The following is a 212,705-nucleotide window of genomic DNA, read 5'->3' on the forward strand; positions in this document are numbered from 1 at the left end:
ACGGTGGCCACCCTCTCAGGGAAACCTTCCTACACCACCCCGCGGGACACGACCCTTAGATGCACTGGCCATATAGACCGCAGCCAACTTCGAACGACACTGGAAAGATCAGTAATAGGTAAAGGGCGACGGCTAAAACCACCGTCCACCGCTGAGGTCGAAGCAGCAAGAGAAACGCAATCAAAATTGCGAAACCAAAAACCGAGGACTTTAAGAACTCGTCACCTCGCGGAAGCTGACCTTTTTCTCCTTCAAGGATGATAGCGAATATCACAACGGAGCATGCCATTGCGGCAATAGACGAGATTAGGCCGAGGAAATTTCTCACCCAAACCTGCTGTACAGTAATGGCTATTCGTTTCATTCCACAATCATAGACAGTAGCGCTAAGGCCGCAATGGGGCGTGTCCGGTCAGACCGCTTTCCTACACACGGCGTCGTCCGATACTCTGCGCACCATGCCCACCAACGCGCCAAGGTTACACCACAAGGTTACACATCACCCTCACAAGGTGACAGATCTCTCATCAAAAGTGTCACCTTACCCCCGCAAGGTGACACATTCAGGCCCCAAGGTGACACCTTTTGCCCCTGGACCGTGTCAACCGTGTAAACCCTGTCACCTTGCTGCCTCAGGCCGCCGCGATCTCCACCAGATCGGCGCCGTATTCGACGAGGTCATTTGCCAACGGACGTACCGCGCTGACCACGCCGGCAGCAGTACTGACCACCTCGGTCTTGCGGCCCAGCACATCGAGGCGGGCAACCACATCGCCAACCTGCACCGCGTCTCCGGCCGCGCAGCACGGCTCGAACAAACCGAGGTGCGGCGCCTGCGCGACGCCCGCGATCGTGGCCGCAGTGACGGCCTCCGCCGCGCCGACCTCCAGCGCCAGCAGCGGGTTCGCGCCGCCCTCCGGCCGGGCGAGGAACAGCGACCAGTCGGCCGAGCGAAAGTACAAGTCCTTCAGCGGCGAGCGCTCGAACTGCAGCAGCATCGCGCGGATATCGTGAATGGGCGAGGTCATCGGCTCAGTCCTCCAGTGCGACCAGAAGGGCCGGGAGCACCGGCTCGGTTATCATGCGTGTAATCCCCGCGCGCCGGGCGATGCGCGCGATCTCGGCATTGGCAAGGCCGCTGCCGCGCGCCGCGGCGTGGCCCGCCAGCGCGCTCGCCAGCTGTTCGTGGGTGCCTTCGGCCAGCAGCAGATCGACGTCCACCGCATCGGCGGAGGCGGCGTCCCCGGGGCGCAGCACTTCGATCGGGCAGCGCTCGCGCGCCCAGCCGATGAGGCGGGAGAGGCGCTCGTCCTCGTCCTCGCGCGGCACCTGCGTTGCGAGTGCGCCTGCGAAGACCTTGCCGCTGGCGCCGTCGACAGTGACCACCTGCCCCGCCAGCGCCAGTGCGCCGCTGCCGGTGCCGACCACGCAGGGCCGCCCCAGCGCCCGGCTGACGACGGCGGCGTGCGAGGTGGAGCCGCCCTGCTCGGTCACGACGGCGCGCGCGGCGATCATGCCGTGGACATCATCGGGACTGGTGGTGGCGCGCACCAGGATCACCGCTTCCCCGGCGGCGGCGCGGCGTTCGGCCTCGTCGGAATCGGCGACCAGCACGCCCGTCGCGACGCCGGGGCATGCGCCCTCGCCTTGCGCCACCACCTGTGCGCCCTCGGCGGCGTGGGGGGCGAGGCGCGGCAGCAGCAGTGTCGAGACCTGCTCGGCGCTGACGCGGGAGAGCGCGGTGGCGGCGTCGATCCGCCCCTCGCCCACCATGTCCACCGCGATCCGCACCGCAGCCTCCGGGGCGCGCTTGGCCGAGCGGGATTGCAGCAGGTACAGCCTGCCCGACTGCACAGTGAACTCGATGTCCTGCACGTCGCCGTTCTCGCGCTCCAGCATGTCGCTGGCGGCAAGCAGCGCGGTGTGCGCCTCGGGCACATGCGCCTGCATAGCCCCCAGCGACAGCGGGGTGAACTTGCCCGAAACCACGTCCTCGCCCTGCGCGCGCGGCAGGTATTCGCCATAAGGTGCGGGGTCGCCCTGCAGCGGATTGCGGCTGAACAGGACGCCGGTGCCGCTCAGGTCATCGAGGTTGCCGAAGACCATCGCCTGCACCGTCACCGCCGTGCCCATGTCATGCGGGATGCCGTTGTGTTCGCGGTAACGCCGGGCGCGGCGGGTGTTCCAGCTGTCGAACACCGCCCGAACCGCGCCGAGAAGCTGGTCGTGCACCGCGCCTGGAACCTCGCCGATCGCCGCGCGCCACTGCGTCGGGCTTTCGGCAGCCTCCAGTTCGACCGGCTGCTTGAGCACGATCGCGCTGTAGAGTTCGAGGAACCGCCGATGCGTATCGCGGGCGAAGGCGGGCAAGCCCGTCTCGGCCGCCAGCGCCGCCTCGCCGTCATCGTCGATGCCGAGGTTGAGCACGGTGTCCATCATTCCAGGCATCGAGATCGCCGCGCCCGATCGGATCGAGAGCAGCAGCCGCTTCTCACCCGCGCCGAAACTGCGGCCGGTGCGGCGTTGCAGCCAATCGAGCCCGGCGGCGATCTCCGCCTCTAGCCCCTCGGGCATTTCGCCGCGCTCCAGATAAGCGAGGCAGGCCTTTGTCGTGATGACGAAGGCGGGCGGCACATCGAGGCCGAGCGCGGCCATGCGCGCCACCGACCATGCCTTGCCGCCGATGAGCGCGCGGTCGGGCAGTTCGGCACCGTCGAGCAGGAGAGTCCAGTCGGCCATCGTCATTCCTCCCGCTCGCGGCCCATGGTCCGCAGCAGTTCCTCGTGCAGTTCGAACCAGACGGTATGGTAGCTGTCGCGCCGGATATCGCTGACCCATTCGGGGTCGCCGTCCTCGGCCGCTTCCAGCGCGGCGAGCAGCTTGTCGGCGTAGTATTGCAGGCGCGGCAGGCGGCCCGCCAGCTTGGCGAGGATCGGCTCAGCCTGTTCGTGCAGGGCGCCGAGGCGGTCGATCACCGCTTCGTCGTGGGCCTTGTCGCTGTGGTCGTTGGCCACCTTGGCGCCACCGATGTCGAGCGTCTGCCAATCGGTGATGATCTGCTTGAGGGTGCGGTTAATCCGCTCGAAACCTTCGTAGGCGCCGACGAACGCCGCATCCTCGCGAACACCTGCAAAGTGGCGCGCATACCGTGCGGTGAGCGCCACGCCCGCCAGCGGCGTCAGCGCATAAGCCCCCCGCGCCTCGATCACGCGGCCGGTGGCGACGGCCTGATCGATCACCGCCTGCGCCGTGGCTTCGGGAAGCCCCGCCAGGTGGGCGATGGCGGGCAGCGGCGCATGGCGCTTGATCGCCGTCGCATGGAGCACCAGGTCGCGCTCGGTCATGGTCGTCGCCATCACGCCGCCTCCCCGATCACCCAGACGCGCGCGACGCGCTCGACGCCCTTTTGATAGTCCTCGGTGGTCTTGGCCGGGGCGGATACTTCCACCGAGATGCGATCGCCCTCGCGGATGCCCGCCACTTTGGCGTTCATCAGGCAGGGGATGTTGTACTCGCGCGTCAGGATGCCGAGGTGCGAGCGGACCGAGCCCCCGGCGCAGACCACACCCGCGAACTGGTCGATGATCGGCGCGGTCAAGGTGCCGCCCGAATCGTCGATGATGGCGATGGCGCCGGTGGGGACGCCGCTGGACAGCAGTTCCATGACCCGTTCGTTCGAGCGCACGTAGAGCGCCTGGCCGACGATGTCGCTGGGATAGCGCACGACGTTGTCGCCAAGCCCCCGCAGGGCCTTGCCGTCATCGTCCGCATCGCCGCTGGGCGCCTCGGGATGGGCGAAGCCGGTATTGGCTTCCGAAGCGGTGCCATCGGGCTTGTGCGCGTCGGGCCGCTCGGTGACGGAGACGCGTGCGGACCAGTCGAATCGGTGGCCGCTGGCGAGGATGCGGGCCTCGACGGACTCGATGTCTTCACGCGTGACGAGGTCGTCGGCGGCGGTCAGCGCGAAGGCGTCCCAGTCCAGCGCCGATTCGCCGAAACGCGCGCGGATGCGTTCGCGCACAAGGTCCAGCACGGCTTCCACCAGCGGCGTCGCCGGCGGACCTGCGTGCAGCACGTCGTCGATAGGCAATTTAACGGAGCCCACGGTCCCTCCCAATCCTCTTTGTTGCGCACAGGGATGCCGCATGCCGATCACCCTGTCAACATGATTGGATGAAATCGTCGGACGATCTTGACCGCGCGCGCAGGCTGTCGTAGCCCTCGGTCGGGAATGATCGGGAGGATATGGATGACTGAAACCCCACCGCGCGTATTGCTCGTCAACGACGACGGCATCGACGCGCCCGGCCTTGTGCTGCTGGAGAAGATCGTACGCCGGTTCACCGACGACGTGTGGGTCGTGGCGCCGGACGACGAACGTTCGGGTGCGGGGCACTCGTTCTCGACCACGCTGCCGATTCGCGTGAAGCAGCGCGACGAGCGGCACTTCGCGGTGAAGGGCACGCCGACCGACTGCGCGCTTCTGGCGATATACGAGCTGATCGAGGGTAAGCGGCCTGACATCCTGATCTCGGGCATCAATCGCGGCCCAAATCTGGCGGAGGACATCACCTATTCCGGCACGGCGGCGGCGGCGATGGAGGGGGCCTTGCTGGGCATTCCGGCGATCGCGCTCAGCCAGTGCTTCCGCCCGCCGAACCCGGTGCCTTGGGACAATGCCGAGCGTTTCGCCGGTGACGTGATCGAGAAGCTGCTGCGCTTCGACTGGACGCCGGGGCTGTTCGTGAACGTCAACTTCCCGGAATGCCCGGCCGACGAAGTGACCGGCATTCGGGTGACGACGCAAGGGCAGCGGCCGCCGGGCGCGTTCATCCCGGAACGGCGCGTCGATGCGCGACACTTCCCGTATTACTGGGTGAAGATCGCTCTCCCGGCGGGCGGCCATGCTCCGGGCAACGACCTGCAGGCGATGCTGGACCGGGAGATCTCGATCACGCCGATGCAGCTCGACATGACGGCGCATGCGGCGAAATCGGGGCTTGAGGCGCTGTTTGCCTGAGAGGGGACTCGGCGATCCGGGAGCAGCGTTACGCCGCCCTGGATTGCCGCGGCCCTTCGGGCCTCGCGATGACGATGGTGGGGCTGAAGCTCTCGTGTTCTCTCTCTCATTTCGTCATTGCGAGCGTAGCGAAGCAATCCAGGGCAGTCTTGAGCCGCCCTGGATTGCTTCGCTATGCTCGCAATGACGGAGGAAACACTCAATCCCGCGCGAGGATCGTCACCGCCGACATGCCGTCCTCGACACCGTAGAACCCGCCGGAATTCTCCGCCACGGCCACGCGCGCACCTTCAACTTGTCGCTTGCCGGCCTGCCCGCGCAGCTGCGTGACGAGTTCGTGGATCTGCCCCAGCCCAGTCGCTGCCAGCGGATGCCCCTTCGATACCAGCCCGCCCGAGACATTCACCGGAACCCGGCCGCCCAATGCCGTCTCCCCGCGCTCGGCGGCGAGCCCGGCCTCTCCCGGTGCGCACAGGCGGAGCGCTTCGGTCTGGATCATCTCGCCGATCGAACTGGCGTCATGGACTTCGGCGAGGTCCACGTCCTGCGGGCCGACCCCAGCGCGCTCGTAAGCCAGCGCCGCGACCTTGCGGGTGACGTGGTTCGCATAGTCGTCCGGCGCGCGGTCGCTGCCGGTGCGGTTTTCTGCTGCCAGCACGCGGATCGGCGTGCCCGAAAAGCGCTTCGCGAAATCCGCCGAGCAGACGATCGCCGCCGCCGCGCCGTCGCTGATCGGGGCGCACATCGGGTTGGTCAGCGGCCAGGCGACTTGCGGCGCGGCAAGGATTTCCGCGACGCTCATCGCCTCGCGGTACTGCGCCAGCGGGTTGAACTGCGAGTGCCGGTGATCCTTGGCGGCCACCGCCGCGATCTGGGCCTGCGTCGATCCGTAAGTGCCCATGTGCAGGCGCGCCTGCGCGGCATAGGCTTCCATCAGCACATTGGGACTGGCCGCGACCTTATCCGCCGGGACGGGGGCGAGGAGGTCGCGGGTGCGCTCGATATAGGCGGCCGCCTCCACCATGTCGCGCGGCTGCTGGAATACGGCGAAGCGCTTGGCACGGTCGTCGCTGTAGAGCTTCTCCACGCCGACGACGAGTGCCACTTCGGCAAGGCCCGCCTTCACGTAGTCGACTGCAAGGTGCAGGCCCACCGTGGAGCTGGCGCAGGCCTGCTCGACATGGAACCCGCGCACACCGGAGATGCCGAGCGGGCGCAGCGCGTACTCGCCGGGGATGGACATCTCGCCCGCGAAGAAACCCTGAATGACGTTGGCGTAGACCGCCATGTCGATCGCCGCGCCGTCCAGCCCGGCATCCTCCAGTGCCAGACGCACCGCGGCTTGCGTGAGCTGTTCGTGGCTCTTGTCCAGATGGCGGCCGAAAGGCGTCATGCCGACGCCGAGGATCACCACGTCGCGCATCAGATCGCCCTTCCCGCCGCCTGCCAGTGGCGCTTGCGCAGTTCGGCGCGCAGCACCTTGCCCGCGTTGGAGCGTGGCAGCGCGGCCATCACTTCCACCCGCTTGGGCGTCTTGACCGGGCCTAGCCTCTCGCGCGCCTCTGTCAGCAACCGCTCCAGATCGATGGTGCAGCCGCCGCGCGGCTCGACGACGGCGACGACGGCCTCGCCCCACTTGTCGTCAGGCACCCCGATCACGGCGCAGTCCTGCACTTGCGGATCGGCCATGAGCGCCTGCTCGACTTCGGCCGGGTAGACGTTGAAGCCGCCGGAGATGATCATGTCTTTCTTGCGGTCCACCACGTAGAACCAGCCTTGATCGTCGCGCAGGCCGATGTCGCCGGTATGGTGCCAGCCGTGGGCAGAGACTTCGGCGGTCGCCTCCGGGTTCTTGTAGTAGCCCTGCATCACCAGCGGCCCGCGCACGACGATCTCGCCGCGCTCTCCGGGCCCGAGAATGCGACCGTCGTCATCCATGATCTCGACGATGGACAGCAGGTTCGCGCGTCCGCAGGAGCCGGGATGCGCGAGGTTGCCGGCATCGTCCAGATGTTCATGCGGCGGCATCGCGGTGACGCACATCGGCGCCTCGGTCTGGCCGAAGCTGGCGTTCATCACCGGGCCCAGCAGCGCGATGGCCTCCTTCAGCCGGTCGAGCGACATCGGCGCCCCGGCGTAGGAGATATATTCGAGGCTGGAGAAATCGGCGGTCTGCGCGGACGGCTCCGCCAGCAGCATGTAGATCGCGGTCGGGGGCAGGAACATGTAGGTGACGCGGTGGCGCGCGATAGCCGCCACCACTTCGGCCGCATCGAAGCGCGGCAGCACCACCACCGTCCCGCCCAGCGCCATGCTGGCCAGCGCCAGCGGCCCCGCCGCATGGGTCATCGGCGCGGCGACGAGGTTCACCGGCGGGCGCTTCATCGGCATCGAGGCGGCGAGGCTGGACACCAGCGCCTGCCAGTTGCCGTTCGACAGCATCACGCCCTTGGAGCGTCCGGTAGTGCCGCCGGTATTGGCGAGGAAGCCCAGTTCCTCTGCCGCGCCCGAACGACGCTGGGGGACGGGTTCGTCGCTCTCCACCAGCATGTCGCCGAGGAAACAGTCGGCTTCCGGGAACGCCCGGTCGAGCGCGATGAAGCGGCGGATGTTGGGGCAGGCCTCGCGGAAATGCGCGACCCGGTCCGCCACTTCGGAATGGACGAAAAGCGTGTCCACATCGAGCAGGTCGAGCAGGTAGGCGTTCTCGTCCAGCGAGGCGCGGTTGTTGGCCATCACCCACACGCCGTCGGCGCGCAGGATGCCCAGGATCGCCTCGAAGGCGCGGACGCTGTTGCCGCTCAGTACCGCCGCGTGACCGCCCGCCGGGAAGCCGTCGGCGATCAGGGCCCGGGCGATGGCATCGCTGCGCGCCCTGACCTCGCCATACGTACTGACCGTATCGCCTTCGATCATGCAGGCCCGGTCGGCGCCCATGCGCGCGCCGCGGTCGAAAAAGTCGATCATCCGCATCCGCGCGTTCCCGTTCGTCAGCGCCGCATCGAGAGTTCGAGCTGGCTGGAGCGCAGTTGCACCAACGGCAGGTTCGCCACCTTCATCAGCCGCGCCACCTGATCCAGTTCGGGCGAGGATAGCGTCGGATAGTCCCGGCGCGGGGCGCCCGAGAGGCGCATGCGGTCGATGTCGGCGGACGGCACCAGTGCGCGCAGCAGTAGTTCGTCGTCATCCCCGCCGGTGCCGTGGCGGCGATGCAGTTCCTCGCGGTCGGGCTGTTCGGGCGGGCTGGCGAGGATTTCCTTGGCGCGCGGTTTCGACAGGATGCGGTCCAGCACATCGGCGTCGATCGGCGCGACGGGCTCGCCATAGAAACCGGCTGCGTACTGGATCACTTCGTCCGGCACCACCGAGTAGCGCTTGCCCGTCACGATGTTGAGCACTGCCAACGTGCCGACCAGCTGCGCGAACGGCGTCGCCATGCCGGGATAGCCCAGCTCGCGGCGCACGCGCGCGACCTCCTCCAGCACGTCGGGCAGGCGATCGAGCATGTTCTGCTGCACCAGCTGCGCGCGCAGGGTGCCCATCATGCCGCCCGGGATCTGGTGCTTGAGCGAGGTGACGTCGTACTCGAAATGCTGGTTCACCAGGAACCCGGCCGCTTTGCCGACCTTCTCGAAGTGATCGGCCACCGGCTTGAACAGCGACGTGTCGAGGTTATGGGTATGGCCCAGCATCTCGACATTGCGGGCCATGATCTCGACCGAGGGGATCGAGGGACCGTTGGCCATCGGGCGCACGGCGGTGTGGATCGTCGTCACCCCGAACTCGATCGCGTCGATATAGGACTTGGCCGACTGGCCGAGCATGTTGTTGGCATGCATCTCGATCGGCTTGCCGCGCGCCTTGGCCTTGATCGCGGGGACCAGCGTGGAAATCCGGTCTCGATCGAGCACGCCGCCGGTGTCGTAGAGCAGCAGGCTGTCCACCTCGTCCAGCGCCGAAAGCTTGTCCGCCTTGTCCGCGTAATAGGCATCGTCGTGGACCGGGGAGAGCGTGAACAGCATCGTGCCCGCCACCTGGCACTGGTGCCGCTTGGCGATGCGCGCGAGGCGGTGCATCTTGTCGATGTTGAACAGCACGTCATAGAGCCAGAAGCTGCGGATTCCGTGCGCGCAGAGGCGATCGACCCAGATGTCCATCAGCGCATCGGGCGTGAAGCCGAAAGTCACCGACCCGTTGGAGCGGCACCCGGCGCGCAAGGGCGTGTCCGGCATCGCCTTCACCAGCAGGTCGAGGCCCGCCCAGGGGTCTTCCTGGCAATGCCGGATCAGCACTTCGAACAGCGAGGAACCGGCCAGGCTGATGATCTGGTAGCCGGTCTTGTCGATCAGCGGCGCCACCGGCAGGGCCATGCCCGCCTGCATGCGCATGCCCCACAGGCTCTGCTGGCCGTCGCGCAGGGTTTCGTCGAGGAACTGGATATGCGCCATGGGGATTACTCCGCTGCCATGCGCTGCGCGGTGAACAGGTCCTGTTCCAGCCAGCGGGTGTGAATGGTGTTCGACCGGAATTGCTCGTCGCGAAGGATCTCGCGGTGGAGCGGGATGGTGGTGGGCACGCCCTCGACCTCGAAGGCGTCGAGCGCGCCGATCATGCGGTCGATCGCGGCGTCGCGGGTGGCGGCGTGGACGATCAGCTTGCCGATCATGCTGTCGTAGAATGGCGGGATGCTTGCGCCTTCACGCATGTGGCTGTCGAGGCGGATGCCCTCGCCCTCGGGCGGGCGCCAGCGGGTGACGGTGCCGGGCACCGGCACGAAATCGCGCGCGGTGTCCTCGGCATTGATGCGGCATTCGATGGCGTGGCCGGTGAGCACGACATCCTGCTGGCGCACCGACAGGCCCTTGCCCGCCGCGACGCGCAGCTGCTCCTGCACCAGATCGCGGCCGGTCACCATCTCGCTGACCGGATGCTCCACCTGGATGCGGGCGTTGACCTCGATGAAGTAAATCTCCTCGCGCATCACGTCGTAGAGGAACTCGCACGTCCCGGCGTTGCGGTAGTTGACGCTCTTCGCGAGGTTCACCGCCGCTTCGTGCAGCTGCGCGCGCAGGCCATCGGGCATCGCCACGCAGGGCGCTTCCTCCACCACCTTCTGATAGCGGCGCTGGACCGAGCAGTCGCGCTCGCCGAAGTGGATCACTTCGCCCTGCCCGTCGCCCATGAGCTGGACTTCGACGTGGCGCGCCTCGGGCACGAAGCGTTCCATGAACAGCGTGCCGTCGTTGAAGGCGGCAAGCGCCTCAGCGCTGGCGCGGTGATATCCGGCTTCGACTTCGGACGGGCTGTTGACGATGACCATGCCGCGCCCGCCGCCGCCCGCGGCCGCTTTCAGCAGCACGGGATAGCCGATCTCCCCGGCGATCCGGCGGGCATCGGCGGCAGAGGCGATCTCGCCGCTGCCGGGCACCAGCGGTACGCCTGCGGCAGCGGCCATCTCTCGCGCGCGCAATTTGTCGCCCAGCGCTTCGATCATGTCCGCTTCGGGGCCGACGAAAGTGATGCCGTGCTCCTTGCAGAGCCGTGCCAGTTCGGCGCGTTCGGACAGGAAGCCGTATCCGGGATGGAGCGCGTCACACCCGCTGGCCTTGGCGGCCTGCACCACCAGTTTCGCGTCGAGATAGCTTTTAGCCGCAGGTCCGGGGCCAAGCACCAGCGCTCGGTCGGCCAGCCTTGCGGTCACGCTGTCGCGGTCGGCATCGGAGACGCCGATCACGGTTTCCAGGTTCAGCCCCTGCGCGGCGCGAAGCACGCGAAGGGCGATTTCCCCCCGGTTGGCGATGAAGAGGCGGGACAGGGCCATGGCGCTATTCCGGCCGGATCACGAAGAGCGGCTGCCCGGCCGAAACCAGATCGCCGTCGCTGGCGAGCACTTCCAGAACGGTGCCAGCGGCCCCGGCGCGCACGGCGGTGAACAGCTTCATCACCTCGACCAGACAGACTTCGGTTTCGGCGGAAACATGGCCGCCCACCTCGACATAGTTGGTCGCACCGGGCTTGGGCGCGCGGTAGAAGGTGCCGAGGTATGGCGCCGTCACGAGGACCGCGCCGTCCGGCACTGCAGGCGCTCCCGCCGGTGCCGCCACGGCAGCTGCAGGCGCGGCGGCCTTTGAGGCAGGCACAGCGCTGGCAACGGGCGCGGCGACCGAGACACGCGGGGCGTCCAGCCCGGAGGCATCCGCATCCTGCGAGAGATAGACCTCCAGTTCGCCGCAGCGGGCGTGCAGTTCGCGAAGGCCCGACTGCTTGAACTCCGCAATCAGCAGTTCCAGTTCGGGCAGCGAGGTTTCGTCAGGGTCTTTGCCGCTCATGCGCGCGCACTCCGAATGGCTTCGACATCGTCACGGCTGAGGCCCACGCCCCGGCCCGCCAGCGGCGAGCCTTCCTGTTCAAGCCGGTAGAGCGCCTGAACCTGTGCATCGTCGGGGTGGAATTTGGCCGTGGTGTCGCAGATGAAACGATACTCGGGCGCCATTTGCGCGGGTTGCAGCGCCCTTGCGCGGGCGTTGTACTCGGCCAGCGGCAGGCGTCCGGCGGTGGTAGTGTAAAGGTCCTGCTTCGGCGGGAGGTGCGAGACGCCCGGCCCGATCGGCGCCAGCTTGCCGCCCTCTCGTTGCAGCACCGAATAGGGGATCTGCGAGATGTAGCGCACCGGGTTGTTGTTATGCTGCATCATCGCATAGCGATTGAGCTGCTGGCTCGGCAGCGAGACGAGGCCCACCATCTCGCCCAGGAAATCGCGGCCGAACTCGTCGTTGAACAGGCTGCGGAACCGGTCCGCGCGCGGGTCGATCGTCATCCAGTCGTTCACGTCGTAGACGCCCGCGATATGCGCGATCTCCTTGATGAGCGAGAAGTAGACGAGCGCGCCCGCATCCATCATCTCGTCGCGCGACCAGGTGGCCGTGCGCTTCCACAGTTCGACGGTGGCCTTGCGGATGCGGTCGGTCAGATCCTCGAAGGTGGCGGCCAGTTCCTCGGCCGAACCCATGCCGACCGGGATGTAGCCGCCCGACAGCGCATCGGAGGTATAGAGGCCCACGCCGGTCAGCTTGTCGGCGGTGAATTCGGGGCGGGATTCGAAGCTGCCCCAGTCGTCCATCAGGTAGAACTGGCAGCCGGTGGCCTCCATCGTCACCGTCAGGTTGCTGAAGGGGATGTCGCCCGCCACGCCGTCGAGCCAGGGATAGTCGCCCTCGGCCAGATCGGTGAAGTCGCGGATGATCATCTCGCGGTCTTCGGCAAGGCGATAGGGCCCGGAATTGTTCAGCGCACAGCGGCTCTCGCACGAGACGAGAAAGCCGTACTGCGACACCGTCGCCAGGAACGCCTGCGCCGCATGACCGAGCCGGTCGCCGGGCTTGCAGGGCAGCAGTTCGGAATGGAAGCGCTGCACCCGGCGCTCGGGCAGGTGCTGCACGCGCTGGCCGAATTCGCGGGCGTTGAGGTGCCCGTCCTCGCGCTGCTGCGCCAGCTTGAAGCGGCGCCAGAAGTCCATGACATAAGCCACATCCTCCGCCGCATCCTCGGGCGCGAGCATGCCGAAGTTGATGAGGATCTCGCGGCCCAGCAGGTAGAAGGTCGGCAGCGCCCAGCCCGGCAGGTTGCCCAGCTTGCCGCCGATCAGGCGCGAGCGGTCGCCCACCTCCTCGGCCGGCATCACCGCCTCCACCTTCCGCAGCAATTCCGGGTAGCGGTAGAAGCAGCAGAGGTACGAAAGCAGCATGTACGACGGCACGGGAAACAGCTTCGATTCCTGCACGGTGCGCGTCACACAGAGCCAATAGGTATCATCACCTATGGTCTGGATAGCGTTGTTGGCCTCCAGCAAGCGAACGTAGTCGGTCATCATCCCCTGCCCTTGTCTTTGTTGCGAACCTTGTGGACTACAGCTTCGTGGTCTGTCAATATCGTCCTACGATTTTGATCGATAGAATTTGCCGTAGACGGCCGGACACATCGGGAGAGTACCAGAAATGCCGCAGAGATCGCCGTTCTCCACCACCCCTCGTACCGACTGGACCCGCGAGGAAATCGCGGCGCTGTTCGACCTGCCGTTCACTGAGCTGGTCTTCCGCGCCGCCGAAGTTCACCGCGCCAGCCACAAGGCGGACGAAGTGCAGCTTTCCACGCTGCTCTCGATCAAGACCGGCGGGTGCGTGGAAGATTGCGGGTACTGCTCGCAGTCGGTTTCGGCCAACAGCGGCGTCAAGGCGACCAAGCTGATGGAGGTGCAGCAGGTGCTCCAGCGCGCGGCGCAGGCGGCGGATCAGGGTTCGACCCGCTTCTGCATGGGCGCGGCCTGGCGCAACCCCAAGGACCGCGACATGCCCGCCATCATCGAGATGGTGAAGGGCGTGCGCGCAATGGGCATGGAAACCTGCATGACGCTGGGCATGCTGACGCCAAGCCAAGCCGACATGCTGAGCGACGCGGGCCTCGACTACTACAACCACAACATCGACACGAGCCCTGAACGCTACGATCAGGTCATCACCACGCGCACGATGGACGACCGCCTCGATACGCTGTCGAACGTGCGCATGGCAGGCATCAACGTGTGCTCGGGCGGCATCGTCGGCATGGGCGAGACGCGGGCCGACCGCGTGGGCTTCGTCCACACGCTTGCCACGCTGCCCGAGCACCCGCAGTCGGTGCCGGTCAACGCGCTGGTGCCGGTAAAGGGCACTGTGCTCGGCGACATGCTGGCCGATACGCCGCTTGCCAAGATCGACGACGTGGAGTTCGTGCGCACCGTGGCGGTCGCACGCATTACCATGCCGGGCTCAATGGTTCGCCTATCGGCCGGGCGCGAGTCGATGTCGGAGATGACGCAGGCGATGTGCTTCATGGCCGGCGCGAACTCGATATTCACCGGCGACAAGCTGCTCACCGCGCCCAACGCGGGCGACGACAGCGACCTGGCGATGTTCGCTCGCCTCGGCCTCAAGCCGATGGCCATCGAACTGACGCCCGCGCAAGTCGAAGCCCAGCGCATGCCCAAGGGCTGCGCCAAGCTGGAAGCTACGGAGTAGGCCCGCCTGCGCTTCTGGCGTAGCGCAAGGCCCACCCCGCTGCGACTAAGGCCTGCGGCCTAAGTCTCGCTCCCCCTCCCGCTCGCGGGAGGGCCGGAAGGCTTGGGAGCGCAGCGAACTAGCCGAACGGGGTGGGCCTTACACCGCGGCGGTTCCACACCACCGTTAAAGGGGATCAGCGTCCCTTCCACTCCGGCCTGCGCTTCTCGGCGAAGGCGCGCGGGCCTTCGACGTAGTCCTCGGAGGCCAGCATCGCCTGCATCGCAGGGTAGCTCCACTGCTCGGCGAAAGCCTGGTCGTAAGGCGTGGACAGGCCGCGCCCGACCGCTTCCTTGGTGGCGCGCACCGCCATCGGACTGCCGCCGAGGATCAGCTCCGCCCAGCGCCGCGCAGCCTCAAGCACGTCGCCTTCGGCCACTTCGTTGACGAAGCCGAGCGCATGGCCCTCCTGCGCCGAGACGCGCCGTCCGGTCAGCAGCATGCCCATCGCGTGCTTCGCGCCGACCACCTGCGGCAGGATCTGGATACCCCCGCCCAGCGCCGCCAGCCCGACGCGAACCTCGGGCAGCGCGAACGCTGCATGGGTCGCCGCCACCACGATGTCGCAGGCCAGCGCCAGTTCGAAGCCGCCGCCCATCGCCACGCCGTTGACGGCGGCGATCACCGGCTTGTTCAACCCCTTGCGCCCGGTCAGCCCGCCGAAGCCGTTGGGCGGCGACACCAGTTCCCCGCCCGCCGCCTGCTGCTTGAGGTCGTGCCCGGCGCAGAACGCCTTCGGCCCTGCCCCGGTGACGATGGCGACCCACTGGTCGTCGTCCGCCGCGAAGGAACCGAAGGCCGCGTCCATCGCCACTTGCGCGTCGGCGTTCAGCGCATTGCTTGCCTCGGGCCGGTTGATGGTGATGATCGTCAGCGGCCCTTCGCGCGTGACGGTGACGAGTTCGCTCATGCCGTCACCTTCTCCGCGACCATGCCCGCCAGCCGCGAGACGATGATGCTTTCCGCATCCCGTACGATCCGGCCGACCAGTTCGGCGCAAGTCGGAATGTCGTGGATCAGCCCCTGCACCTGCCCGGCCCAGACGAGCCCGGCGTCGAGATCGCCCGTCTCCAGCGCTGTGCGCCCCTTCGCGCCCGAGACCAGTGGACGGATATCCTCGAACACCGCGCCGTCGCGGGCGGAAATCTCCACCACCTGATCGGACACGCTGTTCTTCGCGACGCGGCCGGTATTGTGGAACTTGCGGAAGATCAGGTTGGTGCCGCGCTCGTCGTTGTCGACGATGAACTGCTTCACCCGCTCATGGATCGGCGCTTCCACGGTGGCGCAGAAGCGGGTGCCCATGTTGATGCCGTCCGCCCCCAGCGCCAGCGCGGCGGCAAGGCCGCGCCCGTCGCCGAAGCCGCCGCTGGCGATCATCGGGATCGTCAGCTTGTCGGCCGCCGCCGGGATCAGGATGAGGCCGGGAATATCATCCTCGCCCGGATGGCCCGCACATTCGAAGCCGTCGATCGAGATCGCGTCCACGCCCATCCGCTCGGCCGACAGGGCGTGGCGAACCGCCGTACACTTGTGGATCACGGTGACGCCGTGGGCCTTGAAGTCCTCGACATGCTCCTGCGGGCGGTGACCTGCGGTTTCGACGATGGTGACGCCGCTGTCGATGATCGCCTTGCGGTATTCGGCGTAAGGCGGCGGGCTGACCGAGGGCAGGATCGTAAGGTTCACGCCGAAGGGCTTGTCGGTCAAGGCCCGGCAGCGGTCGATCTCGCGGCGCAAGTCATCAGGCGTGGGCTGGGTCAGCGCGGTCAGGATGCCGAGCCCGCCCGCGTTGGAAACCGCCGCCGCCAGTTCGGCGCGGCCCACCCACATCATCCCGCCCTGAACGATGGGATGCTCGATGCCGACGAGGTCGGTGAAGCGTGTGCGCAGGCCCATTACAGCGCCTCCAGGATGGTGATGTTGGCGATGCCGCCGCCTTCGCACATGGTCTGCAGGCCATAGCGCTTGCCGCGCGCCTTCAGGGCGTGGACGAGCGTGGCCATCAGCTTCGTGCCGCTGGCGCCCAGCGGATGGCCCAGCGCGATGGCGCCGCCGTTGACGTTGAGCTTTTCAGGATCGCCGCCCAGCGCCTGAAGCCAGGCCAGCGGCACCGGCGCGAAGGCCTCGTTCACTTCGTAGAGGTCGATATCTTCGATCCGCAGTCCGGCGCGCTTCAGGGCCTTCTGCGTCGCTGGGATCGGTTCCTCCAGCATGATGACGGGGTCGCCCGCCGTCACCACCATGTCGACGATGCGCGCGATCGGGGTGAGGCCGTAGTCCTTGAGCGCCCGCTCCGACACCACCAGCGCGCCCGAGGCGCCGTCGCAGATCTGGCTGGCGTTGGCGGCGGAAATCACCCCGCCCTCCTGCAGCAGCCTGACCGAACCGATGCTTTCCAGCGTCGCGTCGTAACGGATGCCCTCATCCGTGACATGGGGCACGCCGTCCACATCGAGCGGCACGATCTCACGTTCGAACGCGCCCGCCTTCGTGGCGGCGGCGGCACGGCGGTGGCTTTCCAGCGCGAAGCGGTCGAGCGTCTCGCGGTCGAAGCCGTACTTGGTGGCGATCATCTCGGCGCCGCCGAACTGGCTGAAGCTTTCCACCCCGAAGCGCTGCTGGATGCGCGGGCTGAACGGGCCGACGCCGACGCCTTCCTTCGCGTGGTAGGCGGTGTTGGAGAACATCGGCACGCGCGTCATGCTCTCCGCACCCGCCGCGATCACCACGTCCTGCATGCCGGACATGACCGCCTGCGCCGCGAACTGCACCGACTGCTGCGAGGAACCGCACTGACGATCGATGGTGACGGCGGGCACGCTGACCGGCAGCTTCGAGGCCAGCACCGCATTGCGCGCGAAGGCGAAGGCCTGCTCGCCCGCCTGCGTCACGCAGCCGAGGATGACGTCCTCGACCACCGCCGGGTCCAGCCCGGCGCGGTCCACCAGCGCGTTGAGCACCTCGCCCGCCATGTCGGCAGGGTGCCATCCCGCGAGCTTGCCGTTACGGCGCCCGCCTGCGGTGCGGACGGCTTCGACGATATAGGCTTCGGCCATGGTCACAGATCCTTGAAGTTGGGAGAGCGCTTTTCGAAGTAGGCGGCAAGGCCCTCACGGCATTCGGGGGCGGCGCCCGACCGGGTGATCGCCGCGACTTCGCGTTCCAGCTGCGCGTCGAGGCTGGTTTCAAGACTCTGCCGCAGCAGTCCCCGCGCCGCGCCAAGCGCACCCACGGCGGCATCGGCCAAGCGGGCCGCGAGTGCCTCGCCCTCGGTGGCCAGCGCTTCGTCATCGACGGTGCGGGTAACCATGCCGATCGCCTCGGCCTCGTCGGCCTTGATGCGGCGGTTGGTCAGGATGATCTCCTGCGCCTTGCGGAGGCCCACGAGGCGCGGCAGCCACCAGCTCATGCCGCCGTCAGGCGTCAGGCCGAGCGTGCCGTAAGCGGCGGTGAAATGCGCCGAGCGCGCGCAGAGCACCACGTCGCCGCCGATCGCGAGGCTGAGGCCAGCCCCCGCCGCCGGTCCGTTGACCAGCACCAAGAGCGGCTTGGCCATGCGCGCGAAGCGGGTGAGCGCCATGTGCAGCGTGCCCGCCAGTTCGCTCAGCAGTGCATCGACACGATCGCCCGAGGACTTGAACAGCCCCACATCGCCGCCCGCGCAGAACAGCCGCCCCGCGCCGGTGAGGACGACGCAGCGGATCGCGGTGTCCGTCTCGCAGCGGATGGCGATTTCGGCCAAGGCGCGCGCCATGGCGAGGTCGATGGCGTTGCCCGCTTCGGGCCGGTTGAGGGTGACGCGGGCGATGCCGTCCGCAAGGTCGAACAGGACAGGTGTTTCACTCACAGGCAGGCCTCCATGCTTTCCACTGCCAGCGCGACGATGCGCGGCAGGCTGGCGGCACGCTCGCGGGCGTGTTCGGACGCCGCCGTGCCCCGGATCACGCGCCCCTTGATGCCGTGGAAGATCGCCGCCAGCCGGAAGTAGTTGAACGCGATGCAGAACGCATAGTCCTGCTCCGAGATCGGCGGGCGCCCCACATTGCGACAATAGGCGGCAAGGTATTCGGCCTCCGACGGGATACTCAGCGCCGCGATGTCCGCGCCGCCCAGCCCGGCGACGATATCGGGCGGCATGCGGAACATCATCGCGTGATAGGCGAAGTCCGCCAGAGGATGCCCCAGCGTCGAGAGTTCCCAGTCCAGCACCGCGAGCACGCGCGGCTGCGTGGGATGAAAGATCATGTTGTCGCAGCGGAAGTCGCCGTGGACGATGCGCGTCTCGTCGCCCGCCGGGATCGCCGTGGGGAGCCATTCGATCAGCCGGTCCATACCCGGATCGCGGCCCGCCTCGGTGTCCTCCAGATACTGGCGCGACCAGCGGGCGATCTGGCGTTCGAAGTAATTGCCCGGCTTGCCGTAGTCGCCCAGCCCCACCGCATCCGGCTCGATCCGGTGCAGCGCGGCGATCGTCTCGTTCATCGCGGCGAAGTAGGCGGCGCGCTCCTCGCGCGGGACATCGGGGAAGGTCGCATCCCAGAAGATGCGGCCCTCGACCATCTCCATCACGTAGAACCAGCTGCCGATGACGCTCTCGTCCAGGCACAGGCCATGGACGTGCGCCACCGGGAAGCCGGTCGTGCCCAGCGCGGAGAGCACCCGCGCCTCGCGCTCGACCGCGTGGGCGCCTTTCAGCACCTGCCCCGGCGGCTTGCGGCGCAGCACGTAGGCGCGCCCCGGCGTGACCAGCTTGTAAGTCGGGTTGGACTGCCCGCCCTTGAACTGCTCGACCGTGAGCGGACCGGCGAAGCCCTCGACATGCGCGTCCATCCACGCCGCCAGCCGCGCCTCGTCGAAGCGATAGCCCTCGCGTACGGCGCCGGTGCCGGCATTGGCGGCGGCGTCAGTGCTGCTCATGTGACTTCTTCCAGTCCCGCTTGATCTTCTTGGCGAGACTCCACTTGTGGACTTCGGTGGGGCCGTCGTAGATGCGGAAGGCGCGGATTTCGCGGAACACCTGCTCGACGATGGTGTTGGCGGTCACGCCCTGCCCGCCCATCACCTGCACGCAGCGATCCGCCACCCGCATCAGCGCCTCGGACACCGCGACCTTGGCCATCGAGCTTTCGGTGCCGCCCGCCTCGCCCGCGTCGAGAACGTCCGCGCACCAGTCGATGATGAGTTCGCTCTGCTTCAGGTCGATCAGGTTGTCGGCCAGCATGAAGCCGACGCCTTCGTGGTCGATCAGCGGCTTGCCGAAGGCCATGCGGCGATTGGCGTAGTCGGTGGCGATCTCGTTGGCGCGGATGCAGGCGCCCAGCCAACGCATGCAGTGCGACAGCCGCGCGGGCGCGAGCCGCACTTGCGCATAACGGAACCCCTCGCCCGACTGCCCCAACATCTGGTCGGCCGGCACGCGCAGGTTCTCGATGGCGACCACGGCATGGCCGCCCGGCATCGAGGAATCGATGGTGTTGGGCACATGCTCGATGCGGATCGCCGGGTCGGGCAGATCGACCAGGAACATGCAGGCGCCGTCCGTGGACTTCGCCATGACGATGCCAACCTGCGCGCCTTCCGCGCCGGTGATGAACGCCTTGCGCCCGTTGATGACCCAGTGATTGCCGTCGAGATGGCAGGTCGTCAGCATCATCGAAGGGTCGGACCCGGCGCCGTTCTCGTCCGCCGGTTCGGTCATGAAGAAAGCCGAGCGCGCGCGCCCTTCCACCAGCGGCTTCAGGAACCGTTCCTTGATCGCCGCACTGCCGACCTTGCCGAGCAGGTACATATTGCCCTCGTCCGGCGCGGCGGTGTTGAGCGCCAGCGGCCCGAGCGGCGAGAGGCCCGAGGCGCGCAGCACCACCGCCGTCTCGCGCTGGGTCAGGTGGCGGCCGTCGGGCAGGATGTGCGGCGTCAGCACCCCGGCCTCGCGCGCCTTGTCCTTCAGTTCGGCGACCAGTTCCTCAGCTGGACAATCGTGGTGATCGCGGCGCGGGTCCTTCTCGTAAGGCGCGACGACATCGCGCACGAAGGCTTCGACTTTCGCGGCGATCTCGGCGGTCAGTTCGGGACCGGCACCGGGTACACCGCTCACTTCGGCGCCATCCGGATGGCGCCGTCGAGGCGGATCGTTTCGCCGTTGAGCATCGGGTTGGTGACGATGCTCTCGACCAGTTGCGCATATTCGTCGGGCTGACCCAGACGGCTGGGGAACGGCACCTGTTTTCCCAGCGAATCCTGCGCTTCCTGCGGCAGCGTGGCGAGCAGCGGGGTCCAGAAGATGCCCGGCGCGATCGTCATCACGCGGATGCCGTAGCGGGCGAATTCGCGCGCCACCGGCAGCGTCAGGCCGACGATGCCGCCCTTCGACGCCGCATAGGCCGCCTGCCCGATCTGCCCGTCATAGGCCGCGACCGAGGCGGTGTTGACGATCACCCCGCGCTCCTCGCCGATGGGATCGGCATCGTGCAGGCGGGCGGCGAACTTCGACAGGACGTTGAAGCTGCCGATCAGGTTGATCGTCACGATCTTCGAGAAATCCGCGAGCGGGATCGCCTTGCCGTCGCGTCCGATCACCTTGGCGGGCGGGCCGATCCCGGCGCAGTTGACGAGAATGCGGGCCTTGCCGTTCAGCCCTTCGGCCTCTTCCAGCGCGGCCTCGACGGCGCCCTCGTCGGTCACGTTGACCGATACGAAGTGCCCGCCGATCTCGCGTGCTGTCGCCGCGCCCAGTTCGGCGTTGAGGTCGAACAGGGTCACCTTGGCCCCCGCGGCCGCCAGCCGCCGCGCGGTGCCCGCGCCAAGGCCGGATGCGCCGCCGGTCACGATTGCCGCCACGCCTTCGATCTTCATCAGGAATCCCTTTCCAAACCGCCCGCCGAACCAGCGCGAATCGCGTCTCCGGCAGGCTCATGAAACTCATTGGTTTCTTATGTACTCGTGAGTACGTTGCATAACGACGCGTTTCTTGTCAATGTCGCCCAACAAGGAAAAGCCGTGACGACACCTGAGCAAGACTTCATCGATTCCCCGTTCCGTTCGCCCGAGGACCGCCTTCGCGAGAAGGACCAGAAGCGCGAGGCCGTACTGCTTGCGGCCGTGCGCGCCTTCAACGCGCGCGGCTTCCAGGCCGCCTCGCTCGACGAGGTCGCCGCCAGCCTGCGCATCAGCAAGCCGACGATCTACCGCTACCTCGGCAACAAGGAGCAGGTGCTGCTGGAATGCATCAGCCGCGGCCTCGACCTGCTGCGCGAGGCGGCGGCCGAAGCGGAGCGCGAACCGGGCAACGGGCTGACGCGGCTCACGCATTTCCTGCACCGTTATGCCGAGATCAACATGGACGATTTCGGCCGCTGCGTGGTGCGCACCGACGACAATGTGCTGTCCGAAGAAGGCCGCGCGCATTTCCGGGCGCTCAAGCGGCGGATCGACCAGGCGATGCGCGATCTGGTGGCGGCGGGCGTCGAGGACGGCTCGATCGCGCCGCTCGACGTGCGGATGACCGCCTTCACGCTGGCCGGCGCGCTCAACTGGCCCGGACAGTGGTACGCGGCGCAAGGCGAACAGAGCGCCGAGGCGCTGGCCACCACGATGGTCGACGTGCTGGTGCGGGGCCTCGCGCCGCGTTCCTGACGCCCTGAGCATCACCCCACCCTCGTCATTGCGAGCGCAGCGAAGCAATCCAGGGCAAAGCAAACCGCCCTGGATTGCTTCGCTACGCTCGCAATGACGAAGGGGTGTGGAGACATCGTGCTCTCTAGGGGACCAGCACGGCCTTGATGCACTCACCGCTCAGTTGCGCGGCGACCGCCTCGTTGATCTGCGCGAGGGAGTAGGTGCGGATCAGCTTGTCGAACGGGAAGCGGCCTTCGCGGTAAAGCTCGACCAATTGCGGGATGAAAGTCTGGAGGTCGCTGTCGCCCTCGACGATGCCGTGGATGCGGTGGCCGTAAGTGATGAGCGAGGCGAGGTTGATCGACAGGCTGCTCTCGGGCCGAGGGGGCACGCCGACAAGGCCCAGCAGGCCGTGGCTGGACAACGATGCCAGCGCGGTTTCGACGACAGCCTCGCGCCCGCTCGTCTCGAAGGCGAACTCCACGCCATCGGGGAGGATCGCCCGGATCGCGGCGCCGACATCGCCCTCAGCCGGATCGATGACGTGGGTTGCGCCAAGGTCCAGCGCCATGGCGCGGCGGGTGGCGAAGGGTTCGACGAGGATGATTGTCGCGCACGCCTGCACCACCGCGCCCATGACCGCCGCCAGCCCCACCGGGCCGCCGCCGAAGATCGCGATGCTCGATCCGGCCGGGCACGCTAGCGATCGCATCACCCCGCCCGCGCCGGTCTGGAACCCGCAGCCGAGCGGCCCGAGCAGTTCCAGCGGCACGTCGTCGCGGGTGATCTTCACGAGGTTGCGTTCGTGCGTCACGGCATGGGCGGCGAAGGAAGACTGGCCGAAGAAGTTGGCCGACACCGCCGCGCCGTCGATGCTGATCGCGGTGCTGCCGTCGCCGCGCGCGCCTGCGTAGTTCAGAACCGGGAACTCGCGGCAGTAGGAGGGCAGGTGTTCTTCGCAGCGGGGGCAGTGGCCGCAGCTGGAGAAGCCCAGCACCACGCGATCACCAACGACAACCTTGGTGACGCCCTCACCCACCGCCTCGACGATCCCGGCGCCTTCGTGGCCGAGCACGGCGGGCAGCGGGATCGGGATGAACTGGTCGCGCGCGATGAGGTCGGTGTGGCACAGGCCGACGCCCGCGATCCGCACCCGCACCTCACCCGCGCGGGGCTCGGCAAGGTCGACCGGCTCGACGGTGAAGTCACCGTGGGCCTCGCGCGCGATGGCGGCGGTGGTGTGCATGGGCGCTCTCCTCAGGCTGCGGTGTAGCCGCCGTCGGCGGTGAATTCGGCGCCGGTCACGAAAGCGGCAGCGTCGCTGGCAAGGTATGCGATCATCGGCGCGATGTCGCTCGCCACGCCGAGCCGCTTCATCGGGATCAGCGACGCCCAGGCCGCCAGCGCGACTTCGGGCGGGATCGGATTGCCCTGTGCATCCACCGGCGGCTCCCAGTCGGCGCCGAGGTTGGTCTGGACCGGACCGGGCAGCACGCAGTTCACGCGGATGCCCGCGCTCGCCCACTCGTAGGCGACCGCCTTGCTGAGCGCCCGCACCGCGCCCTTGGTGGCGCTGTAGGCGGCGAACTGCGCACCCGCGACCTTTCCGTAGATCGAGGCGACGTTGACGATCGAGGCCCCCGCCGCGCCCTGTGCGATGGCGGCCTTCATCAGCGGCTCGGCGGTCTGCATGCCGATGTAGACGCTCTCGACGTTGATGCGGTTCTGGCGGCGCAGGATTTCCACCGGGGCTTCCGAGAACGGGCGCGAGATCATGATGCCGGCGTTGTTCACCAGCACGTCGAGCTTGCCGAAGCGCTCCTGCACAGCGGCGGCGCAAGTCGCCCAGGCGGCCTCGTCGCTGACGTCGTGCGCCAGTGCCAGCGCATCGCCGCAGGCCTGTGCGGTCTCCTGCGCGCCGTCAAGGTTGAGGTCGCTGGCAATCACGCTGGCGCCGTGGCGGGCGAGCGTCAGCGCCGTTTCGCGGCCGATGCCCGAGGCGGCGCCGGTGACCCAGCAGGTCTTGCCGGTCAGGTCGAACAGGGCACTCGGCATGGTTATTCTCCGATATTGGAACGGGCGTGGCGCTCGGCGGCCACGGGGGGGAGCCATGGCAGGCTGCCATCGCAATAGGCTTCGAGGGCGGGCGTCCAGCGCCCCGGTTCGTCGAGGGTGCCGCCCTTGATGAGCGTCAGCCCCGGCAGCGCGCCCGCGATCGAGACGATGGGCGAGCCGCAAGTGCCGCAGAAGTGGCGCGAAACGGGCTGGCCGCTTTCGCCCATATCCTCGAACACCCGCGTCTCGCCCTGCCGGGAGAAGGCCGCGTCGGTCACCGCGATGACCAGCGAAAAGGCGCTGCCGGACTGCCGCTGGCAATGGCGGCAGTGGCACACGGCGGCGAGCAAGGGTTCGCCCTCGAAAGCATAGCGCACCTGCCCGCAGAGGCAGCCGCCGAAGTGGGTCACGTTCGTCCCAAGCTCGGTCACAGCGCCATCACCACCGACTTGGGTTCCAGATAGGCGTCGAGCACTTCGCTGCCGTTCTCGCGCCCGATGCCCGACATCTTCATGCCGCCGAAGGGGAAGGCCGGGTCAGCCAGCATCACGCAGTTGACGAAGACGGTGCCCGCCTCCAGCGCGGCGGAGGCCCGGTGCGCGGTGGCGAGATCGCGGGTGAAGACATGCGCGGCGAGGCCGTAGGCGCTATCGTTGGCGAGCGCGATGGCTTCCTCGACATCGTCGAACGGCGCGGTGGCGAGGACCGGGCCGAACACTTCGTCGCGCATCACTTCGGCGTCGGCGGGGACATTCCGCAGCACGGTCGGCGCGTGGTAGTAGCCACGCTCGGGCAGCACGGCGGCGGACGGCATGGCCTCGATCCCGGCTGCCCTTGCCCGCTCGACGAAGCCGGTGACGCGCGCGTGCTGGCGGGCGCTGATGAGCGGGCCGAGCTGGCTGGAGCGGTCGGCGCTCGGCCCCAGCTTCTGGGCGCTGCCGACGGCGGCGATGCCTTCGAGCACTTCGTCGTAGACCGAGCGGTGCACGTAGAGCCGCGTCCCCGCGTAGCAGACTTGCCCCGAGTTGAAGAAGCACCCCATCGCCGCCTGCGGGATGGCGCTGGCGAGGTCGGCATCGGCACAGATGATCGAGGGCGACTTGCCGCCCAGCTCCAGCGTCACGCGCTTGAGGTCCGGCACCGAAGCGGCGAGGATCGCCTGACCGGTTGCGGTCGATCCGGTGAAGGCCACCTTCGCGATGCGCGGGTGCGCGGCGAGCGCCGCACCGGTCGCGCCGTCTCCGGTGACGACGCTGAGCACGCCTTCGGGAAGCCCCGCGATGCGCGCCAGTTCGACCAGCCGCAGCGCGCTGAGCGGGGTTTCGGGCGCGGGTTTGAGGACGACGGTGCAGCCCGCCGCCAGCGCCGGGGCGACCTTCCACATCGCCAGAACCAGCGGGAAATTCCATGGCGTGATCGCGGCAACGACGCCGATCGGCTCACGCCGCGAATAGACGTGATAGTCGCCCGGCGTAGCGGCAAGCGTCCCCGCCCGGCCCGCCAGCTTCGAAGGCCAGCCCGCATAGGCGCGTAGCCAGGAAATCGCGGCGGGAATGTCCACAGCCTCGACAATGCTGACGGGCTTGCCGGTATCGAGCGCCTCCAGCGCGGCGAGGCGCGGCAGGTCGGCTTCCATCGCAGCGGCCAGCTTGTGCAGCAGCCGCTCGCGCGCCAGCGGGGCAAGGCCGCGCCATGCGGGCGCGCGGAAAGCCTGCCATGCCGCCTCCACCACCTGATCGACATCCGATGCCGAGGCCACCGGAATGTCCGCGAACGGGCTTTCCGAACACGGGTCCACATCGGGCAGCGTCGCAGCGATACCGAGCCGGTCGCCGCCCGCCGTCAGCGCCAGATCGGGGAGTTCCAGACCATCGAAACCGTGCAAAATCGTATCTCCTGTCACGCTGGCTCCAGCACCACGTCAAGGTTCTTGAGGCCATTGATGAAGTTGGACCGGAACCGGCGCGGCGGCGACTGGACCGCGAAGCCGGCCACCCGCTCCGCCAGAATGCCGAAGGCGACACGCAGCTGCATTTCCGCCAGTCGCGAGCCAACGCAGACGTGCTGTCCTGTGCCGAAGCCGAGGTGCTGTATATTGCCGCGCCCCACGTCGAAGCGGTGCGGATCGGGGAACACGCTCTCATCGCGGTTGGCGGCGATGTACCACATGACGACCTTGTCGCCCTTGGCGATGGCCTGCCCACCGATCTCGGTATCGGCCATGGCGGTGCGGCGCATGTGCATGACCGGGCTGGCGTACCGTACCATCTCACGCACCGCGTTCTTCAGAAGGTCCGGTTCTGCGCGGATGCGGTCCCACTGCTCAGGGTTTTCGGCAAAGGCGGCGATACTGTGGCTCAGCGAATTGCGTGTCGTTTCATTGGCGCCGACCAGCGCGAGAATCATGTTGCCGGTGAATTCGCGCAAGGTGACGGGGCTGCCGTTCACCTCCATCGTCGCCAGCAGTGTGGCGAGATCCTGCCCCGGCGCGGCGCGGCGTTCCTCGAACAGCTGACTGCAGAAGGCCATGAATTCGCCGAGGATCGTCGCCATCGCCTCGGGGCTCTGGCGGAAGTCCGGGTCGTCCTCGCCGACGAAAGCGTTGGTCCAGTCGTAGAGCTTCACCCACATGTCGGCGGGCAGGTCGAACAGCTCGCACAGCGTCAGCAGCGGTAGCGGCGCGGAGAGCAGCGGCACGATGTTGACCGGCTCGCCGAGCGGGGTTTTGTCCACCAGCGCAAGGCAGCGCTCGCGGATGCGCTCTTCGATCCCGGCAAGGCGACCCGGGGCTACGGCAGGCATGATGAACTTGCGGTACTGGGTATGCGTGGGCGGGTCGATCGAGATGAACGGCACCCCGATCGCCGATTCCCCCGCGCCCGTCAGGCCCACTTCGTTCTCGTTGAAGATGCGGTGGCCGCCGTTCTCGCTGGCGGACGAGAACAGCGCCGGATTGCGCGATACCTCGACGATATCGGCATAGCGGGTGAGCGACCAGAACCCCGCCCCGTCCTTTTCGGGGTTCCAGTAGACCGGCTGCGCGGTGCGCAGCCGGTCGAACACGTCATGCGGTGCCCGGTCCAGATAGAGGTCGGGGTCCTTCAGGTCCGGCGTGGTGAGAGCTTCGGTCATGACGCGCGGCTCCCGCTCAGAAGCTGACGCGCGCGGTCACGCCGTAGGTACGCGGCGCGGCAGGGACGAGCAGGTTGTAGTTGAACCCCGCCCCGCGCAGGTCGAGGCCATAGGCCAGAACCTTGCGGTTGAAGGCGTTGTTGATCCAGCCGCGCAGTTCGATGTTGTCATGCTGCCAGGCGAGCGCCGCATCGACCTTGGCATAGGCGCCCTGCTGCAGTTCGGAATTGACCTGTCCGGTGCCCGCAACGTCTGTCGTGTTGAAGGGCGAGAAATACTGGCGGCTGAAGTAGTTGACCGAGGGCGAGAAAGTCACGCTGTCGCGTCCGGTGTCGAACACCTTCCAGTCCACTCCGAACTGCGCGGTCCAGCGCGGGGCGAAGGGCAGCGCGTTGCCGGACAGATCGACGCCCTGCAGCGACAGTTCCTTGTAGGTCGCGTGGAGATAGCCGCCCGAAGCGTTGATGGTGAAGCCGGGCGCGGGGCGCAGCGTCGCCTCGATCTCGCCGCCGTAGACTTCCGCCTTGGGCGCGTTGACGAGGAAGTTGACCGGCCCGGCGCGCAAGTCCTGCACCTGCTGGTTGGTGTAGTCGTAGTAGAACCCGGCGGCCGACAGCGTCAGCATGTTGCCCAGCAGGCGGCCCTTCACGCCCGCCTCGTAGGCATTGACGCGCTCAGGCTCCACGTAGTTGACGCCCGCCGAGGAGGTGTAGCTGCCGCCGTTGAACGCGCCCGAACGATAGCCGCGGCTGTAGCTGGCATAGACCAGAAGGCCGTTGTCGAAGGTGTAGCTCAGCGCCGCGCGGCCGGTCAGCGCGTTGTTCTTGCCGTCGAGGTTGAAGCGCGCGTTCGGGTCGTAGGCGCAGGTGCCCGGCGCGCCGCTGCACGGCACGGTGGAGGCGATCGGCGTCATCGCATCGTCCACGCCGCCCGCGAAGAGGAAAGCGTAGCCGTCGCGGTACTTGCCGCGATCCCAGGTGTAGCGCGCGCCCAGCGTCAGGACGAGCTTGTCGGTCAGGTCGTAATCGCCCTGAAGGAACGCGGCGTAGGAGCGGCGGCTCTGGCGGTAGTGCTGGAAGAACCCGCCGTCGACGCCCGCGCCCAGCGCGCTGCCGATGTTGAAGCGGTTGTCGGTGACGGTGCGGTCCCAGCCGTAGAACAGGCCGCCCACCAGCTTCAGCGCATCGCCTTCGTAGTTGATCCGCGCTTCCTCGCTGAACTGGCGGAAGCCGGACTGCCACGTGATGTCGAGCACATCGTTGGGCGATCCATCAGCCGCCTGATCGAGATCGAGCTTGCCGCCGTCATACGATGTGATCGAGGTGAAGGTGACCGTGGGGCTCAGCTCCACCGAGACGTTGCCCGCGATGCCCCATGCATCGGTGCGGCTGAGGCCGACGCGGTTCTCGTTGATCTCGAAGAAGCCGAGGTTCGATGCGGCGCGTTCGCTCGGGATGCCGAGCGGGGTCGCCTGCGTGCCGCGATCGCGTCCGGCATAGGCGCGGATCTTGATGTCGACGGCGCCGTTGCCGGGCTTGGCGCGCAGGGCGACGCGGCCCTGCAGCGAGTCCACGCTGTTGGCGTCGCGGCCGCCGGGGTAGACGTTGCGGATCTGCCCATCGCCCTTTTCGTAGTTCGCGGCGATGCGCAGGCCGAGTTCATCCTCGACCATGGTTGTCTCTACCGCGCCCTGCGCCTTGAACGTGTTGTAGTTGCCGTAGCCCGCCTGAAGGTAGCCTTGAGTGCCGTTGAGTGCCGGTTGCCGCGTGATGAAATTGATGGCGCCGCCGGTCGTATTCCGGCCGAAAAGCGTACCCTGCGGGCCACGCAGCACCTCGACGCGGTCGAGGTCGAACAGACCCATGCCGTGGCTGGTGCGGGCGGCGATGTAGACGTCGTCGATGTAGACGCCGACCGGCGATGCCTGGTTGGAGTTAAACTCGTTAGCCACGCTGATGCCGCGCAGCGAGAAGTTGGGCTGGGTGCGGCCGAACGAGCTGCTGACCTGCAGGTTCGGCACTGCCGTCGCCAGCGAGGCGGAGTTGGTAATTCCCTTTGATTCCAGTGCGTCACCGCCCAGCGCAGAGATCGCCAGCGGCACGTCGAGCAGCGACTGCGAGCGGCGCTGCGCGGTGACGATGATGTCTCCGGCAACCGCTTCGCTGGCCTGCGGAGCCTGCGTCGCCTCTTGCGCCAGCGCGATGTTGGAAACGCCGCAGCACAGGATGACGGACGCGATTCCAGCCTTGGTGATGTTCATTTCTACCTCTCCTCCCTCGCCCCGTTTTTCATCTCAGGGGCTTCGTCGGGTTGCCCCATGACTAGCCGCTGCGGGCCTCCATGGCTTTAACCGGGCTTGATCCCGTTTTTGTCATTTCTTGCGCTCGCCTTGAGCCCTCGCCCTCTTGCGCCCCAATGTCGCGGCGACGGCGGATCGACAGAGTCCGCGCCCGAACTTGCCCGAGAGAGGTTTCATCGATGCACCCCAGGCCCTTCGCCCTCAGCGATGCGCAGCGCCCCGCCCTCGTCATTCCGGCGACGGGAGAAACGGTCAGCTACGGCGAACTGGAAGCCGCCGCCAATCGCGGCGCCCACCTGCTGCGCCACCTCGGCGCGAAGCGCGGCGATGTCGTGGCGCTGCTGATGGATAACGAGAGCGCGATCTTCGACGTCGCCTGGGCCGCGCAGCGCACCGGGCTCTACCTCACCAGCATCTCGACCAAGCTGGGCGCGGCCGATATCGCCTACATCCTGCGCGATTCGGGCGCGCGCCTGCTGGTCCACTCCGACCGCCTCGCAACCCTCGCCGCCGAGGCCCTGCGCGATGCGCCCGGGGTGGAAAGCTACGATGCCGGCCGCTGGCGCAGCGCGATCGCGCACTATCCCGAAACCCCAGTGGCGGACGAAAGCGCGGGCACCGACATGCTCTATTCCTCGGGCACCACGGGCCGTCCCAAGGGCGTGCAGCCGCCGCTGCCGCAAGGCCCGCTGGACGAGACGACGCCGCTGGAAACGATGGGCACCGCGCTCTACGGCATGGGCGAGGACACCGTGTACCTCTCCACCTCTCCCCTCTACCACGCCGCGCCGCTGCGCTGGGCGATGACGATCCACCGGCTCGGCGGCACCGTGGTCATCATGGAGCGCTTCGATGCCGAGGAAGCACTCGCGCTCATCGAGGGCCACCGCATTACCCATGCCACATGGGTGCCCACGCACTTCGTACGGCTGCTGAAACTCCCGCCCGAAGCCCGCGCGCGCCACGATCATTCCTCGCTGCGCGCGGTCATCCACGCCGCCGCGCCCTGCCCGGTGCCGGTCAAGCAGGCGATGATCGACTGGTGGGGGCCGATCGTCCACGAGTACTACTCGGGCACCGAATGCTGCGGGATCACCGCGCTGTCCTCGGCCGAGTGGCTGGAGCGGCCCGGCTCGGTCGGCAAGGCGGTGCTGGGCAAAGTGAAGGTGCTGGACCCCGAAGGCCGCGAACTGCCCCCCGGGGAGACCGGCGACGTCTATTTCGCCGATGGGCCATCGTTCGTCTACCACAACGATCCACAGAAGACCGCTACAGCCCACAACGACCGGGGCTGGGCGACGCTGGGCGACGTCGGCCACGTCGATGCGGATGGCTATCTGTTCCTCACCGACCGGCGCAGTTTCATGATCATCTCGGGCGGGGTGAACATCTACCCGCAAGAGATCGAAAACCACCTCATCACCCACCCCAAGGTCGCCGACGTGGCGGTCATCGGCGTGCCGCACGAGGAGATGGGCGAATGCGTCCTCGCCATCGTTCGCGCCGCCGATGGGGTAGCCGCCAGCCCTGCGCTTGCGGAGGAACTCGGCGCCTTCGCCCGCGCCGCGCTGGGCAGCGTGAAGACGCCGAAGACGTTCGAATTCCGCGACGAACTTCCGCGTGAGCCCACCGGAAAGCTCATGAAGCGCAAGCTGATCGACGAGTTCAAGGCCCGCTGACCGTGCAACGCCTGATCTTCGCGGAGGAACACGACCTGTTCCGCGCCTCGGTCGCGCGGTTCATGGCTGCCGAAGTCGCTCCCCACGCCGAGCGCTGGCGGCGCGAAGGCATCGTCGAGCGCGAGGTGTACCGCAAGGCCGGAGATGCCGGGCTGCTGTGCCTCTGGGCCGATCCCGCCCACGGCGGCGCGGGCGTGGCCGACTTGCGCTTCGACCAGATCGTCATCGAGGAGAACGTGCGCGGCGGCGAGCCGGGGTTCTACCTGCACTTGCACAGCAATCTCGTCGCCCCCTACATCGCCGCGCTGGGAACGCCGGCCCTACAGGGCCGGCTGATGCCGCGCGTGGTCTCGGGCGAGACGATCCTGGCCATCGCGATGACCGAGGCCGGCGGCGGAAGCGACCTGCGGGCGATCCGCACCCGCGCCGTCCGGGAGGGCGACGGCTGGCGGCTGACCGGCGCCAAGACCTACATCTCCAACGGCATCCTTGCCGACGCGGTGGTCGTCGCCGCGCGCACGGGAGAGAAGACGCTGGGCCTGTTCATCGTCGAACGCGGCATGGAGGGCTTCGAGCGGGGCGGGAAGCTGGGCAAGATGGGCCTCGCAGCGCAGGATACCGCCGAGCTGTTCTTCAACGACGTACAAGTGCCCGGTGACAACGTGCTCGGCGACCCCGAGGCGGGCCTGCCCGCGCTGATGCGCTTCCTTGCCACCGAGCGGCTGATCGCAGCCATCGCCAGCATCGCGGCGGCACAGACCGCGCTGGCGCTGACGCTGGACTTCGCGGCGACGCGCACCGCTTTCGGACGCCCCGTCGGCCTGTTCCAGCACAACCGTTTCCGCCTTGCCGCGCTGCGCAGCCGGATCGACGCGGCGCAGGCGTGGATCGACCAGCTGGTGCTCCTAGCCAATGCCGCGCGCCTGACGCCCGAGGACGCGGCGGCCGCCAAGCTGGTGGCCAGCGAACTGGAGGGCGAGGCCGCCGACCTGGGGGTCCAGTTCCACGGCGGCGCGGGCTACATGGACGAGTACCGCATCAGCCGCATGTACACCGACGCGCGCATCAGCCGCATCTTCGCCGGATCGAACGAGATCATGCTGGAGATCGTGGCGCGCGGCATGGGGCTGGACGAACGGGGAGTGCCGTAGTCCGGCTGATCAAGAAACGTCAAAATCGATGCGCATTTTCGACAAGGTGTTACGCGGATTTTGCGTTACCCTGTCCGGATCGAAAGAGCAGCCCTGGCTGCCGGACCGGGAAAAGGATGACAATGGACGCAATCGTCACGATCTACCCCGAGCAGCGATCGCGAGCCACCGCTGAGGGCGCGCCGCGATGATCGCCGCATGCGACATCGCGTCGCCCGCCGCGTGGCACGGCGAGGCGATCATCGCCGACACCCTGCGGCGCGGCCCCGAGGTCAGCCTGGAATCGAGCGACGGTCGCTGGCGTTTCAGCCGCTGGCGCCAGTTCGTGGGCAGCTATGCCCTGCCCGGCCTGCCCGACCCGCTGTTCGTGGTGCAACTGGCAGGCAAGGCGAACGTGCGCACCTGGGACCGCGACGGCTGGAGCGACGACGCCGCCTACCCCGGCGCAGCGACCATCGTGCCCGCGACGATGCAGACGCGCTGGCTGGTCGATGGCGAACTGGACGTCATCACCCTCAGCATCGATTCCGACGAATTGCGCTCGGCCTCGGTGCTCGACCAGTTCTCGCGCATGCGCTTCGCCTTCAACGACCCGCTCGGCTCCGCCCTCTCGCGGCAGATCCTGGCGGAACTCTACGAGCCGGAATCGGGTGCCCGCGACATCTACGTCGCCTCGCTGATCGATGCGCTGAAGGCGCATATGGTTCGCGGCCCTGCCCGCACGACGGCGGCGGACTTCCCGGTCTCGGCGTTCTCCTCTTACCGCATCCACCACATGATGGATACCATCCGCCGCCACCCCGAGGCGGAGCACAGCCTGGAGAAGATGGCCGCCGACGCCGGCATCACCCCGTCGCACTTGTGCCGCGTGTTCCGCAAGGCGACCAACATGACGCCGCACCAGTTCGTGCTCAAGACCCGGCTGGAGCGCGCGCAGCAGATGCTGGCACAGTCCGATGCGCCGATGAACGTGATCGCGGAACTGCTGGGCTTCGGCAGCCAGAGCAGCTTCAACAGGGCATTCCTAAAGTTCTGCGGGGAAACGCCGTCGCGCTATCGTAGCGGAAGAACATCAATTGAGTTGTCATGATGTCATATCAAGCCATCGACATCCTCGATCGAGGATCTCGATGGTTCGACGCCTTCGCATTGAAATAATAAGATGTATTTAAGCAGAAAAATCAATTTTTTGATAAAAGATTTTATCTGAAAAATGATCGGTGAAATTTAGCTGCACGGTTCCATGCCGTTTCACGCGATGACCAGTACCGAGCGATGAATGAACCGCACGAGGTCTGCATGACTTCGCGCGCCGGTCTTGGCGTAAATCCGCTTGGAATAGGTGCGCGCCGATTCAACCGTCAGGCCCACTTGTCCGGCGGCCTCTGCAATCGACATGCCGCGACTCAACGCCAACGCCAGCCGCGCCTCACTCGGGGTGAGGTCGAACAGTTGGGCTAGTTGATTGCAGCAGTCGGTCGAGGACCAGTTGTCGGCATGGAGGTAGCACACGATCGCCGGCGCCGCCTGTGTCGTTCCCGTCCGCTGCCCGGACGGAAGCATAAGCAGGTCGAGCCACGGTTCACGCGCAAGCACGATCGCCTGTGGCGGCGCTTGTGGGTCAACCGCCAGTTCGCGCACCGCGGCAAGTAGTTGGCGACGCAGCGCCGTGTCATGGGCCGTCAGCTTGCCGTCTCTGCCCCGCGCTATGCGATTACCCGCGTCCAGCATGCGCGAACCATGCGCATCAGCATCGAGAACGCGCCCTTCTCCGTCAAGGGTGAGCCACCCGAAACTCATCCGACGAACCGCTTCTTGCGTGACGGTCGCGGTCATCCGCTCACGCTCCAACGCCACGAAGCTGCCAAGCGCGGCACGCATATACGGCGCCATCGCTTCGAGCAGACGATCCACTTCTGCGTCGAACTCCCCATTGCGCCGGGTCACCGTGATCCAGCCGCTAGTGCCCTCTCGTGCGGCAAAGCGGATCATGCGCATATGATTCATGCCGGAAGGTACCAGCAACTGGGTGAGATAGGCGTCATGCGCCGGCTCCCCGAAATGCAACAATTGATCGAGCCGGTACGTGCGCCCCTCCACCATCTCGTGATAAGGCATCGGATCGCGCAGATAGAGGTCCTCGCGATACAGACGCGAAACCGGCGCTGGCGATGGCGCGCCGGAATAGAGGTGGATCACCCGCGCCTCAGGCGTCCCCAGCGGCAGCGGACGGAATACGAGGCTGGCATAATCACCCGCAACCTCAGCCCGCAAGACGTCGAGGAACGCGCGCCAGGGCGGATATTCCACCAGCCCGCCGATCAGCGGGGCGATCAGATGTTCGATCGTCAGGCTCTCTCCGGGCATCGCCTCATCCCCAAATGGGAATTTGCTTCACCCGGTGCCTAGACCACCCATGGTCATCGAACAAAGGGCCGAAAGGCACGCATCGTACCCACGATGCACCGCAAGAGGATGAGCCGATGAATGTGACTATCCGATGAAAGTCCGGCCCGCCGCCTTCCTGCGCACGACCCTGCCGCTCGGCATCGACATGGCGGGCGAGTACGATTCGGGTCGCTACCATTCGATCTGGCTGCCCGATCACATGGTCAGCTTTTGGCCAGATTCGATCTGGACGCCGGAGTTCACCGATCTCGCGATCTCCTCGCCCAGCCCGCACCGACATCTGGACGGTATCGCGGTCAGTGCGGCCACCGCCGTGCTGACGCGGAACACCCCGATCGCGACTACGGTGGTCGATACGGTACGCAGACATCCTTCGCTCCTGGCGCAATCTGCCCTGACCGTAAGCCATCTGTCGAAAGGCCGGTTTATCCTTGGGCTCGGCTCGGGCGAGTTGGAAAACATCGTGCCCTATGGTTTCGATTTCGCGAAGCCGGTCGGCAGGCTGGAAGAGGCTATCAAGGTCATCAAGCTGCTGTGGCACTCGGATGGACCAGTCGATTTCGAAGGCGACTTCTTCCACCTCCACCACGCGCGGATGGACACCGAGCTTTACGAAGGTAAGCCGCCGCCGATCTGGCTGGGAGCCGCAGGGCCGAGAATGCTTGGCATCACCGGGCGCGAGGCGGACGGCTGGTGGCCAGCAGGCTCCTGGACGCCCGAGGACTATGCAGCCAAGCTCAAGCTAATCCTTGACGCAGGCGAGGCGGCAGGGCGGGACATGAGCCAGTTCACCCCGGCGATCACCCAGATGGCGCTAATCGGCGAGCCCGATGAGATCGACGAAATGTTGCGCGCGCCGATGGTCAAATCGATCGTGCTCATGATTACCGCAAAGGATCTGGCGCAGTTTGGCCACGATCACCCGATGGGGCCGGACTGGCGCGGCATCATGGATTTCGACCCCGTAAAGCTCAGCCGCAAAGCCATGTTGAAATTCTGCGACGAGATGAACCCGCAGGCCATCCGCGACATCCTGCCTGTCGGTACACCGAAGGAAGTCGCATTGAGGATCAAGGGCTTCGCCGATGCCGGGATGCGCGTCTACAAATTGATGGAGTACGGCGCGATGGGCGGCATGAAATTCGCCGCGAGTTCCGCCGCCAAAGTCCGTGAGACCGAGGACGAGATCGCCCGACTGGTGGAAGGCTGAACGGTGGCCCGGCTCGACGCGCAGCAATTGCTGGAAAATGCGATGGCTGAAACTGGCCTGTCCGACTGGGCAGACGACAGCTTCCAGGAGCGCTTCACGCTTGCCGTTGCGCATATACAATCCATTCCGATGGACGAGCCCGGACGGCAGGCGGCGGCAGAAAATATCCGCTGGCTGCTTACCGACCGCCTGCGCTTCTTCGATGACCGCAACAGGTTTCCGCTGGCCGCCGAAGTGATCGAGCGCCCGATGTTCGCCAGTGGCGAGCCGCGATCGGGGACCACGCTTATGCACGCGCTCATGTCGGTCGACCCCGATGCCCGGGCATTGCGCTTCGCCGAAGTCATGCACCCCTCGCCACCACCGGGAACAATAGAGGGAGCAGATGCGCGCTATCTCCTTGCCGACGCCGAATGGCGGGAGATCAATGCCAAGATGGCCAAGTGGCTACACTGCCACCCTTATAACGACATGCTCGGCAACGGCCTGCCTGAGGACGAGCGGACCTGGGCCTTCGATTTTCGCGTCATGACGCCGACCGCCTGGTGGCGTGTGCCGATGCAAAACCTGGCCATGGGTCTCCCGACCGATGCACCGGCGCAGTACCGCATCCACAAGGCCATGTTGCAGGCTTTCCAGTACCGTCGCCAGCCGAAATACTGGGTGCTCAAGGGTTTTCACACCACCCGCCTCAAGGCATTTTTCGACACTTATCCCGACGCCACGCTGGTCTGGCTGCACCGCGACCCGGTGATGGTTGCCGCCAGTTCGACGATGATGATGGCGGACATCATGGAAGGCATCGTCGGCCAGATTGATCTGGTAAAGGAAGCTCAGGCACACCTCGAACGTGTGCGCTGGTCAATCGGCCATACCATGAGTGATCCGCTGGTAAACGACCCCCGCATCCATCACGTACGTTACACCGATTTCGTCGCAGACCCCATCGGCACCTTGCGTGGGTACTACGGCTTCGCGAAACGCGAATTCGGCGCGCGGCAAGAACAGGCCATGCGCGCCTACCTTGCCGATAACCGTGGCGATCGCCACGGCAAGTTCCACTACTCTACACAGGTTCTTGTCGATGCCGGCTATGCGATCGGCGATCTCAATGACGAGTTCGCCCCGTTCCGCGAGCGATTCGGCGTTCCCGTCGAAGTGCGCGGATAAGGCCGGTGCATCCCCGCATCAGTCTGCATCAGGTGGCTTTCATCGCCGACCCCACGGCGGTATTCCTTGATTTCTGCTGCAGCATCGGCGTGCAGCACTGCACTCTGGCCGCGCCTTGCATGCAGACGAAGGAAAGCCGATCGAGCATCAAACAGAGCCCAGTGAAAGTCGGCTGCATCAACCATCTCTTCGCGGTACACCCGAACCTCGAAAGCGATGACGGCACCGCCGCCGAAAAGCTCCTCGACAGCATCGAGATCGCAAGCGAACTTGGCGCGCCTGCGATCTATCTTCTTACCGGAGGACGCGGCACATTGTCCTGGGACGAGGGCGCAATGCGCTTCGCCGACCTGCTGGCGCCCTGCCGCGATGCTGCGAGAAATGCCGGCATTCGCCTGCTGGTTGAGAATAGCTCAGCGCTCAATGCGGACATTCACATGGCCCATACCCTGCCCGATGCGACCCGCCTTGCCCAAATCGCGGGTATCGGCATCTGCGCGGAACTGCATGCATGTTGGACCGAAGCCGACTTGCACGGCAACCTTGCCCGGGCCATGCCTCTGACTGCGCTCGTCCAGGTCAGCGACTACGTTCTCGGCGATCGTAGCACGCCCTGCCGCGCGGTGCCGGGAGACGGCTCAATCCCGCTCGAGGCCATTCTGCGCGATGTGCTGGATCTCGGATACTCCGGCCTGTTCGATCTCGAACTGGTCGGTCCACGCATCGCGGCCGAGGGTGCGCGCGAAGCCTGTGCGCGTGCCGCCCACTATCTTTCTGACCTGCTCGATAAACTTGGAGCCTGAAATGGCCTGTGGCGATGGACCGGACGACACATCATTGCGTGTGGCATGGGAGAAGTTCTGCAACGACCTCAAGGACGCGGGGCTCGCGACCTTCAAGAATGCCAATCCCGCCGATCCGCTGCAGCGGGCCGATGCCTTCCGTTTCCTGACACAGAACCTGGGCCAGGCCTTCGATCTTGCGCTGGAAACCCGCGACCCCGCATTCCCTCAGATTCACCCCTTCGTCACGCCGACCCGAAAGCTTGGCGGCGACCTTGCCGACTTCACCTATCGTCAGGCATGGATCGACGGAAGCCGGACCTATCGCATCACCGGCCGCAAGGGCAGCGCACGCTGGCTCAACGTGACCGTCCAAGGCCCTCGCCCGGCCACGATCCCCGATACTGACTGGCGATCCCTTCACGAGCCCTTCGGCGACATTCCCCAATGCAACATCCTTGGGTCACAGATCAAAGGCGATGCCCAGGGCGACTTCGAACTGTTCGTTGGCGGTGCTCCACGGCCATGCAATTGGCTCCCCACCACTGCCGGCAGTCGCAAGTTGTTCATTCGCGAGGCTTTCGACGACTGGGACGAAACGCCCACGACCCTCACCATCGAAGCCCTCGACATGGCAGGGGCAAGGCCGCTCCCCACGCCGGGGCGTATGATCGAGGCGATGGAATGGGCTGGAACGTTCATCACTGGCGTGATGCGCGACTGGCCCGAACATGCATGGCAAACATCGCACGGGGTATGCGATCCAAACGCGCTCAATGCGTTTCCTTCAGGCCGGATCGCCAACGATGCTGCTGACGTGAAGCGCGGGCGCATGGCTGCGCACATGGTCTGGAAACTGGAACCGGACGAGGCGCTTATCGTCGAGATGGACATGCACCCCGGCTTCTGGATTTTCGGCATGGGGGGCGCCTTCATGGGCTCGATGGATTTCCTGTACCGGCCGGTCAGCTACACGCCCGGCCGCACGCACATCGATACCGACGGAGTTGTGCGCCTGGTGCTCGCTCACGACGATCCGGGCGTCCATAACTGGCTGGACACCCAGGGCTTCCGCGAGGGCAACCTGACGTACCGCAACCTGCTTACGCAGGACGCTGCGCAGTTTCGTACAAAGCTCGTCGCACGCGAAAACCTGTTGGACCACCTTCCCGGCGATACAGCATACGTCACTCCCGCCGAGCGCGAGAAGATGCGGCGTGATCGCTACCGTGCAATCAAACGTCGCTACGGTATCTGACGATCTCGCATCAGTCGCTGCACGGTACGCAATCCGGAGGGTTTCAAGTGCAATCTTGATTTGGTCAGGTTTGTTCTCCTGAACCCTAGCGTCATTCATCGGCCCGGAAGACGCCTTTGACTGCGACAAAACTGTTCCCGAAGCAGCTGCCGATCAGCAGGTCGTCGTCAGCCTGCACCGCCACCGTAGCAGCATTGAGCGGCGCGCCGGTGTGAGCAAAGATGCGTTGCGCCGTCATCGCCTTTACATCGATCTCGTAGACTTCCGAGGGCACCGGGCAGGGCGCTGCAGGATCGGCGAAGCACGCCATCGGCTTCGGTCCGGCCGCAACACCTCCCACAAGCAAGCGGCCGGTCATCGTCCATGATGCGTTATCGGGGTTCGGCACCGCCACAGTCGCGACCACCTGTCCGCTGGCGAGGTCGAGTTTGCGCACGTCACCGCCCTGGCTTGCCGTATTGATATAGGCGTATCGGCCGGCATGATCGACCTGCACTCCGTTAGGCATCGGAGTATCGCTTCCAGGCTGGCGCGCGATCATGCTGCCCGGTGACCAACGCCACAGAAAACCTGTGTTCTCGCCTTTGGCGGCACGACTGGCGGCCTCGCGCGTCGCCGCGCTGTTGCCCATGTGCATCGTCGATACGAGAAACCCTCCGCCCGGCAGGGCCGCAACGTCATTCAGATGGCTGGAAGCGGGCGCGACGACGCAGCCACGCCACCGCGCGAACCATCGCTTGCCCCTCGGCAGAAGTTCCAGAAACTCCACCGACTCCCGGCTTCCGTGATTGACGACGAGAAGCTGCCACGCGCCGTCCTGCCGACGCGAGAGGTGGATACCGTGGGGCAGCAACGCCTTCCCGATTTCCTGCGTACACGCCGGATCACCCCAGCCCAGCCGCCCTCGAGCCGTCGAGACAGCAGGATAGAGCGGCGTGACCATACCGTTCTCAAGATCGACCAGCTTCAATACACCCGGCTGCGGCTCTATGCCCGTGGGCCCAGCCTTCAGGTGCATGTCGCTGGCAATTACACTGTGCGTCCCGGGGATAGGCTCAAGATCCTCGGGGAAAGGAACGCCGCAATAAGGCCTCAGTTCGCCCGTGAGTTTACATGACTCAGGGGATGCGGAAGCGGCATGCCCGGGCGTAGCTGATGACACGTTAAAAAACAGGGCGGTAAGGATGCCCCCCGCAAGGACTAAATATCTAATATAGTCCATGAAATCTCCAGTTTCACAGGAAAAGACGGCTCGCCGATCAGCGATGCGACGAGCCGATTCCTCCCCAGGAATGCCATTAATGTGAAAGCAAAAGGCGCGACCTCTCAGCCCGCCAGCGATGTTGCTTCGTGCACCTCAGCATCCAGCAAAGGCAGTAGATCGGCCGGCACCTGCAAGTTTTCACGCAACGTGCGCCCTTCGTATTCCGTACGAAACAGCCCTCGTCGCTGGAGTTCGGGAACGACCCTTTCGATAAATTCCTCGAAAGACACCGGATTGACCGCCGGCATGATGTTGAAGCCATCGCACGCGCCACCCTCGAACCAGTGCTGCAGTTCGTCGGTGACATCCTTGACCGTTCCGATCACCGCAAAATGCGCGTTGGAGGCGGACGAGCGGATAAGCACCTCCCGCAAGGTCAGGCCCTCCCGCTTTGCGGCCTCGACGTGATGCCGTCCCCGGCTGATGACCGATTCCGGCGGAACATCGGGGAACGGTGCATCGAGATCGTGGCCGCTCAGATCATAGGCCTTCAGGGCCAGCTGGAGTCTTGCTCGTGCCGCACGCAGATCGATGCGGGTGTCGAGTTCCGCCCACTTGTCCTGCGCTTCCTCGCGCGTTTCGCCGACCACGACGAGCGCCCCGGGCATGACCTTGACGTGATCCGGGTTGCGCCCCCAGGCAACGGCCCGGCGGCGGATGTCGTCGCGAAACGCTTGCGCCTGCTCGAACGTCGATTGCGCGGTGAAGATAGCTTCCGCCACGCGCGAGGCCATCGCCCGCCCTTCCTCGGACTGACCCGCCTGGATCAGCAGCGGTCGGCCCTGCGCCGAGGCGACGCCCTTGAGCGGCCCCCGCACCCGATAATGCCGGCCGACGTGGTTGATCAGGTGGATGCGGTCGAGGTCCTTGTAGGCACCGCCCTCCTTGTCGCGCGGATAGGCGCCCGGCTCCACGCTGTCCCAGAGCTTGAGCACGACGTCGACGAATTCCTCGCCCCGAGCGTAGCGCTGCTCCTGCGGCACGAAAGTCTGGTCGGCATATTGCGCGGCATCGTCGGGAGAAATGCCGGTAACGATGTTCCAGCCCACGCGGCCGCCGCTGATCCGGTCCAGCGAAAGGATTTCGCGCGCCGCGTCGTAAGGCGGACGATAGGACGTGGCGATCGTCGCCGCGAGGCCCAGGTGCGTAGTGTGCGCAGACAGCGCCGCCAGCAGGGTCATCGGCTCGAAACTGTCCCCACCGCTGATGTACCGGAAGACATCCGGGTTTTCCGCATCGCTGGGCGAGGCGGTGTCGGCGATGAACATCATGTCGAATTTGGCCGCCTCCAGCTTGCGTGCAAGCTCGACCCAGCGGGAGAAGTCATGGCCGAACGCATTGTCGGCATCCGGATGGCGCCATCCCGCCTGATGATAGCTGCCCCCGCAGAAGGCGCCCAGCTTCATGTGTCCTTTGTTGGTCTTCATGTCGAAACACCGCTCCCGATCGTTAAGGCCGGATTAGGCCACTTCCTTCCGGACGGTCCAACAAACCCGCCGTGCCGGACGTCCAACCACACCTGCAGTTCGTCTGCCGCCCCATCGTCAGGCGCGCAGGACGACGGCGGAGGGGTCATGGAAGAAGCTGCCGATGGAGATCAGCGCTGCGCTTGCCCCGGGCACCTGCCTTTCGCCCAGATCGCCGCGCAGTTGCCGTGCAGCCTCCGCATAGAGATTGGCGCCGCCCGCCCGGCCATGCGAAAGTCCGCCACCGCCGGTCATGACCGGCACGCGGCCGTCCAGCATCAGCAGGTTGCGCGAGGCATCCCACGAGGACCGGAAAAGGTCGGTCGCCTCTCCGATGCCGCAATATCCCGCCGCCTCGGTGATCGCGACCGCGTCCATCGTGTACCCGTCGTAAGGGTAGAACAGGTCGATGTCGGCGAGCGAGAGTTCGCTGCGCTCCCACAGTCCGCGATGGGCGACCTGAAACGAATTGTCGCGCCAGCCCGCGAAATTCTCGTAATATTCACCGATCCGGGTGCCACCAAGCGACATGGCGTGGACATAAACCGGCTTCCTGCGCAAGTCGCGGGCACGCTCCGCAGTGGTTATGACCAGTGCCTCGGCGCAGTCGCACGGCACGTCCATGTCCGCGATCTGCATCGGATCCCAGATCGTGCGGCTCGCCTCGTAGTCGGCCAGCGACAGCGGATGTCTCAGTATCGCCTCGGGGTTGGCCGTCCCTTGAGTGCGGCAGTTCACCGCCATCATCGCGAATGCGTTCTTGCCCACGCCAAAATCGTGCATGTACCGGCGCATGATCGCGGCATAGGGCTCGCCCGAATGAATCCAGCGCTTGGCGAAGTCGCCGAGCCCGACATCGCCGCCGACGTCGGCATACCGCGCCGCCCTTGCCCGGTACGGGTCGCGCGCGGCGGAGCGGGACATGTTCGCGCCGCGCACGTTCGCCTGGACCAGCAGCGCCATGTCGCAAAGGCCGGAAAACACGGCCTCCACGGTGAAGACCAGCGCCGATCCGAGCCAGCCGTTCTTGCCCCATGTGCAGCGTTCGATCCCCAACGCGCCCTGCAGGCTGAGGAAGCCCGCGCCTCCCATCGCCAGCGGAGTCATGCCGGTGCCGCAAATGCCGTCGATTTCACCGGGGCTTATCCCAGCGTCGCGGATGGCGGCGACGGCCGCTTCTAGCCCCAGCGCCAGTTCGCTGCGTCCGAGGTCACGACCGTACCGGGTCGAGCCGATGCCGACGATCGCGACTTTGTCCCTGAGCGGATTGCGCGCCATCGCGTCAGCCCACCTCCAGCGGCGTGAAGGCGGGCCAGCGACGGCCCTCCTCCTCGATCCAGGTAAGCTGCACCGGCATGTCGTGCCGCAGCCGTTCGGGCGGGCACCCGACCACGCGCGAAAGATAGCGCAGGCCGGGTTGCTCGACGAGTTCGATAGCCGCCGCCAGCAGCGGCGCGGCCAACGGCTTGTCCGGATCGCGCGACTGGTGGATCAGCGTCCACATATGGAGCCTGCCGAGCCCGCTCACCTCCGCAGGCTCCACCGAGAAGCTGAGGCATTCCGGACAGAGGGGGCGGTGAGGGTAGATCCAGTGACCACACTCGTTGCAGCGATTGACCAGCAACCGGCTGCGCATCAGCCCGCGATAATGCGCGATGTTGTCACGATCGACGTGGACGTCGTGGAAATAGGCGAAGACCGCAAGGTCGTCAGGCTCGGTCACCGGTAGCCTCCGTGCGAAAGACCGCCACTTTGCCATTGCTCGCGGCGATCCAGTCGATGGCGACCGGCATGCCGATTGCGACCGTATCCGGATCGGCAGCGACGAGGACGGAAACGAGACGCACACCGGGCGCGTCGTCGAACTCCACGAGCGTCGGCATCCGCACCTTCGTCGCCTCCCCGGAGATCGGCAGAATGGTGAAGGTATGGATCCGCGCCTGTCCGGCCGGCCTCCATTCGACCTCTTGTGTGCGACAGCTCGGGCAGAAAGGCCCGGCGGGCCAACGGAAGGCGCCGCAATGGAGGCAAGCGGGCATCCGCACCTCGCCCTGCTCCCCCCACTGCCAGAACGGTTCTGACCAGGCATCGCGAGCAATCTCCAGCGCCGCGAAATCGGGCGTGATGCTGAGCCTCATGGTTCGCTCCTCAGGATCGCGGCGGTCATCGGCGTCGGCGCGGGACCACCGGTGACGAGCGCCGTGCGCGCACCCTGCACCTGGTTCACCGCCGTGCCGCGCAACTGCTCCACCGCCTCGCGGATATGCGTCATGCCCACGACGTAGGCTTCCGACAGGTGGCCGCCGTGCGGGTTCACCGGGATCGCCCCGTCAAGCCGGATCGCGCCGCTTTCGACGAACGGCCCGCCCTCGCCTCTGGCGCAGAACCCGAAATCCTCAAGCTGCATGATCACCAGCGGCGAGAAATGGTCGTAGAGGCAGGCCACGTCGATGTCCGCAGGCGTCATGCCGGTAAGCTGGTAGAGCCGCTCGGCCACCTTCACGCCGCCCGCCGAGACGAAAGCCTCAGGCGTCTGTCCCAGCCAGAAGAAGGCCCTGCCCCAGTCGCAGCTGCCATGCTGCGCGGCCCCGGCGATGTAGACCGGCGGTTGCGGCCGGTCGCGTGCCCGATCGGCTGCGGTGACGACGAAGGCCAGCGCGCCATCGGTCTCGAGGCAGAAGTCGAACTTGCACATCGGATCGGCCAGCATCGGCGCTGCCATGTACTCGTCCATCGAGAGCGGCTTGCGGCGGAACGCGGTCTCGCGGGTCGCGGCCGCCGCGCGGGACGCCATGACGACTTCAGCGAAAGCCTCGCGCCGGGTGCCGAACTCGTGCATGTGCCGCCTTGCCGACAGCGCGAGCGCCTGACCGGGGCCGTTCAGACCGGCGATACGGTGGAAGATGTTGTCCGGGCTCGCCGCGAAGTTGCCGAGCGCCTGGCCGACCCGCCGCCCGACCTGCTGCGTCGCCCCGATGCACACCACGTTGCGCAGCCGGCCCGTCGAGATGGCCATGTCGGCAAGGTCGAGCATCCCCGCCATGCCGCCGCCGAACGCGGAGACGCAATGCGCGAAGGTCACGTTCTTCAGGCCCAGTTGCTCGATGATCATGCCGGTGTCGAAACCGAAAGCGAAGAAAGCCAGACCGTCGACATCGTCGATGTGCAGCCCGGCATCGGCTACGGCGGCCAGCACCGCCTTGTCGATCAGTTCCAGCACCGTCTGCGGCGCGCTCTCGCCGCGAAAATAGTACGGCGTCGCCCCGCTGCCGACGATCGCGGATTGCGCTTTCCTGCCCATGTCACTGCATCTCCAGAGCAGGCACCGTGCGGGACGATGGATCGTCCCCGGCATCACTGCCGGGCGCCGTCCTCCCGCGCGGCAGCATCAGGAACACGAGGCTGCCCAGAGCGATCGCGCAGGCCACGACCATCAGGAACGGCGCGAAGCTGTCACTGGTGCGCAGCAGCACGCTCAACAGCAAGGCCCCGAGCGCGGAGGCCGCGAAAACCCCGCAGTAGACGAGGCTGAGCGTCGTGCTGAATATCCTTAGCGGGAAATACCGCGCGACGAGGAACGACTGGAGATCGCCTTCGGCGCCGACCGCGAAGCCCACCATGAACATCGCCGCTCCGATCACGACGGTGGTGTCCACAGAACTGGCCAACAACGCATATCCCAGCGCCGGCGGCAGCATCGAGATCGCCGCGACGACCGGGGCCGAGAACCGGTCCAGCGCCAGTCCGCAGCCGACCCGCCCGATCACGGTGCCAAGCCCGTAGATCGAGATCATCCCGGCGACCGCCCCGCTGCCCAGATGATTGTCGTGCAGCATCAGCGCCATCTGCGAACTGTGCAGCGGCGTTTGCAGGGTACACAGCAGCATCGCGACGAAGATCATCCAGAACGAGCCACTGCGCAGGATCGCCCCGTAGTCCGCCCGCACCGTGGCGACGTGGACACGCGCACCTGCAACACCGTCCCGGTCGTGAGGCGGCACGAGCGCCAGCGCCGTCAGTCCGCAGACCAGTACGAACACCGCCAGCGTGCGATAGCCGACCCGCCACCCCCAGGCGTCGATCACCGCCGTCAGCAAGGGGGCGGCGATCGCCCCAAGCAAGGCGGGCGCGATCGTCACGAACGTCAGCGCGAGGCCGCGCGCCTTGTCGAAATCGGCCGCGATCAGGCGGGTGTAGACCACCGGGCTGGTAAAGCTGCCCAGCGCCAGGATCATGCAGGATATTGCGAAGTAGGTGGGGAAGCTGCCGCTCATGAAGCTGTAGGCGCTCAGGCAGGCAGGGATGCCCAGCACGCCCACCAGCGCGGTGCGCCGCACGCCGAAGCGGTCGGTCAGGCGGCCGATGAACGGCAACGCGATCAGCGTCGAGAACATCGCCAGCCCGATCAGCGCGAACTGCGATCGCGACCAGCCGAACGTGCGGACCAGATATGGCCCGAAGATCGTCGTGGTATAGCTCATCAGCATGAGCCCGCCGCCCGACCCCAGGGCGGCGGCCGCCAGCGATCGGGCATTGCGCCGGATCTCGCCGAAGTAGCTTGCGGGCACCGCCTCCATCAGCGGCTGCCGATGGCGAAGCGGGCAGTCAGGCCGATCTCGCGCTGCGGAGTCAAGGAGATGATGCGGTAGCGGCTTGCCGGAGTGACACCGCCTACCACCGACGCTCCGCTCACCGGAGCCGTGGCCCCTCGCGAAAGCACCTTGTCGGTATCGAACAGGTTCTTGGCGTAGAAGCCTACGTCCCATGCACCATCGTCCGCGCGTACACCGGCGTAGAGATTGACGAGCGCGTAGGCCGAAATGTCGTCGATCGGGTTCACCGGATCGTTGCGCGACTTGCCGTAGAAGCTAGCAAGGCCACGGAGATAACCATCGATTCCGGAACCGATCGACGCGGTATACTCGGACTGCACGGTAGCCGTGAACGGCGCGTTCGGCCCGGCTCGCAGCCCGTCGACCTGACAGACGGAGACCTGCTCACCACCCGAAGCATTGAGAATCTGCGCCGCCGTGGGGACGCCCGCATAAGGATTGCAGGGGATCGTCGCGTTGTCGATCGTGCCCTTGGCGTAGCTCATCGTCGCGCCGATGTCCCAGCCGCGCATGGGGGTGCCGGACACTTCCAGTTCGGCGCCGTTGACCTTGGCCGGAACGCCCACCGTCAGCGCGGTGATCTGGCGTACACCGACGGAACCGCCGACATCGGCGATGTAGAAGATGCTCGGCGCAGCATAGGCGAAGTTGTCGAAGGTCTGGTGGAACACCGTTGCATTGATCCGCAGACGACCGCCCAGCCACTGCGATTTCACGCCCAGTTCGTAGGACTTGGACTTCTCCGGATCCGGATAATACAGGCTGGCGAGCAGCCCGTAAGGTTGCGACTGATCGCGCAATTGCACGGGATTGGACCCGGAGCCCGGCCGCCACGAAGTGCCGAAGCTGGCATAGGCCATAAGGTCGCGGGTGAAGTTGTGCTTGATCGAGGCTGAATAGATCGTCGCGTGCAGGGTGCGGTCCTCGTCGGCCGCAGGAACCGGCACGCCCCGGGTGACGAGGCTTCCCTCGGAATGGTAGCGGATGCGGCGGATACCGCCCGAAACCTCGGTGCCCTCGCCCAGATGCGCAGTCACGTTGCCGAAGAAGGATCGCTCGAACGAACTGCCGACGCGCTCGACCGGAGTGCGGTTCAGCAGAAGAGGCCGCGCCGTGCTCCCGGCGAAAACAGGCGTCTGAACCTCGAGGTTCGTCGGATTGTAGAGCTTGTTCCACAAGGCCCCGACGACGTAGTCGAAGATGCCGAGAACGCGCTGGTCCGACGACAGCCGCAGTTCATGGTTGGTCTGCTTCGCATTGGTGCTGGAATTCTGACCGGCGCCGAGAAAATCCTCCGGTGCCGTCGCAGGCAGCGCGGCGCCGAGGTCGTTGGGCTGCAGCGATCGGTACTTCTGCTTGTTGTGCGAGCCGAGATAGTTCAGCGACTGCCCGAATATCTGCCAGTGGGCGGCCCAGTTCCAGACCGTGAAGCTCTGACGATAGGTGTAGGGCGTATACATGACCGAGGTGCGATCGTCCGGCGTCAGCGCAACCGGCGCCGCAGGTGCGGCCGGGTCGATGTAGTCGAGCGATTCCGCCGGCAGGAAAGAGACGGCCTTGCGGATGGTCTGGGTGTAGCTGCCGTCAAGCGTCAGCCCGTCGATCGGCTCCGCGCGGACGGACAGGCGCCCTCCCTGCGTGCGGCGGCTGGGCTTCGCATCGTCGTTGATGCTGTGGATGCGGTTGTCGTCGGTCTCGTCCATGACCCCCGCAAGGCGGATCGCCAGACGGTCCTGAACCAGCGGGATGTTGAGCGCCGCCTGCCCGTTGACGTCGCCCCATGTGTTCACCGTGGCGATCATCGTCGCACCGACTTCGGACAATTCGGGCTTGTGGGTGGTCACGGTGATCGATCCCGATGGCGAGGCGCGGCCGCGCAACGTCCCCTGCGGGCCGCGCAGCACCTCGATCTGGCCGACGTCGAACATCGACTGGAACAGGATCGCCGCCGTGATCGGCGCATCGTTCATGTAGAATTCGATGGTGCCGTTGTTGCCGCTAGCGTTCACGTCAAAGGCAACGCCGCGCAGCGTAGCGCGGGTGGCGACGCCATTGGGCTCCTGCCCCAGCGACAGCCCGGGCACGAGGGACTGGATCTCCCGGAATTCACGCAAGTTGAGCTTCTGGATCTCCTGCCCGGTCACCGCCTGCACGGTCAGCGGCACGTCCTGCAGCGACTCTTCGCGGCGGCGGGCCGTGACGATGATGTCCGCGTTAATGTCGGCCGCCTGCTGCGACTGGGCTTCCTGCGCGGCGGCTTGCTGCACCTGCGACGCCGCACCCAGGGCAAGCAAGCTTGCTCCCGCGATGGCCGTTTCCTTCAAGCTCTTCATCCGTTCCTCCCTCGTTATTTTTGATTTTTCGTGTTCAGATTGCGACGGCCGCCCTCGCCCATGCCGCCAGCGCGATCCTGTCGAGCTTGCCGCTGCCCAGCCGCGGCAGGTCATCGACGAAGACGATGTCGCGAGGCAGCTTGAAATGCGCGAGGCGCGGCTTCAGCCAGGCGTGCAGATCCTCGGGGCTGACCGCGCTTGCCGGACGCCGCACGACGTAGACCCGCAGCACTTCGACCTTGCGCGGATCCGCAACACTTACGGCGGCGCAGTGCGTCACGTCCTCGTGGCCGACAAGGCAGCGCTCGACCTCCTCGAGGCTGACGTTCTCGCCACCGACCTTGGCCATCAGCTTGATGCGGCCGCGATACGTGACGTAGCCGTCCTCATCGATGCTCACGAGGTCTTCGCTGTGGACCCAGCCCTCGGCATCGATCGCCCGCGCCGTCTCCTCGGGTCTGTTCCAGTAGCCGATCATGGTGTTGCCGCGGATCCACGCCTCGCCGGTCTGGCCGGGGCCGAGATCGCGTCCGGTTTCGGGATCAACCACCCTTATCTCGTTGCCGGGCAGCGGCCTTCCGCCGGTCGACAGCATCTTTGCGGGGGCATCGTTGGGGCCGGTGATAGCGCAAGGCCCGTAAGTCTCGGTCAGCCCGTAGGGAGAGAACGCGAAGGTGACGTTGGGCATCACCGCACGCGCCGCATCGTTGTGGAGCGGCGCCATGCGCAGCCTCGGGAACGTGATCCCGCGCGCCTGCGCCTCCATCACCGCTTCCTTGCCGAGCACGCTGACGAAGATCGTCGCCGCCTCCTCGACGATAAGCCGCACGGCCAGATCGACGCTGAAAGCCTCGGTGAAGACCAGCGTGCCGCCTTGCGGCAGCATGCTCATCAGCCCGTAGATGCTGCCACCCGCGTGAAATAGCGGCATCATCGAGAAATAAACGTCGTCCCGCCGCATGCCCGTGCGACCGGCATGTAGGATACCATTCGCCGCGAAACCGCCTTGCTGCAGCATCACGCCCTTGGGAAAGCCGGTGCTGCCCGAGGTATACTTGACCACGAAGACGTCCTGCGGCGTCACCGCCTCGGCCATCCGGTCGGCAACGGCCAGCCAGTCGCCATGGCCTTCGCGCCCGACCGCCTCGAGCGCCGTCCAGTCGAAAGCGGCGCGGTGGGACGTGCTTTCGCGGGCGAACAGGACCACGTTGCGCAAGTCCGGCATCGCGCGCGAGCACAATGCGCCGGGCACCTGCGCCTCGGCGAATTCGGGACAGATTTCAGCAAGGATCGCTGGCATGTCGAGCTTGCGGAAGCGATCGAGCATGATCAGGTGGCGCGCCCCCGACTGCCGTATGCAATAGGCGATTTCCGGCGCTTTCAGGAACGTGTTGATCGGCACCACCGCGGCCCCGATCCGGGCCGCCGCGAAGAACGAGACGATCCATTCCAGCCGGTTGGTCATCCACAGCACGATCCGGTCGCCGCGCGTGACGCCGATGCTGGCGAGGCCCGCCGACAGATCGCGCACCCTTTCCAGAAGTTGGGCATACGTCAGTCGCGTAACCGCGCCCGCATCGTCGGCCGCAACCAGCGCGTCACGGTCGGGGTCGAGTGCGGCGGCGTCGCTCAAGACCTGCCACATCGTGCGCGATCGGGCCGCCTCCAGCGCTTCCCGATCTTTCCGGGTCACCGGCCGCCACGCGATCTTTGCTTGCGTATCCGCGATCATCCGGCCGCGAACTCCGGGCGGTCGAGGCGGAACAGCCGCGCTGCATTGCCGCCGACGATGGCCGCCTTGTCCACCTCGGAAATGTCGATGCCCTCGAACAGTTCGGCGATGACCTGCCGAGACCGGGGGAACGTGCCTTCGTGGTGCGGATAGTCCGCGCCCCACAGCAAGGCCGCCGTCCCGGTGACAGAACGCGACATGATCCCGGCACGATCCGTCTGGAACGAGCAGGCGACCTGCCGGGCGATGATCTCGCGCGGGGTCAGCGACAGCTTGGGCCGCACGAAGGACTGGTGCGCGTCGTAGACCTCGTCCATCCGCTCCGCGAGGGCCGCCAGCCAGCTCGCGCCGCCCTCGATCACGCAGACCTTGGCGCCGGGGAAGCGATCGAGCAGCCCGCCCGCGACCATGGCGCCGATTGTGATCATGCCGTCCGTCGCCTGGATCATGTAGTTCATCACCGCGCCGCCCGCGCCGCGAAAACTGCGCACGTCGTTGCGGCCGGTCCCGGTGTGCAGCGCGAAGACGATGCCAAGGCGCTGCGCGGCATCGAAGACCGGATCCCATGCCTCGCTGGTATATTGCGGAATGCCGGAATCGCGTTCGATCAGGCTGGGCAGCATGGCGGACGTGAAGCCGAGCGCGGCAAGGCGCTCCATCTCGGCGATCGTATTGCGAAAGTCGCGCACCGGCAGGATGCCGCAGCGCACGAACGAGCGCGTATGGTCCTTGAGCAGACCGTGCAGCCAGTCGTTGTAGACTTGCGCCGTGGCCAGTTCCGCCTCCGCGTTCTCGATCATGTAGGCGGTCAGGCCGAGGCTGGGGAACACGATCTCGGCATCGACACCGTCGAGGGCCATGTCCTGCAGACGGAACTCGACTTCCCGGTTGCCGCGCCGGTCCGGGCGGCCGAACGGATCCCCGTCAGGCCCCAGGCGTGGCGGCCCACGCTCGATGGGGGTTTTCTGCAGGACCTTGTCACCCGCCATCGACAGGATGAAATCATCCTGCTTCACCGCATGAAGACCGAAAGTGCGCAACGAGGGCGGCAGCCCTTCGCTGAACAGATCCGATGGCTCGACGAAATGTCCGTCGGCGCTGAATACGAAAGTCATCCCGCCCTCTCCCGAAAGCGGCCGCGCTGGCTATTCCCTTTTCCGAAAACCCGCTGATGATGCAGGCGCGACTGCACGCACCGGGTAATCCCCGGCAAATGCACCTCTCCCTGCCCTATCTGCTTGCTCCGCGCGGCCTGCTGCCTTGTATACGCCGAGAATTAGGCCGGGAGCGGTCACCGGGATAGCTGCGAAATTCGGAACACCCCTATCGACATAACCGATGGGTCAGGCGTTTTCGATAAGGTATCGGTCAAAAGCGGCGACCAAACGCCCCCGAGAGATTTTCCGCGGCCGGGCGAGGCTGAGCGCGCGGGTATAGGAAAAGCCGGATACAGCCAGTTGCACGAGCCGTCCTTGCTCCAGGTCGGTCCTCACCACTTCGTGTGACAGGCAACCGATGCCACCACCGGCGACCACAGCATCACGAATGCCCCAGTTGCTGGTGGATTCGAAAGCGACACGCAGTTGACCGATCTGCTCGTGCATCAGGTAGCGCAGGCGCGCGCATTCGGACGAGGCCGCTTCGCGCAGACACCATCGCTCTCCCGCCAGATCACCGATCGCCAGACCCTGCCTTCTCGCCAGCCGGTGATCAGGGGCGACGATGAGCACCATCTCGTCGGTGCGCCAGGGGGTCAGCTCGACACCGGGAACATCGGGGAAGTTCTCGATCACCGCAGTCTCCAGCTCGAACCGGCTGAGCCGCTCGAAGAGGTCCATGGTGGACTGGGATTCGACGCGGATCTGCACCTCGGGATGGTTGCGCATGAAGCCGACGCACAGTTGAGGCAGAATCGTCTCCGCCACCATTGGAGTCGCGCCCAGTACGAGCTGCCCGTTCAACGGGGCATCGTCCCGATCTCCTTCGATATCCTCGATCGTGCAAAGGACCGAACGAATGGTGGAACGCAGCCGTTTTCCTTCGTCGGTGATCTGAAGCGGCCGCCCCTTGGCATGAGCAAAGAGTTGCCGGCCAAGGATGATCTGCAGATCGGTCAAGGCGCTGCTTGCCGCGCTCTGGCTCATGTTCAGGCGGTTTGCCGCAGCGGTCACGCTGCCGGTTGCCGCAACCGCATCAAAAACCTGAAGTTGCCGGATCGATACCTTCATGTTGATGGAGTGCCGTTCGGCGCCCGCGCCGGCAAGGGATTTCACAAAGGCGAAGGCAGCTACTGGTTATGCGATGGCAAAGTCATCGGCGATGCGAATGCTCGTGGCAATGTCCCTCCGCCAGAGCGGCGATCATGGCCTGGGCATGGCCCATGCACGCAAGGAGTGTCCGTCGTTGGGCATACGATCACATCGCGGCCGGTTTCCAGTGAGCCTCGCGTAAAATCTGGAAAAATATGATGCGTCCGAAAAACCAAGATCTTCGGATACCTGCGCAATAGTCGCATTTGTGAACGCCAGAAGCCGCCGAGCCTCCAGAATCAAGCGGGCATGGATAAGCTCCGTCGGCGTACAACCCAAGCTGCGCTGACATGTCCGATTAAGGGTCTTCGCGGTGATACCCAGTCGCCGTGCATACCAGGAAACGCTGCAATGCTCTCGCAGGTGAGTTTCAATTAGCCGACGGAACGCCACAAGGCGTTCTTCGTCGAGCGTCTCGTCTTGAATGGGTAAAGGCAGAGACCTGACGAGCGCTTCGGCCAGAGCCATGAACATCGGTTGCGGTGCGCGCCAGTCTGCCTGACAATTGAGCAGTTCGTCACACAACCAAGACACCCGCGCGACGTTAGCCTCCGGTACGGTTCCGCAGGCACCTTGGGTAAGCAAGCGCAGCAGAGGATCGTTGCTACCTGTCGCGCGCGAGGTAAATCCCGCCGAGAGCGTCATCACATGCCCGGATGTCTCCGGCGTAAAGCGGAATCCGTGCACGCTGCCGATCGGCACGATCATGTAACAGGGGGCGCAAAGATGGCGCACCAGATCATCGCAGCGGAACTCAACCTGTCCGTTGGATAACAGCAGGGCCTGCACGCTGCGCAGATGGCGATGCGGCGAAATCTCCCAATCGTACAAGGCGCTGCGCGTCGCTATCGTTTCTATATGCGCGAATTCCGGGACATTATCGCCCGACTTCTCGCCATACAGGACGAAGCTGGGAATAGAACTATGCTGCATCGCCCTGTCCCAAAAGTACCTGTCATATGACCTTGCCGTCTCTTCCAGCAGAGGTCCGCCGCTGTCAATCCATGGCTATGCGAACGCGCCGAACCAGAGCGCGCCGCCCGTGGAGATTGCGCGATGAAGACACAGGTTGCAATTATTGGGGCAGGACCTGCGGGTCTATTGCTGGCACACCTTCTAAAAGCCGAAGGCGTGGATTGCATCGTGCTTGAACGCCAGACCGGGCCTTACATCCTGTCGCGCATCCGCGCCGGTGTGCTGGAACAGGTCACCGTCGGCCTTATGGAACGCCTTGGCCTCGATGCGCGCATGAAAGCGGAAGGCCTGCCGCATGACGGCTTCAACCTGGCCGACGGCGAACGGCTGATCCGCATCGACATCAAGGCCCTGACAGGCAAGCAGGTCATGGTCTATGGCCAGACCGAGCTGACCCGCGACCTGATGGAAGCCGCCGAACCGCGCGGCCTGGAGATAATCTACGAGGCCGCCGACGTCGCCCTGCATCATATCGAAAGCGACGCCCCTTTCGTGACCTACACCAAGAATGGCGCCGAGCACCGGGTCGATGCCCGCTTCATCATTGGATGCGACGGCTTCCACGGCCCATCACGTCAGACGATTCCCGCGTCTGTGGGCCGGACTTTCGAACGGGTCTATCCTTTCGGCTGGCTTGGTATTCTGGCCGACGTGCCTCCGTGTAACCATGAACTGATTTACGCGAACCATGATCGAGGTTTTGCACTCGCCTCCCAGCGCAGCAACGTGCGCAGCCGTTATTACATCGACGTTCCGGTAACCGAGAGGGTCGAGGACTGGAGCGACGAACGCATCTGGGATGAACTCAGCATCCGCCTGGGGCCCGAAGCGGCCGCACACATCACGCGCGGCGCCTCCATCGAGAAATCGATCGCGCCGCTACGGTCCTTCGTGTTCGAACCGATGCGCCATGGCAGCCTGCTCCTGTGCGGCGACGCTGCACATATCGTGCCGCCCACCGGCGCCAAGGGACTAAACCTTGCAGCCAGCGACGTTCACTATGCATCAGAGGCGCTGCTGGCGTTCTTCAAGAGCAACGATGGCGATGCGATCGCCGGATATTCCGAGAAAGCCCTCGCCCGCGTCTGGAAGGCAGAGCGTTTCAGTTGGTCGCTGACCAAGCTGATGCATCGCTTCCCCGATGACGGCGTCTTCGAACGCCGCATCCAGCTTGCGGAGCTGGACTATATCGCATCGAGCGATGCAGCGCAGCGCGTCATCGCGGAAAACTACGTTGGCCTCCCGGTCTGACGCGCCAAGAAAAAGCCCCGCCCGATCGATCCGGCGGGATCAAACTCGATTTACCCCGCTATGGCGTCGTGCACGATGGCCAGGGTATCCCGCAGTTGGGCAACCTTCACCTGCCCCGGCGCGGACGGATCACCCAGGGCGCCGAAGCTCAGCGCGGAACCGAACGCTTCCCCCGCCAGTCGCGACACGGCGCCGATACCACCCATCGCCATCGTTACCAGCGGCCGATCGCCGTGGTCGCGACGCATGATCCAGGTCGCTTCCAGCAGCCGCAGCAGGTCGCCGGCATCATGCGGCATTACCGCCAGCTTGCAGATATCCGCACCGAGCGCCTGCTGCCGGCGCAGCAGCGTAACCATGACCTCAACCGAAGGCGTGACCGCAAAATCGTGGTGCGACAGAATCACATGGCGTCCCATCGCCTGCACATCGGCCTTGAGCCTGGCCACTGCCGGATCGGACAACAAGGCGGCTTCGATGTCGATCAGGTCGCCTGCACCGCTTTTCAGAACCGCCTGATAGATGGCCGCGTACTCGGCCGGAGTGATGGCCTTCTGCCCGCCTTCGGCCTTGGTTCTGAACGTCACCACCAGCGGCTTGCCCTTGATGGCATCGGCCACCGGGCGCATCGTTGCCGCGACCGCCTGCGGATCGAGGGTGGCATCCAGAAAGTCGACCCGGTATTCCACGACGTCGACCTCGCTCATGCTGCCCAGCAGGCGCGCCCGCGACAGCACCGCATCGGGTGTAGTTTCGATCAGCGACACAATGGTCTTGGTACGACCGGCTCCGATCTCCACGTCACGAATCCGTATCGGCCGGAGCTGATTCGGTGCTTTCGGAGCAGGAGCCGCGGCCATCGCCGTAGCGCCGATAGTGGGCAGGATTCCTGCCGCTGCACCAAGGGCAAGAGCCTGGCGGCGCCGCATCAAAGGCATATTCAATCTCCGCAAGTGTCATGAACCGATCTTGTGGTCGGCATTCGTGTGTACTAAATGGTACATAACCTGATGGGAAGTCTCCTCGTTCCACTTTTTCACGTGCGGTCCGACGCGGGCCGGTGCATTGCGCCGAGCGGATCGCTATTGTCCCCTGGCGCGGCAATCGGATATGCAGGCCTATGCTGACGATCCGGCAGATAGAAATCTTCCACGCCGTGATGATCACCAAGACGGTGAGCGGCGCAGCGCGAATGCTGGGCACGTCGCAGCCAGGGCTGAGCCGCATGATCGGGCACATGGAAGACAAGCTGCGCTTCCGCCTGTTCGACCGAACGCGCGGCCGCCTGCTGCCCACCCCCGAAGCGCAGGCGCTGTTCCGGGAAGTGGAGCAGGTCTTCAAGGGCTTCAGCGACCTCGAACACGTGGTGCAGCGGCTGGCCAAGGGTGTCGACCGGACGTTCCGGGTCGGTGCATCGCCCTCGCTTGGGCATTCGGTGGTGCCGCAGATGCTTTCGCGGCTGACGGGCAACTACCCCGACGTCACCATCCAGTTCGACGTGCTTTCGGTGGAGCAGGCGGTCGACTGGCTGGCCCTGCAGCGCGGCGACTATGCCTTGAGCGTCTTTCCCATCGACCATCCCAACGTGCTGTCCAGCCGCATCGGCAGCGGCCGCATGGTCTGCGCCGTCCCGGCGGGGCACCGGCTTGCGGACCGGAGCCATATCGCCCTTGCCGATATGCACGGCGAACGAATCCAGTCCTTCCGCAAGGAAACGCCGCACGGCCAGATCATCGCTCGAATGTACGAAGAAGCGGGCGAGGTACTGGACGTGGCGACTTACGTGCGCTTCGCCGAGACGGCCGTAGCCTTCGTTGCCAACGGCATGGGGGTAGCGCTGGTTGACAGCTTCACCGCGATGCAGCCCCATGCCGACACCGTGCGCTTCCTGGAATTCGAGCATCCCGGCACCCTGCCCGTCTACATAAGCCGAAATCTGGAAACGGCACGGACGCTGGTTGGCGAAACGTTCGAAGAGATCGCGCGCAACATTCTCCTGGCTTTGCCGCGATCTGCGACGCATTCCCACCCATAACATAAGGGCATGCCGAACATCGTTGCGTGGTGTGCGAGAATTACGCTGTTGCCGTTACGACATGATCGGTAAGGCCCGACTGACGCTGTTCAATGACCGGGCGAGCACAGGCGCAAAGCAAGCGCCGTGAAGAGGATGGAAAAGAGCGTTACCATGGCAAGTTATTCCGCCTCGGGGTCGGTTTCCGTCCGCCCCTACGTCACCGTGCAGGGCCAGTCCTCAAGCGTGAAGGAACTGTCCGGCGACGACCGATGGTCTGCCCGGCAGGTGCTCATCGTGGCGATCTGCTTCATGCTCAACATGCTGGACGGCATGGACGTGCTGATCCTGTCGTACATCGCACCCGCATTGTCTGTGGACTGGCGGATCAGCCCCGAGAGCCTCGGCGTCGTCTTCAGCGCAAGCCTCGCAGGCATGGCCGCCGGCGGCCTGCTGGTGGCTCCGCTGGCCGACAGGTTCGGGCGGCGCAAGCTTATCCTTGCCTCGCTGGTCATGATGGCCGCCGCCATGTTCGGCTCGGGGTTGGCAAGCTCGATCACCGAACTGCTGATTAGCCGCTTCATCGTCGGCATCGGCATCGGCACCGTCCTCGCCAGCATGGCGGCCCTGACGGCCGAATATGCTCCCGCCCGTCACCGCACCTTCGCCGTGGGCTTCCTGCAGGCCGGATACCCCGTCGGCGCGACCCTGACGGGCTTTCTCGTCGCCCAGCACATCGAGGCGCACGGGTGGCAGGCCATGCTGCTGGGCGCGGCGACGCTGTGCCTGCTGTTGATCCCGCTCGTCTTTGCCTTCCTGCCGGAATCGGTGGAGTTCCTGCTCTCCCGGCAGCCTGCGAACGCACTGCAGCGGGCCAATCGCCTGCTCGTCGTCATCGGCCGCGCTCCGCTTGAAGCCCTGCCGGAGCGCAAGAGCGCCCAGGCCGAGCACGTCGGGCTGCGCGGCCTCCTCAGCGAGGGGCGCGCGGCGAGCACCATGCTGTTGTGGCTGGCGATCACGTTCAGCTTCATGACGCTCTATTTCGTCATCAGCTGGATCCCCAAGCTCGCCGTCGAAGCGGGCCTCCCGGCCAAGGACGCGATCTATGCCGGGGCCATCTTCAACATCGGCGCCTTCGTCGGCATTTCGCTGCTGAGCTACGTAGCCATGCGCTTCGACCTGCGCCGCCTCATCCTGGGTTACATGTTGCTGGCGGCGGTTGCCCTGGTAGTGTTCGGCGCCGTGTCGATGCCGCTGGCCGCGACACTGCTGACCGCATTCCTCATCGGCGTCTTCGTGCAGGGAGGGTTCAACGGCTGCTATCCGCTGGCGACCAGCCTCTATCCAGCCGAGGCACGCAGCACCGGCATCGGCTGGGCCATGGGCATAGGCCGCATCGGCGCCGTGATCGGCCCGATGCTGGGAGGGTTTCTGCTGGCAGAGAAGGTCTCCCTTCCCGTCATCTTCACGGTGTTTGCAGTACCGGTCGTGCTGGCGGGCTTCTGCGCCTCGCTGATCCGCCTGCCCGGCCAGCGCTGAACTGAAAAACAAGAGCCCCATCTGCCAAACGGCGGACGGGGCTCTTGCCTATTTACTCCGCCCCTGCTGTCGCCGCGCGATAGCGGTTCTGCGCGGCAAGCCGGACACCGGCATTGGGCGCTCCGTACCCGACATAGGCAGGTGCCCGTTCGACGAACTCGAAGAAGAACAGCTTGTCAAAAGCCCGGCTGTACAACTGCCGGTATGCATTGCCTTCCAGATCCTCGTCGTAAAGCATCCCGGCCTGCACCATCCCTGCCAGCACTTCGTCCGTCAGTCCGAAGCGGGCGGCCAGATCGTCATAATAGTTCGCCGGAATATCAAGCATCGCAGCGCCGCGTGCCTGAAGCGCCTGGGCGGTGGCGCACAGATCGTCGCTGGCCAGGGCAACGTGCTGGAAGCCGCCGCCTAGCCCCTGCGCCAGGAAACGCGACGAGAGCGTCTCGCGCGCATCGGAGGCATTGAGGGTCAGGCGGAAGGCGCCGTCGGGCGACTGCAGGGCCTGACTGTGGACCAGTCCGGCCGGATCGATGACGTCCTGCGCATCACGGCCTTCCAGCCCGAACAGGGCGCGCCAATAGAGCTGCCAGGACAGGAACTCGTCATTGTGGACGACCGCTGCGAGGTGATCGATGCCCCGCACCGCCGTGTCGCCCTGCGCGGCGGAGACATCCGCCGACTCGAACTCCCGCGCCCACAGCGCCTCAGCGCCGGCGTCCTCGACAAGGTAGACAAGGCTGCCGCCGACGCCTCGCAAGGCGGGCATCGCCATGCGCCCCGGACGGCCTTCCGGTTTATAGGCGCGAATGCCCAGAGCGGCGGCGCGATCCATCACCGCCTGCGCGTCGTTCACCCGCACGCCGATCGCGCAGATCGAGGTGCCGTGCACGATTCGATAGGACTGTGCGAAGCCCTTCGGCTCGGCATTGACGACCAGATTGACCTCACCCTGACGCCATCGCGTCACCTTCTTGGTGCGGTGCGTGCCCGTCCTTGCGAAGCCCAGTTCGGCGAAGGTTTCGCCCAGCCGTGCCACGTCTTCCGACCCGGCGGTGAATTCCACGAACTCGGCCCGCATCGGTGCCTGGGCGGCGGGCATCGCCGTCGGACGGCCCAATACGCGAAGGGCGGCGTCGCGGACATATTCGAGCGAGCGATGCCCGTCTTGCGCGATCAGCCTGGTGGAGATCGAACGGAAGCGGTCGTTGAATATCTCCAGCGACAGCGGCCCTTCATAGCCGGTGCGCAGGATCTCCGCGACGTAGTTGGTCAGGTCGAAACCGCCCTGCCCCGGAAGATTGCGGAAATGGCGGCTCCAGTAGAGCAGGTCCATGTCCAGCAGCGGCGCGTCGGCCAACTGGACATAGACGATCTTGTCGCCCGCGATGTCGCGGATGCTGTCATTGGGAATGCCGCGCGACAGCGAGTGGAAGCTGTCAAGAATGATGCCGATCGAGGGGTGATCCACCTCCTTCACGATCGACCATACATCGCGATGATCGTTGACGTGCCGCCCCCAGGCCAGCGCTTCGTAGCCGACGAGGATGCCGCGCCGGGCGGCCCGCTCGCCCAGTTCGCGGAAATCGTCGACGATGCGCTGCCGATCGCCGAGCGAGGCGGGCGAGCAGTTCGAGCACACCAAGATGCGATCCGTGCCCAGTGCCTCCATCACGTCGAACTTGCGTTCCGCGCGGTCCAGCGCCCGCTGCCGCAGGGCACCGGGCATGCCTTCGAAATCCCGGAACGGCTGATAGAGCGAACAGGACAGCCCGGCATCCTCCATCAGCCTGCGGACCTGCTGCGGACGCAGCGCAGAACCTATCAGGTCGTTCTCGAATATCTCGACGCTCTGGAAACCCGCTTGCGCGGCAGCGGCCAGCTTTTCTTCAAGAGTGCCGCGCAGCGACACGGTGGCAATGGCATTGTGCATCGGATGCTCCGCTGGACATGGTGTACTCCATATCTGCGCAGCAGGGCATGACTTTAAGCGGTTGCGGAGCCGTCTTTCATAGCATTTGGTTATACCCGCCGGATCGCTCCGGCGGGCAATACCGTCAAAGTTCTTCGGGCCAGTAAAGCCGCATGGGATTGGTCACCAGCAGCTTGTGCTGCAATTCCGGTGTCGGGGCGATGCGCGGGATCATGTCGACCAGATTCCCGTCGTCCGGGATAGCATCCTGCATGTTGGGGTGCGGCCAGTCGGTGCCCCAGAGCACGCGATCCTGATAATCCGAGACCAGCGGCGCCACGGCATTCGCAAAGGCGTTCCACGGATCGCCGGCCGGGTCGAGGCGGTCCGGACAGGTCGCCTTGAACCAGATATCGTCACGGCTATCGAGCAAGGCGCGGAAGGCTTTCATGTCAGCACCATGCGGCCCTTGCCGGACATCGGGACGGCCCATGTGATCGATCACCAGCGGCACCGGAAGCGCATCCATGAAGGGGCGCAGTTCCTCGAGAATGTCGGCCTCGAAGTAGATTACGACATGCCAGCCTTCGGGAAGGCGCCCGGCCACTTCGAGGAACTTGTCCTTGGGCGCGTCATCGACAAGACGCTTAAGGAAGTTGAACCGAATGCCGCGAATGCCACCTTCGTGCAGCGCGGCAAGGTCTGCCTCAGAAATCGCCGGATCGACCACCGCGACCCCGCGGGCCTTGCCATTGCTCTTCACGATGGCGTCGAGCGTGGCTGCATTGTCCGTGCCGTGGCAGCTTGCCTGCACGATCACGTTGCGCGCAAAACCCAGGTGATCGCGCAAGGCGAACAGCATATCCGGCCCGGCGTCCTCGGGCAGATACTTCGCCTTGGCACTGAACGGGAACTGCGCCATCGGTCCGAAGACATGGCAATGCGCGTCGATCGCGCCCGCCGGCGGAGTGTAGAGCGGCTTCGAGGGCGCGCCGTGCCAGGAAACGATACGATCAGACATAGACAATCCCATCCATCAGCTTGCGCGCAGTGCGCAGCAGGGCCGCACTGACGACGGCGCCGCTTTCGTCGGTTTCAAGTACGCAGGTCATCTCGCCGGTGGGGTGCTCGACCGAGAGGGTCTTGCGTGCGCCTGCCGGCGTCGCCGCGACCTCGGCGGCGGGCGAGCCTTCAAGCAGGCACGCGGTCGCCACCGACACCGCCCCCAGCACGCCGATCGTGGCATGGGCACGGTGCGGGATGAAGCTGCGGACGGTGACCGCCCCGCCGTTCCTTGGCGGCGCGACGAGCATCATCTTGGGTACGGACTTGTCGGTCACGTCGCCCAGATTCATCCGCTCGCCCACGGCAAGCCGGATCGCCTCGATCCGCGCCTTGAGCTGCGTGTCGGCATCCAGCGTGTCGCGATCCTCATAACCGGTGATCCCCACGTCCTTCGCCTTGAGCACCACGCAGGGCATGCCGTTGTCGATCAGGGTTACCGGCACGCCGTTCACCACGTCGACCGCATTGCCGGTCGGCAACAGCGCGCCGCACGAGGAACCGGCGGTGTCGCGAAACTCCAGCGGCACCGGAGCATGGGTGCCGGGCACCCCGTCGATCGCGGCTTCGCCCTTGTAGGTGACCTTGCCCCCCGGCGTTTGTACGGTAGCGACGGCGACCTGCCCGGTGTTCTCCATATAGATCGCCACCGGCGTCTCATCGCCAGTGGCGGCCACCAGCCCGCGTTCGATCGCGAAAGGGCCGATCCCGGCCAGAATGTTGCCGCAGTTCTGCGCGTCGGTCACGACCGCCTTATCGACGAAGACCTGCAGGAACAGGTAATCGACGTCGATCCCATCCCGTGCGGATTTCGCGACGACCGCCACCTTGCTGGTCAGCGGATCGGCACCGCCCATGCCGTCGATCTGGCGCGGATCGGGCGAGCCCATCACGTCCAGCAGGAAGGCATCGCGCGCGGACGGTTCGGCGGGCAGGTCGTCCTTCAGGAAGTACCCGCCCTTGGACGTGCCCCCGCGCATCCACATGCAGGGAGCGCTGACGGAAGGGTCAGACATACTTCAGACCTTCCTTCTCCAGACGCTCCCGCATCTTGTACATGTCGAGGCCAAGGACGCCGCTGGCCAGCTTCTCGCGCTTTTCGCCTTCATTGGCTTCGCGGGCCTGCGCGGCGGCCAGAACTTCGGCTGCCTTTTCACGCGGGACGACGCAGACGCCGTCGTCGTCGGCCACGATCACGTCACCCGGCTGCACGGCGGCATTGGCGCAGACCACGGGCACGTTGACCGAGCCCAGCGTGTTCTTGACGGTGCCCTGCGCATAGACCGCCTTGGACCAGACGGGGAAGTTCATCTCCGTCAGGTCGCGCACATCGCGCACGCCGGCGTCGATGATCAGGCCACGGCAGCCGCGCGCCTGCGCGCTGGTGGCGAGAAGGTCGCCGAAATAGCCGTCCTCGCAAGGGCTGGTCGGGGCGAGGAGCAGAATGTCGCCGTCCTTGAGCTGCTCGATGGCGACATGGACCATCCAGTTGTCGCCCGGTGCCGCACTGATAGTCACCGCCGAGCCGGCGATGCGCGCGCCATTGTAGATCGGCCGCATATAGCTGGCGAGCAGACCCGTGCGGCCCTGCGCTTCGTGAACGGTTGCCACGCCGCACCTGGCGAGACCGTCGATCACGGCCGGGTCAGCGCGCTCGATGTTCTGGACGACGATACCACTCATGACATGCACTCCTAGTTTTGCACCGAGATGGCGAAGCCGCCGTCGCAACGGAAAGAGAACTTTGGAAAGTGCGATTGGATTTGGCTAAGAGTGACCGCATGGACATCTGGACGCTGAACCTTCGGCACCTTCATGCGGTGGAGCGAATTGCCCGGTTGGGAACGGTCAATGCCGCCGCCAGCGCGGTCAACCTAAGCCAGCCCGCAATAACACAGGCGCTGGGCCGGCTGGAGGACACGCTGGGCCTGCCACTGTTCGAGCGTCGCCATGACGGCATGATCCCGACCCGCGCGGGCGAGATCCTTGCCCCCCGCATCGCCGCCGCGCTGGCTCATATACGGAGCCCGCACGTCACCATGTCGCGGATGCGCGCGATGCTGGCAGTGGCGGAGACGGGCAGCTACACCGGCGCCAGCCAGGCGACCGGGCTATCGATCCCATCGATCCACCGCGCCGTCAGCGATCTGTCGCTGGCGCTGCGCCGCACGCTGGTGAGCCGCCGGGGCAAGTTCGCGATCACGACCGATGCAGGCAATCAACTGGCGCGCGAGTTTCGCCTGTCTCAGGTCGAACTGGAAGCGGGACTGTCCGAAGTCATGGCCCTGCGCGGGCACGAAACACGGCGCATCGCCATCGGCGCCATGCCGCTGTCCCGCGCGCGCATCCTGCCTGCCGCCGTCGCCCGCTTTCTTGCGCGAAGGCCACAGGTTCGCCTCACCATCGTCGAAGGATCGCGCGCCGAACTCGTCGAACCGCTGCGCAGCGGCGTGATCGACCTCATGGTGGGCGCCCTGCGCGAACCGCTGACCGAGCCTGACCTCGCCCAGCATCGCCTGTTCGACGACGTTCCGGCCTTCTACGCAAGGCACGGCCATCCCCTGGCGGACACGGACCCGACCGGCGCGGACATGGCGCGGTTCCCCTTCACGCTGGCCCCGCGCGGAACCCCGCTGCGCGACAGTTTCGAAGGCTATTTCACGGACCTCGGCCTGCCCCTGCCGCCGGTTCCGATCGAATCGGGATCGGTGATGATGATCCGGCAGGTCCTGATGGGCACCGACTTCATCACCCTGCTTTCCCCCGATCAGGTATCCGTGGAAGTCGAGGCCGGATGGCTGCGCCCGCTGGCGCGCCTGCCCGAACGATTCGCCCGTACAATCGGCATGACGACCCGCGCCTCCCTCCTTCCCACCGAGGTCCAGTCGGAGTTTTTTGCCGATCTCGAAGCCGCCGCACGCGATTGCGGACTTACACAGACTTAGCGCAGTCTTATAACTCTTCGCGAGTTCCGATTTGCGACCGAACGGCACTCAACGGCACTTAAGCCGCCATGAGAGGCACCATAGGCATCATCGGGTTTCGCGAAGCCGGGGCGACGTTCGCCAAAGCAGCGTCATGGCAGGAACGCGCGCTCGTATTCGATATTGCTAAGTCCCGATTGGCCACCATGACCGAGCTTGGCGTCATGCCGTGCCGGGACATGGGCGAGGCCGTGACGGGGGCAGCCATCGTCCTTTCACTCGTCACCGCCGACCAGGCGCTGCAGGTCGCGCGGGAATGCGCCGGGCTCATCGCGCCCGAAGCTCTCTTCTGCGACATGAACTCCATCGCTCCCGGCACCAAGCGGGAAGCCGCGCGCGCTTTCGCGGACGCGGGCAGGCGCTATGTCGATGTCGCAGTGATGGCCCCGGTCAACCCGGCCCGCATGGCCGTGCCGCTGAACATCTCCGGCCCCGATGCGCAGGAGGCTGAAAGCCGCTTGCGCGACGCGGGCTTTACCAGAACCACTGTCGTCGGCGATGCCATCGGCCGGGCCTCCGCGATCAAGCTGGTGCGCTCGGTCATGGTCAAGGGGCTGGAAGCGCTCACCGCCGAGATGATGCTGGCCGCCCATGCCGAGGATGTGGCCGAGGCCGTGCTCGCCTCGCTCGACGCCAGCGAGAAGACGATTTCCTGGGCGACACGCGCCGACTACAATCTCGACCGCATGCTCGTCCACGGCCGCCGCCGCGCCGCAGAGATGGCCGAGGCCGCGCAGATGCTGCGCGATCTGGGCATCGATCCGCTCATGACCCAGGGCACCGTCACCCGCCAGCAGGCGCTGGGAGACGTCGGGGCTGAATTCACCATCGAATCGCTGCCGGAAGGCTTCACCGCGAAGCTTGCGGCCATTACCGCCACACCCAAGGGAGAGAACTGAGCCATGTCGCTCGTCATCGACTGTCACGGTCACTACACCGTCCTGCCCAAGGCCCACGATGCCTGGCGCGAGGCCCAGATCGCCGCGTTCAAGGCCGGCGAGCCGATCCCGCCCTACCCCGAGATTTCCGACGAGGAAATCCGCGAGACGATCGAGCAGAACCAGCTGAAGCTGATCAAGGAACGCGGGGCGGATCTGACGATCTTCTCCCCCCGCGCATCGGCCATGGCGCACCATGTCGGCGATCAGGCGATCTCCGAGGAGTGGGCCTTCCACTGCAACAACCTGATCGCCCGCGTGGTCGCGATGTTCCCCGAAACGTTCGTGGGCGTCTGCATGCTGCCTCAGTCGCCCAAGGCGGACCTCACCGCCTCGATCAAGGAACTGCGCCGCTGCGTGGAGGAACTGGGCTTCATCGGCTGCAACCTCAACCCCGATCCGGGCGGCGGCCATTTCGAGCACCCGCCGCTGACCGACGAATACTGGTTCCCGATCTACGAGGTCATGTCGGAACTGGACGTACCGGCGATGATCCACGTTTCGGGTTCGTGCAACCCGGCGATGCACGCGACCGGCGGCTTCTACATCGCGGCGGACACCGTAGCCTTCATGCAGCTGATGCAGGGCGACCTCTTCGCGATGTTCCCGAAGCTGCGCTTCATCATCCCGCACGGCGGCGGCGCGGTGCCCTACCACTGGGGCCGCTATCGGGGCCTTGCCGACATGCTGAAGAAGCCCAGCCTTGACGAGTACATCATGAACAACGTGTTCTTCGACACGTGCGTCTACCACCAGCCCGGCATCGACCTGCTGGCCGACGTGATCGCCAACAAGAACATCCTGTTCGGCTCGGAGATGGTCGGCGCGGTGCGCGGCATCGATCCGCAGACGGGCCACTATTTCGACGACACCAAGCGCTATGTCGATGCGCTCGACATCAGCGACGAGGAGCGTCACGCGATCTTCGAAGGCAACACCCGCAAGGTCTTCCCGCGCCTCGACGCGAAGCTGAAGGAACGCGGCCTGTGACCGAAAAGGCTGTGATCGGCCCACGGGACATTCACGAATATCTTGGCGAGTTCGACGATATCCCCGGTACGCGCGTCTACACTGCCGCGCGCGCCCGGCAGGGCTACCATCTGAACCAGTTCGCGATGAGCCTGATGAAAGCAGAGAACCGCACCCGCTGGCTGGCGGACGAGCGCGCCTACCTGAACGAATGGCCGATGACCGACGACCAGAAGGAAGCCGTGCTCGCCCGCGACTACAACCGGTTGCTCGATCTTGGCGGCAACATCTACTTCCTGTCCAAGGTCTTCTCGACCGACGGCCTCAGCTTCCTGCAGGCGGTCTCGACGATGACCGGTATGAGCGTCGATGAATACAAAGCCATGATGGATGCCGGCGGCCGTTCGCCCGAAGGCGTACGCTCGATCAAAGGAAACTGTTGAAATGGCCCGCATAACCGCAGGCATCGCCTCCAGCCATGTGCCGCTTCTGGGTGTCGCCGCCGATACCGGCAAGGACCGGGACGCCTATTTCGGCCCGATCTTCGCAGGCTACGACTGGACGCGAGAGTGGATCGCGAAGCCCGAGAACAAGCCCGACGTCGTGATCCTGGTCTACAACGACCACGCATCGGCGTTCGACATGAAGATCATCCCGACTTTCGCGATCGGCTGCGGCGAACGCTACAAGCCCGCCGACGAAGGCTGGGGACCGCGCAAGGTGCCGGACGTCGAAGGCCACCCGGACCTCGCCTGGCACATCGCCCAAAGCCTGATCCTCGACGAATTCGACATGACGATCATCAACGAGATGGACGTCGATCATGGCCTGACCGTGCCGCTGACGATGATGTACGGCGCGCCCGAGAACTGGCCCGCCAAGGTCATCCCGCTGGCCGTCAACGTGGTCACGTATCCGCCGCCCTCGGGCAACCGCTGCTGGGCGCTGGGCGAGGCGATCGCCCGCGCCGTGCAGTCTTTCGAGGGTGAGGATCTCAACGTCCAGATCTGGGGCACCGGCGGCATGAGCCACCAGCTTCAGGGGCCGCGCGCCGGGCTGATCAATGCCGAATGGGACAACATGTTCCTCGACGGCATGGTCGGCTCCACGCAGAAGCTGCGCACGATCCCGCACATCGAATACCTGCGTGAAACCGGCTCCGAAGGTATCGAGATGGTGATGTGGCTGATCATGCGCGGCGCGCTGGGCCGCGAAACCAGGGCGCTGCACCGCCATTACCACGTTCCGTGCTCCAATACCGCGATCGGGCATCTCGTGCTCGAACCGGTGGATGGCACGGTGCCGCCCAGCCCGACGCTGGAAGGCAACAACGCGGCAGCCCAATCCGCGATCTGAATTTCGTTCGTTACATTTCATCCATTCCTTGGGAGAATACCATGCGCATAGCCCTCGTGGGCGCCGGTGCTTTCGGTGAAAAGCACCTCGACGGCCTCAAGAACATCGACGGCGTGGAAATCGCCTCGGTCATCAGCCGCTCCGCCGAGCAGGCCGCCGAAGTCGCCGCCAAGTACGGCGCGCCGCATTCCGGCACCGATCTGGCCGAAGCACTGGCCCTGCCCGATGTGGACGCGGTGATCCTGTGCACTCCCACCCAGATGCACGCCGAACAGGCGATTGCCTGCATGAACGCGGGCAAGCACGTTCAGGTGGAAATCCCGCTGTCGGACAGTTGGGCCGATGCTGAAGCAGTCGTCGCCAAGCAGCAGGAAACCGGCCTCGTCTGCATGGTCGGCCACACCCGCCGCTTCAACCCTTCGCACCAGTACGTGCACAACAGGATCGCCGCCGGCGAACTGACGCTGCAGCAGCTTGACGTGCAGACCTATTTCTTCCGCCGCAAGAACATCAACGCCAAGGGCCAGCCGCGGTCCTGGACCGACCACCTGCTGTGGCACCACGCCGCGCACACGATCGACCTGTTCGCCTACCAGTCGGGCAAGATCGTCGCCGCCAACGTGCTGCAAGGGCCGAAGCACCCCGAACTGGGCATCGCTCTGGACATGTCGATCCAGCTCAAGGCGGAAACCGGTGCGATCTGCACCCTCTCGCTGTCGTTCAACAACGACGGCCCGCTGGGCACCTTCTTCCGCTACATCGGCGATAACGGCACGTATATCGCGCGCTACGACGACCTTGTGAACGGCAAGGAAGAACCGATCGACCTGACCGGCGTCACCGTTTCGAACAACGGCATCGAACTGCAGGACCGCGAATTCATCGCCGCGATCCGCGAAGGGCGCGAGCCGAACTCGTCGGTCGGCAAGGTGCTCGACTGCTACCGCGTGATCGGCGAACTGGCCGCCAGCCTCGAAGCGCAGGACGGCTGGTCCTGACGGCACGGCGCATCCGCATGGGACGTAGCCCGATGATCGCAACCGGCATCCGTTCCTGAGCCATGCAAGCACCGTGACCATTTATGGTCGCGGTGCTTCAGGCACGCAGCGAGGCCACACGGCGCGCCATAAAGCGATCATCCAGGCACAGGCGCCATGGAAATGAAGCGGCAATCGCTCTCCTTCATGCATCAGCGGACGGTGAAGCCGTAGCTGCCCTCGATGCGGTGCTGGTCGGCGCCGGCCGCGTGCCAGGTCAGGATGTAAGTGCCGGTCGGAAGGGGGCGCGGCAGTGCCGCCGTCACGGCCCTGCCCTTGGCCCTGGCGACGATGCCTTTGATCGGCATCGGTTTATGATCGGCCATTCCGGGCATACCGGTCATGACAAGATCGAACCCTGACAGCGGCGCAACGAGGTCTTCGGAGAAGTTGAGGACGATCGAGGTCGGCCTGGTCACGGCGGATTTCGCCGCCGGGGTCGCGCTCAACAGCTCGGGATGGGCGAACGCCGCGGCGGGCAGGACTGCCATGGACAGGCCGATGGCGGCCGCAGGGACAGCAAGGCGCATCGCAAGGTTTCCTCATTCGATCCGGACGAACCAGCTTGTCCGGATTTACATGAGGTCATACGCAAGGTCCGGCGCGATCCCTCTCATGCGTCGCGAAATTTTTACGGGGCGAGGGATGCGGCGATTTGCCGCGTATGAGCAGTGAGCCCGACGGCGTGTGGACGTGTGAAAGGAGCGAAGGCTTGGACGATCTGGATCGCATGTTTGCACAACTGCGCGACGAACCCGTGCCAATGGCCCTTGGCACGCTCGATGGCAAAGTCATGGCCGGGCTGGCGGCAGGGCGCGAGCGATGGGCGCTTCACAGATCCCTCCTGCTTGCCTGCGTTGTCGCCGGCGGAGTCGGTTTGTGGGGCGGCCTTTCGGGCAGTGCCGGACCGGATGGTGCGCGTGAGCATGCCTACGTCCACGAGGACACACTGCTTGGCCTGCCCGCTGCGGCGCCTTCGCACTTGCTGGTGTCCTGAGGGATGGGAAACGTCTCCCGCTATTGTCTGGTCGCGTTGCTGGCATTCCTTGTCGCACTCGGTGCGCTCTGGCTGGGGCAGCGGCTGCGGGAACCGGAACCGCAAGAGAGCCGGATTCATGTGGTTCTTCATCGCGAACTGAATCTCGATCCAGCTCAGATGGAGCGTATCGAACTGCTGGAGAAGGGCTTCGCCTCCCGGCGGGCGCGCCTCGAAACGGAATTGCTGGCGGCCAATTCCGATCTCGCGGCCGCTATCGCACACGAACACGCCTATGGTCCGGATGTCGAGAAAGCGGTTGATCACTCTCACGTGGCGATGGGCGAACTTCAGAAGGCAACATTGCAGCACATCTTCGCGATGCGCGCCGTCCTGCGCGCCGACCAGACCGGCCGTTTCGATACGGCAGTGGCAGAGGCGCTGACGTCCCCGCCGCAGGACTGATCTGCCAGTGACCGGCGCACGACAGAGCCGCATTGATGCACGCGGCGACGCGAAGGGAGACGAGTCCCGCGCCGTCGCGCTCGCGCTTGCCGGTGGGCAGGCCGGGTTCGATACGCTGATGGCTGGGCACCGCAGCGCCGTGTTCCGCGTGGTGCGTGGCCATGTGGGCAATGATGCCGATGCCCTCGACGTCACGCAGGAGAGCTTCGTCGCAGCCTTCCTCGCGCTGCGCCGCTATGATCCGGCGCGGTCGTTCCGGGCATGGGTACTGCGGATCGCCCTCAACAAGTGCCGCGACTGGGCACGGCGGCGAGCGGTACGGCGGTTCCTGTCCCTCGCCCTGCCGATGGAGCATGCCCTGGCAGTCGCCGATACCGCACAAGAACCTGAAGCAGCGCTGGCGTCGCGCCGCGAGGTCGATCGCATTCATGCCGCCCTGGCCGCGCTCCCCGATACCCTGAAAGAGCCGATGCTGCTCTGCGCGATCGAGGGTCTGGCTCAGGACGAAGCGGCTGCGATACTCGGCATCAGCCGCAAGGCCGTCGAGACACGCATCTACCGTGCCCGGCAGAAATTGTCATATTTGATAGAGGGATAGCGGCGGGATTTGGTGAGGGGCATCGAAGCGTCCATCTTTCGGAAACCGGCAGGTCCGGCAGATCGACAGACCCCGATCACCACGAACCCCGCCGGAGCCCTGCTTCATAACCAACGTCTTTGCGCGTCTGAGGAGCAGGATGCCTTTCCCACCGCGCGGCCGACGATTTGCTCGGAATTCATTGCGAATTCTCAGACAATTCCGGCCCCCAGCCCTACCGCCGCGCGTTCCTGCGCCTTGCGGTCGCGCCAGCGGCTTTCGCGATAGACGCCCAGCACGTCCGCCGCGCCGCCCGCATCGATGCGTGCCTTCGCGAGAATCGGAGAAACGTCCACGTTGTAGGCCCGGCGCAGGGCCTGGAAGGCCATCATCGTGTCGTTCGCTTCCTGCGCCAGATGCAACGCCTCTCGGTCGACCAGCAGTGCCTTGGCGTAGCACGATCCGATCGCCTCGGCCGAAGACAGCATGGATTCGATCGGGTCGGTAACGTTGTGCGACTGGTCGATCATGTAGCTGGGGTTGAAGCCATCACGCGGGGCCAGTTCGGCCTCGACCAGTTCGTTGAACACCAGGAACAGCTGGTGCGGATTGATCGAGCCGGAATCGAGGTCGTCGTCGCCGTACTTGCTGTCGTTGAAGTGGAAGCCGCCGAGCTTGCCGAACCGGTGCAGGCGCGCCACGATCTGCTCGATGTTGACGTTGGGCGCATGGTGGCCAAGATCGACGAGGCACTTGGCCTTGGGGCCAAGCTCCTGCGCGGCAAGGATCGAGGAACCCCAGTCGCTGATGACGGTGGAATAGAACGCGGGCTCGAACATCTTGTGCTCCAGCAACATCCGCCAGTCGTCCGGCAGCGCGGCGTAGACCTCGCTCGCAGCGTCGAGATAGCGGTCGAGGCTGCGGCCGAGATCCTGCTGGCCGGGGAAGTTGGTGCCGTCGCCCACCCACACCGTCAGGTCGGTAGAGCCGAGGTGGCGGCCGATCTCGATGCACTCGATGTTGTGCTCCACGGCCTGAGCCCGCGTCGCCTCGATGGTCGAGGAGAGCGAGCCGGTGGCATACGTCTGCGCCTGCCCCTTCTGGTCCTGGAACGTGTTCGAGTTCACCGCATCGAAGCCCAGGCCGAGGCTCGCCGCCTCCTCGCGCAGACCCTTGTAGTCGCTGACCTTGTCCCACGGAAAATGCGGGCTGACGCGCGGGGTCAGGCGCGAAAGCTGGTTGATGACCGCGCAGTCCTCCAGCTTCTCATGGATATTGGTGGGCTCGCCGGGGATGGGGAACTTGGCGAAACGGGTGCCGCCGCGCCCCGCGCCCCATGTCGGCACCGCCACGGAGAAGCCCGCAACCTTGTCCCTGATCGCATCGATGGCGATGCCCGAACGCTCCAGCTTGCGGCCCAGCGAGGCGTAATCGTCTTCCAGCGCCTCGGCGGCGCGGGCATTGGCTTCCGCGATCAGTTCGGCGGAAATCGGCAGGTTCGTCATTGTCTCTTATCCTCTTCCCGTCGCGATCAGCGCGTGAACGCCTGGGCGTTGCCCGCATCGACGTTAATCATGTTGCCGGTGGACTTGGCGGACTGGTCGCCCGCCAGGAAGTACACCGCCTCGGCAATGTCGCCAGGCAGCACGTCGCGCTTGAGCATGGAGCGCTGGCGGTAATGTTCCTCCAGTTCCTTGCCGGTGTCGATACCGTGGGCGCCCGCGCGCTCCTTGCGCCAGTCGCCGTCCCAGATGCGGCTGCCCTTGATGACGGCGTCGGGGTTGACGACGTTGACGCGGATGCCGTGCGGCGCCCCCTCCAGCGCCAGACAGCGCGCAAGGTGGTTGGCCGCCGCCTTGGCCGAGGCATAGGCGCTGGCATTGGTAGCGGCGGCGACGCCGTTCTTCGAGCCGATGAAGACGACGCTGGTGCCGCCCTGTTCCTTCATCGCCTTGAGCAGCGGCCACGCGGCCCGGCTGGTCAGGAAATAGCCCTGCGCCAGAACGTCGTAGTTGCGGTTCCATAGCGCGATGGTGGTCTCCTCGATCGGCGCCGAAGAGGCGATGCCCGCATTGGCGACGAGGATGTCGAGCCCGCCGAATTCACGCGCGGCAAAGGCGAAAGCCTCGGCGACCTGCGCCTCGTCCGTCACGTCGCATACGACGGAGCGCACCACGTCCTTGCCGAACTGCCTGGCGAAACCGGCGCGCACGTCCTCGACGACGGCGCCGTCGCGGTCGGCGAGAACCACGCAGGCGCCCTCGGCCATCAGCCGCGCCGCGCTCGCCGCGCCGATGCCGCCCGCACCGCCGGTCACCAGCGCGACGCGGCCGACCAAGGGCTTGGGCGCGGGCATGCGCTGCAGCTTGGCTTCCTCGAGCAGCCAGTACTCGATGTCGAAGGCTTCCTGTTCATCGAGCGCGATATAGTCGCCGATCGCCTCGGCCCCGCGCATGACATTGATGGCGTTGCCGTAGAACTCGCCGGCGAGGCGCGCGGTGGTCTTGTCGGTGGCGAACGTGATGCGCCCGACGCCCGGCACCAGCACCACGACCGGATTGGCATCGCGCATCGCGGGCGAGTTCGGACGCTTGCAGCGCTCGTAATAGGCAGCATAGAGGTCGCGGTAATCGGCGATCTTCTGCGCCAGGTAGGCGTCATCCTGCAACCGCGCCGGGTCGAGCGTCAATGGCGCGATCTTGGTACGCAGGAAGTGATCGGGGCACGAGGTCCCGAGGTCAGCGAGGCGCTGGAAGTCGGCCGAATTCACGAACTCGAGCGCTTCGGCATCGTCGGAATAGTGGCCGACCTTGCGCCGCGCTCCGGTCATCAGGCCGCGCAGGCGGGGCATGAGATCGGCCGCGATTGCCGCGCGGTCCCCGGCGGTTTCATAAGCCGCACCGCCGAACGCGGGCTTCCCGGCAAGGCCCGCATTGAGGTAGGCGGCAGCGTCGGCGATCAGTTCGACGGTGTGTTCGTAGCAGGCCTTCGCGCTGTCCGCCCAGCAGATGATGCCGTGGCCCGCGAGCATTACGCCTTCGACGCCGGGGTTGGCCGCCACGAAGTCACGCAGTTGCACGCCCAGCGTATAGCCGGGGCGCTTCCACGCCAGCCAGCCGATCCGGCCGCCCCAGATCGCCTGCGTCGCCGCCTCCCCGCCGGAGCTGGCGGCAAGCGCGATGATCGCGTCCGGGTGGACGTGATCGACATGCGCGAAAGGCAGCAGCGAATGGAGCGGCGTGTCGATCGACGCCGCGCGGCCGTTCAGGTTGAAAGTGCAGTGCGGCAGGTAGCCGACCATCTTGTCGTCGTCGTCCGGGCCGCCGTAGTGCTGTTCGAGGCCAAGCAGCTTGTCCTGATAGAGCGTCGCGAATCCATCGAGCTTCATCGAGCCGATGTCGCCGCCCGAGCCCTTCACCCACAGGACTTCCACCGTCTGTCCGGTCAGCGGATCGACCTCCTGCAGCTTGGCGGAGGTGTTGCCGCCGCCGAAGTTGGTGACAGTCAGGTCGGAACCCAGCAGGTTGGAGCGGTAGAGCAGCAGTTGGGCAGGAGAAAGAGACGCCGCGACCGAGTCGTCCCACCGGCTGGTCGGCACGGCAAAGGTTAGCGCATCAGCGGATGCGGGGGCTGTGATCGTATCCATGGACACCCTCTGACATTTCCTCTTTTCATGTTCAATCTGACTCGATACTAATCGCTCATAAGCAATCAATCAACACCATGTTCGGGCAGATCGCTGCCTGGTTGAAAATGGCGGCGGAGAGAATGGCAGGAACAGGCGCTTACATCGTCGTCGATATCGGCAAGACCCTCAGCAAGGTGTCGCTGTGGTGCCGTTATGGTACCCTTGTGTGCCGCCAGGTGCGCCCCAACCCGGTCCATGAAATCGACGGGATTCGCCGCCTCGACGCCGAGGGAATCGGCGACTGGCTGCGCGCAACCTTGCGTGAATGGGCAGGCCATCCGGTCGAGGTGATCATCCCCGTGGCCCATGGCGCCGCCTTCGCCGCGATCGCAGAAGACGGGCTGCTTTTCGCCCCGCTCGACTACGAACAGCCGATCCCGAGCGACGTCATGGCCGCCTACCGAGCCGAGCGCGACGCGCTCGCCGTGACCGGCTCCCCCGCCCTGCCCGACGGTCTCAACATGGGCGCGCAGATCTGGTGGATGGCGCAGCGCCACCCCGAGGCGATGGCGCGGGCGACGCTGGTGCCCTGGGCGCAATACTGGGCCTGGTTCCTTACCGGCCGGGCGGTCAGCGAAGTGACCAGCCTCGGCTGCCACTCGGACCTCTGGGCCCCCGGCGAAGCGCGCTTCTCCCCGATGGCCGAGCGCCTCGGCTGGGCCGAGCGCTTTGCCCCCGTGGTCGGCGCAGGCGAGGTCGTGGGCACCCTGCGCCCCGAACTCGCGGCCGAGACCGGCTTGCCCGCGAGTGCGCAAGTGCTTGCCGGACTTCACGATTCGAACGCCGCGCTGCTCGCCGCGCGCGGCTTCGCGCAGATCGCGCGGCAGGAGGCGACGATCCTTTCCACCGGCACATGGTTCATCGCCATGCGCCTTGCCGCCGAGCCTTTCGCCATCGCCTCGCTGCCCGAAGGGCGCGACACGCTGGTCAACGTCGATGCCTATGGCGCGCCCGTGCCCTCGGCCCGTTTCATGGGCGGGCGCGAGATCGAGACGGTCATCCAGCTCGACACCCGCCGCATCGACATCAAGCCCGACCAGCCCCGCCTGATGGCCGAAGTCCCGGCGCTGCTGCGCCGCCGCACGATGATGATGCCCACGCTCGCGCCCGGCTTCGGCCCCTATCCCGACAGCGAGGCGCGCTGGGTCAACGCGCCGGTCGAGTGGCAGGGAACCTGGTACGCCCGGCGCGCGGCGATCTGCCTTTACGCCGCGCTGGTGGCGGATACCGCGCTCGACCTGATCGGTTCGAAGGACCGGCTGCTGATCGAGGGGCGCTTTTCCGAGGCCGAGGTCTTCGTGCGCGCGCTCGCCGCGCTGCGCCCGGACACCCGGGTCTTCCTCGCCAATGCCCATAACGACGTCTCGTTCGGCGCGCTGCGCCTGATCGACCCGTCGCTCGAAGCGGGCGGCGAACTTATCTGCGTCGAACCGCTGGAAGGCGACCTCTTCGGCTACCGCGACGCCTGGCGCGAGGCCGTGGCGAAGGCTCCCGCAGGACTGACCGCATGATCACCGCCTCGATCCCCGACTTTCGCGAAGCCGCACGCCGCACGCTGCCACGCTTCCTGTTCGAATACATCGACGGCGGCTCCTATGCCGAGGCGACGCTGCGTCGCAACGTCTCCGACCTTGCCGAACTCGCCCTGCGCCAGCGCGTGCTGCGCGACGTCTCGGCGCTGGACCTGTCGACGCAGCTGTTCGGCCAGAAGCTGGCCCTGCCCCTTGCATTGGCCCCGATCGGGCTGGCCGGGCTCTACGCCCGGCGCGGCGAGACGCAGGCGGTGCGGGCGGCGCAGAACGCCGGCGTTCCCTTCACACTCTCCACGGTGGGCGCCTGCACCATCGGCGAAGTCGCCAGGGCTGCGGACCGGCCGTTCTGGTTCCAGCTCTACATGATCCGCGACCGCGCCTTCATGAAGGACCTGCTGGCGCAGGCGGTCGAGGCGGGCTGCTCCACCCTCGTCTTCACCGTCGACATGCCGGTCCCCGGCAGCCGCTATCGCGATTACCACACCGGCCTTGCCGGATCCGGCGGCATAAAGGGCGCGCTCTGGCGCTTTGCGCAGGCCACCGCCCGGCCCGGCTGGGCATGGGATGTCGGGATCAACGGCCGCCCCCACACGCTCGGCAACGTCGCCCCGGTGCTGCAGGGCAGGACCGGGATCGAGGACTTCTTCGCCTGGATGCGAAACAATTTCGACCCCTCGATCAACTGGCGTGACCTCGATTTCATCCGCTCCGAATGGAAGGGGCCGCTGATCATCAAGGGCATTCTCGACCCGGACGACGCGCGCGAAGCCACAGAGCTGGGCGCGGACGGCATCGTCGTCTCCAACCACGGCGGGCGGCAGCTCGACGGCGTGCTTTCCAGCGCCCGCGCCCTGCCCCCGATCGTCGATGCGGTGGGAGACCGCCTGACCGTGCTGGCCGACGGCGGCATCCGCTCCGGTCTCGACGTGGTGCGGATGCTGGCGCTGGGCGCCAAGGGCGTGCTGCTGGGCCGCGCCTGGGCCTGGGCGCTCGCGGCCGGAGGAGAAGCAGGCGTCACGAAGATGCTCAAGCTGATCGAGGCCGAAATGCGCGTTGCCATGGCGCTCACCGGCACCACCCGCATCGACCAGATCGACCGCAACTGCCTGGCGGCCACCCGATAACATACATCAAGAGAGGATCACGAAAATCATGGGAGGCAATCCGCCGCTGGGCGTCCTGTTTCACTGGCTTGGCGGCTTCGCCTCCGCCAGCTTCTACGTCCCCTACAAGCGCATCAAGTTGTGGTCGTGGGAGATATTCTGGCTTGCGGGCGGCATCTTCTCCTGGGCCATCGCGCCCTGGCTCTTCGCCACGCTGCGCACCGAGGACCTGCTCGGCGTATTGGCCGCCACGCCTTCGCGGACCCTGCTGTGGTGCTGGTTCTGGGGCGCGATGTGGGGTTTCGGCGGGCTGACCTTCGGGCTGACGATGCGTTATCTCGGGCTCTCGCTGGGCATGGCCGTGGCGCTGGGACTGACCACGGTGATCGGCACGATGGGACCGCCGATCTTCCACGGCACCATCGGCGAGATCGCCTCACGCCCCAGCGGGCAACTGACGCTGCTGGGCATTCTGGTGACGCTGGCGGGGATCGTCGTCGTCGCGCGGGCGGGCAGCGCCAAGGACAAGGACCTGGGCGGCAAGATTTCCGAGGGCGTGGCCGAGTTCGACCTTCGCAAAGGCCTGTTGATCGCGGTGTTCTCGGGCGTCATGTCGGGCTGTTTCGCCTGGGGCCTCGATGCCGGACAGCCGATCCGGGACCTGACGCTGGCGGCCGGGACCGATCCGTTGAGCCAAGGGCTTCCGGTGCTCTGCGTGGTGCTGGCGGGCGGCCTCACCACCAATGCGATCTGGTGCGCGATCCTCATCCGCCGCAACCGCAGTTTCGGCCAGTTCCTCGGCCGAGTGCCGACCGGGGAAAAGCCAAGGCTTCTGGTCAATTACCTGCTGGCGGCTCTGGGCGGCACCTTGTGGTACTTCCAGTTCTTCTTCTACACGATGGGCGAGAGCCAGATGGGACGCTACGGCTTCTCCTCGTGGACGCTGCACATGGCTTCCATCATCCTGTTCTCGACGCTCTGGGGCTTTGCGCTGAAGGAGTGGAAGGGCGCCAGCCTTCGTACGCGCACGCTGGTCTGGACCGGGATCGGCCTGCTCGTCGGCTCGACGGTGATCATCGGGGCGGGCAACATGATCGAGGCGGGGATGACCCCGTGAGCAGAAATGATGGCTCATGATCGAAAAGTCCGTCATAAGCCCGCGCATGGACCGACATAAAGCGACATAAGGTAGCCAATGCACTCTACGCAGCGTGAAAGCCTGATCCTCGAAGCGGTGGCGGCCACCGGGTTCGTGACGTATCGCGCACTCGAGGCACTTCTCGAAGCCTCGCCGGCGACGATCCGGCGTGACCTCACCCGTTTGGAGGAAGAGGGCCTGATCGTGCGCGTACACGGCGGCGCAAAAGCGCCGCAAGATCAGAAGGAGGAACGCGAAAGCGGGCTTTCAGGTACGCCGTTCGCCCAGTCGATCTTGCAAAACCTGCCTGCCAAGCAGGCGATTGGTCGTGCTGCGGCAGCGCTGTGCCTCCCCGGCGAAGGCATCATGATCGACGGGGGAACCACGACCTTGCAAATGTGCCCGCATCTAGCTGGGCTCGATTGCCAAGTGCTTACCAACTCGCTGCATATCGTCGATGCGCTCTTGCCGCAGGAGGGTACGCGGGTATTGCTTCCTTCAGGCACCGTATTTCGCGAACAGAACATTGTCCTGGCGCCGGCAGGAGAGGAATCGATGCCGCGCTTTCACGCTCCCAAGCTATTCATGGGAGCGGCCGCGATTGGCCCGCAAGGCGTGATGCAGCAGGATATTATCCTTGTCGCCGCCGAACGCAGCTTCATCAAGCGCGCGGAGACACTCATCCTGTTGATCGACAGCAGCAAATTTGTTTCGATCTCGGGTTCCATCGTCTGCGATCTTAGCGAAGTCGACGTGGTGATCACTGACAAGGGCGTTGATCGACAGGCTTTGGAAATGTTGGAGGATGCTGGGATCGAGGTAGTGGTTGCCTGAAAACGAGGATTGGTCTGTTCAACGCATCCGCTGATCGAAGGGAGCAACCTTCTGCAGCAAGCGTTGGCAAGGCTTTGTACGACAAGCGCATTTTGCCTTACTTCATCAGAGGTCTTATGCGCCCGTCGCGGGACGCAGTCAGAACTATTGAGCGAATGCCGCCCGCTCGGCGGCAATTTTCTTCAGCACGTCCTCGAACACCTCGACCGGCTGGCCACCGGACACAAGGTACTTCTCGTCGATGATGATCGCCGGGACGCTCGAGATCCCTCGCGAAGTTAGCGTCCGCGCTCGTGGTGTAATTTCCGGTGTAGATTGAGGCGATCGCATGGGTGGGGCATGCCCCACCCATGCGAATTCGATCTCGGTGGCCACCGGGCTCATCGGTAAGGTGGAGTTACCACACTTCACACGCCCACCGAGGAGTTGATCCCGATGACCGACGATAGATTACCGCTTGCCGAGCTGATGGCGAAGACCGGAGATGGAGATTTCCTGCGCACGATCGCCGAGAACGTATTACAGATCATCATGGAGGCCGACGTCGATGGCTTGGTCGGCGCCGGCCGGCACGAGCGTTCCGGCGATCGCACGACCTGGCGCAATGGCTACCGCGACCGCAGTCTCGACACCCGGCTCGGCACGCTCAATCTCAAGATCCCCAAACTGCGGACCGGCGCCTACTTTCCCGGCTTTCTGGAGCCAAGGAAGACCGTCGAGAAGGCGCTGGTCGCGGTGATCCAGGAAGCATGGATCGCCGGCGTCAGCACCCGGCGCGTCGATGAACTGGTGCAGGCGATGGGCATGACTGGCATCTCCAAGTCCTCGGTATCCAAGCTGTGCAAGGACATCGACGAGCGGGTCCACGCCTTCCTCAAGCGGCCGCTCGCCGGCGACTGGCCCTACCTCTGGCTCGATGCTACCTATCTCAAGGTGCGCGAGGGCGGGCGGATCGTCAGTGTCGCCGCGATAATCGCTGTGGCCGTCAACACCGAGGGCAAGCGCGAGATCGTCGGCCTGCACATCGGTCCTTCCGAAGCCGAGCCGTTCTGGTCGAGCTTCCTCAAGGACCTCGTCCGGCGCGGCCTGACCGGCGTGAAGCTGGTCATCTCCGATGCCCACGAGGGGCTCAAGGCGGCGATTACCCGCGTCATGGGCGCGACCTGGCAGCGCTGCCGCGTCCACTTCATGCGCAACGCCCTGGCCTATGTGCCCAAGGGCCAGAATACCGTCGTTGCCGCTGCAATCCGTCAGGTCTTCCTTCAGCCCGACCATGCCGCTGCGACGCAGGTCTGGCGGCAGGTCGCTGATCAGTTGCGCGCCCGCTGGCCAAAGCTCGGCGCTTGCATGGACGATGCCGAGCACGACGTGCTCGCCTACATGACCTTCCCCGAGCAGCACCGGGTCAAGCTCCACAGCACCAATCCGCTGGAACGCCTGAACAAGGAAGTGAAGCGCCGCGCCGATGTGGTCGGCATCTTCCCGAACGAGGACAGCATCATCCGCCTCGTCGGCGCCGTCCTGCTCGAGCAGAATGACGAATACCAGCTCCAGCACCGCTACATGCAGATCGAGGGCATGGCCGCCCTTGCCACACCAATGATCGAGGAGGCACAGCCGCTACAGATTACACCCAAGGCCGCCTGAAAATGCAGCCCAGTGGCCACACCCGATTTTACACCACATTGACGGACGCGACCCCTCGCGAACGCCAGAGTTCCTCGTCATCACGGACTGTCGCAGCGTACTCATCTCCGGCAAGGACTTCCGCCGCACGCGACATATCGAGGCCCGCAGCTGCCACCACATCCAGCAGAACCTCATGGAGCGAGACATTGACGCCTTGCGTGAAATACGCCTCGAACAGCGCGTGCTTGAGTTCGGATTGGCGGCCCTGTTCTCCCGCCCAATGCAACAGCCTATGTGCGTCGAACGTATTGTAGATACGGCTCTCGTCGTTCATCGCAATCGTGAAGCCGACACCTGCGGCCCGCTCCTGGATCGCCGCCCTGCTCGCGGCCGACTGTTCCGGCGTGGTGCCGTACTTCCGCGCAATGTGCTCGCGCAGGTTTTGCCCTTCGTTCTGCATGTTCGGGTTCAGTTCGAACGGCTGGAAATGAATGTCTGCCGAGACATCTCCCTCAAGCCGTTCAAGCGCTGCTTCCAGGCTCTTCAGACCGATGACGCACCAGGGGCAGGCGACATCGGACACGAAATCGATCTTGAGGTGCTGCGGCATGTTCAGGCGTTCCTTCAATCGGATGCATCGGCGTACCGTCGGACAGATAGGAACGATCGGGCGCATGACGAGAGGTACCCGCCATTTCCCCGATTAGCGCCGCGGCTCCACCGAGACGATCGCACGGCGATAGCTGGTCAGCGCCGGCGCGCGCCTGTCGCGCGCTTCGAGAATGATGTGGAAGCGGGTCGGCTCGGTCACCTCGGGCACCACGAAACGGGTCTCCAGAGGGTCGCCGCGCTGGAGTTCGACGCGCGGGCTGCGGTTGACCGCCTCGGCCTCGCGATACTGCCACCAGGTGTAGTCCACCAGGTCCCCGTCCGGATCGTGCGAACTGGCTGCGGAAAGGCGCACGGTTTCGCCCGGAAGGGCAGTCATTGTCACTGCTGTGACACCCTGAGTGCCGTTGAGTGCCAGTCTTGGTGCGTGATTTGCGCCCCTGAACGCGCTCTGCAGCGTCCACTGGATGCGCGCCGCGAAGTCGTTCTGGAACGCCTCGCGCCAGCGCCAGATCGTTGCCTTGTTGGTCTGGCGGACCTTGCCGTCGATGCCGGTGACGAGGTCGCTGGTGTCAGTCCAGATGCCGTCCCATTCGGAAACCTTGCCGTAGCGCCCGCCCCAGCTCCCGTAGTCGGGATGCTCGGGATCGCCGAGGCCGTTGGGCACGAGGTAGAGGAAGCTGGGCGTGTCCCCCTCCATGATGAACTCGTAGTCGGGATATAGCGAGCCGAGCGGGCCGATCTGCACATTCTCGCGCAGCCACTCCTTCGAGACCGTGGTGAAGTCCGGTCCGTCGAAATAGTACATCCGGTCGCCCGAGATGCCGCCCCAGGTCGACAGGTTGTAGTGCCGGTGCGCCGTGAGACTGACGATCCAGAACACGTCCGGGAACTGCCGCCGGACCCATGGCCCCGCGTTGTCCTGATCGGAGATCGAGTAGACGCGCAGCTTCGCCGCAAGGCGGGCCACTTCCTCCGGCGGGCGTGTCTCGCGCAGCGACCACAGCGCCTGCGCCAGATCGACCGCCCCGCCCCAGACGCAGATCCACACCGGGCGCGGGTCCGCCTTGTCGAGCGCGGCGACGATGGCGCGCGATCCCTCGGTATCCTTCCCCGCGCCGACGCCGAGCATCCCGTATTCAGGCCGCCCCGGCTTTACGCGCGCGCGCAATTGCGCGGCAGTAGGCCAACCCTGCGCATGGGCGCGCAAGTTGGGCAGCACCTGTTCGTAAGCATCGATGCGCTTGAGGATCTGCTCGGGATGGACGGAATCCTGCAGATGCCGCGAGGTCGAGGGCACCAGCGCCTCGACCTCGAATTCGTTGGTGTACAGCAGGAACCGCACCATCGATTCCATGTCGTCCGGGTCCGAGCCGATGTCCGTCAGGACGATCACGCGCGGCTTTCCGGCTTCCGCGACGCGGGACACCGGAGTGGCTTCTGCCAGCCCCGGCAACCCGAGCGCTGCGGCTGCGAGCAGAACCGGAGCAAGGCGCTTCATCACCATATGTCATCCCGAATGCCGAGAAGGGACCGGGTATTGCGCCCCGGTCCCTTCCATCGATGATCAGAAGCGGACGCGCACACCGCCGGAGAAGCGGCGCCCGGTCCTGCGATACTCCTTGGTGCGGTCCTCACTGACGGAGTAGATGAACTCCTTGGCGTCATTGAGGTTGAGCGCGTCGGCGAAGATCGTGAACTGCGGCGTCACTTCATAGGACAGTCCGGCATCGAGCTGGCCATAGGCGGCGAAGTATTCCGGCTCGCCGTTGCGGCCTGACGCTACCTGCAGGAAGTTATCCCGCCAGGTATAGGCCACGCGCGCCTGCAGGCCGTACTTCTCGTAGAACCCGACGAGGCTGTAGGAGGTCTTCGACAGGCCCTCCAGCCCGTAGGAGACACCCGCCACCTGGTTGGTGTAATTGGCGTTCGACTTGGTGTAGTTGAAGCTGGTCTGCACGCCCAGACCGTCGAACGGCGCGGGAAGGCCGGTGAAGGCCTGACGATAGCCAAGCTCGAAGCCCTTCACCGTCGCACCCTTGCCGTTGTCGGGCACGGTTACCTGGAAAGTCACCTGATCGACCAGCTGCGGCGTCGTCACCAGGGTCACGAAGGAGTCGATCTTCTTGTAGAACGCGGCCGCCGACAGCAGCGAACTCGCGTTGAAGTACCACTCCACGCCGGCCTCGATCTGCTTGGCGCGGAACGGCTGCAGGTCAGGGTTGCCGCGGCTGATCGTCTCGTTGCCGGGGTTGGTCTGGATCGACTGGCGCGGCGACAGGTCCGTCAGCGTCGGGCGCGTCATCACCTTCGAGGCGGCGAGGCGCAGGATGAGGTCGTTGGTCGCCTCCAGCTTGATGTTCACCGAGGGCAGCCAGTCGTTGTACTTGCCCTTGAAGCCTACCGGAACGACCGGCGAGACGACGATGATGTTCTGCCCCTGCCCGTTCGGCTGCGCGCTGAGGACCGTGCGCGATGCGCCGGTCGAGGTATAGGTCGTCCCCTCATAGCGAAGACCCGCGTTGATCGTCAGCGGCATCGAGCCCAGCGAGGTGCGGAAGTTGGCCATGACGTAGCCGATCTTCACCTTCTCATCGACCACCGAAGAGGCTGAAGGCGAGAAGACCGCCGGGTTGAACGCAATGCCGTCCTCCGCCGCGAACTGGTCGATCACGCTCACCAGCTGCTGCGGGCTGTAGATCACCCAGTCGCGGATGATGTTCGAAGGACCGCCACCCTGGAAGAAGTTGCGGTTGGTGGGCTGGAACAGATAGCCCGGAAGCACACGGTCAGAGCCGCAGTAGGCGCACTGCTCACCGAAGGGCATCTCGTCCCCGGTCAGCGTCTTGGTGCGGCGCGAGTACATGCCGCCGGCGAAGAGCGTCAGGTTGGACGTCGCCTCCCATTCGTTGTCGAAGCGATATTCCTCGATCTTGTCGTCTACGTCGGTGCCGCCGCCCCAGATGTAATAGTGCGCGGTGATGCCGTCGGGGCTGGTCGCGGCGTTGGGGTAGGTCGGACTTGAGAAGCCATATTCGTAGATCGGGCTGCCGGAGCGGCGATCGAACCAGAGGTCGATGTTCTTGCGCCGGATCGTGGTGAAGAGGTTGTCCTCCTTGCCGCGCCGTTCCGCTTTCGAGCGAGAGGCGTCGAAGCGCATCTTGAGCGTCTCGGTCGGCTTCCATTCGACGTTGGCGCCGAACTGGTTGGTCATGACCTTGCGGTGGTCGTACTGCAGGATCTGGTCGACGAAGCCGCCCTGATAGCGCTGATAGACCGCCTCCTGGCCTTCGACCACCTGCTCCACCAAAGTACCGCCGGAGAAGTCGTAGGAGAGACCGGTCTGCTGCTCCTTAAAGTCAGCCTTCGAATAGAGCCCGTCGAGCGAGACGGTCAGCGTCTCGGTCGGGCGGAACTGCAGCGAACCGGAGAAGCCGTAGCGCTTAAGGTTGCGCTCGAAGAAGAACGGCGACAAGTTCGAAGGCATCGAGACCCGCGTGAACGGTGCCACGTCCGGGCCGATGCGCGCGCCGGGAACGCCGCCTGCATTGTAGTAGGAATCGGTGCTGGAACGATAGACGTGGCCCGCGCCGATAGTGAATTCGTCGTTGCGGGTCTGGCGCTCGGTATAGACCGCCGAAAGCGAGATGCCGAGGGTCTTATCGGCATTGCGCCAGGAGGCCACGCCCGAGATTTCCGGGTTGAACTTGTCGGCCAGTTCCGCCCACATCTGTCCGGCCGATCCGGCGAACGAGAATTCGTCCTTCTGGTCGATCGCGCGCAGGGTCTTGACGTCTACCGTCGCGCCGATCGAGGCGCCGTTGATGTTGGCCTGCGGTGATTTGTAGACGTCGGCCCCGGCGATGATCTCGGACGGCATGACGTCGAACGAGAACTCGCGGCCGTTGTTGTCGGTCGCCAGCGTGCGGCCGTTGACGGTCACCGCGTTGAACTTCGGCCCGAAGCCGCGAACGGTGATGTAGCGGCCCTCGCCCCGGTTGCGCTCGATGGTGACGCCGGCGATGCGCTGAAGCGATTCCGCGACGTTCTGGTCCGGCAGCTTGCCCAGGTCCTCGGCGACGATCGAGTCCACCACCGCAATGGAATCGCGCTTGATGTCGATCGAAGCCTTCTGGCTGGCGCGGATGCCCGCGACAATGATGACGTTCTCCGCATCGACGGCTTCCGACGCCCCGGTATCAGCCGCAGCTTCTTGAGCCTGCGCGCTTGTTGCCAGCGCTAGCACCGATGCAGCTGAAAAAAGCAGCGCCGTCGTGGCCGCGCTGCGAAGCCTTCCCTCCTTGGACATTTCGACTCTCCCTCGAAATTCTTTGCAGGCGTTATGACCTGCCAAAGATCATGTGTCAAACTACATCATACGTATTATGAATTATCGCACCGAGCGGATCGGCAGTACGCAGAGCGCCGAGGCGAACACGAAGACGACGGCGGCGATGAAGATCGCGCGGTAGTCCCCGCCGAACACGCCAAGCAGCGCCGCCGCCATGACCGGGCTGATGATCTGGGGTATGTTGACGGCAGTGGTGAGCACGCCGAGGTCCTTGCCCTCGTCACCCAGCGCCGCCTTGGGCAACACTTGCGTCATCAGGGCCATGTCGATCGACATGAACATGCCGTAGCCCACGCCGATGACGGCCGCGTATACCCACATCCCCGCCATCGAGGGCGCGACCAGCGGCGCCACCATTGCCGCGCCCATGATCAGGCTGCCGCAAATTACGAAGGGCTTGCGCCGCTGCCAGCGGTCGGAAAGCCAGCCCGAGACGAGCGAGGAGCCCACCAGGCACACCAGCGTCACCATCGCCATGTTGGCGATCGCGAGGTTGGAGGCGCCGTCCGCCAGCCCGATGTAATCGCGCAGGATGTAGAGCAGGTAGGCGGCGACCGCCTGATAGCCCATGTAGATCGTGAAGCGGCTGGCGAAGGCCCACGCAAAGTCGGGATGTTCGCGCGGACTGATCCAGAAGCTCTTCAGGAACGCGCCCCAGTGCACGGGACGGCGCGGCTGGGTGTCGCTGGGCGGCTCGCGGTTGAGCGCCACGAAAGCCACGCACGACGCGGCGATGGCGCCCGCGAACAGGCCATAGGCCAGCAGCCGCTCCGACGCGAGGTAACCCGCGACGACAGTGCCCGCAGTCAGCCCGGCGGTCATCCCCGCGCCGACAATGCCGGAGACACCGCCGCGCGTCTCGGGCGCGAAGCGGTCGGCGATCAGCGTCGTCATCGCGGGCTGCATCGAATTGTAGGCAACCGCCGCCATGACCCACAGGACCATCAGCGACCAGAACCCGGTCGTCCACGACACCCCGAACAGGCACGCCGATCCGACCAGCGAACCGATCGCGATCCACGGCGAGCGCCGCCCCCAGCGGCTGCGCGTACGGTCCGACAAGGCGCCCGCGATGGGCGTTGCCAGAGTCGAGAAGATGGAAGTGATCGCAAAGAGCAGCGCCAGGTTGTTCTCCTTCGAGCCCGGCGAAAGCTCGGCAATCTGGTTGGGCAGCAAGACCCCCAGAACGCCGCTGTAGAGCGCCATCAGCAGGAAGAAGTTGACCATCAGCGAGAGTTGCAGCCGCCAGCGCGCGCGACCCTCAACCCAGGCAGGTTCGGAAACGCCGCCGTGCATCACTCTGCAGCCCGCCGCATTTCCGGCACCAGCCGCAGCCCCGCGTCCGCCGGGCGGCGATGCGGCCCGCCGCGCTCACCCCAGCCGATCGAGGCCACCGCGTCGGCGACCGCAGCCTCGTCGATCTCTATGCCGAGGCCCGGACGGTCGCCCAGCACGATGCCGCCCTCTGTGATCCGCTGGTCCACGTCGAACCCGGTGGGAAAGGCGAAATCCTGCACCTCGATGCCGATCATGTTCGGCACCGCCGCCGCCGCGTGCGCCACCGGGTTGGCGTTGTAGGCCACCGGCGAGACCGGCAGCCCCCGCGAATGCGCGGCCATGGCCACGCGCAGGAAATGGGTGATCCCCCAGACGCTGCCCGCCTGCACGATATCGACCGCGCCCGCATCGAACAACGGCGCGTACTGCTCCAGCCCGGTCAGGTTCTCGCCGGTCGCCACCGCCGTCTTTGCGGCGCGGGCGATCCGCGCATGGCCCGCCGCATCCCAACGACGGACAGGTTCCTCAATCCAGGTCAGGTCCACGCGCTTCGCGATCTCGGCAAGGTGGCGGATCGCCTGCTTGGTGTTCCACGCCTCGTTGACGTCGAGCATCAGCGCGGGCCGGCTGGTATTGCGCGAGAGAATCTCGCGCGCCGTTTCCAGCCGCGCGATGTCGCGGTCGAGATCGCGCCCGCCCTTGATCTTGGCGGCGGTAAAGCCACGCTGCGCCCACTGTCCGTAGTGCGCAGCGAAGGCGGCATCGTCGAGGCCGTAGCACAGGCCCGAGGCATAGCCCGATACGAACCGGTCGCCCGCGCCCAGCGTACGCCACAGCGGTTCCTCGGCCATCTTCGCTTTCAGATCCCATAGTGCCATGTCGATCGCCGCGATCGTGCCGAAAGTAGCCCCGGCATGGCCGCTCTTGAACACATGCGAGAGCATCGCGTCATAGAGCGTCGTAACGCCGCGCGGGTCCGCGCCCTCGACGGCGGGGAACAGCCGGTCGATCTCGCGGTGCGAACCCAGGCCGATCCCGGTCAGTCCGCCGTCCGTCTCCAACAGCAGCACCGGCACTTCGGTAATGCCCGATTCGACGATTCCGTTGACGTCACCCACCGGGCGGAGCCAGTCATGGAATGCGGTAAGGCTGCGGTAGCCTGTGATCTTCATCCGGGTTTCCTCTGCCCCAAGCCCTGTTCGTAATTCGTATTATGTATGATCTATGTCGTTTGACAAGCCTTGACGTGCTCCGTCAAGTCGGTTCAGCGTGAATCAGGCGCGAACGATGCGCGTCACCATGATTTCACAAGGCGTCAAAAAGCATGCAGGACAAGGTAGTCGGCCTCGGAGCGCCCGCTAAGACACGGCGGCGTCCGCGCCTGGCCGAAGCGGTGGTGGAGGAACTGGTGAACGCCATCGTCACCGAAGTCTATCCGGCCGGCAGCGCACTTCCTCCCGAGAACATGCTGTGCGACCACTTCGGCGTCAGCCGCACCGTCGTGCGCGAGGCGACCACCGCACTCACCGAAAAGGGCCTCGTCGTCTCGCTGCAGGGGCGCGGTACCATCGTGCGCGAACAGGGCGATTGGAACCTCCTCGACCCGATGATCCTGGCGGCGCTGTTCCGGCGCGAGGACGGGCTGGCCTATCTCGACAACCTGCTGGAAATCCGCTCCTCGCTGGAGGCCTCGATGGCCGCCAAGGCCGCCCGGCGCGCGACGCCTGAAACCCGCGCGGAACTGAAGACCCAGATCGACAAGCTGGAGGCGCTGGTCGAGATGCCGGCCGCCTATGTGCATGAGGACGTGAACTTCCACGACGTCATCATGCGCATGTCGGGCGCACGGCTGAGCAAGGCGATCATCGACAGCATCCAATCGCGCGCGCTCAACACCCATGGCTATTCGGGGACGCTCAACGTCGAGCACGTACGCGAGACTCACGCCGCGCATCGCAAGGTCTACCAGGCGATCGTCGACGGCGATGCCGATGCCGCGGCCAAGGCAATGCGCGACCATATCGAATCGTCTTGGGCGCGCCGCCGGGCGAATGGGGCGCAGTGACGCCATCCCGGATTTGATCCGGGACGACGGGCGTATCTCCTAGTCCTGCTCCGACAGCGCGTAGATCCGTTCCATCTCCACCCACGTCGTATCCGGCGCGAAGGGTAGCGGGCGCTGGAACGTGCGCATCAGCGCGTCCCACGCCTGCACCTCCGGGTTGGCCGCATCGCGCGCCGCCTTGCCTTGCGGATCGGCGGCCAGCCCTGCGTCCTGCTCCATCATCATGAACAGGCGGTCTCCCACCAGCCATATCTGGAGATCGCGCACACCATCGGCGCGAATCGCTTCGGTCACCGCCGCCGGAGGGCCGCCCGGTGCGTGCCATTCCCGGTAGCGCGCGATCATCTCCGGCTCATCGACAAGGTCCACGGCAAAGCATCGGCGCACGATTTCAGTCATTCCACTCTCCCGGTTGACGCCCATCCTCTCCTTACGTATTCATCATACGTCTTACAAGATGGAGAGGGCAGGCATGGCCTTGCTGTATGGCGCCGAGCGGTCGAAAAGACACATCGCCGAGCGCACCGGATCATTGTCACAGTTCGCCGGGGTCCGGTTGATGACGCTGGGCGACGGCGTCGAGCGCGGGGTGCGCCTGCTGGAATTCCGCACCGGCTCGGGCCTGCGCTTTACCGTGCTGGTGGACCGCGCCATGGACATCGCCGAGTGCGACCACGCCGGGCGTGCGGTGGGCTGGCACTCGCCGTCCGGCTTCCGCAACCCGGCGCTGCACGATTACGAGGGCGAAGGCGGGCTCGGCTGGTTCCGCTCGATGTCGGGGCTGAACATCACCTGCGGCCTCGACCACATCCTGTTCATGCATGACGACCCGGCGGGCCATTACAACTACGGCCCGCGCGAAGTCGTCTCCTCCTCGCTCCACGGGCGCGTCGGCACGATCCCGGCGCAACTGACCGGCTACGGCGAGCGCTGGGAGGGCGATGCCTGCATCTTCTGGGCCGAGGGCATCGTGCGCCAGTCCACCGTCTTCGGCGAAGACCTGCACCTCATCCGCCGCATCGAGGCGGACCTCGGCGGCGACGAAATCCGCATGACCGACCGGGTGGTGAACCACGGCTTCTACACGACGCCGCACATGTACTGCTACCACATCAACGTCGGGCATCCGGTGGTGGCAGAAGGCGCGCGCTACGTCGCCCCGGTGCGCGAGGTGCTCTGGGCCGCCCACGCGGACGACTATCAGAAACAGGGCGTCGGTTATCGCACCCTGCCCGCGCCGATCGTCAACTTCCACGAACAGGTCTGGCAGCACGACATGGCCCCTGATGCGACGGGCCGCGTCGAGGTCGCGCTGGTGAACGAGGCGCTGGGCTTCGGCTTCTCCGTCACCACCCGCAAGGACCAGTTCCCCTGTATGTTCGAGTGGCAGAACCTCCACGCGGGCCACTATGCGGTGGGGATCGAGCCCTCGACCAACCACGTCCTCGGCAAGGATTTCGCCCGCGAACGCGGCGAGCTGATCCTGCTCGAACACGGCGAGGAGCGCCGCTACGACACGGTGCTGCAGGTCTTGCCGGACAGCGCCGCCGTCTCCGCCGCCGTGGCGCGGATCGAGGGCGTCATGCTGCAGCCGCAGGAAGAATATCCCGCGCCCACCGGCAATTATCCCGTGATCGGAGGCCGCGCATGAAAGGCCGCACCGTCCTCTACACCGGCGCGGCGGGCGGGCTCGGGCTCGATACCACGCTGCTGCTGATCGAGCGCGGCGCGCATGTCATCGCGCTCGACAACGACGATGCGAAGATCGCCCGCCTCTCCGCCGCCGCTGCCGGCAAGGGGCCGGGACAACTCACCGTCTCGCGCACCGATCTGTCCGATCTCGCCGCGCTGCGCACCATCCTGGACGCTCTGGCGCGGGAGCACGGCGGCATCGACGTCGTCATCAACAACGCCGCGATCTACCCCTCCAAACCCTTCGAGGACTACACGATCGAGGAGCACCAGCGGGTCCAGCGCATCAACGTCGACGCCGGGATCGTCGCGGTGCAGGCGGCGCTGCCGGGGATGCGCGCGAAGGGCTTCGGGCGAATCGTCAACGTATCGAGCATCACCATTTCGGGCGGGTGGGAGAACCTGTCGCCCTACGTCGCCTCCAAGGCCGCGCTGGTCGGCCTGACGCGGGCCTGGGCGCGCGAGTTCGGCGAATGGGGCATCACCGTCAACGCCATCGCCCCCGGCGCCTTCCCCACCGACGCCGAGACGATCCACCCCGATCCCGAGGGCTACAACCGCATGGTGCTGGACGCCCAGGCGATCAAGCGGCGCGGCACCGCGTCCGACATCGCCCACGCCATCGCCTTCTTCGCCGCCGACGAGGCAGGCTTCATCACCGGACAGACGCTGCACGTCAACGGCGGCTGGACCATGTCCTGAAGGACACGATCGACATGACAATCCTCAAAGGTATCCGCGTTCTCGACTGCTCGATCGCCATGGCCGGTCCCTTCGCCGCCCAGCGCCTCGGCGACATGGGCGCCGACGTGGTCAAGGTGGAGCCCACCAGCGGCGAATGGCAGCGCCATGCCTCCGCAGGCGGGGCGACGGGCAACAAGATCAACGTCTCGTTCCTCTCGCTCAACCGCAACAAGCGCTCGCTGGCGATCGACCTCAAGGCACCCGAGGGCAAGGCGGTGCTGCTCGATCTGGTGAAGGACGCGGACGTCTTCCTCCAGAACTACCGACCCGGCGTGGCCGAGCGCCTCGGCGTGGACTACGCGACGCTTTCCGCCATCAACCCGCGCCTCGTCTACGTCTCGATGTCGGGCTACGGAGAGGACGGGCCGTACCGCATGCTGCCGGGGCAGGACCTGCTGCTGCAGGGCATGTCGGGCGCGATGCTCTCGGCCGGAAGCGAAGGCACGCCGCCCTCCCCCGCCGGGCAGTATCTGGTGGACGCGATCGCCGCCTACAGCGCCTTCGAAGGCGCGCTGGCCGCGCTGTTCCACCGCGAGCGCACCGGCGAGGGGCAGCTGGTGCAGGTCAACATGCTCGACGCGATCACCACCATCCAGATGCAGGAGCTGTCGGTCTTCACCGTCGGCAACAAGCCGCAGGCCCGCTCGGCCGAGCCTCACGCGCACAGCTACATCCGCTCGCCCTACGGCGTGTTCCAGACGGCGGACGGCTACATGACGCTGGCGATGGCCCGCTTCGACACGCTGGCGCGCGAACTGGACGACCCGTTCTTCGCCGACATGGAAGAGGAACGCGAAGGCTGGACCCGGCGCGACGAAATCTTCGCCCGCCTGCGCGAACACCTGATCCGCCAGCCCACCGCGCACTGGCTGGACAAGTTCCGCGCCGCCGACATCTGGTGCGGGCCGGTCTATGGCTACGCCGACCTCGTCGACGACCCGCAGATCAAGCATAACGGCACCTTCGTCGAGTACGACCACCCCACCGAAGGCCGCGTGAAAGTGCCCGGCTTCCCCATCCGCTTCTCCCGCACGCCCAGCGCCATCACACGCGGCGCACCGCTGGTTGGCGAGCACAGCGAGGCCATACTGCGCGAAGCGGGCCTCGGGGCAAAGGACATCGCCCAGCTCATCGAATCCGGCGTTGTGCGCCAGCACGCATGAGTACGCCCGCCTATCGCGGCCTCACCTGGGACCACCCGCGCGGCTACCGCGCGTTGGAGGCTGCTGCCGCCATCGTCGCGCCTACGCATGGCCTGTCGATCGCCTGGGATCGCCATCCGCTGGAAGGCTTCGAGTCCCACCCGATCGCCGACCTTGCGCAGCGCTACGACCTCATCGTCCTAGACCATCCCCATGTCGGCGAAGCGGTGGCGCACGATTGCCTGCTTCCGATGGAACAGGTGATCGGCGCGGATGCCGTGGCGGCGCTGGAACCGGCAGCCATCGGCCCATCATTGGTCAGCTATCGCTATGGAGGCCAGCACTGGGCCTTGCCGCTCGACGCGGCCAGCCAGGTCATGGCCTATGCCCCGGCGCGCGTGGGAACCCCGCCCCAGACCTGGGAGGAAGTGAACGCCCTCGCCTCCCGCGAGCCGGTGGCGCTTTCGCTCTCCGGCCCGCATGCGGCGCTGACCTTCCAGTCCATCGTCGCCTCGCTGCACGCGGGAGGCAGGCCGGAAGAACGCTTCGTCGATCCCCACACGGGCCGCGAGGCTTATGAACTGATGGCCCGGCTGACCGGCGATGCCACGCGCGCGCGCATCGACCAGAACCCCATCGCGCTGCTCGAAGCACTGTCGAACGGGGAAGACATTGCGCTGGTGCCGCTGGTCTACGGCTACGTGAACTATGCGAGAACTGGCGTCGCCTTTGCCGATGCGCCACGCGGACCGGTCGGGATCGGCTCGATCCTCGGCGGCACCGGCGTCGCCGTCTCGCGCCGCTGCGCGGTGACCGACGAACTGCGCGCGCATCTGCTTTGGCTCATGAGCGAAGAGGCGCAGACGGCGTTCATCCCCGCTCACGAAGGCCAGCCCGCACTGCGCGCAGCCTGGGCCGACAGGCAAGTCGATGCCGCGTGGAACGGGTTCTACTCCAGCACCCGCGCCACGCTGGAAGCGGCCTCGCTGCGTCCGCGCCACGACGGCGCCATCGCCTTCCAGACCGAGGCTTCCGCCCGCCTGCGCGAAGGTCTCCTTGCGCAAGAGCCCGCCGCCACCGTCCTCGCCGGGATCGAGGCCGCCTATACCCGCCATCACACCCGAGGAACCGAGACATGAGCGCCAACTTGCGCTTCGACATCGCCGCCCACGTCGCCACCATCGTGCTGGACCGCCCGGAAAAGCTTAACGCCATGACCCCGGACATGGCCGAGGCGCTGGTCGCCGCCGTCGCCACCTGCAACACCTCGGACGACGTGCGCGTGGTCATCGTGACCGGCGCCGGCGAGAAGGCGTTCAGCGCGGGCTCCGACATCTCGGGGCTCGATGCCTACGCGACGCCCTGGGACTTCCGCAACCGGCAGGACTATTGCGACGCCCTGCGCGCCTGCCGCAAGCCGGTGATCGCCGCGATCAACGGCTATGCGCTGGGCGGCGGGCTGGAGACGGCAATGGCCTGCGACATCCGCATCGCCTCCGCCAACGCCCGCTTCGCGGCGCCCGAAATCAAGCTGGGCTGGATCGGCGGCGGCGGCATGGCGGTGGGCCTGTCGCATTCCATCGGCATGTCGAACGCCGCGCTGATGCTCTACACCGGCGAGATGATCGACGCCGCGCAGGCCGCCGCCTGGGGCCTCGTCAGCGAAGTGACCGAGTCCGCCGCGCTGCTCCCCCGCGCCCGTGAGATCGCCTCACAGATCGCCGCCCGCGCCCCGATCGCGGCGGAAACCGCCAAGCTCAACTTGCGCGCCGCGCACCAGATGCCTTACGAAAAGGCCATCGAGTACGAGCGCGACCTGCAGGCCATCTGCTTCGCCACCGCCGACGCCGCAGAGGGCCGCGCCGCCTTCGCCGAGCGCCGCGCGCCCGTGTTCCGGAGACGCTGAGCCATGGACCTCTCGCCCGCCGCGATCCTTCCCGCCGATCCCGAAGCCCTGCTGTTCGGCCGCGTCTGGCGCCCCGATGTGAGCGGCCCTTCGCTGGTCCGTGTCGATGGCGAGCGCCTGACCGACGTGACCCGCGCCTTCCCCACCGCACGCGACTTGTGCGAGGCACCCGATCCCGCAGCAGCTCTGCGCGCCGCCGAGGGCGAGGACATTGGCCCCCTCGCCGCGATCCTCGCCAACACCGACCCGGCGGTGCGCGATCCCGCGCGGCCCTGGCTGCTCGCGCCGGTCGACCTGCAGGCCGTGAAGGCGGCGGGCGTCACATTCGTCACCTCCATGCTGGAGCGCGTGATCGAGGAGCGCGCCCGCGGAAATCCCGAGGCCGCCGCCGGTATCCGCGCGCAAGTCCGCGACCTCGTCGGCGACGACCTGCGCGCCCTGCGCCCCGGTTCGGCCGAGGCCGAGACGCTCAAGCAGGCGCTGATCGCGGCGGGGGCATGGAGCCAGTACCTCGAAGTCGGCATCGGGCCGGACGCCGAGATCTTCACCAAGGCGCAGCCCATGGCCAGCGTCGGCGCGGGGTCGGAAATCGGCGTCCACCCCGCTTCCACCTGGAACAATCCCGAGCCCGAAGTCGTCCTGGTGATCGCCTCGAGCGGCGCAATTCTGGGGGCAACGCTGGGCAACGACGTCAACTTGCGCGACGTCGAGGGGCGCTCCGCGCTGCTGCTCGGCAAGGCCAAGGACAACAACGCCGCCGCTGCGCTGGGGCCTTTCGTGCGCCTGTTCGACGGGGGGTTTGACCTCGCATCGGTGGAGACCCTAAGCCTCACGCTCACGGTAACCGGAGAAGACGGCTTCGACATGCAGGGACGCTCGGAAATGCGCGAGATCAGCCGCCCTCCGGCGGATCTCGCGGCGCAGGCGCTCAACGTGCACCACCGCTATCCAGACGGACTGGCGCTGTTCCTCGGCACCCTGTTCGCGCCGACTCAGGACCGTGACGAGCCGGGGCGCGGGTTCACGCACAAGCCCGGCGACGTGGTGCGGATCGGCTGTGCGCAGCTGGGCACGCTGGTCAATCGCGTGGCGTCCACAAGTGCCTGCGAACCCTGGACTTTCGGCCCCGGCGCGCTGATGCGCAATCTTGCGAGGCGCGGACTGCTGTGAGCGACAGGCCCAGGATCCTGCTTACCCGCCGCTGGCCCGAAGCCGTCGAGGCACGGTTGCAGGCGCGGTACTCAACGGCACTCAACGGCACCGACAGGCCGCTTAGCGAAGCCGAACTGGCACAGGCGATGCGCGACTACGACGCGGTATGCCCCACCGTGACGGACAAGGTGACGCGCGCGGTGCTGACCGTCGAGGGACGCCGCGCCGCGATCATCGGCAACTACGGCGCCGGCTTCGAACACATCGATCTTGCCGCCGCGCGCGAGCAGGGCATCGCCGTCACCAACACGCCCGACGTGCTGACCGAGGCCACCGCCGACATCGCCCTGACCCTGCTCCTCATGGCCAGCCGCCGCGCGGGCGAAGGCGAGCGTGAACTGCGCAGCGGGGCATGGGCCGGCTGGCGGCCGACGCACCTTGTCGGGCAGTCGCTTTCGGGCAAGCTGCTCGGCCTCGTCGGCTTCGGGCGGATCGCGCGGGCCACCGCGAAGCGGGCCGAGGCGTTCGGCATGCGCATCGCCTACCACAGCCGCCGCCCCGCGCCCGACATGCCGTCCGAAGCCTACTTCGCGGACCTCGGCGACCTTGCGGCGCAGGCCGACATGCTCTCGCTCCACGCGCCCGGCGGGCCGGAGACGCACCGCATGGTCGATGCCGCGCTGCTCGCCCGGATGCCCGCCCATGCGGTGCTGGTGAACACCGGACGCGGCACCCTGATCGACGAGGCGGCGCTGGCCGAGGCTCTGGCCGCGCGCCGCATCGCCGCCGCCGGGCTCGACGTCTACGAGGCCGAGCCGAACGTGCATCCCGCGCTGGTCGAACTGCCCAACGTCGTGCTGCTACCCCATCTGGGCAGCGCCACGATCGAGGCGCGCACGGCGATGGGCATGAAAGTCGCCGACAACCTCGACCGCTTCTTCGCCGGGGAACCGCTGCTTGACCCCGTCCTCTGAGCGCATCCTGGCCGCCGTCCGCGAATGGCTGGAGGAACGCCGCGACGGCCCGCTGATCCTCGGTCTGTGCGGTTCGCAAGGGTCGGGCAAATCGACGGCGGCCGAGGCGCTCAAGGCCGCGCTGGACGCGCAAGGGCATCGCGTGGCGATCCTCTCGCTCGACGATCTCTACCTCGGCCGCGCGGCGCGCGCGCAATTGGCGCGCGACGTTCATCCGCTGTTCGCGACGCGCGGGGTGCCCGGCACGCATGACGTGGCGCAAGGGATCGCGCTGCTCGATGCGGTGCTGGCCGCCGCGCCCGTAACCCTCCCCCGCTTCGACAAGGCGCACGACGAGCCTGCCCCCGAAGGCCAGAGCGTGCCCGCCGCCCTCGACCTGCTGATCTTCGAGGGCTGGTGCGTCGGCGCCCGCCCGCAGGACAGCGCCGCGCTGGCCGCCCCGGTCAACGCCCTCGAACGCGAGGAAGACCCGCAGGCGGTCTGGCGCACCGCCGTCAATGCCGCGCTGTCCGGCCCCTACGCAGACCTGTTCGCCCGGATCGACCGCCTCGTCCTGCTCGCCGCGCCGGGCTTCGAGGTCGTGCGCGGCTGGCGCGGCCAGCAGGAAGACGCGTTGCGCGCCCGTACCTCCGCCACCGAAACCCGCGTCATGGACGGCGCGCAGCTCGACCGCTTCGTGCAGCATTACGAGCGCCTGACCCGCCACATCCTTGCCGAGATGCCCGGCCGCGCCGACCTCGTGTTGCACCTCGCACCCGACCGATCCCTGAGGGAACCCGCATGATCGTCTCCTCCCCGCTCGACTTTCGCGAAGCCGCGCGCCGCCGCCTGCCGCCGTTCCTGTTCCACTACCTCGACGGCGGGGCCTTCTCCGAAGAGACGATGGAGGCCAACCGCACCGCGCTGAAATCCGTGCGCCCGCGCCAGCGCGTGCTGCGCGATGTGTCCGCGCTCAGCCTCGAAACCACGCTGCTGGGCGAGAAGCTGGCGATGCCGGTGCTGCTCGCGCCGATCGGCCTTGGCGGCATGATGCGGCGGCGCGGCGAGTTGCAGGTGGCGCGCGCCGCCCGCGCCGCGAACGTGCCCTACATCCTCTCCACCGTCAGCGTCTGCCCGCTGGCCGACGTGATCGCCGCCAGCGGCGCGCCGATCTGGTTCCAGCTCTACGTGCTCAAGGACCGGGGCTTCATGCGGCATGCGCTGGAGCGGGCGCAGGCGATGGGGGTGACCAAGCTGGTCTTCACCGTCGACATGCCGCTGCCCGGCGCGCGCTACCGCGATGCCCACTCGGGCATGAGCGGCCCGGCCGCCCCGCTGCGGCGGATGCTGCAGGCCGTCACTCACCCGCGCTGGGCCTGGGACGTGGGGCTGCTCGGCCGTCCGCACGACCTCGGCAACGTCTCCGACTATCGCGGCAAGCCGACCGACCTTGCCGACTACATCGGCTGGCTGGGCGCCAACTTCGATCCGTCGATCACTTGGTCCGACCTCGAATGGATCCGCGAGTTCTGGCAGGGCGAGATGATCGTCAAGGGCGTGCTCGACCCCGAGGACGCGCGCGACGCGGTGCGGCTGGGCGCGGACGGGGTGATCGTCTCCAACCACGGCGGCCGCCAGCTCGACGGCGCCCTCTCCACCGCCGAGGCCCTCCCTGCCATAGCCGACGCGGTGGGCGACAAGCTGACCGTGCTGGTCGACGGCGGCGTGCGCACCGGGCTCGACGTGGTGCGGATGCTGGCGCTGGGCGCGGACGGCGTGCTGCTGGGCCGGGCGTACATCTACGCGCTGGCGGCTGGCGGAGAGGCCGGGGTGGCGAAGCTGCTCGACCTTATCGCGCAGGGCATGAAGCTGACCATGGCGCTGAGCGGGGTAACCTCGGTGGATGCGATCGGGCGCGACATGCTGATATAAGCCCCCCACCTCGTCATTGCGAGCGCAGCGAAGCAATCCAGGGCAGTCTAGTGCGCCCTGGATTGCTTCGCTGCGCTCGCAATGACGGCAAGGTGTTGATCTCAAATTCGGCGGTTCGAGCGCCCTTCTGCGGGTAAATTCCCTTCACAACGGCTTGGCACCTCCATCAGTTTATGTAATACATCATACAACATAATTTGAGGGAGCAGGACGTGAACCGCGTGATCGAACGGGCGGAGTTCAGCCGCCGCGCCGTGACGCTAGGCATGGGCGCGGCCTTCGCGATGAGCGCGGCGCCGGTGCGCGCCACAGGGGCCTTGACCGGCTTCCACGACGTTCGCGACCACGGCGCGAAGGGCGACGGCGCTGCGATCGATTCCGATGCCTTCAACCGCGCCATCGCCGCCGCGAGCAATGCGGGCGGCGGCACCGTCGTCGTCCCTCCGGGGCATTACCTGTGCTTCTCGATCCGCCTGCGTAGCCATGTCACCCTGCTGCTGATGCCCGGCAGCGTGATCGAGGCCGCCGACCCGCGCCGCCACAAGGGCGCCTACGACTTGCCCGAGGGCGTCTACGAGGAACAATACGTCGATTACGGCGTCGCCCATTTCCGCAATGCGCTGATCTCGGGCATCGACCTGACCGACGTGGCGATCATCGGGCGCGGGCTGATCCACGGCCTCGGCCTCGACCGCGAGGGCCCCGCCCCGCGCTGGCACGGGATCGAGGGGTGGAAGTCGCCGAAGGAACTCGGCCTCTCGCCCGATGCCGCCCGCCGCGCCATCCCGCGCGAGATGGCCTACGAAGGGCGCGGCAACAAGGCGGTGGCGCTCAAGCGTTGCCGGGGTGTCCTGCTGCGCGACTTCACGATCCTGCAGGGCGGCCACTTCGCCTGCTACGTGCTGGGATCGCGCAATGTCACCATCGACAACCTGACCGTCGACACCGACCGCGACGGCATCGACATCGACTGCTGCCGCGACGTGCGCGTCACCAACTGCGTGGTGAACGCCCCCAAGGACGACGCCATCGTCCTCAAGAGCAGCTATGCTCTGAACGAGCCGGTGTTCTGCGAGGAGGTATCCGTGATCGGCTGCAAGACCAGCGGCTACGATCTGGGCGCGCTGGTGGACGGCAGCTATCGGCCCTCCACCTACCGTTCCGTGGACGACGTCGGCGTGCTCGGGCGGATCAAGCTGGGCACCGATTCCGCCACGGGCTTCCGCAATATCCTGATCGCCGACTGCACCTGCGAGAACACGCGCGGACTGCAACTGGGCGCGATCGACGGCGGCGTGCTGGAGGACGTGACCTTCCGCGACATCAACTTGCGCAATCCGGTGAACCATCCGATCTTCGTGCGCCTGGCCGCCCGCAACCGCGCGCCTCTGGGCAATGGCCCCTCGAAAGTGCGGCGCGTGCGGTTTTCCGGCATCAACGTCTCGGGCGCGCCCGGTCCTTATGCCTGCGGCGTGGTCGGCAACCCCGGCGCACCGATCGAGGATGTGACTTTCGTGGATGTCCACGTCCGCTCGGCCGGCGGCGGCACGGGTGAGGATGCAGGCCGGACCATTCCCGAGCGGCCCGCCTCCAGCCTCGAACCCAGCTTCATGGGCGCATTCCCCGCGCACGGCCTCTATGTGCGCCATGCCCGCAACGTGATGCTCAAGGACGTGACCTTCGCGGTGGACGCGCCCGACGCGCGGCCCGCCGTGGTGTTCGACGACGTGGCGGGCGCGCTGGTGGACGGCCTGCGCTCCCCGCACGAGCCTGCCCGCGCGGTGCGCAGCGCCGCCAGCAGCGACATCGCGATCGGCGATGTGGCGAAACTCTCCTGAAGGACTGACGATGCTTCTGCGCCCTCTTCTCGCCGCCCTGCTCGCTTCCGCGCCATTGCCGGTCCTCGCCGCGAGCGAGCGCCCGCTGGCCGAGGGCTGGCACTTCCTCAAGGCCGACGCCGCCGGGGCCGAGGCGCCCGCCTTCGACGACCGCGCATGGCAGACCGTCTCTGTCCCCCACACCTACAACGCGAGCGATTCCGGCATCGGCGGCGCCAAGGCGCGCGGCGAGCCCGAGGGCGTCTACTATCGCGGCCCCGCCTGGTATCGCCTGAACTTCGAGGCCCGGCCCACACCCGGCAAGCGCACGCTGCTGGAGTTCGCGGGCGTTTCGCTCAAGGCCGAAGTCTGGCTCAACGGCAAGCGACTGGGCGCGCACAAGGGCGGCTACGGCGCCTTCCGCCTCGACGCGACCGGGGCCCTGCGCGACGGCGCCAACGTGCTGGCAGTGCGCGTAGACAACGCGCGAGACACCACGATCGCGCCGCTTAACGGCGATTTCAACGTCTTCGGCGGCCTCGCCCGCCCGGTCACGCTGATCGAGAGCGACGCGCTGGCCTTCGACCGGCTCGACCATGCAGGGCCGGGCCTTGCCGTGCGCACCACCGCGCTGAAGGGCCGCGAGGCGACCGTCGGCCTCACCGTCCTGCTGCGCAACGACCGCACCGCGCCCGCGCGCTTCACCCTGAACAGCCGTGTGCTCGACGCGGGCGGCAAAGTGGTAGCTAAAGCCTCGCGCGCGGTGGCACTGGGCGCCGGCGCCCGGCAGAGCCTTGACCAGTCCCTGGCCATGCACAGTGCGCGGCTGTGGCAGGGCATCAAGGCCCCCTACCTCTACCGCGTCGTCACCGAAATTACCGAGGGCGGCAACGTCATCGACAGCCAGAGCGGCCCGCTGGGGGTCCGCACGGTCGCGGTGAAGCCGGACGGCACGTTCCTGCTCAACGGCGCGCCTTATCCCTTGCGCGGGGTGAACCTGCAACTGCCCACCCGCTTCGGGCGCGGCCCGGTGGTGACTTCGGCCGAGATCGACGAGGATCTGAACCTCTTCGCCGAGATGGGCGCGACAGGCCTGCGGCTCGCGCATATGCAACATCCGCAGCGGGTATACGAACGTGCCGACGAGCTGGGCCTGCTGGTGCTGACCGAAGTGCCGCTGATCGACGACCACGATCCTTCCGACGCCTTCCGCGAGAACCTCGTACAGCAGATGCGCGAGCTGATCGCGCAGACCGGCAACCATCCGTCCGTGGCGCTGTGGGGCATCGGCAACGAGATCCGCAAGTCGGACGCAGCCTCCAACCGCATCCTCGCCGAACTGCAGGCGACCGCCAAGACGCTCGATCCCATGCGGCCGACGACATACGCACACTGCTGCCTCGCGGACGACGATCCCATCGCGCAGCACAGCGACACGGTGTCGTACAACCGCTATTTCGGGTGGTACTGGACGCAGGCGGAAGACATCGGGCCATGGGCCGACGAACTCCACGCCAAACTGCCCGGCCGTCCCATCGGCGTCAGCGAATACGGCGCCGGGGCCAGCGTGCTGCATCAGGAAGACCCGGTGCTCAAGCGCCCGGAATCGAACGGCTACTGGCACCCCGAGCAGTGGCAGACCGACTTCCACGTCAAGCACTGGCGCGAAATGAAGAAGCGGCCGTTCCTGTGGTCGACTTTCGTATGGGTGGGGATCGACTTTCCCTCGTTCAAGCGCAACGAGGGCGACCGCCCCGCGATCAACGACAAGGGCCTCGTCACCGAGGACCGCAAGGTGCGCAAGGACGCCTGGTACTGGTATCAGGCCAACTGGTCGGACACGCCGATGCTGCACCTCGCCAGCCGCCGCGACCTGCACAAGCGGACGCAGCGGGTGACGGCGCAGGCCTTCACCAACCAGAGCGAGGTGGAGATGCGCCTCAACGGCGGCGCCTGGACGAAAGTGCCGGTGACGGACCACATCGCGGCGTGGCCGCTGGACCTCGCGCCGGGTGCGAACCGGGTGGAGGCGCGGTCGGGGGCGCTGGCGGATACGGTGGAGTGGCGCTGGGATACGCGGCCTTAGGACGCCCCCGCCCTTCGTCATTGCGAGCGCAGCGAAGCAATCCAGGGCGGTTTACGCACGCCCTGGATTGCTTCGCTGCGCTCGCAATGACGAAGAGGGTTTGAGTCCAACTTGGTCCCGGATCAGGTCCGGGACGACGAATCACGCCGCCGTGAAGCGATACTCCCCCGACCCCACTTCCACGACCACGCGGTCCCCCCGCTGCACCCCGGAAACCGGCCGCCCGCCCTCGCGAACGGCATCCACCGAGCGAGCAGGCAAACATACCTCGGCGCGCGAATTGGCGGGCACCACGATCCGCGCCTCGAACCGCGCGTCGGATCGCTCCGGCGCATAAGTCCAGTCCGTCACGATGCGCCCCAGCACGCTGTCATAGCTCGCTCCGCCGCGCGGCAGGCGCGGGTCCAGCACCGGGTCGAAGCGCCACTTGAGGAAGCCCGCATCCAGCGGGTCGATCCCGGCGATACGGCGGAACACAAAGCCCGTAACCGCGCCCAGCGCATAATGGTTGTACGAATTCATCGAGGCATCAGCCATGTCGGCGTTCCAGCGCTCCCAGATCGTCGTCGCGCCCTTCGCGATCATATAGCCCCACGACGGAAACGCGGTGCGCAACAGCAGGTCGTAGACCAGCGCATGCTCGCGCTGATCGGCCAGCGCGTCGAGGCTGAAGGGGGTGCCGAGGAAGCCCGTGGACAGCAGCGTGCCGCGCCGCCGGATGTCGGCCACCAGTCTCGCCGTCGCCGCCGCGCGCAAGGCTTCCGGCACCAGCCCGAAACGCAGCGCAAGGATGTAGCCGCACTGCGAACCGTTGCCCACGCTGCCGTCCGGCCTAACGAATGCTGCACCGAATGCTGCAGCAATGTCCTTCGACAACTGCGCGTGGCGCTCCGCCTCGGGCTGGCGCTTCGAGCCTTTGGCCATGTCCGCCATGGCGTCCGCCGAGCGCTTCCACATGGCGGTGGCGATCAGATCCTTGGGCGTCGTCTCGTCGCCCGGTTCCTTCGCGTCGAGCGCCACCCAGTCGCCGTAGTCGTAGCCGCGCAAGGTCCGCCAGACCTTGTCGGGATTGTTCTGCGCGATGAACGTCATGTAGCGCGTCATCGCCGACCAGTTGCGATCGACGATCGCGGTGTCGCCATAGCGCTGCCACACCGTCCACGGCAGGATCACCCCCGCATCCGCCCAGCCCGGCGAGGCGCCGAGCAACTGGTCCTGCCAGCCCGAGGGCGCATAGTCAGGGAATTCCCCGCGCGGCCCCTGCGCATCGCGCATGTCGCCCATGAAGCGGCGGGTGAAGGGGCCGACGTCCATGGTGAAGGCCGCCGCGTCCCAGAACACGTTGGCGTCGCCGGTCCAGCCCAGCCGCTCGTCGCGCTGGGGGCAGTCGGTGGGGACACCGAAGAAGTTGGAGCGCTGGCTCCAGCGGCTGTTCTGCCACAGGCCCTGGATGATCCGGTTCCCGATCAGCGGGCGGCCGGTTTCAGGCAAGGCGCTGGAGACGACGATCCCGGCGATCTCCTCCTCCGTCGGCGCGCGGCCGAGGCCGCTGACCTCGACATAGCGGAAGCCGAAGTAGGTGAAATGCGGCTGATAAGTCTCGCCCGCCGGATCGCCGCGCAGGGTGTAGAGACAGGCACAGCGCGCCGATCGCAAGTTGGCCTGATCGATCGCGCCATCGGCCCCGAGGATCTCCGCGAACTTGAGCGAGACCTGCTGCCCCGCCCGGCCACTGGTCTTCAGCTCCACCCAGCCCGCGAAATTCTGCCCGAAGTCGACGACGTGCCGGTCCCCGCCTGGGCTGGTGATCGACTTCGCCGCCATCCGCTCGATCGGCCTGAGCGGCGGTCCGACATGGGAGACGAGTGCACAGGGCGGTGTCCTGCCGATGCGCGCGGGCACCCAGCCCGCACCCCGGAAACCCGCCTGCGACCAGCCCGGCTGTTCGAGCCGCGCATCGTAGTCCTCGCCGTAGTAGATCTCGGCCTGCGTCACCGGGCTTTCGGGGCGCAGTTGCCAGTCCTTGTCCGTCGTCACGATGGAGCGAGTGCCGTCGGTGTGCTCCACCTCCAGCTGCGCGAAGAGGCGCAGCGGCGGGTCGCCGAAGGCATAGCGACCGGCGGGGGCGTGATAGCTGCCGTACCATCCCTCGCCCAGCATCGCGCCGATGGCGTTGGCGCCCGGGCGCAGCAGCGCGGTAACGTCATAGGTGCGGTAGAGCGCGGTGAACCGGAAGTCGCTGCTTTCGGGTGCGAGGCACACGTCGCTGATCCGCTGCCCGTTGATCTCGGCCACGTAGGCACCCAGCGCGGTCATGCGCAGGCGCGCCTGCCGCACCGGCTTACCCAGCCTGAACTCGCGGCGCAGCATGTACGCGCCGCTGCGCGGAAAACCCTGCGGCTGCTGGGCCGAGCGGGCGGCCTTGTCCCAGCGGCTGTCGTCGAAGCCGACCGTCGACCAGCCCTCGCCCGCATGAAGCGCGGTGCGCATGCCTTCGCTGGTGATGCGGCGCGCGGGGCTGCGGATCATGGCGGTGGCGGCGATCTCGTGGATCTTCGGGCCGTTGAAGCCGCGCGGGTTCTCCACCCGGAAGCCGAGGACGTGGCGGCCTGCCGCAAGCTGGCGCGTGGTCGCCTCCACCGGGTCGATGCCGAAGCGCTTGAAGCCCAGCGGCACCTGCACCTGCTCCCCGTCGAGCCAGAGCGTGGACTTGAAGTTGGCCCCGGTGAACAGCGTCACCTCCCCTGCTCTGTCGAGGTCGAAGACCATGCGGAAGAAGCGCGGGCTGTCGTCCGCAGTGCGGTCCCCGCGCATCCAGACGAGCCCGGCGGCGCGGTCGGCGCGTTCGAGGTCTGTCTGCGCCTCGATCCACTGCGCCTGCCAGTCCGCATTGTCGAGCAGGCCCATCTCGAAGCTGGCAACCGGGCTGGCGGCGCGCGTGCCCGCATCGTCGCGCACCAGCACGCGCCAGTAGACCTTCTGGCGCGACTTCAGCGGCGCGCCGAGCCAGCCCATGTCCATGCTGCGCCGGGTGAGCACTTCGCCCGCGTGCCACAAGTCCGGCGTGCCCGCTTCCAGCAGCGCGCGGGTGGAGGCGGCCTGCACTTCGCAGCGGACCTGCTCCACCCCGCGCCGCCCGCTCTCCAGCCGCCACGACAGGCGCACGTCCTGCATGTCGAGGCCGATGGGATCGACCAGCCCCTCGGCGCGCAGATCGACGATGCGCAAGGCCGCCGCATCCTGTGCAAGTGCGCCATGCAGCGGCACACCTACGGTTGCCCCCAGCGCACCCGCGCCCTTGAGCAGCGCGCGGCGGTCGAGGCCCATCACTTGCGCACCCCCGCGCTGTCGATCACCGCCTGCGCCGCTGCGGGCCAGTTGCGATCGGGGACCAGCGTGTTGTCCTTCGCGGTGTTGCCGATCTCTTCCAGCCAGCGGCCGCCGGTGGTGTTGACGGTGTGCCAGTTGCCGTTCGCCACGTTGTCGGTGGAGATGCGCCGCTTGTACATCGCGCCCGCCGTGTTGATGTTCAGCCACTTGCCCCCGGTCTCGACGACGTTGCCGGTGACGCGGAAGTGCTTCGATCCCTCGTCCAGATAGATCGCGATCTTGTTGCCGATGTCGAAGATGTGGTTGCCCCGGATCACCGCACCGGGATTGGCAGAGAGGTTGTAGATCGCCCCGCCGTCCATGAACCAGGTCTTCACGCCGTGGATGCGGTTGCCCTCGATCACGGTGTCGCGCAGCGTGGTGGGCGTGGTGAACCTGGTGTTGTGGACGTAGCCCTTCGCGTTCTCGTCGTAGTTCGGGTTGCCGCCCGCGTCGTTGTAGCCCCAGCCCCAGCCCACCGCGATGCCGTCGTAAGGCGCGTCGGTGATGTCGTTGTGGGCGATGCGCGCGCCGGAGATGTAGGTCGTCAGGATCGCGGCATTGTCGCGGTAGTCCTGCGAAACGGTAGCGACGGTGTTGTCCTCGATCGCGAGGTCGCGGTTCACGAGGTTCGCGTTCTCCGGATGGTGCGCCTCGATCCGCACGCCGCCCGCCATGATCGCGCTGCCCGAAAGCACGGCGAAGCGGTTATGCGTCACCCGCACCCCCTGCGTCGCCAGCCCCACGCCCGAAAGGTTGGCGTTGGCGTCGTTGCCGATGCCCAGCGCCACCTGCCCCAGCTGCGAGAAGGTATTGCCCGCGAAAGTCACGTCGCGCGCGGCGGCCACCTGCACGGCGGCGGGCATCTGGTGCCACTTCTGGCGCATCGATTCGAACTCGGCGCAGCCCCAGCCGCAGCTCTTCCACGCGTCCGCCGGGCGGATCGGCGAGGTCTCGTAGAGGAATGCGCCGCTCTGCTGGTTGGCGTAGCCGGTCGGGCGCGAAGGGCCGAGCCAGCTGGTGTGCGAGAAGCGCAGCCCCTCGAACCGCAGGTGCTCCACCGGGGCCTCGGGCGTGCCGGCGATGGAGACGAGCGCCTCCAGCCGGGGCACCACGACCTCGCGGCCTGCGATGTCCTCGTCCAGCCCGATGCGCAGGTAGAGCTTGCCCGCCTGCGGGTCGATCGCCCACTGGTAGGGGCGCGAATGCCAGTCGTTCGCCTTGCCGATGAACTCCGGCGCGCCGACGAGGAACAGGCGGCTGTCGTCCGGGAAGATCGGCTTCGATATCGTGTCGTAGCCCCAGGTGTTGTTGTCCCAGGCGGGCTGCTGCATCGTGACCTTGCTTCCCGCGATCCCCTTCACCGGAGAGACACGGTCGGTGAAGAAGCCGGTCGCCTCCAGTTCCACCCGGTCGGGCCGCGCCAGCGTGGAGAGCCAGTCCAGCTTCGGGTTCACCACCGTGAAGCCGGTCGCATCGAAGGTCACGTCGGCGGCGCGCAGTTCCACCCAGGGCCGCTCGCCCAAGGTGCCGTCGACCCAGAGCTGGCGGCTGTCGAGGCCCTTGGGAACGTCCGCCACGAACACACGCCGCTCCGCGTCATAGGGCTTGAAACCCGTCACCGTCATCCCGCCGGAGATCACCGGATGCGCGCCTGCCGCTGCCTTCCACGTCACGCTGTGGCCGCCCTGCCCGCCATCGGCGCGGCGGAACGCCAGCGGCGCGTCGAGCCGGTACGTGCCCTCGCCCAGCAGGACCGTCACGTCGGCCCCTGCATTGCTGCGTCTCACCAGCGCTTGCGCACGGGTAAGCGAGCGCACGGGCCGCGCCTCGGTGCCGGGGTTGCGATCGTCACCTGCGGGGGAGACGTGGACCTCGACGGCCCGCTCCTGCGCCATCGCCGGCAGGGCGCTGACGCTCGCGGCCAGAACGGCCAGATGGCGCGCGATGCGGCGGGCCTTGTTCATGTCACTCTCCCTGTCGTTCTTTCAGCGTCGTTTTTTCAGCTCGTCCAGCCACCGTCGATGACGTGGATCGCGCCGGTGGTGAAGGCGGACTCGTCGCATGCGAGGTAGACCGCCAGCGCCGCCAGTTCCGCCGCGCTGCCGAAGCGGCCCATCGGCTGCCTTGCGGTGAAATCGGCATAGGCCCGCTCGAAGTCGCCGGTGTCGTGCAGGCGCTGGATCAGCGAGGGCGTCTCCACCGTGCCGGGGCAGATCGCATTGCAGCGCACGCCCTGCGTCACGAAGTCCACCGCGACCGACTTGGTCAGGCCGATCACCGCAGCCTTGGTCGTCGAATAGGCGAAGCGATTGGGCACCGCCTTCACGCTGGAGGCGACCGAGGACATGTTGATGATCGATCCGCCGCCGCGCGCGATCATGTTCGGCAGCACCGCGCGGATCATGCGGTACTGCGCGGTGACGTTGAGCGCGCTGGAAAAATCCAGCGCCTCCTCGTCGCAGTCGAGGATCGTGCCCGCATGGACGAAGCCCGCGCAGTTGAACAGCACGTCGATCTCGGGATGCGCGGCAGCGATCGCCCTGATCGCTGCAGGGTCGGTCACGTCGAGCACCCGCGTTTCGGCTCCGGCGAAGTCCGCCAGCACGTCATAGCGGATGTCGGTCGCGATCACCCGCGCGCCTTCGCGCAGGAACGCTTCCGCGCTGGCCCGGCCGATGCCCTGCCCGGCCGCCGTGACCAGCGCGGTCTTGCCCGCCAAACGCCCCATGCCCTCTCTCCATCATTACATAATACGTATGATGATTTAAGCGCATGGTGCGCGCGGTGTCAATCGGCGGAGACGAACTCCTGCCGCTGGCTACCGAGTTTCTCGATGCCGAGCGTCACCACGTCGCCGCTTTTCAGATACCAGGGCTCCGGCTTCTGGCCGAGGCCGACGCCCGGCGGCGTGCCGGTGGTGATGACGTCGCCCGGCAGCAGGCGCATGAACCGGCTGAGGTAGGAGACGATCTGCGCCACGGTGAAGATCATCGTCGCGGAACTGCCGTCCTGTACCCGCTTGCCGTTGACCTCCAGCCACATCGCCAGCGCCTGCGGATCGCCCACTTCGTCGGCCGTCACCAGCCACGGGCCGATCGGGCCGAAGCCGGGGAAGCCCTTGCCCTTGTCCCAGGTGGCGCCGCGTTCCTGCTGCCACTCGCGCTCCGACACGTCGTTGATGACGCAGTAGCCCGCGACGTGATCGAGCGCGGCGGCCTCGTCCACCTGATAGGCCTCGGTGCCGATGATGACGCCCAGTTCCACTTCCCAGTCGGTCTTGCGCGAGCCGGGCGGGACGGGGACGGGATCGTTCGGTCCCTGGATGCAGCTGACCCACTTGTTGAAGACCACCGGCTCCTCGGGGATCGGCAGGTTCGATTCGGCGGCGTGGTCGGCATAGTTGAGGCCGATCGCCACGAACTGCCGCGTGCCCCCGACGCAGGGGCCATAGCGCACCGCCCCGTCGATCAGCGGCAGCGAGGCCGGATCGATCGCGGCAAGGCGCGCCAGCCCCTCGGCGCCGATCGCATCGGGTCCGATGTCGGCGACATGGCCGGAAAGGTCGCGGATGCCGCCCTCGGCATCGATCATCGCGGGGCGCTCTTGGCCGGCTTCCCCAACGCGGCACAGTTTCATTCGGAACTTCCTTTCTGCATCATCCCAACGCGGCATGGACAGCCGCATGTCATGTTGTATGATGTAGTATGTTTAGCTCCGATGCAAGGCCGCAAGGTGCGCCGATGGATTTGCGCGTCCTCGATTCCCATCAGCATTTCTGGCGCGTGGATGCGCCGGAATGCGCCTGGCCGAATGCCGATTGGCCCCTGCTCCATCGCGACTTCCTGCCGCCCGATCTCGCTGCGGAAACGGCGGGCATCATGCTGGCTGGCACCATCCTCGTCCAGTCGCAGCCCGACGATCGCGACACCGACTGGCTCCTCGCTCTCGCCGCGACCGAGCGGAGGGTACTGGGCGTTGTCGCCTGGGCCGCGCTCGACACGGCGGACGCACCCGCGCGCGTCGCCAAACTCGGGCGCGAGCCCAAGTGCCGGGGCCTGCGCCCGATGCTGCAGGGAATCGCCGACAGCGAGTGGATCCTGAGCGACGCCGTCGCGCCCGCCATCACCGCGATGGTCGCGCATGGCCTGCGCTTCGACGCACTGGTGGAGCCGCGCCACCTGCCCGCCCTCGCCAGCTTCGCGCGGCGCTGGCCGGCGCTGCCCATCGTCATCGACCATGCCGGAAAGCCCGACGCAGCAAACGGCGCCCTCGATCCCTGGCGCGACGATCTTGCGGCCCTGGCCCAGTTGCCGAACGTATGGTGCAAACTCTCGGGCCTGCGGACGCAGCAGGCGCCGGGGCAGGAGGCCACCGCGCTGGCGCCTTACGCAGCGCATGTGCTGGCCTGCTTCGGACCACGCACGATGTGGGGCTCCGACTGGCCGGTTTTGCGCCACATGGGCGACAGTTATGCCGACTGGCTGCGCGACACGCTAATGCTCGTCGGCGCATTCGACGACGATACCGATCTCCCCCGCCTGTTCGAAGGCGCGGCCCGCGAATTCTACGGACTGGAGCACCCATGACCCCTCTTTTCGCCGGAACGCTGGGCTTCGGCTCGGCCGCCATCGGCAACCTCTATCGCCCCGTCACCGACGCCGAGGCCTTCGCCGTGATCGAAGCCGCCTGGGCTGCAGGGCTGCGCTACTTCGACACCGCGCCTCACTACGGCTTCGGCCTCAGCGAAAAGCGTCTGGGAGAAGCACTGGCGGCGCTCGACCCGGCAAGCGAGGCCGTGATCTCGACCAAGATCGGCCGAAAACTCGATCCCGCCCCCGACGCCGATCTTTCCGCTGCCCGGCAGGGCTTCGTCTCCCCCGAGCCGTTCGAGAGCGTGTTCGACTACGGCTACGACGCGGTCATGCGCTCGTACGAAGCCAGCCTGAAGCGCCTGCGCCGCAACCGCATCGACATACTGCTGGCACACGACATCGGCCGTTATGCCCACGGGGACGCACACGAGGATCGGATGCGCGAATTCCTCGGCGGCGGCCTGCGCGCGATGCAGGAATTGCGAACGAGCGGCGCGGTCCGCGCGATCGGGCTGGGCGTCAACGAAACGGCGGTGTGCGAGGAGGTGCTGGGCCACGCCGACCTCGACGTGATCCTGCTGGCAGGCCGCTACACCTTGCTGGAACAAGCGCCGCTCGACGGACTGTTCCCGCTCTGCGCGCGGCGCGGCGTGCAAGTGGTCGCCGGTGCGCCGTTCAATTCGGGCATTCTCGCGCGCGGGGTGCGGCATCATGCGCCCGCCCAGTACGAATACGGAGCGCCCCCGCCGAACGTGGTCGCACAGGTCGGGCTGATCGAGGACCTCTGCGCGCAACATGGCATACCGCTTGCCGCCGCGGCGTTGCAATTCCCCGTCCGGCATCCGGTGGTCGAGGCGGTGATCCCGGGCATCGCCTCTCCCGACGAACTGGCAAGCGCCGTAACCCTCGCCGCCACACCGATCCCCGAAACGTTCTGGAAGGCACTCGCCGCCACGCTGATCGACAAGCGGGCCGCTTAGTACGCCATCCATCATCCACCAGGACGTCGCTTCCAGTCACATCATCGACGCTGTAGAGGATCGGGCAAATCCGATCACCGTAAGCGCCCTCGGGTCAGGAGCGGCCTGGATTTTCGGGACGGAGCGACAATACCGCGCGGATACGAGGCAACACGGAATCAGCGAAATATTATAATAATCGCGTGATCAGCATGTCTGAGATCAACGCATCATATTCCCCATAGTGCTACAACTGCGGAGAAGGCTATGGCCAGCAGCAGAACTGCGACAATGGGGCCTGCAGCCCGCGGATGGCGCCACGCCAGGATTTCGTATTGTCGGATTTGTTGCAGATGCTGATCATCTGTCATCAAATTGGTGAACTGAGCGGGAGATATATCGGCAAAAAGTTTATCCAGTTCGTGAAACTGGTCGAGGGTGAGTTGGCTCTTTTGCCGTAGAATATCGCGGGCCCGGCGAAATGACGGCCCCTTGCGCTCAGAAAAATCAGCGACGGCATCGCTCGTCGCAGCGTTATCAGCATGGAGTACACCCATCATTCGAGCCTCCTGCAGGTCTTTCGTTACAACAAGATGCGGTTTGACCTCGCCCGCTCAGGCGGTCGGGGGATAGGGATGATGACCGAAGACCCACTGCAGGCGGGGCGCGGCATTGTCCTCGACCAGCAGGACTTGCGCGTCGCGGCCCTGCATGCCGATCTGATGCGCGGCGTCGATGGCGCGGTTCAGCGCCGCCTTCTGACTGGCGAAGACATCGAGTGCAATTCCATGGAGCGTCACGGCCCATTCCAGACCGCGGCGGAAAACATGGAAATCGTTGCGGGACTGAGTCATCCTGGCGCCCTTTCTCATATTTTCGATCGGCATACCGATCCCTGGCATGGATCGGATGTCGATCTCGACAATTCTCAAGTTATTTAATTGAGAATATCTGTCAAGCCGTCATTGTTCCCTACCTTCCGGCTCCACGGCATTACCTTGCGCTCACCGTCGAAGCCGTCTGCCCGTAGAGAATGCGCTTTGCTTCTTCGCCTTGAGGGGCGTTGGCATCGGGGTTGATCTCGGCGACGAGCGCATAGGCGCGCGCCACCGCTTCGCGTTCGCCGATAGCCTCGAACCAGCGGCGCAGGTGGGGGAAGTCGTCGAGCGACTGCCCATGCCGCTGCCATGGCACGACCCACGGATAGCTGGCGATGTCGGCGATCGAATAGTCCGGCCCGGCGAGGTACTCCCGGTCGGCGAGGCGCTTGTTCAGGACGCCGTAGAGCCGGTTGGTCTCGTTGGTGTAGCGCTCGACCGCATAGGGAATCTGCTCGGGGGAGGCATGGCGGAAATGGTGGTTCTGCCCCGCCATCGGGCCGAGTCCGCCCATCTGCCAGAACACCCATTGCACCGCCTCGCTCCGGCCGCGCAGGTCCTGCGGGATCAGCCTGCCGGTCTTCTCCGCAAGGTAGAGCAGGATCGCACCGGATTCGAAGACCGACAGCGGCGGCCCGCGATCCGCGGGATCGTCGTCCACGATCGCGGGGATGCGGTTGTTCGGGGCGATGGACAGGAAATACGGCAGGAACTGCTCGCCCCGGCCGATGTCCACCGGGGTGATCTGGTAAGGAAGCCCCGTCTCCTCGAGGAAGATCGTGATCTTGTGACCGTTCGCGGTGGTCCAGTAATAGAGGTCGATCATGGCGGGGCTTTCTTCGCAGGCCGGCTTCAGGCCGGCTGGGGGACGAGGCGCAAGTAGGGCTTCTGTTCCGTCCAGCCGTCCGGGAACAGCGCCCTGGCCTCCGCTTCGCCCAGCGAGGGAACGATGATGACTTCACCGCCCTGCTGCCAGTCCGCCGGGGTCGCGACCTTGTGCCTGTCGGTCAGTTGCAGGCTGTCGATCGTGCGCAGGATCTCGGCGAAGTTGCGGCCGGTGGAGGCTGGATAGGTCAGCGTCAGGCGCAGCTTCTTCGCCGGGTCGATGACCAGCACGGTGCGCACCGTGGTCGTGTCCGAGGCATTGGGATGAATCAGGTCGAGCAGTGCGGACACCTTGCGGTCGTGGTCCGCGATAAGCGGGAAGTTGAGCGCCGTGCCTTGCGTCTCCGCGATGTCCTTCGACCATTCCTCATGGCTGTCGGCGCCGTCGACGGACAGGCCGATGACCTTCACCCCGCGCCGCTCGAACTCAGGCTTGAGGCGCGCGACGGTGCCCAGTTCAGTCGTGCAGACCGGGGTGAAGTCCTTCGGATGGGAGAACAGGACTACCCAGCTATCACCCGCCCAGTCGTAGAAGCCCAGCGACCCCTCGGTCGAATCCTGGGTGAAATCGGGCACGGTGTCGGAGAGCTTGAGAGACATCGGTGGAAACCTTTCGGAGCAGGCCGCGCGCGGGTGACGCAGAGGCCGACGGGATCGGGCTACGGCGCCTCGCGAGACATCCCGCGAGGCTGCGTGAGGAGAAGAGAGTGCGGTGCCTGACGCTGTCGTCCGGGCATCGGCGCGGTGAGGCGCGAAAGAACGGCGCCGCGCGCGGCCCGCCGTCGAGGCCTGGAAAAGCGGAGGTATCAGCTGTTCAGGCAAGCTCGAGACTATGCCCGGCAGGGTCCAAGTCAACGGCAAGATTTCTTTGCCTCCGCCCTAGCCGCGCTTGGCACGCCGCAGCTGTTCGTTTTTGACCATCCGGGCATCGCCCCACTGCTGCATTTTGAACGACCGCCGTGGCAACCGTTCGCCCGCATCCTCTCAACCCGCGCATACCGTGCGATCAGCGCAAACTGGCACGGCTCTTGATTAGGATGCCGCGAATGCGCGCAGCGCGCCAGCACAGGGGTGACCATGCCAGTTGAATTCGTCGGAGCACTTGCCGCCCAGAACCAGTTCCTTGGCCCGCCGAGCGGCGGCCAGAACATCGATCTCGACTTCCTGCGTGATCTGGCACGGGTGCACGAGAATGCCGGTTTCGACCGGGTGCTCATGCTGGCTGGCGGCGAATCGATCGTCGCCACCGGGTTCGCCGCCTCGGTCACCGAGCGGCTCGGCTTCATGATCCCGTTCCGGCCCGGCCCGCTCTCGCCGCTGCACGGTGCCAAGGCGCTCGCCGCGCTGGATCACGTAACCGAGGGCCGCATCCGGGTCCATGCCATCACCGGCATCACCGCCGAACCGGGCCTCGGCGATTTCCTCACCGACAAGGACGAACGCTACGCGCGCACCAGCGAATACCTCGACGTGCTGCGCCAGGCCTGGACCTCGGACGCGCCGTTCGACCATGACGGCAAGTACTACCAGCTCAGGAACGTCTACTCGCCGATCAAGCCGTATCAGCAGCCGCATCCGCCGGTGTCCTTCGGTGGATCGTCGGACGCGGCCTATCACGTCGCCGCGCGGCACTGCGATCTCTACGCGCTCTGGGCCGAGCCTCTGTCCGACGTCAAGGAACAGATCGGCAAGCTGAAGGCCGCCGCCGCCGCGATCGGCAAGCCCACCCCGCGCGTCAGCCTTTCGGCCCGCCTCATCATCGGCAAGACCGAGGCGCAGGCGTGGGAGAAGGCCCACGAAATCGCCGAGAAACTCGCCAGCAACCGCCGCAACGCCGCCCCCAACCCGCTGTTCCACGGCGTCCAGGGCACCGGCACCAAGCGCCTCCTCGCCGCTGCCGAGCGCGGCGATCGCCATGACAAGTGCCTGTGGTTCGGCACCGCCACCGCCGTCGGTGCGACCCACGATTCCACCTCGCTCGTCGGCACCCCCGACCAGATCGTGGAGGCGCTGCTCGACTACTACGACATCGGCGTCACCACCTTCCTCAATCGCGGCTACGAGCCGATCTACGATGCCGTGGACTACGGCCGCTACATCATCCCCGCCGTGCGCGAGGAAGTGCGCCGCCGCGAGGAAGCGGCTGCGAAGACCAGCGCTCCCGCCCTCCAGACCGCCTGACCGGAGCCTCAAGGGATGACCACGAAGCCCCCCCGGCTCGCCTCCGAGGCCGAAGCCATCGCCGCCGCGCACGCCGCCGCAGCGAAGATCGCCCTGCTCGCCCGCGATGCCTCGCTGAACGACAAGGTGCCGCATGAGGCCGCAGAGATCCTCTCCGCCTCGGGCGTAACCAGCATCTACGTACCCCGCGAGTTCGGCGGCCTCGGCGCCTCGATCGAGACGGTGGTGGAGACGGTGCGGATCATCTCGGCGGCGGACGGCGGGGTCGGGCAGATCCTGCAGATCCACAACGTGATGATCCGCGGCGTTTTCTCGCGCCCCGACGATGCGTTCCGCGCCCGGCTGGTGGCGGACATCTTCGCCGGCAAGCGCTTCGGCAACGCGCTGGCCGAAGGGAAAGGCAAGGGCAAGGGCGGTGGCACCCGGCTGACGCTGGACGAACAGGGCATCTGGCGTCTCAACGGCCGCAAGACCTTCGCCACCGGGTGTTACCTCGCCGAGTGGATCTCGATCTCCGCCACCAGCGACCAAGGCCCGGTCGGAGTGCTGCTCCACCGCGATGCGCCGGGGCTGACGCTGGAGGACGACTGGCATGCCTTTGGCCAGCAGCATTCGGTCAGCGGCAGCGTCCGCTTCGACAACATCGAGGTCGATCCCCGCTTCGCCCCCAAGGCTCAGGTGGGCGGCGGCGCGCCGGACTTCATGCCGCGCACCGGCCTGACCTGGCCGCAGATCCTCCACGCCGCGATCGACACCGGCATCGCGCGCGGCGCGCTCGAAGCGGCGACCGCCTACATCCGCGACAATATGCGGGCCTGGCCCGAATCCGGTCTGGCCCGCGCCGCCGACGAGCAGCACACGATCAAGCGGATCGGCGAATATGCCGTCGCCGTGCGCGCGGCGGAATCGGCGCTGCGGTATGCGGCGCGCACCTTCGACCGGTTCAAGGCCGATCCCGGCAACCGCGCGCTGGAGGACGAACTGATCCTCGCCACCGCCACCGCGCGCGCGCAGTCGGACGAAGCCTCGATCTTCATCGGCAGCGACCTGTTTGCGCTGACGGGGGCCAACTCCACGCTCGATCGCTGGAACCTGCAGCGCTTCTGGGCCGATGCGCGCGTGCATACCACGCACGATCCGATCCGCTGGCGCATCTATCACATCGGCAACTACTACCTGAACGGCGTCCCGCCCGACGAATACGGCCGCGCCGCAAGGCTGCGCCAGCAGGAGATCGCCATCGCGACGAACGCCGCAACCAAGGAGAACGCGCTGTGAGCACAGAGCCCGCCACCGACCTGCTCGACCGCGAGCCCCTGTTCGCCCCGCGCTTCGCCGACGAAGCCGCCGCCATCGCCGCCGCGCACGAAGCCGCCGCACTGATCGCGGCGATCTCCGCCGACCCGGCCGAGCGCAGCCGCATCCCTCACGAACAGAGCGCGATCCTCGAACGCTCGGGCGTGACCACCGTGGCGCTCTCCCCCGAGGAAGGCGGCATCGGCGCGTCGGTAGCCACGATCGTGGAGATCACGCGGATCATCTCAGCGGCGGACGGCGGCGTCGGCCAATTGGTGCAGATCCACAACATGATGCTGCGCGGCATCTTGCGCCGTCCCGACGACGCGCTGCGCCGCCGCGTGATCGCCGATATCGCCGCCGGCAAGCGCCTCGGCCATGCGGCGGCGGAAGTGGGCGGCAAGCACAAGTTCGATATCCGCACCAGCGCCGCGCGCAATGCGCAAGGGCAATGGGTGGTGAACGGCGCCAAGTTCTACGCCACCGGCAGCTACCTTGCCGAATGGATATCCTCGGGCGCGAAAACCGAAGACGGCCAGATCGGCTTCCTCGTCCACCGCGACACGCCGGGCCTGATCCTCGACGACGACTGGCATTCGTTCGGCCAGCGCCATTCGGTGAGCGGCGGCGTGCGCTTCGAGAACCTCGTGCTGGAGGACTGGCAGGTCAGCCTGCCCGGCGCCGGCGCCCCGCAGAAGCCCGAGCGCACCGGCCTCACCTGGGCACAGATCAACCACGCCGCGATCGATGCCGGCATCGCGCGCGGCGCGTTCGAGGCAGCGATCCACTACCTGGGCAACAACTCCAATGTCTGGATCGATGCCGAGGTGGAGCGCGCGGTGCAGGAACCGCTCATCATCAAGCGCATCGGCGACTATGCGGTGGCGCTGCGCGTGGCGGAATCGCTGCTGCGCGATGCGGCCGAACTCTACGATGCATACAACGCGAAAGGGCGCCCGAGCGACCTCGACGACGAACTCATCCTCGCCGTCGCCGCCGCGCGCGTGAAGACCGACGAGGCGGCGCTGCTGATCTCCAGCGACATGTTCTCGCTGCTGGGGGCCAGTTCCTCGTACCGCAAGTTCAACCTCGACCGCTTCTGGGCCGACGTTCGCGTTCACACCACGCATGATCCGGTCCGCTGGCGCCTGCATCACGTGGGCGACTACTACCTCAACGGAACGCCGCCGCACGAATACTCGGCCGCCGCGATCCGCCGCCCCGCCGAGGCGTGACCGCGAGCCCATGACCGACGCTTCCCTCGCTGCGAGCGCGCACCGCCCTTCGCCTCTCAAGGCCTATCCCCTGCTGCGCAGCCTTGCGCTCTACCGCACGATTCCCGTGCTGTTCGGCGTGACCTTCGCGCTGTTCACAGTGGTGCACCTCAGCCTTGCGCTGCAACAATGGCTGGTCGGGCGTGCGCTCGATGCGGTGAACTCGGGCAAGGCGGCCACTCGCCTCGCCGACGGCACGATCGACCTCACCGTCGCCGGGCACTGGGCGATCCTGCTCGTCAGCCTCGCCGCGACGCGAGGCGTGCTGCAGTACATCTCGGGCCTGTGCAGCATTCGGGCCAGCCAGTCGCTGCTCTCGACCCTGCGCGAGAAGATCCTCGTCAAGGTCCAGACGCTGCACCTCGGCTACCACTGGCAGCACGGCATGGGCGAGATGATAACCCGTACCACCCGCGATGCCGACAAGCTGCGCGACGCCCTCGTCGCATTCTGGCGCCAGACGGTGGAGACGGCGCTGGTCGTCACCGCCGCAATGGGGCTGCTGTTCTGGTACGACCGGGTGCTGGGCGCGGTGCCGTTTGCGCTGACGCTGCTGGGCTTCTGGATCTTCGTGCGCCAGACCGACACGCTGGTGGTGCTCGACCGCAACGTCAGCGATGCCTACGATCAGGTCAATCAGGATCTGGCCGAAGGCATCGGCGGGGTGCGCGTCATAAAGTCGTTCCGGCTGGAACAGGGTCGCATCCGCAAGTTCCGGGGCCACGTGGGCTTCTTCCTCGACCAGTCGCGCCATGCGCTGGCCTGGTGCAGTTCGCGCATTCCCATACCGCAGGCGGTGGTGGCGCTCGGCCATGTGTGGATCATGGTCTACGGCGCGCACCTCGTCGTCGCCGGAAAGCTGGGCGTGGGCGAACTGGTCTCCGCCCTGCTGATCGCGACGACGCTGGTGTTCCGCGTCGAGACGGTGGGCCGCGTGATGCGCATCTTCGCAGATGCCCGCGCCTCCGCCGCGCGCATCTGGGACTTGCTGGACGAACAACCCGAGATCCATTCGGGCACCGGCGTCCTCCCCGCAGGCGCGCTCGGCCTCAGGCTCGATGCGGTGCGCCTGCTCGCGCCGGGCGGGCAGACGCTGGTGCTGGATGCCTGCAACCTGACCGTCGAGCCCGGCGGCATCGTCGCGCTGGTGGGTGCGACAGGGTCGGGCAAAAGCTCGCTCGCCTCGCTCCTGCCGCGCCTTGCCGACGTCGATGGCGGGTCGGTGGCGGTCGGCTCCGACGCGGCTGGCTGGCACGACGCACGCGGCCTGCGCCTCGGCGAACTGCGCCGCCGCGTCCATGTCGTGCCGCAGGACATCTTCCTGTTTTCCGACACGCTGGCCGCCAACTTGCGCGCCGCCGCGCCCGATGCGGACGACGCCGTGCTGGTCGAAGCATTGCGCCTAGCCGGGGCGGAGGAAGTTCTGGCCCGCCTGCCCGACGGCCTCGAAACCCGTATCGGGGACCGGGGCGTCACCCTTTCCGGCGGCCAGCGCCAGCGCCTGTGCCTTGCCCGCGCGCTGCTAGCCGCGCCCGACATCCTCGTCCTCGACGATGCCACCAGCGCGCTCGACGCCGTCACCGAGCGCACCGTGCTGCGCAACATCCGGGGACTGCGCTCGCAGCACGGTGGGCGCATGACGGTGCTGCTCATCACCAGCAAGCTCTCGTCCGTGCTGCTTGCCGACCGCACCCTCGTGCTCGGCGCGGGGCGCATCGTCGCCAGCGGGGCGCACGAGGACCTCCTGCTCGATCCGCTCTACCGCGACCTTCTGGGAATCGACCGTGCCGCAGCCTGACAACAAGCGCGTCCTCAGCGACATCGAGATCGAGGAAATGCTGGCGCGTCATGCGCTGGACCGCAGCATGTTCCGCCGCCTGCTTCCCCTGCTCGGCCCGGTACGCGGGCAGGTGGCGGCGGTCATCGCGCTGGAGACGCTGCTGGTCGGCATCGTCTTTGTCCGGCCTTGGTTCATCGGCCAGTTGCTCGATCACGGACTGGTCGAGGGCGCGGCCGGGTGGACGCTGGACGAGCGGCTGCTGGCCTGGCTGGGCCTCGGCCTTGCCGTAACCTGGCTGGCGCGGTTCCTGTTCGCAGGCGTCTCCAGCTATCTGGCGGGCGCTGCCGCACTGCGCGTGCTGAACGACCTGCGCATCCGCATCTTCGAACATATCCAGGCGCTCAGCGTCGGCTACTTCGACCGTACCAAGGCAGGCCGCATCCTCTCGCGCGCCGACCGTGACGTCGATGCGCTGGAGGCGCTGCTGGTGCAGGGCCCGCCGGACATCCTCTCGGCCGTGCTGCGCTTCGCCGGGGCGGCGGTGATGCTGTGGCTGCTCTCGCCGCTGCTGCTCGGCGCGCTCGCCACCGTGGTGCCGTTCCTGATCCTCGGAACCTGGCTGTTCAAGCGGGTGTCGCAAAAAAGCTGGGCCGTCGTCGCAGAGAACCGCAGCCGCTTCACCTCGCACCTCGTCGAGACGGTGTCGGGCGTGCGGATGATCCAGCAACTGGTGCGCGAGGAGCCCAACCGGGCGCGCTACCGCGTGCTGCTCAAGGACTTCGACGGGGCGCTGGTGCGCGGCAACATGCGCTCGGGCTGGTTCGCGCCGCTCAGCGGCCTGCTCAACGCCGCGGGCATGGCGATGATCCTGCTGGTCGGCAGCTATGGTCTGGCGCAAGGTCAGCTGACCCTGGGCGAACTGGCGCAGAGCCTGTTCTACGTCATGCTCTTCCTCGGCCCGCTGCAGGATTTCAACGACCTGTTCGAACGCTACGCCTCCGGCTCCGCCTCGGCCCAGCGGGTGTTCCTGCTGCTGGATACCAGACCGGAGATCCTCGACGCCGAGGAGCCGGTGCCCGTCTTCGCGCTGCGCGGCGAGGTGGAGTTCCGGTCGGTCGGCTTCTCCTACGCGCCCGGCGTGCTGCCGCAAGTGCTGCACGACCTTTCGCTGCACATCCATGCGGGCGAAGTCGTCGCGGTGGTGGGCGCTACGGGGCACGGCAAGTCCACGCTGGTCCAGCTGCTCACCCGCTTCTACGAGGCGCAGAGCGGCGCGGTGCTGATCGACGGCATCGACGTGAAGCACATGCGCCAGTCGGACCTGCGACGGCAGGTGGGCGTGGTGCTGCAGGACAACGTGCTGTTCAGCGGCTCGGTGCTCGACAACTTGCGGCAGGCCCGTCCCGAGGCCGAGGACGAGGAACTGATCGAGGCCGCCCGCGCGCTCGATGCCGACGAAGTGCTGGGGCGCCTCTCGCAAGGCTACCACACACAAGTCGGGCCGCTGGGCGCGAACCTCAGCCACGGTCAGCGCCAATTGGTCTGCCTCGTGCGCGCCTACCTGACCGACCCGGCGGTACTGGTGCTGGACGAGGCGACCTCGGCGGTGGATGTCCATACCGAGCGGATGATCCAGCGCGCGCTGCGGCGGCTGTGCGAAGGGCGCACCGCGATCATCATCGCCCACCGCCTCGCCACCATCCGCGACGCCGACCGGATCGCGGTTATCCGCGAAGGGCAGGTGATCGAACTGGGCAGCCACGGCGAACTGACCGCGCTCGGCGGCGCTTATGCCGCGCTTTACGAGGCCTACGAACGCCAGAGCGGTGCCCTGCCCGAAGTCACGGTGGAGCGTCTGGTCGAGATCGGCGGGGCCGCCTGATACTTCCCACCACATCGTCATTGCGAGCGTAGCGAAGCAATCCGGGGCAGTTCAGCGGCGCCCTGGATTGCTTCGCTACGCTCGCAATGACGTCAGTAAATAAGCCGACTGCACTTTGAATACTCTGCTGACAAACCAGCATCACCTGCTGATCGCAACGCAGTTATATTTCCGGAATGCAACAAAGCCCCCGAAATCTCATCGAAAATTCATTTGGCCCGGTCTTTGCAAACCATGCTCCTGCGGGGGCAAACCGCGCACGGCAATGCCGGGGCGGACCGCCGAAACGAACAGCGACAAATGGTTTCGGAGCGACGACACATGACATTCAGGACTTATCTCGCACAGGGGGCCGCCGCCCTCGCCCTGCTTTCCCCCGGCATTGCCCGGGCCGAAGCGGCAGCGCTGGCGGACGCGGCCACGGAAGCGGAGGCAGCGGACAACATCGTCGTCACCGGCGCACGCAGCGCCGGGCGCACGGTCGAGAACAGCCCAACCCCGATCGACGTCCTTCCCGCAAAGACACTGCAACAGGCCAACCAGGCCAGCCTGCTGCAGACGCTGAACGACACCCTCCCCTCGTTCAACGTGCCCAACATGCCCAGCTACGGCATCAACACCTTCATCCGCGCCGGACAGCTGCGCGGGCTGAGCAGCGGGCACACGCTGGTCCTCGTCAACGGCAAGCGCCGCCACGTCACCGCACGCCTCGGCGTCAATGACGTGGGCGTGGCGGCGGTGGACCTCGGCCTGATCCCGCTGGGCACCATCGATCGCGTCGAAGTCCTGCGTGACGGGGCCTCGGCGATCTACGGCTCGGATGCGATCGCGGGGGTTATCAACGTCATCACCCGCAAGTCCTCCGAAGGCGGCGAAGTCAGCGCGCGGGCCGGGCAGTATTATCAGGGCGGCGGCTGGCTGCAGCAGTACAACGCGGGCGCGGGCCTTGGGATCGGCGACGGCGGTCATCTCTACGTCTCGGGCCAGTACGTCGACCAGAAGGCGCTGTTCGGCGACGGTGACGTGCCCGGCAACATCCTGTTCTACTTCCCGCGCGACGCGAGCGGCAACCCGGTGCTGCCCACGGGTAATGCCTCCACCGCTCCCACGCTCCCCGCCGGAGCGACGCCCGACCCGCGCGAGGCGACGGTGGACCGCCACAAGATCTTCGGCGCGGCTGGCGGCGTGCCGCGCGCGCAGGTCGCCTCGTTCACGGCCGATCTCGGCGTGCCGCTGGGCGACGGTGTGGAGCTTTACGGCTTCGGCGACTATTCGTGGCGCAAGGGCCGCTCGCCGCAGCATTTCCGCTTCCCCTCGCGCGACCAGAACGTGCGCGCGATCTGGCCCGACGGGTTCACCCCCTACAGCGGCATCGTCGAGAACAACTTCTCCGCCCTGCTCGGCCTGCGCGGCGAGATCGGCGACGGCTGGAACTGGGACCTGTCCAGCGGCTACGGACAGGACGACATCGACACCTACGTCTACGATTCCATCAGCCCCAGCTACGGCCTCCAGAGCCAGACCGACTTCTTCCTCGGCAATTATCGCTACACCGCCTGGACCTCGAACCTCGACATCCGCAGGAGCACCGAGGACGGGCTGCTGGGCTTCGGCACCGACTGGTCCTTCGGCGCCGAGTTCCGCCGCGAAACCTACCGCCGCACCGAGGGCGACGAACAGTCGTGGGGCTACGGCGGCCAGCCCATCCTCGACGGGCCGAACGCGGGCAAGCCGATCTCGCTGTCCGACGCCGGATCGCAGGCCGACACCGGCGTGCGCCCGGAAGACGCGGCGAGCGACGATCGCAATTCCTACGCGCTCTACGCCGGGCTTTCACTGCGGCCCGGCACGGCGGTGACGCTCGATCTCGCCGCCCGCTACGAGCGGTATCAGGGCGCGGGCGACGTCGTCACCGGGCGCATCTCCGGCCGTTACGAGATCGCCCCCGGTTTCGCGCTGCGCGGCACTGCCAGCACCGGCTTCCAGGCGCCGGCGCTGGCCGCGCTGACCTTCCGCCAGACCGGGGTGACGGTGAACCAGACCAACCACATCCTCGCGGTCAACTCGCCCGAGGCGCAGGCGCTGGGCGCGAAACCGCTCAAGCCCGAACGCTCGACCAACTTCAGCGCGGGCTTCGTGGTGCAGCCGGTGAGCGGCGTGAACCTTTCTATCGATGCCTATCAGGTGCGCGTGCGCGACCGTATTTCTCAGATCGGCGCGTTCCGCGAATCCACCCATCCCGGCTCGGGCGTGCTGGTACAGGCCGCCTCGCCCACCTTCGGGCCGGACGACAGCATCTCGTACTTGGTCAACGCCGGCACCACGCGCACGCGCGGCGTCGACGTGGTGCTCGACGGCAGGTTCGACGTCGGCTCCGGCGCGCTGCGCTGGAGCCTTGCGGGCAACTACAACAAAACGAAGTTCGTCGACATCGCCGACACCCCCGCAGTGCTGCAGCAGTTCAACATCGTGATGATCTCCGCCAGCACGCAGGCGCAAGTGCTCTACCGCGCCCCGCGCCTCAAGGGCATCGCTTCGGTGAACTGGGAATCCGGCCCGTTCTCGCTGGGCCTGCGCGGAACGTACTACGGCAAGATCAACCGATCCTACACGCTCACGCATGCGAGCGGGCCGAACACCATCGAACTGGTCGATGTCGGCAGGATCTTCATCGCCGACCTCGAAGCGGGCTACGAATTCACCGAGCGGCTCGGCCTGCGCTTCAACGTCAACAACCTGTTCGACACGAAACCCGCGCAAGTCCCGAAGAACGCCACCTCGCGCTGGCCGTTCTCCTCGGTCGCCTACGTGCAGGACAGCCCCGTCAATCCGCTCGGCGGCTTCTACTCCGCCACTCTTTCCTACCGCTGGTAAACGCAGGAGACTTTCCAATGACCGACGCCATAGACACGATCTGGTTCACCCGCTGCCCGGTGCCCACCGCGACCGGCCTTGCCTACAAGCTGGGCTGGCTGGACGAGGAATTCGCCGCCGACGGGATCAAGGTTGCCACCCTGCAGGACAACCGGGATCTAGGCCGCCACCATTACGACCACCAGTTGCCCTCGCTGATCCGCGAGGGCGGCAACCTGCTCGCCATCGCGGCGCGGGCGCAGGGCGCGCCCAGTCGGTTGATCGGCCTGACCTGGATCGACGAGGCGCAGGCGATCCTCGTGCGCCCCGGTTCGGGTATCACCCGGCCCGAGCATCTCAAAGGCAAGCGCATCGCTCTGCCTGGCTGGTCCGAAAAGCCGGACGCCGCCCATGTGCGCGGCTCCAGCATCGCGCGCGGGATGAGCCAGCACGGCATCAAGGGCGCACTCGCCTATGCCGGGCTGACCTTCGACGACGTGACGTTCGTGGAGGTCGGCCAGCACCCGCGCGAAGAGGGCGATCCGCGCGCGCAGCTCCAGTCGCTGTGGACCGGGCTGCCCGACCTCGTCGACGGCCGGGTCGATGCCGCTTACGTCAAGGGTGCCTCGGCGATCGACGCCGCGCAGCGCCTCGGCCTCGAAGTCGGCATCGATCTCGACGCCCTGCCCGACCGGCGCTGGCGCGTGAACAACGGCACCCCGCGCCCGATCACAGTGCATCAGGATCTGATCGACAATCACTTCGACCTCGTCGTCCGCTTCCTGGAGCGCACGTTGGCGGCGGCCGAATGGGCGAAGACGAACCAGGCGCAAGTGCGCGAGGTGCTGCAGGGCGAAACCCGCGCCGGGGCCGAGGGCGTGGCGCGCGCCTACAGCGACGAGACGCTGGCCGATCTCCACCCGGACCTCTCGGACGAACGGCTCGCGCTGTTCGAGCAGCAGAAGCGGTTCATGTTCGTGCACAACCTGCTCGACCGCGACTTCGATCTGACCGACTGGGTGGACCGCCGGCCGCTGGAAGCCGCCTATGCCCGCCTGGGTGAGCGGGCTGCCGTGACGGCGTGAAAGGGCGGGCGGTGTGTAAAAGCGATCCCGCAGCTTGCGCGCCGCCCGCTGACACACCCCCGACGGTAACCCCACCATCCTCGTCATTGCGAGCGTAGCGAAGCAATCCAGGGCGGTTTACGTGGCCCTGGATTGCTTCGCTACGCTCGCAATGACGAGACGGTGGGCGGCATCAGTCCCCGATCAGTCCCGCGTTCTTGAGATAAGTCCGGATCACGTTGCGGGTCACGCCCAGCGCCTGCGCGGTGCGGACCTGGTTCTCGTTGGAAAGCGCATAAGCCTCACGCACCGCCAGATCGATCAGGCGATCCAGCAACTGCGGCTCTCCGAACGAGATCAGCCTGGACAGCGCCGAGCGAATATCATCGAGACCTTGCGCATCCGCGACGGGCGCCGGACCCGCAGTCCGCGCGCCCGGGACAGCCGCTGCGAGACCAAGATGCTCGGGCTCGATGAACTTGCCCGGCGCCACCAGCGTGGCGCGCTGGATGACGTTCTCAAGCTCGCGGATATTGCCCGGCCAGGCATGGTGGAACACCGCGTCCTCGGCATCCGGGCTGAGCGAGATCGCCGGCGCGCCCGATTTCTCGCCGTAGACGCCGAGGAAATGCCGCGCGAGCGGGAGGATGTCCGCCGGTCGCTCGCGCAGCGGCAGGAGCGGCAGGGTGACCACGCCGAGGCGGTAGAACAAGTCCTCGCGGAACTTCCCTGCCTCGACCGCCGCGCGCAAGTCCACGTTGGTCGCCGCGATCAGGCGGAAGTCGAGGCTGACCGGCCGCCGCGCGCCGATGCGCACCACCTCGCGTTCCTGCAGCACGCGCAGCAGCTTCACCTGCAGCGAATGCGGCAGATCCCCCACTTCGTCGAGGAACAGGGTGCCGCCGTTGGCCGCCTCGAACCAGCCTTCGCGGGCGTTGGTGGCGCCGGTGAAGGAGCCGCGCTCGTGGCCGAACAGTTCGCTCTCCGCCAGCGTCTCGGAAAAGGCGCCGCAGTTGACCGCCACGAACGGACGGTCCGCCCGGCCGCTCTGCTGGTGGACGTAGCGCGCCACCAGTTCCTTGCCGGTGCCGGTCTCGCCGGTAATCATCACCGTGGCGTCGCTGGGCGCGGTGCGCGCGATCAGCGGCAGCAGCGCCTTCGATCGCGGGTCGGAGAAGATGAAAGTCCGCGCCCGGATCGCCAGGGCCGAAACCTCGAATTTCAGGATGGTGTCGCGCATGTGAAGCCCCCCGTGCCTTATTCGCCCCGGATGATTCCGGTGCGCCCTGCAGCCGGTGCGGTGGTCCGCTTCCTCTTATCGAAAACGACTGTACCACCATTTGTCTACCAATGCAGTTGGGAATCCTTCGCGACGGCGAAGCTGACCTTTAGCCGCGATGGTTTTTCGTCATTGCGAGCGCAGCGAAGCAATCCAGGGCGGCGCAAAACTGCCCTGGATTGCTTCGCTGCGCTCGCAATGACGAACGTAGTAAAATCCCCGGCGCTTTGAAGCGCGCCGCAAACTCACCCGGCGGTCTCCCGCAGACGCGGCGAATCCGCGATCAGCGCGCGGGTGTAGGGATGTTCGGGACGGTCCAGCAGGCGATCGGCCGGGCCGTGCTCGACGATCCGTCCATGCTGCAGCACCGCCACGAAATCCGACACCGCGCGCACGACGCCGAGGTCATGCGTGACGAACAGGATCGTCAGGTCGGATTCGCGCTGGAGCTGCCGCAGCAGGTCGATGATCGCCGCCTGCACCGACACGTCGAGCGCCGAGGTGATCTCGTCGCAGATCAGCAGTTCGGGCTTGCAGATGAGCGCGCGGGCGATGGCGACGCGCTGGCGCTCGCCGCCGGACAAGTCGCGCGGATAGCGCCGCGCGAGTTCGGGCGCGAGCGCGACCCGCTCCAGTACCGCGGCGACTTCCCTGTCGGCATCAGCGGAGCGGATCGGGAAGAAATGCAGCGCCGCCGTGCGCAGGATCTGCCCCACCGTCTGGCGGGGATTGAGCGCACGGAACGGGTTCTGGAAGATGTACTGGATGCGCCGCCGCAGATCGATGTCGCGCTCTCCCGACAGCCGGACGCGGCGGCCATCGTAGTCGAACGTGCCCTCCACGTCCTCCACCGCGCCGACCAGCGCGCGGCTGAAGGTGGTCTTGCCCGATCCGCTTTCGCCCACCAGCGCGGTGCAGTAGCCCTTGGGCAGTTCGAGCCCGACGTCGAACAGCACCTGACTGTCGCCGTAGCTGGCCGAGACCCCCTTCAGCACGGCGAGCGGCTGCACGGCGGCGGCAGAAATCAGGCGCGAGGCGATCGGCGTGTCGTCGCGGCGGTCCCGGATCGGATGATGGCAGGCGACGAGGCGCCGGTCACCGAAATCGCGCCCCGTTTCCCGCAGGCCAGGCCGCTGCGTACAACTGGCGCTGGCAAGCGCGCAGCGCGGCGCGAAGCGGCAGCCCTCCGGCCGGTCCTGCAAGGCGGGTGCATGGCCGCGGATGGGCCGAACCGCGTGGCGCCCGGCGATGTCGGGCACGGCATCGAGCAGGCCGCGCGTGTAGGGATGCGCGGGGCTTTCGAAGATCTGGTCGCGCCCGCCGCTTTCGACGATGTGCCCGGAATAGAGCACCACCACCCGGTCGACGAGTTCGCGCACCACCGCCAGATCGTGCGAGACATAGACCGCGCCGATGCCGCGTGTCCGGCACAAGTCGCGCAAGGTCGCCAGCACCCGCGCCTGCGTGGTCACGTCCAGCGCGGTGGTCGGCTCGTCGAGCACGATCAGGCGCGGACGCAGCAGCACCGCAAGGGCAAGGAGCACGCGCTGCTGCTGGCCGCCCGAGAGCTGGTGCGGAAAGCGGCGCAGGAATTCGCGCGTGGCGGGCAGGCCGACGTCGGCGGCCGCCTCGGCGATGCTGGCCTCGCGGGCGGACTTGCCCAGATCGGGCAGGTGGACGCGCAGCACCTCGTCCAGCAGCGAGCCGATCCGCCGCATCGGGTTGAGTGCAAGCGCCGGATCCTGCGCGACGTGGGAAATCACCGCGCCGCGCACTTTCTGCCGCTCTGCCTCGGTCAGCGCGAGGATGTCGCGCCCGTCGAGGAACACCGATCCGCCGGAGATCACCGCCCCGGCGCGGCTGTCACCGAGCAGCGCGGTGGCGATGCTGGTCTTGCCGCAGCCGCTCTCGCCCACCACGCCGACGATCTCGCCGGGCAGCACCGAGAAGCTGACTTCGCCGACGATCTCTGGCCCGTCCTCGATCGCGACAGAAAGGTCGCGCACCTGCAGCAGCGCGTTGACGAAAGGGACGACGCTCATGCCTCATTCTCCCGCTGGCGGCGCTTCTTGCCGCGCATCTGCGTGCGTGCCCGTGACTTGACGCCGCGTCGCACGCCGATGCGGGAACCCGCGCGCGAGATGCTCTCCGCCAGCAGGTTGGTGCCGAGGGCGAACAGGCCGATCATCGCAACCGGGGCGAGTACGGCCCAGGGCTGGATCATCAGGCCCGCGCGGTTCTCGTTGATCATCAGCCCCCAGTCGGCGGCGGGCGGCGCCACGCCGTAGCCGAGGAAACTGAGGCCCGAGAGCACGCCGACCGCCCAGGTCAGCATGATGCCCAGATGGACCAGCAGCGGCGTCGCGATGTTGGGCAGGATTTCCAGCAGCACCACCCGCCACCACGGATAGCCCATGAGCCGCGCCGCCTCGACGTATTCCTGCGAGACGACGCCCAGTGTCACCCCGCGCGCCAGCCGGATCACGCCGGGCACGAAGGATACCGCCACGGTCAGCACGATGAGCCATGGCTCGCGCCCCAGCATCGAGACGACCAGCAGCACCAGGATCAGGTCCGGAAAGGCCAGCAGCACGTCGGTGCCCCAGACGACCGCGTGGTCGATCCAGCGCTTCGACAGCCCCGCCGCGATGCCGATCACCGCCCCCAGCGCCAGCGCGATGGCGCTGGCCGCGAAGCTCATCCACAGCACCGAACGGCCACCCGCCAGCAACCGCGAAAGCACGTCGCGGCCGAGGTAGTCGTAGCCCAGCAGGGCGCCCGGATCACCCGGCAGCCCATACGTCGGCCCGTCCAGCGCCAGCGGCGATTGCGGCGCTATCGCGGGGCCGAGCAGCGCCATCGCCAGCACGCTCCCGGCGAAGACGAGGCCGAGGCGCGCCTGCGGATCGCGGCGCAACGCGGACAGTTTCGAGGTCATACTCCGCCTGCCTTCAGCTTGAGTTTGGCGCGCGTGCCGTTGCGCAGCCGGGGACGGGAGGAGGTACGTAGCTTGGGCGTCACCAGCACTGTCGCCACGTCGGCGAGCAGGTTGATGAGCACCACGCCCACCGCCATCGTCAGGGTGATCGCCTGGATCACCGGCACGTCGCGCACTTCGATCGCGGCGTTCAGCGCATTGCCGATGCCGGGGTAGCTGAACACCACCTCGACGATCAGCCCGCCGCCCAGCAGCAGCCGGCTGGTGAGCGCGATGCCCTGGATCACCGGCACCAGCGCATTGGGCACGGCATGGGCCCAGACGATCCGGCGCTCCGGGATGCCGCGAAGGCGCGCGGCGGCGACATAGTCCGCCTCCAGCGTCTCAATCATCGCCGAGCGCACCAGCCGCAGCAGGAACGGCGCCACGGTGAGGATCAGGGTCAGCGCGGGCAGCACCAGGTACACCGGCTGGAGCAGCGGCGAGACTTCGGGATCGAGCAGCGAGACCGCGGGCAGGATCGGGAACACCGTGGTCGAGAGCAGCAGGATCAACCCGATCGCGAGCACGAAGGCGGGCAGCGCCTTGAACAGGATGATGGCGTTCATCGCCCAGTTGTCGGCCCGGCTGTCACGGCGGATCGCCAGCGCCACACCGCCGAGGAAGGCCAGCGGCACCGCGATCGCGAGCACCACCGCCATCAGCGCCGCCGAGTTGCCGAAGCGATCCGCCACGATCTGCCCGGCCGGAACGCTGGAATCGAGCGAGACGCCGAACTCACCGGTCAGCGCGCGTCCGGCCCACTTCGCGTACTGGACCAGGATCGGCTGATCGAGCCCCAGTTGCGCCTGCAGCGTGCGGATGCTCGCCTCGGTCGCGTCGGGGCCGAGGATCACCCGCGCCGGATCGGACGGCAGGGCCTGCGTCGCGGCGAAGACCAGGATCGAGATGACGAAGGCCGTCGCCAGCCCCGACAGCACGCGCCCGCCGAGCCACGGCAGCCAGGCGGGCAGCCTCAGGCGCGGGCGTTCGGACCGTGCGCCCTCGTCCGCCGCGTTCTCGTCGGTCCACGGAGGGCTGGCCGCCGGGGGTTTCTGCTCGGAATAGATCGTCGCCATCTTGCATCCTTGCCGTTGCAGATTGGGGCTGTTTCGTCATCGCGAGGACCGCAGGTCCGCGGCGATCCAGAGCATAGTGGCCAGAGCGGCGCCGCACCGCGCTGGATTGCTTCGCTTCGCTCGCAATGACGAAATGGGTCGTCAGACCAGCGCGCTCTCCGGCTCTCGCACGGGCGCCTTGCGGGCCTCGCCCACCCGCAGCGAGGGCACGTCGAAACCGTGGTCGAGGTCGAGCAGCGGGAACAGCAGTTCGGCTACGCGGTGCGCTTCGGAGATCAGCGGGAAGCCCGACAGGATGAAGGCGCCCACGCCCTGCTCCGCATATTCGCGGATGCGCGCAGCGACATTCTCGGCCGAACCGACCAGCGTGGTGCCCGCCGACGGCCCCATGATGTCGAAGCCGAACCACGCCGGGCCGACCCAGACGTTGGGATAGACCTCGAGGTCGCGCGCGCTGGGCAGGCGGCCGGACTTGACGGTGTCGATGTTGCGCTGGATCTGCGGGTCCGGGCTGCGATAGCTCTCGATCGTCTCGCCGGGCGGCAGGCGCATCCGGATCGAGCGCTCGGCGTGTTCCACCGAGGAGCGTTCGAGCAGCCAGTCGGCATAGGCCCAGGCCTCCTCCTCGGTCTCGCGCACGATCACCTGCAGGCGGGTGCCGTATTCCAGCGTGCGGCCGATCTTCGCCGCCTCCGCGCCGACGCGGCGGAACTTGTCGCCCAGCAGCGGCGGAGTGTTGGCGAAGCTGAGATAGACGTCGAGCAGCTTCACCGAATGCGCCACGCCCGGCCCCGAAGTGCCCGCGCCCCACAAGGGAACGCCGCCCGGCTGATAAGGCCCGGACCATACGCTCATGGGGGCGCCGCCCTCGCTGCGCGGCGCCAGCTTCACGAAATCGCCTTCGTAGCCGCCACGGTCGCCGCCGTAGACCTTGCGGAAGGCGTCCCAATATTCGAAGCTGAAATCGTAGCGCTCGTCATGCGGGTAATGCACGCCCAGCGCCGCAAGGCCGGCATCGTTGCCGTTGACCACGTTGAACAGCAGCCGCCCGTTCGAGAAATGGTCGAAAGTCTGCGCGTACTTCGCCAGCACCGCCGGCGAAAGCTCGCCGGGGTGCTGCGCGACAAGGAACTTCATCCGCTCGGTCGCCGGGATCATCGCGGCGGCGACGGCGAGGCTCTCGTATGCGCTCGACCCCAGCAGCGCCCCGTAGAAGCCCAGCTTGTCGATGGTGCGGGCAAGCTGTTCGAGGTGGTCGAAGCCAGTCTGCCAGCGCCCTTCCGGCGCCCAGGGATAAGGGCCATCGGGCGCGGTCAGATACCACAGCAGCTTCACGGGACGGGTCATGGTGCGGATGCTCCTAGGATCAGTCGACGTCGGTGACGGGCAGCAGGCCGAGGCCGAGCGCCTCTTCGTAGCGCTTGCTCATCTTCCACTGCTGGCGAAGGACGCCGGGGCCGTAGGTGCGCGAGCCGCCGAGCGCCTGCGCCTTGATCTGGATGTCGGCGCCTTCCTCCAGCAGCAGGATGAACTCGGCGAGGTCGCGCAGGCCCTTCCAGCCCCAGACGGTGGCGCCGCCGTTGGCCTCGATGATCGCCGGGGTGAAGGGATTCTCGGCCAGCTTCTCGTTGATGAACTCGGCCTCGTCCTGGCGGCGGTCGATGTAAACCGGCAGTTCGCGGGCGAGGTGGAAGCGCTGAACGGGGACGTAGCTGATCGGCAGCGTGCGGTGCGTCTGCGCCCAGGCGCCGAGGTTGGGCGAGTGGACGTGGCTGAGCGAGGTGACGGTGGGATTGGCGTTGAACACCTTGAGGTAGCGCCCGTTCGCCCGGCCCTTGAATGCGGTGCCGTCCAGCCCGGTCACGGTGAAGTTCAGCGGCTCGTTGCTGTAGGTGCTGCGGTCGAAGGGGTGCGGCAGGTTGACCGAGACGATCTTGTCCTCGCCGGGCACGCGCTCGATGAAGCCGACGGTGCCGTTGGCGGTGATGGTGCCGGTCTCGCGGTAGGCGCGGAAGATTTCGGCGGACTGGCGCACGACGTCGTTCGCGAAGTCGAGGACGGTGGAATTCAGCTCGGATGTCTGGACTGCGGTAGCCATGGTCGTTCTCCTCAGTTCATTGGGCGGGTGGTTCAGGCGGCGCGGTTCTGCGCACGACGTTCGATGGCGGCTGCCAGCGGGCGGGGATCGATCCAGGCGTCGACATCGACGTCGTGTTCGAGGAAGCCGTGGAGCCACAGGAAATTGGCCTGCCGCCTGAGCAGCGCGATGCGCTCTTCGGACAAGTCGGGATGGAGCGAGCGGTGGAAGTTGTTGCGGTACGCCGCCTCCACCCCGGCCGCGCCGGCATGGGTTTCCGTCTGCAGGATCGCGCGCACGGCGGGCAGGTTGTGCACCGCCCAGTCGGCCGCGCGCAGGGTCTGTTCGAGGAAGCGCACGACGAGGTCGAAGTGGTCGTCGAGCAGGTCCTGGCTCACCGTGATCGGGCGCGGGGTGCCGTTGTTCACGCGGGTATGGCGGCTGGGATAGCCGTCGAGATCGATGCCGACGACCACGCCTGCACGCTTCGCCGCGTCCACCGCCGAGGCGCCCTTGACGTAGACCGCATCGACCGTGCCTGCCACCAGCGCCTCGATCCCCGACCACATGTTGGTGAGGTTGAAGGCGGAATCCTCCGAAGCGGGGGCCAGCGGCACGTCCACGAAAGTCACGTCCTCCAGCGTCAGCCCGGCGATGCCGAGCGCGCCCTTGATCCCCGCCAGCGACATGCCGCGCGCGATGCTGGAGCCGCGCGTCTCGCGCCAGGCGGGCAGCGCCACGCGCAGGCCCCCCAGCTGCGCGGGCGCGATCGGGCCGGTCTCGGGGCGGACCAGCACGGCCTGCCACTCGTCGATCCAGGTCAGGCCGATCACCCGGGTCGGCGCGCCCTTCGCCTTGGTGGCGAGTGCGGGGATGTTGCCGCCCTCGCGGAACAGGCCGGGAAGATCGTGCTCGTTGTGATGCGCGCGCATGGCGCGGGGCTTGTCCTGCAGCGCCTCGACGCGCAGTCCGTCGCGGCCGAACTCCTCGCCCAGCCAGCCCAACGAATGGGCGATGCCCGAGGCGGTCGGCACCGGGCAGCGGGTGAACAGGATGCGGTCCAGCCGCCCTGCCGCCGTCGCCTCGCCGATGGTGTGAATATTGTCGGTCATTGGAACTCCACTATGCCGACGGTGAGAGCAAAGGCCGTGCCAACCGCGCACTTGCGCCGTTTCGGGCGATGGCTGCGGAGCGGGTGCGCAGATTTCACCAGCGCCCTGCCCCGCCGCTGCCCGGTTATGCTCAGTCCTTGTCCGGAAGCTTGCCCCCACATCCCTTCGTCATTGCGAGCGCAGCGAAGCAATCCAGGGCCGTGTAAACCGCCCTGGATTGCTTCGCTGCGCTCGCAATGACGAAATGGGGGCGGCGCGATCACACCCACATCCGGTCGAAGCGCCAGGTCGGGAAGTGCGAGCGCTCCGCCGTGATCCCCCCGACGCGCGGGCCGACGCCGTCGAGCGTATTGGCGAAACCCCAGATCAGCAGGCCGCCCTCGTCGTGCTGAATGCGCTGCATCCGGTGGACCAGTTCCGAGCGCGCGGCGAGATCGGGCTGGGCCAGCGCCTGATCGAACAGCGCGGTGAAGCGCGGGTCGTGGAAGTTGGTCTTGTTCGCCACCGCGCTCGGCGCGTCGATATGCAGCGCGGTGGAAAGCCACGGCACCCCCAGCGTCCCGCCGGTGCTGACCTGCCAGTCGCGCCGCGCCGGTCCCGCGAACGTCGCCGCATCGACCTGCCGCAACCTGACATCGACACCGGCGCGCTTGGCCTGCTCGGCAAGCACCAGCGCGGCGGCGACGTTGGCCGGGCCGACCACCAGTTCGGTGCGCAGCCCCTCCTGCCCGGCCTGCCGCAGCAGGCTTTTCGCCTGATCGAGATCCTGACGGCGCTGGGCGATGCTCCGGTCGAACGTCGGGTCCTGCGGCGCGTAGAGGTCGTTGGCGATGCGCCCTTCGCCCTGCAGCGCGCGGCGCACCAGTTCGTCGCGGTCGACGAGCAGGCGGAAGGCCTGCCGCACCCGCACGTCGGCGAAGGGGCCGTCCTTCGTGTTCATGTCGAAGGACTGCCAGCCGTTGGTCGGCGAGGTGAGAATGCGCGCGCGGCGGTCGCTGCGGATCAGCCCGGCCTGCTCGGGCAGGATCGCGTTGGCAAGGTCGATCTGCCCCGCCAGCAACGCGCCGATGCGGGCGGTCTGGTCCTTGAACTCGAGAATCTCGAGCGCGTCGGGATAAGGGCGGTTCGGCTTGAAGTAATTGTCGAAGCGCGTGAACGTCGCGCGCTGGCCGGGCTCGAACTTGTTGATCTGGTAAGGCCCGGCGCCGACTGGGTTGGTCACCGGATCGTAGTCCACCGGGACGATGCCGCCGAAGTTGGTCCAGGTCTCTGGCAGCGCCACGAAGCCGCGCCCTTCGCGGATCGGAATGCGCACGGTGCGCTCATCGAGCTTGCGCACCCCGTCGCGATCCACCGGCGAAACCAGCGCGCCATAAGGCGAGGCCAGCTTCGGATCGGTGATGCGCCGGATCGAGAACAGCACGTCGTCCGCCGTGATGGTCTTGCCGTTGTGGAATTCCAGCCCGGGCTTCAGGCGGATGTCCCAGGCGCTGGCATTGGCGTTGGGCTCCACCGATTCCGCCAGCGCCAGCTTGGGCTGCATGGTGTCGTCCCACTCCCACAGCTTCGCATACATCGCGAAACCGCGGATGATGCTGCCGGTGCCCAGCGGCTTGTGCGCATCGAGGTTGCCCGAGCGCTCGCCATCGACGATGCCCAGCTTCAGCGTGCCGCCGCGCCGGGGCCTGGCGGGCGCCGTGCTGCCCGCCTCGCCGCTCTTGCCGCAGCCAGAGAGCAGCAGCGCCGCACCGGCCGCGCCGCCGATCAGGCCGCGCCGGGAAAGGTCCGCCACCATCAGCCGTTCCCGCGCGCGGCAAGGCCACCGCCCGAGACGAGCGGCACCGGTTGCTCCTCCTCCACTGCCGCCAGTCGTGGCGCGCGGAAGCGGGGCAGCACATGTTCGCCGAGGCGGTAGATTTCCTCCAGATGCGGGTAGCCGTTGATGAAGAACCACGAGAGGCCGAGGTCGGCGAACTGGCGGATCTTGGCGGCGACGTTCTCGTAGCTGCCGACGAAGGCGAAGCCCGGCGGGATGCCGATGTAGCCGAAGCCGCCCCACAAGTGCGGCTCCACGAACAGGTCGTCGAAGTCGTTGACCGGGCGCCCGTTGTAGCGCTCGAACCGCTCGCGGTTGGTGTCGGACATGTGGGCGGAGCGTTCGGCGGCAGCCTTCACGGTGCCCGCGCGCACGCCTTCGTCGAAAAAGCGCTTGGCCTCGGCATAAGCGAGTTCGTCCGTTTCGCGGGCGATCGCGTCCACCGAGACGCCGAAGCGGATGTGGTCGGCGCGGCCGTACTTCGCCGCGCGCGCCTTCACGTCGGCGATGTTGCGCGCGACATGCTCGGGCGATTCCGCGAGGACGAGATAATAGTCCGAATGCTTCGCGGCCAGTTCCTTGGCGCCTTCGGAAGTGCCCGCCGAGCAGATCGTCGGGATCGGCGCGCGCGCCAGCGGGCCGCGCAAGCCCCCGCCGTCGGCGCGGTAGTATTGGCCCTCGTAATGGAAGCTCTCGTTGCTCCAGAAGCCCTTGACCAGATCGAGGAACTCGATCGCACGGGCATAGCGCTCGTCATGCGGCAGCGGCTCTCCGTTGGCGCGCAGCAAGCCGTCGGAGCCGCCCTGAATGATATTCCAGACGAGGCGCCCGCCGCTGATGCGCTGGAAGCTGGCCGCCATCTGCGTCGCCTGCCAGGGGCTGAAGTGGCCGGGATGAAAGGCATCGACGAAGCGCAGCCGCTTCGTCTCGCGCGCAAGGGCGGCGGAGACGATCCACGGCTCGTCCCCGAACGGCGCATTGACCAGCAGCGCGCCGGAGAACTCGTTGATCTCGGCGGCGCGGGCGACCTGCGAGAGATAGTCGATGTAGGCGAAGTCGCCATCCTCGCCCGACGATACCGCGCCGGTGCTGGCGTGAGGCTGGCGGTTCCAGTCGCCGCGATTGCGGTTGTCTCCGGGGATATACTGGGTTTCGCCATGCAGCGGAAGGCGGGCGAAGAACTCGATGGTCATGGGCGGTGCTCCACAGATGTGGGAACCGCAAAGCAGCATCCGTGCCAATGGGGAAAGCGCGGGAGAAGGCGGGCGCGCGCTCCCGCAAGTGTGGAGAAAACAGCACCGCCGATGAAGGGTTCTGCGCATCCGTGGTCGCGGGGGCTTCGACAGGCCGCGCCTGACCCTTCGACAAGCTCAGGGTGAGCGGAAGTAGCGTAAACCTCTCAACCCCGCTCAGGCTGAGCTTGTCGAAGCCCCTGCGGCGCGCGCCACTTTTGCCTCAGGGGCCCCTCATTCGTCACCCGCGAGCGCAGCGAAGCAACCCAGGGCAGTCTTGAGCCGCCCTGGGTTGCTTCGCTGCGCTCGCGGGTGACGAGGTGGGGTGAGGCCATACGACAATACCCGCTGGCGAGTGCGGGCCTAACGCCGGGGAAAATCAACGCATCCGAGGTAAAATCGGGTCGGCGCCGGGAGCGTCCAAGCTGGGACGCGGGGGTTTGTGTTCCACCTGCTCTGACGAGCGGCCGGGTAGCGGTGGTCAGCCCGGCTCGACCTTGGCATTCCATCGGAGCCGTCCCGTATGACCGACGTTAGGGTTCGCATCGTTGGCGGTCATGGGTCATCCGGGATAGCCTTCGCGTTGTCTGTCCATAAGGACAAAGCGGTTCGAAGGACGTTTCCAGAGCCGAGAGACAGTCCGGGTCTTCGTTGGGCGCGTGGTTTGCACAGCTGCGGCTTGAAACCGCATCCCGGCCCACGACGCCGACCCGATACACCGAAGCAATGTGATCTGCACTGCTGCGGATGCTGGGCCATATAACCCATGTGGTTATAAATGTCAAGATGCCGGCTGCTTCAAATCACACAGCACAGCTGCGAACTGCGCAGCCATCCGGCTTCCCCATGCCCCGCTGTCCCGGAATCGCGCGGTTGGCATGCGCCTTGCTGAACGGCTTGCCCATTCCCGCAAGGAGAGCATGCGTGCCCCAGTCCCACCCCGCCGGCCGATCCGTTTCCGCAAGGACCGCGCGTCATGACTGACCGGTCGCGCCGCGCATTTCTTGCCCGGGGCGCCCTGCTGTCGGGGGGACTGGCGCTGGGGACCGGGCTGCTGTCAGCCTGCGGCAAGGAAGCGCCCGCTACCGCCACCGGCGGCAGGCCGCAGCGCGGCGGCAAGGCCCGCATCGCCATCATCTCGGGCGCACAGACCGGCAATCTCGACGCGCACAAGCCGCTCGGCACCGGCTCGTTCCGGGGCTGGGCGCTCTACAGCAAGCTGTGGGAGTGGAACCGCCAGGCCAACCCCGAACTGGCGCTCGCCGAGTTCGCCGACGTCAATGCCGACGCGACGCAGTGGACCATCCGCCTCAGGAAAGGGCTGGAATTTCACCACGGCAAATCGATCCGCGCCGAGGACGTCATCTACTCCCTGCGCCGCCTGACCGACCCGGCGCTGGCGTCGCCTTACGGCTCCTACATCCCCGGATTGCAGCGCGACGGGATCAGGGCGCTCGATCCGCTGACCGTCACCATCCCGTTCGAACAGGGCCACGGCCTTGCCGCCCTGCCCGAACTGTGGATGAGCTGGGGCGGCATCGTGCCGACCGACTACGATCCGGTGAAGAACCCGGTCGGCGCCGGGCCTTACCGCCTCAAGAGCTTCACGCCCGGCCAGCGTTCGGTCTTCAGCCGGTTCGAGAACTACTACAAGCCGGAACAGCCCTGGCTGGACGAGGTCGAGATCATCGACTTCAAGGACCCGATCGCGCGGCTGCAGGCGATGCAGACCGGGCAGGTGGACGTGGCGCCGACGATCGGCTTCGAGCAACTCGCCTTCTTCAAGTCCTCCGACCAGTTCCAGCTCGTCTCCTCCGAGACCGATGGCTGGCAGGGCTTCGCGATGAACCTGAGCAAAGCGCCATTCGACGATCCGCGCGTGGCGAAGGCCTTCCGTCTGATCGCCGACCGCGAGGAACTGGTGAAGCGCGTGCTGCACGGCCAGGGCCGCGTGGCGAACGACCTCTATTCGCCCAGCGACCCGACGTTCGACCACACCATCCCGCAGCGCCGGCGCGACATCGCCGAAGCGCGCAGCCTGCTGCGCTCGGCTGGACATGGCAGCGGGCTGACGGTGGAACTGGTGACGACGGCAGGTGCGGGCGGCAATGCCGCGATCGTGTTCGCCGAGCAGGCGCGAGAAGCCGGCGTCACGGTGAAGATCAGGCTGGTGGACGATTCCATCTTCGCCGGGCCGGACAAGAACAACTGGACCTTCAGCACGGTATCGGGCGTTTCGCGGCCGTTCCTGCTCACGCTGCAGCAGCATGACGGGCCGCGCTCGGCGGGCAACAAGACGCATTTCAACGATGCGGAGTTCACCCGCCTCGTCACGCAGGCCGCAGGGCAGCCCGATGTCGAGAAGCGCAAGGCCCTCGTCAGCGCGGCGCAGCGTATCCAGCACGACAAGGGCGGTCTGCTGATCTGGGGCTTTTCCAACAACCAGGACGCCGCCGCCAATGCCATCGGCGGCGTCACGCCCGACCGCACCGCCTTTTCCGCCTGGCGCACCGACGCACTTTGGCGGCACGCCTGACCTGACCATCACTCTACGGAGCACTCCACTTTGCCCCTACCCGTCCGTCATTGCGAGCGAAGCGAAGCAATCCAGGGCAGTTGACGCCGCTCTGGATTGCCGCGCGGCTGTGCCGCTCGCAATGACGAAAGGAAGGGACCGAGGCCATCCACTTCAAACACCGACAAGGATACGATCATGAGCGATACGGAAATCCTGTTCACCCGCTGCGGCGGCGCCACTGCCTCCACCATCGCGATCCAGCAGGGCTTCCTGCACGACGAGTTCGGCGATGACGTCACCTTGCGCTCGCTGCAGGAATCGGGCGACGCGGCGGTGCGCGAGAGCCACTTCGACCACTCGATCCCCTCGATGTTCCGCGAAGGCGGCAACATTCCTCCCATCTGGGCCCGCGCGAAGGGGGCGGACACGGTGGTGCTGGCGATCAGCTGGGTGGACGAATTCCAGTCCATCGTCACCCGCGCCGACAGCGACATCCGCACGCTGGCGGACCTCAGGGGCAAGCGGCTGGCGGTGCCGCTTTATGCCGGCATCTCGATCGACTTCCAGCGCGGCGCCAATTTCCACGGCCTTGCCAACGGGTTGGCGGTCGCGGGCCTCACCCGCGACGAAGTAACCTTCGTGGACGTGCCGGTGGAGCGCAACGTCTACGGCGCCACCGGGCGCGGATCGGGCCCCGGATCAGGCGGGGCGGAACTGGACGCGCTGTTCGACGGGCGCGTGGACGCCGTGTTCCTGCGCCAGTCCTCCGGCCTGCGCCTGCTGCGCGAACATGGCACGGCCCTGCACGAACTCGTGCGCCTGACCGACCAGCCCAATCCGCTCCACCGCATCAACAACGGCACCCCGCGTCCGCTGACCGTCCACCGCAGTTTCCTCGAGCAGAACCGCAATCTCGTGGTGCGCTACATCGCCGCGCTGCTGCGCGCAGCCGAATGGGCCGAGGCCAATCCGGAAGCCGCGCTCGATGCCCTGACCGCCGAAGACGGCCGTTCGGACCGCGAGACGATCGCCGCCACCTTCCCGCGCTACGCCACCAGCCTGCACCCGCGCCTGACCGAGGACTATGTGGCGGGCCTCTCGGCGCAGAAGGACTTCCTACGTGACTGGGGCTTTCTGGAGGCCGACTTCGACGTCGCCGCGTGGATCGACCGCGGCCCGCTGATCGAGGCGCGTACCCTGATCGCCGCCGAAAGCCGTGTCGCCGCCGAATAAGGAGCGCAAGCCATGACCGACAGCATCGACATCGAACTGGCCGACTATATCGCCAGGGCCCGCGACGACGCAGCGCACGCCTTCCGGTTCCTCAAGGACAGCGGCACGCTGACCGCCAGCCTGATCTTCAACGTTGCGCACAAGGTGCCCGATCGCGATGTCCTGCTCGCGTTCCGCTTTCCCTCGCCGTGGTCGCGCGACAGCGAGGTGAAGGTCGCCGCATCGCGCTTCTCGGATGCCAGGGATTCCGTGCTGAACGAGACGCGGCTGGGCGCGGATACGCTGATCCACGCCCATACGCCGCACCTTGCCGCATGGTCGCTGGCGCACAAGCCGTTCCCGATCCTCTACGTCGCGGCCCAGCGCCACCTGCTGGCGCGCGAGATTCCCAACCATCTGGAGCGCCGCGTCAGCGTGCTGGAGACGATCCGCGAGCGTCTGGACACCTACCCCGACCTCGCGCCGCCACCGGGTCTGCTGGAAAGCAACGGCGGCGCGAACTTCTGGGGCAAGGGCATCGTCGATACCGCGCAGCTTGTCCTGTTGATCGAGGAATCCGCCCGCCTGCAGGCCATCGCCGCGCAGATCGGCGGGGCGCAGGTCTATACCGAAGGTGCGCTCGACCTGCAGTGGAAGCGCACCGGGCTGCTCGAGAAGGGCCGCTCGTTCACCCGCGAATTCGCACCGGCCTGAGGGGGCAACGGCTGGTGCCCACAGGAAGGGCCGCCGCTTGCGACCCCGGCGGCCCTTCCTGTCGGTTAAAGCACCTGCACCGCATCCTCGAACGACAGCCGCACGCCGCGTTCGGAAATCTGGCTGCGATCGCCGTAGCCAAGGTTCAGCACCAGTAGCGAGCGATAGCGGCCGTCCGGGAAGAACGCGCGGTCCAGCGCCGCCGCGTCGAAGCCGGTCATCGGCCCCACATCCAGCCCCAGCGAGCGCGCCGCCACGATCAGGAAGCCTGCCTGCAGCGCGGTGTTGAACACGCCCGCCGACTCCCGCTTCGCCGGATCGGTGAAGAAGCCGCTGAGATCGCGGCCCGGATGGATCTGCGGCAGGCGTTCGGGAAACGCGCTGTCCCATGCAACGATGGCGTTGAGCGGCGCCGCCAGCGCCTTGTCGCGGTTGCTGCTCGACAGCACCGCGCCCAGCCGCTCGCGCGCCTCGGCCGACCGGATGAAGACGTAGCGCGCGGGCTGCGAATTGAAGCCGGTGGGCGCCAGCTTGGTCAATTCGTAGAGTTCGCGCACCGTCTCCTCCCCCACGGCGCGCGGCTGGTAGCGGTGGTTGCTGCGGGCATTGCCGAAGATCTGGTCGAGCGATGCGACGGGCAAAGTCATGGTGGTCATGCGCTATCTCCTCAGGCGACCGACAGCAGCGGCCGGGTGCGCCGGGCATTGAGCAGCGGCACCTCGAAACCGTGGTCGAGGTCGAGCAGCGGGAACAGCAGGTGCGCCACGCGGTGCGCTTCCTCGATCAGCGGCCAGCCCGAAAGGATGAACGATTTCGCCCCCTGCGCCTCGAACTCGCGGATGCGGGCGGCGACGTTCTCGGCGCTGCCGACCAGCGTGGTGCCCGCGCCCGGGCCGAGGATGCCGAAGCCGTGCAGCGCCGGGCCGGTCCAGATATTCGGATATATCTCGAAGTCGCGGGCCTTGGGCCACCGCCCGCTGCGCAAGGTGTCGAGGTTGCGGTTCACTTGCGGATCGGCGCTGCGGTAGGTCTCCAGCGTCTCGCCCGGCGGCAGGAAGCGCTTGAGGCCCTGGTATGCATAATCGAGCGAGGTCTGGTCGATCAGCCACTGCGCGTAGTCCCAGGCTTCTTCCTCGGTCTCGCGTACGATGATCTGGAGGCGGGTGCCATAATCCAGCGTGCGGCCCAGCTTCGCGGCCTCCGCGCCGACCCGGCGGAACTTGTCGCCGAGGCGCGGCGGGGTGTCGGCGAAGCTCAGGTACGTATCGAGCAGCTGCACCGAATGGGCCACCCCGGGCGCGGACGTGCCCGCGCCCCACAGCGGCACGGACGGACGCTCCGCCCCTTCGTGGGCCGGGCGATAGCCGCGCGCAGGCGGCGGGGTAAGCTGGATATACTTGCCGTGGAAGCCCTCCGGATCGCCCGAATAGGCATGCTTGAAGGCGCGCCAGTACTCGAGGCTGTAGTCGTAGCGCTCGTCATGTTCGAGAAACATGCCATAGGCCTGCTGCGTCGCGTCGTTGCCGTTCACCGCGTTCAGCGCCAGACGTCCGCCCGAGAACTGGTTGATGGTCAGCGCGATCTGCGCGAGCTTGGCGGGCGAGAGCAGGCCCGGATGGATCGCGCCCAGGAACGTCATGCGCTTCGTCACCGAAAGCGTCGCGGCGGCCACGGTCAGGACGTCGTTGCCGCCGTAACCGGTCGCCAGCAGGGCGCCGTAGAAGCCCAGCTTGTCGATCGTCGCGGCCAGTTGCTGAAGGTGGTCGAAGCCGGTGTCCCAGCGCCCCTTCTCCTCCCAGGGGACCACGCCGTCCGGTGCGGTGAGATACCAGAGTAGCTTGACTGCCATATGCCTCGACCTTTCGCTGTTGTGCGAAAATCGTAAGCAAGTCCTGGGCCATCACGGATTATCACTATATTTCAAATCGATGCGATGGTCGCCTCGCCGCGACATGCTGCGAAATCACCATGCGTTGCGAACTGTTCAACGCGCCGCCGCAATGCGCAGATTCCACCAGCCACCGCTCCGAACATATCATTGAATTAAAACAACAAACCCCTCTGGCACGCGCTTTGCTTAACAGCCTGCAAGGGTGGAGCGGCCGCACCGGGGGGTCCGCATGAGGGTTTCGGCTCCGCCTTGAAGACACCGGCCGCAAGAGACCGAATTGCCGGGTCGAAGCAGGAGCATCCCATGCGCGTCACCAAGTACCTTATCGCCGCCAGCGCCCTGTCGCTGGCGTTCACCGCCACCGCCCATGCCGAGACCGCCGAGGAGGGGGCTGCCGAAACCGCCGACAGGGACGGGGACGCGATCACCGTCAACGGCGAGCGGCTGAACAAGGAAACGTCGATCCTCTCGAGCCGCGCGCCGACCTCGATCTACGGCACCGGCGAGACGCTGCTGAACACGCCGCGCTCGGTCACCCAGATCAATACCGAGCAGCTCACCAAGGACATCATCACCAGCTCCGACGATCTCGCCAAGTACGCGCCGGGCATCACGCGCGGCGGCGGGCAGAACGCAGGGATCGTTCCGACCTTGCGCGCACAGGGCTCCGAAGTGTTCCAGGACGGCCAGCGCGGCTATGCCGTACGCCACCCGGCAAACTTCAACGCCTACGAAGGCGCGGACATCGTCGCCGGTCCCTCCTCGGTGATCTTCGGTTCGGTGACGGGCAGCGGCGGCTATATCAACTACCTGACCAAGAAGCCGGACTTCGACCAGCGCCGCTCCAGCCTGACGACGCGCATCGGCTCGATCATTCCGGACGGCAAGTCGAAGTTCGGCTTCACCGTGACCGGCGACGACACCGCGCCGATCAGCGACACCCTGGCCTACCGCACCAGCATCACGGTGCAGAAGCAGGACGACTACTACGACAACGTGAAGAACAACTTCTACGCCTTCTACGGCGCGCTGGCATGGAAACCGGCGAGCAACTTCCGCGCCGACCTCAACGCCTCCTACGACAACTACTACGACTGGAACGTCACGCACGGCTGGAACCGCGCGACGCAGTCGCTGGTGGACGACGGCCTCTACTACGCGGGGCGGGCGACGCCGATCATCCAGAACGGCTCGACTTACTGGTCGCCGGTCTTCGCCTCGGGTGACGCGAATTCCGCCACCACCGGCTGGGTGCAGCGCGCGCGCAATTCCGCGGGCCAGTACGTGGTCGTGCCCGGCACCTTCCAGACCGCCTCGCCCAACACCCAGACGAGCCCCGGCACCGTACGCGGCTGGGTCTACGACCCGACGCTGGAAGGCAACGAACTGACCAAGATCTCCCGCCAGCGCTCACAGCGCGCGGAGGACCAGAACACCTCCAGGCGCTTCACCGCGCAGCTCAAGCTGAACTGGGACGTCGGCGAGCACACCAGCGTGGTCAACAGCACCTTCTACGAGCGCTCCAGCGACACCACCGACGCCACCGGATCGTTCCAGGTGCAGTCGCGCGACCGCATCTTCGACAACCGCCTCGAGGTGCGCCACAGCTTCGACTTCGGCGGCGGCATTGTCGACGACAGCAATACCGGCGTGATCTACCGGCGCGAGACCAACCGCTCGATCGCGGCGAACAACAGCTTCGGCACGAGCATCTACGCCTATGACCTGACGCTCGATCCCTCGACCAAGAACCCGGGCGACCTGCTGGGCATCACCACCGCCAATCCCAACGGTGGCAACGCGGCGTGGATCGGCACGGCGGGCCAGCCGCAGTATTCCAACTACTTCGGCTGGCTGAGCCTGCCGCCGATGTATTACGCGGGCAACGGTCTCTACGCGGAATCGGTCGCCGCCTATACCTCGCAGACGGCCTGGACGACGATCACCGCCTTCACCCAGCACAACCTCAAGTTCGGCGACTTCGCGGGGCTGAACGTGGGCGGCAGCCGCAGCTGGGTCGATGCCTCGATCAGGAACCCCTTCCCGCTGCCCGGCGCCAGCGAGCGCAAGGACGACGGCGACTTCAAGCTCTACTCGGTCCAGGTCAGCCCTTACGTCAAGCCGACCGCAAGCTCGACGATCTACTTCACGTACGACCGCTCGATCGCGATCAACACCGGCCTGTTCTCCAACGGCCTCACCTGGGGCAGCGGCGCGGCGGCGAACCTGCTCAACCCGCTGCAGTTCAAGAGCCTGAGCGAGCTTTACGAAGTCGGCATCAAGGCCGAGCCGATCGCGGGCCAGCTGTTCGTGACCCTCTCCGGCTTCAAGCAGGCCCGCGACCAGAGCCCCGACCAGTTCAACAACATCGCCCGCCTCAAGGTGAAGGGCATCGAGACCACCCTGCGCTACCAGCCGAGCGAAGCCTGGCGCACCGGGCTGAACTTCAACTACCTGTCCGCCTACAACGAGTACACCTCGCAGGCCGGTTTCGCCCCGCGCGGCTTCGTGGCGGACAACGGAACGGTGTTCAGCGACAGCAACGTGCTCAACCAGCTGCCGGCGGGCCGCTTCGACGCGGTGCAGATCCCCAAGTACAACCTCAGCGGCTACCTCGACTGGCGCCACCCTTCGGGCTTCGGCGCGGAACTGTCGGGCTGGCTGACAAGCCCGTGGTATCTGAACCTCAGCAAGACGGTGCGCATCCCCACCAGCTACAACCTCGACCTTGGCCTGTTCTACCGCCAGCCGCGCTGGAACGCGCAGATCCAGGTGCAGAACCTGACCGACCAGCTGAACTTCGTGAGCGGCCTGACAGGCTCGACCAACACCTTCCTGCAGCCCACGCGCGGGCGCTCGATCACGGCGCAGTTCGGCTTCAACTTCTGACGGCGAAACGCCCCGTCCCGGTAGCGGGACGGGCGTGATACCAAGCGATACAAATTACTTTTAAGATATATCTTGATTGACGCTTATCCATCCTTATCCTGAGACGGCAAGGCACTCACCGAGTCCCCGGACATGAAACGGGACGCCGTCGATCAAGGACAGGACATGGACGATAAAGTCAGCGCGGTGCTGGAAGGCTATCACGCCCGCATCGCGCACGAACGCACGCAGCCCTTCACGCCCGGGTCCAGGGACGACCGGCTTCTCGCCGTCGGGCCGGACACGGGGCGGCTCATCAACCTGATCGCGCGCAGCCTCGATGCGCCCACGATCCTGGAGATCGGCACCTCCTACGGCTATTCCGGCATCTGGCTGGCCGAGGCCGCGCGCGCTTCGGGCGGCAAGGTCATCACGCTGGAACTGCAGGACTACAAGTCCGCCCACGCCCGCGAACAGGCGGCGGCGGCGGGACTTGCCGAATACATCGACTTCCGCGTCGGCGACGCGCTGCAACTGATCGCGGCGATCGACGAGCCGATCGACTTCGTCCTGCTCGACTTGTGGAAAGACCTCTACGTCCCCGCGCTCGACGCCTTCTATCCCAGACTGGCGCCCGGCGCGGTGATCGTTGCCGACAACATCATCCGGCCCGGCGGCGAGAACGCCCGCGCCTATGTCGAGGCCGTGCGCGCCAAGCCCGGCGTGACGAGCATCCTGCTGCCCGTGGGCACCGGGATCGAAGTCAGCCGCTATGCGCCCGCCTGAATCCAGGAGCTATCCCGATGAAGCATGAAATCACCCGCCACCGCCACGAAACGCGTCGCCGCCACCTTGCCGTGCGCGACAAGACAAGCATCACGCCGAACATGATCCGCATCGTCGTGGAAGGCGACGACCTTGCCGATTTCGTCAGCCTCGGCGCAGACGACCATGTCAAGCTGTTCCTCCCTGCCGGAGACGGCGGCGAGCAGCGGCGCGACTATACCCCGCGCGCCTACGACCGCGAGGAACGCACCCTCACGCTCGATTTCGCCGTCCACGACGCCGGCCCGGCAACCCGCTGGGCGATCGACGCGGAACCGGGCGATGCCCTCGAAATCGGCGGCCCGCGCGGTTCGGCGGTGATCTCTCCCACTTTCGACTGGTGGCTTCTCGTCGGCGACGAGACGGCGCTTCCGGCCATCGGCCGCCGGATCGAGGAACTTCCCGAAGGCGCGCACGTCATCAGCGTCGTCGCGGTGACCGGCCCCGAGGAGGAACAGCACTTCGAGACCGCCGCCCGGCTTGTGCCGATCTGGGCTCACCGTCCCGCACGAAGCGCCGACGATCCCGCTGCGCTGCTCGCCGTGCTGCGCAACATCGCGCTGCCGGAGGGCGACGGCTTCGTGTGGATCGCCGGGGAAACCACCGTGGCGCGCGCGGTGCGCGACCACCTCGTCACCGAACGCGGCCACCCGCGCGAATGGTCCAAGGCCGCCGGCTACTGGCGCAAGGGCGAAGCGGACTCGCACGGCCGGATCGAGGATTGAGCGATGCGTTCCGCCGCACCCGCGCAGACTTGCGCGGGTGCGGGCTTGCTTCTGCCCCGCAGAAGCAGCGGCCGGTGCCGTATCCACGTCAGTCGATTAAACTTTCAGTGCCCGGCCGCTTTTGAAAACAGGTTGATGACGAGCGTGCCGGCCAGGATCAGCGCGATGCCCGCCAGTGCCGGTGCGTCCAGCTGCTGGCGATAGACAACCAGCCCGATCAGCGAGATCGCGACGATCCCCACGCCCGACCAGATCGCATAAGCCACCCCCATCGGGATCGTGCGCAAGGCCACCGAAAGGCAGAAGAACGCCGCGACGTAGCACGCCACCGTCACGGCGGTGGGCACCACGCGGGTGAAGCCGTCCGTAGCCTTGAGCGCGGACGTGGCGATGATCTCGAAGCCGATGGCGCCGACAAGGTAGAGCCAGTTCATGCCTGCGGGCCTATGCCTCCCGGCGCGCGCTGGCAACCTGATTGCCCGCCTCTGGCGGTTTCGATGCAGCCACTGCGCAGATTTCGACAGCGCCGCCCCGCTCTTTCCATCCGGTCCGCCCGCACAGTCGGTTTGCGGTGTCTGGCATGGACCTTGCTGAATTGGCCCGGAAGTGACCAAGCGCCGCACCGGCACCGGGAGTACCTTTCGCAGTGCACAGACCAAGTCCAGGGAAAGCCGCAATCAGACTGGCGCCGGTGCTCGCCCTGCTGGTTCTATGGGAAATCGCCGCGTCGACCGGCATCTGGCCCAGGCAAGTGCTCGTCCCGCTCGAACAGATCGGCGCCACCCTGCTGGCGATGGCATCCAGCGGCGAGCTGGAACGCCACCTTTCGGCCAGCCTCTACCGCCTCGCCTGCGGGTTCCTGGCGGGCAGTCTCGTCGGCGTCTCCACCGGCGTTGCGATGGCGCTTTCGCGCAATGTGCACCGGCTGCTCTGGCCGACGTTCACCTGCATTCGGCAGGTGCCGACGATCGCCTTCATCCCGCTGCTGATCCTGTTCTTCGACGTGGAGGACAGCTTCAAGATCGTCATCGTTTCGGTCGCAAGCTTCTTCCCCTCCGCCCTCGCCACGCATGACGCGGTGCGCGACATCCCCGCCAGCCACCGCGAAGTCGCCCGGCTCTACCGCATGCCGCTGGCCCCCTTCCTCGCCCGGGTGATCCTGCCCGCGACGGTGCCACAAGTGCTGACCGGACTGCGGCTGGGCCTGACGCGCGGCTGGCTTTCGCTGGTCGCCGCCGAACTGCTCGCGGCCGACAGCGGGCTCGGCCAGATGATGGAGATGGGCCGCCAGCTGTTCCAGATCGACGTCGTGCTTTGCGGCGTCATCGTCGCCGGGCTGATCGGCTTTCTGCTCGACGCTTCGATGGTCCGGCTCGAACGCCACCTGAGCCGCTGGAGGACCGCGACATGAGCCTGCGCCTGCGATCCGTTTCGCTCGCCCTGCTGTTTCCGGCGCTGGTGCTCGGCTGGTGGGAGTGGGAATCGCGGCAGGGCGCGGGCCATGCTTATGCCTTCGCACCGCTGGAACAGGTCGCGCGCAGCTTGGTGGAGATGCTGCTCGACGGGCGGTTGCTGCTTCACGCCGGGGCCAGCCTCCAGCGCGCGCTGACGGCGCTGCTGATCGGCGGCTCGATCGGCATCGCCACCGGGATAGCCATGGGCCTGTGGCGGCCGTTCGACCGCACCGCCGGGCCGATCGTGACTACCTTGCGGCAGGTGCCGATCCTCGGCTGGCTGCCGCTGGTGGCGCTGTGGTTCGGCAACGGCGACGGTGCCAAGTTGCTGCTCGTCTCGCTCTCGGCCTTCTACCCGACTGTCCTCAACACCCAGAAGGGCATGCAGGCGGTCGAGGGCAAGCTGGCCGAAGTGGGCCGCCTCTACGGCTTCAACCGCCTGCAGTCGCTGCGCCTGATCGCCTGGCCCAGCGCGCTGCCACTGATCTTCACCGGCATTTCGCAGGCGCTCGCCTTCGCGTGGATCGCCACGATCGGCGTCGAGCTGCTGTTCAGCGCCACCGCCGGCCTCGGCACCGAGATGATGGCCGCGCAGGTCGCCGCGCGGACCGACGTGGTGCTCGTCTGCGTCGCCTGCGTCGGCGTGATGGGCTTTGCCCTCAACCAGCTGTTCGCCCTGCTGCGCGCCCGCCTGCTGCGCTGGCAGCCCGCCCCCGGAAACTAGGACAAGCCATGACCGACCCTCGACACTTGCGCGAACCTGCCGGGACCACCGGACCATCCCGCACCGGCGCCGTGCGCATCGCCGGCCTGTCCAAGCGCTACGCGATGTCAGGCAAATCGATGACCGTGCTGGACGACATCAACCTGTCGATCCGGCCCGGCGAGTTCGTCAGCATCGTCGGCCCCTCCGGCTGCGGCAAGTCCACGCTGCTGCGGCTGATCGTGGGCCTCGACACCGACTACGACGGCGAGATTCGGCTGGACGACACCCGCGTCGCGGGCACCGGGCTGGAACGCGGCCTCGTGTTCCAGGATCACCGCCTGTTCCCGTGGATGACGGTGGCGCAGAACGTCGAGGTGGCGCTGCTCAACCAGAAACCGCCGAAGGAACGGCGCGAACGCCTGATCGCCGAGCACCTCGCGCTGGTCGGCCTGTCCGACTTCGGCGAGGCCTATCCGCACCAGCTTTCGGGCGGCATGGCCCAGCGCGCCGCGATCGCCCGCGCGCTGGTCAACGAACCCAGGGTGCTGGCGCTGGACGAGCCGCTGGGCGCGCTCGATGCACTCACCCGCGTCAAGGTCCAGGCCGAACTCCAGCGCATCTGGATGGAAGCGGGCACCACCATGATCATGGTAACGCACGACGTCGACGAGGCGCTGTTCCTCGGCGACCGGGTGGTCGTCATGTCGCCGCGCCCGGGCCGCATCGCCCGCGTGGTGGACGTGGACCTGCCCCACCCGCGCGACCGCGCCTCGCCCCTGCTGCACCGCCTCAAGGACGAGATCCTCGGCGAACTCACCCGCGAACCGCGCGAGGAGGACGGCACGCTCGTCTCGTTTCCGGCGCGAACCCGTAGCTGATGGCCATTGGGCTTCGACAAGCTCAGCCTGAGCGGAATTGGGAAGTTTACCCCACCTCCGCTCATCCTGAGCTTGTCGAAGGATCCCGCACCACCTTGACCCGGAGTTATCCATGACCAAAGGCCGCACGTTCCTGGCCCTGCTGCTGCCCGCCCTCGCATTGCTGGGCGCCTGCTCTTCCGAAAGCGGCGAGCCGGCGGAAAAAGTCGTCGACATCGCCGGAATCGTCTCGCCGAAGAACGGGGCGAACGAGTTCATCGGCGGCCTCGCCCGGATACAGAAGGACGGCTGGCTCGACGCCGAACTGGCGAAGAAGGGCTGGAAGGCCCGCTGGGTGCCGGTGCCGCCTTCCGTCGGCGGGCCGGTGGTGAACGAGGGCTTCGCCGCGAAGACCATCGACATGGCGGCCTATGGCGACCTGCCCTCGGTGATCGCGATGGCGGGCGGCGTGAACCTCAAGCTGGTGGTCCCCAGCCGCGCGGGTTCGAACATCTACCTCGCGGTGGGCCGGGAATCGCCCGCGCGCACCTTGCGTGACCTCAAGGGCAAGCGCATCGCGCTCCATCGCGGACGGCCGTGGGAGGCGGGATTCGCGCGCTACGTCCAGTCGCAGGGCATGACGCTGGATGACTTCAAGATCATCAACGTCAATGCCGTCGCCGGACAGGCCGCGCTGACCGGCGGCAAAGTCGATGCCATCGTGCTGATCCAGGCCGAGCCCTACGTGCTGGAGGAAAAGGGCCTCGCCCGCGTCCTGTGGTCCACCAAGGATGCACCGGAAAGCTGGAAGATGGTCGCCGGAACGTTCGCGCGAAAGGACTTCATCGACGCGCACCCCGACATCGTCCAGATCGTCGTCGATGCCTTCGTACGGCAGGCGCGTTGGTCGAGCGAGGAGAAGCACCGCGACACCGTGCTGTCGTGGGGAACGCTGGGCGGCACACCGCTCAAAGCGGTCATCCGGGACGCCGAAAACAACCAGCTTCCGTGGCGCCAGCGCTATTCCCCGCTGCCGGGCCGCGAAATACAGGATCACTTCGACTTCGTGGCGGACTACGCCGCGCAGACCGGGCTGACGCGCAGCAAGGTGGACGTCTCGCACCTGATCGACCGCAGCTATGTCGACAAGGCGATCCGCGACCTGAAACTCGAAGGCTGGTGGACCGAGCCGCGCTGAGCCCCGTTCGTCATTGCGAGCGAAGCGAAGCAATCCAAGGCAGCATTAAACCGCCCTGGATTGCTTCGCTCGCAATGACGAGGGTGACAGACAACAAGGCCCGGCGAAAATCGCCGGGCTCTTTTTCGCCTACTCCGCCGCCTCCAGCCGCTGCACCGCCCGGTGCCCCAGCAACGGCAGCACTTCCTCGCCCACCCGGTAAGCCTCTTCCAGATGCGGCGTGGCGGCGAGGATGAAGGAATCCGCGCCCAGCCCGATCAGTTCGTCCAGCCGCGCCGCGACGTTCTCGTAACTGCCGACGATGCCCAGCGCCGGACCGGGGCGCAGCAGGCTGAACCCGCCCCAGACATTGGGCGAGACGATAAGGTCGCGCCAGTCCCGCGCGTCGGCCACGCCCAGCCCGGCCAGGCGCTGCACGCCCACCGAGTCCCCGCGCCGCTCGCCGAACTCGTTACGGCTGGCGGCCTTTACATTGGCGAAGCCCAGTTCGATCTCGCGCCAGGCTTCCTCTTCGGTGGGCCGGGCGACGACTTCGACGCGGATCGCGCACTTGATGGCGCGGCCGAGTTCGGCGGTGCGCGCCTTCACCTGATCGAACTTCTGCGCCAGTTGCCCGAACGGCTCCAGCCACGAGAGGTAATAATCGGCGTGGCGCGCGGCCGACTGCAACGCCGCCTCGGACGAGCCGGAGAAGTAGATCGTCGGCAGATCCTCCTGCGCCAGCGCCGGCGGCAGGGCGCCGTTGTCGACCTCGTAGAAGCGGCCCTTGTGCGTATAGGGGCCGTCCTTCCACACGCCCTTCATCACGTCGAGGAACTCGGTGGTGCGGCCGTAGCGATCGTCGTGGTCGAAGGGGTCGCCCCACCAGCGCTGCGCCGGACCGCCGCCACCGGTGATGATGTTGTAGACCACCCGCCCGTTGGTCGCCCGTTGCAGGCTGGCGGACATGCGCGCGGCGCGCACGGGGCTGAGGAATCCCGGCTGGAACGCGATCATGAAGCGGAAGGCCTTGGTCGCCCGCGCAAGCGCGGCGGAGATCACCCAGGGGTCGTCGGTCATCGGGAACGAGGGCAGCAGCCCGCCGACGAAACCGGAAATCTCCGCCGCGCGCGCGATCTCGGCCATGTGGTCGAGGTAGCTGGTCCCGTCGGGCCCGCCGTCCACCAGCCCCGGCGTCTGGTTGCCGGGGGCCAGCGGCGACCAGTCTCCCCGGTTGAAGCTGCGCTCGCGGATCGAGCTGCTGCATCCATGCGTGGGGATGCGCCAGTAGAAATCGATGCTCATGTCGTTGCCCTTTCCTTCAGGCGGCGATCGCCGCTGCGCGCACGCGGCCGATGACCTGCTCGCCCGCGACGTGGACTTCGTGAATCTGGTTGGTGGCCGACAGCACGGCGATATCGAGGCCCGCCCGTTCGAGGTCCGCGAGCGTCGCGGCGACCTCATCGTACGTGCCGACCAGCGTATCGGCCGAGGGCGCCGTCCGCCCGCGCTCCACCGCGACGTCGGCCGCTTCGGCGCGGGCGAGCAGCGGTATCCGCGCGGCGATGCGCAAATCCGGGTAGGCATCACGCGCGCCCGACACGAAATCGCCGAGTGCCTCGATCGACAGGCCGGTATCGAGCAGCAACACTTCGGCATGGGCGAGCAGGTCCGCATCGGGCGCCTGCGAGGCGCGCAGCCACACCGGCGGACGGCGGCGCCCCCGTACGAGATCGCCGAAGCCGCCCTTCTCGACGACGAAGTGGCGGCCCTCCTGATCGAACGGACCGTCGCCCCAGACGCCGTCCAGCAGCGTCAACAGTTCGCCGGTGCGCGCGGGCACTTCGGCCTCGTCGATGGCGTCCCCGGCTTCCGGCCCCTGGCGCGGGTCGATCAGCCAGCCCTGCCGGTCGCCCGAGAAGCGCTGCACGCTCGCCGCCATCTTGGCGTGGTAGACGCCCGAAGCCGACCCCGGCGCGACGGCCGTGACCAGCTGCACCCGCCGCGTCTCGCGCAGCAGGGTGCCGGTGACGATCCACGGCTCCTCGCCCTCAGGCTCGTCGGGTATCACGATACCGTCGAAGCCGGTCAGCTCGGCCGCGCGCGCAACCTGCGTGAGGTAGTCGTAGTGGTTGATCTGGAGGCGGCGGCTGCCGGCATCACGGGCCGGAACCCAGGGCCGGTCACCATCGCCCCATTCGGCGCGGCGCCGGTCGGCCGCCGCAGTGCTCGACAAGTGCCAGTAGAAACGCAGTGCCATCGGTGGCTCCCTTCGATCGAGATATTGCGGTTTCTCCGAAGCATGGACCGTGCCATGCTCGGCAAACCACGGCGCTTCCCGCGCCTCGGTTCCTGCGTGCCGCCCTGCTGCGCAATTCTGCGCAGCGCAGCGTCGCGATCTGGACACGCGAGCGGCCGGAACCGCTCAATCGCGCCATGGCCCGGCGCTGGCACGGCCTTTGCTTTCAGGCCGGCGAACGAACGGAGATGCGGTGCGGTGAGCGTGACTGGGACTGGGGAACTCGATCGGATCTGGCTGGTACGCTCGCCGGTGCCCGCCGCATCGAGCATCGCCTGGTCGCTGGGCTGGCTCGACGCCGATTTCGGACGGGACGGCATCGCCGTGAACTGGCTGCGCGAGGACCGTCTGCGCGTGGTCGAGCATGACCATCACGACATGACGCGGGCGCTGTTTCGCGAGGGCGGCAACATCCCCGCCCTCGCGGCGCGGGCGCTGGGCGCGGAAACCCGCGTGATCGGCCTGACCTGGATCGACGAGCGGCAGGCGATCATGGTGCGCCCCGGCGAACAGGTGCTCGATCCCGCGCACCTCAAGGGGCTGCGCTTCGCCCTGCCGGGCTACGTCTCGACGCGGGGCGCCTCGGTCGTGCGCGGCATGTCGCTGCACGGGATCAAGAACGCGCTGCGGCTGGCCGGACTCGAACTGGAGGACGTGACGCTGGTGGACGTGCCGACGCCGCAAGTGGACTTCTCCGAACCGCAGATGATGCAGCGCATGTGGTCGGGCCTTCAGGCGCTGGCCGAAGGGCGGGTGGACGCGGTCTACGTCAAGGGCGCCGCCGCCGCCGAAGCCGCGATGGCGCTAGGGCTCGAAGTGGGCATCGACCTCGACGCCTATCCCAGCCGCATGACGCGGGTGAACAACGGCACCCCGCGTCCGATCGTCACCCATCGCCACATGATCGATGCGCATTTCGACCTCGTCGTGCGCTTCCTTCACCAGACCCTGCGCGCCGCCGACTGGGCCGCCGGGCATCCGGTGGAACTGAAGCACATCCTGGAGCGCGAGACTTTCGCGGGGCCGGTCGGCGTCGAGGCCGCCTATCGCGACGGCTTCCACCGCGCGCTTCACCCCGACCTTTCCGCCGAGCGGATCGACATGCTGCGCGTGCAGGAGCGCTTCCTGCGACTGCACGGCTTCCTCGAAAAGTCAGTGGACGTCGATGCCTGGGTGGACGCCCGCCCGCTCGCCGCCGCACTGGCGCTGAGGGCGCTCGACCGCGCCGCCTGAAGGTAACGCTTGCCAGTCGGCTATATTCTCTACTATTCCTATAGACAATGAGTCGATGGCACAGTGCGCGGCGAGGAGGCACGAACCATGGCGTTAGCGAAACACCGGTCGGAAGCTCTGGCAGGGCGAGGCAGCGGCAGGACGATCCTGTCGCTCGACCCTACAAATCCCGCGATTCCGGCGATCCGCGCACGGGCCTTCGTGTTTTCCGATCCTCGCTCGCGGGCGATGGTGCCGCTGATCGAGCGCACCGCGCCCAGCGAGGCCACCGTGCTCGTCACCGGGGAAACCGGCACCGGCAAGGAATTGGTCGCCCGCTACGTCCACGCGCTGAGCGATCGCCGCAGCGGCCCTTTCATCGCCGTCAATTGCGGCGCCTTCTCCGAAAGCCTGATCGAATCGGAACTGTTCGGGCATGAACGCGGCGCCTTCACCGGCGCCATGGACGCCCGCCCCGGCTGGTTCGAGGCGGCGAACGGCGGCACCCTGTTCCTCGACGAAGTGGGCGACCTGCCGCAGTCTCTGCAGGTCAAGCTGCTGCGCATCCTGCAGGAGCGCGAGGTGGTCCGGCTCGGCGCGCGCAAACCCGTCGCGCTCGACGTGCGGCTGATCGCGGCGACCAACCTGGACCTCGCCCGGGCCGTCTCCGGAGGCCGTTTCCGCGAAGACCTGTTCTATCGCCTCAACGTCGTCGCCCTGCCGATCCTGCCCTTGCGTGAGCGGCGTGCGGACATCCTGCCGCTGGCCCGGCACTTCCTCGAACTGTACGGGACGAAGATCGGGGCGGGGCGACTGGAACTCACTGCGGGGGCGGAAGAAGCGCTGTTCTCCCACCCCTGGCCCGGCAACATCCGCGAACTGGAAAACGCGATCCTGCGCGCGACCCTGACCTGCATCGACGGCCAGATCACCGCCAACGACCTCGCGCTCCATGCGCTCGATGCCCGGCCGCAAACGATCCGCCCCGCCCCTGAGGAACCGTCCGCAGAATTGCCTGCAGCGGCGGCCGACCAGGCCATCATGGAAGATCGCCTTACCCCGCTGGTCGCGCGCTTTCTCGAGGAGAAACAGGGCGCCCTGCTCGACCGCACGATCGAGAACGTCGTGCGCACCGCCTTCTCGCGGTACGAGGGCAACCAGATCCGCACCGCCGCCGCACTGGGCGTGACTCGCAGCGTGCTGCGCACGCACCTGAAGAACTTCGGCCTCATCTGACACCTGCGCCCAATGGCGCATTCCCGCATCGAAATTCGCGCAGCCGGTGCGTCGATCTGAACATCGGCTGCCGTCCGGCCGTATCAAACCCCTGACAGAACGGCATTTTGCGTCCTTGGCACGCCGTTTGCTCTGCCTGTCCGCGAACACATCGTTTCCGGTTCGCAGACAAGGACAATACACGCCATGGCATCCAGGGGCCTCAAGACCTTCACTTTCCCGCGCGGCACCGGCAGCGCCGGTGCATCGGCCCTTGCCCTCTCGCTGGCCCTGTCGCTTTCCGGCGCGGCCCATGCCGAGGAAGCGGACGCGGGCGAGTCCGGCAGCGACGTCATCCTCGTCACCGCGCAGAAGCGCAGCCAGAGCGTGCAGGACGTGCCCGCATCGGTGGTGGCACTGGGCGGCGATGCCCTGCGCGACCGGCTCATCACCCGCGCCAGCGACATCTCGCGCTTCGTGCCCAGCTTCAGTGCGGACACCTCGGTCGGCAACCTGACGCCGCGCTGGTATCTGCGCGGCATCGGCAATTCGGTGCCCGGAAACGGCCAGACCAGCCCGGTCGGTATCTATCAGGACGAAGTCTACGTCGGTGTTCCCGTCGCGCAGGCCTTCCCGATCTTCGACCTCGAGCGCGTAGAGGTGCTGAGCGGCCCGCAAGGCACGCTATGGGGCAAGAACACCACGGCAGGCGCGGTCAACTTCATCTCGCGCAAGCCCGCCTTCGACGCCAGCGGCTATGCCCGCGCCGAATATGGCAGCTATGGCTCCACGCTGCTCGAAGGGGCATGGGGCGGTCCGCTCAGCGACAAGGTGGCGGTGCGTTTCGCCGGTCACTTCCGCGATGACGACGGCTTCGCGAAGAACCGGCACGACGGCACCCCGATGGGCAAGAACCGCGAGGCCGCGGCCCGTTTCTCCGTGCTCGCCAAGCCGACCGATACGTTCGAGGCCCTGTTGCGCGTGCAGTACCGCGACTACAAGAACGTCGGCGACATCATCTACCAGGGCCTCGGCACCACCGACCCTGCCGGTTTCCCAATCGCGCAGGGCTACAGGAACAATTCCTCGTTCGGGAACAGTGGGCAGGATCTGCGCCAGCGCGGCACCCAGCTCAACCTCGACTGGGACGTGGGCGATCTGCACCTGACCTCGATCACCGGCTACAACGAATTCAAGCACCGCTCCGAACTCGGCACGCAGGTGCCGCACGAAGGCACACACACCTACAGCAGCCTGAACGCGAAGATCTTCAATCAGGAACTGCGCCTTGCTTCACCGGACGAGGGCCGCCTGAAGTGGATCGTCGGCGCCCACTACTATTACGAGAAGTTGGATTCCGAGGCGGTCACCGCAGTGCTGCCCAACACCGTCGGCCTCGCCCCGGCCTGGACGAACACGCAGTTCACCCAGAGCAACAACAGCTACGGCCTCTTCGCCAATGTCACGTACGAGCCGCTCGACAACCTCGAGATCATCCTGGGCGGCCGCTACACGTGGGAGGACAAGGCGATCGATCTCGACACCATCGGCACCGCGACCGGCGGCACCGGCACGCTGACCTTCCTCGACACCGTGGCGTTCTGGTCGCGCAATTCGGTGACCGGCACCCGCATCGCCACCCGCGCGGCGCAGGACGAGAAGCGCAACTGGCGCGCGTTCACGTATGACGCAACGGCGAAGTACAACTTCACGCCGGGCCTCAATGTCTATGCCCGTTACGCCAAGGGTTTCCGCTCGGGCGGGTTCAACCCGGGCGCGACGCTGCAGACGCAGGTGGCCACGGTAAACCCCGAATACGTCAAGAGCTATGAGGTCGGCGTGAAGTCCGAATGGCTGGGCGGCCGTCTGACCGCCAACCTCGCGGCGTTCTACAACGACTACAGCAACATCCAGGTCACGGTGATCCAGTTGCCGCTCAGCCAGTTGTCGAACGCGGGCAAGGGCTGGTCGAAGGGCGCCGAAGCGGTCCTGACCGCGCGGCCTTTCGATGCGCTGCGCCTGTCCGGCACGCTCGGCCTGCTCGACACCAAGTACACCGAATTCCCGAACTGCAAGGCGGGCGTCGATTGTTCTGGCAACCAGTTCGTCCGCGCGCCGCACGTGACCGCCAGCGTCAGCGGCGAATACACCTTCGATGTAGGCGGCGGCCATAGGATCGTCGCGGAGACCAACTGGTCCTATCGCTCGCACCTCTACTTCAACGCCGGCACGCAGGCCGCGCCGCTGGAGCAGGATCCCAAGTGGCTGGGAAATGCCTCGCTGGCCTGGCAGCTGCCGAGCGACATCAGGGTCTCCGTCTTCGCGCGCAACGTGACCAACAGCCACGCCGCCTCGACGATCATCCCTTCGGCGAACTTTGGCTACATCAAATACATCATCGAGCCCCGCGTGTGGGGCGGCGCCGTTTCGGTGACCTTCTGATCCCGCGCTCCCATAAAAAGGAAACCGACATGGCCACGCAGACTGCTACGCATGCATCCACCGCGCCCGATGAAATCTGGTTCACCCGCTGCCCGGTGCCGACAGCGACCGGGCTCGCCTACAAGCTGGGCTGGCTGACCGAGGAATTCGCAAGCGAAGGCATCCCGGTGCGCACGCTTCAGGAATCGACGCCCGAGATCGCGCTGCGGCACTACGACCACCGCCTGCCCACGCTGATCCGCGAGGGCGGCAACATCCTCGCTTTCGCCGCACGCGCACAGGGCGAGCCGACCAAGCTCGTCGGCCTGACCTGGATCGAGGAAAGCCAGGTCATCCTCGTCCGCCCCGATTCCGGCATCACCCAGCCCGCGCACCTCAAGGGCAAGCGCCTTGCCCTGCCCAGCTGGACCGACCACGAGATTCCCAGCCACTTGCGCGGCACCAGCATCGGGCGAGGCATGTCGCTGCTCGGCTACAAGGGCGCGCTGCACGCGGGCGGCCTGACTTTCGACGACGTCGATCTCATCGAAGTGGACGGCACCATCCGCAACATCGGCGGCGCGGGGCGTGACAGGCAACCCGGAAGGGGCACGATCAACAGGCTCTGGGCCATCGATGCGCTGGCGAACGGTGATGTGGACGCGGTCTATGTCAAGGGCGCCTCGGCTCTGGACGGCGCGCGCGAGGCGGGCGTCGTCATCGGCATCGATCTCGATGCGCTGCCGAACAAGGCCTCGCGCGTGAACAACGGCACGCCGCGCCCGATCACCGTCCACCAGAGCCTGATCGACGATCACTTCGACCATCTCGTCCGCTTCCTCGAAGTGACTCTGCGCGCCGCCGACTGGGCCGCGCAGAATGTCGCGAAAGTGCACGAGATCCTGCAGTTCGAAACGCGCGGCAGCGTGGAAGCGGTGACGCAGGCTTATGGCGCGGACTTCCACAAGACGCTGCATCCCACGCTGGATGCCGAGCGCCTTGCCCTGTTCGATCAGCAGAAGAAGGCGCTGGGCCTGTTCGGCTTCCTGGAACGCGATTTCCCGCTGGCCGACTGGGTCGATCCGCGCCCGCTCGCGGCCGCTTACGAGCGGTTGGGGCGCGGCTGACCGGCTCGTCCTTGCAATTCCCGCCACCTTTTCGAGGTGGCGGGAAACCAGCCGTTACTTGCGCCCCCGCGGCAGGCTGCTGCGCGCGTAATCCAGCGGCGGCTTGCGATTGCCAACCAGCGGTTCGTACTTGAACCCCGCGCCCTGGCTGCGCTGCAGTTCGGCCTTGGCGTCCCGCAGCTTGTCGGGCTGGAGGAACAGTTGCGCGCCGGACAGCGCCAGCGTCTTGGCTGCCACTTCCGCGCCCTCGACACCGATCGAGGTGCCGCTGGCGGCCGCCGCCTGCCAGCTGTGCGGCGCGGTGCCGGGCACCCAGGTCGCGGTGCCGAGGCTGGCGGTCGGCACGACCCAGCTGATGTCGCCGACGTCCGACGACGCCGAACCCTTGCGCCCGAAATCATAGGTACCGATCGCCGAAGGCCCGCCCTTGGCAGCACCCTTGGGCAGCGTCCTGGCGATCTCGTCGGCGAAGCGCTGCTGCTCGGGCGTGTAGCTGTAACCGCCGACCTTGCGCAGGCTGGCGTCCACCACCCGGCCAAGCGTGTCGTTCGGCAGCGTGCCGAAGCTGCCGCCGATGATCTCGTATTCGAACTTGGTGCCGGTCGCGAGCGCGGCGCCCTCGCCCGCCTTGACCACACGGTCGAACACGTCGCGCACGACTTCGGGATCGTAGTGGCGCACGTAGTAGAAGCTCTCCGCATGCGCGGGCACGATGTTGGGCTGGTCGCCGCCGTCGGTGATCGTGTAATGCACCCGCGCATCGGAAGGGATATGCTCGCGCAAGTAGTTCACCGCGACGTTCTGGATCTCCACGCCATCGAGCGCCGACCGCCCCCGCTCGGGCGCCGCTGCCGCGTGCGAGGCGATGCCGGTAAAGCGGAACTTGGCCGTCACCATCGACAAAAGTTGCCCCTGGGAAGCGCCGTTGGAACTGCTCGGGTGCCAGCTCAGCACCGCGTCCACGTCCTTGAAGAACCCGTCGCGCACGAGATAGGCCTTGGCGAATCCGCCCTCCTCGGCCGGCGTGCCGTAAAGGCGCACGGTGCCCGGGGTGCCGCTCGCCTTCAGCCACTTCGCCAGTGCGATCGCCGCCTCGACCGAGGCGGCGCCGAGCAGGTTGTGCCCGCAGGCGTGCCCGGCAAGGCCGCCGCGCGACTGTTCGACCGGCTGGTCCACCTGCGACAGGCCGGGCAGCGCATCGTATTCGGACAGCAGCGCGATGACCGGGCCGGAACTGCCATACGTCGCGGTGAAGGCGGTGGGGATGCCGTCGGTGCCGGCCTCCACGCGGAAACCGGCGGCCTTGAGCTGCTGCTGGAGCAGCGCCGAACTCTGGTCCTCGTGGAAGCCGACCTCGGCCCACTCCCAGATCTTGCGCGCGTTGGCGGCGAGCTGGCCCTTGTGCGCGTCGATCCCCGCGAGGATCGCGGCGCTGTCCTTGTCCGACAACGTCTGTGCCCATGCCGAGGTGGCGGAGAGGCCGAGTGCGAGCACGCCGAAAGCGGCGCATATCAGGTGCTTGTGCTTCATGGGAACTCCTTTCATGCGGCTCAGAACGAGCCGGTCAGGTTGATGCCGTAAGTGCGCGGCGGCAGCGTGGTGACGGTCTCGGTGGTGCCGCCCAGCGTGTTGCCGGCGGACTGGCGGGCGATCGTGTTGCCCAGGTTGTTCACGTAGAAGTAGATGCCGTAGCGATCGTTCTTCACGCCGATCCGCGCATTGGCGAGCGTGTAATCGCCCACCTTGCGATAGCCCGACGCATTGGGCCGGAAGTCCGCGCGCGATCCGCCGACGTAGCCGAGATCGCCACGCAACAGCGCGCTCCACCCGCCCGAACCGAGCGCCCATTCGTACTGCCCCGCAATGCCGATGGTCTGCGGCGCGATGAACGGGATCTTGTCGCCCTTGCGCGCCGTCGTGGCGAGCGGGGTCACCCCGTCCGGCACCTGATCCTGGGTCAGCTTTGCATCGGTGAAGGCGGCGTTGACGGTGAAGGTCAGGCCGCGCGCCGGGTTGAGCGTGGCTTCGGCCTCCACACCCTTGATCCGCGCCGCGCCCGCATTGCCGAGATAGACGAAGCTGCCGCTGTTGATGCTGACCTGCATGTCGGACCAGTCGGTGATGTAGCCGCCCAGATTGAGGATCAACGCATCGCCGCCGAACGAGGTCTTGATGCCGCCTTCGTAAGTCGTCAGCTTGTCCGGGCTATAGGCGAGCGCCTGCGCCAGTCCGAGCACCTGATTGACGCCGCCCGGACGGTAGCCGGTCGCCACCTGCCCGTAGACGAGCACGTTGTCGGCCGCCTTCCAACTGACATTGGCCTTGTAGAGCCAGCCGGTGTTCTTCGTCTTGTACAGCGCCCAGGGCGTGACGCGCGTGCGCAGGATGTCGAGACCGATGGTGGTGTCGCCGCCCACGGTCTTGTCGTAGCTGTAGTAGCGCAGGCCACCGGTGACCGTCAGCCCCTCGACCGGGGTGACGGCGATCTCGCCGAAGGCTGCCTTCTGCTTGAGGTAATCGACCACGTGGCGCTGCAGCAGCGGCGTCGCGCCGACGACCTGCGACCCGTCGGAGGCATTGGTGCGGCGCGCTTCCGAAAGCACCTTGGCATCGCGGTCCTCGTAGAAACCGCCGACGGTCCACTGGAACCACGACGAATTGTTCGACTGCAGACGCAGTTCGCTGGTCCAGTCCGTCACCGACTGCGGCTGGTAGTAGATCACCGGCGTAAGGCTATCGACATAGCTGTTGTAGGCCGCGAACCCCGCGGGCGTGGCGCAAGTCGCTGCGGTGAAGTGCGTCGCGCAGCCGGAGGCGGTGCGGAAGCTGTTGAACAGCGGGGTCGGATCGCGCGTCACCAGCGTGTCGCGGTCCTGATAGCTGGTCGTCGCGACAAGGTCGGCAAAGCCCAGTTCGGCGTGGGCGGACAGGCTGTAGAGCCGCTGCTTGTCCTCGTAGGGCACCTGCGAGGCGTTGACGGCATTGTATTTGCCCGCGCTCGGCGACCAGGTGCTGGCTCCGCCCTCGGTGTAGAGGAAGTGCGCCGCCCCATCGATCGTGAGCCACGACGCCGGAATGAAGCGCACCAGGATGCGCCCACCGTCGCTGCGTTCGGAATTGATGCCGGTCAGCCCGAGTCCCGGATTGTCCACCCAGCCGTCGTTCTGCCGCCGGAAGTAGACGCCGCGCACGGCCAGCACGTCCTTCACGATCGGCACGTTCACGGCGGCGTTGATCTGGTAGCCCTCGCCGCCGCCCTCGGTGGTGGTGGCTCCGACGTCGATCCGGCCGCCGAACTCGAAATCGGGCTTGCGGGTGACGAGGCGGATGGTCCCGCCGACCGCGCCCGCGCCATAGAGCGTACCCTGCGGCCCGCGCAGCACCTCGACGCGCTCGAGGTCGAACAGCTTGAAATCGGACTGGCTGCCGCCCGGATCGCTGGTGGTTCCCGGCGGCCCGGCTACCGGCGTCTCGTCATAATAGATGCCGACTTGCGCATCCCCGGCACTGCGGATGCCGCGCAAGGTGATGCGCCGCTGGCCCGGCCCGGCATCGGTAATCGTCAGGCTGGGCACCGCGCGCGCAAGGTCGTTGGCGGAATCGAGGCTCGCCGCACGCAGCGTATCGTCCGAGATCGAGGTGATGCTGGCCGGTGCATCCTGCAACCGGACTTCGCGCTTGAGCGAAGTGACGACGATCTCGGACCCGGAAGCCGTATCGGCAGCGGCATCGTCCGCCGCAAGAGCAGGCGCCGCGAAACCGGGAACGAGAAAGCTGCCCAGCGTGACAGCGGCTACGGCACTCAGAAACTTGGTCATTGATCCCCCTGCAGGTTGCTCGGGGAAATCCATTAACAAGAACCGTGCCAGTACGATTTCTTCTTGGAATTCCGTGATTTGCGGAGAAATTCTGCTTATACTCAACCATGGAACCTGCGCAGAAATCGATAGGCTGCTGCCATTGCAGCATCGGGGAAAGCACCCCCTTCATGTTGCGCCGAGGACACCGTATTCACCGCGAAGACGATCTTCACTGCCGAGCATGTTTTCTTGGCCGCCGCCGCCGCGGCACACCTTGACCCCGTTTATCTACAATTTTAGTTGAGATTATCCGCGAGAGGCATCCTGCTCGCGAAAGCGTTCTTCATCCGGAGAGCGTGGCAGTTACCGGGCAAGTATCCTCATGACCACAGAGCCGACCTCTTCCACGAACCTCGCTGCAGTCGGCAATGCCGCCGACTTCTGGGATGTGGCCGGCGTGGTGCAGGAACTCGCGCAGATCCGGCACAACTGGCGGCAGACGAATACGCACCATGCCGAATACGGCGTGGAGAGCTTCCCCTCCCGGGTCCGCATGGCCAAAGTGATGGACGAATTGTGCGGCGCGCTGTTCCCCTTGCGCCTTGGCCCGGACTTCGTGCGCCTGCACAACGAGAACGTCTTCGTCACGCAGACGCTTCAGATCGCGCTGAGCCGCCTTCACGCGCAGCTGCGGCTGGAACTGACCTATACTCTCGAACCGAGTGACGGACAGGCCATCGACGACGGCGCCACCCGCATCGTCCTTGCGCTCTCGCACCAGTTGCCGGAAATCCGCCGGCTGCTGGATATCGACATCGAAGCTGCATTCAGCGGCGACCCGTCCGCGCGCAGCCTGGATGAAGTGCTGATCTGCTATCCCGGGCTGCTGGCCATTATCCATCACCGGCTGGCCCATACGCTGCATCTGGAAGGCGCCCCGCTGATCGCGCGTATCATCTCGGAAATCTCGCATAGCCGCACCGGGATCGACATCCACCCCGGTGCACAGGTCGGCCGAGGCTTCTTCATTGACCACGGCACCGGCGTCGTGATCGGCGAAACCGCGATCATCGGCGACAACGTGCGGCTCTACCAAGGCGTCACGCTCGGAGCGAAGAACTTTCCGGTGGGGGATACGGGAATGCTCATCAAGGCCATCCCGCGCCATCCGATCATCGAGAACGACGTGGTGATCTATGCAGGAGCCACGATCCTGGGCCGGGTCACGGTCGGCACGGGATCGGAAATCGGCGGCAACGTCTGGCTGACCCACGACGTGCCACCGTTCAGCCGCGTGTTCCAGGCACGCGAACAGAACCTGGTCATCAGCCCCCAGAACAATTGAACGGGAGGAAGCGCAATCGGCATTCTATGTTTGAATGCCAACATGGTCGTGGCTCGGCTCAATCACCATCCAGCCAGAGATTATTCATCAGCGAACGCCACGTTTCAGGACGGCGATTGGAGCTTCCGAGCGGCTGAAATGGGCGCGTGGCGGTTGCCGAAAGGTTCTCTCCACGCTGTCACCGCGAGACAGCCAGCTTCAGGTTTCCGTGCCTTTGCCAATCTCGTCGCCAGTTAACGATTGATGCCGGTTGTGGCATCGGATCGCAATCATTGACCTAAACCACTGTTTCCGCGCATCTCCAGCAGGAACACTGTGCTGACGGAGGACGAGGACTTGGATCGGTGGCAAGCCATGAGGATTTTCGTCCGGGTGGCAGAGACCGGGAGCTTCACCGAGACGGCAAGGCAAATGCACCTCAGTCCACCGGCCGTCACACGCGCGATATCCTATCTGGAAGACGAGATCGGCGTGCGGCTCCTTGCTCGCACCACCCGGTCGGTGAAGATGACCGAGGCCGGGCAGCGCTATTTCGACGACTGCAGGCGCATCCTGGCCGATATCGCGGAGGCCGAGGCTTCGGCGGCGGGATCGCACGGCAACCCCGCAGGCACGCTCGTCGTCACCGCGCCGGTCATGTTCGGGCAGATGCACGTGCTTCCCATCCTGCTGGAATATCTCGATCTCTACCCGCGCGTGACCGGTCGAAGCCTGTTCCTCGACCGCAGCGTGAACATCATCGAGGAAGGAATCGATGTGGCGGTCAGGATCGGCAATCTGCCGCCGTCAGGCCTGACCGCCACCCGCGTGGGCTGGGTGCGCCGCGTGATCTGCGGCGCGCCTTCCTATTTTGCCGAGCATGGCGTCCCCCGGTCCCCTGCCGATCTTGCGGAGCACCGCGTCATCATGCCGACCGGCGCCTGGGTTTCGCCCGAGTGGCATTTCGGCCCGGATTCGCGCAGCAGCGTCACCGTTCACCCGCGCCTGCTGTGCAACACCAACCAGGCCGCCATAGCCGCAGCCGAACAGGGCTGGGGCATCACCCGCGTACTGTCCTACCAGATCGATCCGGCGCTGGCACAGGGCCGCCTCCAGTCCGTTCTCGACGATCATGCGGAAAGCCCGATGCCGATACACGTGGTCCATGGCGAGGGCCGACGCGCGACCGCCAAAGTGCGCGCGTTCGTCGATCTCGCCGTTGAAACGCTGCGACACAATCCCCTTCTTCAATAGCGGCCATCGCGCGATAATTCCAATTATCGGAACAATGACTTTCAAAATTGCCGAATTATCGCTTCGATCAGTAAGAATTATACCTCCCTCCAGAAGCTGACGCAGATCGCTCAGCGGTTTCGACGAGGGTGGAAAATGACCAAGCAACTGATCCTGTCCCTGATGCTCGCGGGCGCGGCCATCGCCGCTCCGACCGGCGCGATGGCGGCGCCCGCGCAGCAGATCACCGCGTCCAGCGCGGCATCGGCGACCGTTCACTACCGCACCGCGACCATCGAGGGCGTGAAGATGGCCTACCGCGAAGCCGGTCCGGCCGATGGCCCGGTGGTGCTGTTGCTGCACGGCTTTCCCACATCCTCGCACATGTTCCGCAACCTGATCCCGCTGCTGGCAGATCGCTATCACGTGATCGCGCCGGACTATCCCGGCTTCGGCGAGAGCGACGCGCCCGATCACAAGCAGTTCGCTTACAGCTTCGCGCACTATGCCGACATGGTCGATGCGCTGATGGGCCAGATCGGTGCCCAGCGCTATGCGATGTACGTCATGGATTACGGCGCGCCCGTGGGCTACCGGCTGGCGCTCAAGCACCCCGAGCGGGTGAGCGGGCTGATCGTCCAGAACGGCAACGCCTATGACGAAGGGCTCGGCGCGTTCTGGGACCCGATCAAGACCTACTGGAAGAGCGGATCGGCCAAGGACCGGGCAGCGCAGGCCTGGCTGGTGACGCCAAAGGCGACCAAGTTCCAGTACACCGACGGCGTCCGTGACGTATCGCGGATCAGCCCGGACAACTGGGTCCACGACCAGGCGCTGCTCGACCGGCCGGGCAACAGCGAGATCCAGCTCGACCTGTTCTACGACTATCGCACCAATGTGCCGCTCTACCCGCAGTTCCAGCAGTTCTTCCGCGAGCGCAAGCCGCCGACGATCATCCTGTGGGGCAAGAACGACACGATCTTCCCCGAGCCCGGCGCGCACCCGTACCTGCGGGATCTGCCCGAGGCCGAACTCCACATCCTCGATACCGGGCATTTCGCGCTCGAGGACAAGCTGGACGAGATGGCGCCGCTGATCCGGGATTTCCTCGATCGCAAGGTCGCGCCGCGCTGAACGAGGGCGGGGGCAGTCGCGAACTGCCCCCGCCTCAAATCGGAAGATACGCTATGTCTTACGGATTTCTCGATATCGCCATGACCCCCAGCGTCCGCGCGGCGCAGGCGGAGATGGGCGCGGACAGGCAGTGGGCCCATTTCGAGGGGGACCGCGCATTCGACCGGTTCACCGCGAACGAGGCCGCCTTCATCGCCGCGCGCGACAGCTTCTACATGGGGTCCGTCTCGGAAGACGGCTGGCCTTATGTCCAGCACCGCGGCGGCCCCGCCGGGTTCCTCAAGATGGTCGACGAGCGCACGCTGGCCTTCGCCGACTATCGCGGCAACCGCCAGTACATCAGCACCGGCAATCTGGCCGCGAACGACCGGGCCTCGCTGTTCCTGATGGACTATCCGCGTCGCATGCGGCTCAAGATCTATGCCCATGTCGACAAGCTGCCGCTTGACGAGGACCCGGCACTGACCGAACGCGTCATGGACAAGGGCTACAAGGCGCGGCCCGAGCGCATCTTCCGGTTCCGGTTGAAGGCGTTCGACTGGAACTGCCCCCAGCACATCACCCCCCGCTTCACCGAGCGGGAGATCGAACAGGCGGTGCGTCCGCTGCACGAACGAATGGCCGAACTGGAAGCGGAGAACGCAGCCCTGCGCCTCCGACTCGAAAAACGAGGAGAAGCATGATGGAAAGTCCGCGCCCGCCTTTGCCGCCCTTCACGCTGGAGACGGCGGCCGAGAAGGTCCGCCTTGCCGAGGATGGCTGGAACAGCCGCGATCCCGAGAAGGTCGCGCTGGCTTATACGCCGGACAGCCAGTGGCGCAATCGCGGCGAATTCCTGAACGGCCGCCCCGCCATCATCGCGTTCCTGACGCGCAAGTGGCAGCGGGAACTGGATTACCGGCTGATCAAGGAACTGTGGGCCTTTCGGGACAACCGCATCGCCGTGCGCTTCGCATACGAATGGCATGACGACAGCGGCAACTGGTTCCGCTCCTATGGCAACGAGAACTGGGAGTTCGACGAGAACGGACTGATGCAAAGGCGCCTCGCCTCGATCAACGACACGCCGATCGCGGTGGAAGACCGGCGCTTTCACTGGCCGCTCGGCCGGCGTCCCGACGAGCATACGGGCCTGGGCGACCTCGGATTCTAGGCGGCGTGGACGAATTGGTCGACGTAGGGCGTACCGGTTGATCCAAAGCTGCCCTTTGAAGGCAGGTTGGCGCCGAGGTGATCTGAGCGAAGCGGAATGACGTATTCTGATCAACCGCCGCGTAAAGATTGAACATGACCGTACGCTCTACAGGCAACGCAACTGCATCGAGCGCATGGTTAGCCGTTTAAAAATCAACCGGGCCAGCGCCGCCCGCTATGATCAGCTTGCAAGCAACTTCATGAGCATGGTCCATATCGCCACCGTCAGATACCGGCTCAAATTCGTCCACGGCGCTTAGCAACCACCAGCTCCCTGCCACCGTTACACCTTGGCCAAAACGTCGGCAGAACGGAAAAGAGGCCATCATGTTGAGATCGTTCCCTTCACAGCCGGATGGAACAAAAACGCTATGGCTCGATCTATGTTCGCCCGATGACGCCGAAAAGGCAACGATCGAGAAGCGCTATGGCCTGCACATTCCCGATATCGACGCCCTGCGCGAGATTGAGACGTCAAGCCGGCTGCGCATGGATGGAAACGTGCTTTATATGAGCGCTCCCTTGATTACCGGTGCCGGCACTGATCGTTGGCGATTTTCGCCGACCGGCTTCATTCTTACGCCGGACGTGCTCCTTACGGTGCGATATACCGAAATCGCGTCCTTCGAGGCTGTCGCTGGCACCTTTACCAACCCGGCGCAAATGACACCCGTTTCCGTGCTCGCAACTTTACTTGAAGACGTCGTGGACCGCGCGGCGGATCACCTCGAGCATGCCTCGGAAATCGTTGCCGGAGCTTCCCAATCACTGTTCTTCGAAGAGACATCCCGGCCGGGACTTAATACGGAAACCCGCAAGATCCGCGAGATCATGCGGAATATGGGCCAGGCAAGCGACCGGGCGTCGCGCGTGCGCTACACGTTCCTGAGTATCGGGCGGCTGGTGAACTTCATCCTCGATCGGTGCACGCCCAAGCTGGATCAGGAGATGCAGGACAGACTGGAAGCCGTCCGCCACGACATCACGTCACTCGACGAATTCGAGACCAGCCTCGAAGGACGCATTCAACTTCTCCAGGACGCGGCAAGCGCGTTCCTCAACATCGAACAGAACGACGTCGTGAAAGTGCTCACCGTAGCGTCGGTGGTCGGCATCCCGCCTGTACTTGTGGTCGGCGTGTACGGAATGAACTTCCACGTCATGCCCGAACTGAATTGGCCTTTTGGCTACCCGCTGGCCCTTGGCCTATGCGTCTTGTCCGGGGTCCTACCCTACCTCTGGTTCAAGAAGCGAGGCTGGATCTAGGTCTCTTCGGGCACATCGCGCATCGCTGCCAGGATTGGCAGAACGCAAAGCGCCACCACAGCGATCATGATGCCGGGAGCCGTTTCCGCGCCGGTCCTCGCAATCAAGACCTGTGCCAGCCACGGGGTGAGGCCGCCAAACAGCGCTGTGGCGGTGGTAGCGCCCAACGCCAGGCCGCTGAGACGCCCCTCGGCAGGCACCTGCTCAGCAGTGGCGACGGCCCCCACTGCACTTACGCCGCCTGCCAGCACAGCCAACAGCACCGCAGCCATCATGGCCTCGCTTCGCGACGCTCCGGCGAGAAGACCGAAGAGGAAATAAGGCACCGTCGCGCCCAGTATTGCGAGCGGCACCAGTACCGCGCGGCGTCCAAAGCGATCCGAGACAAGGCCAACGAAAGGAGTCACCACGATGACCGCTAGCGCGGCGATCGTCGCCAGTTGCAGAGACTGGGCTTCGCTGAGCCGTCCGGACGAAGTCAGGAATACCGGCACATAGGTTATGCCGACATAATATGTGATCGAACCCAGCGCCGAGATTGCGAAACCACGCAGCACACCCGCCCGATGGTGCGTCAACGCGTGAACGAGGGGTCGGCGCGGCAAGGTTCCGGCATCGCGGTTCGCGGCGAATTCAGGCGATTCCGCCATGGCCGAGCGGGCCAGAAGGATCAGTCCGGCCAGCGCCGCGCCGACAAAGAACGGAATGCGCCAGCCCCAGCCGTCCAGCTGCGCTGCTGGTAGCAGGCTGACCGTCAGCGCCGCGACACCGGCTGCCAGCAGCCCGCCAACCTCGCTCGTCGCGGCAGCGAGCGAAGTGACCAGACCACGCCGATGCCTTGGCGCGCCCTCCAGAAGATAGGCGACGACCCCGGTATATTCGCCGCCGACAGCGAACCCCATGACGCAGCGGAGACCCAGCAGCGCCGCGCCAGCCAGCGGCCCGGCCTGCGCGGCAGTGGGCAGCATGGCGGTCAGCAGCATTGCCCCGGTCATCAGGCCCATGGAGGCGAGCAATGTCGCGCGGCGCCCATGGCGATCCCCGAAATGGCCGAATACCAGCGCACCAGCCGGCCGCATGAGATATGCTACGGCAAAGCCCAGAAGCGCAGTAAGAATCGCCGCGTCAGGTGTCTCGCCCGGAAAGAACACGCGCGAAAGCACTGTTGCCATGTAGAGGAACAAGGTGAAATCATACCATTCGACTACGGTGGACAGCGCCGCGAGGGCGAGCGAACGACGATCCAGCGGATGCATTCTCACGATTACTACGACGCCACCGCGCGCAGGGACTTTTCGATCTCGCCCCCGCAATAGGCATCCCCGTATCTGGTGCGTGACACTTGCGCCAATAGTGCCAGACCGGGTGTCGCCTGCATTCGCCTGACAAGCGCGTCGACTTGCGGCGCAGTCTCGGCCAAAACCGTAGCAATCACGGCAAAGCGTTCGCTTATCGTACACCAGAGAGTGGCGGTCACGATATCTGCCAAGCCCGGATCCCGGGTGCCGAACAAGGTGCCCCCATCAGACACGAGGCCACCGGCGCGACCAGTCGCCTCCCATATTTCCATCCACCGTCTCAGACGTGGCATGAACGCGCGCCATTTTTCACCGGTCCACATTTCCCGGCCGCCGTCGAAGGTGATTTCGTCGAGAACGTCGTTGGCATCGTTGACGACCTTCATAGTCTGCGCTCGCGCTTCGAGCGACTGCGGCAGAAGGTCGAGTTTTTCACCCAGATACCATGCTATCGCAGGCATCTGCGCGATGGAAAAGCCGTTGGCATTATCGACGAGTACCGGCGGCCGCATGAAGGGAATAGGCTGACCCGATGGACGCCGCCCCATGATCTCCCCGATCTCGTCACTGCCATGCTCTGCCCAATTCGCGCCCGCATAGGCAAGGATACCGCGAAGGAACTGCCCCCGGAACGGAACCGGCCAGTAATACAAATCGAAATCGGCCATCGCGCATTCCTGACAGGGATAATATCAGCATCAATGCACGCTGCAGCGCTTCGTTTCGCACTATCTTGCAATTCGGCCCGGTCGGACGCGAACCTGGCCAGCGCACCGAGATGAACTCCTGACCCGTTCGCGGGTTGTGGACAGTCAAAGGAGCCGCGCGATGACCTTTCCCGATGCCCATGCTGCCGACGCAAAGCTGGATACCGCGCGCGGGGGAGAGACCATCGATGACGAGACCGAAGAGCAGCCGGACAAAGCGCTCGACACCGCCGAAGTGCAGGAGGTGGAGGAGCGGCGGGCAGGTTCTTCCAAGATCGTGCACGAGGTCGTGCGCCTGCAGGGCGAGGAGGAACTGCGGCGCCCCGCCCTTGCCCTGACCCTGTCCGGCATCGCGGCCGGGCTGGCGATCGCGCTATCGCTGCTGTGCGAGCTGTTCCTGCGCAGTCACCTCCCCGACACAGACTGGGCACCCCTCGTCTATTTCCTAGGCTATCCCATCGGTTACCTGATCGTCGTCATGGGCCGCCTTCAGCTCTTCACCGAAAGTACGGTAACTGCAGTGCTGCCCGTCGCGACTTCTCCTTCCCTCCACAGCTTCAGGCGGCTGGCCCGCCTATGGGCATGCGTCCTTGTGGGAAACCTTGTCGGCGTCACGCTCGTCAGTGCGCTGATGGCGGGCGAGATCATCATTACGCACGAGCAACGGATGGTCGCGCTCGACATTCTGGGCAAACTAGAACTCCAGCACTGGACGCGCACGCTGACGCTCGGGATTCCAGCCGGATTCATCATGGCAGCCATCGCCTGGGTCCTCCCGAATGCACGCGGCAGCGAATTCTGGGTGATCTTCGCCCTTACCTACGTCATTGCACTGGGCGGCTTCGCGCATGTCGTCACCGGATCGTCGCAGGCGAGCTTTCTATGGCTGAGCGGCTCCATCGGTTTCGGCGAAGCCTGGATCGAATTCACGCTTCCAGCGCTGGTTGGCAACATCATAGGCGGCACCGGCCTGTTCGCGGTACTCGCGCATGGCCAGATGCGCAGCGACCTTGGCGCTGACGAACCGTAAGGCATACGCATCCCGGGTAATTGCCTGGACGCCGTCAGGATCATGCGCTTCGCCCATGCGTTGATCTCGCGGAGAAGGAACCTGATGATGTCGTTTGTCACTGCCGCCCGCCGCGAAGTCCTGACGCGCCCTGTGCTGTCGCTCGTGCAGTCCGCGCTGCCAGCATTATCCGCCACCGAGAACGAAGCGATAGATGCGGGTAACACCTGGTGGGATGCCGCCCTGTTCACCGGCAATCCCGATTGGGAAGCTTTGCTCGCATTCCCGCCTGCCACGCTCAATGCGGAAGAGCAGGCCTTCATGACAGGGCCGGTCGAGACGTTGTGCGAGATGATCGATGATTGGCGCATGACCTGGGAAACCCACGACCTGTCGCCCGAAGCATGGGCGTACCTCAAGTCCGAGAAATTCTTCGGCATCATCATTCCGAAGGAACATGGCGGCCTCGGCTTCTCGAATTTCGCGCATAGCGAGATCGTGAGGAAGATCGCCACCCGCTCGGTCTCCGGGGCGGTGACGGCAATGGTGCCCAACTCGTTGGGACCGGGCGAACTGATCCTGCGCTTCGGCACCGAGACGCAGCAGGAGCAGTGGCTCCCCCGCCTCGCCGACGGGCGCGAGATTCCCGCCTTCGGCCTCACCAGCCCCGAGGCGGGATCGGATGCCGCCGCAATGATCGATGAAGGCGTGGTTTGCCGGGGCGATTGGAAGGGCGAAGACGTGCTCGGCATCCGCCTCAACTGGCACAAGCGGTACATCACGCTAGGCCCTGTCGCGACAATCCTCGGCCTCGCGTTCAAGCTGCGCGATCCCGAGCACCTGCTTGGAGGGCAGGAGGAAATCGGCATTACCCTGGCGCTGGTGCCCACCGATCTGCCCGGCGTTACCATCGGGCGGCGACATATTCCCTCGATGCAGACCTTCCAGAACGGTCCCAACGAAGGCAAGGATGTCTTCATCCCGCTCGATAACGTAATCGGCGGCCCCGAGCGTGTCGGCCAGGGCTGGAAGATGCTGATGAGCGCGCTGGCTGCCGGACGCGGCATCTCTCTGCCTTCGCTCTCTGCGGCGGCAGGCGCCTTCGCCGCGCACACGACCGGCGCCTATGCGCGGGTGCGCTCGCAGTTCAACCTGCCGATCGGCAAGTTCGAAGGCATCCAGGAACGCCTCGCCCGGATAGCGGGCAACGCCTACCTGCTCGACGGAGCGCGGCGGCTGACATGCGCGGGGCTCGACCAGGGCAACCATCCCGCCGTGATCTCCTCCATCCTCAAGCTGCACGCAACGGAGCGGATGCGCGTGGTCATCAACGATGCGATGGACGTCCACGGCGGCAAGGCGGTAATCGATGGGCCGCGCAACTACATGGCCAGCCATTATCGCGCGATCCCGGTCGGCATCACCGTCGAAGGCGCGAACATCCTGACGCGCAGCCTGATGGTCTTCGGGCAAGGCGCGATCCGCTCGCATCCCTACCTGCTCGACGAGATCCGCGCGGTGGGCGGCACCGATCGCACGCAGGCGCTGGCAGATTTCGACAAAGTGCTATGGAAGCATGTCGGCCACGCGCTCAAGACCGCGATCCGCGCCTTCGTGCGAAGTTGGAGTGGCGGCGTCTTCGCGCCTGCGCCCAAGGCGGGGAAAGCCACGCGATACTACCGCCAGATGAGCCGCTACGCCGCCGCCTTCGCGTTTTGCTCGGACATCGCGTTCCTGACGCTGGGCGGCGAACTCAAGCGGCGTGAACTGCTCTCGGCGCGGCTCGGTGACGTCCTGTCCGAACTCTACATGCTCTCGGGCGCACTCAAGCGCTGGGAGGACGAAGGCCGGCAGGACGACGATCTGCCTCTCCTCGACTGGTGCGTGCAGAGCGGTTTCGCAAGCATTGAGCAGAGTTTCGCGCAAATCATCGAGAATTTCCCTGTGCGTCCAGTCGGCTGGATGCTGCGCCTGTTCATCATGCCTTATGGTAGACGCCGCAACGGTCCCACCGATCGCACCGTCCGCCGTGCTGCCGCGATCCTGCTCGAGCCTTGCCCCGCGCGCGACCGACTGGTCGAAAATGTCTATCTCGGCGGCGAGGACGAAGCGGTTGCCCGGCTGACCGAAGCATTCCGCAAGACCGTAACCACCCAGCCGATTCATGACCGGATGAAACAGGCCCATGTCCTCAACGCCGACGAGGCGCTGACGGCGGGGCTGATCTCCGCCGAAGAACGCAAGCAGTTGCGCGAGGCCGATGCTGCCGTGGCCGAAGTAATCGCCGTGGACGACTTCGCGCCCGAAGAACTGGCAAGGAGGGCGGAAGCTCCGCTACGCGAGGCCGCCGAATGAGCGGTCAACCTTTCCGCCGGGAAGTTCTCTCCCGCTCCCCGGCTTATTCCACGCATACTTGGGCGCGGGACAAGATTCAGGTTTCTTGCTTCTCCCAATACGCAGGCGTCCCAATCTCCGCCCGCAGCCATTCCGTCAGTGCCGCCAGCTTCGCCGAGGCGCTGCGGTTGCGCGTATAGGCGATGTAGAGTTCCGCTCCCTCTGCTTGCGCCCCCACGTCGATTTGCCGCAGCGTGCCATCTTCCAGTTGTCGATACGTGAAAAACGTAGGGAGCAGTGCGATGCCGAGACCCGCGAGTGCGGCGTCGCGCATCACGATGCCGTTATTGACGCGCAGGCAGGCGCGCGGCCGCAGGATGGTTTCGCGTTCACCGGCATTGAACCGCCAGTCTGCGGAGCGGTTGGAGTAGAGGATCGCGCGGGCCCGATCCAGTTCCTCCAGCGAGGCGGGCATACCGTGCTTTTCCAGATAGGATGGTGCGGCGACCAGGAGGCGTCTGCTTGAGGCCAGGCGCTTTGCGATCAGGCGCGTGTCCTGGATCGGACCGTGACGGATCACCGCGTCATACCCGTCGGCGGCGACGTCCACGAACTTGTCGTCGAGATCGATGCTGAGGTCGATGTCCGGATGTACGGCCAGGAATGCATTCAGTATTCGCCCGAGGTGCAGCGTACCGAACCCGATCGGCCCGGCCAGGCGCAGTGGTCCGGACAGGGAGCCTCGCCTCTCCGCTATCTCCGCCTGTGCCTCGACCGTTTCGCGGATGATCCGGCGCGCCCGTTCAAGAAACATTTCACCCTCGCCGGTGAGGGACAACTTGCGGGTCGTGCGCTGCATCAGGCTGGCCCCCAACAGTCTTTCGAGTTCCGCGACGCGCTCGCTCACGACCGATTTGGCGAGGCCCATGCGTCGCGCCGCCTCACTTATCGATCCTGCTTCGGCCACGGCAACGAACGCGGCCACTCCTTCAAGTTTCATCATCGTTCGGCATTCCCGAAAGCCTATTCCGGAATTTGGCGGCTAGTGCGCACGATGGCCTGAATTCATCTTGCGGTCGACAGCCCGCAGCGTGCGGGAGGAAGCAAGCGGCAGATGCCTGTTCGAACTATCGGAAGCAGGCAAGTCCGACACAAGACGGAGCAGTACAAATGACCGACTTCTCAGCCAAAACAGCACTCGTCATCGGCGGCAGCCGGGGCATCGGCGCCGCGATCGTCCGGCGCCTGGCCGCCGGCGGGGCCGCCGTGACCTTCTCCTACGCCGGAGCAGCGGAGGCCGCCCAGGCACTTGCGGCCGAAACCGGCGGAAAGGCAGTCCGGTCGGACGCGGCAGACCGCGATGCGGTGATCGATCTCGTCGCGGAGGCAGGACCGCTCGACATCCTTGTCGTCAACGCCGGCGTTCTCGTGCTCGGCGATCCGCTGGAACAGGATGCGGATGCCGTCGACCGCATGTTGGACGTGAATATCCGTGCGCCCTACCATGCCGCGGTGGAAGCAGCCCGGCGCATGCCGGACAACGGCCGGATCATCTTCATCGGATCGACCAACGGAGATCGCATTCCGTTCGCGGGCGGCGCGGCCTATGCGCTCACCAAGTCCGCGATCCAGGGGCTGACGCGCGGCCTGGCCCGTGACTTCGGCGCGAGGGGCATCACCGTCAACGCCGTCCAGCCTGGCCCAACCGATACGGACATGAACCCCGGCGACGGCCCCATGAAGGATTTCATGCACACGTTCATGGCCATCAAGCGCCACGCCCGGCCCGAAGAAATCGCCGGCATGGTCGCCTATCTGGCCGGCCCCGAAGCAGGTGTCGTCACCGGCGCGCTCCATACCATAGACGGCGGGTTCGGCGCCTGAAGGAACCCGCGGCAACGAACGATGCAGCGGCAGATACCAGGTTCATCCAAACTCCGCATAGGCGATCAATACCGTCACGCAAAGCCTGAGCTCTGGACGTGAAGCCCGGCTATCCGGGCTTTCCGGTCCATATCCGCCTTGGACCAGGGCGCTTCGGCGCCCTGATTGGCCACATTGGTCAAGTCGCGGCGGGGCTTTTGCGGCATTGAACCGGGGTTGGAAGAGACGATCCGGTCGATCACGTCGGCCTCTTCCGTGATACTTGGCAACCAAGGGCCGCAAAGGCTCGCCGGAAGGGAACGAGGATGGAGCAGGCTTTGCGCGAGATGATCGACCGGGAGGCGATCCGAACCTGCGTGGCGCGGTTGGCGCGCGGCGAGGACCGGCGCAGCGCGGAACTGATCCGTTCATGCTGGTGGCCCGACGCGCGCTTCGACTACGGCGTGCACAACGGCTCCTTCGACGCCTACCTGGCATGGGTGGTGCCTGGTGCCGACGCGATCAAGGACACCCAACATATGCTCGGCCAGTCGCACATCGAATTGGCGGGGGCGACGGCACGGGCTGAGACCCATGTGTTCTCGTACCACCGGATCGACATGGGCGAAGGCGATCGCGACACCTGCATCGGCGGTCGTTACCTCGACACCTTCGAGAAGCGGCCCGGCGCATCGGGCGAGCCCGAGTGGCGCATTGCCGACCGCGTGATGCTCTATGACTGGGAACAGGACTGGGGCGCCGCTGCGGACTGGTCCAGGGGCGTGATGGGCTACCCCTTCACTGCCGACCATTTCCCCGGCCGCGCAAAAGCCGACTACAGCGAAGGCTGGTTCGCGGGAACTGCAGCATGAGCGCCCCGCTTGCGGGCAAGGTCGCGCTGGTCACCGGCGCCAGCCGGGGCATCGGCAAGGGCATAGCGCTCGTGCTCGCCGAGCAGGGCGCCACGGTCTACGTCACCGGCCGCACCGTCAACGAGGGTGACTACTACCTGCCCGGCACGGTCGGCGGGACCGCCGCCGAATGCGACGCGCGCGGACGCAAGAGCAGCGGCGGCGGCATAGCCGTCGCCTGCGACCATGGCGACGACGAGGCCGTGGCCGCGCTGTTCGCCCGGATCGCATCGGAACAGGGCCGCCTCGACATTCTGGTCAACAACGCCTTCACGCTTTCCGACGACCTGCTGGAGCCCAAGGGCTTCTGGGAAAAGCCGCTCTCCAATCTGGAGATGTGGGATGTCGGGGTGAAGTCGAACTACGTAGCGGCCTGGCACGCGGCGAAGATCATGACGCCGCAGAAGTCGGGGCTCATCGTCGCGATCTCGGGCTTTGCGGCGGTGACTTATACATATGGCGTGATCTTCGGCACCTCCAAGTCCGCAGTGGACCGCATGGCGCGTGACATGGCGATCGAACTGGAACCCCACGGCGTCGCCTCGCTGACCCTGTGGCAAGGGCTGACCCTGACCGAGAAGGCGCGGGACAACCTCGCAAAGATGGGGGACAGGATGACCACGTCCATCACTTCGATGCAGGGCAGTTCCGTCGAGCATCCGGGGCGCGTGGTCGCCGCGCTCGCCGCCGATCCCGAGGTCATGAAGCGCTCCGGGGGCGAATTCATCACCGCAGAGCTGGCGCAGGAATACGGCCTGACCGACGTGGACGGCAGCGTCATCGCATCGGCGCGCGCGACCCGGGGATCGCCGATATGGAAGCCCATCTCGGAGGTTGACTATCGTGGCAAATGATCGTGACGGGCGCATCGCCGCGATGCTCGACAAGCACGAGATCCGCGAATGCCTGGAGCGCTTCTCCCGGGGCATGGACCGGTTCGACCGCGCCATCTACCTGTCGGCCTTCTGGGACGATGCCGAAACGGCGGCGGGGCCTTTCGTGGGCAGCGCCGCAGACTGCTGGGACTGGGCGATCCCGATGCACGAGGCTGGGCAGATCGTCACGCACCATGCGCTGCTGCAATCCAACATCGATCTCGATGGCGACATCGCCCATGCCGAGACCTACTACCAGTTCGTCGGCCGCAACCGCGATGAAAGCCTTTGGGTCGCGGGCGGGCGCTATGTCGACCGGCTGGAACGGCGGGACGGCGAATGGAGGATCGCCCTGCGCACGAACGTGATCGAGTGGGGCTTCATGCCGCCGCCGATGCCAATCCCCTTCGCCGACGTGCCCGACATTGCGCTAAACGGCGTATCAGCCCGCAACGGCAGCGATCCGTCCTATCGCCGTCCACTCGTCAACCTGCGCCAGCCGGCCAATCCCGCCAAATCGTCATGAGCGGGCTTTCGGGCAAGGTCGCACTCGTCACCGGGGCCACGCGCGGCATCGGCAAGGGCGTGGCCTGCGCGCTCGCGGAGCAAGGGGCGACGGTCTACGTTACTGGCCGTACCCGATCCGCCGGGGGGCACGCCTTGCCCGGTTCGCTGGAGGAAACGGTCGCCGAAGTGAACGCGCGCGGCGGACGCGGCGTCGCTCTCGCGCTGGACTTGCTCGATGATGCGCAGATCCGCACGGTGTTCGAACAGGTCGCGCGCGACGAAGGGCGCCTCGACCTGCTGGTGAACAACGCCATGGCCATTCCCGAGAGCATGACCCAACACACCGGATTCTGGGACAAGCCGCTCGATGAGGAATGGCAGATCTGGAACACCGGACTGCGTGCCGCCTACGTCGCGGCATGGCATGCGGCACGAATCATGGTGCCGCAGGGCTCCGGGCTGATCGCCGCGCTATCCGGCTACGTAGGCGTGACCTACACGTACGACGTGGTCTTCGGGACGACCAAGACCGCGACCGACCGGATGATGCGCGACATGGCCCACGAGCTTCGCGACACGGGCGTCAGCGCGATCTCCCTCTGGCAGGGATTCACCTATACCGAGCGCGCCACCGAGAACCTCAAGTCGGTTCCGGGCATGGCGAACCAGCTCAACAGCGCGGTCGGCTCCTCCCCCGAGTTCCCGGGACGGGTGATTGCGGCACTGGCGATGGATCCGGCGAGCAGGTCGAAATCGGGCGGAACTTTCATAAATGCCGAACTTGCCGCCGAATATGGCGTGACCGATAGGGACGGGCGGACGATCCCCTCGCTGCGCGAAAGCCGCGGCGCGCCGTTGTGGAGGCCGGGCGATACATCGTGAAGCAACCGTTAATCAGCGTTGCTTCTCCAGCGCCGGCGTCCTTTGGCCTGTTCACTGTAGTCAGTGATTGCCAATCGACATCGTGACTGGAGCGTGCCCTGCGAGAGCGGGCGCTTCGCGTAACGAACGGGAAATTGCTCGAACGCCGACCTTGCTTCCCTCTACAGAGCGGCACTGCCCGCATTGGATGCTGCGACGGCGGTGATCTACCGAGACATCGATAGCTCAAGAGCGCGGGGAAGTATCTGGCCCTGACGCCCATGGATCGCTACATCCTCCACCCCGATCTTCGATTGGGAGAACCTCCCGGCGAAGATCTGCAGGGGCTGTCCTGAGTAGGAAAAGAGATGGATACCGACCACCTGACCGCACCGGAGCAGACCACTGCGCCGACTGGCATGACCTGGATCGCGGGCGGTGCCTTTACGATGGGCTCCGACCGTTTCTACCCAGAAGAAGCCCCGTCGCGCCGGGTCTCTGTGCATGGCTTCTGGATCGACACCACGCCTGTGACCAACCGCCAGTTCGCCGCCTTCATCGAGGCGACCGGATACACGACCGTCGCCGAAATCGCGCCTGACCCCAAGGACTATCCCGGAATGCTGCCGGGCATGGACCGCGCCGGATCGCTCGTGTTCCACAAGACCGCGACGCCGGTGGACACCGCCAACCCCGGCAACTGGTGGCGCTTCGAATTCGGTGCCGACTGGCGCCATCCGCTCGGCCCCGACAGTGATGTCGACAGGCTCGGCCTATGGGATCACCCTGTCGTGCAGGTCGCCTATGCGGACGTCGAGGCCTATGCGAAGTGGGCGGGCAAGGACCTCCCGACCGAAGCCGAGTTCGAGTTTGCCGCACGCGGCGGGCTGGACGACGCCGACTATGCCTGGGGCGACGAACTGGCCCCCGGCGGAGCGATGATGGCGAACTACTGGCAAGGGCTGTTTCCTTTCGCCAACCAGATGCTCGACGGGTGGGAACGCACTTCTCCGGTCGGCACTTATCCCTCCAACGGCTACGGCGTGTTCGACATGATCGGCAACACGTGGGAATGGACCTCCGACTGGTGGAGCGACAACCCCGGTGCTTCGAAGAAGAAAGCGGGCCAGTCATGCTGCACCGTCAGCAATCCTCGCGGCGGCAGATTGAAGGACAGTTTCGACCCCGATCAGCCACGGGTCCGGATCGGTCGCAAGGTTCTGAAAGGTGGATCACACCTGTGCGCGGCCAATTACTGCCAGCGCTATCGTCCAGCAGCACGTCACCCCGAGATGATAGACACCGCAACCTCGCACATCGGCTTTCGCTGTGTGCTGCGCCCGACAGTATAAACATAAGCGGGCACGACCGACCTGCAAGCTGAGGTAAGCGGTTGCTCTCGCCTCAGGCTATATCACCGAACATCGCCGCGATTTTACATAAATTTCGCCGATTAAATTAGCAAACAGAATAATATATCGCACCACCATTTGTTAAATATTCACTATGAATGCAAGCTATTTCAACAATTTAGCATTAAATTACGCGAAATCTCTTGAAGTGGAATTTCCTTTTTGCAAAGGGAGCTTGAGCATAAATCTTGTCCCCCGTCCAAGCTCGCTATAGCATTCGATTTGCCCGTGATGACGAATCATCACTGTATGGACGAAGCTCAGTCCGAGACCGGCACCGTTGGTCCTCGGCCCCAGGCCGACCGGCCCACGGTGAAAGCGCTCGAAGATCGCCTGCTTCAAAGTCGGCTCGATTCCCGGTCCCTGGTCCTCGATCGCGCACACGGCCCACATCGAGCCATCACCTCGCGGCTCGCTGGAAAGCGCGCACGTAATGGTCGTCCCTTGCATGCTGTATTTGATGGCATTGCCGATCACGTTGACCAGCGCCCTGGTCAGCAAGGACCGCTCCACCATGACCAGTAGCCGCTCGTCCCCGCGGGTCACGATGTCGATGTATTTGGCCTTAGACTGCGGCCAGAGATCATCGATCGCGTCCATCAGCATGTCGCCGAGATCGACTTCCTCCAAGGCATACTCGAGATTTTCCGCGCGGGCCAGTTGGACGAACCCGTCGGCGAGTTGCAGAGTACGCTCCGCATAGTGCCGGATGATACCGGATTCCCTGGGTGAAATACGATCGGAAGGCGCGGTTTCGAGTACCGCAAGGATCGATGCCTGGGGTGAGCGCATGTCATGGGTGAGCAATTGCACAACGTCGTCGCGTTGCTTTTGCGCGGCCCTGGCTTCGCTGACGTCGACAAAACGGATAACCCAGCCGACACATCCTCCCTCTGCCGAGGTCTGTCCGGCCATTCCGACAAGAAAGAAACGCCCCTGATCGAGTTGTACCTCGCAGGCGATCGGCTCCTCGATCGCAGGAGGAAAGCGAACCGCCTCACCGCTGCCCGCGAGGCGGCATCGGCTCATGATCGATGCCGCGCTGCTCCCCTCTTGCAGTCCCCCGACCTCGGCAGCGAAAAGCTTGCGCGCCGCCACATTCGCCAGCAGGATGGCGCCATTCAGATCTGACACGATCGTTGCGTCCGGCAACTGGTCGAGCCGGTCGGCGACGAAATGGCGCATCTCGCGGTGACGGGTGATCGCGGCGTTCAATAATGCGATCGTGTATTCGACGCCCCTCTCGGCATGAACGACGTCGCTTTGCGGAACCAGCATAGGCTGTTCCTGCAGGCGCTCGAGTTGTGCGCGCATGAACCGTTCGGTCGCCGCCAACTGCCTCCATCCCCAGATGGGATAGGCCAATGCAAGACCGGTCAGCGCTGCAGAAGGGGGCAGCCATATGCGCAGCAGCATCAGTGCACAGATCGATAGGCCCAGCACCAGTGCCGAGCACAATGCCAGGCAGGCCAGCGCCGGCATCCGCCTGAAAGGCCCCAGCCCCAACATCAAGATCCACAGCGGCAGCAATCCCGCGACGAGGCAGGAAGACAGGCTGGCCTGCATCATCATCGTGCCGGCACGCAGCCCCTGAAGCAGATAGGCCTGAATTTCGAGCCCGGACAACACGCCGCCGGCGGGCGTTGCGTATCGGCTGCCGAGCCCGGACGCAGTTACGCCGACGAGGACGATCTTGCCCTTTACGAACTCGGCGGGCACCTCCCCTGCCAGAACCGCTGCGGCCGGGATCTCGGGCCAGCGCCCTGCGCCACCGCCGAACGGGATCAGCCTGCCCTGCAAGGAGACTTTCCTGCCTCCTGCGAGGGACTGCGCCATGACGCGCATCAGCAGCTGGGACCGGCCGGGCCCTTGATCCGAACGCGGTGCCGCGCGCACGACACCGTCCGGGTCCGGCGCGATGGTGGCGCCGCCGATCCCGGCGGCGGCGTTACGAAACAGGTCGATCGGAAGGATCGCCGCGGCGCCGCTGCCCGATGAAAGGCCCGGGAGAACCGGCAGGTAGACCGGAGCACCACCTGCCATCGAGCGCGCCAGCGCATCATCGTTGCCCGCATCGGTTGGCTCGGTGAAAAGCACATCGTAGCCGATCGCCTTCGCCCCCGCCGCATTGAGCCGGTCGATTAGCGCTGCATGGGTCGCGCGGTTCCATGGCCAGCGACCGATCCTTCGAACGCTGTCGTCATCGATCTCAACCAGCAGGATCGTATCGGATGACGGCGACGGAGCGAGTTGCAGCAGGTGATCGTAGATGCCGTTGTCGAACCGCTCCATCGTGCGGTCCATCGTCATGAGCATGACCAGCAGGCTGGTGACGATGACGATCAGCCACCACTGGGTACGCAGCTTGAGATGCCGCCGTACCCTCACCAGTTCCCCTCGACCCTCAACTCGCCGTAATCCGACCATTCGGTACTGACCTTACCGTCGACGAGCCGGCTGGTCTGCACGCGCCAGCGATAGCGGCCGCGCGGCAGATCGATCACCGGCTGGGACGTGTTCGAGAGTTCGGGCAGGTCGACCAGCGGTCTTGCCTCCTTGCCTGCCTTGGCAAGCTGGAAGCGGAACCGTGCGCCCGACCAATCGCGCGCGTTCCACCAGAACAGGTATTGGCGATACGGCCCCGCCCAACCCATCTCGATGCCCATGCGCAGCCCTTCGAGGCGGCGCTGGAAGGAGGATGTCGCGGGCGCGCCCTCCAACTCGTTACGGTCGATAGCGGTTGCCCGCACGAAGTAGGCGCCATCGGGCAGCGACGCGAACCGCAACTCCGGAGACTTGCTGGTCGCCTCGTCCAGAACCTCGAGGAACCTGGCGTCGGCGGCGATCTGCACATGGTAGGCCGTGGCGCCGGGCAACGGCTTCAGGATGAAATGTAGGCCTTCGCCGGTCTGGGCCGCATCCGGCTCAAGCAGTTCGGGAGCAGGCAGCAGGGCGACCGGCTCCGACAGTTCACTTGTCGTTCCGAAGCCTGCGGGCAGCGTCTGTGTCTCGTGCGCCTCGGCATCGAAACCGACCTTGCCTTCCAGCACTTCGCTCGTCGCCAGCCCGGCATCCGCATCATAGGCCATCCGGAACTTCGTGCCCCGCACCGAGGTAATGGCCCGGGGGGTGGAGAACCGGAAATCGCTTTGCGGGTCGGTCATCGGCGTGACGGTGGCGCTCGCGCCGCCCCGCTCGATGCCGAACAGCCGCTCGACGTGGCTGTCGAACACCAGGCGCCGCAGGCGCTGCACGCGCACCGTCGACTGCGACGGCAGGGCGATGGTCGTCGCGTCGGGCAACGCGAGCGTGACGAACGACTTCTGCCCGGTCTCGATGAGCATGCCCTCGCCCACGGTCATGCCGACGGCAGCCGACTTTCCGCCGATCCGCACCGCGCCGCGAACGCTGTGCACGGTCCCTCTCACCGGCTCGTGCCGCAGCAGCGCGCGCGGGATGACGAGCACCATGCCGACCGGCAACCGCAGCGGATCCGCCACCCGGTTGAGCCGTTGGACGATGCGATAGTCTTCGGTGCGGATGAAGTAGTTGGCGGCCAGCCGAAAGAGATTGTCTCCGGGCCGGACTACGTAACGCACATCAGGGCGCGCCGGCTCCACCACCGCGGTGCCGTCGGGCCTCGCGACGGCCATCCCGCCGGGAACTGCCGCCAGCAGCAGGAGGGCGGCGCTTGCCGATACGCGGGTTCTACGATGCCAGGGCTTCAAGTCGATATCCATACGAGTAGATCGGGACCAGCTTGACGCCGTTATCCGGGCGAAGATGCAGCTTGGTCCTGACGTTTGAGATGTGCACGTCGAGGGTTCTCGTGGGGAGGTTCGGGTTGCGTCCCCATACGGCTTCGAAAATGTAGGCGCGCGCCAGAGCGCGGTGCATGTTCCTGAACAGGAGCAGCGCCAACGCGAATTCCTTCGCGGTCAGGGCGATCGGCTCACCGGAGAGTTCGACCGTTTCGGCCCGCGTGTCGAAGCAGTAGCTGCCATAGTGTTCGAAACCCGACAGCGCTGCGGGATAGGCCCGGCGCGCCAAGGCGTTGATCCTGGCCTTGAGCACGACCGGTGCGACCGGTTTGATCACATAGTCATCGGCGCCGGCAGTCAGCCCGGCGACGATATCCTCTTCCGCGGACCTGCTGGTGAGCATCAGCGAAGGCGGTGCGATCTCCAGATTGTCTCGCACCCACGATATGACCTCAAGGCCGGACAGCCCCGGCACGTTCCAGTCGAGAATGAGGAGATCGTAGGTTGATCGGTGTAATGCCCGCACGAGAACCTGACCCTCGCCGAACACTTCGCAGGAATGGCCAGCCTCTGCGAGCGTCATCTCCACAAGCCCAGCCAGGGCCACATCGTCCTCAAGTATCGCTATCCGCACGGCCGCCCTTTTTTGCCCCTGCACAGGGCTGAGACTCCGCCATAGCAGCGCCGATGCCGATTGCGAGGCGGGGCGGCCGGGCTTTGCAATGTTTTACAGGTGGTGTCTCGAAGAAGGGCAGGTCCGATTTTGCACTCCTTTACATGACAGTCCCAAACCACGCCGCTTATGGCGCGACTCAAGCTAACTAGGGAAAGTCCCTAGAGAACAAGGCGATGGTTGACGGGAGCCTCACAGGCGGCTGCGACCTTTCCATTGCGAGCGCCGTTGGAGGATCGTGGAACACCTGTTCGGATCGATGTCGCTGGCAGCCTGCATGTTCGATCGCAATCTTACAATCGGCAAGGCCAGCAAAGCGGCGGCCACGATGTTCGGCCTTCCGACGCTGTTGGGGCGGCAAGCTGACGACCTGGTCCCCGGGGCCGCGCCGGTGCTGCACCGGTGCTTTGAGTTGGCCGACCTCGGCCTGCCTCTCCCTGATCACCGGTTCATCATGGGCGGACGCGATTACGCCGTCACATTTCATCCCTTGCGACACGCAGGCCTCGCCATCACCGCGCTGCTGGCCGTAGCCATGGACGTTACCCGCAGTCTCCGGATCGAACGTGTACTTCGCGCTTCGCGTCGACGCCTTCTGATGGCATCCCGCCAGGACCACCTCACCGGACTGCTGAACCGGCGCGGGTTCGATGCCGCGCTCCACCGTGAAGTCAGACGGGCAAGGCGATCGGCGACCCCTCTCTCGCTTCTGATCATAGATATTGACTGGTTCAAGGCCTACAATGACAATCTTGGGCACCAGGAAGGCGATCGATGCCTTGGTCTCGTCGCCGACGCTCTCGGTACATGCTTGCGGCGGGCAAGCGATCTCGCCTGTCGCTATGGCGGTGAGGAGTTCGTGCTGATCCTTCCCGAAACCGATGCCAAGGGTGCAGTGGCCGTAGCGGCCAATTGCCAGCAGGCGATACACACTCTTGCGATCGCGCATCCCGCCAGCGCATACGGGCGGCTCACGACCAGCATCGGCATCGTTGCAGCGCAAGCCTTATCGATTCCCGTCGATCCGACAGGGCTTTTCGCACAGGCCGATACTGCGTTGTACAGGGCAAAGAACAACGGTCGAAACCGCTGGGAGATCAATGACTGTTCGGCAGCAGAGCGTTCGCTGCGGTAGCTTCCTGAAAAGTCACAGTCGCTTTCGCTCTTTACCGGCCTCGCACCGAGCGATGTGCAGCCCCGCCAGCTTTCCTGCAGAGAACATAATTCCGCCCAGACCGAAGACGATACTATGCCTTGAGTATCAGTCCCTTACGGTCGAGCGTCCAGCCAACGCTCCAGCAAACCATAGTGTATGTCAAAGCGCATAGCAGCGAGCCGATCGCGTCTGGTGCGATGCGCTGGAAGATGGCGATGCCGATCCAGTCATACAGTCCGCCATAGCCGGCGACGCGCACGAGATTAAGCGTAACCACGAAGAGTTCGGAGAACAGGTAGATCGCCAGCGGATTGCGCCCGAGGATCGTGAAGAAGCGCCTGCCCCCGTGCAGCCCCTTGACCTCGAACAGCCAACTGGCGATCGCCAACAGGATCATGGCCAGTCCCACGGTGAGCAGCACGAACGGGCCGGTCCACAGCTTCTTGGCTATCGGGAACCACGGACTCCAGGCTAGAGCAGCCACGGTAAGCACCAGCCCCCCCAGCGCAAGCGCCCGCAACGTCCTTTCGAGCGAACCCGCGTGCAGGATGGCGAGGCTGGCAAGATAGCCGGCAATCACGTTGACCGTGGCGGGAAGCGTGCCGAGGAAGCCCTCCGGGTCGAAGCCGCCGTCCTTCTTGTAGAGGTGCTCCCTGGGCAGAAGGTACAGGTCCAGCAGGGTCCCGGCGTTGCCGGTCTTGGAATAAGCCTCGCCGGGCAGGCTGAACGCGAGCAGAATCGCCCAGTAGCCCAGCAACAGGGCGATGCAGGCAAGCACCAGCTTTTTCCAGTCCAGCCAGCGGACCAGAAGTCCGGCGAGAACGTAGCACAGAGCCAGACGCTGCAGCACGCCGGGGACCCGGGTAAGCGCGAAGGGCGCAAGGCTCCAGCCGTCGGCGTCATGCCGGACGAAGGGAAACCAGTACATCAGGAAGCCGAGCGCGAAGATGATCATCCCGCGCCTTGCGAGGTTCGCGAGGTACGGTCCGGTGGCGATCGGCTTGCGCATGGCGAAGCTCATCGCGTTGCCCATCGCGAACAGGAAACTCGGGAACACGAGGTCGGCCAGCGTGAAGCCGATCCACTTGGCATGGACCAGCTGGGCGAACGCGGGCGCGCCCGGACCTGCCGTATTGACGAGGATCATCAGGAAGATGGTGACGCCCCGGAACACGTCGAGCGAGGCGAAGCGCTGCGGCTTGGCGGCGGCGGTCACGGGCGGGTCTCTTCGAGGATTTCGCGGACGAGCATGATCGGGTCCTTGGGGGCCTTGCGCTTCCACTGGCGTCCGTCGGCGATCCACTGCTGCTCCCATGCGCGGATGGCGCCGAGGGTGGCAGGCTCGTCGAGCGGCTTTCCAGCGGCTGCCGCAGCGCGCTGGGCGGTGAGGAAGCTCTCCCAGCGCGGCAGGTAGTAGCCGGAATAGAGGCCCTGCCATGCACGCGAGGCGTAGTCGGACAAGTGGCCTTCGCCGCCCCAGACGGTGACGATGGCCTTGGCCTCCTCCTCGAAGCGGGCCTTCTCGGCCGGGGTATCGCCATAAGCGCGCGCATCGGCGATCCACGAGCCGAGCGTTTCCTGCTGGTTGCCCGCGAGGAGGTCGACCCGCCGTGCCAGCGTGCCCATTCGGAGGCGTGTCCGGTCGCCTTCGGCCAGCTTGCCGTCCCGGTACGCCGCCAGCGTCGCCTTGAGCAGATGGTCGAGTTCGATGCTGGCGTAATGCCGGGTCAGATCGACGATGTCGTAAGTGAGCAGCTTTGACGGCTTGCCGGGCGCGGCGGCCAGCAGTGCGGTGATCCCATCGCGCAGCTTGGTGGGATCGCCGGGCGCTTCGGGATAGTCCGCGCCTTCCGCCATGGGGCGCTTGAAGAACAGGTAGGCGCCCGCGTGCTGCTGCCACCAGCGGGGCTCCCAGTACCGGGTGCGATAGGCGCCCGCAGCCGCCTGTTCCCAGGCCTTCGCCAGCGCCGGGGAAACCTCGCCATAGCGGGCCTTCAGGTGCTCGCCCAGCCAGTCGGCAAGCGGGCGGTCGGGCTCGCCCCAGGCGAGGTCGTAGGCGTAGTCGTAGACCACCGAATTGCTGTGCAGTCCCTCTGGGAACAGGCCGAAGCCGGTCAGGCGGCCCTTGCGCGGATCGGTGTGAAGCGCGGCCATGTCGCGGCGGTAGAATTCGAGGTCGCCGTAGACGGGGTTGCTGCCGCCGTAATTGTGGACGTATCCATAAGTCCACGCCTTGCCGTCGAAGGCGTCGGTCTTCTGCCAGATGCCGGGGTAGCGGTCGTTGCCGATGTCGAGGATCAGCATGCGGTCGTCGGGTACGCGGCTGAGGAAGGCGGCGATCGCCTCGGGCGTCCAGAACGCCTTGTCGGCGCCGAACAGCCAGCCCTGCATGACCCATGTGGCCTTGGGCGCGGCGGCGGTGATCGAGCCGTAAAGCCGCTCGCCATACGCAGCAAGGCGCGCATCGCGCACCGCAGGCGGCAATGCCGCCGCGCGGGTGGCGGCGGTGTTGGCGATGGAGTCCCCGTACTCGGCGGCAGCGGCGTCGCTGCCGTCCTCGGCGATCGGGGGGATCATCTCGTTGAAGGCATCGGCAAGGTAGTATTCACCCTCGCCATACGTGCGGTTGTAAAGCGTCACGAACCGGGCCGCCAACTGCGTGAACAGCGGGTCGGACGGGTCGAGCCAATAGGTCGGCGGGAAGCCCTCCCACGCGCGCATCTTGTAGATGCGGGCCCTGGGGTGGGCCTTGGCGAATGCCTCGGGCACGTATCCGGCGAAAGCGGGCAGCACCGGCTTCATGCCGAGCGCACGCATGCGCGCGAGGATGCGCAGCTGGAGCTGGTGCTTCTTCTCGATCCAGCCCGACGACAGCGGCGCGCGGTAGCCCGCAAGGTTGCCCATGCGCTGCCACGGCAGGAACGGCGCGGCGGAGAGGCTCTCGGCGATCGCGGTCTCGCTCAGGCCGCTTTCGCGCCAGAGTTCGCGCCAGACGTATTCCTGGCCTTCCATCGCCAGCGGCGTATCGACGCCGTGCGCGGCCATCCAGTCGATCTCCTGCTCCCAGCGATCCCAGCCCCACCATGGGGTGGTGTAGCCGTACGTGCAGGTGTTCAGGTAGGCGCGCAGCGCGAAGGGTGAGGCGACTTCGCCGGTATCCATCTCCGGCAGGGCGTCCAGCGCGCCGAGGCGGCGGCCTTCCCAGCTGACGTGCAGGCGTCCCAGCTTTTCCAGCGTGGTGGCGACACCGCGCACCAGCGCGACGGGGGAGGTGCCTTCGGCCTCGATATGTCCGCCGCGGATGCGCACGCGGTAGTGCGCCGCCCCGGCATCCGGCTTCAGGCTGAGGGAGAGCCTGTCGGCCGGAATGCCGAAGCGGGCCAGCGCGGCGGCGGCGGAATCGACGCCGGGCTGTTCACCGGCCGGAGGAGAGTTGACCGATGAAGCCGGGGAAGGATTGTCTTTCGCAGCGACCGCGAAAGGCTGCGCGGCGGTGGCCAGCAGCAGGGCGGTGCCCGCCCATCGCAGGCTCCCCTTCTTGAACGGACGCGGGATGCGGATCGCGGTCATCGGGGGTAGTCCTTGCAACAGTCTTGAACAGGTTGGTACGTGCCCGGCACAGGCCCGGGCACGCACCTTGTCGTCATGGCGATGTCAGAGTTTAAGCGTCGCCGAAAGGTAGAAGCTGCGGCCGTAGAAGCTGCTCTCCTGCCAGATCGAGGAGTCGGTATAGTACGCTTCCTCGCGGCTGTTGTTGAGGTTGATGACACCGGCGGAGAAGCTCAGCCATTCGTTGGGCGAATAGCCGCCGCTGATGTCGACCTGCGTGCGCGCCTTCACGACGTGGCCGGCATAGGCGAAGAAGCTGTCGGCGCTGTTTTGCTCGTAGCCGCTGCGGTGGTTGATCGCCGCGCGGATGTTGAAGTGCTCGTTCTCCCAGTAGGGCACGAGGTTCCAGGTCACCTTCGACAGGTTGCGGATGGTGTAGCCGGTGCCGATCGCGACCTTTTGCGGGTAGACGCGCGTGAAGTTCGCCATGATGCCGAAGCCGTCCAACGGCAGGAAGCGGTCGAACGACTGCGTCCAGCTGACCTCGAAGCCCTTCACGCGGATCGTGCTGGGATCGTTGAGCGTCTGGGTGATGTCGTAGATGTTGCCCGAGGTATCGACGCACTCACCGCCCGCGTTGCTCGACAGCGCCGTGCCGTCGAACGAGGTCGGGCAGACCAGCGACGAATACGTACCGTTCTTGATCCACTTGTAGAAGCCGTTGATCGAGAGCGCGTTGCCGTGGTCATAGTACCACTCGACGCCCAGATCGAGCTGCTTGGCGGTCAGCGGCTTGAGGCCGGCCTGGCCGAGATCGACGGTGACCGTATTGGTGCCGACCGGATCGGTGTTCGCCGAAGTCGAGGTCGTCTGCGCCATCGAGGTGCGCGAGTCCATGAACGGACGCACCAGGACCTTGGCGGCGGCGAAGCGGACCTGCAGGTCGTTGGCCGGCTCGGCCACAAGGCTCAGGCTGGGCAGGAAGTTGCCGTACTTCTGGGTGAGCGTGTACTCGCCGATCTTCTGCTGGACTTCCTCGTAGCCGTCGGTGCGTGGCTCGGTGACGTTGCCGAGCACCTTCTGTTTGGTGTGCTCGTAACGCAGGCCGACGTTGCCGCGCAGCGGCATGCCCGCGATGGTCGTGTCGATGTCCGCCATCGCGTAGACCGAGGGCATGTAGCGATCGACGTTGTAGCTCGCTTCCGGCGCGAAGATGTCGGGGACGACGATCCCGGCGGCGGCGAGCGCCTTTTCGTAGGCGTTGAGATCCGGCCCGATCCACGAGGTCGGGATGCCCGAGGCGCCGTTGAGGAAGCCGGAGACCGGGTAGTAGGTCGTCGTCATGTCCGGGAAGACGCTGCTGGTCGCGCTCGGGGCATTGGCCAGAGCGACCATGTCGTGACGCGAGACGTAGCGGCTGAAGGTTTCGTGGCGGTACTTCACGCCGGTGCTGAGCTTCGAGATCGGTCCGAAGGTGACTTCGCGGCTGAGGTCGAACTGCGCGGACTTCTCCGACGAGTTCATGCGGCGGGTGGCGCCGTTGGGATACTCGTTACGCGTCAGCGTGCTGCGCTGATACAGGCTCGGATCGGTAAGGTCGGTGCCGACGGTGAAGTTCACGTCGTTCGGATCGGAGAAGTCGATCGAGGCGCTGGGGATGTTGACGCCGACGATCGCCGCCTTTTCATCCTGATAGGTCGTGCCCTTGGTGTAGTTCAGCGTAGTGCTGGCGACCCAGCCGGTGCCGTCGTTCCACTTGGCGCCAAGGGTGTAGCCCTGGCTGGTGAGGTTCCGGTCCTCGTGCTGGCGGTTGTTTTCCATGGTGAAGTTCGTGGCGGTCACGTTGGTGGCGACGCCGTTGTTCACTTCGTTCACGGTGATGCGCGAGGTGTCGAACAGGAAGACCTGCTGGTTGAGGTCGTAATCGGTCTTGTCGCGGGCGTAGATCGCCGTCGCGTTCATCTCGAAGCGGTCGGACGGCTTCCACTGCAGGCCGCCGCTGGCCATCAGCCGCTCGGTGTCGCGGTCGATGCGGCGGTAGCGCGGACGGCGCGGGAGCTGCACGGTCTCGCCATCGACGGTGGTGGTGGCCCAGCGGTCCATCCACATGTAGTCGGCGCGGTCGCGCAGCTTCTGGTAGCCGAGGTTGGCGTAGACGCCGATGGTGCCGTCGGCGAACTGGTCGACGTAGCTGCCGCTGATCTTGGGCGTGATCTTGCCGCCCGCGTATTCCGAGTTCTGGCCCTTCACCGACAGGATGATCTGGCGGTCCTTGTAGTCCAGCGGCTTGGGCGTGGAGATGTTGACGGTGCCCGAAAGACCGCCGGTGTCCATCGCAGCCGTGGGCGACTTGATGACCTCGATCGCATTGGCGAGTTCGGTCTGGATGATATCGTAGCGGAAACCGTCGGTGAAGTCGGCGCTCTTGAAGGTCTGGCCGTTGATCGTGGTCATCGCATACTGCGGGCCAAGGCCGCGGATGCTGATCGTCGCGCCGCGTCCGTTGATGTTGGACATCTGGACGCCGGAGATGCGCTGAATTGCCTCGGTAATGTTCTCGGCGGGGAACTTGCCGATGTCCTCGGCGGAGATGCCGTCGGTCACGCGCACGTCGTTGCGCTTGGCGTCGAGGGCGTTGGCAAGGCTGCTGCGGAAGCCGGTGACGACGATGTCGGCGGCATCGCCCTCTGCGGGCGCGGCGGCTTCCTGGGCCATGGCCGGGCCGCTCGGCACCAGCAGTGCCGGTGCGCAGCAGGAAAGGAGCAGGGCGGCCTTGGCGAGGCGCCGTGCAATCGGATCGATAACGCGTTCTGAACTTGTCATGACTACCCCCTGAGACGTGTTTCTGGGAACGGAAAAGCCCGGTGGACCCTCCGCACCTCCTGCGAACGTTTTTTGATTTGTTATCCAATGATGTCACAAAGACCTGAAAGCAAGTCAAGTCCATTTGAAGACGAAAGTGAATATTTTGGTATTGCTTCCACCTGCAATCATTGGCAGCCTTTGGATCGGGCGCTTGCCTGCACCGTGTCATCGCGATCAACCTTCGCAAGTTCCTGAATTACCCTGAATTCAGCTACTCTCACCGGGTTATGCGCGGTGGAGTGCTGTGGAGATACTAGCCGGTCGCCGAAGGCAAGCGATCCATCTTATCACCTATTTAGATACCTTTAAAATACCATTGTGTTATGAATTTTACGCCATATGATGCCAATGTCCTGGTGACATTCTCTCGCAATATTCCCCGATTCGCATCAGCGCTCGCCAACGAGGAAACATCGAACGTGACAGCAGACGCCACCCTTGGTTCCCAGACGGAATCGCCCGAAGTTCAGGGCGGCGAATCCTGCGTCACGCTCATGCACGCCGAGGCGGCCGAAGCGGGGGCTGCGGTGTCGCGCTTCCTTTCGCATAATCGTGTGGCGCTCGGGCTGCTGGGCGAGAGCCTGCGCGCCGCCCCGCCTGCACTGCTGGTAACGTGCGCACGCGGTTCCTCCGACCACGCCGCGACTTATGCGAAGTACCTCGTGGAGACTCTGCTCGGCGTGCCGACCGTATCTGCTGCGTTCTCCACCGTATCTCTCTATGATGCGCAGGTCATGCCGTCGGCGGGACGGACACTCTGTCTCGCAATCTCGCAGTCGGGCCGCAGTCCGGACATGCTGGCGACCGTCGAGCGTCAGCAGGCGGCGGACGCGCTCGTGGTGGCGCTGGTCAACGACGAGGATTCGCCGCTGGCGGCGATGGCGGACGTCGTCCTGCCGTTGTGCGCTGGCCCCGAGCGTTCGGTTGCGGCAACCAAGTCCTATATCACTTCGCTCGCGGGCATTGCCGCGATCGTCGCAGCCTGGCGTGGCGATACGGCGTTCGAGGCGGATCTCGCAGCGCTTCCCTCCGCGCTGGACGAGGCTTTCGCGCTGGACTGGTCCGCTTTGGGAGAAGGCCTGCGCGATGCCGCGAATCTCTTCGTGATCGGGCGCGGCTACGGCCTCGCCGTCGCGCAGGAGGCGGCGCTCAAGTTCAAGGAAACGTCCGGCCTCCACGCCGAGGCGTTCAGCTCGGCCGAAGTGCGTCACGGACCGATGGCCGTCGTGCGCGAGGGCTTTCCGGTGATCGCTTTCGCCGGCCCCGACAGCGCCGGAGATGACGTTCGCACGCTCTGCGGCGAATTCGCGGCGCGCGGCGCCCGCGTCTGGCTGGCATCTGCACGGGATGAAGGGCAGGAAGGCGTTCATCATCTTCCGGCTCTGACGCTGCGCGCGGAGCTTGCGCCGCTCGCGACGATCGCGTCTTTCTATCGCATGGCCAATGCCTTGTCCCTCGCGCGCGGGAAAAATCCCGACTGCCCACCCTATCTTGCCAAGGTGACGCGCACGCGATGACCGTCCTTCATGTCTTCAATGGCTACATCCCGACGGCCGACGCGGTACTTTCCGAAGCGCGCATCACCATGGAGGGCGAGCGCATCGGCTCAATTGCCGCCTTCGGTCAGGAGCGGGCGGACGAGAGCATCGACCTTGCCGGGGGCTGGATGCTCCCCGGCTTCATCGACGTGCAAGTCAACGGCGGTGGCGGCGTTCTGTTCAACGACACACCGACGCTGGAAGGCATCGCCGCGATCGGCGCAGCGCATGCGCGCTACGGCACGACGGCGTTTCTGCCCACGCTGATCAGTGCCGACCCTTCCGTAATTGCCCGAGGCCTCGACGCGGTGGATGAGGCGATCGTAGCGGGTGTCCCCGGTGTGGTCGGCATTCATGTCGAAGGGCCCTTCATCAATCCGCGTCGCAAGGGAATCCACGCCGAAGAGCGGCTGATCCCGCTCGACGACAAAACGATGGCGCTGCTCACCCGACCTCGCCGGGGCCGGGTAATGGTGACGCTCGCCCCAGAACTGGCCGATCCCGCCGATCTGACCAAGCTTGTAGCGGCAGGGGTCATCCTCAGCGCTGGCCACTCAGACGCAACTTCGGAACAGGCGGCCAACGGTTTCGCGCACGGCATCACCGGCGTTACGCATCTGTTCAATGCGATGGCGCCGTTGCACCATCGCGCGCCGGGTTTGGTCGGCGCGGCCTTCGACAACGATGAGGTCTGGTGCGGTCTTATCGCCGATGGCGTCCATGTCGTCCCCTCCATCCTGCGTCTAACGCTGAAGGCGAAGTCGCCAGAGCGGATCATGCTTGTCACCGATGCGATGCCCGGCGTCGGCAACAATGGTGCGCCGTTCCACCTCGACGGCCACGAGATCTTCGTGCGCGACGGTATCTGCACCGACGCCGCCGGAACGCTTGCCGGTTCGGGGCTAGACATGGCGAGCGCTGTTCGCAACGTCGTTGCGATGACGGGGATCGCCGTGCCGGTAGCCGCCCGTATGGCCGCCGCGACGCCCGCCGCTTTCCTCGGCCTCGCCGGAGACTACGGCGCGTTTCAGCCGGGGTATCGTGCCGATTTTGCACTGCTCGACAGTGAGTTGAAGCCGATGCAGACCTGGATAGGCGGCCGTCGCTTCGCCTGAATTCCCTTTTTTCTACCGTCCAATTGCCGGGAACCGAGATGCCGTCCATTTCCCTCAGCGCACCGCTCTCCGGCTGGCTCTGCCCGCTGGACGAAGTTCCCGATCCGGTCTTCGCCGGAGGCATGCTGGGAGAAGGCGTGGCCATCGACCCGCTCGGCGAAGTGCTGCACGCACCGGCTGCGGGAGAAGTCATCGGCTTTCACGAAGCTGGGCATGCCGTTACGTTGCGTCTGCGTGAAGGCGTGGAATTGCTCCTCCATTTCGGCCTGGACACGGTGCGCCTGGGCGGAGCCGGGTTCACACCGCTGGTATACATCGGCGCGCATGTCGATGAAGGACAGCCGCTCTTGCGCGTCGCCCTCGACGAAGTCGTCGGCAAGGCGCGCAGTCTCGTCACGCCTTTGCTGGTTACCGAACCGGCCGGATATGCGATCGAGTGGATTGCGCCTTTCGGCACGATCGAAGTAGGCGAGCCGCTGGCCCGTCTCGTTCGCGACGAGGCCACATCGTCGGATCAGCCCCTCGATACGGGCCGAGCGCCGGAAGCCAGGCTGCAGCGTAAGGTTCGAATTCCCCTTGCCCATGGGCTACACGCCCGTCCGTGCGCAAGACTGGCCGAAATAGTGCGTGCTGCTGCTGCGGTGAAGGTTCACGTTGCTGTCGGAGGCCGCGAAGCGTCTCTGGCCAGCCCGACCGCGATGCTGCGCCTCGCTGTGCGTCATGGAGACACAGTCGCTTTGTTGGCGAGTGGTCCCGACGCAGAGCCGGTGCTCGACCAGCTTGTACAGATGATCGAGAGCGGCATGGGAGAAGGCGCACCTTTTCCTGCCGAATCTGCCGTCAGAGCACCGATCACCTCGGTATCAGGCGCCGAATTTTCCGTCCCGGCTGCAGGAGCAGCCCTGCCGGGCGTAGCGGCGTCGCCGGGGATAGCGGTCGGCCCCGTCTGGCGCCCGGTTCAAACCGAACCCGTGATCGATGAAATCAGTGCGGGTCCCGAGGTCGAGACGACGCGCCTGCGTGACGCGCTGATCGCGGTCCGAACCGCGCTCTGCAGTCCGGCGGGCGCGCATGCCGAAGAAGAAGCGATCCTCGGCGCCCATCTCGCACTGCTCGACGATCCGGAACTGACGGGAGCGGCGGAGGCGCTAATCGCTGATGGCGTGAGCGCGGGAGAGGCCTGGCGGCGCGTCCTCCATGCCGAGGCAGCGGGGCTGCGTGCGACCGGCGATGCCCGTTTCGCCGAGCGCGCTGCGGATTTCATCGACCTCGACCTGCGCGTGCAATGGTGCCTCGCAGGCGACGAGCCTCCGGTGATGGTGCCGCCTGCGGGTGCGATCCTGATCGCGGACGACCTGCTACCCTCGCAAGTGGCGGCGCTCTCTCCGGGAGGCGTCGCCGGGATCGCGACCGCTCGTGGCGGGCCGACATCGCATGTCGCAATCATTGCCGCAAGCCGGGGTCTACCCGCACTGGTGGCACTGGGCAGCGCGGTGCTGGAGATCGCGGACGGGACCATGGTCGTGCTCGATACGGTGACGGGGACGCTCGAAGTCGATCCGCCTGCCGAACGGCTGAGCGCAGCGCGAGCCGCCGCCTCCATGCGCGAAACGCGCCGTGCTGCCGCGCTCGCGGCGGCGGGGCGTGACGGTGCGACTGCAGATGGTAAACGGATCGAGGTCTTCGCGAATCTGGGCAAGCTCGACGATGTCGCGCCCGCTCTGGCGCAAGGCGCAGAAGGCTGCGGGTTGCTGAGGACCGAGTTCCTGTTCCTCGACCGCGCCACAGCACCGGATGAGGACGAACAGATGGCGTGCTACGCCGCAATCGCACAGGCGCTGGAAGGGCGCCCGCTCATCGTGCGACTGCTGGACATCGGTGGCGACAAGCCCGCGCCTTATCTCCCGATCGCGGCGGAGGAAAACCCGGCGCTTGGCCTGCGAGGCATTCGCGTAGGGCTCGCGCGGCCAGAAGTGCTGTCAACGCAGCTGCGCGCCATCCTGCGCGCGACGCCTTCGGGCGACATACGGATCATGGCGCCGATGATCGCCCGGATCGAGGAATTGCGCGCGGTGCGAGAGGTGCTGCTCGCCGAGGCTCGGGCGCTGGGCGTCGCCGTTCCGCAACTGGGCGTAATGGTGGAGACACCGGCGGCCGCCGTGATGGCCGACCGCCTGGCTGCCGAATGTGATTTCCTGTCGGTCGGCACTAATGACCTGACACAGTACACTCTAGCGATGGATCGCGGGAACCCTGCGGTAGCCGGAGGGCTCGACGGGCTGGATCCGGCAGTGCTGCGTCTGATCGCGCAGACCTGCACGGGCGCAGAGCGCTTCGGGAAATGGGTCGGTGTATGCGGGGGCCTTGCCTCCGATCCGCTGGCGGCAGGGCTGCTAGTCGGACTGGGCGTCGGCGAACTGTCTGCGGCGCCGGGCCAGGTGGCTGAGGTCAAGGCGTCGCTCGCGGCGGTGACGGACGCGCAATGCAAGGCGCTGGCGCGCAAGGCTCTCGACGCCGCCAGCGCAACGGAAGTCCGCGCGCTTGCGACGGAAATGCTCAGAGAGGTGGGACTGTGACGGGTTGGATGAGATCGCTGGGGCAGAGGCTGCAGGGCCTTGGCCGCGCCCTGATGCTGCCGATCGCGGTGCTGCCGGTGGCAGCGCTATTGTTGCGCCTCGGCCAGCCCGACCTTCTGGGACTCGAGTTCGTCAGCGCGGCGGGCAATGCCATGTTCGCGAACCTCGGTCTGCTGTTCGCTATCGGAGTAGCCACCGGCTTTGCACGAGACGGTAACGGCGCCGCACCGCTTGCGGGAGCAGTCTGCTTCCTGGTCGCTAGCGAAGGCGCGCGGGCGTTGCTCGCAATCCCTCCGGAAGTCACGGCGGGCGTCGCAAGCGATGCCGCCAACGTCAAGGCGGCACTGGCGAGCGCATGGAGCCAGTCACAGATCGCACGGCTCTCAGTGCCGATCGGAATCGTCTCGGGGATGATTGGGGGCAGCGCCTACAACCGCTTCCACAACTTCCGCGCGCCCGAATACCTGGCGTTCTTCGGCGGGCGACGCTTCGTGCCGATCGTCAGCGGGACGGTGGGCATTGTCATCGCCGGGATCATCGGAGCAGCGTTCCCGGCCGTCAACGGCGGGATCGACGGCATGAGCCGCCTTGCTCTGGCAAGCGGCGAATGGGGCCTGTTCGTCTACGGGCTACTCAATCGGCTGCTGCTGGTCACCGGCCTGCACCACATCATCAACAATGTCGCATGGTTCGTCCTCGGCGACTACCATGGCGTGACCGGAGACCTGCGCCGCTTCTTCGCGGGCGATCCGGGCGCGGGTGCGTTCATGACAGGCTTCTTCCCGGTAATGATGTTCGGCCTGCCGGCTGCATGCCTCGCCATGTATCGCTCGGCCCTGCCGGAGCGACGCAAAGCGACCGGCGGCATGCTGCTGAGCCTTGCGGCAACCTCGTTCCTGACTGGGGTTACCGAGCCTATCGAATTCAGCTTCATGTTCCTCGCACCGGTGCTCTTCGTGGTTCATGCGGTGTTGACAGGTGTGTCCATGGCGCTGATGTCGGCGCTGGACGTCCATCTCGGCTTCGGGTTCTCGGCGGGACTGTTCGACTACATCCTCAACCTGGGCAAGGCACAGAAGCCCTTGCTGTTGCTGCCGGTGGGGCTGGCCTACTTCGCTGTCTATTACGCCGTGTTCCGCTGGGCGATTCTGCGCTTCGACCTCAAGACGCCGGGCCGCGAGGATCTTGCAGATTCTTCGGACAGGCGCGAGCGACCAGCCGCCGAGCGGGGTCTTGCCTTCCTCGTTGCCCTTGGCGGAGCCGGAAATCTGCGCGAGATCGGGGCGTGCACGACGCGCCTTCGTCTGGTGGTGGCCGAACAGGGGCTTATCGACGAGGCCGAACTGCGCGCGTTGGGCGCCAAGGGAGTCATCAGGCCTTCGGCCCATGGCGTGCAGGTCGTGCTTGGCCCGATCGCGGATGCCGTGGCAGATGAAATCCGCGATGCCTCGCGCAGCGGACCAAGCGTTGCGGCGACCGCCCTGCCCCCGCCGAAAGCGCAGGCTGGCCCCTGCCCGCTCGATCCACTGCGACTGCCCGCAGGGGTGCGAAATGCGCTAGGCGAGAATGCGGCCGTCTGGATGTCGCACGGTCGCCTGCTGGTCGAAGCCATGGCAAGGCCCGACCTTGATGCACTCGCAGCTCACGGCTTACGCCGTGGCGCGCTGGTGGGATCGCGATGGCACCTCCTTTTCGAACCTGAAGCGATGAAGGCCTGGCACAGCGAAAGTTGATATGCCGATGCTAACGGGTAGCTTTTTAATACCAATGCGATACTAATCACTATCGCGTTGTCCCGATCCCATCCCGGCGTATCGCAGGCGCATAGAGGAGACCTATGGCAGCCGTGGACAAGATTGGCCCTCTTCGCGATGGCGACACCGGGCCGCGTTACATGCGGCTCCAACGTCTCATCCGCGAAGCCATCGAGAAGCACCGGATCGCGACGGGATCCGCCCTGCCGACCGAACGCGAACTCGTCGAGGAATATGGCGTGTCGCGCGTCACCGTGCGCAAAGCGATCGATGGCCTCGTCGATGAGGGCATGCTCGAAAGAAGACAGGGTGCGGGCACCTTCGTCGCGGCGCTTCGCCAGCCCGAGCAGGGCACGCGGGTGGAAAAGAGCTTTTCCATCATGACCTCCTTTTCCGAGGATATGGTGACGCGCGGACGCAAACCTAGCAACATATGGATTGACCGCCTTGAGGGCGTAGTTACGCCGGACGAGGCGATGCTGCTTGGCCTATCGCCAGGTTCGCGGATACTCCGCTTCAATCGCATCCGCTGCGCTGATGGCGAGACGATGGCGATCGAACATGCCGTTGTCCCGGGCTGGGCACTACCATCACCCGATGTCGTCGACGACTCGCTATACGCTGCGCTTGACGCAGAGGGAAACCGTCCGGTACGCGCGCTGCAGCGCTTGCGATCGGTGGGGTTTAGCCCGGAACATGCCGAGATGCTTGGCATTTCCGCGGGCGATCCCTGCCTGGCCATCGAGCGCCGCGCATTTCTGCCCGACGGCCGTCTGGTCGAGGTCACGAACTGTTACTATCGCGGTGACGCCTATGATCTGGTCGTCGAGCAGGGAAGCCCCTGATTCCCCCGCCACGATCGCATCGTGATCCCCAATACGGTCGCCAACCGCGACGGCAGCACATTCAAGGCACCCGAGACGATCGATCTGGACCGCAAGATGAACAACCACGTGACTTTCGGCCTCAGCCCACACCGCTGACTCGGATCGCACTTCACCAAGTGCGAAATCATGATCTAGCTGCAGCAATGGCTGCGTCGAATTTCCGACTTCGAACTGGACGAAAAAGAGTAGCCCTCCACATCGGCGGGCCGATCATCGAGGTCGAGCCCCTGAAACCCAAGTCGCGGTTGCAGGAGGAAACTGACGGTCACAACACCGCCGTCGAACAGGCCGTGCGCGTTGCCGGGCGCGACCAGAATGGGTCGTTCGTTCGAGTCCTGATTTCCGATCTGCCATGGTCGGACAAGTCCGACATGGCGACGATATTGTGCGACTATGCCTGAGCCCAACGAAAGATCGCACCGATATCGCCAGACAAGGTCAAAAAATCGTCGCGTCGTGCGGACGCACAGCAAGTGCCGCTGGGACATGACGGGCCTTGGCGCTCGTGGCGGTCGATCCGCGTCCTTACCAGCGCCAGTGGCACTGTTCGGCAACGACATGGCCACCGCCCGGCCGACCGTGCCGCCAGACGGCGGCCAAGCGAACTTCGACTGAGCGCACGAAGCAGCGATGCTATACGCCGGTGCGGATCAGGGTCAGGCCATCCGCATCGTCCTGTAGGCGCAGGCCCGGTCGTGCCGCGACTATATCCCTGAAGCTGGCGAACCGAGGCGGCTTGAGCAGGTAACCCGCCGCGCCCAGTTCGGCCGATCGTCGCTGATCAGGCTCATGATCGGAACCGCTGCACATGATGACCATGACATCACGCAGGGTATCTTCGCCGCGCAGATTCTCCAGAAGGCAGAAACCATCTACGTCGGGCATGTTGATGTCGAGCAGGATCAGATCGACGCCGTTACCCGGCGTCGAGAGGATCTGTTGTGCCGCGCGTCCGTCGCGCACGCTGCGCACGTGGCAGCGCAGTTTCGGCCGCCTGAACAGCGCCAGTTCCGTCAATTCGAGGTCCGCCTCCCGATCATCGACGATCAGGACATTTGCAACCTCTGGGGCTACATCGGCGGACATGGCAATGTCCATATCGGAATTCTTGTCATCCATCTCCGGGGCTCCGGCCTGCTGTGCCGCAGGCATCGTGAAGTGAAACGTTGCACCTGCCCCGTGTGGGGAGACGCAACCTATCCGGCCGCCATACAGGGTGACGATCCGCCGACAGATCGCCAGTCCCAAACCGGATGCATCATTGCGATGAACAAGACGCTGGAAAGGCTGGAATATCTGCTCGCATTGCGCTTCCGGAATACCGACACCATCATCCGCGACGAAGAAGCCGGGTTGTTCGTCGACCAAGCATTCGCCAATCGTCACCGTCACGCCAGGTTCATTGTGCAGCACCGCATTGGCGATGAGGTTCTGGAACAGTTGGCGAAGGTGGACCGGATCGGCGACCAGCCCCGGCAACAAACCGTAGACGATCGTGGCTTTGCGATCCTCGATGATGCGGGTAAGGCTCTGGCACACTTCGCCGATCACATCCGGCACGCTGCACAACAAATGGTCCGCTACACCCGGCGCGTCGAGTCGGGTGTAGCGGCCGACGGAATCGATCAGCGCCTGCATGCGAGACGCGGACTCGCCGATGTAGCGCAGATAGGCCGCCTGTCGGCTCTCTTCCTGCCCGCTTTCCTCCATTTCGGGGCGCAGCAGGTCGGAAAAGGCGATCAGCGTGCGCACCGGCTCGCGCAGGTCGTGCGCCAGGGCACGGGTGAACACGCCGAGGCTTGCATGCTGCTCGCTGATACGTGCCTGCTGCTCCTGCAAGGTGCAGACCATTCCTTGCAACCGTCCATAGAGATCTGCGTTTTCAAGCGCCACTGACGTCGTGTCTGCCAACGCCTGCAGGATCGCCACTTCCTCGGCCGAAGGCGCATGGCGGCTGGACCAGTAGTTGCCGATGGCCCCGATTGGTGCGCTTCGACGAATGGGCACCATCGCGAGACTTTTAACGAAAGTGGGGCGATAGGCCTCAACCGGCACGCGCGGGTCATCGTAGATATCCTCGATGACGATACTCTGCGCGTTCAGCATCACCCAGCCGCTGACACAGATGTCCATCGGAAAGCGCCGCCCTTTCCACAAGGGCGCGATGGCGTTTTCCTCGGCGTAATAGCACTGGTCGCCGTCACGCAGTACGAATGTGGCGCCGTCCGCGCCGGTGAGATTGCGCGCCGCTTCGCGCACCACTGCCGTCACGGCATCGACATCGCGCGCCCGTGACAAATCCTGAACCGCGCCTACCAGCCTCTCCATGGCCGAAACGTAAGCCGTCGTCGTGCGGATAGTGTTGGCGTCCATCGCGTTCGCTCTTGTTATCGGCGGGAATTATCCATCCATCGACGATAGAGGCGGTATATTGCCTTGTATTTAACCACAGATACGTGACTGTACGTATCGATCGGCGCAAACTATACGTTTCTGCGCCCGTGATAACGGTGAATAAATACTATTTACTGGATACTCGATTACCCTCAACCGAAGATACGTGCTGTTCAACCTGTGCGTCGGCTCGAAGGTTCGAGCTGCGGCGCCTTACTGCTGCGGTTTGCCAATTCTTCCCTATCGAACTGCGAACCGCGATCGAAGTCCGCTTTGCCGAAAGGGCGATCAAGGAACAGGTAACCGTAGTAGAATTCATGCAGGCGGTGGTATCCAGCCGCGCGACACCTTCTTACATTGCCGCTTACCCGACAAGCTGACGTACCATGAAGGCGCGAAGCCGGCGAGGACCTCGTACATCATTCAGCCGGGCATTCATGCCGATGATCGTACATCACACCGCGGCGGGTACATATGGCGCGCCATCGCGCTGCCCCACAAACAAGGCGCGAACCCAACCTGATCGTTATCGGACCAATCACTGAAGTATTTCGTCGTTAATGAACGGTTTTTCCTTTGAAGACCGGCTCGTCGATAGGCCAGATTGCCGGCCGAACAATGATCACCGCTTCGGAGGGCCCATGCCGCAAATGAAGAATGCCCTTCCGATCCTGCCTCTTCCGGCCGTCAGCGCCTGCCGCGGAAGGCGCGCAGACGGCTCGCTTCACGCAGAAGCCCACCTTCGCGCGAAGCGAGAAAATAGCTTCAACAATGTCGTGCTGGAGGCCAGAACACCAACGAACCGCTACCTGCACTTTACAAGAAGCGCAGGGCCTGGCCTGATCATGATCGTCTTTCTCTTGATACTTCGTCCGCCAGGACATCGGCCAGAAACGGCAGAACCGTCGCCAGCCGCAATACGACAGCAAAACGCTACCCGTCCTGTGACGGCGTCTCTCCCCGTCGCTCCAGCCACGTCCAAGCACATAATGCCTCGTGACGCCCTGTTTCAGAACCGCGCCATACCGTTCGTTCCGCTTGGCACCGACCGCCCTAAGGCATTTTATCTCGACAAGACGAGCGAGGGCTACGCCCGCGCTTTGGACTGTCTGGCCAGCGCTCTGCTTTTCGAGGCGGGTGACAGCAGGACGGGCCAAGCCGCTGTCGCACAAGTGGTCCTGAACCGTCTGCGCCATCCTGCTTTTCCGCATTCGGTATGCGGGGTTGTCTATCAAGGCTCCGAACGCGCGAGTGGATGCCAGTTCACTTTCACCTGCGATGGCGCGCTCACGCGTCGGCCCACCCCTGCAAAATGGCGCCGGGCGCAAGCGACAGCCGCTTCGTTTCTTGCCGGCGAGATCGATCCTACCGTCGGCATGGCCACGCATTATCATACCGATTGGGTTCTCCCGTACTGGAGTTCCGAACTCGACAAGATCGCTCAGGTCGATACGCACCTGTTCTTTCGCTGGCGCGGAAGCTGGGGCCGCAAACCCGCATTTGACGCACCCTACAGCGGCGCGGAAATCTATCAGCATAAGCTTTCGTCCATTTCCGAAGCACACCATGAAATCGAGGAAGCAAGTGCGCTCCTCACGGGGACGACCGAGAATTCCGCCGAAACTAACTTGTCAAACAGCGCCATCCTGACGCAGCAGGAAGGCGATCATTTCATCCTGATCGATGGCGGCGGAGACGGAACGAGGCTCGCAATACAGGGCTTGAAAGAATGCCGTGGCCAGACATCTTGCAAAGTCGTCGGATGGGACCGCCATTCCACGACTTACGGCTCGCCGACTAAGCCGATCATTCGCACCGTTGCGTTTCTCTACGTCAGCGACAAGCGTGCGGGCGTAGAAGTCGTCCTGTGGGATTGCACGCGCTTTAATCGCCCCTCCGACAATCAATGCCTTTCGAAGCAGAACCGGCGCTGGATCACCTTCAAGGGCGATTTTTCCCGTGCATCTTAAAATCTGGCCGTGTTCAAGCGTCGCAAATCACCCGAAACTACGGGCCAGTCCGGAGGACGAAGGCAGGACCATATTCACCATGTAACGGCAGGACAGGTCACTGGAGATGAGCGAACCAACCATGCGATCCTTCCTGTGCCGGCAGTGCTGGCCCTTGCTGAGCGCAGCAGCGGCGATCGCTGCGACGCCCCCGGTCTCGGCCGAAACTCTGGAGAGCGCGGTTGCGGACGCCTACCGGCATAACCCGGGCGTGGAGGCAAGCCGCGCCGGCACGCGCGCCGCCAGAGAACGGGTGCTTCAGGCAAAAGCCCAGTTCGGCCCCAGCATCTCCGCCGATGCCAGCTACGCATATGCCTGGAGGCGTGTCACTCAAAACGGCATTACCGCCTTGAAGCAGTCGGGTTTCACGCCTCAACTGTCGGCGTCGATCGACCAGCCACTGTTCACCTTCGGCCGGCTGACAGCGCAGCGACGGATCGCCGAAGCCGGATACAGCGCATCGATCGCAGGCATGCGTGCAGCCGAGCAGGACATGCTGGCAAACGTCGTGATCGCCTATGCCGCGGTTCTGCGCGACGAGAAACTCGTAGAGATTGCCCGTACGAATCTCGCGCAACTGACCGAGCAACTCAATCAGATCAACGCGCGATATTCGGCCCGCTATGCCACCGAGACGGATCTGCAGCAGACGCGCAACCGCATCTTCAGCGGCCAGGCGCAGCTTGAACTGGCCCAAGGCAGCCTGCTCGCCAGCCGCAATAGTTTTCGCAACGTGGTGGGACATTATCCGAATACACTGGCGCCGCTTCCCCAACTCCCGCCATTGCCTTCCACTGTGGAGGATGCTCAAGCCTTGGGTGCGACGTCGAGTCCCTTGTTGGAATCCGCTCGCTTCGACCTCTCCGCCGCGCAGGGGCGCATCGCGCAGGCACGCGGCAATGCTCGTCCCTACGTCGGCCTGCAAGCGAGCCTGGCGCGCGCTCCCATCACGATCGAAAGTGACGACCCGCGTGAACTGAACGCTCAGGTTCAATTGGGACTGACGGTTCCTTTCTACTCATCAGGCCTTCTCTCGGCCCGTATTCGCGAGGCTCGGCAACTTGCGGACGCGGCAGCCCTGCAACTGGAACAGACTTCTCGCGATGTGCGGGAAAACATCGCGAGCTACTGGGATCAGTTGGCGGCCGCGCGACGCGCCTTGCCCGCCTACAATCGCGCCGTGACGGCCGCAGAAAGTGCACTCGACGGCGCGACGCAGCAACAACTCGCCGGACAGGTCACTTCGCTGGATGTGCTGGACACCGCGCGCGACCTGCTGGTATCTCGTCAGGCGCAAGCACAATCGGAAGCACAGATTTATGTGCACCACGCACTGCTGCTCGGTGCGATGGGCCAGTTGCGCGCCGACACCTTCGCCCCCGGAACGCCCGCATTCGATCCATCGGTCTACCGACCCGCAGCATGGACCGGCCTGCCGACCGCTCCGCTGATCCAAACGATCGACGCCGCCGGCTACGACCAGCATTTCACGCCTGCTCCGGTCAGCGTCGAAAGCGATACCGAGCCCGGGCACGACATGGCGCCGGGTGCGCAATGAGCCGACGTCTTCCACTCGATATTTTGAGAAAACCACGGCCGAGACACGCCGCTAGAGGACAATCCGCATGAACCCGGCGCTTAACACATTCTTCGGTGAAGTGCGCGGCATGCTTCGAGCGACCCTGCCCGTGCTCTGGCCGATCGTGATCTTCAGCGCTGTATTCAACGTGCTGCTCCTGTCCGGCTCATTCTTCATGCTGCTAGTCTACGACGACGTGCTTGCCAGCCGCAGCGGCGCCACGCTCGCAGGCCTGCTGCTGATGGTCACGGTCGCCTACGTGTTCCAAGGCGCAGTCGATGTGATCCGGTCGCGCGTGCTTCTGCATTCCGGCGCGCAGGCCGACCAGAAGCTCTGTGACCGGCTCTACGAGATTATCAGTCGCTACGAACAGGAGATAGGTCCGATGCCATCGGGAGCGGCGCCCGTCAGGGATCTCGACGTCGTGCGCGGCTATATTACCAGCCCAGGGCCGCTTGCCCTGCTCGACTTGCCTTATGTCGTCATGTTTCTGATCATCCTTACGCTGTTTCACTGGACGCTCGGACTGGCAACGCTGGCGGGAGTGCTGATCATGATCGTCCTGATGGTCCTGGGAGATCGCCGTACCCGTGGACCGGCTTTACAGGCCGCCACCGTCGCCGCCGCACGGTTTACGATGGCCGAGGACATCCGTCGCAACAGCGAAGTCCTGCGCGTTCTCGGAATGGGCGCCAGGCAGCGTGCAAGCTGGGACGCGGTCAGCCTGAACCTGATCGCCGCTCAGGACGAACTGGCCGGCGTCTCCGGTCGGACGCAGGTGATCGGCAAGGCCTTCCGCCTCTTCCTACAGTCATTCGTACTCGCGATAGGCGCGTTCTTGGTAATCGATAACGATGCGACAGGCGGAGTCATCATTGCCGGATCGATCCTGAGTGCACGTGCTTTGATGCCCGTCGAACAGACCATCGGCCAATGGAAGCCAATGACGGAAGCGGGACAGGCTTGGCGTCGTCTGACCGCCCTGCTCGACCGCGTGCCGCCGGTCGAGCAGCCGATGTCACTCCCAAGGCCGCATGTCGGAATCGAGGTCCAAGGCGTGGTCTGCGGTCCGCCGGGGCGTCAAAAGATAACCGTCGCCAACGTCTCCTTCCGTCTGACCGCCGGCGAGGCTCTGGCAGTCATCGGTCACAGCGGGTCCGGGAAATCTTCGCTGATGCGCGCCATCACCGGCGCGTGGCCATTGCTCAGAGGGGCCGTTCGCCTTGACGGGGCATCGCTGGATCAATGGGATCCGGTGCAGATCGGACGCGACATCGGCTACGTGCCGCAGACGATCGAGTTGTTGGAAGGCAGCATCGCGCAGAACATCGCCCGCTTCGATCCCCACGCAACTCCCGATTCGATCATTGCAGCAGCGCGCGCGGCCGATGTGCATGACATGATTATCGCCCTGCCCGGGGGCTATGAATATCCTATCGGCGGCCCTTCCGGCGGCGCGCTGTCCGGCGGGCAAAGGCAGAGGATCGCGCTCGCCCGCGCGCTTTACGGCGAACCATTCCTGATCGTCCTCGACGAACCAAACTCCAATCTCGACGCGGCGGGCGAAGATGCTCTCCTCGCCGCGATCGCCGCCGCGAAACAGCGAGGAGCGCTCGTCATCATCGTTGGGCATCGACCCACCGTGTTCGCCGAGGTCGACCACATCATGATCATGGCGGATGGCCAAGTCCTTCAGATAGGTAAACGGGCGGAGATGCTCAAGCGTATCAACTTCAGCCCGGCATCGTCGCCCACTCCCACCCCCCCTGTCGAGTAGAGCCGTGTCCATCGAGACTATCCCCCCCCCCGTCACCCTGCTCGCTACGTCAACCGGCCAGGTCTACGAACCAGCACGCAGCCTGCGCAGTGAAGTGCGCACAGGGTTGATGCTATGCGGCGCCCTTGTTTTTGGCTTGGGCGGACTTGCAACATTCCTGCCGATGACCGGCGCGGTAATCGGCCCCGGCGAAGTAACCGTATCGAGCTACGTCAAGGAAATCGGGCACCCGTCCGGCGGCGTGGTCACCGATATTATGGTTCGTGACGGAGATCACGTATCCAAAGGGCAGCCGCTGATGTACCTTGATTCAAGAGTGAATGGCGCCACTGCAAGGTATACCGGGGAGAACGTCGATCAGCTGCTGGCTCGCGCTGCGCGGCTAACGGCGGAGCGCGACAACAGCGCGGACGTAGCCTTTCCTGCGGACCTCAAGGGGCGCGCCCGCGAGCCCAGCGTCGCGGCGCTGATGGAGCAGGAGCGCAGGACCTTCATCCTGCGACGCGATGCCCGCCGCTCGATGACTGCACAACTAGGCCAGCGGATCAACCAGACTAAAGCTGATATGGCCAGTTCTCGCACCAAGGCGCAGAGTTATGCCGAGCAGGCATCGCTCATCAAAGATGAACTGGATGCCACGCGCAGACTCTACGAGAAGCGCTATACGACACTCGACCGGCTGAACGCCCTCGAACGGTCGGCATCGGGGCTCACTGCCGAAGCGCAGGGCGCTCGCGAATCTGCCGTTTCCGGCGCCGCCCGGATCGACGAACTGCGCCTCCAGATGGGCTCCATCCAAGCGGACGCGCGAAGCAGCGCAGCTATCGAACTGATGGATGTCCTTGCCCGGATCAGCGAAGCGCGGCGTGCGCAGGTAGCTGCCGACGACAACTACCAGCGCGCCATCATTCGAGCGCCGCAAGCGGGTACGGTCGATAAGCTCGCCTTTCGCACGGTTGGCGGAGTCGTACCGGCAGGCCAGACGATTCTGGAGCTGGTCCCGGACGATGATCGCATGGTCGTGGAGGCGACAATTTCGCCAGTAGACGTCGATCAAGTTCATGTCGGCCAAAAGGCGACCGTGCGTTTCAGCGCGTTTTCAGCTCGCACAACCCCCGAACTGAGAGGAACCGTCACGCATGTCTCCGCCGATAGGATGGAAGACAAGACGACACGTAGCGCCTTCTACCGCATTACCGTTACCCTCGACGAAGGCGAGGCCATCAGGCTCGGAGAATTGCGCCTGCGCCCCGGGATGCCGGCCGAGACTTTCGTCCAGACAACTCGCAGAACCATGCTCAACTACATCCTGAAGCCACTGGCAGATCAATTGGCCCGCGCCTTTCGCGAGAGTTAGCCGCTTGATGATTCGCAGGTAGCAGCAAATCAACGATTGCAGCATGGCGTTGCATGACCTGCCGCATTCAAGGCAGGCAATGGTCTAATCCGCATTGAAGGATTAAATTTATGCAGCATCCATATCGGACTGAAAACCCGGGCAACGAAAAACCGGGAAATAGCGATTTCAAATGAATCTTGTGACGCCAAGTCGAATTAATACATTGCAATCGGATCATTCAATGATGCCGCACTGCAGCGTGATATTATTGACGCCTCTTTAACTTCTATTACCATGCCATAAACCAACGTATGGCAGATCTCAGGCCATTTTTGCTAATTCAGGGTGGATCGATGGAAGCTCTTTCGAGTCATTTCGACGAGACGGCACGGGCACATTCTGTCCGATCATTCACCGTCTACACCGAGCCAACAGATGAGGTCGTGCGCGGGAACGACACGTTGTCAATCATCAGCGAAAACTTGCTGAGTGCGCATTCCCAGTCTGCGGCAGAAAATTCAAACGACGAAAAGGTGCTGTCAGTCGCAGGACGAGCATTCGATATTCTTCTAGCGTTCATTGCAATCCTGATTTTTCTGCCATTTCTGATCCTTGCTGCATTTTCCATAAAGTTTTCTGCGCCTGGCCCTGTATTATTCGTACAGTATCGCGTCGGCCGGGATGGAAAGCTGTTCCCTTGCCTGAAGTTTCGCTCGATGGTCGTGAATGCGCAGGACGTGCTGAACGACCTGCTCGCATCATCAGCCGAAGCCCGCGCGGAATGGCAGCGGGATCAAAAACTGCGCAGGGATCCACGGATCACCCCGATTGGCGCGATCTTGCGCAAGAGCAGCCTTGATGAACTGCCACAGCTTTTCAATATCCTCGCCGGGCATATGAGCATAGTTGGGCCTCGCCCTATTATCGAAGCCGAAATTCATCGCTATGGTAGCCGGTTCGGTGCCTATTGCTCTGTCCGTCCAGGGCTCACCGGCTTGTGGCAGGTCAGCGGACGCAATGAAGTGTCCTATGAAGCGCGTGTACGGCTCGACGCGCTTTATGCACTGCGCAAATCGACCCTTTACGATCTCGCTATCTGCTTTCGCACCATTCCCGCAGTCATTGGCTCACGTGGGGTCTACTGATTAGCGCTTGCAGCGAGGTAAATTTCCAGGCTTCGTTCTGTTATTGTAGACCTAGGCCGCGTTGACAAAGTGGATAGCCATTTGCGGATGGCGGCCAGATTGAGGAAGCTGGCGAAGGATAAGGCAGTTTTATCGTAACGCGTGGCGACATGGCGGAACTGCTTGGGATGCCCGAATATGCGCCCGATACGGTTACGATCTCGATATCGTCGGAAGTAACAGGGGATGGGCTCGCGCCGATTGATCTTGGGTGGGATGATTGGAAGGATACCCTGCATCAGCAGATTCTCGCGCACGGCATCACCATCATGGCCCTTATCGGCGAGCAGAGCCTTCGGCTTGATGACCGGGATCGCCATCAGGGCATCGACAGCGTCATAGTCCGATGCTTCACCGCTGGTCAGGATAAAGCCCAGAGGGCGTCCCTGATTGTCACAGCGGGCGTGGACCTTGCACGTAAAGCCGCCTCGTGATCGACCAAAAGCCTGCGCACGAGCCCCCCCCCCTTTTTTTCCGCCCACCACCGAAACATGGCCGCGAACGGTGGTGCTATCGATCATATGTTGCCAGTCGTCCGTCAGCCCCAGTTCGACCAGCGTCGCCAAGATCGCATCCCAGACGCCCTGTTCGGCCCAGCGACGGAACCGCACATAGATCGAATTCCACAAGCCGTACCGCTCATGCATGTCACGCCATGGGCAGGCTGCGTATTTCAGAAGTTCTGGACAGCCGTTTCACAAAATCGCGGACATGCGTT

The 212,705-nt window shown here is 65.9% G+C and carries 174 protein-coding genes and 1 pseudogene; 89 read left to right on the plus strand and 86 right to left on the minus strand.

Annotated features, from left to right (window positions below):
• Positions 1-632 precede the first annotated feature (632 nt).
• Genes QRN25_RS13500 through QRN25_RS13515 form a run of 4 tightly spaced genes read right to left on the minus strand, consistent with a single transcriptional unit; the run spans position 633 to position 4,105 of the window.
• Positions 633-1,028: a biotin/lipoyl-containing protein gene (locus QRN25_RS13500; RefSeq protein ID WP_285019870.1), complete on the minus strand. Its 396-nt coding sequence runs from the start codon at positions 1,026-1,028 to the stop codon at positions 633-635.
• A 4-nt stretch (positions 1,029-1,032) separates the two neighbouring features.
• Positions 1,033-2,739, minus strand: coding sequence for a pyruvate, phosphate dikinase (locus QRN25_RS13505; RefSeq protein WP_285019871.1), 1,707 nt, complete (start codon positions 2,737-2,739; stop codon positions 1,033-1,035).
• 2 nt (positions 2,740-2,741) lie between these two features.
• Positions 2,742-3,344, minus strand: a complete 603-nt coding sequence (locus QRN25_RS13510; RefSeq protein WP_285019872.1) for a hypothetical protein — start codon at positions 3,342-3,344, stop codon at positions 2,742-2,744.
• An 11-nt stretch (positions 3,345-3,355) separates the two neighbouring features.
• Positions 3,356-4,105, minus strand: coding sequence for a PEP-utilizing enzyme (locus tag QRN25_RS13515; protein ID WP_285019873.1), 750 nt, complete (start codon positions 4,103-4,105; stop codon positions 3,356-3,358).
• Positions 4,106-4,249: 144 nt separating this feature from the next.
• Between QRN25_RS13515 and surE the strand changes: the two genes are divergently transcribed.
• Entirely contained in the window at positions 4,250-5,020 is a 771-nt protein-coding gene (gene surE, locus QRN25_RS13520) for a 5'/3'-nucleotidase SurE (RefSeq protein ID WP_285019874.1), read from the plus strand.
• 199 nt (positions 5,021-5,219) lie between these two features.
• Here surE and QRN25_RS13525 read toward each other — a convergent pair whose 3' ends face one another.
• The 6 genes from QRN25_RS13525 to QRN25_RS13550 are packed head-to-tail and all read right to left on the minus strand — an operon-like array spanning position 5,220 to position 12,887.
• Positions 5,220-6,443 carry a thiolase family protein gene (locus QRN25_RS13525; protein WP_285019875.1) on the minus strand — a complete coding sequence of 408 codons (1,224 nt, stop codon included), beginning with the start codon at positions 6,441-6,443 and terminating at the stop codon, positions 5,220-5,222.
• Positions 6,443-7,987, minus strand: coding sequence for a class I adenylate-forming enzyme family protein (locus QRN25_RS13530; RefSeq protein WP_285019876.1), 1,545 nt, complete (start codon positions 7,985-7,987; stop codon positions 6,443-6,445). Before QRN25_RS13530 ends, QRN25_RS13525 begins: the two co-directional genes overlap by 1 nt.
• Positions 7,988-8,010: 23 nt before the next feature.
• Positions 8,011-9,468 (minus strand): pyruvate carboxylase, encoded by a 1,458-nt coding sequence (locus tag QRN25_RS13535; RefSeq protein WP_285019877.1) that lies wholly within the window; start codon positions 9,466-9,468, stop codon positions 8,011-8,013.
• A 5-nt stretch (positions 9,469-9,473) separates the two neighbouring features.
• Complete coding sequence (locus QRN25_RS13540; protein WP_285019878.1) at positions 9,474-10,841, minus strand: acetyl-CoA carboxylase biotin carboxylase subunit; 1,368 nt, start codon at positions 10,839-10,841, stop codon at positions 9,474-9,476.
• A 4-nt stretch (positions 10,842-10,845) separates the two neighbouring features.
• Positions 10,846-11,349 (minus strand): acetyl-CoA carboxylase biotin carboxyl carrier protein, encoded by a 504-nt coding sequence (accB, locus tag QRN25_RS13545; RefSeq protein WP_285019879.1) that lies wholly within the window; start codon positions 11,347-11,349, stop codon positions 10,846-10,848.
• The gene (locus tag QRN25_RS13550; protein ID WP_285019880.1) at positions 11,346-12,887 is read right to left on the minus strand and encodes a hypothetical protein; all 1,542 of its coding nucleotides are present in this window, start codon (positions 12,885-12,887) and stop codon (positions 11,346-11,348) included. Before QRN25_RS13550 ends, accB begins: the two co-directional genes overlap by 4 nt.
• Positions 12,888-13,014: 127 nt before the next feature.
• Here QRN25_RS13550 and bioB point away from each other — a divergent pair, with 127 nt between their 5' ends.
• Positions 13,015-14,073 carry a biotin synthase BioB gene (gene bioB, locus QRN25_RS13555; RefSeq protein ID WP_285019881.1) on the plus strand — a complete coding sequence of 353 codons (1,059 nt, stop codon included), beginning with the start codon at positions 13,015-13,017 and terminating at the stop codon, positions 14,071-14,073.
• Between the two features lie 175 nt (positions 14,074-14,248).
• Here bioB and QRN25_RS13560 read toward each other — a convergent pair whose 3' ends face one another.
• From QRN25_RS13560 to QRN25_RS13590, 7 genes are read right to left on the minus strand one after another with little or no spacing between them, the layout of a single operon-like run.
• A complete protein-coding gene (locus tag QRN25_RS13560; protein WP_285019882.1) occupies positions 14,249-15,022 on the minus strand; it encodes an enoyl-CoA hydratase-related protein in 774 nt (257 codons plus the stop codon).
• Entirely contained in the window at positions 15,019-16,011 is a 993-nt protein-coding gene (locus QRN25_RS13565) for an NAD(P)H-dependent flavin oxidoreductase (protein WP_285019883.1), read from the minus strand. The genes QRN25_RS13560 and QRN25_RS13565 overlap by 4 nt, the downstream gene beginning before the upstream one ends.
• Positions 16,011-17,171: an acetyl-CoA C-acetyltransferase gene (locus QRN25_RS13570; protein WP_285019884.1), complete on the minus strand. Its 1,161-nt coding sequence runs from the start codon at positions 17,169-17,171 to the stop codon at positions 16,011-16,013. Before QRN25_RS13570 ends, QRN25_RS13565 begins: the two co-directional genes overlap by 1 nt.
• Positions 17,172-17,173: 2 nt before the next feature.
• Complete coding sequence (locus tag QRN25_RS13575) at positions 17,174-17,962, minus strand: enoyl-CoA hydratase/isomerase family protein (protein WP_285019885.1); 789 nt, start codon at positions 17,960-17,962, stop codon at positions 17,174-17,176.
• The gene (locus QRN25_RS13580) at positions 17,959-19,032 is read right to left on the minus strand and encodes a phosphotransferase (protein WP_285019886.1); all 1,074 of its coding nucleotides are present in this window, start codon (positions 19,030-19,032) and stop codon (positions 17,959-17,961) included. Before QRN25_RS13580 ends, QRN25_RS13575 begins: the two co-directional genes overlap by 4 nt.
• Positions 19,019-20,209 carry an acyl-CoA dehydrogenase family protein gene (locus QRN25_RS13585; RefSeq protein ID WP_285019887.1) on the minus strand — a complete coding sequence of 397 codons (1,191 nt, stop codon included), beginning with the start codon at positions 20,207-20,209 and terminating at the stop codon, positions 19,019-19,021. The genes QRN25_RS13580 and QRN25_RS13585 overlap by 14 nt, the downstream gene beginning before the upstream one ends.
• Entirely contained in the window at positions 20,206-20,967 is a 762-nt protein-coding gene (locus tag QRN25_RS13590) for an SDR family NAD(P)-dependent oxidoreductase (protein WP_008833185.1), read from the minus strand. Before QRN25_RS13590 ends, QRN25_RS13585 begins: the two co-directional genes overlap by 4 nt.
• 144 nt (positions 20,968-21,111) lie before the next feature.
• Here QRN25_RS13590 and QRN25_RS13595 point away from each other — a divergent pair, with 144 nt between their 5' ends.
• Positions 21,112-21,747, plus strand: coding sequence for a TetR/AcrR family transcriptional regulator (locus QRN25_RS13595; RefSeq protein WP_285019888.1), 636 nt, complete (start codon positions 21,112-21,114; stop codon positions 21,745-21,747).
• Between the two features lie 124 nt (positions 21,748-21,871).
• On the opposite strand, the gene QRN25_RS13600 is transcribed toward QRN25_RS13595, so the two are convergent.
• Genes QRN25_RS13600 through QRN25_RS13625 form a run of 6 tightly spaced genes read right to left on the minus strand, consistent with a single transcriptional unit; the run spans position 21,872 to position 29,176 of the window.
• Entirely contained in the window at positions 21,872-22,975 is a 1,104-nt protein-coding gene (locus tag QRN25_RS13600; RefSeq protein WP_285019889.1) for an NAD(P)-dependent alcohol dehydrogenase, read from the minus strand.
• Between the two features lie 11 nt (positions 22,976-22,986).
• A complete protein-coding gene (locus QRN25_RS13605; RefSeq protein WP_285019890.1) occupies positions 22,987-23,784 on the minus strand; it encodes an SDR family NAD(P)-dependent oxidoreductase in 798 nt (265 codons plus the stop codon).
• A gap of 2 nt (positions 23,785-23,786) precedes the next feature.
• Positions 23,787-24,215, minus strand: a complete 429-nt coding sequence (locus QRN25_RS13610; RefSeq protein ID WP_285019891.1) for a GFA family protein — start codon at positions 24,213-24,215, stop codon at positions 23,787-23,789.
• Positions 24,212-25,669 carry an aldehyde dehydrogenase family protein gene (locus tag QRN25_RS13615; protein WP_285019892.1) on the minus strand — a complete coding sequence of 486 codons (1,458 nt, stop codon included), beginning with the start codon at positions 25,667-25,669 and terminating at the stop codon, positions 24,212-24,214. Before QRN25_RS13615 ends, QRN25_RS13610 begins: the two co-directional genes overlap by 4 nt.
• A 14-nt stretch (positions 25,670-25,683) precedes the next feature.
• On the minus strand, positions 25,684-26,916 hold the full coding sequence (locus tag QRN25_RS13620) for a cytochrome P450 (RefSeq protein WP_285019893.1): 1,233 nt from the start codon (positions 26,914-26,916) through the stop codon (positions 25,684-25,686).
• Between the two features lie 16 nt (positions 26,917-26,932).
• Positions 26,933-29,176 carry a TonB-dependent receptor gene (locus QRN25_RS13625; RefSeq protein ID WP_285019894.1) on the minus strand — a complete coding sequence of 748 codons (2,244 nt, stop codon included), beginning with the start codon at positions 29,174-29,176 and terminating at the stop codon, positions 26,933-26,935.
• A 218-nt stretch (positions 29,177-29,394) separates the two neighbouring features.
• Between QRN25_RS13625 and QRN25_RS13630 the strand changes: the two genes are divergently transcribed.
• The 3 genes from QRN25_RS13630 to QRN25_RS13640 all read left to right on the plus strand — a co-directional run bounded on the left by QRN25_RS13630 (position 29,395) and on the right by QRN25_RS13640 (position 33,135).
• The gene (locus QRN25_RS13630; RefSeq protein WP_285019895.1) at positions 29,395-30,894 is read left to right on the plus strand and encodes an acyl-CoA synthetase; all 1,500 of its coding nucleotides are present in this window, start codon (positions 29,395-29,397) and stop codon (positions 30,892-30,894) included.
• Between the two features lie 2 nt (positions 30,895-30,896).
• Positions 30,897-32,045, plus strand: a complete 1,149-nt coding sequence (locus QRN25_RS13635; protein WP_285019896.1) for an acyl-CoA dehydrogenase family protein — start codon at positions 30,897-30,899, stop codon at positions 32,043-32,045.
• Positions 32,046-32,232: 187 nt separating this feature from the next.
• Positions 32,233-33,135 (plus strand): helix-turn-helix domain-containing protein, encoded by a 903-nt coding sequence (locus QRN25_RS13640; RefSeq protein ID WP_285019897.1) that lies wholly within the window; start codon positions 32,233-32,235, stop codon positions 33,133-33,135.
• Between the two features lie 161 nt (positions 33,136-33,296).
• Here the strand turns inward: QRN25_RS13640 and QRN25_RS13645 are convergent, their stop codons facing one another.
• Positions 33,297-34,412, minus strand: a complete 1,116-nt coding sequence (locus tag QRN25_RS13645; protein WP_285019898.1) for a helix-turn-helix transcriptional regulator — start codon at positions 34,410-34,412, stop codon at positions 33,297-33,299.
• Between the two features lie 133 nt (positions 34,413-34,545).
• Between QRN25_RS13645 and QRN25_RS13650 the strand changes: the two genes are divergently transcribed.
• From QRN25_RS13650 to QRN25_RS13665, 4 genes are read left to right on the plus strand one after another with little or no spacing between them, the layout of a single operon-like run.
• On the plus strand, positions 34,546-35,664 hold the full coding sequence (locus tag QRN25_RS13650; RefSeq protein WP_285019899.1) for an LLM class flavin-dependent oxidoreductase: 1,119 nt from the start codon (positions 34,546-34,548) through the stop codon (positions 35,662-35,664).
• Between the two features lie 3 nt (positions 35,665-35,667).
• Entirely contained in the window at positions 35,668-36,834 is a 1,167-nt protein-coding gene (locus tag QRN25_RS13655) for a sulfotransferase family protein (protein ID WP_285019900.1), read from the plus strand.
• 5 nt (positions 36,835-36,839) lie between these two features.
• Complete coding sequence (locus QRN25_RS13660) at positions 36,840-37,637, plus strand: sugar phosphate isomerase/epimerase family protein (RefSeq protein ID WP_285019901.1); 798 nt, start codon at positions 36,840-36,842, stop codon at positions 37,635-37,637.
• On the plus strand, positions 37,585-38,874 hold the full coding sequence (locus tag QRN25_RS13665; protein WP_285019902.1) for a hypothetical protein: 1,290 nt from the start codon (positions 37,585-37,587) through the stop codon (positions 38,872-38,874). The genes QRN25_RS13660 and QRN25_RS13665 overlap by 53 nt, the downstream gene beginning before the upstream one ends.
• A 91-nt stretch (positions 38,875-38,965) precedes the next feature.
• Here the strand turns inward: QRN25_RS13665 and QRN25_RS13670 are convergent, their stop codons facing one another.
• The 12 genes from QRN25_RS13670 to QRN25_RS13725 form a co-directional block, all read right to left on the minus strand.
• Positions 38,966-40,096: an SMP-30/gluconolactonase/LRE family protein gene (locus QRN25_RS13670; RefSeq protein ID WP_502910466.1), complete on the minus strand. Its 1,131-nt coding sequence runs from the start codon at positions 40,094-40,096 to the stop codon at positions 38,966-38,968.
• Between the two features lie 104 nt (positions 40,097-40,200).
• Entirely contained in the window at positions 40,201-41,565 is a 1,365-nt protein-coding gene (locus tag QRN25_RS13675; protein ID WP_285019904.1) for an LLM class flavin-dependent oxidoreductase, read from the minus strand.
• A 117-nt stretch (positions 41,566-41,682) separates the two neighbouring features.
• Positions 41,683-42,882, minus strand: coding sequence for a thiolase family protein (locus QRN25_RS13680; protein WP_285019905.1), 1,200 nt, complete (start codon positions 42,880-42,882; stop codon positions 41,683-41,685).
• 4 nt (positions 42,883-42,886) lie between these two features.
• The gene (locus tag QRN25_RS13685; RefSeq protein ID WP_285019906.1) at positions 42,887-43,327 is read right to left on the minus strand and encodes a Zn-ribbon domain-containing OB-fold protein; all 441 of its coding nucleotides are present in this window, start codon (positions 43,325-43,327) and stop codon (positions 42,887-42,889) included.
• Positions 43,314-43,742: a Zn-ribbon domain-containing OB-fold protein gene (locus tag QRN25_RS13690; protein WP_285019907.1), complete on the minus strand. Its 429-nt coding sequence runs from the start codon at positions 43,740-43,742 to the stop codon at positions 43,314-43,316. The genes QRN25_RS13685 and QRN25_RS13690 overlap by 14 nt, the downstream gene beginning before the upstream one ends.
• Positions 43,739-44,905, minus strand: coding sequence for a thiolase C-terminal domain-containing protein (locus tag QRN25_RS13695; protein WP_285019908.1), 1,167 nt, complete (start codon positions 44,903-44,905; stop codon positions 43,739-43,741). The genes QRN25_RS13690 and QRN25_RS13695 overlap by 4 nt, the downstream gene beginning before the upstream one ends.
• 1 nt (position 44,906) lies before the next feature.
• Positions 44,907-46,181 carry an MFS transporter gene (locus QRN25_RS13700; protein WP_285019909.1) on the minus strand — a complete coding sequence of 425 codons (1,275 nt, stop codon included), beginning with the start codon at positions 46,179-46,181 and terminating at the stop codon, positions 44,907-44,909.
• Entirely contained in the window at positions 46,181-48,550 is a 2,370-nt protein-coding gene (locus tag QRN25_RS13705; protein ID WP_285019910.1) for a TonB-dependent receptor, read from the minus strand. The genes QRN25_RS13700 and QRN25_RS13705 overlap by 1 nt, the downstream gene beginning before the upstream one ends.
• A gap of 34 nt (positions 48,551-48,584) precedes the next feature.
• Positions 48,585-50,243 carry a class I adenylate-forming enzyme family protein gene (locus QRN25_RS13710; protein ID WP_285019911.1) on the minus strand — a complete coding sequence of 553 codons (1,659 nt, stop codon included), beginning with the start codon at positions 50,241-50,243 and terminating at the stop codon, positions 48,585-48,587.
• A gap of 35 nt (positions 50,244-50,278) precedes the next feature.
• Complete coding sequence (locus QRN25_RS13715) at positions 50,279-51,397, minus strand: amidohydrolase family protein (RefSeq protein WP_285019912.1); 1,119 nt, start codon at positions 51,395-51,397, stop codon at positions 50,279-50,281.
• A 228-nt stretch (positions 51,398-51,625) separates the two neighbouring features.
• Positions 51,626-52,510 (minus strand): LysR family transcriptional regulator, encoded by an 885-nt coding sequence (locus tag QRN25_RS13720; protein WP_285019913.1) that lies wholly within the window; start codon positions 52,508-52,510, stop codon positions 51,626-51,628.
• Positions 52,511-52,642: 132 nt separating this feature from the next.
• Positions 52,643-53,524 (minus strand): helix-turn-helix domain-containing protein, encoded by an 882-nt coding sequence (locus QRN25_RS13725; RefSeq protein ID WP_271183018.1) that lies wholly within the window; start codon positions 53,522-53,524, stop codon positions 52,643-52,645.
• 123 nt (positions 53,525-53,647) lie between these two features.
• Between QRN25_RS13725 and pobA the strand changes: the two genes are divergently transcribed.
• Positions 53,648-54,817, plus strand: coding sequence for a 4-hydroxybenzoate 3-monooxygenase (gene pobA / locus QRN25_RS13730; protein ID WP_285019914.1), 1,170 nt, complete (start codon positions 53,648-53,650; stop codon positions 54,815-54,817).
• A 50-nt stretch (positions 54,818-54,867) separates the two neighbouring features.
• On the opposite strand, the gene aroD is transcribed toward pobA, so the two are convergent.
• Complete coding sequence (gene aroD, locus QRN25_RS13735; protein WP_285019915.1) at positions 54,868-55,755, minus strand: type I 3-dehydroquinate dehydratase; 888 nt, start codon at positions 55,753-55,755, stop codon at positions 54,868-54,870.
• 182 nt (positions 55,756-55,937) lie between these two features.
• On the opposite strand from aroD, the gene QRN25_RS13740 reads away from it, so the two are divergent.
• Together QRN25_RS13740 and QRN25_RS13745 are read left to right on the plus strand one after the other, a co-directional pair.
• On the plus strand, positions 55,938-56,852 hold the full coding sequence (locus tag QRN25_RS13740) for a LysR family transcriptional regulator (protein WP_271183021.1): 915 nt from the start codon (positions 55,938-55,940) through the stop codon (positions 56,850-56,852).
• 153 nt (positions 56,853-57,005) lie between these two features.
• Positions 57,006-58,370 carry an MFS transporter gene (locus QRN25_RS13745; RefSeq protein ID WP_285019916.1) on the plus strand — a complete coding sequence of 455 codons (1,365 nt, stop codon included), beginning with the start codon at positions 57,006-57,008 and terminating at the stop codon, positions 58,368-58,370.
• Between the two features lie 52 nt (positions 58,371-58,422).
• On the opposite strand, the gene QRN25_RS13750 is transcribed toward QRN25_RS13745, so the two are convergent.
• The 4 genes from QRN25_RS13750 to ligK form a co-directional block, all read right to left on the minus strand.
• Positions 58,423-60,300 carry a bifunctional sugar phosphate isomerase/epimerase/4-hydroxyphenylpyruvate dioxygenase family protein gene (locus QRN25_RS13750; RefSeq protein WP_285019917.1) on the minus strand — a complete coding sequence of 626 codons (1,878 nt, stop codon included), beginning with the start codon at positions 60,298-60,300 and terminating at the stop codon, positions 58,423-58,425.
• A 124-nt stretch (positions 60,301-60,424) separates the two neighbouring features.
• A complete protein-coding gene (locus QRN25_RS13755; RefSeq protein WP_502910467.1) occupies positions 60,425-61,300 on the minus strand; it encodes an amidohydrolase family protein in 876 nt (291 codons plus the stop codon).
• Positions 61,293-62,357 carry a 4-oxalomesaconate tautomerase gene (locus tag QRN25_RS13760; protein WP_285019919.1) on the minus strand — a complete coding sequence of 355 codons (1,065 nt, stop codon included), beginning with the start codon at positions 62,355-62,357 and terminating at the stop codon, positions 61,293-61,295. The genes QRN25_RS13755 and QRN25_RS13760 overlap by 8 nt, the downstream gene beginning before the upstream one ends.
• Positions 62,350-63,024, minus strand: a complete 675-nt coding sequence (gene ligK / locus QRN25_RS13765; RefSeq protein ID WP_271183026.1) for a 4-carboxy-4-hydroxy-2-oxoadipate aldolase/oxaloacetate decarboxylase — start codon at positions 63,022-63,024, stop codon at positions 62,350-62,352. Before ligK ends, QRN25_RS13760 begins: the two co-directional genes overlap by 8 nt.
• Before the next feature lie 98 nt (positions 63,025-63,122).
• Here ligK and QRN25_RS13770 point away from each other — a divergent pair, with 98 nt between their 5' ends.
• From QRN25_RS13770 to QRN25_RS13795, 6 genes are all read left to right on the plus strand, one after another.
• Positions 63,123-64,286, plus strand: a complete 1,164-nt coding sequence (locus QRN25_RS13770) for a LysR substrate-binding domain-containing protein (RefSeq protein ID WP_285019920.1) — start codon at positions 63,123-63,125, stop codon at positions 64,284-64,286.
• A 68-nt stretch (positions 64,287-64,354) separates the two neighbouring features.
• Positions 64,355-65,224, plus strand: coding sequence for an NAD(P)-dependent oxidoreductase (locus tag QRN25_RS13775; RefSeq protein ID WP_285019921.1), 870 nt, complete (start codon positions 64,355-64,357; stop codon positions 65,222-65,224).
• A 3-nt stretch (positions 65,225-65,227) separates the two neighbouring features.
• Complete coding sequence (locus tag QRN25_RS13780; RefSeq protein WP_285019922.1) at positions 65,228-66,253, plus strand: amidohydrolase family protein; 1,026 nt, start codon at positions 65,228-65,230, stop codon at positions 66,251-66,253.
• Between the two features lie 11 nt (positions 66,254-66,264).
• On the plus strand, positions 66,265-66,675 hold the full coding sequence (ligA, locus tag QRN25_RS13785) for a protocatechuate 4,5-dioxygenase subunit alpha (RefSeq protein WP_285020031.1): 411 nt from the start codon (positions 66,265-66,267) through the stop codon (positions 66,673-66,675).
• A gap of 1 nt (position 66,676) precedes the next feature.
• Complete coding sequence (locus QRN25_RS13790) at positions 66,677-67,588, plus strand: class III extradiol dioxygenase subunit beta (protein ID WP_271183030.1); 912 nt, start codon at positions 66,677-66,679, stop codon at positions 67,586-67,588.
• Between the two features lie 41 nt (positions 67,589-67,629).
• The gene (locus tag QRN25_RS13795) at positions 67,630-68,586 is read left to right on the plus strand and encodes a Gfo/Idh/MocA family oxidoreductase (RefSeq protein WP_285019923.1); all 957 of its coding nucleotides are present in this window, start codon (positions 67,630-67,632) and stop codon (positions 68,584-68,586) included.
• Between the two features lie 191 nt (positions 68,587-68,777).
• Here QRN25_RS13795 and copC read toward each other — a convergent pair whose 3' ends face one another.
• Positions 68,778-69,155, minus strand: a complete 378-nt coding sequence (gene copC, locus QRN25_RS13800; RefSeq protein WP_285019924.1) for a copper homeostasis periplasmic binding protein CopC — start codon at positions 69,153-69,155, stop codon at positions 68,778-68,780.
• 182 nt (positions 69,156-69,337) lie between these two features.
• Here copC and QRN25_RS13805 point away from each other — a divergent pair, with 182 nt between their 5' ends.
• Genes QRN25_RS13805 through QRN25_RS13815 form a run of 3 tightly spaced genes read left to right on the plus strand, consistent with a single transcriptional unit; the run spans position 69,338 to position 70,664 of the window.
• Positions 69,338-69,622 carry a BRCT domain-containing protein gene (locus tag QRN25_RS13805; RefSeq protein ID WP_271183032.1) on the plus strand — a complete coding sequence of 95 codons (285 nt, stop codon included), beginning with the start codon at positions 69,338-69,340 and terminating at the stop codon, positions 69,620-69,622.
• 3 nt (positions 69,623-69,625) lie between these two features.
• On the plus strand, positions 69,626-70,066 hold the full coding sequence (locus QRN25_RS13810; protein WP_271183033.1) for a periplasmic heavy metal sensor: 441 nt from the start codon (positions 69,626-69,628) through the stop codon (positions 70,064-70,066).
• A gap of 7 nt (positions 70,067-70,073) precedes the next feature.
• Positions 70,074-70,664, plus strand: coding sequence for an RNA polymerase sigma factor (locus QRN25_RS13815; RefSeq protein ID WP_285019925.1), 591 nt, complete (start codon positions 70,074-70,076; stop codon positions 70,662-70,664).
• Between the two features lie 191 nt (positions 70,665-70,855).
• Here QRN25_RS13815 and QRN25_RS13820 read toward each other — a convergent pair whose 3' ends face one another.
• Together QRN25_RS13820 and QRN25_RS13825 are read right to left on the minus strand one after the other, a co-directional pair.
• A complete protein-coding gene (locus tag QRN25_RS13820) occupies positions 70,856-72,148 on the minus strand; it encodes a sugar isomerase (protein WP_285019926.1) in 1,293 nt (430 codons plus the stop codon).
• Positions 72,149-72,174: 26 nt separating this feature from the next.
• Positions 72,175-74,289, minus strand: a complete 2,115-nt coding sequence (locus QRN25_RS13825; protein WP_285019927.1) for a bifunctional rhamnulose-1-phosphate aldolase/short-chain dehydrogenase — start codon at positions 74,287-74,289, stop codon at positions 72,175-72,177.
• A 122-nt stretch (positions 74,290-74,411) separates the two neighbouring features.
• On the opposite strand from QRN25_RS13825, the gene QRN25_RS13830 reads away from it, so the two are divergent.
• The 4 genes from QRN25_RS13830 to QRN25_RS13845 all read left to right on the plus strand — a co-directional run bounded on the left by QRN25_RS13830 (position 74,412) and on the right by QRN25_RS13845 (position 78,938).
• Positions 74,412-75,842, plus strand: coding sequence for an FGGY-family carbohydrate kinase (locus QRN25_RS13830; protein WP_285019928.1), 1,431 nt, complete (start codon positions 74,412-74,414; stop codon positions 75,840-75,842).
• The gene (gene lldD, locus QRN25_RS13835) at positions 75,839-76,987 is read left to right on the plus strand and encodes an FMN-dependent L-lactate dehydrogenase LldD (RefSeq protein WP_285019929.1); all 1,149 of its coding nucleotides are present in this window, start codon (positions 75,839-75,841) and stop codon (positions 76,985-76,987) included. The genes QRN25_RS13830 and lldD (QRN25_RS13835) overlap by 4 nt, the downstream gene beginning before the upstream one ends.
• A 28-nt stretch (positions 76,988-77,015) precedes the next feature.
• Positions 77,016-78,083, plus strand: a complete 1,068-nt coding sequence (gene rhaT, locus QRN25_RS13840) for an L-rhamnose/proton symporter RhaT (protein ID WP_285019930.1) — start codon at positions 77,016-77,018, stop codon at positions 78,081-78,083.
• 78 nt (positions 78,084-78,161) lie between these two features.
• On the plus strand, positions 78,162-78,938 hold the full coding sequence (locus QRN25_RS13845; RefSeq protein WP_271183038.1) for a DeoR/GlpR family DNA-binding transcription regulator: 777 nt from the start codon (positions 78,162-78,164) through the stop codon (positions 78,936-78,938).
• A 144-nt stretch (positions 78,939-79,082) separates the two neighbouring features.
• Here the strand turns inward: QRN25_RS13845 and QRN25_RS26445 are convergent, their stop codons facing one another.
• Positions 79,083-79,313, minus strand: coding sequence for a hypothetical protein (locus tag QRN25_RS26445; RefSeq protein WP_502910468.1), 231 nt, complete (start codon positions 79,311-79,313; stop codon positions 79,083-79,085).
• A 60-nt stretch (positions 79,314-79,373) separates the two neighbouring features.
• Between QRN25_RS26445 and QRN25_RS13855 the strand changes: the two genes are divergently transcribed.
• Positions 79,374-80,585 carry an IS256 family transposase gene (locus QRN25_RS13855; protein ID WP_059150834.1) on the plus strand — a complete coding sequence of 404 codons (1,212 nt, stop codon included), beginning with the start codon at positions 79,374-79,376 and terminating at the stop codon, positions 80,583-80,585.
• Positions 80,586-80,613: 28 nt separating this feature from the next.
• Here the strand turns inward: QRN25_RS13855 and QRN25_RS13860 are convergent, their stop codons facing one another.
• The 5 genes from QRN25_RS13860 to QRN25_RS13880 form a co-directional block, all read right to left on the minus strand.
• Entirely contained in the window at positions 80,614-81,177 is a 564-nt protein-coding gene (locus tag QRN25_RS13860) for a DsbA family oxidoreductase (RefSeq protein ID WP_285019931.1), read from the minus strand.
• A 93-nt stretch (positions 81,178-81,270) separates the two neighbouring features.
• Positions 81,271-82,677, minus strand: coding sequence for a DUF1593 domain-containing protein (locus QRN25_RS13865; RefSeq protein ID WP_285019932.1), 1,407 nt, complete (start codon positions 82,675-82,677; stop codon positions 81,271-81,273).
• 66 nt (positions 82,678-82,743) lie between these two features.
• Positions 82,744-85,485 (minus strand): TonB-dependent receptor, encoded by a 2,742-nt coding sequence (locus QRN25_RS13870; RefSeq protein WP_285019933.1) that lies wholly within the window; start codon positions 85,483-85,485, stop codon positions 82,744-82,746.
• 81 nt (positions 85,486-85,566) lie between these two features.
• A complete protein-coding gene (locus QRN25_RS13875) occupies positions 85,567-86,823 on the minus strand; it encodes an MFS transporter (protein WP_285019934.1) in 1,257 nt (418 codons plus the stop codon).
• Positions 86,823-87,977, minus strand: a complete 1,155-nt coding sequence (locus tag QRN25_RS13880; protein WP_285019935.1) for a mandelate racemase/muconate lactonizing enzyme family protein — start codon at positions 87,975-87,977, stop codon at positions 86,823-86,825. The genes QRN25_RS13875 and QRN25_RS13880 overlap by 1 nt, the downstream gene beginning before the upstream one ends.
• 152 nt (positions 87,978-88,129) lie before the next feature.
• Between QRN25_RS13880 and QRN25_RS13885 the strand changes: the two genes are divergently transcribed.
• On the plus strand, positions 88,130-88,870 hold the full coding sequence (locus tag QRN25_RS13885; protein WP_285019936.1) for a FadR/GntR family transcriptional regulator: 741 nt from the start codon (positions 88,130-88,132) through the stop codon (positions 88,868-88,870).
• 39 nt (positions 88,871-88,909) lie between these two features.
• Here QRN25_RS13885 and QRN25_RS13890 read toward each other — a convergent pair whose 3' ends face one another.
• A complete protein-coding gene (locus QRN25_RS13890; RefSeq protein ID WP_285019937.1) occupies positions 88,910-89,269 on the minus strand; it encodes an L-rhamnose mutarotase in 360 nt (119 codons plus the stop codon).
• 73 nt (positions 89,270-89,342) lie between these two features.
• Here QRN25_RS13890 and QRN25_RS13895 point away from each other — a divergent pair, with 73 nt between their 5' ends.
• The 11 genes from QRN25_RS13895 to QRN25_RS13945 all read left to right on the plus strand — a co-directional run bounded on the left by QRN25_RS13895 (position 89,343) and on the right by QRN25_RS13945 (position 102,294).
• Positions 89,343-90,521, plus strand: a complete 1,179-nt coding sequence (locus QRN25_RS13895; RefSeq protein ID WP_285019938.1) for an aldose 1-epimerase family protein — start codon at positions 89,343-89,345, stop codon at positions 90,519-90,521.
• Complete coding sequence (locus QRN25_RS13900) at positions 90,518-91,264, plus strand: SDR family NAD(P)-dependent oxidoreductase (RefSeq protein ID WP_285019939.1); 747 nt, start codon at positions 90,518-90,520, stop codon at positions 91,262-91,264. Before QRN25_RS13895 ends, QRN25_RS13900 begins: the two co-directional genes overlap by 4 nt.
• 14 nt (positions 91,265-91,278) lie before the next feature.
• The gene (locus tag QRN25_RS13905) at positions 91,279-92,469 is read left to right on the plus strand and encodes a CaiB/BaiF CoA transferase family protein (protein ID WP_285019940.1); all 1,191 of its coding nucleotides are present in this window, start codon (positions 91,279-91,281) and stop codon (positions 92,467-92,469) included.
• Positions 92,466-93,587: a type 2 periplasmic-binding domain-containing protein gene (locus QRN25_RS13910; protein WP_285019941.1), complete on the plus strand. Its 1,122-nt coding sequence runs from the start codon at positions 92,466-92,468 to the stop codon at positions 93,585-93,587. The genes QRN25_RS13905 and QRN25_RS13910 overlap by 4 nt, the downstream gene beginning before the upstream one ends.
• Positions 93,584-94,354 (plus strand): enoyl-CoA hydratase/isomerase family protein, encoded by a 771-nt coding sequence (locus tag QRN25_RS13915; RefSeq protein ID WP_271183050.1) that lies wholly within the window; start codon positions 93,584-93,586, stop codon positions 94,352-94,354. The genes QRN25_RS13910 and QRN25_RS13915 overlap by 4 nt, the downstream gene beginning before the upstream one ends.
• A 3-nt stretch (positions 94,355-94,357) precedes the next feature.
• The gene (locus QRN25_RS13920) at positions 94,358-95,524 is read left to right on the plus strand and encodes a fumarylacetoacetate hydrolase family protein (protein WP_285019942.1); all 1,167 of its coding nucleotides are present in this window, start codon (positions 94,358-94,360) and stop codon (positions 95,522-95,524) included.
• On the plus strand, positions 95,521-96,480 hold the full coding sequence (locus tag QRN25_RS13925; protein WP_285019943.1) for a 2-hydroxyacid dehydrogenase: 960 nt from the start codon (positions 95,521-95,523) through the stop codon (positions 96,478-96,480). The genes QRN25_RS13920 and QRN25_RS13925 overlap by 4 nt, the downstream gene beginning before the upstream one ends.
• Positions 96,464-97,264 (plus strand): kinase, encoded by an 801-nt coding sequence (locus QRN25_RS13930; protein WP_285019944.1) that lies wholly within the window; start codon positions 96,464-96,466, stop codon positions 97,262-97,264. Before QRN25_RS13925 ends, QRN25_RS13930 begins: the two co-directional genes overlap by 17 nt.
• Positions 97,261-98,391: an FMN-dependent L-lactate dehydrogenase LldD gene (gene lldD, locus QRN25_RS13935; protein ID WP_285019945.1), complete on the plus strand. Its 1,131-nt coding sequence runs from the start codon at positions 97,261-97,263 to the stop codon at positions 98,389-98,391. The genes QRN25_RS13930 and lldD (QRN25_RS13935) overlap by 4 nt, the downstream gene beginning before the upstream one ends.
• A gap of 212 nt (positions 98,392-98,603) precedes the next feature.
• Positions 98,604-100,229, plus strand: a complete 1,626-nt coding sequence (locus QRN25_RS13940; RefSeq protein ID WP_285019946.1) for a rhamnogalacturonidase — start codon at positions 98,604-98,606, stop codon at positions 100,227-100,229.
• A 10-nt stretch (positions 100,230-100,239) separates the two neighbouring features.
• Positions 100,240-102,294 (plus strand): glycoside hydrolase family 2 protein, encoded by a 2,055-nt coding sequence (locus tag QRN25_RS13945; RefSeq protein ID WP_285019947.1) that lies wholly within the window; start codon positions 100,240-100,242, stop codon positions 102,292-102,294.
• Between the two features lie 141 nt (positions 102,295-102,435).
• Here QRN25_RS13945 and QRN25_RS13950 read toward each other — a convergent pair whose 3' ends face one another.
• The 4 genes from QRN25_RS13950 to QRN25_RS13965 are packed head-to-tail and all read right to left on the minus strand — an operon-like array spanning position 102,436 to position 109,302.
• A complete protein-coding gene (locus tag QRN25_RS13950) occupies positions 102,436-105,621 on the minus strand; it encodes an alpha-L-rhamnosidase (RefSeq protein ID WP_285020032.1) in 3,186 nt (1,061 codons plus the stop codon).
• Positions 105,621-107,630, minus strand: coding sequence for a right-handed parallel beta-helix repeat-containing protein (locus QRN25_RS13955; RefSeq protein WP_285019948.1), 2,010 nt, complete (start codon positions 107,628-107,630; stop codon positions 105,621-105,623). Before QRN25_RS13955 ends, QRN25_RS13950 begins: the two co-directional genes overlap by 1 nt.
• Positions 107,631-107,665: 35 nt before the next feature.
• On the minus strand, positions 107,666-108,394 hold the full coding sequence (locus tag QRN25_RS13960; RefSeq protein WP_285019949.1) for an SDR family oxidoreductase: 729 nt from the start codon (positions 108,392-108,394) through the stop codon (positions 107,666-107,668).
• A 59-nt stretch (positions 108,395-108,453) separates the two neighbouring features.
• Entirely contained in the window at positions 108,454-109,302 is an 849-nt protein-coding gene (locus QRN25_RS13965; RefSeq protein WP_285019950.1) for a fumarylacetoacetate hydrolase family protein, read from the minus strand.
• A 104-nt stretch (positions 109,303-109,406) separates the two neighbouring features.
• Between QRN25_RS13965 and QRN25_RS13970 the strand changes: the two genes are divergently transcribed.
• On the plus strand, positions 109,407-110,252 hold the full coding sequence (locus tag QRN25_RS13970) for an amidohydrolase family protein (protein ID WP_285019951.1): 846 nt from the start codon (positions 109,407-109,409) through the stop codon (positions 110,250-110,252).
• The gene (locus QRN25_RS13975) at positions 110,249-111,238 is read left to right on the plus strand and encodes an aldo/keto reductase (RefSeq protein WP_285019952.1); all 990 of its coding nucleotides are present in this window, start codon (positions 110,249-110,251) and stop codon (positions 111,236-111,238) included. Before QRN25_RS13970 ends, QRN25_RS13975 begins: the two co-directional genes overlap by 4 nt.
• Before the next feature lie 209 nt (positions 111,239-111,447).
• Here the strand turns inward: QRN25_RS13975 and QRN25_RS13980 are convergent, their stop codons facing one another.
• Entirely contained in the window at positions 111,448-111,777 is a 330-nt protein-coding gene (locus QRN25_RS13980) for a hypothetical protein (RefSeq protein ID WP_285019953.1), read from the minus strand.
• A gap of 78 nt (positions 111,778-111,855) precedes the next feature.
• Here QRN25_RS13980 and QRN25_RS13985 point away from each other — a divergent pair, with 78 nt between their 5' ends.
• On the plus strand, positions 111,856-112,158 hold the full coding sequence (locus QRN25_RS13985) for a hypothetical protein (RefSeq protein ID WP_285019954.1): 303 nt from the start codon (positions 111,856-111,858) through the stop codon (positions 112,156-112,158).
• Positions 112,159-112,210: 52 nt separating this feature from the next.
• On the opposite strand, the gene QRN25_RS13990 is transcribed toward QRN25_RS13985, so the two are convergent.
• Together QRN25_RS13990 and QRN25_RS13995 are read right to left on the minus strand one after the other, a co-directional pair.
• Entirely contained in the window at positions 112,211-112,921 is a 711-nt protein-coding gene (locus QRN25_RS13990) for a glutathione binding-like protein (RefSeq protein ID WP_285019955.1), read from the minus strand.
• A gap of 26 nt (positions 112,922-112,947) precedes the next feature.
• Entirely contained in the window at positions 112,948-113,580 is a 633-nt protein-coding gene (locus tag QRN25_RS13995) for a peroxiredoxin (RefSeq protein WP_285019956.1), read from the minus strand.
• A 477-nt stretch (positions 113,581-114,057) separates the two neighbouring features.
• On the opposite strand from QRN25_RS13995, the gene QRN25_RS14000 reads away from it, so the two are divergent.
• The 7 genes from QRN25_RS14000 to QRN25_RS14030 all read left to right on the plus strand — a co-directional run bounded on the left by QRN25_RS14000 (position 114,058) and on the right by QRN25_RS14030 (position 125,331).
• Positions 114,058-115,161: an LLM class flavin-dependent oxidoreductase gene (locus tag QRN25_RS14000; protein WP_285019957.1), complete on the plus strand. Its 1,104-nt coding sequence runs from the start codon at positions 114,058-114,060 to the stop codon at positions 115,159-115,161.
• A 15-nt stretch (positions 115,162-115,176) separates the two neighbouring features.
• Positions 115,177-116,439, plus strand: a complete 1,263-nt coding sequence (locus QRN25_RS14005) for an acyl-CoA dehydrogenase family protein (protein ID WP_285019958.1) — start codon at positions 115,177-115,179, stop codon at positions 116,437-116,439.
• The gene (locus QRN25_RS14010) at positions 116,436-117,692 is read left to right on the plus strand and encodes an acyl-CoA dehydrogenase family protein (RefSeq protein ID WP_285019959.1); all 1,257 of its coding nucleotides are present in this window, start codon (positions 116,436-116,438) and stop codon (positions 117,690-117,692) included. Before QRN25_RS14005 ends, QRN25_RS14010 begins: the two co-directional genes overlap by 4 nt.
• A 10-nt stretch (positions 117,693-117,702) precedes the next feature.
• Positions 117,703-119,529, plus strand: a complete 1,827-nt coding sequence (locus tag QRN25_RS14015; protein WP_285019960.1) for an ABC transporter ATP-binding protein — start codon at positions 117,703-117,705, stop codon at positions 119,527-119,529.
• Positions 119,516-121,393 (plus strand): ABC transporter ATP-binding protein, encoded by a 1,878-nt coding sequence (locus QRN25_RS14020; protein ID WP_285019961.1) that lies wholly within the window; start codon positions 119,516-119,518, stop codon positions 121,391-121,393. Before QRN25_RS14015 ends, QRN25_RS14020 begins: the two co-directional genes overlap by 14 nt.
• Positions 121,394-121,714: 321 nt before the next feature.
• Complete coding sequence (locus tag QRN25_RS14025; RefSeq protein WP_285019962.1) at positions 121,715-124,267, plus strand: TonB-dependent receptor plug domain-containing protein; 2,553 nt, start codon at positions 121,715-121,717, stop codon at positions 124,265-124,267.
• Positions 124,268-124,284: 17 nt separating this feature from the next.
• Complete coding sequence (locus tag QRN25_RS14030) at positions 124,285-125,331, plus strand: ABC transporter substrate-binding protein (RefSeq protein ID WP_285019963.1); 1,047 nt, start codon at positions 124,285-124,287, stop codon at positions 125,329-125,331.
• Positions 125,332-125,503: 172 nt separating this feature from the next.
• On the opposite strand, the gene QRN25_RS14035 is transcribed toward QRN25_RS14030, so the two are convergent.
• The 9 genes from QRN25_RS14035 to QRN25_RS14075 all read right to left on the minus strand — a co-directional run bounded on the left by QRN25_RS14035 (position 125,504) and on the right by QRN25_RS14075 (position 136,843).
• Complete coding sequence (locus QRN25_RS14035) at positions 125,504-126,550, minus strand: sigma-54 interaction domain-containing protein (RefSeq protein ID WP_285019964.1); 1,047 nt, start codon at positions 126,548-126,550, stop codon at positions 125,504-125,506.
• A gap of 284 nt (positions 126,551-126,834) precedes the next feature.
• Complete coding sequence (locus QRN25_RS14040) at positions 126,835-128,631, minus strand: dipeptide ABC transporter ATP-binding protein (RefSeq protein WP_285019965.1); 1,797 nt, start codon at positions 128,629-128,631, stop codon at positions 126,835-126,837.
• Positions 128,628-129,527 (minus strand): ABC transporter permease, encoded by a 900-nt coding sequence (locus QRN25_RS14045; RefSeq protein ID WP_285019966.1) that lies wholly within the window; start codon positions 129,525-129,527, stop codon positions 128,628-128,630. Before QRN25_RS14045 ends, QRN25_RS14040 begins: the two co-directional genes overlap by 4 nt.
• The gene (locus QRN25_RS14050) at positions 129,524-130,645 is read right to left on the minus strand and encodes an ABC transporter permease (protein WP_285019967.1); all 1,122 of its coding nucleotides are present in this window, start codon (positions 130,643-130,645) and stop codon (positions 129,524-129,526) included. The genes QRN25_RS14045 and QRN25_RS14050 overlap by 4 nt, the downstream gene beginning before the upstream one ends.
• Before the next feature lie 141 nt (positions 130,646-130,786).
• A complete protein-coding gene (locus QRN25_RS14055; protein WP_285019968.1) occupies positions 130,787-131,992 on the minus strand; it encodes an LLM class flavin-dependent oxidoreductase in 1,206 nt (401 codons plus the stop codon).
• Between the two features lie 19 nt (positions 131,993-132,011).
• Complete coding sequence (locus QRN25_RS14060) at positions 132,012-132,743, minus strand: class II aldolase/adducin family protein (protein ID WP_271183079.1); 732 nt, start codon at positions 132,741-132,743, stop codon at positions 132,012-132,014.
• Between the two features lie 32 nt (positions 132,744-132,775).
• Positions 132,776-133,834 (minus strand): ABC transporter substrate-binding protein, encoded by a 1,059-nt coding sequence (locus QRN25_RS14065; protein WP_285019969.1) that lies wholly within the window; start codon positions 133,832-133,834, stop codon positions 132,776-132,778.
• A gap of 259 nt (positions 133,835-134,093) precedes the next feature.
• Positions 134,094-135,629 (minus strand): ABC transporter substrate-binding protein, encoded by a 1,536-nt coding sequence (locus QRN25_RS14070; RefSeq protein WP_285019970.1) that lies wholly within the window; start codon positions 135,627-135,629, stop codon positions 134,094-134,096.
• Positions 135,629-136,843 (minus strand): LLM class flavin-dependent oxidoreductase, encoded by a 1,215-nt coding sequence (locus QRN25_RS14075; RefSeq protein ID WP_285019971.1) that lies wholly within the window; start codon positions 136,841-136,843, stop codon positions 135,629-135,631. The genes QRN25_RS14070 and QRN25_RS14075 overlap by 1 nt, the downstream gene beginning before the upstream one ends.
• A 1,015-nt stretch (positions 136,844-137,858) precedes the next feature.
• Between QRN25_RS14075 and QRN25_RS14080 the strand changes: the two genes are divergently transcribed.
• From QRN25_RS14080 to QRN25_RS14090, 3 genes are all read left to right on the plus strand, one after another.
• Positions 137,859-139,418 carry an ABC transporter substrate-binding protein gene (locus QRN25_RS14080; protein WP_285019972.1) on the plus strand — a complete coding sequence of 520 codons (1,560 nt, stop codon included), beginning with the start codon at positions 137,859-137,861 and terminating at the stop codon, positions 139,416-139,418.
• Between the two features lie 177 nt (positions 139,419-139,595).
• Positions 139,596-140,633 (plus strand): ABC transporter substrate-binding protein, encoded by a 1,038-nt coding sequence (locus QRN25_RS14085; protein WP_285019973.1) that lies wholly within the window; start codon positions 139,596-139,598, stop codon positions 140,631-140,633.
• Between the two features lie 12 nt (positions 140,634-140,645).
• The gene (locus tag QRN25_RS14090; protein ID WP_285019974.1) at positions 140,646-141,326 is read left to right on the plus strand and encodes a class II aldolase/adducin family protein; all 681 of its coding nucleotides are present in this window, start codon (positions 140,646-140,648) and stop codon (positions 141,324-141,326) included.
• Positions 141,327-141,391: 65 nt separating this feature from the next.
• Here QRN25_RS14090 and QRN25_RS14095 read toward each other — a convergent pair whose 3' ends face one another.
• Both QRN25_RS14095 and QRN25_RS14100 read right to left on the minus strand, forming a co-directional pair.
• Positions 141,392-141,982, minus strand: a complete 591-nt coding sequence (locus QRN25_RS14095; RefSeq protein ID WP_285019975.1) for a malonic semialdehyde reductase — start codon at positions 141,980-141,982, stop codon at positions 141,392-141,394.
• Between the two features lie 11 nt (positions 141,983-141,993).
• Positions 141,994-143,175, minus strand: a complete 1,182-nt coding sequence (locus tag QRN25_RS14100; protein ID WP_285019976.1) for an LLM class flavin-dependent oxidoreductase — start codon at positions 143,173-143,175, stop codon at positions 141,994-141,996.
• Between the two features lie 345 nt (positions 143,176-143,520).
• Here QRN25_RS14100 and QRN25_RS14105 point away from each other — a divergent pair, with 345 nt between their 5' ends.
• The 3 genes from QRN25_RS14105 (at position 143,521) to QRN25_RS14115 (ending at position 147,635) form a co-directional block, all read left to right on the plus strand.
• Positions 143,521-146,106 (plus strand): TonB-dependent receptor, encoded by a 2,586-nt coding sequence (locus QRN25_RS14105; protein WP_285019978.1) that lies wholly within the window; start codon positions 143,521-143,523, stop codon positions 146,104-146,106.
• 165 nt (positions 146,107-146,271) lie between these two features.
• Positions 146,272-146,871, plus strand: a complete 600-nt coding sequence (locus tag QRN25_RS14110; protein WP_285019979.1) for an O-methyltransferase — start codon at positions 146,272-146,274, stop codon at positions 146,869-146,871.
• A 17-nt stretch (positions 146,872-146,888) separates the two neighbouring features.
• Positions 146,889-147,635: a siderophore-interacting protein gene (locus tag QRN25_RS14115; protein WP_285019980.1), complete on the plus strand. Its 747-nt coding sequence runs from the start codon at positions 146,889-146,891 to the stop codon at positions 147,633-147,635.
• 104 nt (positions 147,636-147,739) lie between these two features.
• On the opposite strand, the gene QRN25_RS14120 is transcribed toward QRN25_RS14115, so the two are convergent.
• Positions 147,740-148,069 (minus strand): DMT family transporter, encoded by a 330-nt coding sequence (locus QRN25_RS14120; RefSeq protein WP_285019981.1) that lies wholly within the window; start codon positions 148,067-148,069, stop codon positions 147,740-147,742.
• 212 nt (positions 148,070-148,281) lie between these two features.
• Here QRN25_RS14120 and QRN25_RS14125 point away from each other — a divergent pair, with 212 nt between their 5' ends.
• The 4 genes from QRN25_RS14125 (at position 148,282) to QRN25_RS14140 (ending at position 151,850) form a co-directional block, all read left to right on the plus strand.
• Positions 148,282-149,046 carry an ABC transporter permease gene (locus QRN25_RS14125; RefSeq protein WP_285019982.1) on the plus strand — a complete coding sequence of 255 codons (765 nt, stop codon included), beginning with the start codon at positions 148,282-148,284 and terminating at the stop codon, positions 149,044-149,046.
• Positions 149,043-149,813: an ABC transporter permease gene (locus QRN25_RS14130; protein ID WP_285019983.1), complete on the plus strand. Its 771-nt coding sequence runs from the start codon at positions 149,043-149,045 to the stop codon at positions 149,811-149,813. The genes QRN25_RS14125 and QRN25_RS14130 overlap by 4 nt, the downstream gene beginning before the upstream one ends.
• A gap of 8 nt (positions 149,814-149,821) precedes the next feature.
• Entirely contained in the window at positions 149,822-150,673 is an 852-nt protein-coding gene (locus QRN25_RS14135; protein ID WP_285019984.1) for an ABC transporter ATP-binding protein, read from the plus strand.
• A 112-nt stretch (positions 150,674-150,785) separates the two neighbouring features.
• Entirely contained in the window at positions 150,786-151,850 is a 1,065-nt protein-coding gene (locus tag QRN25_RS14140; RefSeq protein WP_285019985.1) for an ABC transporter substrate-binding protein, read from the plus strand.
• 129 nt (positions 151,851-151,979) lie between these two features.
• Here QRN25_RS14140 and QRN25_RS14145 read toward each other — a convergent pair whose 3' ends face one another.
• Complete coding sequence (locus QRN25_RS14145; RefSeq protein ID WP_271183097.1) at positions 151,980-153,134, minus strand: LLM class flavin-dependent oxidoreductase; 1,155 nt, start codon at positions 153,132-153,134, stop codon at positions 151,980-151,982.
• 16 nt (positions 153,135-153,150) lie between these two features.
• Complete coding sequence (locus tag QRN25_RS14150) at positions 153,151-154,089, minus strand: LLM class flavin-dependent oxidoreductase (protein WP_285019986.1); 939 nt, start codon at positions 154,087-154,089, stop codon at positions 153,151-153,153.
• A 237-nt stretch (positions 154,090-154,326) separates the two neighbouring features.
• Here QRN25_RS14150 and QRN25_RS14155 point away from each other — a divergent pair, with 237 nt between their 5' ends.
• From QRN25_RS14155 to QRN25_RS14170, 4 genes are all read left to right on the plus strand, one after another.
• Entirely contained in the window at positions 154,327-155,361 is a 1,035-nt protein-coding gene (locus tag QRN25_RS14155; RefSeq protein WP_285019987.1) for an ABC transporter substrate-binding protein, read from the plus strand.
• Positions 155,362-155,448: 87 nt separating this feature from the next.
• Positions 155,449-156,576, plus strand: coding sequence for a sigma-54 interaction domain-containing protein (locus tag QRN25_RS14160; protein WP_285019988.1), 1,128 nt, complete (start codon positions 155,449-155,451; stop codon positions 156,574-156,576).
• Positions 156,577-156,762: 186 nt separating this feature from the next.
• Positions 156,763-158,997, plus strand: coding sequence for a TonB-dependent receptor (locus QRN25_RS14165; protein ID WP_285019989.1), 2,235 nt, complete (start codon positions 156,763-156,765; stop codon positions 158,995-158,997).
• Positions 158,998-159,026: 29 nt separating this feature from the next.
• Positions 159,027-160,103: an ABC transporter substrate-binding protein gene (locus QRN25_RS14170; RefSeq protein WP_285019990.1), complete on the plus strand. Its 1,077-nt coding sequence runs from the start codon at positions 159,027-159,029 to the stop codon at positions 160,101-160,103.
• Positions 160,104-160,157: 54 nt separating this feature from the next.
• On the opposite strand, the gene QRN25_RS14175 is transcribed toward QRN25_RS14170, so the two are convergent.
• Both QRN25_RS14175 and QRN25_RS14180 read right to left on the minus strand, forming a co-directional pair.
• Positions 160,158-161,633 (minus strand): amidohydrolase, encoded by a 1,476-nt coding sequence (locus QRN25_RS14175; RefSeq protein WP_285019991.1) that lies wholly within the window; start codon positions 161,631-161,633, stop codon positions 160,158-160,160.
• Positions 161,634-161,653: 20 nt separating this feature from the next.
• On the minus strand, positions 161,654-163,921 hold the full coding sequence (locus QRN25_RS14180) for a TonB-dependent receptor (protein ID WP_285019992.1): 2,268 nt from the start codon (positions 163,919-163,921) through the stop codon (positions 161,654-161,656).
• A 364-nt stretch (positions 163,922-164,285) separates the two neighbouring features.
• Here QRN25_RS14180 and epsC point away from each other — a divergent pair, with 364 nt between their 5' ends.
• The 6 genes from epsC (at position 164,286) to QRN25_RS14215 (ending at position 170,054) form a co-directional block, all read left to right on the plus strand.
• Positions 164,286-165,248, plus strand: a complete 963-nt coding sequence (gene epsC / locus QRN25_RS14185) for a serine O-acetyltransferase EpsC (RefSeq protein WP_285019993.1) — start codon at positions 164,286-164,288, stop codon at positions 165,246-165,248.
• A 354-nt stretch (positions 165,249-165,602) separates the two neighbouring features.
• Positions 165,603-166,481, plus strand: a complete 879-nt coding sequence (locus tag QRN25_RS14190; protein WP_285019994.1) for a LysR family transcriptional regulator — start codon at positions 165,603-165,605, stop codon at positions 166,479-166,481.
• Positions 166,482-166,616: 135 nt separating this feature from the next.
• Complete coding sequence (locus QRN25_RS14195; protein WP_285019995.1) at positions 166,617-167,594, plus strand: alpha/beta fold hydrolase; 978 nt, start codon at positions 166,617-166,619, stop codon at positions 167,592-167,594.
• A 53-nt stretch (positions 167,595-167,647) separates the two neighbouring features.
• Entirely contained in the window at positions 167,648-168,277 is a 630-nt protein-coding gene (locus QRN25_RS14200) for a pyridoxamine 5'-phosphate oxidase family protein (RefSeq protein ID WP_285019996.1), read from the plus strand.
• Positions 168,277-168,747: a nuclear transport factor 2 family protein gene (locus tag QRN25_RS14205; protein ID WP_271183108.1), complete on the plus strand. Its 471-nt coding sequence runs from the start codon at positions 168,277-168,279 to the stop codon at positions 168,745-168,747. Before QRN25_RS14200 ends, QRN25_RS14205 begins: the two co-directional genes overlap by 1 nt.
• Before the next feature lie 368 nt (positions 168,748-169,115).
• Complete coding sequence (locus tag QRN25_RS14215) at positions 169,116-170,054, plus strand: magnesium transporter CorA family protein (protein WP_285019997.1); 939 nt, start codon at positions 169,116-169,118, stop codon at positions 170,052-170,054.
• Here QRN25_RS14215 and QRN25_RS14220 read toward each other — a convergent pair.
• Both QRN25_RS14220 and gst read right to left on the minus strand, forming a co-directional pair.
• The gene (locus tag QRN25_RS14220; protein WP_285019998.1) at positions 170,051-171,310 is read right to left on the minus strand and encodes an MFS transporter; all 1,260 of its coding nucleotides are present in this window, start codon (positions 171,308-171,310) and stop codon (positions 170,051-170,053) included. The two genes, QRN25_RS14215 and QRN25_RS14220, sit on opposite strands and share 4 nt — an antisense overlap.
• An 11-nt stretch (positions 171,311-171,321) precedes the next feature.
• Positions 171,322-172,020: a glutathione transferase, Atu5508 family gene (gene gst, locus QRN25_RS14225; protein WP_285019999.1), complete on the minus strand. Its 699-nt coding sequence runs from the start codon at positions 172,018-172,020 to the stop codon at positions 171,322-171,324.
• A gap of 160 nt (positions 172,021-172,180) precedes the next feature.
• On the opposite strand from gst, the gene QRN25_RS14230 reads away from it, so the two are divergent.
• Positions 172,181-173,089, plus strand: a complete 909-nt coding sequence (locus QRN25_RS14230; RefSeq protein WP_285020000.1) for a formate/nitrite transporter family protein — start codon at positions 172,181-172,183, stop codon at positions 173,087-173,089.
• 87 nt (positions 173,090-173,176) lie between these two features.
• The gene (locus tag QRN25_RS14235; protein WP_285020001.1) at positions 173,177-175,423 is read left to right on the plus strand and encodes an acyl-CoA dehydrogenase; all 2,247 of its coding nucleotides are present in this window, start codon (positions 173,177-173,179) and stop codon (positions 175,421-175,423) included.
• 76 nt (positions 175,424-175,499) lie between these two features.
• Here QRN25_RS14235 and QRN25_RS14240 read toward each other — a convergent pair whose 3' ends face one another.
• On the minus strand, positions 175,500-176,405 hold the full coding sequence (locus tag QRN25_RS14240) for a LysR family transcriptional regulator (protein ID WP_285020002.1): 906 nt from the start codon (positions 176,403-176,405) through the stop codon (positions 175,500-175,502).
• Positions 176,406-176,572: 167 nt separating this feature from the next.
• On the opposite strand from QRN25_RS14240, the gene bdcA reads away from it, so the two are divergent.
• Positions 176,573-177,286, plus strand: coding sequence for an SDR family oxidoreductase (bdcA, locus tag QRN25_RS14245; RefSeq protein WP_271183114.1), 714 nt, complete (start codon positions 176,573-176,575; stop codon positions 177,284-177,286).
• Between the two features lie 74 nt (positions 177,287-177,360).
• Here the strand turns inward: bdcA and QRN25_RS14250 are convergent, their stop codons facing one another.
• The gene (locus QRN25_RS14250) at positions 177,361-177,528 is read right to left on the minus strand and encodes a hypothetical protein (RefSeq protein ID WP_271183115.1); all 168 of its coding nucleotides are present in this window, start codon (positions 177,526-177,528) and stop codon (positions 177,361-177,363) included.
• A 63-nt stretch (positions 177,529-177,591) separates the two neighbouring features.
• On the opposite strand from QRN25_RS14250, the gene QRN25_RS14255 reads away from it, so the two are divergent.
• From QRN25_RS14255 to QRN25_RS14275, 5 genes are all read left to right on the plus strand, one after another.
• Positions 177,592-178,137, plus strand: a complete 546-nt coding sequence (locus tag QRN25_RS14255) for a nuclear transport factor 2 family protein (RefSeq protein ID WP_285020003.1) — start codon at positions 177,592-177,594, stop codon at positions 178,135-178,137.
• Positions 178,134-179,030: an SDR family NAD(P)-dependent oxidoreductase gene (locus tag QRN25_RS14260; protein ID WP_285020004.1), complete on the plus strand. Its 897-nt coding sequence runs from the start codon at positions 178,134-178,136 to the stop codon at positions 179,028-179,030. The genes QRN25_RS14255 and QRN25_RS14260 overlap by 4 nt, the downstream gene beginning before the upstream one ends.
• Complete coding sequence (locus QRN25_RS14265) at positions 179,020-179,577, plus strand: nuclear transport factor 2 family protein (RefSeq protein ID WP_271183118.1); 558 nt, start codon at positions 179,020-179,022, stop codon at positions 179,575-179,577. Before QRN25_RS14260 ends, QRN25_RS14265 begins: the two co-directional genes overlap by 11 nt.
• Positions 179,574-180,440 (plus strand): SDR family NAD(P)-dependent oxidoreductase, encoded by an 867-nt coding sequence (locus QRN25_RS14270; RefSeq protein WP_285020005.1) that lies wholly within the window; start codon positions 179,574-179,576, stop codon positions 180,438-180,440. The genes QRN25_RS14265 and QRN25_RS14270 overlap by 4 nt, the downstream gene beginning before the upstream one ends.
• Before the next feature lie 347 nt (positions 180,441-180,787).
• Positions 180,788-181,771 carry a formylglycine-generating enzyme family protein gene (locus QRN25_RS14275; RefSeq protein WP_502910469.1) on the plus strand — a complete coding sequence of 328 codons (984 nt, stop codon included), beginning with the start codon at positions 180,788-180,790 and terminating at the stop codon, positions 181,769-181,771.
• Positions 181,772-181,960: 189 nt separating this feature from the next.
• Here QRN25_RS14275 and QRN25_RS14280 read toward each other — a convergent pair whose 3' ends face one another.
• From QRN25_RS14280 to QRN25_RS14290, 3 genes are read right to left on the minus strand one after another with little or no spacing between them, the layout of a single operon-like run.
• On the minus strand, positions 181,961-184,219 hold the full coding sequence (locus tag QRN25_RS14280; RefSeq protein WP_285020006.1) for a CHASE2 domain-containing protein: 2,259 nt from the start codon (positions 184,217-184,219) through the stop codon (positions 181,961-181,963).
• A complete protein-coding gene (locus tag QRN25_RS14285; protein ID WP_285020007.1) occupies positions 184,216-185,571 on the minus strand; it encodes a FecR domain-containing protein in 1,356 nt (451 codons plus the stop codon). The genes QRN25_RS14280 and QRN25_RS14285 overlap by 4 nt, the downstream gene beginning before the upstream one ends.
• Complete coding sequence (locus QRN25_RS14290; protein WP_309298989.1) at positions 185,540-186,250, minus strand: response regulator transcription factor; 711 nt, start codon at positions 186,248-186,250, stop codon at positions 185,540-185,542. The genes QRN25_RS14285 and QRN25_RS14290 overlap by 32 nt, the downstream gene beginning before the upstream one ends.
• Before the next feature lie 253 nt (positions 186,251-186,503).
• Between QRN25_RS14290 and QRN25_RS14295 the strand changes: the two genes are divergently transcribed.
• Entirely contained in the window at positions 186,504-187,400 is an 897-nt protein-coding gene (locus tag QRN25_RS14295) for a GGDEF domain-containing protein (protein ID WP_285020008.1), read from the plus strand.
• A 112-nt stretch (positions 187,401-187,512) separates the two neighbouring features.
• Here QRN25_RS14295 and QRN25_RS14300 read toward each other — a convergent pair whose 3' ends face one another.
• The 3 genes from QRN25_RS14300 to QRN25_RS14310 form a co-directional block, all read right to left on the minus strand.
• Complete coding sequence (locus tag QRN25_RS14300; protein WP_285020009.1) at positions 187,513-188,637, minus strand: acyltransferase family protein; 1,125 nt, start codon at positions 188,635-188,637, stop codon at positions 187,513-187,515.
• Positions 188,634-190,991, minus strand: coding sequence for an alpha-N-acetylglucosaminidase (locus tag QRN25_RS14305; RefSeq protein ID WP_285020010.1), 2,358 nt, complete (start codon positions 190,989-190,991; stop codon positions 188,634-188,636). Before QRN25_RS14305 ends, QRN25_RS14300 begins: the two co-directional genes overlap by 4 nt.
• 84 nt (positions 190,992-191,075) lie before the next feature.
• Positions 191,076-193,793 carry a TonB-dependent receptor gene (locus QRN25_RS14310; protein WP_285020011.1) on the minus strand — a complete coding sequence of 906 codons (2,718 nt, stop codon included), beginning with the start codon at positions 193,791-193,793 and terminating at the stop codon, positions 191,076-191,078.
• A 536-nt stretch (positions 193,794-194,329) separates the two neighbouring features.
• On the opposite strand from QRN25_RS14310, the gene QRN25_RS14315 reads away from it, so the two are divergent.
• The 6 genes from QRN25_RS14315 (at position 194,330) to QRN25_RS14340 (ending at position 202,106) form a co-directional block, all read left to right on the plus strand.
• A complete protein-coding gene (locus QRN25_RS14315; protein WP_285020035.1) occupies positions 194,330-195,352 on the plus strand; it encodes an SIS domain-containing protein in 1,023 nt (340 codons plus the stop codon).
• Positions 195,349-196,488, plus strand: coding sequence for an N-acetylglucosamine-6-phosphate deacetylase (nagA, locus tag QRN25_RS14320; RefSeq protein WP_285020013.1), 1,140 nt, complete (start codon positions 195,349-195,351; stop codon positions 196,486-196,488). Before QRN25_RS14315 ends, nagA begins: the two co-directional genes overlap by 4 nt.
• A gap of 38 nt (positions 196,489-196,526) precedes the next feature.
• Positions 196,527-199,064, plus strand: coding sequence for a phosphoenolpyruvate--protein phosphotransferase (gene ptsP / locus QRN25_RS14325; protein WP_285020015.1), 2,538 nt, complete (start codon positions 196,527-196,529; stop codon positions 199,062-199,064).
• Between the two features lie 8 nt (positions 199,065-199,072).
• On the plus strand, positions 199,073-200,797 hold the full coding sequence (nagE, locus tag QRN25_RS14330) for an N-acetylglucosamine-specific PTS transporter subunit IIBC (RefSeq protein WP_285020017.1): 1,725 nt from the start codon (positions 199,073-199,075) through the stop codon (positions 200,795-200,797).
• Positions 200,798-200,901: 104 nt separating this feature from the next.
• On the plus strand, positions 200,902-201,663 hold the full coding sequence (locus QRN25_RS14335; RefSeq protein WP_271183130.1) for a GntR family transcriptional regulator: 762 nt from the start codon (positions 200,902-200,904) through the stop codon (positions 201,661-201,663).
• 185 nt (positions 201,664-201,848) lie between these two features.
• The gene (locus QRN25_RS14340; RefSeq protein ID WP_285020020.1) at positions 201,849-202,106 is read left to right on the plus strand and encodes a hypothetical protein; all 258 of its coding nucleotides are present in this window, start codon (positions 201,849-201,851) and stop codon (positions 202,104-202,106) included.
• Positions 202,107-202,338: 232 nt separating this feature from the next.
• Here QRN25_RS14340 and QRN25_RS14345 read toward each other — a convergent pair whose 3' ends face one another.
• Positions 202,339-204,078: a hybrid sensor histidine kinase/response regulator gene (locus QRN25_RS14345; RefSeq protein WP_285020023.1), complete on the minus strand. Its 1,740-nt coding sequence runs from the start codon at positions 204,076-204,078 to the stop codon at positions 202,339-202,341.
• Between the two features lie 581 nt (positions 204,079-204,659).
• Between QRN25_RS14345 and QRN25_RS14350 the strand changes: the two genes are divergently transcribed.
• The 5 genes from QRN25_RS14350 (at position 204,660) to QRN25_RS14370 (ending at position 211,948) form a co-directional block, all read left to right on the plus strand.
• Positions 204,660-206,069, plus strand: coding sequence for a cell wall hydrolase (locus QRN25_RS14350; RefSeq protein ID WP_285020024.1), 1,410 nt, complete (start codon positions 204,660-204,662; stop codon positions 206,067-206,069).
• Between the two features lie 106 nt (positions 206,070-206,175).
• The gene (locus QRN25_RS14355) at positions 206,176-207,666 is read left to right on the plus strand and encodes a TolC family outer membrane protein (RefSeq protein ID WP_285020026.1); all 1,491 of its coding nucleotides are present in this window, start codon (positions 206,176-206,178) and stop codon (positions 207,664-207,666) included.
• Between the two features lie 67 nt (positions 207,667-207,733).
• Entirely contained in the window at positions 207,734-209,464 is a 1,731-nt protein-coding gene (locus tag QRN25_RS14360; RefSeq protein WP_285020028.1) for a type I secretion system permease/ATPase, read from the plus strand.
• Positions 209,465-209,468: 4 nt separating this feature from the next.
• The gene (locus tag QRN25_RS14365; RefSeq protein WP_285020029.1) at positions 209,469-210,821 is read left to right on the plus strand and encodes an HlyD family type I secretion periplasmic adaptor subunit; all 1,353 of its coding nucleotides are present in this window, start codon (positions 209,469-209,471) and stop codon (positions 210,819-210,821) included.
• A gap of 335 nt (positions 210,822-211,156) precedes the next feature.
• Positions 211,157-211,948 carry a sugar transferase gene (locus QRN25_RS14370; protein ID WP_285020030.1) on the plus strand — a complete coding sequence of 264 codons (792 nt, stop codon included), beginning with the start codon at positions 211,157-211,159 and terminating at the stop codon, positions 211,946-211,948.
• A gap of 74 nt (positions 211,949-212,022) precedes the next feature.
• Here the strand turns inward: QRN25_RS14370 and QRN25_RS14375 are convergent.
• A pseudogene (locus QRN25_RS14375) lies at positions 212,023-212,682 on the minus strand (IS5 family transposase); the annotation flags it as partial.
• Positions 212,683-212,705 lie beyond the last annotated feature (23 nt).

The organism is Novosphingobium sp. fls2-241-R2A-195, assembly GCF_030209485.1.
In the GTDB taxonomy this organism is placed as follows: domain Bacteria; phylum Pseudomonadota; class Alphaproteobacteria; order Sphingomonadales; family Sphingomonadaceae; genus Novosphingobium; species Novosphingobium resinovorum.

Bases quoted from the DNA above. Each gene is read 5' to 3' on its own strand.
- QRN25_RS13500 (WP_285019870.1), bottom strand. From the start codon at position 1,028: ATGACCTCGCCCATTCACGATATCCGCGCGATGCTGCTGCAGTTCGAG.
- QRN25_RS13505 (WP_285019871.1), bottom strand. From the start codon at position 2,739: ATGGCCGACTGGACTCTCCTGCTCGACGGTGCCGAACTGCCCGACCGC.
- QRN25_RS13510 (WP_285019872.1), bottom strand. From the start codon at position 3,344: ATGACCGAGCGCGACCTGGTGCTCCATGCGACGGCGATCAAGCGCCAT.
- surE (WP_285019874.1), top strand. From the start codon at position 4,250: ATGACTGAAACCCCACCGCGCGTATTGCTCGTCAACGACGACGGCATC.
- QRN25_RS13525 (WP_285019875.1), bottom strand. From the start codon at position 6,443: ATGCGCGACGTGGTGATCCTCGGCGTCGGCATGACGCCTTTCGGCCGC.
- QRN25_RS13530 (WP_285019876.1), bottom strand. From the start codon at position 7,987: ATGATCGACTTTTTCGACCGCGGCGCGCGCATGGGCGCCGACCGGGCC.
- QRN25_RS13535 (WP_285019877.1), bottom strand. From the start codon at position 9,468: ATGGCGCATATCCAGTTCCTCGACGAAACCCTGCGCGACGGCCAGCAG.
- QRN25_RS13540 (WP_285019878.1), bottom strand. From the start codon at position 10,841: ATGGCCCTGTCCCGCCTCTTCATCGCCAACCGGGGGGAAATCGCCCTT.
- accB (WP_285019879.1), bottom strand. From the start codon at position 11,349: ATGAGCGGCAAAGACCCTGACGAAACCTCGCTGCCCGAACTGGAACTG.
- QRN25_RS13550 (WP_285019880.1), bottom strand. From the start codon at position 12,887: ATGACCGACTACGTTCGCTTGCTGGAGGCCAACAACGCTATCCAGACC.
- bioB (WP_285019881.1), top strand. From the start codon at position 13,015: ATGCCGCAGAGATCGCCGTTCTCCACCACCCCTCGTACCGACTGGACC.
- QRN25_RS13560 (WP_285019882.1), bottom strand. From the start codon at position 15,022: ATGAGCGAACTCGTCACCGTCACGCGCGAAGGGCCGCTGACGATCATC.
- QRN25_RS13565 (WP_285019883.1), bottom strand. From the start codon at position 16,011: ATGGGCCTGCGCACACGCTTCACCGACCTCGTCGGCATCGAGCATCCC.
- QRN25_RS13570 (WP_285019884.1), bottom strand. From the start codon at position 17,171: ATGGCCGAAGCCTATATCGTCGAAGCCGTCCGCACCGCAGGCGGGCGC.
- QRN25_RS13580 (WP_285019886.1), bottom strand. From the start codon at position 19,032: ATGAGCAGCACTGACGCCGCCGCCAATGCCGGCACCGGCGCCGTACGC.
- QRN25_RS13590 (WP_008833185.1), bottom strand. From the start codon at position 20,967: ATGAAGATCGAAGGCGTGGCGGCAATCGTGACCGGCGGCGCATCCGGC.
- QRN25_RS13600 (WP_285019889.1), bottom strand. From the start codon at position 22,975: ATGCACACCACCGCCGCCATCGCGCGCGAGGCCCACGGTGACTTCACC.
- QRN25_RS13605 (WP_285019890.1), bottom strand. From the start codon at position 23,784: ATGCCGAGTGCCCTGTTCGACCTGACCGGCAAGACCTGCTGGGTCACC.
- QRN25_RS13620 (WP_285019893.1), bottom strand. From the start codon at position 26,916: ATGACCGAAGCTCTCACCACGCCGGACCTGAAGGACCCCGACCTCTAT.
- QRN25_RS13625 (WP_285019894.1), bottom strand. From the start codon at position 29,176: ATGAACATCACCAAGGCTGGAATCGCGTCCGTCATCCTGTGCTGCGGC.
- QRN25_RS13630 (WP_285019895.1), top strand. From the start codon at position 29,395: ATGCACCCCAGGCCCTTCGCCCTCAGCGATGCGCAGCGCCCCGCCCTC.
- QRN25_RS13640 (WP_285019897.1), top strand. From the start codon at position 32,233: ATGATCGCCGCATGCGACATCGCGTCGCCCGCCGCGTGGCACGGCGAG.
- QRN25_RS13645 (WP_285019898.1), bottom strand. From the start codon at position 34,412: ATGCCCGGAGAGAGCCTGACGATCGAACATCTGATCGCCCCGCTGATC.
- QRN25_RS13650 (WP_285019899.1), top strand. From the start codon at position 34,546: ATGAAAGTCCGGCCCGCCGCCTTCCTGCGCACGACCCTGCCGCTCGGC.
- QRN25_RS13670 (WP_502910466.1), bottom strand. From the start codon at position 40,096: ATGGACTATATTAGATATTTAGTCCTTGCGGGGGGCATCCTTACCGCC.
- QRN25_RS13675 (WP_285019904.1), bottom strand. From the start codon at position 41,565: ATGAAGACCAACAAAGGACACATGAAGCTGGGCGCCTTCTGCGGGGGC.
- QRN25_RS13680 (WP_285019905.1), bottom strand. From the start codon at position 42,882: ATGGCGCGCAATCCGCTCAGGGACAAAGTCGCGATCGTCGGCATCGGC.
- QRN25_RS13690 (WP_285019907.1), bottom strand. From the start codon at position 43,742: ATGAGGCTCAGCATCACGCCCGATTTCGCGGCGCTGGAGATTGCTCGC.
- QRN25_RS13695 (WP_285019908.1), bottom strand. From the start codon at position 44,905: ATGGGCAGGAAAGCGCAATCCGCGATCGTCGGCAGCGGGGCGACGCCG.
- QRN25_RS13700 (WP_285019909.1), bottom strand. From the start codon at position 46,181: ATGGAGGCGGTGCCCGCAAGCTACTTCGGCGAGATCCGGCGCAATGCC.
- QRN25_RS13705 (WP_285019910.1), bottom strand. From the start codon at position 48,550: ATGAAGAGCTTGAAGGAAACGGCCATCGCGGGAGCAAGCTTGCTTGCC.
- QRN25_RS13715 (WP_285019912.1), bottom strand. From the start codon at position 51,397: ATGACTTTCGTATTCAGCGCCGACGGACATTTCGTCGAGCCATCGGAT.
- QRN25_RS13720 (WP_285019913.1), bottom strand. From the start codon at position 52,510: ATGAAGGTATCGATCCGGCAACTTCAGGTTTTTGATGCGGTTGCGGCA.
- QRN25_RS13725 (WP_271183018.1), bottom strand. From the start codon at position 53,524: ATGCAGCATAGTTCTATTCCCAGCTTCGTCCTGTATGGCGAGAAGTCG.
- pobA (WP_285019914.1), top strand. From the start codon at position 53,648: ATGAAGACACAGGTTGCAATTATTGGGGCAGGACCTGCGGGTCTATTG.
- aroD (WP_285019915.1), bottom strand. From the start codon at position 55,755: ATGCCTTTGATGCGGCGCCGCCAGGCTCTTGCCCTTGGTGCAGCGGCA.
- QRN25_RS13740 (WP_271183021.1), top strand. From the start codon at position 55,938: ATGCTGACGATCCGGCAGATAGAAATCTTCCACGCCGTGATGATCACC.
- QRN25_RS13745 (WP_285019916.1), top strand. From the start codon at position 57,006: ATGGCAAGTTATTCCGCCTCGGGGTCGGTTTCCGTCCGCCCCTACGTC.
- QRN25_RS13750 (WP_285019917.1), bottom strand. From the start codon at position 60,300: ATGCACAATGCCATTGCCACCGTGTCGCTGCGCGGCACTCTTGAAGAA.
- QRN25_RS13755 (WP_502910467.1), bottom strand. From the start codon at position 61,300: ATGTCTGATCGTATCGTTTCCTGGCACGGCGCGCCCTCGAAGCCGCTC.
- QRN25_RS13760 (WP_285019919.1), bottom strand. From the start codon at position 62,357: ATGTCTGACCCTTCCGTCAGCGCTCCCTGCATGTGGATGCGCGGGGGC.
- ligK (WP_271183026.1), bottom strand. From the start codon at position 63,024: ATGAGTGGTATCGTCGTCCAGAACATCGAGCGCGCTGACCCGGCCGTG.
- QRN25_RS13770 (WP_285019920.1), top strand. From the start codon at position 63,123: ATGGACATCTGGACGCTGAACCTTCGGCACCTTCATGCGGTGGAGCGA.
- QRN25_RS13775 (WP_285019921.1), top strand. From the start codon at position 64,355: ATGAGAGGCACCATAGGCATCATCGGGTTTCGCGAAGCCGGGGCGACG.
- QRN25_RS13780 (WP_285019922.1), top strand. From the start codon at position 65,228: ATGTCGCTCGTCATCGACTGTCACGGTCACTACACCGTCCTGCCCAAG.
- QRN25_RS13790 (WP_271183030.1), top strand. From the start codon at position 66,677: ATGGCCCGCATAACCGCAGGCATCGCCTCCAGCCATGTGCCGCTTCTG.
- QRN25_RS13795 (WP_285019923.1), top strand. From the start codon at position 67,630: ATGCGCATAGCCCTCGTGGGCGCCGGTGCTTTCGGTGAAAAGCACCTC.
- copC (WP_285019924.1), bottom strand. From the start codon at position 69,155: ATGCGCCTTGCTGTCCCTGCGGCCGCCATCGGCCTGTCCATGGCAGTC.
- QRN25_RS13810 (WP_271183033.1), top strand. From the start codon at position 69,626: ATGGGAAACGTCTCCCGCTATTGTCTGGTCGCGTTGCTGGCATTCCTT.
- QRN25_RS13820 (WP_285019926.1), bottom strand. From the start codon at position 72,148: ATGACGAACCTGCCGATTTCCGCCGAACTGATCGCGGAAGCCAATGCC.
- QRN25_RS13825 (WP_285019927.1), bottom strand. From the start codon at position 74,289: ATGGATACGATCACAGCCCCCGCATCCGCTGATGCGCTAACCTTTGCC.
- QRN25_RS13830 (WP_285019928.1), top strand. From the start codon at position 74,412: ATGGCAGGAACAGGCGCTTACATCGTCGTCGATATCGGCAAGACCCTC.
- lldD (WP_285019929.1), top strand. From the start codon at position 75,839: ATGATCACCGCCTCGATCCCCGACTTTCGCGAAGCCGCACGCCGCACG.
- rhaT (WP_285019930.1), top strand. From the start codon at position 77,016: ATGGGAGGCAATCCGCCGCTGGGCGTCCTGTTTCACTGGCTTGGCGGC.
- QRN25_RS13845 (WP_271183038.1), top strand. From the start codon at position 78,162: ATGCACTCTACGCAGCGTGAAAGCCTGATCCTCGAAGCGGTGGCGGCC.
- QRN25_RS13855 (WP_059150834.1), top strand. From the start codon at position 79,374: ATGACCGACGATAGATTACCGCTTGCCGAGCTGATGGCGAAGACCGGA.
- QRN25_RS13860 (WP_285019931.1), bottom strand. From the start codon at position 81,177: ATGCCGCAGCACCTCAAGATCGATTTCGTGTCCGATGTCGCCTGCCCC.
- QRN25_RS13865 (WP_285019932.1), bottom strand. From the start codon at position 82,677: ATGAAGCGCCTTGCTCCGGTTCTGCTCGCAGCCGCAGCGCTCGGGTTG.
- QRN25_RS13870 (WP_285019933.1), bottom strand. From the start codon at position 85,485: ATGTCCAAGGAGGGAAGGCTTCGCAGCGCGGCCACGACGGCGCTGCTT.
- QRN25_RS13875 (WP_285019934.1), bottom strand. From the start codon at position 86,823: ATGCACGGCGGCGTTTCCGAACCTGCCTGGGTTGAGGGTCGCGCGCGC.
- QRN25_RS13880 (WP_285019935.1), bottom strand. From the start codon at position 87,977: ATGAAGATCACAGGCTACCGCAGCCTTACCGCATTCCATGACTGGCTC.
- QRN25_RS13885 (WP_285019936.1), top strand. From the start codon at position 88,130: ATGCAGGACAAGGTAGTCGGCCTCGGAGCGCCCGCTAAGACACGGCGG.
- QRN25_RS13890 (WP_285019937.1), bottom strand. From the start codon at position 89,269: ATGACTGAAATCGTGCGCCGATGCTTTGCCGTGGACCTTGTCGATGAG.
- QRN25_RS13895 (WP_285019938.1), top strand. From the start codon at position 89,343: ATGGCCTTGCTGTATGGCGCCGAGCGGTCGAAAAGACACATCGCCGAG.
- QRN25_RS13900 (WP_285019939.1), top strand. From the start codon at position 90,518: ATGAAAGGCCGCACCGTCCTCTACACCGGCGCGGCGGGCGGGCTCGGG.
- QRN25_RS13905 (WP_285019940.1), top strand. From the start codon at position 91,279: ATGACAATCCTCAAAGGTATCCGCGTTCTCGACTGCTCGATCGCCATG.
- QRN25_RS13910 (WP_285019941.1), top strand. From the start codon at position 92,466: ATGAGTACGCCCGCCTATCGCGGCCTCACCTGGGACCACCCGCGCGGC.
- QRN25_RS13915 (WP_271183050.1), top strand. From the start codon at position 93,584: ATGAGCGCCAACTTGCGCTTCGACATCGCCGCCCACGTCGCCACCATC.
- QRN25_RS13920 (WP_285019942.1), top strand. From the start codon at position 94,358: ATGGACCTCTCGCCCGCCGCGATCCTTCCCGCCGATCCCGAAGCCCTG.
- lldD (WP_285019945.1), top strand. From the start codon at position 97,261: ATGATCGTCTCCTCCCCGCTCGACTTTCGCGAAGCCGCGCGCCGCCGC.
- QRN25_RS13945 (WP_285019947.1), top strand. From the start codon at position 100,240: ATGCTTCTGCGCCCTCTTCTCGCCGCCCTGCTCGCTTCCGCGCCATTG.
- QRN25_RS13950 (WP_285020032.1), bottom strand. From the start codon at position 105,621: ATGGGCCTCGACCGCCGCGCGCTGCTCAAGGGCGCGGGTGCGCTGGGG.
- QRN25_RS13955 (WP_285019948.1), bottom strand. From the start codon at position 107,630: ATGAACAAGGCCCGCCGCATCGCGCGCCATCTGGCCGTTCTGGCCGCG.
- QRN25_RS13960 (WP_285019949.1), bottom strand. From the start codon at position 108,394: ATGGGGCGTTTGGCGGGCAAGACCGCGCTGGTCACGGCGGCCGGGCAG.
- QRN25_RS13965 (WP_285019950.1), bottom strand. From the start codon at position 109,302: ATGAAACTGTGCCGCGTTGGGGAAGCCGGCCAAGAGCGCCCCGCGATG.
- QRN25_RS13970 (WP_285019951.1), top strand. From the start codon at position 109,407: ATGGATTTGCGCGTCCTCGATTCCCATCAGCATTTCTGGCGCGTGGAT.
- QRN25_RS13975 (WP_285019952.1), top strand. From the start codon at position 110,249: ATGACCCCTCTTTTCGCCGGAACGCTGGGCTTCGGCTCGGCCGCCATC.
- QRN25_RS13980 (WP_285019953.1), bottom strand. From the start codon at position 111,777: ATGATGGGTGTACTCCATGCTGATAACGCTGCGACGAGCGATGCCGTC.
- QRN25_RS13985 (WP_285019954.1), top strand. From the start codon at position 111,856: ATGACCGAAGACCCACTGCAGGCGGGGCGCGGCATTGTCCTCGACCAG.
- QRN25_RS13990 (WP_285019955.1), bottom strand. From the start codon at position 112,921: ATGATCGACCTCTATTACTGGACCACCGCGAACGGTCACAAGATCACG.
- QRN25_RS13995 (WP_285019956.1), bottom strand. From the start codon at position 113,580: ATGTCTCTCAAGCTCTCCGACACCGTGCCCGATTTCACCCAGGATTCG.
- QRN25_RS14000 (WP_285019957.1), top strand. From the start codon at position 114,058: ATGCCAGTTGAATTCGTCGGAGCACTTGCCGCCCAGAACCAGTTCCTT.
- QRN25_RS14005 (WP_285019958.1), top strand. From the start codon at position 115,177: ATGACCACGAAGCCCCCCCGGCTCGCCTCCGAGGCCGAAGCCATCGCC.
- QRN25_RS14015 (WP_285019960.1), top strand. From the start codon at position 117,703: ATGACCGACGCTTCCCTCGCTGCGAGCGCGCACCGCCCTTCGCCTCTC.
- QRN25_RS14025 (WP_285019962.1), top strand. From the start codon at position 121,715: ATGACATTCAGGACTTATCTCGCACAGGGGGCCGCCGCCCTCGCCCTG.
- QRN25_RS14030 (WP_285019963.1), top strand. From the start codon at position 124,285: ATGACCGACGCCATAGACACGATCTGGTTCACCCGCTGCCCGGTGCCC.
- QRN25_RS14035 (WP_285019964.1), bottom strand. From the start codon at position 126,550: ATGCGCGACACCATCCTGAAATTCGAGGTTTCGGCCCTGGCGATCCGG.
- QRN25_RS14040 (WP_285019965.1), bottom strand. From the start codon at position 128,631: ATGAGCGTCGTCCCTTTCGTCAACGCGCTGCTGCAGGTGCGCGACCTT.
- QRN25_RS14045 (WP_285019966.1), bottom strand. From the start codon at position 129,527: ATGACCTCGAAACTGTCCGCGTTGCGCCGCGATCCGCAGGCGCGCCTC.
- QRN25_RS14050 (WP_285019967.1), bottom strand. From the start codon at position 130,645: ATGGCGACGATCTATTCCGAGCAGAAACCCCCGGCGGCCAGCCCTCCG.
- QRN25_RS14055 (WP_285019968.1), bottom strand. From the start codon at position 131,992: ATGACCCGTCCCGTGAAGCTGCTGTGGTATCTGACCGCGCCCGATGGC.
- QRN25_RS14060 (WP_271183079.1), bottom strand. From the start codon at position 132,743: ATGGCTACCGCAGTCCAGACATCCGAGCTGAATTCCACCGTCCTCGAC.
- QRN25_RS14065 (WP_285019969.1), bottom strand. From the start codon at position 133,834: ATGACCGACAATATTCACACCATCGGCGAGGCGACGGCGGCAGGGCGG.
- QRN25_RS14070 (WP_285019970.1), bottom strand. From the start codon at position 135,629: ATGGTGGCGGACCTTTCCCGGCGCGGCCTGATCGGCGGCGCGGCCGGT.
- QRN25_RS14075 (WP_285019971.1), bottom strand. From the start codon at position 136,843: ATGACCATCGAGTTCTTCGCCCGCCTTCCGCTGCATGGCGAAACCCAG.
- QRN25_RS14080 (WP_285019972.1), top strand. From the start codon at position 137,859: ATGACTGACCGGTCGCGCCGCGCATTTCTTGCCCGGGGCGCCCTGCTG.
- QRN25_RS14085 (WP_285019973.1), top strand. From the start codon at position 139,596: ATGAGCGATACGGAAATCCTGTTCACCCGCTGCGGCGGCGCCACTGCC.
- QRN25_RS14090 (WP_285019974.1), top strand. From the start codon at position 140,646: ATGACCGACAGCATCGACATCGAACTGGCCGACTATATCGCCAGGGCC.
- QRN25_RS14095 (WP_285019975.1), bottom strand. From the start codon at position 141,982: ATGACCACCATGACTTTGCCCGTCGCATCGCTCGACCAGATCTTCGGC.
- QRN25_RS14100 (WP_285019976.1), bottom strand. From the start codon at position 143,175: ATGGCAGTCAAGCTACTCTGGTATCTCACCGCACCGGACGGCGTGGTC.
- QRN25_RS14105 (WP_285019978.1), top strand. From the start codon at position 143,521: ATGCGCGTCACCAAGTACCTTATCGCCGCCAGCGCCCTGTCGCTGGCG.
- QRN25_RS14110 (WP_285019979.1), top strand. From the start codon at position 146,272: ATGGACGATAAAGTCAGCGCGGTGCTGGAAGGCTATCACGCCCGCATC.
- QRN25_RS14115 (WP_285019980.1), top strand. From the start codon at position 146,889: ATGAAGCATGAAATCACCCGCCACCGCCACGAAACGCGTCGCCGCCAC.
- QRN25_RS14120 (WP_285019981.1), bottom strand. From the start codon at position 148,069: ATGAACTGGCTCTACCTTGTCGGCGCCATCGGCTTCGAGATCATCGCC.
- QRN25_RS14130 (WP_285019983.1), top strand. From the start codon at position 149,043: ATGAGCCTGCGCCTGCGATCCGTTTCGCTCGCCCTGCTGTTTCCGGCG.
- QRN25_RS14135 (WP_285019984.1), top strand. From the start codon at position 149,822: ATGACCGACCCTCGACACTTGCGCGAACCTGCCGGGACCACCGGACCA.
- QRN25_RS14140 (WP_285019985.1), top strand. From the start codon at position 150,786: ATGACCAAAGGCCGCACGTTCCTGGCCCTGCTGCTGCCCGCCCTCGCA.
- QRN25_RS14145 (WP_271183097.1), bottom strand. From the start codon at position 153,134: ATGAGCATCGATTTCTACTGGCGCATCCCCACGCATGGATGCAGCAGC.
- QRN25_RS14150 (WP_285019986.1), bottom strand. From the start codon at position 154,089: ATGGCACTGCGTTTCTACTGGCACTTGTCGAGCACTGCGGCGGCCGAC.
- QRN25_RS14160 (WP_285019988.1), top strand. From the start codon at position 155,449: ATGGCGTTAGCGAAACACCGGTCGGAAGCTCTGGCAGGGCGAGGCAGC.
- QRN25_RS14165 (WP_285019989.1), top strand. From the start codon at position 156,763: ATGGCATCCAGGGGCCTCAAGACCTTCACTTTCCCGCGCGGCACCGGC.
- QRN25_RS14170 (WP_285019990.1), top strand. From the start codon at position 159,027: ATGGCCACGCAGACTGCTACGCATGCATCCACCGCGCCCGATGAAATC.
- QRN25_RS14175 (WP_285019991.1), bottom strand. From the start codon at position 161,633: ATGAAGCACAAGCACCTGATATGCGCCGCTTTCGGCGTGCTCGCACTC.
- QRN25_RS14180 (WP_285019992.1), bottom strand. From the start codon at position 163,921: ATGACCAAGTTTCTGAGTGCCGTAGCCGCTGTCACGCTGGGCAGCTTT.
- epsC (WP_285019993.1), top strand. From the start codon at position 164,286: ATGACCACAGAGCCGACCTCTTCCACGAACCTCGCTGCAGTCGGCAAT.
- QRN25_RS14190 (WP_285019994.1), top strand. From the start codon at position 165,603: ATGAGGATTTTCGTCCGGGTGGCAGAGACCGGGAGCTTCACCGAGACG.
- QRN25_RS14195 (WP_285019995.1), top strand. From the start codon at position 166,617: ATGACCAAGCAACTGATCCTGTCCCTGATGCTCGCGGGCGCGGCCATC.
- QRN25_RS14200 (WP_285019996.1), top strand. From the start codon at position 167,648: ATGTCTTACGGATTTCTCGATATCGCCATGACCCCCAGCGTCCGCGCG.
- QRN25_RS14205 (WP_271183108.1), top strand. From the start codon at position 168,277: ATGGAAAGTCCGCGCCCGCCTTTGCCGCCCTTCACGCTGGAGACGGCG.
- QRN25_RS14215 (WP_285019997.1), top strand. From the start codon at position 169,116: ATGTTGAGATCGTTCCCTTCACAGCCGGATGGAACAAAAACGCTATGG.
- QRN25_RS14220 (WP_285019998.1), bottom strand. From the start codon at position 171,310: ATGCATCCGCTGGATCGTCGTTCGCTCGCCCTCGCGGCGCTGTCCACC.
- gst (WP_285019999.1), bottom strand. From the start codon at position 172,020: ATGGCCGATTTCGATTTGTATTACTGGCCGGTTCCGTTCCGGGGGCAG.
- QRN25_RS14230 (WP_285020000.1), top strand. From the start codon at position 172,181: ATGACCTTTCCCGATGCCCATGCTGCCGACGCAAAGCTGGATACCGCG.
- QRN25_RS14235 (WP_285020001.1), top strand. From the start codon at position 173,177: ATGTCGTTTGTCACTGCCGCCCGCCGCGAAGTCCTGACGCGCCCTGTG.
- QRN25_RS14240 (WP_285020002.1), bottom strand. From the start codon at position 176,405: ATGATGAAACTTGAAGGAGTGGCCGCGTTCGTTGCCGTGGCCGAAGCA.
- bdcA (WP_271183114.1), top strand. From the start codon at position 176,573: ATGACCGACTTCTCAGCCAAAACAGCACTCGTCATCGGCGGCAGCCGG.
- QRN25_RS14255 (WP_285020003.1), top strand. From the start codon at position 177,592: ATGGAGCAGGCTTTGCGCGAGATGATCGACCGGGAGGCGATCCGAACC.
- QRN25_RS14260 (WP_285020004.1), top strand. From the start codon at position 178,134: ATGAGCGCCCCGCTTGCGGGCAAGGTCGCGCTGGTCACCGGCGCCAGC.
- QRN25_RS14270 (WP_285020005.1), top strand. From the start codon at position 179,574: ATGAGCGGGCTTTCGGGCAAGGTCGCACTCGTCACCGGGGCCACGCGC.
- QRN25_RS14275 (WP_502910469.1), top strand. From the start codon at position 180,788: ATGGATACCGACCACCTGACCGCACCGGAGCAGACCACTGCGCCGACT.
- QRN25_RS14285 (WP_285020007.1), bottom strand. From the start codon at position 185,571: ATGGATATCGACTTGAAGCCCTGGCATCGTAGAACCCGCGTATCGGCA.
- QRN25_RS14305 (WP_285020010.1), bottom strand. From the start codon at position 190,991: ATGACCGCGATCCGCATCCCGCGTCCGTTCAAGAAGGGGAGCCTGCGA.
- QRN25_RS14310 (WP_285020011.1), bottom strand. From the start codon at position 193,793: ATGACAAGTTCAGAACGCGTTATCGATCCGATTGCACGGCGCCTCGCC.
- QRN25_RS14315 (WP_285020035.1), top strand. From the start codon at position 194,330: ATGCACGCCGAGGCGGCCGAAGCGGGGGCTGCGGTGTCGCGCTTCCTT.
- nagA (WP_285020013.1), top strand. From the start codon at position 195,349: ATGACCGTCCTTCATGTCTTCAATGGCTACATCCCGACGGCCGACGCG.
- ptsP (WP_285020015.1), top strand. From the start codon at position 196,527: ATGCCGTCCATTTCCCTCAGCGCACCGCTCTCCGGCTGGCTCTGCCCG.
- nagE (WP_285020017.1), top strand. From the start codon at position 199,073: ATGAGATCGCTGGGGCAGAGGCTGCAGGGCCTTGGCCGCGCCCTGATG.
- QRN25_RS14335 (WP_271183130.1), top strand. From the start codon at position 200,902: ATGGCAGCCGTGGACAAGATTGGCCCTCTTCGCGATGGCGACACCGGG.
- QRN25_RS14340 (WP_285020020.1), top strand. From the start codon at position 201,849: ATGGCTGCGTCGAATTTCCGACTTCGAACTGGACGAAAAAGAGTAGCC.
- QRN25_RS14345 (WP_285020023.1), bottom strand. From the start codon at position 204,078: ATGGACGCCAACACTATCCGCACGACGACGGCTTACGTTTCGGCCATG.
- QRN25_RS14350 (WP_285020024.1), top strand. From the start codon at position 204,660: ATGAACGGTTTTTCCTTTGAAGACCGGCTCGTCGATAGGCCAGATTGC.
- QRN25_RS14355 (WP_285020026.1), top strand. From the start codon at position 206,176: ATGAGCGAACCAACCATGCGATCCTTCCTGTGCCGGCAGTGCTGGCCC.
- QRN25_RS14360 (WP_285020028.1), top strand. From the start codon at position 207,734: ATGAACCCGGCGCTTAACACATTCTTCGGTGAAGTGCGCGGCATGCTT.
- QRN25_RS14370 (WP_285020030.1), top strand. From the start codon at position 211,157: ATGGAAGCTCTTTCGAGTCATTTCGACGAGACGGCACGGGCACATTCT.